The 230,686-nt window shown below is 60.4% G+C and carries 196 protein-coding genes, 3 tRNA genes and 1 pseudogene (2 of these 200 only partly in view); 121 read left to right on the plus strand and 79 right to left on the minus strand.

The window, feature by feature from the left end:
• On the plus strand, positions 1 to 200 hold the 3' end of the coding sequence (locus tag CFU_RS08305) for an NUDIX domain-containing protein (protein WP_014005592.1). 358 nt of this gene lie to the left of the window's left edge; only the last 200 of its 558 coding nucleotides appear in the window; its start codon lies beyond the left edge, outside the window; it ends in the stop codon at positions 198 to 200.
• A 133-nt stretch (positions 201 to 333) separates the two neighbouring features.
• Here the strand turns inward: CFU_RS08305 and CFU_RS08310 are convergent, their stop codons facing one another.
• Positions 334 to 2,025 carry an electron transfer flavoprotein-ubiquinone oxidoreductase gene (locus CFU_RS08310; RefSeq protein ID WP_014005593.1) on the minus strand — a complete coding sequence of 564 codons (1,692 nt, stop codon included), beginning with the start codon at positions 2,023 to 2,025 and terminating at the stop codon, positions 334 to 336.
• A 143-nt stretch (positions 2,026 to 2,168) separates the two neighbouring features.
• On the opposite strand from CFU_RS08310, the gene CFU_RS08315 reads away from it, so the two are divergent.
• On the plus strand, positions 2,169 to 2,588 hold the full coding sequence (locus CFU_RS08315) for an acyl-CoA thioesterase (RefSeq protein ID WP_014005594.1): 420 nt from the start codon (positions 2,169 to 2,171) through the stop codon (positions 2,586 to 2,588).
• Between the two features lie 4 nt (positions 2,589 to 2,592).
• Here the strand turns inward: CFU_RS08315 and CFU_RS08320 are convergent, their stop codons facing one another.
• Complete coding sequence (locus CFU_RS08320) at positions 2,593 to 3,108, minus strand: LuxR C-terminal-related transcriptional regulator (RefSeq protein WP_050808731.1); 516 nt, start codon at positions 3,106 to 3,108, stop codon at positions 2,593 to 2,595.
• A gap of 187 nt (positions 3,109 to 3,295) precedes the next feature.
• Between CFU_RS08320 and CFU_RS08325 the strand changes: the two genes are divergently transcribed.
• Complete coding sequence (locus tag CFU_RS08325) at positions 3,296 to 3,994, plus strand: CoA transferase subunit A (RefSeq protein ID WP_014005596.1); 699 nt, start codon at positions 3,296 to 3,298, stop codon at positions 3,992 to 3,994.
• A 22-nt stretch (positions 3,995 to 4,016) separates the two neighbouring features.
• A complete protein-coding gene (locus tag CFU_RS08330; RefSeq protein ID WP_041741549.1) occupies positions 4,017 to 4,670 on the plus strand; it encodes a CoA transferase subunit B in 654 nt (217 codons plus the stop codon).
• A gap of 81 nt (positions 4,671 to 4,751) precedes the next feature.
• On the opposite strand, the gene CFU_RS08335 is transcribed toward CFU_RS08330, so the two are convergent.
• Positions 4,752 to 5,561, minus strand: coding sequence for a polysaccharide deacetylase family protein (locus CFU_RS08335; RefSeq protein WP_238531417.1), 810 nt, complete (start codon positions 5,559 to 5,561; stop codon positions 4,752 to 4,754).
• Between the two features lie 428 nt (positions 5,562 to 5,989).
• Between CFU_RS08335 and CFU_RS08340 the strand changes: the two genes are divergently transcribed.
• The 5 genes from CFU_RS08340 (at position 5,990) to CFU_RS23760 (ending at position 15,210) form a co-directional block, all read left to right on the plus strand.
• Entirely contained in the window at positions 5,990 to 6,856 is an 867-nt protein-coding gene (locus CFU_RS08340) for an alpha/beta fold hydrolase (protein ID WP_041741550.1), read from the plus strand.
• 63 nt (positions 6,857 to 6,919) lie between these two features.
• A complete protein-coding gene (locus CFU_RS08345; RefSeq protein ID WP_014005600.1) occupies positions 6,920 to 7,270 on the plus strand; it encodes a RidA family protein in 351 nt (116 codons plus the stop codon).
• A gap of 10 nt (positions 7,271 to 7,280) precedes the next feature.
• The gene (locus tag CFU_RS08350; protein ID WP_014005601.1) at positions 7,281 to 9,554 is read left to right on the plus strand and encodes a RelA/SpoT family protein; all 2,274 of its coding nucleotides are present in this window, start codon (positions 7,281 to 7,283) and stop codon (positions 9,552 to 9,554) included.
• A 92-nt stretch (positions 9,555 to 9,646) separates the two neighbouring features.
• Positions 9,647 to 9,721 (plus strand) — tRNA-Val (locus CFU_RS08355).
• A gap of 317 nt (positions 9,722 to 10,038) precedes the next feature.
• A complete protein-coding gene (locus tag CFU_RS23760; protein ID WP_148264788.1) occupies positions 10,039 to 15,210 on the plus strand; it encodes an eCIS core domain-containing protein in 5,172 nt (1,723 codons plus the stop codon).
• A 97-nt stretch (positions 15,211 to 15,307) separates the two neighbouring features.
• Here the strand turns inward: CFU_RS23760 and CFU_RS08365 are convergent, their stop codons facing one another.
• The 5 genes from CFU_RS08365 to CFU_RS08385 form a co-directional block, all read right to left on the minus strand.
• A complete protein-coding gene (locus CFU_RS08365) occupies positions 15,308 to 15,958 on the minus strand; it encodes a glycoside hydrolase family 19 protein (protein WP_041741552.1) in 651 nt (216 codons plus the stop codon).
• 67 nt (positions 15,959 to 16,025) lie between these two features.
• Complete coding sequence (locus tag CFU_RS08370) at positions 16,026 to 16,646, minus strand: DUF2589 domain-containing protein (protein ID WP_041741554.1); 621 nt, start codon at positions 16,644 to 16,646, stop codon at positions 16,026 to 16,028.
• A 297-nt stretch (positions 16,647 to 16,943) separates the two neighbouring features.
• The gene (locus CFU_RS08375) at positions 16,944 to 17,483 is read right to left on the minus strand and encodes a hypothetical protein (protein WP_014005605.1); all 540 of its coding nucleotides are present in this window, start codon (positions 17,481 to 17,483) and stop codon (positions 16,944 to 16,946) included.
• A 2-nt stretch (positions 17,484 to 17,485) separates the two neighbouring features.
• Entirely contained in the window at positions 17,486 to 17,746 is a 261-nt protein-coding gene (locus CFU_RS08380; RefSeq protein WP_041741555.1) for a hypothetical protein, read from the minus strand.
• A gap of 25 nt (positions 17,747 to 17,771) precedes the next feature.
• Positions 17,772 to 18,293, minus strand: coding sequence for a DUF2589 domain-containing protein (locus CFU_RS08385; RefSeq protein WP_014005607.1), 522 nt, complete (start codon positions 18,291 to 18,293; stop codon positions 17,772 to 17,774).
• Between the two features lie 276 nt (positions 18,294 to 18,569).
• Between CFU_RS08385 and CFU_RS08390 the strand changes: the two genes are divergently transcribed.
• The 5 genes from CFU_RS08390 (at position 18,570) to CFU_RS08410 (ending at position 23,844) form a co-directional block, all read left to right on the plus strand.
• Positions 18,570 to 19,430: a hypothetical protein gene (locus CFU_RS08390; protein ID WP_014005608.1), complete on the plus strand. Its 861-nt coding sequence runs from the start codon at positions 18,570 to 18,572 to the stop codon at positions 19,428 to 19,430.
• An 84-nt stretch (positions 19,431 to 19,514) separates the two neighbouring features.
• Entirely contained in the window at positions 19,515 to 20,756 is a 1,242-nt protein-coding gene (locus CFU_RS08395; RefSeq protein ID WP_014005609.1) for a TAXI family TRAP transporter solute-binding subunit, read from the plus strand.
• A gap of 40 nt (positions 20,757 to 20,796) precedes the next feature.
• Positions 20,797 to 21,597: a class I SAM-dependent methyltransferase gene (locus tag CFU_RS08400; RefSeq protein WP_014005610.1), complete on the plus strand. Its 801-nt coding sequence runs from the start codon at positions 20,797 to 20,799 to the stop codon at positions 21,595 to 21,597.
• Positions 21,598 to 21,698: 101 nt separating this feature from the next.
• On the plus strand, positions 21,699 to 23,216 hold the full coding sequence (locus tag CFU_RS08405) for a transporter substrate-binding domain-containing protein (protein ID WP_190275234.1): 1,518 nt from the start codon (positions 21,699 to 21,701) through the stop codon (positions 23,214 to 23,216).
• A complete protein-coding gene (locus tag CFU_RS08410) occupies positions 23,203 to 23,844 on the plus strand; it encodes a hypothetical protein (RefSeq protein WP_081466437.1) in 642 nt (213 codons plus the stop codon). Before CFU_RS08405 ends, CFU_RS08410 begins: the two co-directional genes overlap by 14 nt.
• A gap of 75 nt (positions 23,845 to 23,919) precedes the next feature.
• On the opposite strand, the gene CFU_RS08415 is transcribed toward CFU_RS08410, so the two are convergent.
• Positions 23,920 to 24,507, minus strand: a complete 588-nt coding sequence (locus tag CFU_RS08415) for a hypothetical protein (protein WP_014005613.1) — start codon at positions 24,505 to 24,507, stop codon at positions 23,920 to 23,922.
• A gap of 444 nt (positions 24,508 to 24,951) precedes the next feature.
• Between CFU_RS08415 and CFU_RS23245 the strand changes: the two genes are divergently transcribed.
• Entirely contained in the window at positions 24,952 to 25,479 is a 528-nt protein-coding gene (locus CFU_RS23245; protein WP_050808516.1) for a winged helix-turn-helix domain-containing protein, read from the plus strand.
• Positions 25,480 to 25,506: 27 nt separating this feature from the next.
• Here the strand turns inward: CFU_RS23245 and CFU_RS08425 are convergent, their stop codons facing one another.
• On the minus strand, positions 25,507 to 26,424 hold the full coding sequence (locus CFU_RS08425; protein WP_014005615.1) for a LysR family transcriptional regulator: 918 nt from the start codon (positions 26,422 to 26,424) through the stop codon (positions 25,507 to 25,509).
• A 96-nt stretch (positions 26,425 to 26,520) separates the two neighbouring features.
• On the opposite strand from CFU_RS08425, the gene CFU_RS08430 reads away from it, so the two are divergent.
• Genes CFU_RS08430 through CFU_RS08445 form a run of 4 tightly spaced genes read left to right on the plus strand, consistent with a single transcriptional unit; the run spans position 26,521 to position 29,216 of the window.
• The gene (locus CFU_RS08430) at positions 26,521 to 27,150 is read left to right on the plus strand and encodes an HAD-IA family hydrolase (protein WP_014005616.1); all 630 of its coding nucleotides are present in this window, start codon (positions 26,521 to 26,523) and stop codon (positions 27,148 to 27,150) included.
• Between the two features lie 14 nt (positions 27,151 to 27,164).
• Positions 27,165 to 28,325: a DSD1 family PLP-dependent enzyme gene (locus CFU_RS08435; protein ID WP_014005617.1), complete on the plus strand. Its 1,161-nt coding sequence runs from the start codon at positions 27,165 to 27,167 to the stop codon at positions 28,323 to 28,325.
• 44 nt (positions 28,326 to 28,369) lie between these two features.
• Positions 28,370 to 28,753 (plus strand): RidA family protein, encoded by a 384-nt coding sequence (locus tag CFU_RS08440; protein ID WP_041741560.1) that lies wholly within the window; start codon positions 28,370 to 28,372, stop codon positions 28,751 to 28,753.
• Between the two features lie 55 nt (positions 28,754 to 28,808).
• A complete protein-coding gene (locus CFU_RS08445; protein ID WP_041741561.1) occupies positions 28,809 to 29,216 on the plus strand; it encodes an SRPBCC family protein in 408 nt (135 codons plus the stop codon).
• On the opposite strand, the gene CFU_RS08450 is transcribed toward CFU_RS08445, so the two are convergent.
• The 3 genes from CFU_RS08450 to CFU_RS08460 form a co-directional block, all read right to left on the minus strand.
• On the minus strand, positions 29,209 to 29,721 hold the full coding sequence (locus CFU_RS08450; protein ID WP_014005620.1) for a DUF1697 domain-containing protein: 513 nt from the start codon (positions 29,719 to 29,721) through the stop codon (positions 29,209 to 29,211). The genes CFU_RS08445 and CFU_RS08450 overlap by 8 nt on opposite strands.
• A 13-nt stretch (positions 29,722 to 29,734) precedes the next feature.
• Positions 29,735 to 30,340 carry a pyridoxamine 5'-phosphate oxidase family protein gene (locus CFU_RS08455; protein WP_014005621.1) on the minus strand — a complete coding sequence of 202 codons (606 nt, stop codon included), beginning with the start codon at positions 30,338 to 30,340 and terminating at the stop codon, positions 29,735 to 29,737.
• Between the two features lie 96 nt (positions 30,341 to 30,436).
• Positions 30,437 to 31,315, minus strand: coding sequence for a LysR substrate-binding domain-containing protein (locus CFU_RS08460; RefSeq protein ID WP_014005622.1), 879 nt, complete (start codon positions 31,313 to 31,315; stop codon positions 30,437 to 30,439).
• A 118-nt stretch (positions 31,316 to 31,433) separates the two neighbouring features.
• Between CFU_RS08460 and CFU_RS08465 the strand changes: the two genes are divergently transcribed.
• Positions 31,434 to 32,138, plus strand: coding sequence for an FMN-dependent NADH-azoreductase (locus tag CFU_RS08465; protein WP_041741563.1), 705 nt, complete (start codon positions 31,434 to 31,436; stop codon positions 32,136 to 32,138).
• A 110-nt stretch (positions 32,139 to 32,248) separates the two neighbouring features.
• Positions 32,249 to 33,628, plus strand: a complete 1,380-nt coding sequence (locus tag CFU_RS08470; protein WP_190275235.1) for an alpha/beta hydrolase family protein — start codon at positions 32,249 to 32,251, stop codon at positions 33,626 to 33,628.
• Positions 33,629 to 33,632: 4 nt separating this feature from the next.
• On the opposite strand, the gene CFU_RS08475 is transcribed toward CFU_RS08470, so the two are convergent.
• Positions 33,633 to 34,067: a hypothetical protein gene (locus CFU_RS08475; protein ID WP_041741564.1), complete on the minus strand. Its 435-nt coding sequence runs from the start codon at positions 34,065 to 34,067 to the stop codon at positions 33,633 to 33,635.
• Positions 34,068 to 34,230: 163 nt separating this feature from the next.
• On the opposite strand from CFU_RS08475, the gene CFU_RS08480 reads away from it, so the two are divergent.
• Positions 34,231 to 36,135 (plus strand): sigma-54-dependent Fis family transcriptional regulator, encoded by a 1,905-nt coding sequence (locus tag CFU_RS08480; RefSeq protein WP_238531419.1) that lies wholly within the window; start codon positions 34,231 to 34,233, stop codon positions 36,133 to 36,135.
• Here the strand turns inward: CFU_RS08480 and CFU_RS08485 are convergent.
• Both CFU_RS08485 and CFU_RS08490 read right to left on the minus strand, forming a co-directional pair.
• Positions 36,132 to 36,620 carry a spore coat protein U domain-containing protein gene (locus CFU_RS08485; RefSeq protein ID WP_041741566.1) on the minus strand — a complete coding sequence of 163 codons (489 nt, stop codon included), beginning with the start codon at positions 36,618 to 36,620 and terminating at the stop codon, positions 36,132 to 36,134. The two genes, CFU_RS08480 and CFU_RS08485, sit on opposite strands and share 4 nt — an antisense overlap.
• 193 nt (positions 36,621 to 36,813) lie before the next feature.
• The gene (locus tag CFU_RS08490) at positions 36,814 to 38,544 is read right to left on the minus strand and encodes a CocE/NonD family hydrolase (protein ID WP_014005628.1); all 1,731 of its coding nucleotides are present in this window, start codon (positions 38,542 to 38,544) and stop codon (positions 36,814 to 36,816) included.
• On the opposite strand from CFU_RS08490, the gene CFU_RS24395 reads away from it, so the two are divergent.
• From CFU_RS24395 to CFU_RS08500, 3 genes are all read left to right on the plus strand, one after another.
• The gene (locus CFU_RS24395) at positions 38,543 to 38,764 is read left to right on the plus strand and encodes a hypothetical protein (RefSeq protein ID WP_148264790.1); all 222 of its coding nucleotides are present in this window, start codon (positions 38,543 to 38,545) and stop codon (positions 38,762 to 38,764) included. The genes CFU_RS08490 and CFU_RS24395 overlap by 2 nt on opposite strands.
• A gap of 69 nt (positions 38,765 to 38,833) precedes the next feature.
• Positions 38,834 to 39,715 carry an alpha/beta fold hydrolase gene (locus CFU_RS08495; RefSeq protein WP_014005629.1) on the plus strand — a complete coding sequence of 294 codons (882 nt, stop codon included), beginning with the start codon at positions 38,834 to 38,836 and terminating at the stop codon, positions 39,713 to 39,715.
• A 22-nt stretch (positions 39,716 to 39,737) separates the two neighbouring features.
• Positions 39,738 to 41,141, plus strand: a complete 1,404-nt coding sequence (locus CFU_RS08500; RefSeq protein ID WP_041741567.1) for an HdeD family acid-resistance protein — start codon at positions 39,738 to 39,740, stop codon at positions 41,139 to 41,141.
• An 18-nt stretch (positions 41,142 to 41,159) separates the two neighbouring features.
• Here the strand turns inward: CFU_RS08500 and CFU_RS08505 are convergent, their stop codons facing one another.
• From CFU_RS08505 to CFU_RS08525, 5 genes are all read right to left on the minus strand, one after another.
• The gene (locus CFU_RS08505) at positions 41,160 to 41,654 is read right to left on the minus strand and encodes a DinB family protein (protein ID WP_041741569.1); all 495 of its coding nucleotides are present in this window, start codon (positions 41,652 to 41,654) and stop codon (positions 41,160 to 41,162) included.
• Positions 41,655 to 41,763: 109 nt separating this feature from the next.
• Positions 41,764 to 42,534, minus strand: a complete 771-nt coding sequence (locus CFU_RS08510; protein WP_014005632.1) for a slipin family protein — start codon at positions 42,532 to 42,534, stop codon at positions 41,764 to 41,766.
• Positions 42,535 to 42,711: 177 nt separating this feature from the next.
• A complete protein-coding gene (locus CFU_RS08515) occupies positions 42,712 to 43,341 on the minus strand; it encodes a 2OG-Fe(II) oxygenase (protein WP_085959139.1) in 630 nt (209 codons plus the stop codon).
• Positions 43,342 to 43,495: 154 nt separating this feature from the next.
• Positions 43,496 to 44,182, minus strand: a complete 687-nt coding sequence (locus tag CFU_RS08520) for a Fe2+-dependent dioxygenase (protein WP_014005634.1) — start codon at positions 44,180 to 44,182, stop codon at positions 43,496 to 43,498.
• Positions 44,183 to 44,197: 15 nt separating this feature from the next.
• Entirely contained in the window at positions 44,198 to 46,432 is a 2,235-nt protein-coding gene (locus CFU_RS08525) for a TonB-dependent receptor (RefSeq protein WP_041741570.1), read from the minus strand.
• 403 nt (positions 46,433 to 46,835) lie between these two features.
• Here CFU_RS08525 and dkgB point away from each other — a divergent pair, with 403 nt between their 5' ends.
• A complete protein-coding gene (gene dkgB, locus CFU_RS08530) occupies positions 46,836 to 47,645 on the plus strand; it encodes a 2,5-didehydrogluconate reductase DkgB (protein WP_014005636.1) in 810 nt (269 codons plus the stop codon).
• A 44-nt stretch (positions 47,646 to 47,689) separates the two neighbouring features.
• The gene (locus CFU_RS25530; RefSeq protein WP_190275275.1) at positions 47,690 to 47,941 is read left to right on the plus strand and encodes a hypothetical protein; all 252 of its coding nucleotides are present in this window, start codon (positions 47,690 to 47,692) and stop codon (positions 47,939 to 47,941) included.
• Between the two features lie 48 nt (positions 47,942 to 47,989).
• Here the strand turns inward: CFU_RS25530 and eutC are convergent, their stop codons facing one another.
• From eutC to adh, 5 genes are all read right to left on the minus strand, one after another.
• Positions 47,990 to 48,802 carry an ethanolamine ammonia-lyase subunit EutC gene (gene eutC, locus CFU_RS08540; RefSeq protein ID WP_014005638.1) on the minus strand — a complete coding sequence of 271 codons (813 nt, stop codon included), beginning with the start codon at positions 48,800 to 48,802 and terminating at the stop codon, positions 47,990 to 47,992.
• A 9-nt stretch (positions 48,803 to 48,811) separates the two neighbouring features.
• Positions 48,812 to 50,140, minus strand: coding sequence for an ethanolamine ammonia-lyase subunit EutB (locus CFU_RS08545; protein WP_238531449.1), 1,329 nt, complete (start codon positions 50,138 to 50,140; stop codon positions 48,812 to 48,814).
• Between the two features lie 111 nt (positions 50,141 to 50,251).
• On the minus strand, positions 50,252 to 51,643 hold the full coding sequence (gene eat, locus CFU_RS08550) for an ethanolamine permease (RefSeq protein ID WP_014005640.1): 1,392 nt from the start codon (positions 51,641 to 51,643) through the stop codon (positions 50,252 to 50,254).
• Positions 51,644 to 51,850: 207 nt separating this feature from the next.
• Complete coding sequence (locus CFU_RS08555; protein ID WP_041741572.1) at positions 51,851 to 52,243, minus strand: DUF779 domain-containing protein; 393 nt, start codon at positions 52,241 to 52,243, stop codon at positions 51,851 to 51,853.
• 74 nt (positions 52,244 to 52,317) lie between these two features.
• A complete protein-coding gene (gene adh / locus CFU_RS08560) occupies positions 52,318 to 53,838 on the minus strand; it encodes an aldehyde dehydrogenase (protein ID WP_014005641.1) in 1,521 nt (506 codons plus the stop codon).
• Between the two features lie 444 nt (positions 53,839 to 54,282).
• On the opposite strand from adh, the gene CFU_RS08565 reads away from it, so the two are divergent.
• Together CFU_RS08565 and CFU_RS08570 are read left to right on the plus strand one after the other, a co-directional pair.
• Positions 54,283 to 55,308 (plus strand): patatin-like phospholipase family protein, encoded by a 1,026-nt coding sequence (locus CFU_RS08565; RefSeq protein ID WP_041741573.1) that lies wholly within the window; start codon positions 54,283 to 54,285, stop codon positions 55,306 to 55,308.
• Positions 55,309 to 55,313: 5 nt separating this feature from the next.
• Entirely contained in the window at positions 55,314 to 56,192 is an 879-nt protein-coding gene (locus tag CFU_RS08570) for an alpha/beta fold hydrolase (RefSeq protein WP_014005643.1), read from the plus strand.
• Positions 56,193 to 56,351: 159 nt separating this feature from the next.
• Here the strand turns inward: CFU_RS08570 and CFU_RS08575 are convergent, their stop codons facing one another.
• The 5 genes from CFU_RS08575 to CFU_RS08595 are packed head-to-tail and all read right to left on the minus strand — an operon-like array spanning position 56,352 to position 61,232.
• Complete coding sequence (locus tag CFU_RS08575; RefSeq protein WP_014005644.1) at positions 56,352 to 56,534, minus strand: hypothetical protein; 183 nt, start codon at positions 56,532 to 56,534, stop codon at positions 56,352 to 56,354.
• 27 nt (positions 56,535 to 56,561) lie between these two features.
• Positions 56,562 to 57,008, minus strand: coding sequence for a MarR family transcriptional regulator (locus CFU_RS08580; protein WP_014005645.1), 447 nt, complete (start codon positions 57,006 to 57,008; stop codon positions 56,562 to 56,564).
• 18 nt (positions 57,009 to 57,026) lie between these two features.
• Positions 57,027 to 58,565: a DHA2 family efflux MFS transporter permease subunit gene (locus CFU_RS08585; RefSeq protein ID WP_014005646.1), complete on the minus strand. Its 1,539-nt coding sequence runs from the start codon at positions 58,563 to 58,565 to the stop codon at positions 57,027 to 57,029.
• 18 nt (positions 58,566 to 58,583) lie between these two features.
• Complete coding sequence (locus CFU_RS08590; protein ID WP_014005647.1) at positions 58,584 to 59,774, minus strand: HlyD family efflux transporter periplasmic adaptor subunit; 1,191 nt, start codon at positions 59,772 to 59,774, stop codon at positions 58,584 to 58,586.
• A gap of 24 nt (positions 59,775 to 59,798) precedes the next feature.
• Positions 59,799 to 61,232, minus strand: coding sequence for an efflux transporter outer membrane subunit (locus tag CFU_RS08595; protein ID WP_202946140.1), 1,434 nt, complete (start codon positions 61,230 to 61,232; stop codon positions 59,799 to 59,801).
• A 185-nt stretch (positions 61,233 to 61,417) separates the two neighbouring features.
• On the opposite strand from CFU_RS08595, the gene CFU_RS08600 reads away from it, so the two are divergent.
• From CFU_RS08600 to CFU_RS08635, 8 genes are all read left to right on the plus strand, one after another.
• Positions 61,418 to 62,017 (plus strand): TetR/AcrR family transcriptional regulator, encoded by a 600-nt coding sequence (locus CFU_RS08600; protein WP_014005649.1) that lies wholly within the window; start codon positions 61,418 to 61,420, stop codon positions 62,015 to 62,017.
• Positions 62,018 to 62,115: 98 nt separating this feature from the next.
• Complete coding sequence (locus tag CFU_RS08605) at positions 62,116 to 62,946, plus strand: 3',5'-nucleoside bisphosphate phosphatase (protein ID WP_014005650.1); 831 nt, start codon at positions 62,116 to 62,118, stop codon at positions 62,944 to 62,946.
• Between the two features lie 208 nt (positions 62,947 to 63,154).
• Positions 63,155 to 63,655 (plus strand): hypothetical protein, encoded by a 501-nt coding sequence (locus CFU_RS08610; protein ID WP_041743161.1) that lies wholly within the window; start codon positions 63,155 to 63,157, stop codon positions 63,653 to 63,655.
• Positions 63,656 to 63,817: 162 nt separating this feature from the next.
• Positions 63,818 to 65,020, plus strand: coding sequence for a cytochrome c oxidase subunit II (locus tag CFU_RS08615; RefSeq protein WP_041741575.1), 1,203 nt, complete (start codon positions 63,818 to 63,820; stop codon positions 65,018 to 65,020).
• Positions 65,021 to 65,032: 12 nt separating this feature from the next.
• Positions 65,033 to 66,790 (plus strand): cytochrome c oxidase subunit I, encoded by a 1,758-nt coding sequence (locus tag CFU_RS08620; RefSeq protein ID WP_014005653.1) that lies wholly within the window; start codon positions 65,033 to 65,035, stop codon positions 66,788 to 66,790.
• On the plus strand, positions 66,787 to 67,464 hold the full coding sequence (locus CFU_RS08625; RefSeq protein ID WP_014005654.1) for a bb3-type cytochrome oxidase subunit III: 678 nt from the start codon (positions 66,787 to 66,789) through the stop codon (positions 67,462 to 67,464). The genes CFU_RS08620 and CFU_RS08625 overlap by 4 nt, the downstream gene beginning before the upstream one ends.
• Before the next feature lie 9 nt (positions 67,465 to 67,473).
• Positions 67,474 to 68,187, plus strand: a complete 714-nt coding sequence (locus CFU_RS08630; protein ID WP_014005655.1) for a heme-copper oxidase subunit III family protein — start codon at positions 67,474 to 67,476, stop codon at positions 68,185 to 68,187.
• A gap of 8 nt (positions 68,188 to 68,195) precedes the next feature.
• A complete protein-coding gene (locus CFU_RS08635) occupies positions 68,196 to 68,510 on the plus strand; it encodes a cytochrome C oxidase subunit IV family protein (RefSeq protein ID WP_014005656.1) in 315 nt (104 codons plus the stop codon).
• Between the two features lie 20 nt (positions 68,511 to 68,530).
• On the opposite strand, the gene CFU_RS08640 is transcribed toward CFU_RS08635, so the two are convergent.
• Entirely contained in the window at positions 68,531 to 69,592 is a 1,062-nt protein-coding gene (locus CFU_RS08640; protein ID WP_041741576.1) for an acyltransferase family protein, read from the minus strand.
• Positions 69,593 to 69,676: 84 nt separating this feature from the next.
• Positions 69,677 to 70,816, minus strand: a complete 1,140-nt coding sequence (locus tag CFU_RS08645; RefSeq protein WP_014005658.1) for an SLC13 family permease — start codon at positions 70,814 to 70,816, stop codon at positions 69,677 to 69,679.
• Positions 70,817 to 70,997: 181 nt separating this feature from the next.
• Here CFU_RS08645 and htpX point away from each other — a divergent pair, with 181 nt between their 5' ends.
• The 8 genes from htpX to CFU_RS08685 all read left to right on the plus strand — a co-directional run bounded on the left by htpX (position 70,998) and on the right by CFU_RS08685 (position 78,311).
• The gene (gene htpX / locus CFU_RS08650) at positions 70,998 to 71,882 is read left to right on the plus strand and encodes a protease HtpX (RefSeq protein WP_014005659.1); all 885 of its coding nucleotides are present in this window, start codon (positions 70,998 to 71,000) and stop codon (positions 71,880 to 71,882) included.
• Between the two features lie 71 nt (positions 71,883 to 71,953).
• Entirely contained in the window at positions 71,954 to 72,577 is a 624-nt protein-coding gene (locus CFU_RS08655; RefSeq protein ID WP_014005660.1) for an L-threonylcarbamoyladenylate synthase, read from the plus strand.
• A gap of 132 nt (positions 72,578 to 72,709) precedes the next feature.
• On the plus strand, positions 72,710 to 73,369 hold the full coding sequence (locus CFU_RS08660) for a site-2 protease family protein (protein WP_014005661.1): 660 nt from the start codon (positions 72,710 to 72,712) through the stop codon (positions 73,367 to 73,369).
• A 34-nt stretch (positions 73,370 to 73,403) separates the two neighbouring features.
• Positions 73,404 to 74,606: a tryptophan--tRNA ligase gene (locus tag CFU_RS08665; protein WP_014005662.1), complete on the plus strand. Its 1,203-nt coding sequence runs from the start codon at positions 73,404 to 73,406 to the stop codon at positions 74,604 to 74,606.
• Between the two features lie 54 nt (positions 74,607 to 74,660).
• Complete coding sequence (locus tag CFU_RS08670) at positions 74,661 to 75,227, plus strand: class I SAM-dependent methyltransferase (RefSeq protein WP_014005663.1); 567 nt, start codon at positions 74,661 to 74,663, stop codon at positions 75,225 to 75,227.
• Between the two features lie 129 nt (positions 75,228 to 75,356).
• Positions 75,357 to 76,235 (plus strand): 4-hydroxy-tetrahydrodipicolinate synthase, encoded by an 879-nt coding sequence (gene dapA, locus CFU_RS08675; protein WP_014005664.1) that lies wholly within the window; start codon positions 75,357 to 75,359, stop codon positions 76,233 to 76,235.
• Positions 76,236 to 76,287: 52 nt separating this feature from the next.
• A complete protein-coding gene (bamC, locus tag CFU_RS08680; RefSeq protein WP_014005665.1) occupies positions 76,288 to 77,466 on the plus strand; it encodes an outer membrane protein assembly factor BamC in 1,179 nt (392 codons plus the stop codon).
• Positions 77,467 to 77,534: 68 nt separating this feature from the next.
• Positions 77,535 to 78,311, plus strand: a complete 777-nt coding sequence (locus tag CFU_RS08685; RefSeq protein WP_014005666.1) for an MBL fold metallo-hydrolase — start codon at positions 77,535 to 77,537, stop codon at positions 78,309 to 78,311.
• A gap of 89 nt (positions 78,312 to 78,400) precedes the next feature.
• Here CFU_RS08685 and CFU_RS24850 read toward each other — a convergent pair whose 3' ends face one another.
• Positions 78,401 to 78,715 (minus strand): hypothetical protein, encoded by a 315-nt coding sequence (locus tag CFU_RS24850; protein ID WP_041741578.1) that lies wholly within the window; start codon positions 78,713 to 78,715, stop codon positions 78,401 to 78,403.
• A 608-nt stretch (positions 78,716 to 79,323) separates the two neighbouring features.
• On the minus strand, positions 79,324 to 80,445 hold the full coding sequence (locus CFU_RS08695) for a cupin domain-containing protein (protein WP_050808519.1): 1,122 nt from the start codon (positions 80,443 to 80,445) through the stop codon (positions 79,324 to 79,326).
• 177 nt (positions 80,446 to 80,622) lie between these two features.
• Between CFU_RS08695 and CFU_RS08700 the strand changes: the two genes are divergently transcribed.
• Positions 80,623 to 81,165: an FKBP-type peptidyl-prolyl cis-trans isomerase gene (locus tag CFU_RS08700; RefSeq protein ID WP_041743166.1), complete on the plus strand. Its 543-nt coding sequence runs from the start codon at positions 80,623 to 80,625 to the stop codon at positions 81,163 to 81,165.
• Between the two features lie 135 nt (positions 81,166 to 81,300).
• On the opposite strand, the gene CFU_RS08705 is transcribed toward CFU_RS08700, so the two are convergent.
• The 5 genes from CFU_RS08705 to ilvD all read right to left on the minus strand — a co-directional run bounded on the left by CFU_RS08705 (position 81,301) and on the right by ilvD (position 89,445).
• Positions 81,301 to 82,266 carry a hypothetical protein gene (locus tag CFU_RS08705; protein WP_014005669.1) on the minus strand — a complete coding sequence of 322 codons (966 nt, stop codon included), beginning with the start codon at positions 82,264 to 82,266 and terminating at the stop codon, positions 81,301 to 81,303.
• Entirely contained in the window at positions 82,266 to 84,908 is a 2,643-nt protein-coding gene (gene mutS, locus CFU_RS08710; RefSeq protein ID WP_014005670.1) for a DNA mismatch repair protein MutS, read from the minus strand. Before mutS ends, CFU_RS08705 begins: the two co-directional genes overlap by 1 nt.
• A 173-nt stretch (positions 84,909 to 85,081) precedes the next feature.
• Positions 85,082 to 85,972: a cell envelope integrity protein TolA gene (locus CFU_RS23255; protein ID WP_014005671.1), complete on the minus strand. Its 891-nt coding sequence runs from the start codon at positions 85,970 to 85,972 to the stop codon at positions 85,082 to 85,084.
• Between the two features lie 104 nt (positions 85,973 to 86,076).
• A complete protein-coding gene (locus tag CFU_RS08720) occupies positions 86,077 to 87,321 on the minus strand; it encodes a TIGR03862 family flavoprotein (protein ID WP_014005672.1) in 1,245 nt (414 codons plus the stop codon).
• A gap of 249 nt (positions 87,322 to 87,570) precedes the next feature.
• The gene (ilvD, locus tag CFU_RS08725; protein WP_041743170.1) at positions 87,571 to 89,445 is read right to left on the minus strand and encodes a dihydroxy-acid dehydratase; all 1,875 of its coding nucleotides are present in this window, start codon (positions 89,443 to 89,445) and stop codon (positions 87,571 to 87,573) included.
• A 308-nt stretch (positions 89,446 to 89,753) separates the two neighbouring features.
• On the opposite strand from ilvD, the gene metC reads away from it, so the two are divergent.
• The gene (gene metC, locus CFU_RS08730) at positions 89,754 to 90,953 is read left to right on the plus strand and encodes a cystathionine beta-lyase (protein ID WP_014005674.1); all 1,200 of its coding nucleotides are present in this window, start codon (positions 89,754 to 89,756) and stop codon (positions 90,951 to 90,953) included.
• 4 nt (positions 90,954 to 90,957) lie between these two features.
• Here metC and CFU_RS08735 read toward each other — a convergent pair whose 3' ends face one another.
• Positions 90,958 to 91,425 (minus strand): Lrp/AsnC family transcriptional regulator, encoded by a 468-nt coding sequence (locus CFU_RS08735; protein ID WP_041741579.1) that lies wholly within the window; start codon positions 91,423 to 91,425, stop codon positions 90,958 to 90,960.
• A 199-nt stretch (positions 91,426 to 91,624) separates the two neighbouring features.
• Between CFU_RS08735 and CFU_RS08740 the strand changes: the two genes are divergently transcribed.
• Positions 91,625 to 93,511, plus strand: a complete 1,887-nt coding sequence (locus CFU_RS08740; RefSeq protein ID WP_050808520.1) for an autotransporter outer membrane beta-barrel domain-containing protein — start codon at positions 91,625 to 91,627, stop codon at positions 93,509 to 93,511.
• A 116-nt stretch (positions 93,512 to 93,627) separates the two neighbouring features.
• On the opposite strand, the gene CFU_RS08745 is transcribed toward CFU_RS08740, so the two are convergent.
• Together CFU_RS08745 and CFU_RS08750 are read right to left on the minus strand one after the other, a co-directional pair.
• Positions 93,628 to 94,233: a DUF2242 domain-containing protein gene (locus tag CFU_RS08745; RefSeq protein ID WP_081466439.1), complete on the minus strand. Its 606-nt coding sequence runs from the start codon at positions 94,231 to 94,233 to the stop codon at positions 93,628 to 93,630.
• A gap of 119 nt (positions 94,234 to 94,352) precedes the next feature.
• Positions 94,353 to 95,210, minus strand: coding sequence for a metal-dependent hydrolase (locus CFU_RS08750; protein WP_041743175.1), 858 nt, complete (start codon positions 95,208 to 95,210; stop codon positions 94,353 to 94,355).
• 88 nt (positions 95,211 to 95,298) lie between these two features.
• Between CFU_RS08750 and CFU_RS08755 the strand changes: the two genes are divergently transcribed.
• The 4 genes from CFU_RS08755 (at position 95,299) to selD (ending at position 98,717) form a co-directional block, all read left to right on the plus strand.
• Positions 95,299 to 95,952 (plus strand): TetR/AcrR family transcriptional regulator, encoded by a 654-nt coding sequence (locus CFU_RS08755; protein ID WP_041741580.1) that lies wholly within the window; start codon positions 95,299 to 95,301, stop codon positions 95,950 to 95,952.
• A gap of 85 nt (positions 95,953 to 96,037) precedes the next feature.
• Entirely contained in the window at positions 96,038 to 96,529 is a 492-nt protein-coding gene (locus CFU_RS08760) for a nuclear transport factor 2 family protein (RefSeq protein ID WP_190275236.1), read from the plus strand.
• Positions 96,530 to 96,544: 15 nt separating this feature from the next.
• Positions 96,545 to 97,606 (plus strand): tRNA 2-selenouridine(34) synthase MnmH, encoded by a 1,062-nt coding sequence (gene mnmH / locus CFU_RS08765; protein ID WP_014005681.1) that lies wholly within the window; start codon positions 96,545 to 96,547, stop codon positions 97,604 to 97,606.
• A gap of 58 nt (positions 97,607 to 97,664) precedes the next feature.
• A complete protein-coding gene (gene selD / locus CFU_RS08770) occupies positions 97,665 to 98,717 on the plus strand; it encodes a selenide, water dikinase SelD (RefSeq protein WP_014005682.1) in 1,053 nt (350 codons plus the stop codon).
• A gap of 3 nt (positions 98,718 to 98,720) precedes the next feature.
• Here selD and CFU_RS08775 read toward each other — a convergent pair whose 3' ends face one another.
• From CFU_RS08775 to CFU_RS08810, 9 genes are all read right to left on the minus strand, one after another.
• Positions 98,721 to 100,133: a PepSY-associated TM helix domain-containing protein gene (locus tag CFU_RS08775; protein ID WP_014005683.1), complete on the minus strand. Its 1,413-nt coding sequence runs from the start codon at positions 100,131 to 100,133 to the stop codon at positions 98,721 to 98,723.
• A gap of 30 nt (positions 100,134 to 100,163) precedes the next feature.
• Entirely contained in the window at positions 100,164 to 102,515 is a 2,352-nt protein-coding gene (locus CFU_RS08780; RefSeq protein ID WP_041741583.1) for a TonB-dependent receptor, read from the minus strand.
• Between the two features lie 100 nt (positions 102,516 to 102,615).
• Complete coding sequence (locus CFU_RS08785) at positions 102,616 to 103,011, minus strand: DUF2946 domain-containing protein (RefSeq protein ID WP_081466440.1); 396 nt, start codon at positions 103,009 to 103,011, stop codon at positions 102,616 to 102,618.
• 129 nt (positions 103,012 to 103,140) lie between these two features.
• Positions 103,141 to 104,055: a DUF6999 family protein gene (locus tag CFU_RS08790; RefSeq protein ID WP_014005685.1), complete on the minus strand. Its 915-nt coding sequence runs from the start codon at positions 104,053 to 104,055 to the stop codon at positions 103,141 to 103,143.
• A gap of 16 nt (positions 104,056 to 104,071) precedes the next feature.
• Positions 104,072 to 105,952, minus strand: coding sequence for a StlD/DarB family beta-ketosynthase (locus CFU_RS08795; protein WP_014005686.1), 1,881 nt, complete (start codon positions 105,950 to 105,952; stop codon positions 104,072 to 104,074).
• A complete protein-coding gene (locus CFU_RS08800) occupies positions 105,942 to 106,817 on the minus strand; it encodes a fatty acid desaturase (RefSeq protein WP_050808523.1) in 876 nt (291 codons plus the stop codon). The genes CFU_RS08795 and CFU_RS08800 overlap by 11 nt, the downstream gene beginning before the upstream one ends.
• Complete coding sequence (locus CFU_RS08805) at positions 106,807 to 107,586, minus strand: sterol desaturase family protein (RefSeq protein ID WP_050808524.1); 780 nt, start codon at positions 107,584 to 107,586, stop codon at positions 106,807 to 106,809. The genes CFU_RS08800 and CFU_RS08805 overlap by 11 nt, the downstream gene beginning before the upstream one ends.
• A 16-nt stretch (positions 107,587 to 107,602) precedes the next feature.
• On the minus strand, positions 107,603 to 107,968 hold the full coding sequence (locus CFU_RS24405; protein ID WP_148264792.1) for a hypothetical protein: 366 nt from the start codon (positions 107,966 to 107,968) through the stop codon (positions 107,603 to 107,605).
• Positions 107,965 to 108,294: a hypothetical protein gene (locus CFU_RS08810; RefSeq protein ID WP_041741585.1), complete on the minus strand. Its 330-nt coding sequence runs from the start codon at positions 108,292 to 108,294 to the stop codon at positions 107,965 to 107,967. Before CFU_RS08810 ends, CFU_RS24405 begins: the two co-directional genes overlap by 4 nt.
• On the opposite strand from CFU_RS08810, the gene CFU_RS08815 reads away from it, so the two are divergent.
• Positions 108,278 to 109,618 (plus strand): hypothetical protein, encoded by a 1,341-nt coding sequence (locus tag CFU_RS08815; protein WP_041741586.1) that lies wholly within the window; start codon positions 108,278 to 108,280, stop codon positions 109,616 to 109,618. The genes CFU_RS08810 and CFU_RS08815 overlap by 17 nt on opposite strands.
• A 75-nt stretch (positions 109,619 to 109,693) precedes the next feature.
• On the opposite strand, the gene CFU_RS08820 is transcribed toward CFU_RS08815, so the two are convergent.
• On the minus strand, positions 109,694 to 110,383 hold the full coding sequence (locus CFU_RS08820; protein ID WP_041741587.1) for a GntR family transcriptional regulator: 690 nt from the start codon (positions 110,381 to 110,383) through the stop codon (positions 109,694 to 109,696).
• Between the two features lie 208 nt (positions 110,384 to 110,591).
• On the opposite strand from CFU_RS08820, the gene dctP reads away from it, so the two are divergent.
• The 11 genes from dctP (at position 110,592) to CFU_RS08875 (ending at position 120,945) form a co-directional block, all read left to right on the plus strand.
• A complete protein-coding gene (gene dctP / locus CFU_RS08825; protein ID WP_041741589.1) occupies positions 110,592 to 111,605 on the plus strand; it encodes a TRAP transporter substrate-binding protein DctP in 1,014 nt (337 codons plus the stop codon).
• A complete protein-coding gene (locus tag CFU_RS08830; RefSeq protein WP_014005692.1) occupies positions 111,602 to 112,195 on the plus strand; it encodes a TRAP transporter small permease in 594 nt (197 codons plus the stop codon). Before dctP ends, CFU_RS08830 begins: the two co-directional genes overlap by 4 nt.
• Complete coding sequence (locus CFU_RS08835; protein WP_014005693.1) at positions 112,195 to 113,544, plus strand: TRAP transporter large permease; 1,350 nt, start codon at positions 112,195 to 112,197, stop codon at positions 113,542 to 113,544. The genes CFU_RS08830 and CFU_RS08835 overlap by 1 nt, the downstream gene beginning before the upstream one ends.
• Positions 113,544 to 115,205, plus strand: a complete 1,662-nt coding sequence (mdcA, locus tag CFU_RS08840; protein WP_014005694.1) for a malonate decarboxylase subunit alpha — start codon at positions 113,544 to 113,546, stop codon at positions 115,203 to 115,205. Before CFU_RS08835 ends, mdcA begins: the two co-directional genes overlap by 1 nt.
• Before the next feature lie 45 nt (positions 115,206 to 115,250).
• Entirely contained in the window at positions 115,251 to 115,565 is a 315-nt protein-coding gene (mdcC, locus tag CFU_RS08845) for a malonate decarboxylase acyl carrier protein (protein ID WP_041741590.1), read from the plus strand.
• A complete protein-coding gene (locus CFU_RS08850; protein WP_014005696.1) occupies positions 115,562 to 116,467 on the plus strand; it encodes a biotin-independent malonate decarboxylase subunit beta in 906 nt (301 codons plus the stop codon). Before mdcC ends, CFU_RS08850 begins: the two co-directional genes overlap by 4 nt.
• Before the next feature lie 8 nt (positions 116,468 to 116,475).
• Complete coding sequence (locus CFU_RS08855) at positions 116,476 to 117,186, plus strand: biotin-independent malonate decarboxylase subunit gamma (RefSeq protein WP_041741592.1); 711 nt, start codon at positions 116,476 to 116,478, stop codon at positions 117,184 to 117,186.
• On the plus strand, positions 117,170 to 117,835 hold the full coding sequence (mdcG, locus tag CFU_RS08860; RefSeq protein ID WP_014005698.1) for a malonate decarboxylase holo-[acyl-carrier-protein] synthase: 666 nt from the start codon (positions 117,170 to 117,172) through the stop codon (positions 117,833 to 117,835). The genes CFU_RS08855 and mdcG overlap by 17 nt, the downstream gene beginning before the upstream one ends.
• Positions 117,832 to 118,755, plus strand: a complete 924-nt coding sequence (gene mdcB, locus CFU_RS08865; protein WP_014005699.1) for a triphosphoribosyl-dephospho-CoA synthase MdcB — start codon at positions 117,832 to 117,834, stop codon at positions 118,753 to 118,755. Before mdcG ends, mdcB begins: the two co-directional genes overlap by 4 nt.
• A gap of 90 nt (positions 118,756 to 118,845) precedes the next feature.
• Positions 118,846 to 119,982, plus strand: a complete 1,137-nt coding sequence (locus CFU_RS08870; RefSeq protein ID WP_014005700.1) for an ABC transporter substrate-binding protein — start codon at positions 118,846 to 118,848, stop codon at positions 119,980 to 119,982.
• Between the two features lie 36 nt (positions 119,983 to 120,018).
• A complete protein-coding gene (locus CFU_RS08875) occupies positions 120,019 to 120,945 on the plus strand; it encodes an ACP S-malonyltransferase (protein WP_014005701.1) in 927 nt (308 codons plus the stop codon).
• Positions 120,946 to 121,101: 156 nt separating this feature from the next.
• On the opposite strand, the gene CFU_RS08880 is transcribed toward CFU_RS08875, so the two are convergent.
• Both CFU_RS08880 and CFU_RS08885 read right to left on the minus strand, forming a co-directional pair.
• A complete protein-coding gene (locus CFU_RS08880) occupies positions 121,102 to 129,873 on the minus strand; it encodes a GH36-type glycosyl hydrolase domain-containing protein (protein ID WP_041741594.1) in 8,772 nt (2,923 codons plus the stop codon).
• 398 nt (positions 129,874 to 130,271) lie between these two features.
• A complete protein-coding gene (locus CFU_RS08885; RefSeq protein ID WP_014005703.1) occupies positions 130,272 to 131,540 on the minus strand; it encodes an NRAMP family divalent metal transporter in 1,269 nt (422 codons plus the stop codon).
• A gap of 243 nt (positions 131,541 to 131,783) precedes the next feature.
• Between CFU_RS08885 and CFU_RS08890 the strand changes: the two genes are divergently transcribed.
• Together CFU_RS08890 and CFU_RS08895 are read left to right on the plus strand one after the other, a co-directional pair.
• Complete coding sequence (locus CFU_RS08890) at positions 131,784 to 132,320, plus strand: ferritin-like domain-containing protein (protein WP_041741596.1); 537 nt, start codon at positions 131,784 to 131,786, stop codon at positions 132,318 to 132,320.
• 73 nt (positions 132,321 to 132,393) lie between these two features.
• Positions 132,394 to 132,696, plus strand: a complete 303-nt coding sequence (locus CFU_RS08895; RefSeq protein ID WP_014005705.1) for a DUF883 family protein — start codon at positions 132,394 to 132,396, stop codon at positions 132,694 to 132,696.
• An 82-nt stretch (positions 132,697 to 132,778) separates the two neighbouring features.
• Here the strand turns inward: CFU_RS08895 and CFU_RS23765 are convergent, their stop codons facing one another.
• The gene (locus CFU_RS23765) at positions 132,779 to 132,931 is read right to left on the minus strand and encodes a DUF3309 domain-containing protein (protein WP_014005706.1); all 153 of its coding nucleotides are present in this window, start codon (positions 132,929 to 132,931) and stop codon (positions 132,779 to 132,781) included.
• Between the two features lie 324 nt (positions 132,932 to 133,255).
• Here CFU_RS23765 and CFU_RS08905 point away from each other — a divergent pair, with 324 nt between their 5' ends.
• The 4 genes from CFU_RS08905 to CFU_RS08920 all read left to right on the plus strand — a co-directional run bounded on the left by CFU_RS08905 (position 133,256) and on the right by CFU_RS08920 (position 137,628).
• Positions 133,256 to 133,501: a hypothetical protein gene (locus CFU_RS08905; RefSeq protein ID WP_014005707.1), complete on the plus strand. Its 246-nt coding sequence runs from the start codon at positions 133,256 to 133,258 to the stop codon at positions 133,499 to 133,501.
• 65 nt (positions 133,502 to 133,566) lie between these two features.
• Positions 133,567 to 134,601 carry a phosphogluconate dehydrogenase (NAD(+)-dependent, decarboxylating) gene (gene gnd, locus CFU_RS08910; protein WP_014005708.1) on the plus strand — a complete coding sequence of 345 codons (1,035 nt, stop codon included), beginning with the start codon at positions 133,567 to 133,569 and terminating at the stop codon, positions 134,599 to 134,601.
• Between the two features lie 46 nt (positions 134,602 to 134,647).
• The gene (gene pgm, locus CFU_RS08915) at positions 134,648 to 136,321 is read left to right on the plus strand and encodes a phosphoglucomutase (alpha-D-glucose-1,6-bisphosphate-dependent) (RefSeq protein ID WP_041741598.1); all 1,674 of its coding nucleotides are present in this window, start codon (positions 134,648 to 134,650) and stop codon (positions 136,319 to 136,321) included.
• Positions 136,318 to 137,628 carry a glucoamylase family protein gene (locus CFU_RS08920; RefSeq protein WP_014005710.1) on the plus strand — a complete coding sequence of 437 codons (1,311 nt, stop codon included), beginning with the start codon at positions 136,318 to 136,320 and terminating at the stop codon, positions 137,626 to 137,628. The genes pgm and CFU_RS08920 overlap by 4 nt, the downstream gene beginning before the upstream one ends.
• Here the strand turns inward: CFU_RS08920 and tkt are convergent.
• Positions 137,614 to 139,689, minus strand: a complete 2,076-nt coding sequence (tkt, locus tag CFU_RS08925; RefSeq protein ID WP_014005711.1) for a transketolase — start codon at positions 139,687 to 139,689, stop codon at positions 137,614 to 137,616. The genes CFU_RS08920 and tkt overlap by 15 nt on opposite strands.
• A gap of 538 nt (positions 139,690 to 140,227) precedes the next feature.
• On the opposite strand from tkt, the gene CFU_RS08935 reads away from it, so the two are divergent.
• From CFU_RS08935 to CFU_RS08945, 3 genes are all read left to right on the plus strand, one after another.
• Positions 140,228 to 140,410: a CsbD family protein gene (locus CFU_RS08935; RefSeq protein ID WP_014005712.1), complete on the plus strand. Its 183-nt coding sequence runs from the start codon at positions 140,228 to 140,230 to the stop codon at positions 140,408 to 140,410.
• A 174-nt stretch (positions 140,411 to 140,584) separates the two neighbouring features.
• The gene (locus tag CFU_RS08940) at positions 140,585 to 142,195 is read left to right on the plus strand and encodes a gamma-glutamyltransferase family protein (RefSeq protein ID WP_041741601.1); all 1,611 of its coding nucleotides are present in this window, start codon (positions 140,585 to 140,587) and stop codon (positions 142,193 to 142,195) included.
• Between the two features lie 46 nt (positions 142,196 to 142,241).
• On the plus strand, positions 142,242 to 143,102 hold the full coding sequence (locus CFU_RS08945) for a hypothetical protein (RefSeq protein WP_041743183.1): 861 nt from the start codon (positions 142,242 to 142,244) through the stop codon (positions 143,100 to 143,102).
• Between the two features lie 68 nt (positions 143,103 to 143,170).
• Here CFU_RS08945 and CFU_RS08950 read toward each other — a convergent pair whose 3' ends face one another.
• Complete coding sequence (locus CFU_RS08950; RefSeq protein ID WP_190275237.1) at positions 143,171 to 144,664, minus strand: chitin-binding protein; 1,494 nt, start codon at positions 144,662 to 144,664, stop codon at positions 143,171 to 143,173.
• 507 nt (positions 144,665 to 145,171) lie between these two features.
• Here CFU_RS08950 and CFU_RS08955 point away from each other — a divergent pair.
• Positions 145,172 to 146,356, plus strand: coding sequence for a PQQ-dependent sugar dehydrogenase (locus tag CFU_RS08955; RefSeq protein ID WP_238531420.1), 1,185 nt, complete (start codon positions 145,172 to 145,174; stop codon positions 146,354 to 146,356).
• Positions 146,357 to 146,590: 234 nt separating this feature from the next.
• Here the strand turns inward: CFU_RS08955 and CFU_RS08960 are convergent, their stop codons facing one another.
• A complete protein-coding gene (locus tag CFU_RS08960) occupies positions 146,591 to 146,896 on the minus strand; it encodes a hypothetical protein (RefSeq protein ID WP_014005717.1) in 306 nt (101 codons plus the stop codon).
• 325 nt (positions 146,897 to 147,221) lie between these two features.
• On the opposite strand from CFU_RS08960, the gene CFU_RS08965 reads away from it, so the two are divergent.
• From CFU_RS08965 to CFU_RS24855, 3 genes are read left to right on the plus strand one after another with little or no spacing between them, the layout of a single operon-like run.
• The gene (locus CFU_RS08965) at positions 147,222 to 149,051 is read left to right on the plus strand and encodes a ShlB/FhaC/HecB family hemolysin secretion/activation protein (RefSeq protein ID WP_014005718.1); all 1,830 of its coding nucleotides are present in this window, start codon (positions 147,222 to 147,224) and stop codon (positions 149,049 to 149,051) included.
• 38 nt (positions 149,052 to 149,089) lie between these two features.
• On the plus strand, positions 149,090 to 160,222 hold the full coding sequence (locus CFU_RS08970; protein ID WP_014005719.1) for a hemagglutinin repeat-containing protein: 11,133 nt from the start codon (positions 149,090 to 149,092) through the stop codon (positions 160,220 to 160,222).
• 3 nt (positions 160,223 to 160,225) lie between these two features.
• Positions 160,226 to 160,612 carry a hypothetical protein gene (locus tag CFU_RS24855; protein WP_167351321.1) on the plus strand — a complete coding sequence of 129 codons (387 nt, stop codon included), beginning with the start codon at positions 160,226 to 160,228 and terminating at the stop codon, positions 160,610 to 160,612.
• Positions 160,613 to 160,648: 36 nt separating this feature from the next.
• Here the strand turns inward: CFU_RS24855 and CFU_RS23770 are convergent.
• Positions 160,649 to 161,017 (minus strand): annotated as a pseudogene (locus tag CFU_RS23770) (helix-turn-helix domain-containing protein); the annotation flags it as partial.
• Positions 161,018 to 161,292: 275 nt separating this feature from the next.
• Here CFU_RS23770 and CFU_RS08975 point away from each other — a divergent pair.
• The gene (locus tag CFU_RS08975) at positions 161,293 to 161,703 is read left to right on the plus strand and encodes a hypothetical protein (RefSeq protein ID WP_050808525.1); all 411 of its coding nucleotides are present in this window, start codon (positions 161,293 to 161,295) and stop codon (positions 161,701 to 161,703) included.
• A gap of 240 nt (positions 161,704 to 161,943) precedes the next feature.
• Here CFU_RS08975 and CFU_RS08980 read toward each other — a convergent pair.
• Positions 161,944 to 162,020 (minus strand) — tRNA-Pro (locus tag CFU_RS08980).
• Positions 162,021 to 162,191: 171 nt separating this feature from the next.
• Here CFU_RS08980 and CFU_RS08985 point away from each other — a divergent pair.
• A complete protein-coding gene (locus CFU_RS08985; protein ID WP_014005722.1) occupies positions 162,192 to 163,313 on the plus strand; it encodes a M14 family metallopeptidase in 1,122 nt (373 codons plus the stop codon).
• A 76-nt stretch (positions 163,314 to 163,389) separates the two neighbouring features.
• On the opposite strand, the gene CFU_RS08990 is transcribed toward CFU_RS08985, so the two are convergent.
• Positions 163,390 to 164,262: a pirin family protein gene (locus CFU_RS08990; RefSeq protein WP_014005723.1), complete on the minus strand. Its 873-nt coding sequence runs from the start codon at positions 164,260 to 164,262 to the stop codon at positions 163,390 to 163,392.
• Between the two features lie 134 nt (positions 164,263 to 164,396).
• Here CFU_RS08990 and CFU_RS08995 point away from each other — a divergent pair, with 134 nt between their 5' ends.
• The gene (locus CFU_RS08995; protein WP_014005724.1) at positions 164,397 to 165,302 is read left to right on the plus strand and encodes a LysR family transcriptional regulator; all 906 of its coding nucleotides are present in this window, start codon (positions 164,397 to 164,399) and stop codon (positions 165,300 to 165,302) included.
• Between the two features lie 43 nt (positions 165,303 to 165,345).
• Here the strand turns inward: CFU_RS08995 and CFU_RS09000 are convergent, their stop codons facing one another.
• The 5 genes from CFU_RS09000 to CFU_RS09020 form a co-directional block, all read right to left on the minus strand.
• Positions 165,346 to 166,599, minus strand: coding sequence for a DUF2863 family protein (locus tag CFU_RS09000; protein ID WP_041741603.1), 1,254 nt, complete (start codon positions 166,597 to 166,599; stop codon positions 165,346 to 165,348).
• A 615-nt stretch (positions 166,600 to 167,214) separates the two neighbouring features.
• A complete protein-coding gene (acnA, locus tag CFU_RS09005; RefSeq protein ID WP_014005726.1) occupies positions 167,215 to 169,926 on the minus strand; it encodes an aconitate hydratase AcnA in 2,712 nt (903 codons plus the stop codon).
• 25 nt (positions 169,927 to 169,951) lie between these two features.
• Positions 169,952 to 170,437: a hypothetical protein gene (locus CFU_RS09010; protein ID WP_041743189.1), complete on the minus strand. Its 486-nt coding sequence runs from the start codon at positions 170,435 to 170,437 to the stop codon at positions 169,952 to 169,954.
• A gap of 61 nt (positions 170,438 to 170,498) precedes the next feature.
• The gene (locus tag CFU_RS09015) at positions 170,499 to 171,470 is read right to left on the minus strand and encodes an HpcH/HpaI aldolase/citrate lyase family protein (protein WP_014005728.1); all 972 of its coding nucleotides are present in this window, start codon (positions 171,468 to 171,470) and stop codon (positions 170,499 to 170,501) included.
• A 105-nt stretch (positions 171,471 to 171,575) separates the two neighbouring features.
• Complete coding sequence (locus CFU_RS09020; protein ID WP_014005729.1) at positions 171,576 to 172,565, minus strand: malate dehydrogenase; 990 nt, start codon at positions 172,563 to 172,565, stop codon at positions 171,576 to 171,578.
• A gap of 333 nt (positions 172,566 to 172,898) precedes the next feature.
• Between CFU_RS09020 and CFU_RS09025 the strand changes: the two genes are divergently transcribed.
• The 13 genes from CFU_RS09025 to CFU_RS09085 all read left to right on the plus strand — a co-directional run bounded on the left by CFU_RS09025 (position 172,899) and on the right by CFU_RS09085 (position 187,753).
• Complete coding sequence (locus CFU_RS09025) at positions 172,899 to 173,693, plus strand: GntR family transcriptional regulator (RefSeq protein ID WP_041741605.1); 795 nt, start codon at positions 172,899 to 172,901, stop codon at positions 173,691 to 173,693.
• 198 nt (positions 173,694 to 173,891) lie between these two features.
• Positions 173,892 to 174,302 carry a succinate dehydrogenase, cytochrome b556 subunit gene (gene sdhC, locus CFU_RS09030; RefSeq protein WP_014005732.1) on the plus strand — a complete coding sequence of 137 codons (411 nt, stop codon included), beginning with the start codon at positions 173,892 to 173,894 and terminating at the stop codon, positions 174,300 to 174,302.
• Positions 174,302 to 174,679, plus strand: a complete 378-nt coding sequence (gene sdhD / locus CFU_RS09035) for a succinate dehydrogenase, hydrophobic membrane anchor protein (protein WP_014005733.1) — start codon at positions 174,302 to 174,304, stop codon at positions 174,677 to 174,679. Before sdhC ends, sdhD begins: the two co-directional genes overlap by 1 nt.
• A gap of 2 nt (positions 174,680 to 174,681) precedes the next feature.
• Positions 174,682 to 176,460: a succinate dehydrogenase flavoprotein subunit gene (gene sdhA, locus CFU_RS09040; protein ID WP_041743190.1), complete on the plus strand. Its 1,779-nt coding sequence runs from the start codon at positions 174,682 to 174,684 to the stop codon at positions 176,458 to 176,460.
• A 60-nt stretch (positions 176,461 to 176,520) separates the two neighbouring features.
• Entirely contained in the window at positions 176,521 to 177,234 is a 714-nt protein-coding gene (locus CFU_RS09045; protein WP_014005735.1) for a succinate dehydrogenase iron-sulfur subunit, read from the plus strand.
• Between the two features lie 116 nt (positions 177,235 to 177,350).
• On the plus strand, positions 177,351 to 177,620 hold the full coding sequence (locus CFU_RS09050) for a succinate dehydrogenase assembly factor 2 (RefSeq protein ID WP_041741607.1): 270 nt from the start codon (positions 177,351 to 177,353) through the stop codon (positions 177,618 to 177,620).
• 106 nt (positions 177,621 to 177,726) lie between these two features.
• Complete coding sequence (gene gltA / locus CFU_RS09055; RefSeq protein ID WP_041741609.1) at positions 177,727 to 179,031, plus strand: citrate synthase; 1,305 nt, start codon at positions 177,727 to 177,729, stop codon at positions 179,029 to 179,031.
• A 323-nt stretch (positions 179,032 to 179,354) separates the two neighbouring features.
• Positions 179,355 to 182,210 carry a 2-oxoglutarate dehydrogenase E1 component gene (locus CFU_RS09060; RefSeq protein ID WP_041741610.1) on the plus strand — a complete coding sequence of 952 codons (2,856 nt, stop codon included), beginning with the start codon at positions 179,355 to 179,357 and terminating at the stop codon, positions 182,208 to 182,210.
• A 96-nt stretch (positions 182,211 to 182,306) separates the two neighbouring features.
• Positions 182,307 to 183,566 carry a 2-oxoglutarate dehydrogenase complex dihydrolipoyllysine-residue succinyltransferase gene (gene odhB, locus CFU_RS09065; RefSeq protein ID WP_014005739.1) on the plus strand — a complete coding sequence of 420 codons (1,260 nt, stop codon included), beginning with the start codon at positions 182,307 to 182,309 and terminating at the stop codon, positions 183,564 to 183,566.
• Between the two features lie 186 nt (positions 183,567 to 183,752).
• Positions 183,753 to 185,180, plus strand: coding sequence for a dihydrolipoyl dehydrogenase (gene lpdA / locus CFU_RS09070; protein WP_041743192.1), 1,428 nt, complete (start codon positions 183,753 to 183,755; stop codon positions 185,178 to 185,180).
• A gap of 13 nt (positions 185,181 to 185,193) precedes the next feature.
• A complete protein-coding gene (locus CFU_RS09075) occupies positions 185,194 to 185,622 on the plus strand; it encodes a hypothetical protein (RefSeq protein WP_014005741.1) in 429 nt (142 codons plus the stop codon).
• 150 nt (positions 185,623 to 185,772) lie between these two features.
• The gene (gene zapE / locus CFU_RS09080; protein ID WP_014005743.1) at positions 185,773 to 186,870 is read left to right on the plus strand and encodes a cell division protein ZapE; all 1,098 of its coding nucleotides are present in this window, start codon (positions 185,773 to 185,775) and stop codon (positions 186,868 to 186,870) included.
• A 67-nt stretch (positions 186,871 to 186,937) separates the two neighbouring features.
• Positions 186,938 to 187,753: a hypothetical protein gene (locus CFU_RS09085; protein WP_014005744.1), complete on the plus strand. Its 816-nt coding sequence runs from the start codon at positions 186,938 to 186,940 to the stop codon at positions 187,751 to 187,753.
• Positions 187,754 to 187,783: 30 nt separating this feature from the next.
• Here the strand turns inward: CFU_RS09085 and CFU_RS09090 are convergent, their stop codons facing one another.
• Positions 187,784 to 188,590 (minus strand): PP2C family protein-serine/threonine phosphatase, encoded by an 807-nt coding sequence (locus CFU_RS09090; RefSeq protein WP_041741613.1) that lies wholly within the window; start codon positions 188,588 to 188,590, stop codon positions 187,784 to 187,786.
• A gap of 162 nt (positions 188,591 to 188,752) precedes the next feature.
• Here CFU_RS09090 and CFU_RS09095 point away from each other — a divergent pair, with 162 nt between their 5' ends.
• The 4 genes from CFU_RS09095 to CFU_RS09110 all read left to right on the plus strand — a co-directional run bounded on the left by CFU_RS09095 (position 188,753) and on the right by CFU_RS09110 (position 194,524).
• Complete coding sequence (locus CFU_RS09095) at positions 188,753 to 188,959, plus strand: YdcH family protein (RefSeq protein WP_170850937.1); 207 nt, start codon at positions 188,753 to 188,755, stop codon at positions 188,957 to 188,959.
• A gap of 81 nt (positions 188,960 to 189,040) precedes the next feature.
• Positions 189,041 to 191,122 carry an ATP-dependent DNA helicase gene (locus CFU_RS09100; protein ID WP_014005747.1) on the plus strand — a complete coding sequence of 694 codons (2,082 nt, stop codon included), beginning with the start codon at positions 189,041 to 189,043 and terminating at the stop codon, positions 191,120 to 191,122.
• A 210-nt stretch (positions 191,123 to 191,332) separates the two neighbouring features.
• Positions 191,333 to 192,787: a Ppx/GppA phosphatase family protein gene (locus CFU_RS09105; protein WP_014005748.1), complete on the plus strand. Its 1,455-nt coding sequence runs from the start codon at positions 191,333 to 191,335 to the stop codon at positions 192,785 to 192,787.
• Between the two features lie 192 nt (positions 192,788 to 192,979).
• On the plus strand, positions 192,980 to 194,524 hold the full coding sequence (locus tag CFU_RS09110; RefSeq protein ID WP_041741615.1) for an FGGY-family carbohydrate kinase: 1,545 nt from the start codon (positions 192,980 to 192,982) through the stop codon (positions 194,522 to 194,524).
• A gap of 13 nt (positions 194,525 to 194,537) precedes the next feature.
• On the opposite strand, the gene CFU_RS09115 is transcribed toward CFU_RS09110, so the two are convergent.
• Positions 194,538 to 195,650 carry an ABC transporter substrate-binding protein gene (locus CFU_RS09115; protein ID WP_190275238.1) on the minus strand — a complete coding sequence of 371 codons (1,113 nt, stop codon included), beginning with the start codon at positions 195,648 to 195,650 and terminating at the stop codon, positions 194,538 to 194,540.
• A 161-nt stretch (positions 195,651 to 195,811) separates the two neighbouring features.
• Here CFU_RS09115 and CFU_RS09120 point away from each other — a divergent pair, with 161 nt between their 5' ends.
• From CFU_RS09120 to CFU_RS09145, 6 genes are all read left to right on the plus strand, one after another.
• Positions 195,812 to 196,285, plus strand: a complete 474-nt coding sequence (locus CFU_RS09120) for a hypothetical protein (RefSeq protein WP_014005751.1) — start codon at positions 195,812 to 195,814, stop codon at positions 196,283 to 196,285.
• A gap of 253 nt (positions 196,286 to 196,538) precedes the next feature.
• Complete coding sequence (locus CFU_RS09125; RefSeq protein ID WP_014005752.1) at positions 196,539 to 197,306, plus strand: GNAT family N-acetyltransferase; 768 nt, start codon at positions 196,539 to 196,541, stop codon at positions 197,304 to 197,306.
• On the plus strand, positions 197,303 to 198,181 hold the full coding sequence (locus CFU_RS09130) for a UDP-2,3-diacylglucosamine diphosphatase (RefSeq protein WP_014005753.1): 879 nt from the start codon (positions 197,303 to 197,305) through the stop codon (positions 198,179 to 198,181). The genes CFU_RS09125 and CFU_RS09130 overlap by 4 nt, the downstream gene beginning before the upstream one ends.
• Positions 198,163 to 199,221, plus strand: coding sequence for a glycosyltransferase family 4 protein (locus CFU_RS09135; protein ID WP_014005754.1), 1,059 nt, complete (start codon positions 198,163 to 198,165; stop codon positions 199,219 to 199,221). The genes CFU_RS09130 and CFU_RS09135 overlap by 19 nt, the downstream gene beginning before the upstream one ends.
• A gap of 229 nt (positions 199,222 to 199,450) precedes the next feature.
• Positions 199,451 to 200,521 (plus strand): flavodoxin family protein, encoded by a 1,071-nt coding sequence (locus CFU_RS09140; protein ID WP_041741616.1) that lies wholly within the window; start codon positions 199,451 to 199,453, stop codon positions 200,519 to 200,521.
• Positions 200,522 to 200,568: 47 nt separating this feature from the next.
• Entirely contained in the window at positions 200,569 to 201,321 is a 753-nt protein-coding gene (locus CFU_RS09145; protein ID WP_014005756.1) for an SDR family NAD(P)-dependent oxidoreductase, read from the plus strand.
• A 66-nt stretch (positions 201,322 to 201,387) separates the two neighbouring features.
• On the opposite strand, the gene CFU_RS09150 is transcribed toward CFU_RS09145, so the two are convergent.
• Positions 201,388 to 202,200: an outer membrane protein assembly factor BamD gene (locus CFU_RS09150; RefSeq protein ID WP_041741617.1), complete on the minus strand. Its 813-nt coding sequence runs from the start codon at positions 202,198 to 202,200 to the stop codon at positions 201,388 to 201,390.
• Positions 202,201 to 202,256: 56 nt separating this feature from the next.
• Here CFU_RS09150 and CFU_RS09155 point away from each other — a divergent pair, with 56 nt between their 5' ends.
• Complete coding sequence (locus CFU_RS09155; RefSeq protein WP_014005758.1) at positions 202,257 to 203,309, plus strand: RluA family pseudouridine synthase; 1,053 nt, start codon at positions 202,257 to 202,259, stop codon at positions 203,307 to 203,309.
• A gap of 62 nt (positions 203,310 to 203,371) precedes the next feature.
• Positions 203,372 to 204,145: a peptidoglycan editing factor PgeF gene (pgeF, locus tag CFU_RS09160; protein ID WP_014005759.1), complete on the plus strand. Its 774-nt coding sequence runs from the start codon at positions 203,372 to 203,374 to the stop codon at positions 204,143 to 204,145.
• Between the two features lie 24 nt (positions 204,146 to 204,169).
• On the opposite strand, the gene CFU_RS09165 is transcribed toward pgeF, so the two are convergent.
• Positions 204,170 to 204,430: a hypothetical protein gene (locus tag CFU_RS09165; RefSeq protein ID WP_014005760.1), complete on the minus strand. Its 261-nt coding sequence runs from the start codon at positions 204,428 to 204,430 to the stop codon at positions 204,170 to 204,172.
• 68 nt (positions 204,431 to 204,498) lie between these two features.
• Between CFU_RS09165 and phaC the strand changes: the two genes are divergently transcribed.
• The 11 genes from phaC (at position 204,499) to CFU_RS09215 (ending at position 218,929) form a co-directional block, all read left to right on the plus strand.
• Entirely contained in the window at positions 204,499 to 206,274 is a 1,776-nt protein-coding gene (gene phaC / locus CFU_RS09170; protein ID WP_014005761.1) for a class I poly(R)-hydroxyalkanoic acid synthase, read from the plus strand.
• Positions 206,275 to 206,356: 82 nt separating this feature from the next.
• Positions 206,357 to 207,097: a 3-ketoacyl-ACP reductase gene (locus CFU_RS09175; RefSeq protein WP_014005762.1), complete on the plus strand. Its 741-nt coding sequence runs from the start codon at positions 206,357 to 206,359 to the stop codon at positions 207,095 to 207,097.
• A gap of 200 nt (positions 207,098 to 207,297) precedes the next feature.
• Positions 207,298 to 207,861 (plus strand): polyhydroxyalkanoate synthesis repressor PhaR, encoded by a 564-nt coding sequence (phaR, locus tag CFU_RS09180; protein WP_014005763.1) that lies wholly within the window; start codon positions 207,298 to 207,300, stop codon positions 207,859 to 207,861.
• A 100-nt stretch (positions 207,862 to 207,961) separates the two neighbouring features.
• A complete protein-coding gene (gene rimO / locus CFU_RS09185) occupies positions 207,962 to 209,344 on the plus strand; it encodes a 30S ribosomal protein S12 methylthiotransferase RimO (RefSeq protein ID WP_014005764.1) in 1,383 nt (460 codons plus the stop codon).
• Positions 209,341 to 209,787, plus strand: a complete 447-nt coding sequence (locus CFU_RS09190; RefSeq protein ID WP_041741619.1) for a hypothetical protein — start codon at positions 209,341 to 209,343, stop codon at positions 209,785 to 209,787. The genes rimO and CFU_RS09190 overlap by 4 nt, the downstream gene beginning before the upstream one ends.
• Positions 209,788 to 209,813: 26 nt before the next feature.
• Positions 209,814 to 210,977 carry a cystathionine beta-lyase gene (locus CFU_RS09195; RefSeq protein WP_014005766.1) on the plus strand — a complete coding sequence of 388 codons (1,164 nt, stop codon included), beginning with the start codon at positions 209,814 to 209,816 and terminating at the stop codon, positions 210,975 to 210,977.
• A gap of 717 nt (positions 210,978 to 211,694) precedes the next feature.
• Entirely contained in the window at positions 211,695 to 211,856 is a 162-nt protein-coding gene (locus CFU_RS24860; RefSeq protein WP_190275239.1) for a hypothetical protein, read from the plus strand.
• A gap of 91 nt (positions 211,857 to 211,947) precedes the next feature.
• On the plus strand, positions 211,948 to 214,428 hold the full coding sequence (locus CFU_RS09200; RefSeq protein WP_041741623.1) for a hypothetical protein: 2,481 nt from the start codon (positions 211,948 to 211,950) through the stop codon (positions 214,426 to 214,428).
• Positions 214,415 to 217,003, plus strand: a complete 2,589-nt coding sequence (locus tag CFU_RS09205) for an ATP-binding cassette domain-containing protein (protein ID WP_014005769.1) — start codon at positions 214,415 to 214,417, stop codon at positions 217,001 to 217,003. Before CFU_RS09200 ends, CFU_RS09205 begins: the two co-directional genes overlap by 14 nt.
• On the plus strand, positions 217,000 to 218,256 hold the full coding sequence (locus CFU_RS09210) for an arginase family protein (protein ID WP_202946141.1): 1,257 nt from the start codon (positions 217,000 to 217,002) through the stop codon (positions 218,254 to 218,256). The genes CFU_RS09205 and CFU_RS09210 overlap by 4 nt, the downstream gene beginning before the upstream one ends.
• 10 nt (positions 218,257 to 218,266) lie before the next feature.
• Complete coding sequence (locus tag CFU_RS09215; RefSeq protein ID WP_041741624.1) at positions 218,267 to 218,929, plus strand: 2OG-Fe(II) oxygenase; 663 nt, start codon at positions 218,267 to 218,269, stop codon at positions 218,927 to 218,929.
• Positions 218,930 to 219,126: 197 nt separating this feature from the next.
• On the opposite strand, the gene CFU_RS09220 is transcribed toward CFU_RS09215, so the two are convergent.
• From CFU_RS09220 to mfd, 5 genes are all read right to left on the minus strand, one after another.
• Positions 219,127 to 219,909, minus strand: coding sequence for a class I SAM-dependent methyltransferase (locus CFU_RS09220; RefSeq protein ID WP_041741625.1), 783 nt, complete (start codon positions 219,907 to 219,909; stop codon positions 219,127 to 219,129).
• Between the two features lie 139 nt (positions 219,910 to 220,048).
• On the minus strand, positions 220,049 to 220,585 hold the full coding sequence (locus CFU_RS09225; protein WP_014005773.1) for a GNAT family N-acetyltransferase: 537 nt from the start codon (positions 220,583 to 220,585) through the stop codon (positions 220,049 to 220,051).
• Positions 220,586 to 220,690: 105 nt separating this feature from the next.
• Positions 220,691 to 221,053, minus strand: coding sequence for a DUF4870 family protein (locus tag CFU_RS09230; RefSeq protein WP_014005774.1), 363 nt, complete (start codon positions 221,051 to 221,053; stop codon positions 220,691 to 220,693).
• 56 nt (positions 221,054 to 221,109) lie between these two features.
• Positions 221,110 to 221,958: a phosphoserine phosphatase SerB gene (serB, locus tag CFU_RS09235; protein ID WP_014005775.1), complete on the minus strand. Its 849-nt coding sequence runs from the start codon at positions 221,956 to 221,958 to the stop codon at positions 221,110 to 221,112.
• Between the two features lie 37 nt (positions 221,959 to 221,995).
• Positions 221,996 to 225,436: a transcription-repair coupling factor gene (gene mfd / locus CFU_RS09240; protein ID WP_014005776.1), complete on the minus strand. Its 3,441-nt coding sequence runs from the start codon at positions 225,434 to 225,436 to the stop codon at positions 221,996 to 221,998.
• A gap of 144 nt (positions 225,437 to 225,580) precedes the next feature.
• On the opposite strand from mfd, the gene ispD reads away from it, so the two are divergent.
• On the plus strand, positions 225,581 to 226,285 hold the full coding sequence (gene ispD, locus CFU_RS09245) for a 2-C-methyl-D-erythritol 4-phosphate cytidylyltransferase (RefSeq protein WP_050808527.1): 705 nt from the start codon (positions 225,581 to 225,583) through the stop codon (positions 226,283 to 226,285).
• Between the two features lie 28 nt (positions 226,286 to 226,313).
• The gene (gene ispF / locus CFU_RS09250; RefSeq protein WP_014005778.1) at positions 226,314 to 226,799 is read left to right on the plus strand and encodes a 2-C-methyl-D-erythritol 2,4-cyclodiphosphate synthase; all 486 of its coding nucleotides are present in this window, start codon (positions 226,314 to 226,316) and stop codon (positions 226,797 to 226,799) included.
• Between the two features lie 102 nt (positions 226,800 to 226,901).
• On the opposite strand, the gene CFU_RS09255 is transcribed toward ispF, so the two are convergent.
• Both CFU_RS09255 and ompR read right to left on the minus strand, forming a co-directional pair.
• The gene (locus CFU_RS09255) at positions 226,902 to 228,239 is read right to left on the minus strand and encodes a sensor histidine kinase (RefSeq protein ID WP_041743198.1); all 1,338 of its coding nucleotides are present in this window, start codon (positions 228,237 to 228,239) and stop codon (positions 226,902 to 226,904) included.
• A gap of 43 nt (positions 228,240 to 228,282) precedes the next feature.
• Positions 228,283 to 229,038: a two-component system response regulator OmpR gene (gene ompR, locus CFU_RS09260; RefSeq protein WP_014005780.1), complete on the minus strand. Its 756-nt coding sequence runs from the start codon at positions 229,036 to 229,038 to the stop codon at positions 228,283 to 228,285.
• Between the two features lie 170 nt (positions 229,039 to 229,208).
• Between ompR and CFU_RS09265 the strand changes: the two genes are divergently transcribed.
• The gene (locus CFU_RS09265) at positions 229,209 to 229,499 is read left to right on the plus strand and encodes a hypothetical protein (RefSeq protein ID WP_014005781.1); all 291 of its coding nucleotides are present in this window, start codon (positions 229,209 to 229,211) and stop codon (positions 229,497 to 229,499) included.
• Positions 229,500 to 229,694: 195 nt separating this feature from the next.
• Here the strand turns inward: CFU_RS09265 and CFU_RS09270 are convergent.
• Positions 229,695 to 229,771: transfer RNA gene (locus CFU_RS09270), tRNA-Arg, on the minus strand.
• Between the two features lie 291 nt (positions 229,772 to 230,062).
• Between CFU_RS09270 and CFU_RS09275 the strand changes: the two genes are divergently transcribed.
• Positions 230,063 to 230,605 carry an iron transporter gene (locus CFU_RS09275; RefSeq protein WP_014005782.1) on the plus strand — a complete coding sequence of 181 codons (543 nt, stop codon included), beginning with the start codon at positions 230,063 to 230,065 and terminating at the stop codon, positions 230,603 to 230,605.
• Between the two features lie 47 nt (positions 230,606 to 230,652).
• Positions 230,653 to 230,686, plus strand: partial view of a cupredoxin domain-containing protein gene (locus tag CFU_RS09280; RefSeq protein ID WP_041743201.1) — the start only. Its footprint extends 302 nt past the window's final position; 34 of the gene's 336 nt are visible here — the first part of the coding sequence; the start codon lies at positions 230,653 to 230,655; its stop codon lies beyond the right edge, outside the window.

Raw genomic sequence — 230,686 nt, forward strand, 5'->3', positions numbered from 1 at the left:
AGCACCTGGAGCTGTACCTGGCGCGCGGCCTGGTCGGTGGCGAGCGCAAGCTGGACGATGGCGAATTCCTGGATGTCTTCAAGGCGCCGCTGGCGGACATGCTGAGCTGGGTGAGGGAAGGAAAGGTGACCGACGTCAAAACCGTGATCGGCACCTTCTGGCTTGAAAAAATTGTCGCCGGCGATTGGAAACTGCCGTAGGGTGGGCACATCATGCCCACGCGTGAATTAACGCTACGCACATGCCTATTTCTTCTGTGCCGCGCGGATCTGTACTCCGGTTATTGCGGTCACGCGTGGGCACAAAGGCGTGCCCACCCTACGCCTCGTCGGATTACATATTCGGATAGTTCGGCCCGCCGCCGCCTTCCGGCGTCACCCACACGATATTCTGCGTCGGATCCTTGATGTCGCAGGTTTTGCAATGCACGCAGTTTTGCGCATTGATCTGCAGCCGCTCGGTATTGTCTTCATTGGTCACGAATTCATACACGCCGGCAGGGCAGTAGCGCGCTTCCGGCCCGGCATAGTCGCGCAGGTTGACGTTGACCGGCACGTTCGGGTCTTTCAGCGTCAGGTGGATAGGCTGGTCTTCGGCATGGTTGGTGTTGGAGATGAACACCGACGACAGGCGGTCGAAGGTCAGCTTGCCGTCCGGCTTCGGATACTTGATCGGCGCGTAATTGGCGGCCGGCTTCAGGCATTCGTGGTCGGCATGGGTGTGGCGCAGGGTCCATGGCGCCTTGCCGCCGAACACCACCTGGTCGATGCCGACCATCAACGTGCCGAGATACAGGCCCTTGCTCATCCACGGCTTGAAGTTGCGTGCCTTGTGCAGTTCCTGGTGCAGCCAGGACTGTTCAAATGCCTCGCTATAAGCCGTCAGCTCGTCGAACTGACGGTTGTTGCCCAGCGCTTCGAACGCGGCGTTGGCGGCCAGCATGCCGGTCTTGATGGCGGCGTGGCTGCCCTTGATGCGGCTGGCGTTGAGGAAGCCGGCATCGCAGCCGATCAGGGCGCCGCCAGGGAAGGTCAGCTTGGGCAGCGATTGCAGGCCGCCGGCGGTAATCGCGCGGGCGCCGTAGGAAATGCGCTTGCCGCCCTGGAAAAACTTGCTGATTTCCGGGTGCGTCTTGTAGCGCTGGAATTCTTCGTAAGGCGACAGGTAGGGGTTTTCGTAAGCCAGGCCGACCACGTAGCCGACCGCGACCTGATTGTTTTCCAGGTGGTACAGGAAAGAACCGCCGTAGGTCTGGGTATCCAGCGGCCAGCCCGCGGTATGCACGACCAGGCCCGGCTGGTGCAGCTTGGGATCGATTTCCCATAGTTCCTTGATGCCGATTGCATAGGTCTGTGGATCCTTGCCCTTGTTCAGGTCGAACTTCGCCATCAGCTGCTTGCCCAGGTGGCCGCGCGCGCCTTCGGCAAACAAGGTGTACTTGGCGTGCAGTTCCATGCCCAGCTGGAAGGCGTCGGTAGGCTGGCCATGGCGGTCGACGCCCATGTTGCCGGTGGCGACGCCCTTGACCGAGCCATCCTCGTTGTATAGCACTTCGGCCGCCGGGAAGCCCGGGAAAATCTCCACGCCCAGGATTTCCGCCTGCTGCCCCAGCCAGCGCACCACGTTGGCCAGCGAGATGACGTAATTGCCATGGTTCTGGAAACAGGCCGGCAGCATCCAGTTCGGCGTCTTGTAGGCTTTTTTCTCGGTCAGGAACAGGAAGCGGTCTTCGCTGACTTCGGTGGTCAGCGGCGCGCCCAGCTGTTTCCAGTCTGGCAGCAGTTCGGTCAGCGCCTGCGGGTCCATCACCGCGCCGGACAGGATATGGGCGCCGATTTCGCTGCCTTTTTCCAGCACGCAGACCGATACCTCGCGGCCTGTTTCTGCTGCCTGCTGTTTCAGCCGGATCGCCGCCGCCAGGCCGGCCGGGCCGCCGCCGACCACCACCACGTCGTATTCCATGGCTTCGCGCGGACCGTATTGTTCCAGGAGGTTCTGCTGGTTCTGCCCTTGGGTTGGAGTCATTGTCTCTTTACCTATAATTAATTTTTCGAACGGATGTGCTAATTGTCCGGGATTTTGCGGCAGAATGCTAGGTTTCAACGGCGGGTTAGTGCTGTTCCTCGCTTGCAGGACGCCAATTTACCGTATTCAGGAAAGTTAGTGCAATGGAAAACAGAAAACACATTCATACCACACGCATCGCCATGCGCTGGGGCGATATGGATGCGCTGGGCCACGTCAACAACACTGTGTATTTCCGCTACATGGAGCAGGCGCGCATAGAATGGCTGCTGCAGATCGGCAGCGACTTCGATTCGCGCCACGGGCCGGTGCTGGTCAACGCCCAATGCAGTTTCCTGCGGCAGTTGAAATATCCCTGCGAAGTCGAAGTCAAATCCTATATCGGCGCCGTCGGCCGCTCCAGTTTCGAGGCGAGCTACGAAATCCGCCGCGCCGACCTGCCGGAAGTGGTGTTTGCCGAAGGCACGGCGAAGATCGTCTGGGTCGATTTCGACCTGGAAAAATCGATACCTCTACCTGAAGACCTACGCCAGTTGCTGACCAACCCGGCGCCGGTGGCTTAGCCCACTAAGCGCCTTCGCTCTGGGCAATGCCCAGCAGGCGGTGCACCAGTTCGCTGGAGGTCGAGGCGGTGAATTTTTTCATCAGGTTGGCGCGGTGCATCTCCACCGTGCGCGGGCTCAGGCCGATCTGCTTGCCGATCAGCTTGCTGGTCTTGCCTTCCACCAGCAATGCCGCGATTTCTCGTTCGCGCGGCGACAGCGTGGATGAAGCGCGGCGCTTTTCACTCAAATCTTCAAAGGTCCAGATGCCTGCGGCATGGGTGTCTTCCGGCACCAGCGCGTGGCCGGTGACATGGCACCAGAACAGCTCGCCGTTGGCGCGCCGCATGATTCTTTCGTCGGAATAGATGCCCTTGGCGTTCATGATAGGAACGATGCGGGCGCCGGTGCGCTCGAACTCGTCCTGGGTCGGATACAGTACCTGGAACGACTGGCCGTTCAGTTCTCCCGGCTGGTAGGCGAACATGCGCGCCAGCGCCAGGTTGCATACCTGCATGATGCGGCGTTCGGAGACGCACATGCCGATCGGCGCATGGGCAAAAATCGTTTCGTAGTCGACGGCTAAATTAGGCAGGGGCACTTGTCGGATCAGTCTGGTGTTGGTTTCGTATTTTTACGGTATTGTTGGAAGCAGCGCTTCGTCATATGCTAACAGACTGCACGTAAAGCAATAATAGTTGGAGTTTACACAAACAGGAGGCATTGGCATGAACAAAGTTTATCCTGACGCGGCAAGCGCGTTGGCCGGCATAGTCAAAGATGGCCAGACCATCGCCGTAGGCGGCTTCGGCCTGTGCGGCATCCCTGAAGCACTGATCCTGGCGCTGCGCGATTCGGCGGTGCAGAACCTGACCGCGATTTCGAACAATGCCGGGGTCGACGGTTTCGGGCTGGGGCAATTGCTGGCGACGCGCCAGATCAAGAAAATGATCGCCTCGTATGTCGGCGAGAACAAGGAATTCGAACGGCAGTACCTGGCCGGCGAGCTGGAGCTGGAATTCACGCCGCAAGGTACGCTGGCGGAAAAGCTGCGCGCCGGCGGTTCCGGCATCCCGGCGTTTTTCACCAAGACCGGTGTCGGCACGCTGGTCGCCGAAGGCAAGGAAATCCGCGAATTCGACGGCGCCAAGTACGTGATGGAACGTTCGCTGGTAGCCGACATTTCGCTGGTCAAGGCCTACAAGGCGGACCGCAGCGGCAACCTGATATTCAACAAGACGGCCCGCAACTTCAACCCGAACGTGGCCATGGCAGGCAAGATCACCGTGGTGGAAGTCGAGCATCTGGTCGAGGTCGGCGAGCTCGATCCGGATCAGGTGCATACGCCCGGCATATTCGTCCACCGCATCGTGGTCAATGCGACGCCGGAAAAGCGGATCGAACAGCGCACCGTTCGCACGGCATAACCCACAGAATACGGAGAACAACATGGCTTGGACACGTGACGAAATGGCCGCGCGCGCGGCAAAGGAATTGCAAGACGGGTTTTATGTCAACCTCGGCATCGGCTTGCCGACCCTGGTGGCGAACCACGTACCGCAGGAAATCGAAGTCTGGCTGCAATCGGAAAACGGCTTGCTGGGCATAGGACCGTTCCCCACCGACGATGCAGTCGATCCCGACCTCATCAACGCCGGCAAGCAGACCGTGACATCGCTGCCGGGATCCTCGTATTTCAGCTCGGCGGATTCGTTCGCCATGATACGCGGCGGCAAAATCAACATCGCCATACTCGGCGCCATGCAGGTATCCCAGCACGGCGACCTGGCGAACTGGATGATCCCGGGCAAGATGGTCAAGGGCATGGGCGGCGCCATGGACCTGGTGGCCGGCGTCGGCAGGGTGGTGGTGCTGATGGAGCATGTCGCCAAGAGCAAGGATGGCTCGACTTCGCACAAGATCCTCGAGGCCTGCAACCTGCCGCTGACAGGCGTCGGCGTCGTCAACCGCATCATCACCGATCTTGGTGTGCTGGATATAACGCCGCAAGGTTTGAAAGTGGTCGAACTGGCGCCGGGCGTGAGCCAGCAGGACATCATCGAGCAGACCGGTGCGCCGTTGGACCTTAGCGCGCTGCACTGAAATTCATCTGGAAAATGGCGCCTGGCACGGATCGCGTGTCAGGCGCCGTTTTTTATTGTCGAGCGGCGTTGGTGTTTTTACCTATTCCCACAGCCAGTTCCAGAATCCGGGCAGGCGCACAGCCTGCGTGCTGTCCCGTACGCTTCTTGCCAGCGCCGCACGTTCCAGCGCAGCCTTGTCGTCGTAAAACGGCTTGACTGCAGTCGGCAGCTGGACCGCTTGCGCGCAATCCATCAGTATTTGCAGATATTCCGCCATGTGGTCGGCGGTATAGCTGTTGATGTCGTGAAAGCTCACCACCACAGGAATACTTCCATCGACCGCCGGCAACTCGCCCGCGGCAATCCGCTCGCGCACGGCGGTCAGCAGATGCAGCATGTTGGAACGTCTTCTCAGGCTGCCCTTGATGCCATATATCTTGCCGTCGTTCGCGCTCAGGTCGGTCAGCAGCATGTGCATGCCCCGCAGCTGGTAAGCGGCAAACGTACGTTTGTCGTAGTTCCAGAACGGCGGCCGCACCAGTTTCGGCGGACTTCCCTGAATCGACACAATGTCGGCAATGCCATCGTTTAGCGTTTGTTCGAATGCGTCGGGGCTGAGGAAGCGATGGTTGGCATGATGCGGCGTGGCGGTGTGAAAACCCAGCAAATGTCCTTCATCGACTTCGCGCCGCAAGATATCTCGCCCGAATTCCGTCTCGCCGGCATCGGCCGAACGGGTTTGCACAAAAAACAGGGCTTTGACGCCGGGTTGCAGCGGATTGCGCGCGAGCGTGCCCAGTATGGACAGTGTCGAATTGTCCGTCCTTGGCCTGGCCGGGCCATCGTCGAAAGTCAGCAGGAATCGGATCGGCGGCTGGGATTTCAATCGCTCGGCGGTTTGAGGCGACATGGCAACCGGTTCAATGGCGCAACCCGTGGCGCCGATCGTCATCAAAATCACGACCAGGCTGGAAATGACTTTTTTGATATGCCGTTGCGAACTGGGAATTACCTTGCGCATTGACATGAATGAAACGGGAAGCGAAGACATGCGGTGACAGACAATAGGGCAGTGATTGAGAAGGAGGTGCGGCGCAGCGCGAATGATACGCCTGCGATCTGCGCTGCCGCCCAGCTGTTACAAACAGCTACAGTTACGACCGTCGCATGGTCGGGGAGCAGGGCAAAAATCCGGATTTTACTGACCGTCTGTGAGGACCGGCGTGCAAGGGTAGCGTCATATGCGATAAGATGTTGCATATACGCAAAGCAAAACATATTGTCTGACCGCCGTTTTGCTTGCCGCCACCCATCAAGTTTTGCCGAAACGGGATTGCAATGACCATACCAACCCACAAGTCTGTCCAGTGCATTTCGCCCGCCGGCCTGCATAAAATGGCCTACCAGGAATGGGGCGATCCGCATAATCCGAACGTATTGCTGTGCCTGCACGGCGTGACCCGGGTGTCGGACGATTTCGACCAGCTGGCGCGCACCGTCTGCGATACCTACCGCGTGGTGTGCCCGGACGTGGTCGGCCGCGGCCGCTCGGACTGGCTGCGCGACCCGCAATACTACGTGCTGCCGCAATACTTGAACGATGTGGTGACCCTGCTGGCGCGGCTCAATGCCGAAACCGTCGACCTGGTCGGCACCTCGATGGGCGGCCTGATCGGCATCGGCCTTGCATCCTTGCCGGAAAACCCGATACGCAAGCTGGTCCTGAACGATATCGGCCCCAGCCTGAATGCCGAGGCGATGGGGCGCATCGGCGAGTATATCGGCGCCGACATGCGTTTCGCCACATTCGACGAAGCCGCCGCTTATGTGCGCGCCATTTCGGCATCGTTCGGCCCGCATACCGACGCCGAGTGGCACAAGCTGGCCAGCGACGTCTTGCGCCAGAACGCGGATGGCCAGTGGATCCGCCATTACGACCTGAAGCTGGCCCAGCCTTTCATCTCGACCAGCGCCGAAGTCTTCAAGCTGTCGGAACAGCTGCTGTGGAAAGCCTACCAGGCGATCACCTGTCCCACCTTGCTGGTGCGCGGCGCCGCATCCGACCTGCTGTCCGTCGAGACTGCCCGCCTGATGACGGAAAGCGGGCCAAAAGCCAAGCTGGTGGAACTGGCCGGCGTCGGCCATGCTCCAACCTTTTTGCATATCGATCAGATAAAAGTCGTCACCGACTTCTTGATCGGTTGATTTGTTATTGCTTGTTTACTGCTTATTTATTGCTTATTTATTGTTTAATCGAGGAGACGAAATATGACTATCCAGCGCCTGCACGTCGGCAAGAGACTTTCGGAAGTCGCCATCCATAACGGCACGATCTACCTGGCCGGCCAGCTGGCCGAAGACACCACCCAGAACATCGAAGGCCAGACGCGCGAATCGCTCGGCCATATCGATCGCCTGCTGGTGGAAGCCGGCAGCGACAAGCATCACATCCTGTCCTGCCAGATCTACCTGGCCGACGTCAAGGATTTCGACGGCATGAATGCGGTCTGGGACAGCTGGGTTTCCGCCAGCAATGCGCCGCCGCGGGCGACGGTGGAAGCCAAGCTGGCGCGTCCGGAAATCCTGATAGAAATTATCGTGGTCGCAGCACAAAAATAAAGATGTAAGCATGGTTTCGCTCACTGCAACACAACGCGCTACGCAAATCCAGCTGTGCACCGCCGGCTTGAGTGCCGAGGACAGCGCACGCGTGCTCGACGCCTTGGCATTCGTCGAGCCGCTGTACGCCGACAACGTCATCACCACCGGCCAGAGCACGCTCGATTTTTCGCAAGGCGTCACCAGCATCCTGGCGCTGCTCGATACCGATGTCGAAACCCGCATCGCCGGCCTGCTGTTCGAGCTGCCCCTGCTCGACGCCAGTTATGCCGACACCATCGAACAGCGCTTCGGCAAGGAGATTTCCGACCTGGTCGGCGGTATCCGCCAGCTGATGCGGCTGCACGGTTTTACCTTCGGCCTGCCGCAGGAAGTCATGCGCGGCAAGAACGCCGCCCAGCAAGCCGCCAGCCAGGTGGAAACCCTGCGCAAGATGCTGCTGGCGATGGCGACCGACATGCGGGTGGTGCTGGTGCGGCTGGCTTCGCGCGTCACCGCGCTGCGTTATTTTTCCGAGCACAAGATAGAAAACGAGCGCACCAGCCAGTACGCGCGCGAGACACTCGACCTGTATGCGCCGCTGGCCAACCGGCTCGGGATCTGGCAGCTCAAGTGGGAACTGGAAGACCTGTCGTTCCGCTTCATCGATCCGGTCACCTACAAGCGCATCGCCAAGATGCTGGAAGAGCGGCGCATCGAACGCGAAGGTTTTGTCGACGCCGCCATCACCCGCCTGCGCAGCGAGCTGGCGGCGGCCGACATCAAGGCCGAAGTCTCGGGCCGGCCGAAACACATTTACAGCATCTGGAACAAGATGCAGGGCAAGGAGCTCGACTTTTCCGAGCTGTACGACGTGCGCGCTTTCCGCGTGATCGTCGACGACGTCAAGACTTGCTACACCGTGCTCGGCATCGTCCACAACATCTGGGTGCCGATCCCGAAAGAATTCGACGATTATATTTCGCGCCCCAAGCAGAACGGTTACCAGTCCCTGCACACGGTGGTGCTGGCCGATGACGACCGGGCGCTGGAAGTGCAGATACGCACCAACGAAATGCATCATTTCGCCGAGTACGGGGTAGCGGCCCACTGGCGCTACAAGGAAGCCGGCGGCTCCAATTTCTCGGCGCAGAAATACGACGAAAAGATCGCCTGGCTACGCCAGCTGCTGGCCTGGAAAAGCGAAGTGGTGGATGCGGTGGTCGAGCATGAAGACAGCCGCCGCGAATGGCTGGAAAAGCTCAAGCAGGCCACGCTCAACGACCACATCTATGTGCTGACGCCGCAAGCGCGCGTGATCGAACTGCCGAGCGGCGCCACGCCCATCGATTTTGCCTACTACCTGCATACCGACGTCGGCCACCGCTGCCGCGGCGCGCGGGTGGACGGCAGCATGGTGCCGCTGAATACGCCGCTGAAGAACGGCCAGACGGTAGAAATCATCACCGCCAAGAACGCTCCCGGCGCCGCTGGTCCTGGCCCCTCGCGCGACTGGCTGACGCCGGGTTACGCCGCCAGCGCGCGCACCCGTTCCAAGGTGCGCGCCTGGTTCAACGCCATCGAACAGCAGGAGACCCTGGCCAGCGGCCGCAGCCTGCTCGACAAGACCTTGCAGCGTGAAGGCAAGACCGCGGTCAACCTGGAAGAATTGGCGCGCAAGCTCGAATTCGCCAAGCTGGAAGACCTGCTGCTGGCGATAGGTAAAGATGAATTCAGCTTGCGCCACGTCGAGCAAGCCTTGCACGACGACCCCGGCGCCAAATCGGCCGAGCACGGCAGCGAACTGGAAGAAGCCGCGATTACCCGCAAGAGCCGCGCCTCAAGCGTGGCGCATGGCGGCAGGTCGGGGGTGCTGGTGGTGGGCACTGACGGCCTCATGACGCAGCTGGCCAAGTGCTGCAAACCGGCGCCGCCCGATCCGGTGGTCGGCTTCATCACGCGCGGCAAGGGAGTTTCCATCCATCGCGAAAACTGCAAGAATTTCGCCGAGATGCGCATCAAGGCGCCGGAACGCGTGATCCAGACCACCTGGGGCGCGCCGGAAGCGGAAACCGTCTACCCGGTCGATATCTTCGTGCTGGCGAGCGATCGTCAGGGCTTGCTGCGGGATATCTCGGAAGTGTTCCTGCGCGAGAAAATCAACGTCATCGGCGTCAGCACCCAGAGCGCCAAGGCCCACGCGCGGATGGCGTTCACCGCGGAAATCGCCTCCACCGCCCAGCTGCAGAAGGCGCTGACCGTGATCCGCGAGGTAAAAGGCGTGCTGGAAGCCAAGCGCCAGTAAGGCCGGCGGAGCAGGGGCCGGGAAAATGTGTTGCATCGTCTCAGCGCCTGCTTTATTTACCGGAAATTCTATGTCATAATAGCGGCCTCTCCGGGAGGTTAGCTCAGGGGTAGAGCGATCGCCTCACACGCGATAGGTCACAAGTTCGAAACTTGTACTTCCCACCAGAATTCCTGTTTTAAATCAATAAGTTAAGCCAGCAATGAAAATCCCAGGGATAACCCGGGGATATTTTCATCAATCCGCGCCTCGATTCCAGTCATTTCCCGCTCGTCGTCCTCGCGGTTAATCCACTGCGCATGGTCCGGTAAAACACGTCCCGGCCGTTTTCCTGCGTCGCATATCTCGCCCCGGTACAACATGGGGAAGCCATTCATTATGGTTTATGATGATCGGCGGCTACGTAGTAAGCTTAGCCTGTCGCGTAAAAACGATCGCCGTCCTTGCCTCTCCAGTCTCCAACGATTCCAAGGGAGTGTTGCCCATGGCAGTTAAGCCCGCACTGGAACCAGCGCCAGCCCAATCCCTGGTCTCGCCGGGCCAAGACGTGGAACACGAAGCGCCGGCAAGCGGGGATATTTTTACCATGCCATTTGGCAATTACAGTTATGCGGCAAGTCCCTTGCGGCGCAGGGACGATGATGACCGTGATGGCGCGCCCCGCTACGGCCGTAATGCAGAGGCAGCATCGCAGCGGCTCCCCGCCAGCAGAGAATCCCCATCGCTCCCGCTACAACAAATAAGCAACGGCATCGTGCAGAGGGCCGAGAAGGATATCGCCGGAGCCGCGCTGCCGCAGCACCTCTCAGTTATATCCAACAATACCGGCTTACCGGACAACCTGAAGTTCGGGATCGAGGATTTATCCGGCCTTTCGCTCGATAACGTCAAAGTCCATTACAACTCGCCGCAGCCGGCCCAGCTGGATGCCCTGGCTTACACCCGGGGGACAGAGATTCATGTCGCGCCGGGTCAGGAACGGCATTTGCCGCATGAGGCCTGGCATGTAGTGCAACAGGCGCAGGGCAGGGTCGCGCCGACGACCGCGGTTCACGGGGTGGCGCTGAACGATGAGCTGGGCCTGGAGAATGAGGCAGATCGGCTAGGTGCGGCGCTTTCAACAATGCCGCTAGTTCCTGCACGCGCCGCCATGCATCCGTTCACGGCATTGAACACGATCCCGGGCAATCAGGCAGGGCCGGTGCAGAGGGTCATCAATTTCGCCGATAAAGTCGAAACGCAATATACAAAAAATACTTATCTCACAAAGTTATGGAAAGCGGCCCAGAAAACCTCCCCCAAGATATCGTTCGACCAGGTGCGCCAGGCATGGATAGAAGCGGAAGCGAGCGATGATGAGGTGGATTTGCCGGATAACATTGATTTGGCCTGGCAACGCATAGCGCCTTATGGCGCGCTGGGAACAGTGGGACTGCGCCCGACCCTGGATGACAAGGCGGAACTGGCCGCCTTGAATAAGGCCGGATCGAACATACCGATGACGGAACGGGCCGGCCTGGATATACACAGGAAGTCGGTACGAAGCAACGCCGGGGTGATTTTTCCTGCTGCGCGCGTGGAAGACGACGATGATGGGCGCAAATGGGATCCGCGCAATCCGGCTGAATTTGAAGAAAAACTGCCGACGGTCGATTACACGACTTGGGACAATTTGCTGGACAGGCAAAAACGCTTCCTGCTGGAGAACCAAAGCAACCTAAAAGTATTGAACGCCGCATTGCTGGCCGAAGTCGAATTGGGAAACAGCCAATTGCGAGCACAGGCGAAGGTGCCCCCGGCAAAAAAACAGTCAAAAACCTATAGCGACTTTATCGTCGCATTATTTAGTCATCTGGCCGTTTCTACGGCGAATCCTCAGCAGGTGGCCAAAGACGCCGGCATTGCAGACGGCGGCAAATATTTGAGCGCCGTATTTAATGTCAGGCGAGGCGACCCCGACAAAAGCATTGCCGCCTACAAAGCCACGGAAAAAACGGAAACGACCGCGGAGAAATCCGCCATAACCAAAGGGCAGCCCCCGATTGACTGGTTGAATGAAGCCGGATTGGAAGAATTGTTAAGGGAAGACGCGCCATTCTTGCGGCAAAGAGCAGCGCAAGTTGCGCATCTGAGAAAAAACCTTGATGAATTCGACATTCTCACGAAATGGGCAAGCGGTGGTTCAAATGTGCAAAGCCACAACAGCAATATGGATTCGGATGTGCTGGCGACAATAGCGACCACGGCTGACGCGAAAGGTAAACAATCGCCAATCGCAAATATCAGCCTGCTGGATTCCCTGCTGGCGAAAATCACGCCGGTCAAGGGCACTTTATATGGCGCTTATCCACGTAACGACAGTTTGCGGGTTGGCTACCTGTTCAGCCAGGGAACCCCCATGAGCGCAAGCGAAGCGGCAGGCGGAACTGTCGCTTTTTCAAAAAATACGGACGGCGCCGACCGGTATAAGATCTATGCCACTGGCCATAACGGCATTCCCATCAGCGCAGTCGTGCCAGGCGTGGGGCAAGGGCAACGGGAAATCCTGTTTAGAGCAGGAGCGACTTTCAAGGTGCTGTCGATCGAGGAAGGCGATTTTGGCGCCAATGTTACGCGCCAGGTCACCATGGTCGAACAAGGAGCAGCGATCAGCCGGCAGCAGGCGGACCGGCGCGATGACAAAGCCGTGCAAACCAGCCAGGAAGCGTTGTTGAACAGGCGCGATAAATGGATTACCAAATTTTCCGAACTGGAAGTGGATGCGGAAACACAAGCCTGGTTCATTTCAAATAATACCGGTGACAGGATAGAGGGCCAGGCAGATGCCAGCTTTGCCTTCCCATACGGCAAAAAGACTGCCCAGGCATGGCACGACGTGATCACCAACGACGATATAAACATCTGGTCGGTAGAAGGGTTCACTCAGATTGCCGCCAGGCTGTTGGGAAACAGCCCTGCGGAAATCAAGTTTATCGTGGCGGGCGAGGATCCCGGCAGCTGGGGAGAGGCGCTTGAACTGCCTGACAAAGACAAAACGGCATTGATAGAAAATGGGCTATTGGTGGATGATCTGTATTCGATCGGCGGCACTCTCTCGCGAGAGCTGTTTGCGCAAATTGCTGCGCGGGCGGGAGCGGAATTTTCGGATGCCGATAATATGTTCAAGCTACGTTTGACTGCCAAGCAAAAGCAATTGATTACAGGTCGCTGGAAGGCAATAAAGGAGAACGGATCGGAAAAAAATGGAACAGATATCTACAAAATTTCACAGGTGCCAGGTGGTAAAAAAAGTGGCAAGCTGCTAAAGGCGGATATGGAGGCCGCGGGGCAGATGAAGACGCTGCTTATGAGCCTGGCGGGGGGAACTGCGGATGGGACACAGGTGCCGTTGTCAGCCGCCGCAATCGAAAAAATCGAGAAACGCCAGAAAACCGAGATAGCCAAGACAAAAAAAAGCAAGGTCGGTTATCAAAACGAAGACAAGAGATCGGCGTTGCAAGGGATATTGGACCGAGGCGCCGAAAACATGGCGGCGATAAACGCCCCTGTCGCCAAGGAAAGCAGCAAAGAAGGAAGCAAGTTGACCGAGAGCGCCAAATTGGCCGCACGCATTCAGCAGCAATTAAGCGTTCTGCATCCTTTACATGACGGCAATGGCCGCATAAGCCGCGCTTATGCGTACCTGGTGCTGCGCAGGCAGGGTTTTGGCGATATTCCTTTGCCACTGTTTGACCAGGACCGGGATCAGTCGACCCCGGCAGATGAATGGGAAAACCAGTTTGCAGCCCAGGCAACAGGAGGCATCAAGAAAAAAGAGGGTGATTCAGGCCTGGTAGAAGAAATTCCAGCTATCGCTAGCGAAGCCGATGCCCTCAAATTCATGCAAGTTCACGCCGGCGACAAGATGAAGGGGGCAATCGAGAGCGTCAATGCTGAACAGACCAAAATCAGCCTGGGCGGAGCCATCCAGATGGAAGACATGTGGCTGGTCGACGAGATGCTGAAGTATATCGGCCAGCGTCCGGAATGGCTTTCCAAGGAACTCAGGAAAGACATGGACGATTTGCGGAGAAAACGGGACAAGGAATCAACCACGAATACGGATGTATTCAAGCAGGTACTGGCTTTAAAAAAACGGCTGGTGCTTGAAATAACGGAGAAAATGCGCACGGCGCCGGCGTCGTCAAAAGACGCAGGTGAAAAGCCGGCTACCGGGTCAGAATTGCTGACGCCGGATTCTGCTGGCAAGAAAAAAGATGATACAACCAGCAGCCAATCCCAGGGAGCAAAAGAAGGCTCCGGTTTTGTGCGAGGTTCGTTGCTGGCTAATGCGGATTTTATCGCGCGCCTGAACTTGCAGGAGCAAAGTGCGCGGGCCGCTGTAGCGCTGGGAGGGCAGGATCAATTGGCGGACGCTGTTCTGGATCACTACGATGAGCGCAATCATGGCGTGCAGGCACATCTGATCGCCTATATGGTATTGAGGAACAGGCCGCACCCTGTTTATCCCCATATCTCGCAAAGCACTGCAAATATGCTGATGGCACTGGATGAAGTTCCAGCGGAGACGGTATATGCACGCCTGAAGAACGTCATTATTCCTCGCGCCCTCATGTTTTTCACATGGGAGGAAGACGTCGAGCAGGAAGAATTGCGCTGGGTGCAGAACAGCGGTCTAGGCGCGGGAGTATTGTGGCAAGAGGAAATGAATTACAGGACAAGGCTTGCGCGCGCCTGGGTAGAGCGCAATCCGGACTACGCAGCACGCGTCGACGCAGCACAGCGGACTATCGTGACAGATGCATTAAATGCTGCAGAAAGAGCCCGGCTGCAAGGCGCGGCGATAGCGGCAATCAATCGCTCCTTTGCAGACGGTGCCCAGCTAACTGATGGCAACTGCCTGTTTGCTGCACTGGCGGCTCCGGACAATGTCAATCTGGAGAGCGCCAATGCGATTCGCGCCAATGTAGTCGCCGGTCTGCAGATGGCCGATGTGGTAAACACGCCGCTTGACGAATTGCGGCAACTGGGCGGTGCCAGCGCCGCGGCGCGGCAGGCGCGGCTGGCGTATGACGCAATGCGCGCCCAAGGTATTTCGCTGGCGCTCTATCAGCAATACATGGGTGTAAGCGGCGTATGGGGCGGCGATCCTGAAATACGCGCCTGGACGCGATTGAATGCAGGGCAAACGATATATCTGCTCGAACCAGGCAATGCCTTGTTCAGGGGGATCAGTAATGCGGCGGGCATAGGTACTCGAACTGCGGATCAGGTTCTTGCGGCTGTGAACCTGGGAACCGCCATAGCCATACGCAATACAGGAGGTCATTACATCAGGCTGCTGCCGCGACCGCAGCCGCAGCAACAGGGAGGCCAGCCAGCATTGCCAGGCGGCTCGAGCGCGGGCGACGGCAAATCTGGCCCCAAGAGGAAACGAGAAAGCTCTCCCAAATCCAAATCGACAGGATCTGTTTCCGGAAGCAGCGAGGCCGATTCCAAGAAGAGGGAGCGCCCGCCCGGAAAAAAAGCCAATGCCGGCGGTCCAGCAAAAAAAGCCAAGAAGGACATGTTTGCGTGTCAGGAAAAAGGCTGCGACAAGGCATATAGCACACAGGCAAACTTGACAAGGCACAAGCGCGCCAAGCATGTGAAATGACGATTCAAGTCGATCCGAAGGGTAATAGCTATGTACGCGGCGGCAACGTATGCTTTCGCTGCTGCCGCGTGCTGCAATACCGTTCCCTTGACCCACGTTATTTGAGCGCAAGGATCTGCATCGCCTTGTCCCAATAATCCAGCCGCGATTGCAGGCCTACATTGCCGCCGTTGACGCGCTGGCAAATCTTGACGAAATCTTCCCTGGCATTGCCGTCAGGCTTGAGGTCGGCGAGTTCGTTGAGTCCCGTCGAGGCCCAATACCAGGCGGCCGAGCGGGCAGCGCCCGCCGGTTCCTGCAGCAGTTCCGGCTGCGCCAGCAAATCCAGTTCCAAGGCCTTTCCGCAGCGCTCGTAGTTGTCGCGCCCGGTCAGCTGGATCAGGCCGCGGCCCCGATATTTCCAGCCGTCGCCGCTGGCTTCGTCGCCGTTTCCGAGCCGGTCGGCGTAAATATTGTTGGCCAGTTTTTCCGGGTTGCTGGCATATTTCAACGCGCTGCCGTCAGTCGGAAAGCGCCGCGGCCATACCTGGCGCAGCCGCGCCGCCGAATAATTGAGATTCTCCGACAGGTATTTGAACTGCGCCGATTCGTGCAGGATTTGCGCCAGGAATGCCGCCTGGCGATGCGGCGTGCCAATCGACCATTCTGTGAACGCGGCGTTGATGGGATCGAGCCAAACGGTGACCCGGGGGTTGTCAGCTGCGGTGCCGAGCAGGCTGGCGAGCTGGTTTTGGGAGATGGCAGGCATAGTGTCCTCGGAAAGAAAAACAAGTAAATCCGTGCACAGATTCACTTGTTTGATATCGCGTTGAATTTTATTGAGTGATGACTGGCTTGGTGCCGTTCGACTTCGGCTGGATCGACGATTGCAGGATATCCAGCACCCGTGCCAGGCCTTCCGGCATGCCGTTGTCTTCGGCCAGGACTTGCACATGGTATTTGGCGGAATTGTCGGAGGTACGGGTGTTTTCCTTGTGGGTCGCAACCGAACCTTCGACGTGCACCGTGGCGCTGAACATGCCCCAGCCGAATTTCATGTCGGCCGACATCTTGGCCGAGGCGTCGGTCGATTCCTTGGACGCGAAAGAAGATTTCACTTCCATGTCGAAGGTGATATCCACCTTGGTGATCGACAGCGCCGGCACCTTGACGATCGCCAGCAAAGGCACATCCAGGGAAACGCTTTCTTCAATCGTTTTGGTGGCGTCGGTCGGGTCGGCGATCGGACGGGTGAAGGCGAAGTGCGCCGTACGCGTTGCGCCTACGCCGTTCGGATCGCTTGCAGCCGGCGGCAGGAAGCCGATGTACTTGATGAAATTGGCAGTCGCATTCGCCAGCTTGATCTGGGCGTCGCAAGCGGCAGTCAACGGACTGCCGATCAGGTCGCCCATTGGCAAGCCCTTGAACTGGGAAGCCATATCGATGATTTCAGACATTGTTTTACTCCTAGAGAAATGACCCAAGCGGGTCGGGAAAAGCCATGCCGCACAAGTGCCGCATGGCGCCGAGTCGCGCATGGCGCGCTCGGTACAATCTTAGGATTGGCAAACAATGGCTTCGTGACATTTCCTGTCGCATCGCTTTTTGTCGGAGCGCGGAAAAATTGGAAAGAGAGGCAAGCCAAAAAAAACAATTCGGATATTTTTTTGCAAAAAAAATGACGGGATGACCCGTCATTCGATAACCGTTCTGCAGATGAAAAATCAAATTCAGGCAATGATCCGCAACAGGATTTACTTGGTTTTGCGGAACCAGGATTTGCGCCACGTTTCCAGCAATGAACGCCACCTGGGAGCGCCTGGCATCAGGCTGGCAAATGTGGATTGCTGCTTCTCTGTCAGCAGGAGTATCCAGTTGCGGCTGCTGCGTTTCGGCCGCGGCGACGTGCCTGGACCAAGCAGCAGGTGGGCGCCGTCTTTGGCGACGTGAATTTCAAGATGTTTCAAGACATGGGGATGGCGCATTTTCTGCCACCAGCTCGGCGCCTGGAGCATGAGCACCGTTTGCGATTCCTTGCCGAATTTCCTGGCCGTCAGGTAGCAGGGGATGCTGAAGTCAAGCTCCTGCAAGCGATACCCGTGATTCCGGTGGAATGCGCTGTAGGGAATGGCTTGCAAGCCGTATGTCGCCTGGTGCGGCAAGCGGTACGAAAATACCCCCGTTGCATCTGCGCCTTTCTGTTCGGAGATGGCGGACAGGTCGCTGTTGGCTTGTTCGTAGACACGCTGGAGTTCCTCGCAAAATCCGTCGAGCGGCACGGTGATGGCTGTCATGGCTAGTCCAGGTGCAGCGGCTTGCGCGCAAAACCAAGGTGGTACACCGCGTATTGCAGCACCACCTGGTGTTCGCCGATGTTATACAGGCCAAAGCATTTTTCCACATTGAGGATGAATCCGCGCGGTGTTCCGCTCAGGCAGCGGTTCACCAGGTCCATGGCCTCCTGGACCTCGGCCTCGGTGCGGATGTTTTGCGGGTTGTCATTGCCAACCACGATACGTTTGATAAAACGCATTTCAGTTAAACGAAAGCGATCCATACTCACGTTGCGCTCCTTTTCTTGATTAGTCCTGCACCAGTCCGGTTGGACCCTGTTCCTTCACCACGTCATTGAGCAGGCGCGCCAGCCCGTCTGTCTTTTCCGTGGCCTGCAGTTTCAGCTTGATGTGCGCGATATTCCTGTCCCTGGCGCCGTTATTGGCGCTGGCAGGGCTGACCATGAGCCCGGCTTTCCTGGTCGCCGGAGCGGCGGCGCCGGTCTGGCTCATGATCGATTCGTTGTGGCCGCTGCGTTCATGTTCCTCAAACGAACCCAGTTCCATGTCCATATCGATCTCCGCCTCGCCGATGATGAGCGAGCTGTGCGGCACCAGCGACAGCAGCGGCAAGCGGTAATGCAGCATGTCGCCCGGCTTGGCGGTGCTGTGTATGGCCGGCAGTTTGAGCTCGATGGTGGTGGGCTGCTTATCTTCGGTAAAGAAAGAGGCGATGTTCGCTACCTGCGCTTTTTCCACCATGTGTTGCGCATTCATGATGGATCCGGCGATTGCAAGCACCATATCTTCCAGGCTGGTCAAGTTGGCCATGGTTACTCCAGTTTTGTTTGAGGGATGTGAATCGGCGGCGACTCCGTTCTGCCGGGTTCAGACGCAAGCATACGAATCGGCGCGATTTCCCTCCTAACCATTTCTGACCATTTCTCCTGCCTTGCCTGACTCGCCTGCTCGCCTTACTCAAGCCGCGAGCAGATTTGGTCAGGGACGCCGCGGTTTCCTCCCTTAGCCTGTGAAGCATGACGCCGCCTCTCCTGTGTCAACCAGCGGCGTCATCGGTTTTTCCATCAACTTGAAAGGGATATCCCCATGAAACCAGCATCAGGAAATCGCACCGTCAGGGTGCTGCAGCAATGGCTGTTCGCGGTATTTCTCATGCTTGCAGGCGCATCTTCATTTGCGGCCGGAAAAACTAGCGGCCTGATCGAGCTTCCGATTGCGGCGCGTCCGGACATTCCCACTGCGATCACCTGGTCGGCGGAACTGCTCAACGCCGCCGATACCGCGCTGGCGGCGAAGAATCCGCCAGCTGCGGCCGTGCCTAACGGACTTAACTGGGTCAGGACGAATTTCTCCCGGCATCACATCATTCCACAGCAGTACTTACAGGCGCTGGTCGCCATCACCCAGGCGCCGGACAGCGACATAGCCGATGCCGATGTCGGCAAGGTCGCCTTGAGAAAGGCGCTCGGGAAAATCCGCTATCCAAGCGCTGCCCCGTTGCTGACGGGGGTGGTGTGGGCGCCGGTCAATCTGTTTGAAGGCCCGGTGGGATTCTTGCGCAGCGACGAGCCCGGCAATGATTTTGAGCTCAACAAGCCGCGCAGCTTCGATGAAAAACGCTGGGATGCATTGAGGAACGTGGTGCATGTGATGACCGTCCTCGAGTTCAGCAACGAAGGCAGCAAATTCACCGTGTCGGCGCAGACCCTGAATGCAAGGGGCGGCCTGGCCAGGTTGACGGAGGCGGTGGTGGCGCTGGCCAAATATACGGATGACAACCGGGTTGCGATCCATCGTTTTTCCAATACCGACTGGATCGACGGCCGCAGCCTGGCTGCCATCAACCTGCAGGACCTGGTGGGATATTCCAGCAGCCTGATAGTCACTGATTCGCTGGTGGCCAGCAAGAAAAATGCCTACCGCCTGAAACTCAAGGCTGACCGCTGATTTCAATAAGCCGCGGCGCACAGGAGCGTTTAGCTTTTGTGCGCCTGTCCATGTGTTGTCCGTAGTCCTGCGCGGATTCCATCTATGCAAAAAAACAAAATGCAGCTTGCGCGACTGCTGCTTTTCCTCAGCCTGGTTCTGATTGTGCTGTACGCCACATTCAAAGCCGTGCCCGCGCGCCAGATCAGGATTGCCGCCGGTCCGGAGGGCGGGAGTTTTTATGCGATAGCGCTCCAGTATAAAAAAATACTGGAGAAAAAGTACTACCAGGTTGAAATCATTCCATTTCAAAATACCGATGAAATTTCGGCCCAGGTGGCTGACGATGCGGCGCATGTTGATATCGGCTTTGTCGCAAATGACTTGCACGGGAAGAATACGGGCAGCCTGATATCGCTCGGAGAGATCCAGCTGCAGCCGATCTTCATTTTCGTGAATCGCAAGGAGGAAGCGGCAGGGCGCATTCAATCGTTCGCCGACCTGCGCGGGCTGCGCCTGGTACTTCCTCCTGAAAAGAGCGTTACCAGCCAGACCTTGCTGAGCATATTCGCTCTATACGGCATCGACCGCAACAATACGCCTCTCAGCTTTCTTTCGATCGGCAGCGGCATTCCGCAGCTGGTTCAGGAAAAATTCGACGCCGGCCTGTTCATCCTGGGAGCGGAAAGCGAGTTGATGGCGGAACTGGCGAAGAACCAGCACCTGGCGCTGGCAGAGATGAAGCAGCAGGCGGCCATCGTCAGGAGATTTCCCTTCTTGCAGGAAGTGACCCTGCCCAACGGGATCTTCGACCTGGAAGGAAAAATCCCCGCCCGCGACGTGAAGCTGCTGGCCGCAAGCATTTCAGTCATCGCCAAAAAAGACCTGCCTCCCGCCACCACCTACGCGCTGCTGGAAGCAATGTGGGAGGTGCATCGCAGCAGCAGTTACGTTAATGGCGAAAACGAATTTCCCAAATACAGCAGCACTGCGATACATACCAGCGAATTCGTCAATGAATTTTATCGCAAGGGCACGCCCTGGATTTTTTCCACCTTCCCGGTTGCGGCCGCCAGCATCCTCGACGCTTACCTGGCGCCGCTGCTGGGGATCTGGTTCTTCCTGAGCATATACAGGGTTTTCATCCAGCTTGAAAAAATCCGCAGCCTCACCCTGTCCTTTCTTGCTCACCTGCTGCTTTGCTGGCTGCGATGGGGCATCAGGAAAGGCCGGCCTTTATCTCCGCTGGCGCGGTTTCTTGTGGAGAAAGTCGAGTCCGCAATAGAGCGGGAGGAACAAGGGTTGCCGGAAGTGTTGGCCGAACTGAAACACCTCAAGCAGCTTTAGCACGCAGCGAACTTTTGCCAGCCCACACCGGAGCCCAGCCATGTCAGCGGACGATATCAGCAGAGCAATGCAAGCGACTTACGACCATTATTATCTCAGCGAAGGATATCGCCGCCGTTATCCGGAACCGAATATCGCAACCATGGCCTATCTGCTGCAGAACGGATTGGCGGACGTCAGCCAGATCCTCGACTTTGGCTGCGGAAACGGCCGCTATTCACTGGCTTTGCTGGAAAAAACCAAGGCCCACCTGACTGCCTACGATATTTCCGCCGCCTCCTTGGCGGAGTTCGAATCGCAGTTGCGCAGCACGCCTCATCGCGAGCGCGTCAGCTTTGTGCATGACAACCTGGACGGCTTGAACAGGTATGCCAGCTACGACGCGATCCTGATGCTGTTCGGCGTCTTGTCGCACGTGGTCGAGCGCGACTTGCGGCTGCAGACCCTGCATAAAATGCGCAGCCTGATCCGGCCCGACGGCAAGCTGATCTTGTCGGTGCCGTCGATTTTCCGGCGCAGGCCGTGGGAATTGCTCAAATACAGCCTGGCGCGAGCCATGGGATATGCCGCACCACCCCAGGATGAAGCGGGCAATATTCGGTTTACCAGGCGCATTGAGGGTCGCAACCTGACGTTCTTCTATCATCTCTACTCATTGCGCACCCTGCGCGAGGAATTGGCTGAAGCTGGATTCGCCATCATGGAGTGCCAGCCTGAAAGCCTGTTTCCCGAATGGCTGGTGACGCAATCGAGCCTGGTGCGCTGCATCGACCGGCGCCTGTGCTCCTGGATTCCGGCGCAGCTCGGCTATGGCATGCGGGTGCTCGCGGACCCTGTATGAGGCAAGGTAAAACAAATGTGCGCCCCTGCCTGCAAGCGGGTCGTGCCTGCCTGTTTGCATTTATCTTGGTGGCCGCCGGAGCGGCGCATGGCGAAAACCGCATGGACCAGATAGTCAAGCGTGGCGTGCTGGTGGTGGGAGTCAAGACCGACTATCCGCCTTTCGGTATGCTCTCGGCGGATGCCACGCTCCACGGCTTTGAGCACGACCTGGCGCAGGACCTGGCGCATCGCCTCGGCGTCGTCCTGCACAAGGTGGCGGTGACGGGCGCCAACCGCATGCAGGTGCTGGACGAAGGCAGGATAGACGTCATGATCGCGACCTTGGGCGACACCTACGAGCGGCGGCAAATCGCCGACCTGGTCGAACCGAACTACTATTCTTCCGGCGTGACGCTGATGACCCGGCCGGACAGCAAATTGAGCGCTTGGGCCGATTTGCGCGGCCAAAAGGTATGCGCCACCCAGGGCAGCTACTTCAACCGCGCCATGGCTACCCGCTACCTGCTGGATTTGCAGGTGTTTCCAAGCGGCCGCGACGCCAAGCTGGGAGTGCGCGACGGCCGTTGCGCCGGCTGGCTGTTCGACAACACCGCGATCGCCGGCGATTTGTTGTCGAGCGAATGGAAAGGCTACAAATCCACTTTGCCGCCGCAGCTGCTGACGCCGTGGGCTATCGCCATTGCACGTTCTGAAAAAGGCGGCGCGCTGGAAATGTTTATCGGCGATACCGTGGCGGACTGGCATCGACAGGGTGTCCTGCTCGGCCTGGAAAAAAAATGGCAAATGCCGCCTTCCGTGTTTTTGGCCGAGATGTACGCCTTGTGGAATAAAAAAGACGAGAAGGGCGCATTCATTTGCCGGCGCCTGGCGAACGGTCAATGGCCGCTGGCATGCCGCAATCCCGTTTTCATTACCTCTACTGAAACCACCGGCCTGCAGCAATGGGGATTGCGGCTCAAGGAAAAAACCGGCATCAACCTCACCTTCGTCTACGACGAGTATGAGCGCGACCAGTTTTTACGCGCTTTATGCATCACGCTCGCGCTCACGGTTTCTTGCGTATTCGGCAGCCTCGCCAGCGGCGTGGCCCTGGCGCTGGCCGTGGAACGGAAAATCCTGCTGCTCAGCCGGTTTCTCAAGGGACTGGCCTTGATCGGCAGGCTGACTCCGCCTTTGCTGCAAATTTATGTACTGGTTTTTGGCATAGGCGGTTTGCTGGCCGCCAGCTGGGGAGTGCAATTGAATTCCTTTCTGGTTGTCGTGCTGTGCCTGTGCTGGTACACCGGCTCATGCCTGCTGCATATCCTGGAAAACGCCGGCGACAAGGAACGTTTGCGCAATCCGGGATTTCGCCTGACGTTCGACACCTTGCGGCCGCTTGTGAGTCGTTGTTCGACATCGATATTGGCGTGCCTGGTGAATGTAACCAAGGCCACCATGATGGCCAGCGCCGTCGCAGTGCCTGAATTGCTGTCGGTATCGACTTCGATCATTGCCGAACATGGGGCCGTCGCTACCGTGATGAATACCCTGATGCTGCTGTTCCTGCTTTTGGTGTTCGTCGTGCTGCGTGTATTGCAATGGATGGAACAGAGGTGGTGCCGTGGAATCGATTGAAATCGGAAAAAAACTGTTTGAGTGGACTCCCTTTCTGGCAACCGGATTCCTATGGAACATCCTGATTTCCGTACTGGCATTGGCTATCGGCACGGTCGGCGGCGGGCTGCTGGTCTTGCTGCGGCTGTCCAGCCATCGGAAATGGGCTCTTGCGGGTTCGGCCCTGACTGAACTCATGCGCAATGTGCCGACGTTTGTTTTCCAGTTTTACCTGGTCTTCATGCTGCCGGAATCATTGACGTTGCCGTTTTCGAGCCTCAGCCTGCCTTTCCCGTCCTGGCTGAAAGCGGCACTGGCACTGGCGCTAGCCGTGGCGGGTTTTGTTTCAGATAACCTGTTGAGCACGATCCTGGAATGGCGGCGCGGCAGATACCAAGATGCGCTGCTGTTCATCTCGAACCTGGGCAATTTTTGCGTAATCATTGTCATGGCGTCCTCTGCGGCGTCGGTGATAGGCGTGCCTGAATTGCTCAGCCGCTGCAACACCGTAATCAACGCCACCGGCACCACGCAGATCATGCTGTGGGTTTACCTGTATGCGATGGTCTGGTTCTTTCTGTTTTCCTACCTGGTGACGGCCGGAATAAGGAGATTCAGTTCCGGCATGCAGCGGCGCATAAGAAGTTAAGCAGAATTTCCGGCAACAGGAAAAGCGGGCGCCGGATTGGAGCATCCGTTTGCCCGCCTGGTGTCGGCGGCAGGTTTAGCTGAGGGCAGGCAGATAATGCGTCAGCTTGTCATAACCGTTGTCTTTCAGGGCTTTGATGGCGTCCGCTCCCTTTTTTCCCCACGTAAAAACATCGCCGTGAAGATCGACATAGACCCAGTGCAACAGGCCGTACCGGTAATTGCTTTGATTGTCTTTTTTCCCCAAGCCGTAAATCGCGTTCTTATACGGTAACGGTTTGTCGAGATTCAAGGTGTTGCTGCTCGCCGTTGTGGCATGAAAGTCATAGTTCAGGAATCCCAGGTCTTTGCACAGCAGGCTGACCGCGGCCGCCGTCATCGCAATGCCGACCTGCGCATCCATGGCGTGGTTGCCGCGCATTTTGTCCGTGACGTCTTGCAGGCTGCGATAAGCATATACATTCCCGAAAACCTTCGAGAAATCAAGCAGCGCTGCAGACCGGTCCGCATGGTTCCGGCAAAAATTCTCGATCAGGGGAAACAAGGTGGCATAGGTGTCGGCCGCAATGACTCCTCCCTTTTTATGGTTCAGGTTGGCGGCCTGGACGGCCGCGACAAAACCGCATATTCCCCAGTTGTTCTGGTTCATGTCTTCGATTTTCATGCCGATTCCCTTTCATGTAGATGCGTCGCCATGCCGTTCATTCAGGCCGGTTGTCGCTATCGCCCGCCAGGCGGGAAGCGGCCGCGCCGGATCTTTTCGCTTTCATGCGCGGCCTGAACATCGCAAAGATCGTAAAAAGAATAGGCCCGGCATCGGCCGGGAAACTGACGGTTGCTGACATGGGCAGGCGCCGGCGATTCGCTGAACTGGCGGCTTATATGGCCGTTGATCGACCAAATGAAAAACGGGGTTTCATGGCCAGATGTCGGTGGATTTGCATCCAAGGCTGTAATTGTCTGGTTTTATGGCGCATCCGCAACCGAGTCACCTCCCGGCGCAGGGCCATGTTCCTCAGAAAACTATAGAAAATGTCATGAATTGTCATGATAACAGTATTTCCATGAGTCAACATGTGGCCATGAATCTACTTTGTTGGGGCAAAAAATGATGACGTTGCTTCTCCTGAAAGATGACACGCGAAATGAAAATGAGATCTGCGATTTTTTCAGCAGCGCTGGTTATCAGATCAATTGGAGCGAGACTTCAGCCACCTTGCTGGCAGGGCAGAGTCCGAGCGAGCAAAACAGGTCGATCACCATTTTGCAGATGGATCACACGCATCCGTTCCCGCCCGATATTGCCAACCTGACGCGCGGCATCACGCTGCCTTGGCGGCTGTCCATGCACCAGCGCACCCTGACCGCGCCGAACAATAACCAGATCAAGCTCACCAGCCTGGAGTTTACCCTGGTCAAAACCTTTGCCATGCTGGAAATCGGCGAGGTGGCGTCCAGAAGGAGGATCATCGGTGAATTCGGCGAGCATTACCTGAGTTACGACCAAAACCGGCTGGACACCATGATCATGCGCTTGCGCAAAAAAATCCGGCACGGGCTGGGAATGGCGCTGCCCTTGAATACGGTAAGGGTGCGTGGATTCAGCTTTGACGATTTGCTGATCCTCGATCATTAAACCGGGCACAGATGGGCGCCGAATCTGTCATGGCCCACCTTTGATCCGCCAGGGCGGCACCGGGCCGAACTGCCGCAGCGCATACTCGATGAATTTCTTCGCGCGCGCCGACATGCCTTTGCGCTGCGGAACCAGCGCGATGACGTCGGCCGGCGCGATATTCCACTGGGGGAGCAGCGCCACCAGCTTGCCGCGCCGGATGTTTTCGGCGACGTCCCACTCGGAACGGATCATGATGCCTTTCCCCATCAGCGCCCATTGGTGCACCACTTCGCCATCGTTGGAACTGAGGATGGGATCGACCCGCACGCTGTGGCTGAGCGTTCCTTTGCCAAACTTCCACAGGCCCACGTCTTCATCGTTTTCCTGCAATACCAGGCACTGGTGGCCGGCAAGCGATTGCGGATCGGCCGGCGACCCCATGCGCCGGATATAGGATGGGGCCGCACACAGGATTCTCGCATTGGCGCCGATCTTGTAGCGCACCAGGCTGGAGTCGGCCAGCGCGCCGATGTGGAACGTGATGTCGGCCTTGTGCGCTTCGCCGGCGCTAATGCGGTCGAGCAGTATCAGCGAAACCTTGACGCCCGGATGGTCGCTCTGGAATTGCGCCACCAGCGGCGTCAGGTAGCGGCGGCCAAAGCCGAACGGGGCGTTGATGCGCAGATGTCCCGCGACAATGCCTTGCCGTGCTTTCAGCATTTCAAAAAGAGCATCGTTGCGCTCGCAAATCGCCGCGCCTTCTTCTGCCAGCAGCTGGCCTTCGTCGGTCAGGTTCATGTTCCGCGTGGAGCGGTCGATCAGGCGCACGCCCAGCCTGGCTTCCAGCTGCTGCAGGCGCTGCGTCACGGCGGAAGCGGTCACGTTGATTTCACGCGCGGCGGCGGCGAGGCTGCCGGTTTTTACCACGATCATGAAAAAGCGAATATCGTCGACCGGGATCATTATTAAGTAAAACTTAAGTTAGCCATGTGTTTGATTTAACCACAATCTTGGCGATACCGTCGATAATTCAGCCATACCAACTGGATCGGGGCTGACATGGCGCAAAAATATCAGGCAATCTTGTTCGACCTGCTGACAGCATTGCTGGATTCCTGGACAGTCTGGAACCATACCGCCGGCTCGGAGCAGGCCGGGCGCGCCTGGCGCGCCGAATACCTGCGGCTGACCTATGGTTGCGGTGCTTATCAGCCTTATGAAGAACTGGTGGCGCAGGCGGCGCAGAACGTCGGACTGGCGCCGGAGCTGGCGCAACAGCTGGACCGCAACTGGCGCAGTCTCCAGCCGTGGCCGGAGGTAACCGCAACGCTGGCGCGTTTGCAGCAGAATCATCGGCTTGGGGTGGTGACTAACTGTTCCACCAGGCTGGGCCAGCTGGCAGCCGACAGGGTCGGTGTCCCATTCGAGGTGGTGGTGACGTCGGAGCAGGCCGGGTTTTACAAGCCTGACCCGCGGCCGTATCGGCTGGCGCTGGAGAAACTGGACTTGCCGGCGCAGCGCGTGCTGTTTGTCGCCGGGTCCGCCTACGATATGTTCGGCACCGCGCAGGTCGGCCTCGATACCTTCTGGCACAACCGCATCGGCCTGGCAGCACCTGCCGGCGCGCCGGCGCCGCTGGCGGAGTCGGCGCAGATCTCGGACCTGCTGCAGTTCGCCGAAACCAGATAAACCGAGGAAATGACATGAATGATTCCACGCTCCATCCGGCGCGCCGGCTGGCCGACCTTGAAACGCCGGCCCTGGTCCTCGACCAGGACCGCATGCAACAGAATATCGCCCGCATGCGGACCAGCCTGGCTCGTTTCAATGTGGCGTTCAGGCCGCACGTCAAGACCAGCAAGTCGATCCAGGTCGCCCGCTCGACGCTAGGGCAAGTCAGCGGACCGATCACGGTCTCGACGCTCAAGGAAGCCGAATATTTTGCAGCCAATGGCTTCACGGATATCCTGTACGCGGTCGGCATTGTTCCAGGCAAGTTCGATCACGTGATCCGGCTGCGGCGGCAGGGGGTAAGGCTGACGCTGATCCTGGACAGCCTGGAGATGGCCCAGGCCCTGTGCGACAAAGGGCGGCAGGAAAACATGTGTTTCGACGTAATGATCGAAATCGACTCCGACGGCCACCGCTCAGGCGTGGTTCCCGATTCGCCGGAGCTGCTCGAGATCGGCCGTTGCCTGGCCACCGGCGGCCAGCATCTGGCTGGCGTCATCACCCATGCCGGTAATTCCTATAATTGCCGCTCGATACCGGCCATCAGGCAGATGGCGCAGCAGGAACGCGATGCCGCGGTCGGCTGCGCAGAACGCTTGCGCGCGGCCGGCATCGTGTGCCCGGCAGTCAGCATCGGTTCGACGCCGACCGCCATGTTCGCCGACAACCTGGATGGCGTCAGCGAAGTGCGCGCCGGCGTGTTTGTGTTCGGCGACCTGGTGATGGCAGGCCTGGGTGTCTGCCGCCAGCAAGACATCGCGCTATCCGTGCTCACCACGGTGATCGGGCACCAGAAAGAAAAAGGCTGGATCATTACCGACGCCGGCTGGATGGCCATGTCGCGCGACCGCGGCACCAGCAGGCAGCCGCAGGACCAGGGTTACGGCCTGGTCTGCGATCTTGGCGGCGAGCTGTTGCCGGATCTGCTGATGGTCGACGCCAACCAGGAACACGGCGTGATCGCGCACCGCTCCGGCGACCCTGCACAAACACCGGACCTGCCTATCGGCGCCATGCTGCGCATCCTGCCGAACCACGCTTGCGCCACCGGCGCCCAGCATGCCCGCTACCATGTGGTTAACCGGGAGTCTTCGGATATCCTGGAGGTCTGGGAGCGCTTCCGCGGCTGGTAGGACAGGCCCCGGCCCATCATTCATCCTTGTCACGCAAAGAGACCATGAAAATCATACATACCCCAGCCGTGCCGGCGCCGCGCGGCCACTATTCGCAAGCGGTGGAACAGAACGGTTTTGTCTTTTTGTCGGGCATGCTGCCGGCATCCGATACGATCGACCCGGCCACGCACGATTTCCGGCAGCAGTGCGAAGCAGTTTTCCATCAGTGCCAGCAAGTCTTGCAAGCCGCGGGCTGCGGTTTTGGCGATGTAGTGCAGGCCACGGCATACCTGGTCGGAGTGGAAAACTGGAGTTTGTTCAATGAGATCTACGCCAGCTACCTGGGTCCGCACAAGCCGGCGCGCGCCGTGGTGCCGGTGCCGGCCTTGCATCACGGTTATGCGGTAGAGCTGCAGCTGATTGCTTGCGTTCCCGGTGGGGTGTAGTCGTGCTAAATTAGCGTTTCGCAATCCGCGCCTCCTTAGACAGCAAGGAAAAATCATGTGGACTCATGAAGAGAGCATAGAAACAAGCGCTGCGCCGGCGCGGATCTGGCAGCTGTTTGCCGACGTGCAGGGCTGGAAAAAATGGAACAAGGGAATTGACAATATCCAGATCCACGGTCCATTTTCGGATGGCACCACATTCACGATGCAACCGCCCGGCGAGGATGTATTTACCACTACCCTGATCGACGTCAGGGAGAACCAAGGTTTTACCGATGAAACGATCATCGACGGCACCCGGGTACTGGTGCACCATAAGATCGTGCCGCTGGCCTCGGGCGGCAGCAAGATCATCTACAGCACGGAAATCACCGGGCCGGCTGCGGCGGATTTCGGGCCGATGGTGACCGCGGATTTTCCGGACGTGCTAAGCGCGCTGAAAAATATCGCCGAGCTCAGCTGACAGCCAAGGCGAGCAGCTTGGTGACCGTGTTGATGTTGCGCACGGTGGCGATGCCGGTCGACGGCGGCAGTTTCAGCTTCGATTTGCCCATGCCTTCGGGATAGTGGATATAGATTTCTTTCTTCCCCGGCCGGACCTCTTCGGCGCCAGGGATACGCAGCAGCTCAAGCCAGTCCTTGGGCAGGCTGCCGTTGCAAAAAACCACCGCGACTTTCGACGGCTCCGCATCCGGGAAGGGGTTGGCTTTCAATATGGCGCCCAGCTCTGCCGCGGTGCGCAGCAAGACATCGACTGGTTTGCCCATTTTTTTAGCGAGCGCCTGCGCCAGTTCCTGGCCGACGGCGTCTTTGCCCAGCGCGCTGTCGAAGATCACGTTGCCGCTCTGGATATAGGTGCGGACCTGGCCGAAGCCCAGCCCGCTGCACAGCGCGGCCAGTTCTTTCATCGGCAAGAGGCCGGTGCCGCCGACGTTCACTGCGCGCAGCAGCGCGACATACACCGTCATGGCCGTCCTCCTTTCAGTAGAGGGTGGCCTTGACCCGCGCCGGCAGTTCGCGGTCGTAGGCCTCGGCGTCGAAACTGCTGCTGCCCAGGCGCTTCAGCATGGCGCCTGGGCTGGGAAAGCTGCTCCGTTCGATCTGCCCGGCAGGATCCCAGAGTTTTGAGCGCACCAGCGCTTTTGAACAATGGAAGTAGGTCGCCTCCACCTTGACGATGATGACGGTGCGCGGCAACTTGCCATCCACCGCAAATTGCTCGAGCAGGGCCGGCTCCGCGGAAATCTCGGCGCGGCCGTTGACGCGCAGGGTTTCGCCGATGCCGGGTACGATGAAAAGCAGGGCGATGCGCGGGTCCGCGATGAGGTTGCGCAGGGTATCGATACGGTTGTTGCCGGGGCGGTCGGGTACGGCCAGCGTACGTTCATCGAGGATCTTGACGAAACCCGGGGCATCTCCCTTGGGCGAGCAGTCCATGCCCCCCGGGCCGTGGGAAGCGAACACTACAAATGGCGAGGTTTTGACAAAGGCCTGGTAATCCTCGTTCAGGTAATCGATTTCCTTCCACAGCGAACGCTCGTGCGGCTTGCCGTAGATTTCCTCCAGCTGCTCGATGGTGGTAAGCATGTCTTTCCCCGGACATTGGTTTGTCCGGGGATTTTACCGGGAAACCGACGCCTTTGCCGTTTTCCAAGACCAGAACAGTAGGTTTTAAGCGTTAGCTTACGCGCTGATCCAGGCACGGACGTCGTGCACGTCGGCGCGCCTGGCTTCCGGATACACCAGATAGAAGGCGTAGTTGCTGAGCACCGGACCGAAAGGCTGCTCCAGCACGCCGCTTTTTAATTCGGGCTCGATCAGGGCAGTGCTGAGCAGAGCAACGCCTTGTCCGGCGATCGCCGCCGAGATGGCGTGGCTTTCGTCCGAAAATACGATGCCGCCGCGGCTGTCCAGGCCGCTGAACCTGGCGCGCTGGGCCCAGGCGCGCCAGGTCGAGGCCTTGCGCAGCGTGCTCTGCCATTCGCAATGGATCAGGGTGTGCTTGAGCAGGTCCCTCGGTTTCTTCACTTTGAGCAAAGGGCTGCTTACCGGCGCAATGCGGTCGTCGAACAGTTTTTCCGCCACCAGTCCCGGCCACAATCCGAGTCCGTAGCGAATCGCGATATCCGCGGTATGGCCGTCCAGCGGCGCGATTTCCACCGAAGTATGGATGCGCAGGTCCTGCTTCGGATAAGCGCTCCGGAAAGCGCCCAGCCGCGGCAGCAGCCAGCGTGCGGCAAACGCCGGCGTGGTGGAAATGGTGAGCATGCGCGCTGCGTCGCGCACTTGGATACGGTTGATGGCAGCCGCAAACAAATCGAAGCCTTCGCGCAGCGCCACATACAACTCGGAGCCGGCCGCCGTCAGGCGCAATTGCCTGGGCAGGCGCTGGAATACGGCCACCCCGAGGCTTTCTTCGAGCCGCCTGATCTGGTGGCTCACCGCAGTCGGCGTCACTGAGAGTTCCACCGCGGCGGACTTGATGCTCAGGTGCCGCGCCGCAGCCTCGAATGCTTTCAGGGCGGCGAGCGGCGGCAGGCGGCGCGTGATCTGGTTATCCATATGGATGAGTTTTATTTTCCATAATCAAGAAAAACTTGTCGTTTGTCGAGGAATTGCAGGGAGATTACAGTTTATCCGGAAACTGATGCATGAATCTAATTCACAAAGGATAACTGAAATGACTACCTTGCTACACCTCGACGCCAGCGCACGCAGCGGACATTCCGACCGCCAGCCGCATGGTTCCCATACCCGCAGGCTGACGCACTGCTTCGTCCAGCAGTGGCTGCAGCAGCGGCCGGGCGACCGGGTCAGCGTGCGCGACGTCGGCCTCCATCCGCCGTCGCCGGTGAGCGGCGAATGGATACACGCCGCGTTTACCGCGCCGGCCTCGCGCGCAGACTGGATGCACCAGGCGCTGGCGGAAAGCGATACGCTGGTCGATGAAATCCTGGCGGCCGATATCCTGGTGCTGGGCGTGCCCATGTATAACTTCAACGTGCCGGCGCAATTCAAGTCCTGGATCGACAATATCGTCAGGGTGGGCCGCACCTTCGGGTTTGACCGGCAGCGCCAGGGAGAGCCTTACTGGCCCATGCTGCAGGACGCCGGCAAGCGCGCGGTGGTGCTGTCGTCGAGAGGCGATCACGGCTACGGCGCAGGGCAGCGGATCGCCGCCATGAACCATGTCGAGCCCAGCATCCGCAGCGCCCTGTCTTACATCGGCATAAATGAGGTGCACAGCATCGCGGTCGAATACGATGAGTTCGGCGATGAGCGGCTGGCGGCGTCAATCGTAGCGGCGGAGGCCGAGATCGCCAGCCTGGTCAGGCGGATGAGCAAGGAGCTCGGCCAGATTCCAGCTTGCCGGCGAGCCGCCTGAATTGCACCGCTTCAATTGAGTTATTGCGGCGGAAACAATTGCTGCATAATAATTGTATGTCTCAAGTTCGATACCTCAGGATCCATACCTTGTTCCAGCAAAGGAAATTCATGCAATTGACGACAGCGCGGATGAGCGCCGCCATCCTGTATTCCACCATCCTGCTTTCGCCGCTGGCGACAACCGCCTTGGCCCAGGGGGCGCAAGCAGCGACTGCAGCCCCGGCCTGCCTCACCGGCGCCTACCGGTCGCCTGCCGGCGAAATCGTTACATTGACGCAGCGTCCGGGATTTCCGGCCACCCTGCTTGCCAGTAACCTGGACGGCCGCACCGGGATATTCGAAGCCGGCGCCGAAAACACCATGAACGCGGCAGCCGATGCCGACGGCCGGCCCAGGCTGGCGGGCCGCTTGCGTTATGCCGGATGCCAGGATCAGCCGCTGGTTTTCCAGTTCGACGGCGGCCCGGAGCAGCAGTGGTCGCGCCTGCCGTTGCGCATCACCCGGACGCAATTCATGTCCGGTCCGCTCAAGCTGAATGGCGAGTTGATCGAGCCGGCAGCGCCTGCCGGCAAGCCGCCGCTGTTTGTTCAGGTGCACGGCTCGGAATCGACCGCGGCGGTGGATGCCAGCAATCGCGCTTTCCTGATGGCGAGCCAGGGCGTCGCTGCGTTCGTGTTCGACAAGCGCGGCACCGGGCTGTCGGAGGGCGTGTATACCCAGGATTTCACCAAGCTTGCGGACGATGTCGCCGCGGCGGTGGTTGAAGCGCGCAGGCTCAGCGCCGGGCGTGCCGGCCGCGTCGGCGTGGCCGGATTCAGCCAGGGCGGCTGGGTGGCGCCGCTTGCCGCGACCAAGGCGCCGGTCGACTTCGTGGTGGTGGGTTACGGCGTAATTGGCACGCCGATAGAACAGGACCAGTGGCAGGTCGACTATCAGCTGCGCAACCTTGGTTACGGCGAAGACGTGATCGGCAAAGCGCGCTCGCTGACAGCGCTGGCCGGCACGGTAGCGGCGTCGAATTTCTACGCCGGTTTGCCGCAGCTGCAGAAAGCCAAAGGCAGATACGCCGGCGAGCCATGGCTGGACAAGGTTGACGGCCAGTACACGGGCGAGTTGCTGCGCGGCGAGGTGGAGCGGGCGCGCAGCGAAAGTCCTGGCGTGATCTGGCATTACGATTCGGAGGCGGTCTTGCGGCGTCTTGCGATTCCACAATTATGGGTGTTTGCGCAAGACGACTCGGTCGCGCCGAGTGCGCCGTCGATTGCGCGCCTGGACCGTTTCAGGGGCAATGACAAAACCATCGACATCGCTGTCTTTCCCGGCTCCGACCACGGCATCCGCACTTTTTCGGTGAAGCCTGACGGCAGCCGTAAATATGCGGGTTATGCAGCGGGATACACCAGCCTGCTGGCCGACTGGATGAAGGGGCAGCCGCTGGCGCCGGACGCCCAGGACAAGATGCTGGGGCCGACGCGGGGGTTGCGCTAGGGTTTCAGCCCTTGAACTTGTTCTTCAGGGCGTCCAGTTTTGAGCTTGAGGCTATTTGCCCGTGGGCTTCGTCGGCCTCTGTGTCCTGCTCGTCGGCAAATTCGTCGGCCAGGTTCTTCCAGCCCTTGCTGGCCGCGAAGTCGTTGAATTCTTCCGGCGCTTCCAGCACGATCAGTTTGTCATCTTGCAAACCAAGGTCGCCGTGGCCGAAATCCGGGCCGACATAACCGGCCCGGCGCAGCTGGGCCAAGACCTGGGCGATCAGCACCTTGTCTTCATACAAACGCTCCTTGCCGATCGCCGCGGCGAAATCGACATAGACGTCGATGATGCCGTAGCCTTCGTCGAAGATGCGGATTGCTTTTATGTTATGGCCACGGCCGGCAGCGTCGGTGACGCTGAATGGCCCGCTGAGTTGGATATCGGTTTCGCTGTTCATTCGCGCAGGATACACCAAATGCCGCTGAACCTAATACCCGGGCTGTCGTCAGAACAGTTACATCGGGCGTGATTCACCGGTAGACTGAGGGGAAATGAATTCGTTGAGAGGCGCACCAGCGCCCGCAAAGAGAGGTTCGCAGAACCTGCCCGAAGGAGACAAAATGCGTGATATCTCATACAACAGGTCGGCGCAGCATTTTTCCTGCGATCCCGCGGTGATTGAAAAATCGCACCAGAGATCGAGCGCCTACGGCCTGGACCAGCACGACAAGCCGGACATCATGCCGCTGGACCGCAGCTCCCTGTCGCTGTTGCTGGAACAGAACCGGGTCCTGCATGCGCATGCCTTGCCGGTCATGGAAACCCTGTACGAGCAGATCGTCAACACCCACAACATGGTGATCCTGACCGACGCCCACGGCGTGATCGTACATGCGCTGGGCGACGACGATTTCCTGGTCAAGGCCAACCGCGTGGCCTTGAACCCGGGCGTGACCTGGTCCGAGCAAAGCAAGGGCACCAACGCCATCGGCACCGCCATCGCGGAAGGCGTGCCGACCACGGTGCATGCCGACGCCCACTATCTTTCGGCAAATCATTTCCTGACCTGCTCGGCGGCGCCGATTTTCGACTACCAGGGCAATATCCTCGGCGTGCTGGATGTCAGCGGCGATCGCGGCAGCTACCACAAGCACACCATGGCGCTGGTGCGCATGTCGGCGCAGATGATTGAAAACCAGTTGTTTACCGCAGCGTTCGAGAACGCCGTCACCCTGCATTTCCATAGCCGGCCCGAATTCATCGGCACGCTGGTGGAAGGCATCGCCTGCTTCACGCCCGGCGGCCGGTTCCTGTCGGCCAACCGCAGCGCCATGTTCCAGCTGGGGCTGTCGCAGGCGGCCTTGCAATCGCATACTTTCAGCTCGCTGTTCGGCTTGCCGCTGTCGACCCTGTTCGACCATTATCGGACGGCCGCACCGGGCCTGCTCAATCTGTGCCTGCACAGCGGCGTCAAAGTCTATGCCCGCGCTGAACTGCGGCTGTCGAACAGTGTGTTCCAGCACTACAGCGAACTGCCTTCCTTGCCTGCGGCGGCGGTGCCGAAGGTGGCGCCGCGCCGGCTGTCGAGCCTGCGTTACCTGAACACCGGCGATCCGCACATGGCGACCCTGATCGGCAAGCTCGACAAAGTGATAGGGCGCGACATTCCTATCCTGATCACCGGCGAAACCGGCACCGGCAAGGAATTGCTGGCGCAGGCGATTCATAACGATTCGCCGCGCAAGAACAATGCTTTTGTCGCCGTCAACTGCGCCTCGATTCCGGAAACGCTGATCGAATCTGAACTGTTCGGTTACGAAGAGGGGGCGTTTACCGGCGCCCGCAAAAAAGGCGGCCAGGGCAAGCTGCTGCAAGCCAACGGCGGCACGCTGTTCCTGGACGAAATCGGCGACATGCCGCTCAGCCTGCAGGCACGCTTGCTGCGGGTCCTGCAGGAAAGGGTGGTGACGCCGCTGGGCAGCACCAAGGCGATTCCGGTCAACCTGGCCGTGATTTGCGCCACCAACCGCAACCTGCGCGAACTGATTGCGGCCAACCTGTTTCGGGAAGATCTTTATTACCGTCTGAACGGCCTGGTGGTCAAGCTGCCGGCTTTGCGCGAGCGCAGCGATCTCGATGTGATCGTCGACAGGTTGCTGGCGGAAGCCGGCAACGAAGGACGCTGCTGCAGCGTCGCGCCCGACATCATGGAATTGTTCCGACGGCACAGCTGGCCGGGGAATTTCCGTCAGCTGAGCAACCTGTTGCGGACCGCAGTGGTCATGGCCGGAGAGGACGGGCTGATCAGGCTGGAGCACCTGCCCGACGATTTCCTGGAAGATGTGCAGGCCGAGCCGCCGCTTGCGGTCGCCGCGGTTTCAACCGACGGCGCCGGCAGCCTGGAAGGCCTGGCGCAGGCCGCGGTCAGGAGCGCCTATGAGGCCTGCGGCGGCAACGTGTCCGCAACCGCCAAGGCATTGGGGGTTTCGCGCAATACCGTGTACCGCAAGCTCAACCTGCGTTAAAACGTGACGGTGGCGACCACGGTGTCGGTATATGTCGTGGCGATGCCGGTCTGTCCCGATGGCACGCGGGCGTAAATCGTCACTGGCGTTGCTGTTCCTGTGGCGTTGACCGTGGCCGGCGCGGTGGCGACGGTGTTGCCCCAGGTCGTGGTGCGGCCGGAATCCGAGAACAGCGAATAACTAAGATAGGTCGGGGTGCCGCCGCCGCTGGATACGCGCCGCAGCGGCACCGAATCGGTGGAGCCGGTATTGGCGTTGGCGCCTTGTCCCAGCGTGATGACCGGCGCAGCGCCGGGGGTGCAGGTAGTGGTGACGCTGGCGGTCACGTCCTGGTTGGCGGAGGCATTGGTTACGATCGGATCGTAGGTGGTGGTGAAGCCGATGGTGGCAATGCTGCAGTTGTTGGCGATGGTGACGGTGTTGGTCATGGTCGCCGTGGCTGTCGCTGCAAAAGCGCCGGCGGCGCTGCATGCTGATACGACCATTAAGATAAAACCTTGAGTAGACTTTTTCATGACGAATCTCCCGATTGCCACTACCTGTTTGTCCGGTCCGGACCACACTTGATCCAGGTCTTGCTATACGCATCTATATCATATAAATTTCCTTATGGAAATATTTATTTGTAGGCTTGCCGACAACTTGCACGGCAAAACCATGCAAGTTGTCATAGATGTATTACAAGGTTGGCAAGACCAAGGTCGATTGCTGGCCCGGACTGAATTCAAAGCGCACGCCAAACCGTTCGCCCAGGTTCACCGGCGAGGCATACAGGCTGTCGGCAGTATCCAGCACCACGCCGATGTGATGGCCGGCCGGCACGTCATAGGCGGTAGCCGAGAATTCGATCGGGAAATCGACGGTCTGTCCTGGCGTCGCCCAGTGCAGGGTGGTTGCGCCATGGGTGATCAGGACGCCGGTGCCGATTGCATCCACGTCATACAGATAAGCCACTACCTGGGCCCGCGCCTGCGAAGGCGTGGCGCGCAAATTCAGTTTCGGAATGCCGCGGATTTTCTGGGTAGCGCTGAGCGCCGGCGCTTCGTAGCGGACGCCGGCGGCGAGGCTGACCGTCAGCAGCGAATTGACCACCGGCAGGTTGATGGTTTCGCCCAAGGTCGAGAGGATAGGAATCAGGCCGCTGCTGGCGGTGGTGTCGAACAGGTTCTGGATCAGGTCGGAGTCGGTGGTCTTGTTCGGCGCGCTGGAGATCAGGCCTTTGTCGCCCTTGCCGCAGAAACAGCTGAGGTCGAAGCGGATTGCGCCGCGCGGCGCCAGGTAATAGGTCTTGTTGGTGAGCTCAGGCGCCGGCCAGGTAGTAAACGTTTCGCGGCGGTCGCTGAACTTGATCTGCATGGAAACCTTGGGTTCGGTGTCGACGCCGTTTTGCTCGCCCTTCAGCCAGCGGTTGAACCAGCGGTGGGCCTGGTCGTAAGGATAGTTGGGCGCGCCCAGCAAGGCGCCGGTCAATTCCGCGGAAGCATGGATGCCGGCGTTGAGCAGGATTTTTTTAGGTCCGGTCAGCGCCGCGAACATCGCCAGCGAAGAATTCGGCGTGAACATGTCGTCCTGGAAGTTCTTGCTGATGAATACAGGCGCGTTGCGCTTGTTGATGGCGGCTACATAGGTGGACGGCGAACGCGGCTTGGCCCAGGCAGTGATTTCGGCGATCCTGGCGGCGCTGGTGTTGGGATCGAGCAGGGCCAGTATGTTCTGGTCCNCCTCAGGCGCAGGGCGGCCGGTGACGCTGCCGGCCAGTCCGAGCACGGTGGCCCAGGTCTGGTTGGGCGAGCCGGATGTGTACAGCTGGTCCGCCAGCGTGGCCCAGCCGGACAGGGCGACCGCGGTCTTGAAGCGCGGGTCTTGCCCGAGCGCGATCAGCGACAGGCCGGCGCCGTAGGAAATGCCGCTGGCGGCGACGTTGTTGATGTCGATAGGCGCATTGGCTTGCAGCCAGTCGAGCACCGACGAGACATCGCGCGCATCTTCCGGCGCGGCGACGTCTACCTGGCCTTCGGACAGATAGAAACCGCGCGCGGTGTAGCTGACCACGACATAACCGTCTTGCGCCAGCTTCTGCTGCTGGCCGATATATTCGACGCGGCCCGGCGCCGCCCAACTGGCGATCATGACGATGGCGGGGAATTTCTGGTCGCTGCTGCTGCGTTTCGGCAGGAACAGGTTGGCCGCCAGTTTGGTGCCGTCGAAACTGGTGATGGTCATGGCGGGGATCCAGCAGGTGCCGTCTACGGGGGAGACGATTCCTGGCGATTGCATCGGGCTGGCGTAGCTGGCTGCTTCGGCCGGGCTGGCGTTGCGGCACAGTTCGGCGTTGGCGCCGGCGGACGCCAGGCTCAAGCCTAACGCCAGGGCGATGCCGGGCAGGGTAAATGAAGACGAGATGCGCATGCGACGTTCTCCTGTATTTATGATTGATTATTCAGTGTTCAATGTTGCCGGGGGATTCAAAACTGCGTGCTGCGGGAAAGCGGATGTGGTGAGCGATCGTTATCAGGCAGGCCATCTGCATGCGGCGTTTGCGGCAAATGGAAGTGCTTTGAAATTAAGTGAACGATCGTTCTTTTTTCATCTTTTTATTAACCCACGCATCGCGTTGCAGCATCAATAAAAAGATTAGAAGATAGCGACTAATGATCAATGTGCACTGTCGCTGGTCAAACCGAATCGGAGGGCGAGGATGTTAAACCGGATCGATGCAGGCGTTCTTAATGTTACCTACGCGGAGAGCGGCGATGCCGATGGCCGCGCGGTCGTGCTGCTGCACGGCTTCCCCTACGACATCCGCGCATACGACGACGTGAGTGGATTGCTGGCGGCGGCCGGTTGCCGCGTCATCACGCCGTATCTGCGCGGTTACGGTCCGACCCGTTTCCTGTCGGCTGATACGCCGCGCTCTGGCCAGCAAGCGGCGCTGGCGCATGACCTGTTGGCCCTGATGGATGCGCTGGCGATTCCCGACGCAGTGCTGGCCGGCTACGACTGGGGCGGCCGCGCCGCCTGCATCGTCGCCGCGCTATGGCCGCAGCGCGTGCGCGGCCTGGTGTCCGGCGGCGGCTACAATGTCCAGGATATTGCGGCATCGGTAAAACCGCAGGCGCCGGAAAACGAATGGCGCTACTGGTACCAGTATTATTTCCACGGCGAACGCGGCCGGGCCGGGCTGGCGCAGGACCGCTATGCCTTTTGCCAGCTGCTGTGGCGCCTGTGGTCGCCCAACTGGCGGTTCGATGAAGAGACTTACCGGCGCAGCGCCGCCGCCTTCGATAACCCGGATTTTGTCGAGGTCGTGATCCATTCCTATCGCCATCGGTTTGGACTGGCGCCAGGCGATCCCGCGTATGAACATACGGAATCGCTGCTGGCCGCGCAGCCGCCGATCAGCGTGCCGGCCGTGGTGCTGGATGGCGCTGGCGATGGCGTCAGCCTGAGCGGCGATTCGGCAGGACATGAGCGGTTTTTCAGCGGACCGTACCAGCGCCGGGTGGTGCCGGTTGCGGGACACAACTTGCCGCAGGAAGCCGCGCAGGATTTCGCCGGTGCTATATTGGCGCTGCTCTGATCATTTTTTGAAAGGCTGTCTCATGTTGCGTCTGGTGCTGCTGCTGTTGGGTGTCGACTACTTGCGCGATCGCTGGCGCGGATTGCGGATCATCGGCTGGATCTGGGCTGTCGCAGGCGTAGTGATATTTGTCGACGCCCTGGACAATGCGCTGTATTTCCCGATCAGTTTTTTCGCCTACTTCCTGCTTGCCGAAGGCATCGCCACACTGGCGGTGGCATGGACTGGGGTTGCCGGGCAACGCATCCTGCGCCACATCAAAGGCGTGGCGTTCATCATTGCCGCGCTGCTTATCCTGGCTGGCCACCACCACGGCAATTTCATCTTGTCGATGATTTTCGGCACGCTGTTCCTGGCCGACGGATTGCTGCAATCGATCTCGGCAACCGTGGTGCGTTATCCGCGCTGGCGGCTGGCGCTCGCCGGCGGCGTCGTCGAGTGCGCCATCGCGATTTTTTTCTACCAGCCGTATCCGACCCACTACGTCGGCACCGTGCCTTATTGCATCGGGCTGGGCCTGGCGTTCGGCGGCTGGCAGATGCTGCTGCTGGCGTACCGTGTGCGGCGCCTGTCGGCCAAGGCAACGGTCGAGTCCTTGCTGCAGAGGGCAGAGGCCAGCTCGGCCCAGCAATATGCTGGAGCGGCGGCCAAGAATACTTTGCGGGAATGGGATGGCCCGCCGGCTGCGGACGAAAAGGCCCTGACCGTCCATGTCTGGACACCGGTCGGTTCCTCGCGGACGCCGGCGCAGCGGCTGCCGATCATTGATCGTTATATTGCCGCGGTTGACTCCGATGGCGTGATTTCCACCGGTCACGCGGCGCTTGAGACGCCTGAAGGGGTTTATATCAGCCTCTATCCGGGAGTTGAAATCGACCGCTCGCCGGATCAATTCGGGCGCCTGCTGCGGGCTACGCCGGACAACGATGTGGCAGGCGTGTTCCAGCCCGACTATCCAACCGAATCGCGCGCCTGGTGCGAATCGACCGTCAAGGTCAGGATCAGGAACTACAGCGCCGAACGGTTAAGTGCTTTTTGGGAAAACTACCGGCAGGACAATACCTACAACCTGACTTACCGCAACTGCTCGAGCTCGGTCGCGCGTGCGCTGGAAGCTGCGCTTGAGGGAGCGGCCGGCAGGATCCGCGGCCGCAGCTGGAGCGCGTTTGTGCGGCTGCTGCTGACGCCGGAACTGTGGGTGGCGGCGCAAATCCGCAAGCGCGCAAAAACCATGGCATGGACGCCGGGGCTGGCCCTGGATTACGCGCGCGCCATGAGCATGCTGGCGGACCCGAGGCCGTTCGGCTGGCTGAAGATGGCGCGCTTGGCGCTGCGCACCATGTCGCGTTCGCGCCGCGCCTGGCGCCAGGAGCATGCAATGGCCAGGCAGCCGATGGCGGACAGCGAAGAAAAAATCACCTCCTGAAATCCGCTTTGAAACCATTTATGCCCGGCTCGCCTCTATCTTGCCTAACAGCCATTGCAAGCCAGCCAGGTGCTGCTGGTCGTGGCTGCACAGATAATGCACCAGGCTGCGCAGGGTCAGCGCACCATAACCCTCGAATTCGGCGCTGCGCTTGAACTGTTCCGGAGACAGGCTGGCAAGCAGCGCCACGGTCTGGGTGCGTGCGCCACGGAAGCTGGCGAAAACTTCGGTCGCGTCCGCCGCGCCATAAGCACGCTCGCGGGCAAGCACGTCGCTGTCGATGGAAGCCAGCAGCGGCCTGGTTTCGTCGAGGGTGCGGCGGAAGCGCAGATGGTAGCCGTCGATCTCGATGTCGCGCACATGGCAGATCTGCTCGATGGCGGTGAATGGTTCGCTGGGCACGCCATCCCAGGACGCGGGCGTCCAATGGCGGAATTCGGCGGGAATGGCGGCGTAGTGCGCTTCCAGCTGCAGCGGGAAAGCGGCGAGGGTGTCGATGGTGATGGAATGCATGGCTGGCGCGCCTGGAGGCATGGATTTACGGACAGGCAATTATATGGCAACGCCAGAAACGCGTTGCGGCGTCGCTGTTTTTCCTTGCCATTGCGCGGCGCATGCTTGGCTACGGCGCTTTTTTCCTGTCGCCCAAAAACGATGACAGCAAGTCCATCGGCAGTGGGAATACCACCGTGGTGTTCTTGTCGGCGCCGATCACCGTCAGCGTTTCCAGGTAGCGCAGCAGGATTGCCTGCGGCTCTTGCGCCAGCACGTGGGCGGCCTGGTAGAGTTTTTCCGAGGCCTGCAGCTCGCCCTCGGCATGGATCACCTTGGCGCGCCGTTCGCGTTCCGCCTCGGCCTGGCGGGCGATGGCACGGATCATCGATTCGGTCAGGTCGACCTGCTTGATTTCGACGTTGGACACCTTGATGCCCCAGGAATCGGTCTGCGCATCGAGCGCCTGCTGGATCGCGAGGTTCAGTTTTTCACGCTCGGCCAGCATGTCGTCCAGCTGGTGCTTGCCCAGCACCGAACGCAGCATGGTTTGCGACAGCTGGCTGGTGGCGTTGAAAAAATTGGCGACTTCGACGATGGCTTTTTTTGGATCGACCACGCGGAAGTACACCACGGCGTTGACCCGCACCGAGACGTTGTCGCGCGAGATGACATCTTGCGTCGGCACCTCCAGCACGACGGTGCGCAGGTCGACCCTGACCAGCTGCTGGATCGCCGGCACCAGCAGCACCAGCCCCGGCCCCCTGACGCCGGAAAACCGTCCGAGGGTGAACACTACGCAGCGCTCATACTCCCGAAAAATGTAAATTGCCGCGTTGAGCAGGATGAGCAGGACGAAGATGATTGCTATCAGTCCGAACCAGGCGAAATTCCAGGGCATTTTGTGCCTCCTTCCTTGTCGAGGATGGCCTGGGTCCGCTGTCCGGCAACCGGACCGGCAGCAACGACCCAGGCTATAGAAACAGTATAGGTCACAGCGCGCTACTTAACATCTCCGCGTCCCTGAACTACGGCGCCGGCCATTAAACGAGGTTTCTCAATTCACAACAAGCCTGCTTCAGGTCGGACGTCGTCTGAACCAGCCGGCGAGAGACAGCCGGTCGCGCGTCGCCGGCAAGACTTCGTGCACCATGTCCGCCGACAGGAACAGCACCAGGCGGCTGCCCACGGGCGCAATGTCCTCGGTGGATTTTCCCAGCGGATGCAGGCGCAGGGCGCCGCCTTGTTCCGGCAGCCAGTCCTGGTTGAGGTAAATGACCACCGATACAGTACGGCAGTCGTCGTCGCGGAAACGGTCGAGATGGGCCTGGTAGCCGGCGCCCGGCGCGTAAAATGCGAAGTGGCTTTCGTATTCGTCCAGCCCGAGGTAGAGCTCGCGGTTCAGCGCCACGCGCAAGCTCTCCATGATCTGCAGGTAGCGGTCGCACGCCAGCGATTGTCCGGCCTGCAGCCAAAGGATGCGGTCGCCGCGGATGTCCGCGCGCAGCACCTGCGCCGCACCTTTACCTACGCCGGCCGGATTCAGTGCACCGCTGGTCGCCAGTGCACGGCATTCCGCGGCTAGTTCTTGCGTCAGTTCAAGGGATAAAAAAATGTTGTGCTGCGACCAGCCGTGTTCGGCCAGGCCGTCGGCCATGTGCGGCGGCAATGCCGCGCGGAAGTGCTCGGGGAAAGCAGGGGGCTGCATCGCTACCACTCTTTGCTGGAACGTGCTTTAACTGCAGATCGTCAATATTCCAGGAGCGCTGTTTTAACGATGCCGCCAAACGAAGCCGCGCAAGCGGATTGTGGGGCTAACCGGTCCATCATAACACCGCGGAGGTCGCTGTGGAGGCCGGTCCTCAGGTCTCGCTCCATTGCCGCATCAGGTTGTGATAGCAGCCGATCAGGGTGCGGCGCGCCTGTTCGTCGGCATTGGTCTGGTTCAGTTTCTGGATGGCGTTGTCCATGTCGAACAGCATGCTGCGGCGGGCATCGTCGCGCACCAGGCTTTGCACCCAGAAGAAGCAGGCGCTGCGCATGCCGCGTGTGATCGGCGTGACCTGGTGCAGGCTGGTGGCCGGATAAATCACCATGTCGCCGGCGGCCAGTTTGACCGAGTGCATGCCGTAGCTGTCTTCGATCTGCAGCTCGCCGCCGTCATACGATGCAGGATCCGACAAAAACAGCGTGGCCGAGATGTCGGTGCGCAGCTTGCGGCCGTCATGCGGATGGATGCGCACGCTGCCGTCGACGTGGGCGCCGAAAGCCATGCCTTCGCCGTAGCGGTTGAACATCGGCGGGTAGACGGTATTCGGCAGCGCCGCGCTGATAAAGCGCGGATGGCGCTCCAACGCCTGCAGGATGATCTGCTGGCATTGCTGCGCCACTTCCGAACGTTCATCGATCTGCTGGTTGAACTTGACTGCCGCGCCCTGGTAGCCGGCCGTGACGCGGCCATCGACCCAGGCCGCTCCGGCCTGGTCCAGCAACTGGCGCACGGCGTCCAGCTGCCGGGCGTCGAGCACTTCGGGAATGGCAATCAACATGGGCTCTTCCGTTTTTTACATGCGATAGTTGAGCGACAGCATTGCGGTGCGGCCGCTGCCTGGCACCGAACGTCCGCCGTCGGACTGGATCAGCGCATCGTAATACATCTTGTTGGCCAGGTTGAACAGATTCAGGCGGATATCGTATTTCGGTTGCGTATACGCCACCGTTGCATCCCAGCGCGTATAGCCGCCGGCCTGCACGGTGTTGGTGGGATTGGCGTAGCGTTCCGACATGTAAGTGGCGCCGCCGCCGATTTCCCAGTGCGGCGCGACCTTGTAGGTGGACCAGCTGGTCAGCGTATTCTTCGGCGTGTTGACCGGGATCTTGCCCAGCGTGCCGTCGAGGGCGGAAGACTGGATTACCTTGGCGTCCAGGTAGGTATAACCGAGTGCGACCTGCCAGTCCTTGGTGATATGGCCGACGGCGCCGGCGCGCGCGCCGTTGACCCTGACTGTGCCGTCCAGCACATAGACGCCGGTGCTGACCTGGCTGCGTGCATTTTCCTTCTTGATCTGGAAAATGGCGGCGTTGAGCGACAGCTTGTCGTTGAGCAGGTCCCACTTGCCGCCCAGTTCGTAGGAGCGATTCTTTTCAGGATCGAGGTTTTGCTGGCCGGTGGTGCCGGTCAGCTGTTCCAGCGACGGATTGAAGGAAGTGCCGTAGGACAGGTAGTACGACTGCTCCGCGCTTGGCTGCCAGATGCTGCCCAGGCGCACGCTGGTGAAATTGATGGTCTGCTGGGCTGAAGGCAGGGTAGTGTTCTTGGCAGCAGGAGGGGCATTGGTCGTGTTCAGCGAGTTGGTGATGCTGGCGATGTATCTGTCGAAGCGCAGGCCGCCGACCAGCTTGAATTGGTCGCTGAGCGTCATGGTGTCGTTGAGATAGGCGGCGATGGTGTTGGCTGAGCCGCCGGCGCGGTTGCCAGCCTGGCTGGCGACGCTGCTGCCGGCCGCGCTGTAGCCTGGATTGACCAGCGGCACGCAGTCGTTATAACCGGCGACCGTCGAGGTCGGATTCAAGGCTTTGCCGTTGCAGCTGCCGTTGCGGTAGTGGCCCTGGTTATCGTAGCCGTCATGGCCGAGCTCGAAGCCGGCCAGCAATTCATGCTTGATGCTTCCGGTGCTGAGTTTGGCCGACAGTTCGGTCTGGTTGAAAATCGAATAGTCGCGGATGTCGCGGTCATGGCTCTGGCCGCGGACGTACAGGCTGCTTAGTGGCAGCCCGCTGACTGCCGATGGCGTCAGCGGCGTAAAGCCGGCGGCGGAAACCGTGCCGATGGTGTTAGGCGCGGTTTCGACCGCGCTGGTGCGCACGTAATTGAATTGCGTCTGGTTGCGCAGCACGACGTCAGGCGTGATCTTGTGGCGCACGGTAGCATTCAGCGCTGCTACATCTTGGTCGGTATGGTCGCTGTTGAGGCCGTAGGCGGTATCGCGGCCGACCGGCGCCGGATGGCCGTTGAGCGGCGGCAGGCCGTAGTCGGGCATGTCATGGTTGTGCTGGATCAGAGCCGACAAGGTGATTTCGGTCGGGGTGCCGATGCCGAATACGTAGGAACCGGCCAGGCCGAAATCCTGCACGTCGGTCTGGTCGCGCGTAGTGGCCTTGCCGCTTTGCGCCATGGCCGACAGGCGCAATGCCGAGGTATCCGACAACGGACGGTTGTAGTCTGCCGTGGTGCGCACCAGGCCGTTGGTGGTGGCCGATGCCGAGACTTCGGTCGCGGCATGCAGGTTGGCTTTCTTGGTCACCTGGTTGATCACGCCGCCGGTGGAGCCGCGCCCGAACAGCATCGACGACGGTCCCATCAGCACTTCGACTTCATCGATGGCGAAAGTGTCGCGGTAGTACTGGCCGCGGTCGCGGAAGCCGTCCAGGTAGATGTCGGTGCGCGCCGAAAAGCCATTCAGATTGATGTTGTTGCCGATCTGGCCGCCTTCGGCGCCGCCCAGGGTGATGCCGGCCACATTGCGCAGGGCATCGGCGAGCGAGTTCGCCCCTTGCGACTGCATCAGCGCCTTGTTCACCACAACCACCGATTGCGGCACGTCATGCAGGTCGGCCGGCAACTTGGTGAGGGAAGTGGCATTGGCGTTGAAATCGCCGCGGCTGCCTTCCACCACGACTTCCTGCAGCACGGCAGGGCTGGCATCTGTTTTGGGGCTAGGGGTTTGCTGAGCGTGCGAGGACAGGGGAGCGGCGAACACTGCGACCAGCGCAGCGGCAATCGGGTTGAGGCGGTTCATTGTTTTAGTTATCAAAGGTTTAGCTTCAGGAGGCTGAAGCAGAAATTTTGGCTGGCTAATACGGTTATCCCCGTTTCACTGGCTGGCAGGCGCTGCTAATGAGAATGATTCTGTAATCGATTCTTATTTAATGTTATTTCGCGAGGCAATTATAAATGAATACCAACGTAAATTAATAGCCGGGAATTGTAAAAAGCGCCTGATTGCCACCGTTTCCAGCCTTTTTGATTGTTCTTTCAAGAGGTACATCAAGATGGTAATTGTTGATGTCAAATCAAATATCATTTGAGCATATATGTATTTTTCGCAACAAAGAATGAGCGCACAGTATGTCTTTCGTTAATCGGCGCAGCGGCAGGCCGCAATATGAACTGACCCCTGTCATCTCTTTCAAAGGAATCCCATGACTACCAGCATCCCTAACATCGGCCTCGGCACCTTCCGTCTGCAAGGCCAGGTCGTGATCGATTCGGTCCGCACCGGCATCGAAGTCGGTTACCGCCATATCGATACCGCGCAGATCTACGGCAACGAAGCCGAAGTCGGCCAGGCGATCGCCGACAGCGGCATCGCCCGCGACCAACTGTTCGTCACCACCAAGATCTGGATCGACAACCTGGCGCCCGGCAAGCTGATTCCGAGCCTGAAGGAAAGCCTGCGCAAGCTGCGCCTGGAACAGCTGGACCTGACCCTGATCCACTGGCCATCGCCCAAGGATGAGATCCCGGTGGCGGACTATATGGCGGCCCTGGCCGAAGCCAAGGCGGCAGGCCTGACCAGGCTGACCGGCGTCTCCAATTTCACCAATGCGCAGCTGGCCCAAGCCATCGCAGCCGTCGGCGCCGCCGAGATCGCGACCCAGCAGGTCGAGATCCATCCGTTCCTGCAGAACCGCAAGGTGGTGGAGTTTGCCCGCAGCCAGGGCATCCATGTCACCGCTTACATGCCGCTGGCCTACGGCAAGGTCATGCTAGAGCCGGTGATTGTTCGCATCGCTGAGCGCCATCGGGTCAATCCGGCGCAGATAGCCTTGGCCTGGGCGCTGCAGCAAGGCTTTGCCGTGATTCCGTCTTCCACCAAACGCGCCAACCTGGAAAACAACCTGAAGCTGCAAGGCATCGTGCTGACGGCGGAAGACATGGCGCAGATCGCCACCCTGGAGCGCAACGAACGTCTGGCCAATCCGGAAGGCTTGGCTCCGGCCTGGGATTAAGTCATGTCATCCGCACTTTCCGCATTGGGCGCAATGGTTTGGTTGTGGAACTGGCGGCGACGCTACAGGCAGGCGTGAGCCACGTCGGCCTGCACTTCTGGAAAAAACGGCGGCCGCTGGTGGAGACGATGGCGGAAATCGCTGAATTTGTGTTACCCGAATTTCATCTGGCCGGTAAAGTAGGATTCGGCACCGCGCCCTTGGGCAACATGTTCCGCGACATCCCGGAGCAGGAAGCGCCGGATACAGTAGAGGCAGCGCGGCAGAACGGCATCCGCTATTTCTGGAACAACTGATGCGCCGCTGCCGAAGGCCTGATCTGCCGCAGACGGAGTTGCCAGGCCCTAGCGCTCTTCCAGCAGGAAATTTCGCTCGGGCTGTTGCAGTTCGCCGTGTTCGCTTGCGGTTTCGTCTTTCAGCTGCACGCCGGACAATTGCCGCTGGCGCGCCTGCGTCAGCAGGTAGTGCAGCTTGTAAGCTGCTTCCGCATACGACAAGCCGGCCGGCCTGACGTTGGAGATGCAGTTGCGGCTTTCATCGGTCAGGCCGACGCGCGGCGCCCAGGTCAGGTACAAGCCCATGCTGTCCGGCGAACTCAGGCCGGGGCGTTCGCCGATCAGCACCACCACGGCCTTGGCGCCCAGCAGCTCGCCGACTTCATCGCCGATGGCGACTCGTCCCTGGCGCACGATGGCCAGCGGCGCCAGCGTCCAGTTTTCCGGCGCCAGCCTTTGCTTGAGGGCGTCCAGGAAAGGCAGGGCGTTCTGTTCAATGGCGAGCGCAGACAAGCCGTCAGCGATAACGATAGCCAGGTCGTAACGGCGCGAGGCGCTGCGCGGCTGCTCTGTCAGCGCACTGCGCGAGACGGTATCGAGGCGGCGTCCGAGGTCGGGGCGCTGCAGATAGATATCGCGGGTTTCCGCCGCGCTGGACAGGGTGATGCAGATATCGCCGTTATTGTTCAACGCCTGCCTCAATGCTTGCGTGTCGAGCGCCAGATGCACTGCATCCCGCGCTCTCGCATGGGCCAGCTGGAACTCCAGCTGCGCCGAGGTAGGCAGGCTGACGCCGCTGCGCCCGAGGGCGATGCGGGCGGCGGTGAACTGGCGCAGCGCCTGCCAGGGATTGTCGACTACGGTGGGGTTCGAATCGCTCATGGTTAAACCTCAGGAAAGGCGCAGCAGCGCCTGCTGGAATGCCGGCGGCAGCTGGTCGCCCAGCTTGACGTAGCTGTCTTCGGTAAAGATTTTCATGGCCTTCAGCCATGCCTCGAATTCCGGCGCCGGTTTCAGGCCCAGCACACGCCGCGCGTAGAGCGCGTCATGGAAAGAGGTGGTCTGGTAGTTGAGCATGATGTCGTCCGATCCCGGGATGCCCATGACAAAGGTGCAGCCGGCGGCGCCGAGCAGGGTCAGCAGAATGTCCATGTCGTTCTGGTCGGCTTCGGCGTGGTTGGTGTAGCAGACATCGCAGCCCATGGGCAGGCCGAGCAGCTTGGCGCAGAAATGGTCTTCCAGGCCGGCGCGGATGATCTGCTTGCCGTCGTACAGGTATTCGGGGCCGATGAAGCCGACCACGGAATTGACCAGCAGCGGCTTGAACTTGCGCGCCACGGCATAGGCGCGTGCTTCGCAGGTCTGCTGGTCGACGCCGTGATGGGCATTGGCCGACAGTGCGCTGCCTTGGCCGGTTTCGAAATACATGACGTTGTTGCCGACGGTGCCGCGCTGCAGCGACAGCGCCGCATCGTGCGCTTCGGCCAGCAGCTTGAGGCTGATGCCGAAACTCTGGTTGGCGGCTTCGGTGCCGGCAATCGACTGGAACACCAGGTCCACCGGCGCGCCGCGGTTGATCGCTTGTATGGTGTTGGTGACGTGGGTCAGCACGCAGGATTGGGTAGGAATCTGGTAGCGGTCGATGATGTCGTTAAGCATGCTGACGATCTTGATCACCTGCGGCACATTGTCGGTGGCAGGATTGATGCCGATGACCGCATCGCCGCTGCCGTACAGCAGGCCGTCGAGGATGCTGGCGGCGATGCCGGTGGCGTCGTCGGTCGGGTGGTTCGGCTGCAGGCGCGTCGACAGGCTGTGTGGCAGGCCGATGGTGTTGCGGAAGCGCGTCACCACCCGGCATTTTTTTCCGACCAGGATCAGGTCCTGGATACGCATGATCTTGGATACCGCGGCCGCCATCTCGGGGGTAATGCCGGCGGCGACCTCCGCCAGTACGGTTTCGTCAACCTGGTCGCTCAGCAGCCAGTTGCGGAAATCGCCCACCGTCAAATGCCTGATGGCGGCAAAAGCGCCGGCGTCGTGGTCGTCGACGATCAGGCGACTGATTTCATCCTGTTCGTAGGGCACCAGCAGGTCGTCCAGGAAGGTAGCCAGCGGCAGCTCAGACAACCGCATCTGGGCCGCCACCCTTTCTTCCGCGCTGCCGGCGGCCAGCCCTGCCAGGTAGTCGCCGGAACGCGGCGGGGTAGCCTTGGCCATCAAGTCTTTCAGGTCGCGGAACAGATAGGTTTTGGTCCCGACGATATGGCTGAATCGATGCGTTCTGTTATTCACTGACAGCGTCCTCCAGGCAGATGGCCAACGTGCTTCCTACGCAACATCATAGGCGCTTTGCTCGGTGCCGCGGCTGTTTTTCGTCATCAGGAATACTGCGTAGCCGCAAGCCAGGAAGGCGGCGAAGATACCGAAGATCAGCGCATTGTAATAAATCATGGTGGCCATGCAGACGCAGGCGCCGACCAGTGCAAACGCCGGAAACCATGGATAGAAGGGGGCGCGGAACGGCCGCTCCATGGCGGGCGCGCTGCGGCGCAGGCGGAACAGGCTCAGCATGCTGATGATGTACATGGTGATGGCGCCGAACACCGACATGGTGACGATGTTGGCGGTCAGGGTCTGGCCGCCGAGCGTGATCAGCTGGTCGCTATAGATGGCGGCGATGCCGATCACGCCGCCGGCCAGGATCGCCCGGTGCGGGGTCTTGAAGCGCGGATGGATCTTGGCGAAATAGCCAGGCAGGTAGCCGTCGCGCGCCAGCGCAAATATTTGCCGCGAATAACCGAGGATGATGCCGTGGAACGATGCGATCAGGCCGAACAAGCCAAGCCAGACCAGCATGTGCAGCCAGCTGCTGTGTTCGCCGACGATCAGTTTCATCGCCTGCGGCAGCGGATCGTTGATGTTGGCCAGCTTGGTCCAGTCGCCGGCGCCGCCGGCAAACACCATCACGCCGATGGCCAGCAGCACCAGGGTGATGATGCCGGTGATGTAGGCGATCGGGATCGAGCGTTTCGGATCCTTGGCTTCTTCGGCGGCCATCGCCACGCCTTCGATCGCCAGGAAGAACCAGATGGCGAACGGGATGGCGGCAAACATGCCGGGGATGGAAGCGAGGCTGAAACTGTCCTGGCCGGACCAGCCGCCCTTGGTGAAATGCGCCATCGAAAATCCGGGCGAAACCACGCCCATGAACACCAGCAGTTCGAAGATCGCCAGCAAGGTCACGCACAGTTCAAACATGGCGGCGATCTGCACGCCGACGATATTGAGCGCCATGAACACCACGTAGGCGCCGACCGCCGCGGTCTTCGGATCGAGCGAAGGAAACTGGACGTTGAGATAGGCGCCGATCGCCAGCGCAATCGCCGGCGGCGCAAACACGAACTCGATCAGGGTGGCGGCGCCGGCAAAATAGCCGCCCAGCGGCCCGAAGGCTTTTTTGCTGTAGGCGAACGGGCCGCCGGCATGCGGGATGGAGGTGGTCAGTTCGGTGAAGCTGAAGATGAATGCGGTGTACATGGCGGCAATGAACAGCGCCGTCACGGTAAAGCCGAGTGTGCCGGCCGAAGCCCAGCCGTAGCTCCAGCCGAAATATTCACCGGAAATCACCAGGCCGACGGCGATCCCCCACAGCTGTATCGTGCCCAGGGTCTGTTTCAAGGCGGGGGCTGCGCTAGCGCCTGAGCCGGTTTTTGCATTCATGAGGCTTCTCCACGGGATAGGTGCACGAAAATCGAAAGAAAATGTTCCGGGTCACACACTACTGCGCCTGCGCTGCGCCACTTTGGACAGCTGACAGGCGAAAGCGGTGCATCTCTGTTGTCGGCACGGCAAGCTGCGATTGCGGCCTAGTCTTGCAGGCACGCAAGAGCAGAACAAAAGCAAAATGCGTGCCTTTGTGGTGCACAATTATTCTTGTTTTCCCAGCAATAGCGGGGCCACGGCCAGCAGCGCATATTCGTCATCGCTGAACAGGCGCGAACGGCTCAGGAAGCGCCGCCCGCTGCCGTTGTCGACAGAAAACATGCCGCCGTTGCCTGGCACCACGTCGATGATCAGCTGGGTGTGTTTCCAGTATTCGAACTGGTCGGCGCCGATATAAAACGGCGCGCCGTCCAGGTCGCCCAGATAGACATCGGCATCGCCGACCTGGAAATCGCCGATGGCGTAGCACATGGGCGAACTGCCGTCGCAGCAGCCGCCGGATTGAAAGAACATGAGCGGGCCATGTTTTTGCCGGAGCTGCTGCAGGAATTCGAGTGCGGCGCGGGTGACGCTGACGCGGGCGGGGATGGCGGGCATGGTGGGGGCGTTGGCAGAGGTGTATCGGATTGCGGCATCCTGCCCCGATGCAGACGGGACAGGATCCCGCATGCTTAGAAAAAGCCCAGTGCGTTCGGGCTGTAGCTGACTAGCAGGTTCTTGGTTTGCTGGTAATGATCCAGCATCATCTTGTGGTTTTCGCGGCCTATGCCGGACTGCTTGTAGCCGCCGAATGCGGCATGGGCCGGATACAGGTGGTAGCAATTGGTCCATACCCGGCCGGCCTGGATTCCGCGTCCCATGCGGAAGGCGCGCGAACCGTCGCGGGTCCACAAGCCTGCGCCGAGGCCGTACAAGGTGTCGTTGGCCAGCGCCAGCGCTTCTTCTTCATCCTTGAAGGTGGTGACGGACAGCACCGGGCCGAAGATTTCTTCCTGGAAGATGCGCATCTTGTTGTTGCCTTCGAAGACTGTCGGTTCGACGTAGTAGCCGGCATCGAAATCGCCGCCCAGCTGCTTGCGCACGCCGCCGGTGAGCAGCTTGGCGCCTTCCTGCTTGCCGATGTCGATGTAGGACAGGATTTTTTCCAGTTGCTCCTGCGAAGCCTGGGCGCCGATCATGGTGGCGCTGTCGAGCGGATTGCCTTGCTTGATGGCCTTGACCCGTTTCAGCGCACGCTCCATGAAACGGTCGTAGATCGATTCCTGGATCAGCGCGCGCGACGGGCAGGTGCAGACTTCACCCTGATTCAAGGCGAACATGGCGAAACCTTCCAGGCACTTGTCGAAAAACGCGTCGTCCTGGTCCATCACGTCGGCGAAGAATACATTCGGCGATTTGCCGCCCAGCTCCAGCGTCACCGGGATGATGTTTTGCGAAGCATACTGCATGATCAGGCGGCCGGTGGTGGTTTCGCCGGTGAAGGCGATCTTGGCGATGCGCTTGCTGGAGGCCAGCGGCTTGCCGGCTTCCAGGCCGAAGCCGTTGACAATGTTGAGCACGCCGGGCGGCAGCAGGTCTTGCACCAGCTCGATCCAGACCATGATCGAGGCCGGCGTCTGCTCGGCCGGCTTCAGCACCACACAATTGCCGGCGGCCAGCGCCGGCGCCAGTTTCCAGACCGCCATCAGGATCGGGAAATTCCATGGGATGATCTGGCCCACCACACCCAGCGGCTCGTGGAAGTGATAGGCATAGGTCTGGTCGTCGATGGTGGCGACCGAACCTTCCTGAGCCCGGATGCAGGCGGCGAAATAACGGAAATGGTCGATCGCCAGCGGGATGTCGGCGGCCGTGGTTTCGCGTATCGGCTTGCCGTTGTCTATGGTTTCGGCAATCGCCAGCAATTCCAGGTTGGCTTCCATGCGGTCGGCGATCTTGTTCAGGATGTTGGCGCGTTCCGCCGGCGAGGTCTTGCCCCAGGCGGCTTTGGCGGCGTGCGCCGCGTCCAGCGCCAGTTCGATGTCCTCGGCGCCGGAACGGGCGATTTCACAGAAAGTCTTGCCGATGACCGGGCTGACGTTTTCGAAATATTCGCCCTTGACCGGCGCCACGAACTTGCCGCCGATGAAATTGTCGTAACGTTGCTTGAATGGATTGCGGGTGGCTAGCTTGCTGATGTCTGCGAGATTCATGTCGTCCTCTGGCTTGGAATGAGTAAGTGGGGGTTCAGCGCTACAAACTGCATCCGTTATTGCGCAACGAATGTGCCAGTGCCGCGCCAGCACTGCGCCAGTACCATAGGAATTGCCAGGAGCCAGGCCTGGAGCGGCTTGTGAAGGATAGGGCGGCTGCCGATAGCGGTTTGGCCGGCAGTCTGGTATTTTAAAAACACGCAACAACTGTTCCGTTTCTGAACAATGGCTGAACAGAGTTGCTGCAAAACGTGCCATTGCAGTTCCCGCCAACGTCCGTCCCGGAAAAAAATGCGCTAGGCACAGTTGGCCAAAGATTGGTAAATTAGCAGCACAGGAGATATGGTCAGGCCCTGCCGCAGACTTAAACATAGGCGGAAATGCATAGCGTCAAACCTGCAGGCGAGGGCCTATTTCAACCGACAGCAATCTCAGGGATATTTCATGCAAAACAAGATAATGACTTTGGCTCTGCAGGGCGGCGGTTCTCATGGGGCGTTCACCTGGGGCGCCCTGGATCGGCTGCTGGAAGATCCCCGGATCGAGATCGAAGGTATCAGCGGCGCCAGCGCCGGCGCCATGAACGCGGTGGCGATGAGCTACGGCCTGGCGATCGGCGGCCGCGACGGCGCGCGCCAGGCGCTGGCCGATTTCTGGGATAGCGTCAGCACCCGCGATCTCTACAGTTTCATGCGGCCGGATGCGTTGAGCGAAGCCGGCATCGCGTCGCAGGCGACTTCCTCGGCGCTGCTCAAGCACATGTTTTCCGTGACCAGGATGTTTTCGCCGTACCAGCTCAATCCGTTTGACCTCAATCCCTTGCGCGACATCCTCGGCAAACAGATCGACTTCGAACGTTTGCGGGCAGAAGGCAAGGTCAAGCTGTTCATCGCCGCCACCCAGGTCAGCACCGGCCGCCTGCGCATCTTCCGCAATGACGATTTGACGCAGGACGCCTTGCTGGCGTCGGCCTGCCTGCCGTCGATGCACCACGCGGTGGAGATTGACGGCGAGGCCTATTGGGACGGCGGGCTGACCGCCAATCCGCCGATTTTCCCGCTGCTGCACCTGTGCAACTCGCCCGATGTGCTGGCGGTGCTGCTGCACCCGTTCCGCCGGCCGCTGACGCCTACCGGCACCGACGAGATCGGCCAGCGCCTGAGCGAGATCAGTTTCAGCTCGACCTTCTTTACCGAGCTGGGCGGGCTGGCGCTGGCCAAGCGCGAAACCGAAGCCGATCCCAAGGCGCGCGGCAAAATGCACGACCGGCTCAAGGAACTGCGCATCCATGTGATCGATTCGGATGCCTTGATGAGTCAGCTGAGCTCGGCCAGCAAACTGAACACCAAAGCCTCTTTCATCCATGCCTTGCGCGACGCCGGCAGGGCGCGCGCGGAACTCTGGCTGACCGAGAAATTTTCCGGCGCCGATCTGCAATCGAATTTCGACCTCGACCAATTCCTGGCCTGATACCCATGAAACTATCCCGTTCAGAATTCCTTTCCTTGCGCGGCTTGCGCTATCACGTACGCCATTGGGGCCTCGCCGGCGCCCCGAAAATCTTCATGATGCACGGCTGGATGGACGTATCGGCCTCGTTCCAGTTCGTGGTCGATTGCCTGCAGCGCGACTGGCATGTGATCGCGCCGGACTGGCGCGGCTTCGGCCTGACCGAAGGGCCGCCGGTGGAGAGCTACTGGTTTCCCGATTACCTGGCCGACCTCGACGCCATCTTGCAGCATTATTCCGCCGACGCGCCGGTCAACCTGCTCGGCCACAGCATGGGCGGTTATGCCGTGGGCCTATACGCCGGCACGCGGCCGCGGCGGATCAAGGCGCTGATCAACCTGGAAGGTTTCGGCGGCGAGCACCTGTCGGCCGAATTGGCGCCGGCGCGTTACGCCAAATGGCTGGACCAGCTGATTGAAGCGGCTGCCTTGCTGAGTTATCCGGACCTGGCGGCGGTGGCGGCGCGCCTGCAGAAAACCAATCCGCGCCTGAGCGACCAGCGGGCGGCGTTCCTGGCCCAGCACTGGTCGCGCCAGAACGACCTGGGACGCTGGGAAATCCTGGCCGATCCTGCGCACAAGATCATCAATCCGGTGCTGCCGAGGGTGGAGGAAATGCTGGCCTGCTGGCGCGCCACCACGGCGCCGGTGTTATGCGTCGAGGCGGAATTTACCAATATGTGGCAGTGGATGGGCGGCCAGGATGTCATGCGCAGCGAGATCGACAGCCGCATCGCCGTGCTGCCGCACGCCAGGACCGCGGTTATCGCCAATGCCGGGCACATGCTGCACCACGACCAGCCGCAGGCGCTGGCGGCATTGATTGAACAGTTCCTGCTCTCGTAGGGTGGGCACGCTTTTGTGCCCACGCGGGAACTCACACCACGTACATGCCATTCCGACGCCACGCAGGCATATACTCCGGCTATCGCGGTCACGCGTGGGCACAAAAGCGTGCCCACCCTACCGGGCTGACTGCCGCTGTCGTTCGCGCAGTTCCTCGATTCAGCAGTGGCTTTCCTCGAAGGCATTGATCAGCCTGATCATGTCTTCCATCCTGCTCTGTTCCTGGGTCGTGGTGCGGCGGTTCCACAGGATATCGAACTCGACTACGGTCAAGTGGTATTGGATCTCGCTCAGTTCGTCTATCTCGCCGATAATGCCGGCATTCATTTCTTGCTCAAACATGTGTACCTCCTGACATGCAGATCAATGTCAAATTTTCGACAACAGCTTATGCAGCAATTCTTTCAGCTTGCTGGTTTCGTCCTGGCTGAAATCCGCCAGGAGCTGGTCCAGCACATGGGTGATGCATTCGATCAGTTTCGGGTAGATCGACCAGCCGGCCGCGGTCAGTTCGAGCGTGATTGCGCGGCTGTTCCGCGGCGAACGCAGCCGCGTCACCAGGCCTTTCCTTTCCAGCCGCCTGACCATGCGCGTCATCGCGCCGGGATCGTAAGCCACCAATTTGCACAGCGCCGCGATCGACTCTGTGCGCGAATTGGCCAGGTTGACGATGATCACGTACTGCGCCGCCGTAATGTCCAGCACCTGCAATTCCCGGTTCAGCGCGTCCAGGATCGCGCCGTGCGCGTGTTCCATCAAGGCATCCAGGCCGGCGGCGGATTGCCGCTGTTGCCGGAGATGGGTTAGGGTAGCCATGGCAGCTTGATGGTTTCGTCAGTGCGCCGCCGAGGTGTCGGCAATGCGTTTGGGCTTCGGCGCGAACCATACCGCAGTCGCCGCCAGCAGGAATGACAGCGCCGCCATCATGAAAATATGGTTGGTCGACAGCATGATGCTTTGCGACTGCACGGTTTGCTCGATGCTGAGCCGCGCCTGTTCCGCGCTCAGGCCGGACTGCACCAGGGTATTGCTGGCGTTGCCGGCCTGGTCGACCAGGCCCGACAGTTCGGCGTGATAATAGATCGCCTTGTTTTCCCAGCTGGTGTTGACCAGCGAAGTGGCGATGGCGCCCGACATGGTGCGGCAGAAACTCATCAGGCCGGCAGCGGAGGCGGTCTCGGAGAAATTGACGCTGCTCAGCGCCAGTCCGGTCAGCGGCACGAAGAACAGCGGCATGCCTATGCCTTGCAGCAGCAGCGGCCAGCCGATCTGGAAGGTGGTCATGTCGGTGCTGTTGAAGCTGCGCAGCAAGGTCACCGAACCGAGCCACAGCACGCCCAGGCACACCAGCTTGCGCGGATCGACTTTGGTCGACAGCTTGGCGACGAAGGGCGCGGTCATGACCGCCAGGATGCCGCTCAAGGCGGTGGTCTGGCCGGAGTGGGTAGCGGTGTAGCCCATGTAGCCTTGCAGCCACAGCGGCGTCAGCACGGTGGCGCCGAAGAAGGCGCCGAACGCCAGGCAGATGGTGATCACGCTGGCCGAATAGCCGCGGTGCCGGAACACCCGCAGGTCGACCACCGGATTGCGCTCGGTCAGTTCCCAGATCAGGAAGGCGATGAAGCCGATGGTGGCTACCAGCGCCAGGGCCATGATTTCAGGCGAGGCGAACCAGTCTTTTTCCTTGCCCTGGTCCAGCATCAGCTGCAGGGCCGCGACCCAGACGATCATCAGCCCCATGCCGACTTTGTCGATGGGCACTTTCACCAGCGACGATTCGTAGCGCTTGAACATTTTCCAGCCAAGGTAACCGCAGATCAGCGCCACCGGCACGTTGATGTAGAAAATGTAGGGCCAGCTGTACTGGTCGCACAAGACGCCGCCCAGTATCGGCCCGGCAATCGGCGCAATCAGGGTGGTCATGGCCCACAGTCCGACCGCGGTCGGCGCTTTCTCCTTGGGGAAAACCCGCAGCAGCAAGGTCTGCGAGAGCGGGATCAGCGGGCCGCCGGCCAGTCCCTGGAAGATGCGGAAGGCGATCAGCAGGCCGAGCGAATTGGCCAGCCCGCACAGCGCCGAGAACACGCCGAACATGACCATCGACGTGATGAACACGCGCACCGCGCCGAAGCGGTTGGCGAGCCAGCCGGTCAGCGGCACGGTGATCGCTTCCGCCACCGCGTACGAAGTGATGACGTAGGTGCCCTGGCTGGAGGAGGCGCCGAGCGCGCCGGAGATGGTCGATACCGAGACGTTGGCGATGGTGGTGTCGAGCACCGCGATGAAGTTGGCGGCGGCCAGCAGCAGGCCGGCGCCGATCAGCTGCGCCCCGGCCAGGGGCTTGATCGGCAGCTCTGAAGAAATGGATGGCATGGTCTGCTTTCCTGTTGCCTACATGCGCGCAGCCGGGGCGCTCTTGTCGCCGCGCGTATCGATAGCGACTTCCATCGACAGGCCGACGCTCAAGGGTTTGGCGATCAATTCCTTGCGGTCGATCGAAATCCGTACCGGCAGCCGCTGCACCACCTTGATCCAGTTGCCGGTGGCGTTTTGCGCCGGAATCATGGCGAACGCCGAACCGGTGCCGCCCGACAGGCCGACCACGGTGCCGTGGTATTCGACCGAACCGCCGTAGATGTCGGCGCTCATGGTGACCGGTTGCCCCAGTTGCACCTGGGTCAGCTGTCCTTCCTTGAAATTGGCGTCGACGTGCATCGATTGGGTCGGCACCACGGTCATCAGGGCGGTGCCGGCCTGCACCCGCTGGCCGACCTGGACCTGGCGCCGCGCCACCACGCCGTCGACCGGGGCGCGCAAGACGGTGCGTTCCAGGTCCAGCTTGGCCTGGTCGCGCTTGGCGCGGGCCAGTTCAACTTCGGGATTGGTGGCGACGGTGGTGTTGGCGGTCAGCACCGTGCTGGCTTGCTGGGCGCCGATGGCGGCGCTGCGGTTGCTCTTGGCTTGTATGGCGCCGGCTTCGGCGACTTTCATGCTGGCTTGCGCGGTCAGCAGCGCGCTGCGGGCATTGGTCAGTTCTTCACCGGAGACCGAGCCGGACTTGGCCAGCGCTTCGCGCCGGCGCAAATCGAGTTCGGCGCGCTGCAAGTCCGCTTGCGCCGACAGCACCTGTGCCGCGGCGCGGCTCTGTTCGGCATCGCGCGCCAGGACCTGGGCCGCCAGCCCGGCGTCGTTGGCGAAATAGGCCTGCACACGGCGCTGTGAGCGATCGAGGTCGGCTTCCGCCTGCAGCAGCGCCAGCTTGGCGTCGCTATTGTCGATCACGACCAGCACCTCGCCTTGCTTCACATATTGGGTATCGACCACCTTGACATCGGCGACGATGCCGTTGATGGCCGGCGTGATCTGGGAAATTTCAGCCGCGGTATAGGCATTGTCGGTGCTGATGTAGCGCGAGCCGATGAAATGCCAGTAAGTGGCGTAGGAAAGGCCGCCGAGCAGGACGACGCCGCCCAGGATGGCGAACAGTTTCTTGCGTTTTTTTGTAGTGGCCGCCTGTTCTGCCTTGAGCGTGGCTTCGGTGGATGCGAGTTCTTGGACTGCCTGGGAATCGGAATGTGACATGTTGTTCTTACCTATTGAGTTTGATCAGATTGCAGCCTGGCGATAACCGCCGCCCAGCGCCCGCACCAGCTGTACGTCCAGCGCGAACATGCGCGAGCGCAGCGTCGACAGGTCGCGCTGGTTGGTGAGCAGGGTGTCTTGCGCGTTGAGCACGTCGAGGTAGGTCGCCAGTCCGCCTGCATAGCGGTTCTGGGCGATCTGGGCGGCTGCCGCGGCGGCGTCGACCGCTTCCTGCACCTTGCCCAGGCGTCCAGACAAGGCTTTTTCGCTGACGGCGGCATCGGCGACATCCTGCAATGCCTGCGTCACGGCGTTGTCGTAGTTGGCCACCGCTTCGTCATAGCTGGCGCTGGCCTGGCGATACTGGCCGCGCAGGCGGCCGCCCTCGAAGATCGGCAGCGAGATGGCGGGGCCGATGCTGCCGATGTCGGAGCCGGCCTTGGTCAGCATGCCCAGTCCCAGCGACTGGAAGCCAAGGTAAGCGGTCAGGTTCACGTTCGGATAGAACTGCGCCTTGGCGACCTTGATCTGCTTGGCGGCGGCTTCGGCGCGCAGGCGCGCGGCCACCACGTCCGGCCGCCGGCCGAGCAGGTTCACGGGCAGCTGCGACGGCAAGGCAAACGGCTTGGACAGGTCGAGCACCGGCCGTTGCAACGACAAGCCGCGGTCCGGTCCGGCGCCGAGCAGGGCGGCCAGCTTGTTGCGTTGCAGGGCTATCGATTCGTCCAGGCTCAGCAGGTCGGCTTCGGCGCTGGCTTTGCGCGCCACTACCTGCTTGACGCTGCCGAGCGTCTCCAGGCCGTTGAGGCGGCGCTGTTCAAACAGGTCGAGCGTCTGTATCCGCACCTGCAGCGCTTCTTGCGCCGTGTCGTGCTGGCTCAGCAGGCGTTCGAATTCGGCATAGGCGGCGGCGATCGAGGTCGCCAGCGCGATGCGGGCCTGGGCGGCGTCGGCCCTGGCGGCTTCCAGATCGGACGTGGCGGCGGCCAAGGCGGCGCGGTTCTTGCCCCAGAAATCGATTTCATAACTGAGGTTGAGCGTGGCCTTGCCCTCGACGTTGTAGTTTGGCGGCACGAACTCTGGCGGCACGCCGTTGTTGTAGCTTTGCTTCATGTAGTCAGCCGAGGCATTGGCGCTGACTTGCGGCAGCAGGGCAGCGCCTTGCTGCTGGGCCACGCCTTGCGCTTTCAGCAGGCGCGCCTGGGCTGCCGCCAGCGACGGTGCGCCCTTCAAGCCTTCGGCGATCAGCCTGTCGAGTTGCGGATCGCGGTAAATCGTCCACCAGTTATCGTCCGGCCAACTGACGGCATTGCCGGCCAGCTGGCCGGCTTGGTAACTGCTGATGTCCTTGGGTACGGCGCGCGGGCCGATTTCGGAAAACGGGGCGCAGCCGCTGATGCTTAGCGCCAGCACGCACAGGCTAAGGGCGGCGTAGGGTGGAAAACAAGGGCGTGGCATAGGAAATATCCTGTTGTAAATCGACATGGCCAAAATTCATAACTGAACTGTACGGTATAGTATAGTATTGACTTTTCAGCGTCGTCAAGTAAAACTGTTGGCCTTGACGGGGCAGGTTTTTTTTACAACAAAGGCGCGGCAAGCTACTGCCAGCGCCGCAGGCAGGCAAGGACAAGGAACAATCAATGCGCAAGAAAAGCGAAGAACGACGACAGGCGATCCTGGACGTCGCGGCGCAGATGTTCAATGAATCGGGATTCGAAGGGACTTCGATGTCGGACATATCGGCGCGCCTGGGCGGATCGAAGGCGACGCTGTACAACTATTTTTCGTCGAAAGAGGAAATTTTCGTCGAAGTCCTGCTGCGGCAGGCTGGCGCGCAGTTCGACCTGACCTTCGCCAGCCTGGTCGAATCCGACGATCTGCGCGCCGTCCTGCAGCGTTTCGGCGCGATGTACCTGCAGGCGAAACTGCAGCCCGAGATCATCGCTGCGCGCCGTCTCATCCTTTATCATGCCGAGCGGTCCCAGCTTGGCCAGGTCATGTACGAGCGCGGACCGAAAAAGGGCACGACCAGGATGGCCGAATTCTTCGCCAGCGCAATGGCGCGCAAACAGATCCGCGAAGCCGATGCCTGGCTCGCCGCCTTGCAGTTCCACGGTTTGATGGAGGCGGAGTGGATCGAAGTCAGGATGCTGGGGGTGGTCACGGCGGTGACAGCGGCCAAGGTGCGCGATTCGGTGGAGCGCGCCGTCGATGCCTTCATGCGGATCTATGCCATTTGAGAGTATTCCAGCGGCAGGGAAATGTGCGCTCGCAGCATAGGGCCGCCAAGGAGCGTACAATCGAGGCATGACAGCTGCTTTCCCTGTGTGGACCACCGATGTTGAACGTTGATCTCCATTGCCATTCCAATGTTTCCGACGGCACCTTGACGCCGGCGGCGGTGGCCGCGCGCGCCAAGGCCAATGGCGTCGATATCTGGGCCCTGACCGATCACGACGAAATAGGCGGCATCGCCGCAGCGCGAGCCGCGGCGGCTGAGCTCGGCCTGCCGTATGTGGCCGGAGTCGAGATCTCGATCACCTGGGCCGCGCAGACCATCCATATCGTCGGTTTGCAAATCGATGAAACCAATGCTGAGCTGGTGCAGGGATTGGCTGCCACGCGCGGCGGCCGCGAACGGCGTGCGCATGAAATGGCGGAGCAATTGGCGGCGGTGGGAATTCCCGGCGCCTTCGAAGGCGCCTTGAAACATGTCGGCAATCCGGACCTGATATCGCGCACCCATTTTGCCCGCTACCTGGTGGAGATCGGCCGCTGCGCCGACACCAGCGAAGTGTTCCGCAATTTCCTGACCGAAGGCAATCCCGGTTATGTCCCGCATCGCTGGGCCTCGCTGGAACAATCGGTGCGCTGGATACGCGGCGCCGGCGGGGTGGCGGTGGTGGCGCACCCGGGCCGCTACAAACTGAGCGACCTGGCCTTCGACGCTTTTTTCAACGAATTCAAACAGCTCGGCGGCAGCGCGATCGAAGTCGTCACCGGCAGCCATACGCCGGACCAGTACGGCTATTACGCCAAGGTCGCCGCCGACTACGGTTTCCTTGCTTCGCGCGGTTCCGATTTCCACAGCCCGAGCGAATCGCGGGTTGATCTCGGCACCTTGCCGCCGCTGCCCGCCAGCCTGACGCCGGTGTGGCACAACTGGTGATTTCCGCGGCATCGCCGGCGCAATAATTTCCTCCGCCAGACCCCGAAACAGCCAGCTATGCTGCTGCGTCGCAGCATGGTTACTGCCTTTGCATGTCGGTGATTCTGTACTACTCTGAATTTGAGCCTGATGCAGAATTTGTGCACGGGGTCTTGTCATATCTGCAGTAATGATGTGGCAGTTGCTTATCGCTTTTGAGGAGGTCGTCATGGAACTTCACATGCATTCGCATCACCTGGAGCACCGCTTGCCAGACTGGCCGGCGGCAGCCGTCTCCGGTTTTGCCGCCGGTGCGGTCGTGATGGTGCTGGAACTGCTCTGGTCAACCCTGTTCATGGATACCAGCCCCTGGATCACCTCACGCATGGTGGCCGCCATCGTCCTCGGACCGGACACGATGCAAGCCAGCACGTTCAGCGTCGGCGTGGTCGCCGTTGCGCTTGCCACCCACTATGTGCTGGGCATCGTGCTCGGCCTGATCCTTGCTGTCATCATTGCGCCTTTCCACTTTGACTCCAGCGTCGGCATGATACTGCTGACCGGCGCTGTGTTCGGCCTCGCCGTCTACCTGTTCAATTTTTACGGCATGGCGCGCTTCTTCTCGTGGTTCAACGACATGCGCGGCTGGTCGACCTTGGCTGCCCACCTGATCTTCGGCATGTCGGCAGCGATCATTTACTGGAAGCTGGAACGGCCGATAGGGCAATAACCGCCATCACGTGCTCCCGGCCAAGGGGGTGTCGGCGGACCAGGACAGCGATTCTGATCCGTCCCGGATGGGTTTCGCTGCGCTGACGTCTGTAGCGATCAAGGGTAGTCTTCATTGCGTCTCAATCACTGCTGCGAGTGCTTCGCAGTAGAGAGGATAGCTATGGCCATGGCTGTTGCGCTCGTGTTGATGGTTGCCGCCTCGCTGCTGTTTCATTTTCTCAGCCCTTGGTGGGCCACGCCGCTGGCGTCGAACTGGCGTCAGATGGACGATACCCTGACCATCACGCTGGTCATCACCGCCATCTTCTTTGTTGTCATCAACCTGTTCATCGTCTACACCTTGCTGCGTTTTCGCCATCGCGAAGGGTGGCGCGCGGCCTACCAGCCCGACAACAAGAAACTCGAACGCTGGCTGATCGTCGCCACCAGCATCGCCATCATGGGCCTGCTGGCGCCTGGCCTGTTTGTCTACGCGGCTTACGTAACGGTGCCGGCGAACGCGCTGGATGTGGAAGTGGTCGGCCAGCAGTGGCAGTGGAAATTCCGCTATCCCGGACCCGGCGGCAAGCTGGGACGATCCAGCATCGACCTGGTCAGCGCCGCCAATCCGTTCGGGCTGGATCCGCGCGATCCGGCCGGCCAGGACAATATCCTGGTCAACAATAACGAACTCCACCTGCAGATCAACCAGCCGGTCAGGATGCTGCTGCGTTCGCAGGATGTGCTGCACGATTTTTACGCGCCGCCTTTCCGCGCCCGCATGAACATGGTGCCGGGCATGGTGACCTCGTTCTGGTTCACGCCGAACAAGCTCGGCCGTTATGAAGTCTTGTGCGCGCAGCTGTGCGGCGTCGGCCATTCGGGCATGCGCGGTTATGTCGTAGTGGAGGACGCCGCCAGTTTCCAGAAATGGCTGAAGGCGCAGCCGACGTTTGCCCAGACCATGGCGCCGCCGGCTCCAGCCCCGGCGCCGCAGGTCGGCGCAGCGACTGGCGGCGCTGCAGCAGCCGTGACCGGCGATGCCCTGGTAGCGCAAGGCAAGGCGCTGGCTGAATCCAAGGCTTGCGTGGCTTGCCACACGGTGGACGGCAGTCCGCGCGTCGGTCCGACCTGGAAGGGCTTGTTCGGCAAAACCGAAACCATGGAAAACGGCTCCACCGCAAAAGTGGACGAAACTTACCTGAAGGATTTCATCCGCAATCCGCAAGCGCGGGTGGTCAAGGGCTTTGCGCCGATGATGCCGAAGATCGACATGAGCGATGCCGAGCTGGAGGCGCTGGTGGCTTACATCAAATCCTATGGCGCTACGGCGCCAAGCCAGCAGGCGCAGCAATCTGCACCTTCCCGCGCACCATCCCGATAACCAAGGAACGCCATGGCCCACACCGACGACAGCGCGCACCACGACCACGGACCGCAAGGCTTCTTCCGCAAATACGTCTGGAGCCAGGACCACAAGGTGATTGCGATCCAGTACGCCAGCGTCGCCATCCTGGCCGGACTGGTGGGGGTCGGGCTGTCGAACCTGATGCGCCTGCAGCTGGGTTTCCCCGGCAAGTTTGCCTTCATCGATGCGCCGCATTACTACCAGTTCATGACCATGCACGGCATGATCATGGTGATCTACCTGCTCACGGCGCTGTTCCTCGGCGGTTTCGGCAATTACCTGATCCCGCTGATGGTGGGTGCGCGCGACATGGTGTTCCCTTACCTGAACATGCTCAGCTTCTGGGTCTACCTGCTCTCGGTGATCGTGCTGATGGCGAGCTTTTTCGTGCCGGGCGGACCGACCGGCGCCGGCTGGACCTTGTACCCGCCGCAGGCGATCTTGCCGGGCACGCCGGGTTACGAGTGGGGCATCATCCTGATGCTGGTGTCGCTGCTGATCTTCATCGTCGCCGCCACCATGGGCGGCCTGAACTACGTGACCACCGTATTGCAGGCGCGTACCCGCGGCATGACGCTGCTGCGCATGCCGCTGACGGTGTGGGGGATTTTTGTTGCGACCATTTTGGCGCTGCTGGCTTTCCCGGCGCTGTTCGTGAGCGGCATCATGATGCTGCTGGACCGTACGCTGGGCACCAGTTTCTTCATGCCGGCGCTGGTGTCGATGGGGCAGGTCAGCGGCTACAAAGGCGGCAGCCCCTTGCTGTTCCAACACCTGTTCTGGTTTTTCGGCCATCCCGAGGTGTATATCGTAGCCTTGCCGGCGTTCGGCATCGTCTCGGACCTGATCAGCGTGCACGCGCGCAAAAGCATCTTCGGCTACCGCACCATGGTGTGGGCGATCCTGGCGATCGGCGTGCTGAGCGTGGTGGTGTGGGCGCACCACATGTTCGTCAGCGGCATGAATCCGTATTTCGGTTTCTTTTTCGCCACCACCACCCTGATCATTGCGGTGCCTACCGCCATCAAGGTCTACAACTGGGTGCTGACCTTGTGGAATGGCGATATCCACCTGTCGGTGCCGATGCTGTTCGCGCTGGCGTTCATCAGCACTTTCCTGATCGGCGGCCTGACCGGGCTGTTCCTCGGCAACGTCAGCGTCGACATTCCTTTATCCAACACGTATTTCGTGGTGGCGCATTTCCATATGGTGATGGGGGTGTCGCCCTTGCTGGTGGTGTTTGGCGGCATCTACCACTGGTACCCGAAGGTGAGCGGCCGCATGCTGCACGAAGGGATGGGGAAATTCCATTTCTGGATCACTTTTCTCGGCACTTATGCGATCTTTTTTCCCATGCATTACCTCGGCATCCTCGGCATGCCGCGCCGCTACTACGCCTTCGATGGCTATAAATTCATCCCCGATTCGGCGCATGCGCTGAATGCCTTTATCAGCGTGGTGGCGCTGATCGTGGCGACGGCGCAACTGGTTTTCATCTTCAACCTGATCTGGAGCATATTCCGCGGCAAACCGGCGCCGGCCAATCCGTGGCGCGCCGCATCGCTGGAATGGCAGACGCCGGACACGCCGCCCACCCATGGCAACTGGGGCGAACAGCTGCCGGTGGTGTACCGAGGCGCCTATACCTATAGCGTGCCGGGCGCCAAGGAAGATTTCATTGCGCAAAACGTGCCGCCGGTGGCTGGCGACGCCGAGTCGCTGGCGCTCAAGGAGACATACGCATGAGGACGCTTGATGCATCGATCCACTCCAGCCCGGCCGCCATCCTGAAACCGCCGGCCGGCGGTTATGTGCGCTATGGCTACGGCGTCGAAGGCATGCCGCCTGACCTGCGCGACGCGGCCGTCAGCGTTGCTTTATGGGTATTCATCGGCGTCGCCACCTCGCTGTTCCTGCTTTTCCTGGCCGCCTACGGCATGCGGATGGATGCCGGCGACTGGTCGCCGCTGGCGATGCCATGGCAGCTATGGCTGAGCAGTTCGCTGCTGGTGCTTGCCAGCGTGCTGCTGCAGCTGGCGGCGACAGCGGCCGCCACGCTGCATCTGCAGCGAGCCCGTTCGCTGCTGGTCGCTGCCGGTGTTTGCGGTTTCGCTTTCCTGGGTGCGCAACTGTGGGGATGGCAAGCATTGCTGGCCATCCATGTCACCGCCAGCGGCAATCCGGCCGGCAGTTTCTTTTATCTGCTGACAGCCATGCATGGTCTGCACGTAGCGGGCGGGCTGGCCGGCTGGGGTGTCGTCGCATATGGCGCCTGGCGGCAGGATGCCAGCCGCCTGACCTGGCGCATCCGTTTGTGCGCGCGTTACTGGCATTTCTTGCTGGCGCTGTGGGCGCTGCTGTTTGCCGCACTCGGCTGGCTGACGCCGGAACTGGTGCGCATGGTTTGCGGTACGCGCTAAGGAGGGCATATGAACACGATGAACACGAGCGCTGCAGCATCTCCTGCAACCGCACCGGCCACCGGACGCTGGCGGCAGCTGGTGGCGGACTGGTCGTCGGACCAGCAGGCGTTCCAGGTATCGTGGGGCAAGGCCATGATGTGGATTTTCCTGCTGTCCGACACCTTCATCTTCAGCTGTTTCCTGACCGGCTACATGACGGTGCGCATGGCCACCACCGTTCCGTGGCCGAATCCGAGCCTCGTGTTCGGCCTCAAGGTAGGCGGTGTCGAAGTACCCTTGCTGCTGATCGCGATCATGACTTTTGTCCTGATCAGCAGCAGCGGCACCATGGCGATGGCGGTCAATTTCGCCTACCGCCGCGAACGCGTGCGCGCCGCCATCCTGATGTTTGTCACGGCAGGCTTTGGCGTGTGCTTCGTCAGCATGCAGGTGTTCGAATGGAGCAAGCTGATTTTGCAGGAAGGCGTGCGGCCATGGGGCAATCCGATGGGGGCGGCGCAATTCGGTTCGACTTTTTTCATGATCACCGGTTTCCACGGCTTGCACGTTACCGCCGGCGTGATCTACCTGATTACGGTGGCGGTGCGCTTGCTGCGCGGCAGTTATGACGCAGTTGGCAAGACCGGCGGGAATTACCAGATCGTCGAAATCGCCGGGCTGTACTGGCACTTCGTCGACCTGGTCTGGGTTTTCATTTTTGCCTTGTTCTATCTCTGGTAGGTGCGCTCATGACTTCCGCCACAGGACAACAACATCCGATCAGCCTGTACCTGAAAATATGGGGCCTGCTGTTCGTGCTCAGCACGCTTTCCTATCTGGTCGACTATTTCAATTTCCACAGCTACCTGCGCTGGACCCTGATCCTGGTCCTGATGCTGATGAAGGCGGGCCTGATCGTCGCCTTCTTCATGCACATGGCCTGGGAACGGCTGGCGCTGGTGTTCGCCATCCTGATCCCGCCGCTGTGCCTGCTGGTGCTGGTGGGCCTGATGGCGACCGAAGCCGACTACACTTTCCTGACCCGGCTTTCGTTCTTTCGCTGAAGTTTGAATTGCAGCTTGAGTTACAGCTTGATATACAAGCGCTGCCGGTCCATCACATACACGATCAGCCACCAGACGGCGACAAAGGCCACGGCGAACGCCAGCGACGCAATATAAGGACCGGCCAGCGGCGTGATCCAGCCGGCGAACAAGCGTCGGTACAGGGTTTCCTGGCCCAGGCCGGGCAACACGATCTGCATCAGTTCCGAACCCGCATACGCCGCCACGGCATTGAGACCGAAGCGCCGTCCCAGCGCCGGCCAGTTGCGCTGATCCACCAGCCAGTGGAACAGCAGCAGCGCCAACGTGGCCCAGCCTGCGCACCACAGCACAAACGATGAAGTCCACAGATTCTTGTTGAGGGGCAGCGCCAGCGACCATAGCGTCCCCAGAACCAGCGCCGCGACGGCGGCAAACAGCAGCGGCTTCAAACGGTTCTCGCGCAGCCAGCGGCCGGCGCACAGGCCGAGCAAACTGGTCGCCAGCGACGGCAAGGTGCCGAGCAAGCCTTCCGGATCATGGCCGCGGCCGCTGACGGCGTCGATCTGGTAAACGAAATGGCCGAACAGGGCGCTGTCGCTGCGGCTGGCCAGGTTGAGCCACGGCTCCAGCGAGCCGCCCAGTGTGAGCAGGCCCCAGTAGCCGAGCAGGATTGCGACGATCAGCCCCCATTGCGTGCGTGGCCTGGTGTAGATCGAACACAGGGCGGTAGCGGCAAAGCACAGGCCTATGCGCTGCAGCACACCCGGCAGGCGCAGGTGGACGCCGGGCATGATGAACCAGGCCAGCAGATTGATCAGCAAGCCCAGCGCCACGATGCGCAGCGCCCGGATAAGGGCGGCGCGCGCCAGCGTCGATGGATTGGCGCCTTGCGCCAGCCGCGGTTCGATGCCCAGCGCGGTCGAGACGCCGACCACGAACAGGAAAAACGGAAACACCAGGTCGGTCGGCGTGCAGCCGTGCCAGGCCGAATGCTCCAGCGGTGCGTAGACATGGCTCCAGTCGCCGGGATCGTTAACCAGCAGCATGGCGGCCACAGTGCAGCCGCGCAGCGCATCAACCGACGCCAGGCGGCGCGTCATGGAGCGGCAAACCGTTGTGATGCGCAGTGCATGGTGTCCCCTGATTTTTTTGTCCGCCAAAGATAACAGAATTTAAGTCGACAACTAAGCCAGCAGCAGCCAGGCAATCAAGGCCGATATCCCAAGGAAGGGGAAGGAGTACAGGTGGAAGCGTAGCCAGAGATGGCGCTCCGGCGCCATGCGCAGCGCGATGATGTTGGCCAGCGAACCGATCGCCAGGCCGAAGCCGCCGGCGTTGACGCCGTATGCAATCACCTTGTAGGCCTCGGAATAATTGACCAGCAGGATGGTCGCCGGAACATTGCTGATGATCTGGGAGCCGAGCAGGGCGGTCATGAACAATTCAAGTTGGGAAAAATGCGGAATCGCCGCTACCCAGTCCTGGATGACATGCAGCTGCGTCAGCAGGCGGATGTCGATGAACATCAGGATGAAGACCAGGATCAGGCTCCAGTCGACCTTGGCGATGATCTCCCGGCAAAACAGCAGCGCCGCAGCTGCCACGCCAAGCAGGCCCCAGCCTGGATGGCCCAGTTCTACCGAAGCCACGAACGCCAGGTAGAGCAGCCCGCAGGTCCGCAACAGCCCGGCCCGGTAGGAAGCCGGATTGTCTTCCAGTTCGGCGTGTATGGTTTGTCTGGGGAAGCAGAACCAGGTCGCCAGCAGTAATAGTAAAAAAATCGCTAGCGCCAGCGGCGCCATCTGCCAGGTGAAGCTGGCGAAGGACAGGTGCGAGCGCTGCCAGAGCAGGATGTTTTGCGGGTTGCCGATCGGCGTCAGCATGGAGCCGGCGTTCACCGCCAGCGCTTCGAAGATCACCAGGCGGCCGATCGGCAAGCCGCTGATGCCGCCCAGGCCGACCGTCAGCGGCACCATGATGAACAGCGCGATGTCGTTGGTCAGCACGGTGGACAGCAAGGCCGACGCCGACACCAGGAAGATGGCCAGCAGGCGTTCCTGCTGCAGCCGGTTGATGATGGTGCGTCCCAGGTGTTCCAGGTAGCCGCTGACTTCGATGCCCTTGGTCAGCAGCAGCATGCCGGCCAGCGTGGCGATGGTGTTCCAGTCGACCCAGTTGCGGTATTCCGCCAGCGGCTGCGGCGAGGCAATCGAGAGGATTATCGCGATGACCAGCAGCAGATGCATCAGCCGGTCGCGCAGGAATGGCTGGCAGATTTGCTGGATGAAAGATGGTGCCGTGGCTGACTCAGTGGTTGCATGCATGGATGTTTGTGGAGATATGGCGCAGATAGCTTGTTTTTGTTGTGAAAAAATTATGCAAATGTGATGTTTTACGAGGCGGACTGTCTGGCATAATTGCTTAACAGCCAGAACCTGCGCCCTTGAAATTTGCGGCGGCGACCTTATTTTAAATGCACTTCCTTCCCATTCCGGAGTTTTCTACATGAAACGTATTTTCCTGTTCCTTGCTACCAATATCGCGGTGATGGTTGTGATGAGCATCGTGCTGTCGCTGCTGGGCGTGGACCGTTTCCTCACGCGCAGCGGCTTGAACCTGCCGATGCTGATGGTGTTTTCGCTGGTGGTCGGTTTCACCGGCTCGATTTTCTCGCTGCTGATCAGCAAGCAGATGGCGAAATGGTCGACCGGCGCCCGCATCATCACCACGCCTTCCAATTCGACCGAGCTGTGGCTGGTGGATACGGTGACCAAACTGGCGCAGCGCGCCGGCATCGGCATGCCTGAGGTGGCAGTGTATCAGGGCGATCCGAATGCGTTTGCCACCGGCGCGTTCAAGAACTCGGCGCTGGTCGCGGTGTCCACCGGCCTGCTGGAAAGCATGACCAAGGAAGAAGTGGAAGCGGTGCTGGGCCACGAGATCGCCCACATCGCCAACGGCGACATGGTGACCATGACCCTGATCCAGGGCGTGGTGAATACTTTTGTGGTGTTCCTGTCGCGCGTCATCGGTTATGCTGTCGATCGCGCTTTGTCGCGCGGCAATAACGACGGTCCCGGCATCGGCTATATGGCCACCGTGCTGGTGTCGCAGATCGTGCTGGGCATAGGCGCATCGCTGATCGTCGCCTGGTTCTCGCGCCACCGCGAATTCCGCGCCGACGCCGGCTCCGCCAAACTGTTGGGCAGCGCCTTGCCGATGCAGAGGGCGCTGGCAAGGCTGGGCGGAGTCGAACCGGCGACATTGCCGGAATCGATGGCGGCGCTGGGCATCAACGACAAGCCGGGTTTCATGGCGCTGTTTTCCAGCCATCCGCCGATAGAACAACGTATAGCTGCATTGCGCGATCCGCAGGCAACAGCCTTGTAATTTTAATTTGCATGCAAGGCGGCGCCAGTCTTCGGGCTGGCGCCGTTTTTCATTTTTCAGAAGATTGAGCCATGAGCCAGTTTTTCCAGATCCATCCGGATAATCCGCAGCTGCGCCTGATCAAGCAGGCGGTGCAGATCATCCAGTCCGGCGGCATTGTCGCCTTGCCGACCGACTGCTGTTATGCGCTGGTCTGCCAGCTCGACAACAAGGATGCGGTAGAGCGCGTACGGCGTATCCGCGGCGTCGACGACAAGCATCATCTGACGATGCTGTGCCGCGACCTGAGCGAGATTTCACTGTACGCCAAGGTCGACAATCGCCAGTTCCGCCTGCTGAAAAGTGCAACACCGGGCGCTTACACCTTCATCCTGGAAGCGACCAAGGAAGTGCCGCGCCGCCTGAGCCATCCGGCGCGCAAGACCATCGGCCTGCGCGTGCCGCAGCACAGTATCGTCAACGCCGTGCTGGAAGAGCTGGGGCAGCCGCTGATCGGCACCACCTTGATCCTGCCGGGCGAGGAGCAGGCCCTGACCGATCCGGACGAAGTGCGCAGCCAGCTGGAAAAGCAGATCGAACTGGTGATCGACGGCGGCGCCTGCAGCCTGGAGCCGACCACGGTGATCGACCTCACCAGCGATGAGCCGGAGCTGATTCGCCAGGGGCGCGGCGACGCCGGCCTGTTTGGCTTGTGAGCCTGTGAGGCGATACACCGGCGCTTTGCCGTGCTTGTCTTTTTGTAATTTTCTGCCTGCGATACAGTCCGATACAGTTCTTTTGCCAGATGCTGCCTCGGGCTTTAACGCCCCTCTGATAGAATCCCGCCCATGAATGATCTTATCCAAACCGTCGCCGTCTATGCCTTGCCCGTGCTGTTCGCCATTACGCTGCACGAAGCCGCACATGCCTACGCCGCCAAGTATTTCGGCGATTCGACCGCCGCCATGCTAGGCCGCATGAGCCTCAACCCGATCAAGCACATCGATCCTTTCGGTACTATCCTGATTCCGATACTGCTGTATTTTTCCACCGGCGGCGCCTTCCTGTTCGGCTACGCCAAGCCGGTGCCGATCAATTTCGGCCAGTTGCGCAAGCCCAAGCGCGACATGGCCTGGGTGGCGCTGGCGGGGCCGGCGGCGAATTTCGTGATGGCGCTGATCTGGCTGCTGGTGCTGATCGCCCTGGCGGCGTTCCAGGTGCAGGAAGATTTCTTCGCCTTGATGGCGCGCGCGGGCATCCTGACCAACCTGGTGATGTTCGCCTTCAACTTGTTTCCGATCCCGCCGCTGGATGGCGGCCGCATCTTGACCAGTTTGCTGCCCAACAAATACGCTTATAAATTTGCCCAGATCGAGCCTTACGGTTTTTTCATCGTGATGGGCCTGGTGCTGCTGAAAGTATTATATTTCTGGATGACGCCGGTCATGGCGATTGCCCGTACTGTCCTGCAATGGATAGTGTCGCCGCTGTTATTCTTGTTAAACTGAATTGTCCCCCCTTTTCTGACCGCTCATACTGACTATGTATCCTGACCGTGTTGTTTCCGGCATGCGCCCCACCGGCGCCTTGCACCTTGGCCACTACCACGGCGCCCTGAAAAATTGGGTAAGGCTGCAATCCGAATTGCCTTGCCTGTTTTTTGTCGCCGACTGGCATGCGCTGACCACGCACTACGACGATCCCAGCCTGATCGAAACCAGTACCTGGGACATGCTGATCGACTGGCTGGCGGCTGGGGTCGATCCCTCGCAGGCGACCCTGTTCATCCAGTCCAAGGTGCCGGAGCATGCCGAACTGCACCTGCTGTTGTCGATGGCGACGCCGCTCGGCTGGCTTGAGCGGGTGCCGACCTACAAGGACCAGCAGGAAAAGCTGGCCGACCGCGACCTGGCGACCTACGGTTTCCTCGGTTACCCGCTGCTGCAGGCCGCCGACGTCCTGATCTACCGCGCCAGCCAGGTGCCGGTGGGCGACGACCAGGTGCCGCATATCGAAATGATGCGCGAAATCGCGCGCCGTTTTAACCACCTGTACGGCAAGGAAAAGGGTTTTGAAGAAAAGGCGCAGGAAGCCGTCAAGAAGCTCGGCAGCAAACGCGCCAAGCTCTATAACGAACTGCGCACCGAATTCCAGCAGCAGGGCAGCGAAGATGCGCTGGGGCAGGCCAAGGCCATGCTGGACGACGCCCAGAACCTGTCGATGATCGACCGCGAGCGCCTGTTCGGTTTCCTGGAAGGCAGCCGCAAGCTGATCCTGTCGGAGCCGCAGGCGTTGCTGACCGAAGCCTCGCGTTTGCCGGGGCTGGACGGGCAGAAGATGTCCAAGAGTTATGGCAATGCCATCGCCCTGCGCGAGGACAAGGATGTGCTCAGCAAGAAGGTGCGCACCATGCCGACCGATCCGGCGCGGGTGCGCCGCACCGATCCCGGCGATCCGGACAAATGCCCGGTGTGGCAGTTCCATGTGGTGTACTCCGACGATGCCACCCGGCAGTGGGTCAGCAAAGGCTGCCGCAGCGCAGGCATTGGCTGCCTCGAATGCAAGCAGCCGGTGATCGACGCCATCGTCAAGGAACAGGAACCCATGCACGAGCGCGCCCAGCAATACCTGGACGATCCGTCGCTGGTGCGGGCGATTGTGGCGGATGGCTGCGATCATGCGCGCAAGCTGGCGCAGGATACGATGCGCGACGTGCGCGAAGCGATGGGGCTGAGCTACAGTTGAGCGGCCTTCAAATCGGATCAATTCAATCGATAAATTGACAAGAAACGGGCTAGCGTGTCGATAAATCCGGTTTCTCCGTGGATCAGCCGCTTTGGCGGCCTGATACCGGCCGGCCTTGTGCTGGACCTGGCGTGCGGCAACGGCCGCCATGCCGCATGGCTGGCGCAGCGCGGGCTGGAGGTGCTGGCGGTCGACCGCAATCCCGAGCTGCTGGCGGAGATAGGGGCGCCCGGTGTGGCCACGCAGCAGGTCGACCTCGAAAACGGTCCCCCGGAGCCGCTCTCGGCCTTGTTCCAGCCGCAGCGCTTCAGCGCCGTGGTGGCGACCAACTACCTGCACCGGCCCCTGTTTCCCCTGATATTGTCGAGCATGGCGCCGCAGGGCATCCTGCTATATGAAACGTTTGCTGCCGGCAATGAACAATTTGGCAAGCCTTCCAGTCCCGATTTCCTGCTGCAGCCCGGCGAATTGCTGGCCTTGCTGGCGGCCGACCGCGCCGGCAACTGGCATGTGCTGGCTTTCGAGGACGGTTTCGTGGAACAGCCGAAACCGGCCATGGTGCAGCGCATCTGCGCCGTCAAGCAAGCCGGCGGCCTGGCGACAACCCTGCGGATCGGATGAGGAGTCCGGCGCAGCCTACGGGTGGGTTACTATTCGGCAACTGTATTTGTAACCTGTTTTACAAGCGGAAATACCCACAGCCACTATGATCCGCTACAATCAGTCTTTTATTTTTTCGCATTCACGATCATGATCAAGGGCAGCATTGTTGCAATCGTTACTCCCATGCATACCGACGGCAGCCTCGACTTGCCAGGTTTGCGCAAGCTGATCGACTGGCATATCGCGGAAGGGACCGACGCCATCGTTATCGTCGGCACTTCCGGCGAATCGCCGACAGTCACGGTGGAAGAGCACTGTGCCCTGATCAAGCTGGCGGTCGACCATGCCGCCAAACGGATTCCCATCATCGCCGGCAGCGGCGGCAACTCCACCGCGGAAGCGATCCAGCTGACCCGTTTCGCCAAGGAAGCCGGCGCCGACGCTTCGCTGCAGGTGGTGCCTTACTACAACCGGCCGACGCAAGAAGGCATGTACCAGCATTTCAAGAAGATCGCCGAATCGGTCGACTTGCCTATCATCCTGTACAACGTGCCGGGCCGCACCGTGGCCGACATGAGCAACGAGACCATCCTGCGCCTGGCGCAGGTGCCGGGAATCATCGGCGTCAAGGACGCGACCGGCAATATCGGCCGCGGTTCCGACCTGATCCGCCTGGCGCCGCCTGAATTCGCCGTGTATTCCGGCGACGATGCGACCGCCATGGCGCTGATGTTCTGCGGCGGCAAGGGCAATATTTCGGTGACCGCCAACGTCGCTCCGCGCGACATGCACCTGCTGTGCGTTGCTGCAATGAACGGCAATGTCGCCGAAGCTGTCAAACTGAACAACAAACTTTTGCCGCTGCATAATAAATTATTTGTTGAGCCGAATCCTTTGCCTGTGAAATGGGCTCTCACAGAGATGGGCATGATGTCCGACGGAATCCGTCTGCCATTGGTGCCGCTGGCCGCCGAGTACCATGCAACGGTACGGGCGGCGCTGCGTGAATCGGGTGTATTACAATAAACTGCGCTGACAGGCGTTTCCATTTCTCTCGTTTTTTTGATCCTGTATCCACATGACTATTCGCAAGAACATTTCATCGACTCAAATCAGTCTCACACAACGTGGCGTTGTCATCGCTTTGGCGCTCGCCGGTCTGGCAGGATGTTCGTCGATCGGGTCGGTGCTTGAGCCGGATCGCATCGATTACAAAAGCGCAGGCAAGGTGACGGCGCCGAAACTGGATATCCCGCCTGACCTGACCCAGCTGCAGCGCGAGAATCGTTATGCGATTCCTGAATCGAACGCAGGCACCGCCACCGCTTCCGGCTACAACCTGGAGCAGGGCGTGACGCGCCCGGCCGAAGCTGCCGCTGCCGTGGCACCGAACGCCGCGCCGGACATGCATATCGAGCGCGACGGTTCGCAGCGCTGGCTGGTAGTCAAAGCCACTCCTGACAGCCTGTGGCCTAAGGTCAAGGATTTCTGGCAAGACTCGGGTTTCCTGATCAATGTCGAAAATCCGGAAACCGGCGTGATGGAAACCGACTGGGCGGAAAACCGCGCCAAGATCCCGCAGGATTTCGTGCGCAATACGCTGGGTAAAGTATTCGACTCCCTGTATTCGACCGGCGAACGCGACAAGTTCCGCACCCGCCTGGAGCGCGGACCTAACGGCACCACCGAAATCTACATCAGCCACCGCGGCGCGGAAGAAGTGCTGTCCGGCGCACAGAAGGAATCGAGCATCTGGACTGCACGCGCTCCGGATCCGCAGCTGGAAGCAGAATTCCTGTCGCGCCTGATGGGCCGCCTCGGCAACGACGAAGTGAAAGCCAAGGCCGCGGTTGCCAATGCGCCGTCGCTGCAAGCGCGCTCCAAGCTGGTCAAGAACGCTGCCGGCGATTACGTGCAGGTCGATGAAGGTTTCGACCGCGCATGGCGCCGTGTCGGCCTGGCGCTGGACCGCGTCGGCTTCACCGTGGAAGACCGCGACCGTACGCAAGGCCTGTACTTCGTGCGCTACGTCGACCAGGACGCCGACGCCAAGGACAAGAAATCGGACAAGGGTTTCTTCGCCAGGATGTTCAGCAGCTCGGATAGCGACAAGGCGAAGAATGCAGCCAGCTATCGCATTCTGGTCAAAGGCTCCGACACCGGCAGCCAGGTCGCAGTGCTGAACAAAGAAGGCAAGCCTGAACTGTCGAAAACTTCCGACAAGATCCTGGCCCTCTTGAACGAACAGCTGAAGTAAGCTGAAGTTCAGCTGTTAAGCAGTCGTAAAAAAGCAATGCGGCCGTCTTCCTGTCACCAGAGCTACCCTTGAAATTCGCAAGTCTGGGTAGCGGCAGCGAAGGCAACGCATTGCTGATTTCAGCAACGTCAGGCAGCACCGCCACCAACGTGATGCTTGACTGCGGCTTCGGCATCCGGGAAACCGAACGCCGGCTGGCCCGCCTGGGCCTGGATGGCGCCGCGCTCTCCGCAATCATCGTCACCCACGAACACCAGGACCATATCGGCGGCGTTTTCAAATTCGCCCGCCGCCATCGCTTGCCTGTGTGGCTCACCTACGGTACTTACCAAGCCTTGCGCCAGGACAGCGCGGCCGATGTCGCGGTCAGTTTTTGCCGCGACGGCGATGCCTTTGCCATCGGCGATCTGCAATTGATTCCCTACACGGTCCCGCATGATGCGCGCGAGCCGGTGCAGTACGTCGCCACCGACGGCGATCGCCGGCTAGGCGTGCTGACCGATGCCGGCAAGCTGACCGAGCACCTGGTGCAAGCCCTGGGCGGCAGCGATGCGCTGGTGCTGGAATGCAATCACGATCGCCAGATGCTGAAGGATTCGGCGTATCCGCCGTCGCTCAAGCGCCGCATAGGCGGCGAATACGGCCATCTGTCGAACGAGGCTGCGCGCGAAATCCTGGCGGCGCTGGATCAGTCGCGTTTGCGCATGGTGGTTGGCGCGCACCTGAGCGCCCGCAACAACCTGCCCGAGCTGGCGTATGCGGCGCTGTGCGGCGCCCGCTGCAGCGAATCGGTGGAGGTGACGATAGCGTGCCAGGAAGAAGGCTTTGGCTGGGTGGAGATGTAATGCCGGAAGGAGCGCGGGAGATATTTACCCGATGTGACGGGCAAGAAAAAAGCCGACCCAGGGGTCGGCTTTTTTTAAGCAACCAATGATTACTTGGAGGCAGCAGGTGCGGCAGCAGCTTTAGCAGCGTCAGCAGCAGCGTCAACAGCTGTGTGAGCAGCATCAGCAGCAGCGGAACCAGCGGCAGCAGCAGCGGAACCAGCAGCAGTTGCAGCGTCAGCAGCAGCCGAACCAGCGGCAGTTGCAGCAGCAGCAGCGTCGGATGCAGCGGATGCAGCAGCGTCAGCAGCAGGAGCAGCAACGGATGCTGCAGGAGCAGCGTCAGCAGCAGGAGCTTCGTCTTTTTTGCCGCAAGCAGCCAGAGTCAGAGCCAACAGGGATGCGATCAACAGTGTTTTTTTCATGAATGTTCCTTCAGTAGTAATCAAAAATTTTGCGATGAATAATTACCGGTAATTATCGCTCTACAGGATGTTTTCGCAGTGCTTTGCCGGGACTGCGCATCGCGATGCAACAAAAACTTTCCAGCTCAGAATTATAGCTGGAATTTGTTAAATATGACATTAACGGTTTGCTATTTGGTAAGAATTTGTATCAATGCAACAGCGCTTCCGCATGTCCGGGTAAACGCTGCTGTCTTGGCGGTGACAGGCGGCAGCTAGACATGCCCGGTTTGTCGTTGCACGCGCATTTGCCGTCGTTGCGCGACTAGTCGCGGCAAATGCACATGAATATCCACTTTCGGTGAGTTATTTGTTAAATAATGTGAATTACAAATAATATTTATACAAACCGGATTAAATATTAACTTCGCTATTTGTTTTATTATTAATGGCATTAAAACAAAGTTATATTTATTCTATATCGGAGTTTTAACTCTGCAGGGCCAGCCATGCCCACGCGTGACCATAATAACTGGGGTACGTGTCAGCGCGGCACCGGAATCGCATGGACACGGTATGAGTTCACGCGTGGGCAAAAGAGCCTGCCCACCCTACGCGCATTCCCGCACTCAGCCGAGCGTAATCCAGCCGTCTTCGTACCAGGTGTAGAGCGCTTCCAGCACATCGGTGGAAACCTTGGCGGCGGCTTCGCTGTCGAGCCGGCGCTGGTCCGCCAGCAATGTCAATGAGGCCTTGTCGGCGCGGCCGGCAGCGAACGATTCGCCGTTGATGAAGACATGCTTGCCGCGATACAGCATCTGGGTCTTGCGCGACAGCGCTACGCCGCGCTTGTTCAATGCAACCGTAAAACGCGCCAGGGTCAGCGGCCGCGGCGGCGATTCGAAAAACACGCTGGCCTTGGGTTCGGACAGATACTCGCCGACGAAAATCGCGATATCGTCTTCCGTGAAGCGCACCTTGTTGAGTTCGTCGGAGATTTGCGCCAGCATGCCAGCGTCGATTTCAGCCGGATGCTTGCTGGCTTGCAGGTCCGGGTCGGCGTAACGCCCCGGCAGGTCGATCGAATCGGCCATGAACTGCAGGAAGGCTTCGCCCAGTTCCTGGAACGGCGGCGCGCGGAAGCCGATCGAATACGTCATGCATTCGCCGATCGCGGTGCCGTCGTGGGCGTATTGCGGCGGCAGGTAGAGCATGTCGCCCGGCTCCAGGATGAATTCCTGCTCCGGTTTGAAGTTCTTGAGTATCTTCAGCGCGCTGCCTTCGACCAGGGTCAGGTCCTGGGTAGCGCCGATTTTCCAGCGCCGCTGGCCGTGGGCCTGCAACAAAAACACATCGTAGGAGTCAAAGTGCGGACCGACGCCGCCGTTGTCGGTGGCGTAGCTGATCATCAGATCGTCCAGCCGGGCATCGGGGATGAAGCGGAACTGGCGCAGCAGGGCGTCGGCGCCGTCGTCGTGCAGGTTGACGCCTTGCACCAGCAGGGTCCAGTCTTTCTGCGCCGTGCTCGGCAGTTCCGAGGCTGGGCCGTTGCTGACTTGCCATTGCTGTTTGAAATGGGTCACCAGGCGCGATTCGACGTCGTCGCGCCGGGCCAGCTCAAACAAGGCGTCGGGCGACAGCAGGGGAATGAAGCCGGGCAGGGCCTGGCGGATCAGCAGGGGTTTTTTGTGCCAGTAATCGCGTAAGAATTGCGCGGGCGACAGGCCGCCCAGTAATGTGGAATTTTTCATGCCGCCATTATATCGGGTTGCATGCCGTAAAATTGAGAGCTGCAATCTGGATTCGGCACGCATTCAAGGCGGCGCAAGCGGTCTGGATGGGCTTAGTGCGTAATTTTTTGCTATCTCGGCAAGACGGGGCCGTTCCGGCGGGTATAATCCGAACGCATGTTAATGAAAGGAATGATCATGAAGATTGCCAAAAATACGGTAGTGACTGTACGCTACAAATTGTCAGATGCCCAAGGCAATCTGATCGAAGAAAGCAGCGAACCGATGGTGTATTTGCACGGCGGTTACGAAAACACGCTGCCGAAAATCGAAGAAGCACTGGATGGCAAGGAAGTCGGCTATCAGACCGAACTGCAGGTTGAGCCGGACGACGCGTTCGGCGAATACGATTCGAACCTGGTCAAGATAGAGCCGCGCAACCGCCTGCCGACGCCGCTGGAAGTCGGCATGCAGTTCGAGGGCACGCCGGACAACGAGGATGAAGAAGAACAGGCATTGATTTTCACGGTGACCGATATCGCCGATGACAAGGTTGTGCTGGACGGTAATCATCCGCTGGCCGGGATTGCCCTGCGTTTCGACCTGAGCGTGACGGAAGTCCGCGCCGCCTCGGAAGAAGAAGTCGCCCATCAGCACGTGCATGGCGCCCATGGCCACGACCATGACGATCATGACGACGATGGCGCTGACGATCATTTCCGCAGCCATCCTATCCACTAAGCGCGTAGGGTGGGCACGCCTTTGTGCCCACGCGTGAACTCACCCCACCTACATGCCTGTTTCGGCGCTGCTTGAGTCCGCTCTCCGGCTATCACGGTCACGCGTGGGCACGATGTGCCCACCCTACGGGTGCGGCTAGCGGCGCGACAGCGTGGGCTGATCGGCAGGTTTTCCGAGTTCGAACAGTTTCGCGCTGGCCGGGTCCACTGTGACTTTCAGCCAGCCGGCGGGGACTTCCAGGTCGCCCAGGTTGCGCTGCCAGATGATATTCGCAGGATTGGTGGAGGCGGTCCCGTGCGGTCCATGGATCACCAGCACCTTGCCCTCGAAATGCGCGGCGTGTGAATTGATGCGCTGGCGGATTTCGGTAAAGCCATCGCGCTTGACGTTGAAGTCGAACACGCGATGGCGCTGGGTGGCCAGCGGATCGCCGTCGCAAAACAGAACCACCGCATCCGATTTCTTTTGCGACGCATTCAGGAACACGCGTTGCAGCCATTCGCGGTTGGCGATCTGCCGGTCTTCGAATTCGCTGTTGCGGCCGCCTTCCGCCAGGTAGTGGTTATTGGCGGCGGGCAGGTTGATGGTGGCGAACACCACGTTGCCGATCTCCCAGCGCGCATTCTCCACATAACTGCGGAATTTTGGCGAGGTCGATTGCCGGATCAGCGGGATCTTGCTGTCGCCAAAAGAAAATTCATCGGAAAAGAACAGCTCGCGGATCCGGCTCAGGCGTTCTATCGCGGCGGAGCGGTCGGCCGTAGTCCTGCAGGTTACCCAGTCGCTGGCCGACAGGGAAACGATCAGGCCGTTTTTTGCGCTGCTCAGCAAGGCCTTGCGCTGGCCGTACAACTTGTCGGTGCACGGCTCGCTGCTGGCCTTGATGCCGTTCGCCACCACAAACGCCAGGTTGTCGGCGTCGGTTTCGCTGATGGCGCCGCGCAGCGCGGTTTCATCGGCGTTGCTGCGAAATACATGGGCGATCACGCCGAAACTGAAGCCGGAGGTTTCCGCCAGCACCGTGCCGCAATTTGCCGCCAACGCCAGCAGCAGCGCTAGCTGGACCGGCAGTGTGCGGCGCTGGCGGGCGAAGGCGCTCATCAGTTTTTCTGCCCGCTGCTGAGATGCTTCAGCCGATATAGCTGTTCCAGCGCTTCGCGCGGGGTCAGGGTGTCGGGATCGATGCTGTCCAGGGCGATCAGCAATTCGCTGTCCACGGCCTCGCTGCCGCCGGTTTCATCGGCGTCCATGCTGGCGGCCTGCGCAAACAGGTCGAATTGCGGCGTCGGCTGCACCGATTGCGACTCCAGCAAGGCCAGGTGCTTGCGGGCGGCGCGGATCACCGGCGCCGGCACGCCGGCCAGCTGCGCCACCTGCAGGCCATAGCTCTGGGACGCAGGCCCGGCCTGCACGGCATGCAGGAAGACGATGCTGTCCTTGTGCTCGACCGCCGACAAATGCACGTTGGCGGCCGACGGATGCAGGTCCGGCAGCTGGGTCAGTTCGAAATAGTGGGTGGCGAACAAGGTGAAGCTGCGGGTGGCGTCGATCAGGTGGCGCGCGATCGCCCACGCCAGCGCCAGGCCGTCGAAGGTCGAGGTGCCGCGGCCCACTTCATCCATCAGCACCAGCGAGTTTTCGCTGGCGCCGTTGAGGATGGCGGCCGATTCGGTCATTTCGACCATGAAGGTGGAGCGGCCGCCGGCCAGGTCGTCGGCGGCGCCGATACGGGTGAAGATGCGGTCGATCGGACCCAGCACGGCGCTGTCGGCGGGCACGTAGCTGCCGACGTAAGCCAGCAGGGTGATCAGCGCTACCTGGCGCATGAAGGTCGATTTACCGCCCATGTTGGGGCCGGTGATCAGCAGCAGCTTGCGTTCGGGCGACAGCTGGCAGTCGTTGGCGATGAAGCGTTCAATCTGTTTTTCCACTACCGGATGGCGCCCTTGCACGATCTGGATCGCCGGTTCGTTCACCAGCCGCGGCACGCACCAGTCGTGGCGCGCAGCGTGGTCGGCCAGCGCCACCAGAGTGTCGAGCTGGGCCAGCGCGTGGGCGATGTTTTGCAAGGTGCCGATATGCGGCGCCAGGTCTTGCAATATCTGGTCGTACAGCGCTTTCTCGCGGATCAGCGCGCGTTCCTGCGCCGACAGGGCCTTGTCTTCAAACGCTTTCAGTTCCGGCGTGATGTAGCGCTCGGCATTTTTCAGGGTCTGGCGCCGGCGGTAATCGTCCGGCACCTTGGTGGTCTGGCCGTGCGTGACTTCGATGTAGAAGCCGTGCACCTTGTTGTATTCGACGCGCAGGTTGGCGATGCCGGTGCGCGCCCGTTCACGCGTTTCCAGGTCGACCAGGAACTGGCCGGCGTTTTCCGACAGTCCACGCAGTTCATCCAGTTCGGCGTCGAAGCCGGGGGCGATGACGCCGCCGTCGCGCACCATGGTCGACGGTTCGGCCGCGATTGAGGTCTGCAACAGCTGCAGGCAGTCGACCGGGGTTTCCAGCGCGCTTTGCAGTTCCTGCAGCAGCGGCGCTTGATTTTCACTGCCGCACATGGCGATGTCGGCGCGCAGGGAGTCCAGCTGTAGCAGGCCGTCGCGCAAGCCGGCCAGGTCGCGCGGCCGCGCCGACAGCAGGGCGATGCGGGCGGTGATCCGTTCGATGTCCGGTACAGCACTGAGCGTACTGGAAATGGCGCTGCCGGCATCGGCGGCAATCAGGGCGCCGATCGCCGCGTGGCGGCCGCGGGCTACCGCCTGGTCGCGCTTGGCGTGGTGCAGCCAGTGGCGCAGCAGGCGCGATCCCATCGCGGTGCGGCAGTGATCCAGCAGCGAAAACAGGGTAGGGGCGCCGGACGAGGCGTCCTGGCCACGTATGGTTTCGGTCAGTTCCAGGTTGCGCCGGGTGGCGGCGTCGAGGCCGATGAATTCGTTTTCGGTTTCCACCGTGAGCGTGCGCACATGCTGCAAACCCTTGCCCTGGGTCGATTGCGCGTAACGCAGCAAGGCGCCGGCGGCGCCGATGGCGGCGCTCAAGCCCTCGGCGCCAAAGCCGCCCAGGCTGCTGACGGCGAGCTGGTCGAGCAGCGCTTTCTGGCCGTTGGCGATATCGAAGTGCCATTCCGGCACAGTAGTGGCCTTGTCGACCACGGCGCTGCTCCACATGGTTTCCACCATGTCGGCGGCCAGGATCTCGGCCGGGGCGATGCGTTCCAGCTCCTGCTTCAGCAGGGTATCCAGCGTCGCCGCTTCGCAGGCGAATTCCATCATCTTCAAGGCGCCGCTAGCCATCGACAGCCAGGCCAGGCCGACCTTGACCGCCTTGCGCTGCTGGGTCACGTACAGCGCCAGCAAGGGCTGGTCCGATTTTTCCGGCAGCAGGTTGGAGTCGGTCAGTGTGCCGGGCGTGATCACGCGCAGCACTTTGCGGTCGACCGGCCCCTTGCTGGTGGCCGGATCGCCGATCTGTTCGCACAGCGCCACCGATTCGCCCAGCTTGATCAGCTTGGCCAGGTACTGGTCGGCGGAATGGAAGGGCACGCCGCACATCTTGATCGGCGCGTTGTTGTAGGTGCCACGTGCGGTCAGCGTGATACCCAGCAGGCGCGCCGCTTTTTCCGCATCGTTGAAAAACAGTTCGTAAAAATCCCCCATCCGGTAAAACACGAGCGTGTCTGGATAGTCGGCCTTGATGCCGAGGTATTGCTGCATGCCGGGTGAAACTTTTTGTGCCGCTGCCGTCATCGGGCGGCCCGTTGCTGGAAATTTGATTGCATTAAATGGGTTCTTTCTCAGGCGCTGAACCGCGCCTGATCGCTAATATTCGGGAATAGGCGATATTGTAAGCCGAACAAGGCTCAGCCGCCATTTCTTTGCGGTTCGGGATGCCTGTTGCACAAGCATTGGCGCGCCTGCTTTTATCGCGGCGGAGCGCTGTCCTGGAAAAACATTTCGCGCATCAGGAACTGCTGCAGTTCGGCCGTATCCTTCAACCTGGCGCTGAGCGTGATGACGCGGCCCAGCCGCTGCGAGCGCCATGGGATGTCGGTGCTGGTCTTCTTGCGGATCATCTCTATCATCTTGTTGACGATCGCCATCTCGATGCTTTCTTCGCTGCCGCGCTCAACCGGGATATTCTGCTGCGCGCTGCGGCTGGCGTTGGCGTTCCAGCCGCGGAAAATCAGGCTGGCGCGGAACGGGGTTTTATCGCGCACTTCGAAGATGCCGCCGGACTTGTCCTTGTCCATGCCCATCCAGCCGCGCTGCGCCTGGATGTTGGCGCGCGCGATGTCGTTCGGCGACTGCGGCGCTTCTTCCGCGGTCTCGCCGGCTTCGGTGCGTTCCTGGGCCTGGGCTGCTTCACGCCGCTGGCGCGCGGCCTGGATGTGCGAAGAAAAATCCTCTTCTACCGATTGCTGGTACTTGGGCGCATCGGGCGGCGGCGGTATGGTCGGCTCGGGCGCGGTGGCGACCACCGGTTTGCGAACCTGATCCTGTTTCGACTCGGTCTTGCGTGGTTTTGGTGCGGATTTCGGCTTGGCGGGAGGCGCCTGCCGTTTCGGCGGCGGTACGCTGCTGGGCGCCGTCGCGGCGCTGATGAGCAGCAATCCCATGTTGCCGGGCGAGGGCGAGGCCAGCGGCATCTCGACCGCCAGCTTGGTCAGTAAAAACCAGATGCCGATAATGTGGACCAGGACCGAAACCAGTACGCCGATGATCTTCGAAATGCGCCATTGACCGGCCTGCTGCTGGTCTGTCTGCGACGTTTCGCCCGGAGTTTCGCCTGGATTAACACTCCCTTCCTTCATCGGTTCAACCCTGTATCATCAACGTGATGGCAAGTTCGACAGCGTTGACGGCGGCCCCGCGGGAAACCGTGCCGTCCGCTGCTCTGGCGCCAAAGGTCGTCATGTTACCGTAACCAGCTTAAAACGCCATTGCCGGCGGCGCGTCCGGAGGCCAGGCAGACGCTGAGCAAGTAGCCGCCGGTGGGCGCTTCCCAGTCCAGCATTTCGCCGGCGCAGAATACGCCTGGCAAGGCCTTGAGCATGAGCCCCTGGTCCATGCCTTCAAACCTTACGCCGCCGGCGCTGCTGATGGCTTCGTCGATGGGGCGGGCGGCCAGCAGGGTCAGCGGCAGCGCCTTGATGGCTTGCGCGAGCAGCAGCGGCTGGCCAAAATCGGCGGCCGGCACCAGTTCCCGCAGTAGGCTGGTCTTGACCCCTTTTAGGCCCAGGCGGCTTTGCAGGTGGCTGGACCAGGAGCGCGCGCCGCGCGGCCGCGCCACTTCGTCCGTCACGCGTTGCAAGGACCAGTCGGGCAACAGGTCGAGATGTATCAGGGCGCTGCCGCTGGCGGCGATGCGGTCGCGCAGGCCCGCCGACAATGCATAGATCAGGCTGCCTTCGACGCCATCGGCGGTAATCACGAATTCGCCTTGCTTGCGCAGCGCCGGCCGGTCGTTCTCGCTGATGGCGATGGCGACCGATTTCAGATGATGGCCGGCAAAGTGTTCGCGGAAATAGTCGCTCCAGGCCGCCTCGAAACCGCAGTTCGCAGGCAGCAGCGGCGCCACGGGCACCTCGCGCCGGGCCAGCAGCGGCACCCATTTTGCATCGGAACCCAGGCGCGCCCAGCTGCCGCCGCCCAAGGCCAGCACGACCGAATCGGCATCCACTGCGAGCTCTCCTTGCGGTGTTTCGAAGGATAGCGCGCCGGCCTCGTTCCAGCCCAGCCAGCGATGGCGCATGTGGAAGCCGACGCCGGCCTGCCGCAGGCGATGCAGCCAGGCGCGCAGCAAAGGCGCGGCTTTCATGTCGGTCGGGAACACGCGGCCGGAGGAACCGATGAAGGTGTCTATGCCGAGCGCGTGCACCCATGCGCGCAAGGCGTCCGGATTGAACTGGTCCAGCAGCGGCACGATTTGCGGGCGGCGCGCACCGTAGCGCGACAGGAAATCGTCGTAGGCCTCGGAATGGGTCAGGTTCATGCCGCCTTTGCCGGCCAGCAGGAATTTGCGGCCTACCGAGGGCATGGCGTCGTACACATGGACTTGCATTCCGCCAGCCGCCAGCACCTCGGCCGCCATCAGGCCGGCCGGGCCGCCGCCGATAACGGCGACTGTTTTTTGCAATCCGGAATTATTCAACGAAGTCATCAGTCGGGGAAAGCCAATCCTGCAGTGTGATTCAAGGGAGTTTTAATAAGAAGAGTTGCAGGAACTGCCATAAAAATCTGCCAGAGGAAGCGGTCTGCAACTTTACCATATTGCAGCAATCAACACGGCCGGCAAGCAGCCGCTAAAGCCCATTGGTGACATGGAAACAAAAGAGGCTGGTTTGCACCAGCCTCTTTTACAGAGAGTTACATTTTTCCTGGCAAATAAACGCTAGGACACAATAGCCAACTAACGCTTCAGTTGGCTAATATCGCGCACCGCGCCGCGGTCGGCCGAAGTCGCCATGGCGGCATAGGCTAACAGCGCCTGCGACACATAACGCTGGCGATTGACCGGTTTCCAGGCATCCTTGCCCTTGGCTTCCATTGCAGCACGGCGTTGCGCCAGCTCGCTGTCGCTGATTTTCAGGTGCATGCGGCGTTCCGGGATATCGATTTCGATGATGTCGCCTTCTTCCACCAGGCCGATGGCGCCGCCTTCGGCCGCTTCCGGCGAGGCATGGCCGATCACCAGGCCGGACGAGCCGCCGGAGAAGCGGCCGTCGGTGAACAGCGCGCAGGATTTGCCCAGGCCCTTGGATTTGATATACGAGGTCGGATACAGCATTTCCTGCATCCCCGGACCGCCTTTCGGTCCTTCGTAGCGGATGATGACGACGTCGCCGGCATGCACCGTGTCGCCCAGGATTGCTTCCACTGCGTCGTCCTGGCTCTCGAAGACGCGGGCGCGGCCGCTGAACTTGAGGATGCTTTCATCGACGCCGGCGGTTTTGACGATGCAGCCGTTTTCCGCCAGGTTGCCGTACAAGACCGCCAGGCCGCCGTCTTGCGAATAAGCGTGCGCCTTGTTGCGGATGCAGCCGTTGTCGCGGTCGGTGTCGAGGCTGGTGAAACGCTTTTCCTGGGAGAACGCAACCTGGGTCGGCACGCCGCCAGGCGCTGCGCTGAACATCTTATGAACGGCCGGATCCTGGGTTTGCGTGATGTCGTTATTGGCGATGGAATCCGCCAGCGTCTTGGCGTGTATCGTCGGCCGGCTAGTGTCCAGCAAGCCGGCGCGCGCCAGTTCACCGAGGATGCTGACGATGCCGCCGGCGCGGTGCACGTCTTCGATATGGTATTTGTCGGTCATCGGCGCCACCTTGCACAGGCAAGGCACATGGCGCGAGATGCGGTCGATGTCGGCCATCTTGAAGTCGACTTCGGCTTCCTGCGCCGCCGCCAGCAGATGCAGCACGGTGTTGGTCGAACCGCCCATGGCGACGTCCAGCGTCATGGCGTTTTCAAACGAGGCCTTGGTGGCGATGCTGCGCGGCAGGACCGAATAATCGTCCTGCTCGTAATGGCGCTTGGCCAGTTCCACTATCAGGCGCCCGGCGCGCAGGAACAGTTCCTTGCGGTCGGCGTGGGTGGCGAGGATGGTGCCGTTGCCGGGCAGCGCCAGGCCGAGCGCTTCGGTCAGGCAGTTCATCGAGTTGGCGGTGAACATGCCGGAACAGGAGCCGCAGGTAGGGCAGGCCGAGCGTTCGATTTCGGCGATGTCGGCATCGCTGACGCTGGCGTCGCCCGCCTTGATCATGGCGTCCACCAGGTCGATCTTGAAAATCTTCTGGTCGATCACGGCCACGCCGGGCAGTTTTTCAACCACCTTGCCGGCTTCCATCGGGCCGCCGGAAACGAACACCACCGGGATATTGAGGCGCATGGCGGCCATCAGCATGCCGGGCGTGATCTTGTCGCAGTTGGAGATGCACACCATGGCGTCGGCGCAGTGGGCGTTGACCATGTATTCCACCGAATCGGCGATCAGTTCGCGCGACGGCAGCGAGTACAGCATGCCGCCATGGCCCATGGCGATGCCATCGTCGACCGCGATGGTGTTGAATTCCTTGGCGACGCCGCCGGCCGCTTCGATTTCGCGCGCCACCATCTGGCCCAGGTCCTTGAGGTGGACGTGGCCCGGCACGAACTGGGTAAACGAGTTGACCACGGCAATGATCGGCTTGTCGAAATCGCCGTCTTTCATGCCTGTGGCGCGCCACAGGGCGCGGGCGCCGGCCATGTTGCGGCCGTGGGTGGTGGTGCGGGAACGGTATTGCGGCATGATCTGCATCTCCAGAATGAATGGCTTAAGGCTGACGCTAGAGTGCCTTGCCCATAAGGCCATGTCAAATATATGATTTGTAGGCTATTAATATCGATTGCATATATATTGGATTTGGCATGTTTGCCGATGTCGGGCTGCGAGATTTCTTTCTATTTTGTATTTAAATACTTAAAAATATATAATTATTAGAAAAATATTCTAATAAATTCAGATTTAAGGATCTTTGTTGCAATAATTTTCCATGCGGACAATCCTACAATGGCAGCAGGTAATCTCGCCGTACAGTCCAGCATGGAGCGCTTCTTATGACTTCCGATCATTCCTCAGGTTCGCCGACAACTCATGTCGACACGCAACTGGTGCATTGCGGCCGCGAACCGGCGCGTTTTGCCGGCATGGTGAATACCCCGGTGTTCCGCGGTTCGACCATCATCGCCAACAACCTGGAAGACTGGGAAGCCGCGCGCCAGATCGACAATCCGATGTCCAACTACGGCCGCTTCGGCACGCCCACCACCCGTTCCTTCGAACAGGCGATCGTGACGCTGGAAGGCGGCCACAACTGCCTGGTGTTCCCGTCCGGCCTGTCGGCCTGCACCCACAGCATCATGGCGTTCGTCAAAAGCGGCGACCACGTCCTGATTACCGACAGCGTATATGGCCCGACCCGCACCTTTGCCGACCGCGTCTTGCGCCGCATGGGCGTGGAGGTGGAGTATTTCGATCCGCTGATCGGCGGCGAAATCCGTACCTTGCTGCGGCCGAACACCAGCGTGGTGTTTGTCGAGTCGCCCGGATCGTGGACTTTTGAAGTGCAGGACATTCCTGCCATCGCCGAAGAGGCGCACAAGGTCGGCGCCTACGTGCTGCTCGACAATACCTGGGCTACGCCGCTGTTTTTCAAACCGTTCGAACATGGCGTCGATGTCTCTATTCACGCCGCCACCAAATACATCGTCGGCCACTCCGACGCCTTGCTGGGCGTCGCCAGCGCCAACGAGCGGGCCTGGTGCATCCTCAAGCACGGCGCCCACGATTTTGGCCAGACCGCGGGTCCGGACGATATCTACCTGGCTTTGCGCGGCATGCGCAGCATGGCGGTGCGCTTGCGCCAGCATTCGGAGAGCGGCATCCAGTTGGCCGAATACCTGCAGACCCAGCCGCTGGTGGAGCGGGTATTGCATCCGGCCCTGCCGTCCGATCCCGGCTACAAGCTGTGGCAGCGCGATTTCCTCGGCGCCAGCGGGCTGTTCACGATCGCCTTGAAAGAAGTCGGCCGTCCGGCGCTGTCGAAATTCTTCGACGGCCTGCAACTGTTCGGCATCGGCTTGTCGTGGGGCGGTTTTGAAAGCCTGGCTTTACCGCTGGACAAGCCGCCGACGCGAGTGGCTTCGGCCACGACCTACCCGAACCCGCTGGTGCGGATCCACGTCGGCCTGGAGAATATCGATGACCTGATCGCCGACATGGGCCTGGCGTTCAAGCGTATGGAGCAGGCGCTGTAAAGAGTCAGTCCAGTCCGGCATAGTCAAGTGGCAGCGCGGTGGTGTGCTTGATCTGTTCCATGGCGAAGCTGGCGTTGACGTCGAACAGGGCGTTCGACTGCGTCAGCTTCTGGTACACCGCGTCGTAGGCGGCGATATTCGGCACCACCACCCGCAGCAGGTAATCGATGTTGCCGCTCATGCGGTAAAACTCGACCACTTCCGGAATCAGTTTGACGGTGTTGCTGAATTGCGCATACCAGTTGGCGTTGTGCTGGTTGGTCTTGATCGACACGAATACCGTCACGCCGACATTGAGCTTGTTGGCGTCCAGCAGCGCCACCCGGCGCAGCACCACGCCATCCTCTTCCAGCTTCTGTATGCGGCGCCAGCACGGCGTCGACGACAGGTTGACCTTCTCGGCGATCTCCGCCACCGGCGTGCTGGCGTCTTCCTGCAGGATGGCCAGAATCTGTTTATCTATTTTATCCATGGTCGGCTTGATTCGAGATGAGTGTCGGCAGAGGCAGTTTAGCGCCACTTGCGCGAACGCAGCGGATTTCGAGTGTTTTGCCTATGTCCTCGATTGACTTTGCCGCCCGGGAGGCAGATATTAACGGCGCAACATCTATAAATACAAGAGGGAGACACAATTGCGCATATCTTTACCAAAACCATTCCGCCTGCGCCCCATGGCCCGTGCACTGACCGCCCGTACTGCTGCCGTATTGGGCGCGGGGCTCGTCATCTGCGCGCCGGCCGGCGCCGCGAATTTTTCGCAGATGGTGTTTTTCGGCGACTCGCTGACCGACAGCGGATATTTCACCGGCGTCGGCAAGCAGCCGTCGTTTACGACCAACCCCGACCCGGTCTGGGCGCAGATCCTGGCGCATAAATACGGCACTACCGCCAATCCGGCAGCGGTGCTGACGCCGAGCGGCGCGCAGGCGGCCGGCGGCACCGACTACGCCGTCGGCGGCGCCCGCGTGACCAGCCAGAACGGCTGGCCCGACGCCGCCACGGCGCCTTTGGTGCCGACCGTCGCCAGCCAGGTCCAGGCTTACCTGGCCGCCAATCCGCGGCTCGACAGCAAAGGCCTGTACGCGGTCTGGGCCGGCGCCAACGACATATTCGGCTACACCCAGACCAATATCGCCGGCCTGCTCAATCCGGCGACGCAGACTGCCACCGCGGTGCAGACGATCCAGCAAGTCGCCGGCGAAGCCACCAATGTAGTCAGCCTGGTCAGGCAATTGCAGCAAGCTGGCGCCGGCACCGTGATCGTCATCAATCTGCCCGACGTCGGCCGCACTCCGCAAGGTTCGTCGATCCCGGCGCTGGCCACCTTGTGGACAGCGGCGTCGACCAGCTTCAACGACAGCCTGAACAGCGGCTTGAGCGGCCTGGGCGGCAATATCGTCGCGCTCAACGCCTTCGGCCTGCTGCGTGAAGCGATCGCCAATCCCGGCTTGTACGGCTTCACCAACGTCACTTCACAGGCGTGCACCACCAGCTCTTCGTCGACTTGCACCACCTCAACCCTGGTGGCGCCGAACGCCGACCAGACTTACCTGTTCGCCGACGGCGTCCATCCGACCGGCGCCGGCCATGCCATTCTGGCGCAGTATGTCGAATCGGTATTGCAGGCTCCGGGCCAGATCGGCATGCTGGCGGAAGCGCCGCTGGCCGGCGCCCAGACTTTCACCCGGGTGATCGACGACCGCCTGCGCCTGACGCCGCGCGCAGGGCAGGTGGAAGCCTATGCCGCCTATGACAATACCCACCAGAGCCTGGACCACAACGGCAACAATCCTGGCCTGGACGGTTCGTCCAACAGCCTGTCGGTTGGCGTCGACTATGCGGTCAACCAGAACGTTACGGTCGGCGGCGCTTTCGGTTTCGCCCATAACAAGGCGAATTTCGGCAACGACACCGGCGGCTTCAAGCTGGACCAGGCCATGTTGTCGGCCTACACCCAGTACCGCGACGGCGCCTGGGCGCTCAACGCGCTGGGCATGGTCGGTTCGCTGCAGTACAAGGACGTGACCCGCAACATCGCTTTGGGTGCGGCTACCCGCCGCGAGAGCGGCAGCAGCGACGGCCACCAGTTCCTGCTGCGCATCGGCGGCCAGTACGACTTTAACCTTGGCGGGCTGGTTCTGAGTCCGGTCGGCACCCTGACCTGGCAACAGGTCAATGTCGACGGCTACACCGAAAACGGCAATGACAGCACGGCCATGAACTTCCAGTCGCAGCGGCGCAATTCGCTGGTGTCCAGCCTGGGCGCGCAAGTCAGCAGCAAGCTGACGCTGGGCCAGTATGCGCTGCAGCCGTTCGCCAAGCTGGCATGGGAAAAAGAGTTTGAAGACAGCGAACGCGACGTGCGCGCCAATGTGGTCGGCATGGCCGGCAGTTTCGGTTTGCCGGCGTACCAGGGGCCTTCCAACAGCGCCCGGCTGGATCTCGGCGCCAGCATTGCGCTGGCGGCGGACTTCAGCGCTTACGCCAGCTACAGCGGCCAGTTCGCCGGCGGCAACAAGACCAACTCTTTCCAGGTCGGCTTGAAGAAAGCGTTTTAAGCGCGTAGGGTGGGCACGCTTTTGTGCCCACGCGTGACCTCAAATTCAGCGGCGGCATTTATAGATAACGCGTGGGCACAAAAGCGTGCCCACCCTACGGCTTGTTTGCGCGGGATTTATTCCGGGGCCTTGGGCGCCGGCTTGACCGGCAGCGCAGGCTTGTCGTCGAAATCCTGCACCGGCAAACCGGTATCGAGGCCGAGGTAATGTTCGATCAGGCCGAAAAAACGGTCGTAGAACTGGCCGGCCGGAATCGTCTCGCTGGCGACCTTTACCAGCGAATCGGAAGTGCTACCGATCGGCATCGACACCGAACCCAGCACGCTCAAGCCGACGCTGGCCGAGTTGTTGGTTTTCTTGAGGGCGTAACGGTCCTGGGTGGCGCTGACAAACAGCGTGCTGCTTTTGCCTTGCTTGTCGTTGGCGGCGCACACCACATGGAATTCGATCTCGACGTGGACATCGCTTTCCGGCTGGAAGTGCTTGTGGCCGTCGACCAGGTCATCCTTGGCCTGCTTGATGATGTAACCCTGGCTCAGCAAAGTGCGGCGCGCCGCTTCGCAGGTGTCGGCGCTGGACTTGGCGAAGTCATGGGAAAACGTGCTGGTTTCGCTGAATTCCTCGCCCTGGTAAACCTTGGGCTTTGCGGTCGAGCAGGCGGCGAGGGCGCCGCCCAGCAAGACCAGCAGCGAAACACGTGAAAAACTGTACATCCTGGACATGAACGAAAACTCCTTGAATCGGCTAAACAATAGCGAATAGCGGCGATGGCATTTTAGACCATCGCGCGCAATATTCAGCCGATTCGACAGAAGTTCGGGCGTTTCGTTGCAATCCTGGCTTAAGCCGCCTTGGGACCGCGCACCACCGTGTACTGCTCGGAATTGCCGGAAAGCCATTGTTCCGCCAGCTTGCGGTTGTCATGCTGCCATGGGTGGAAATCGCGGCGCAGGTAGGCGAGCAAGGGGGCGGTGCTGAGCCAGATCAAGCCGTAGCGGCCAAAGAAGAAGCGGGCGGCGTCGAGCCAGGTGCCGGGTTTGAACAGCACACGGTCGTGCCAGAGATTGTTGATGGTCTGCCCGGTCGCCATCAGGGTGAAGTGCAGCATGGCAAAAGCGTAGCCGCGCACACGCGCCCGGTAGTCGCCTCCGAGTGTGTGGAACAGGTCGAAAGCGACCGCCTTGTGCTCGGTTTCTTCCGCCGCGTGCCAGCGCCACAGGGTCTGCAAGGCCGGTTCGGCCCCTGCCAGTACGGGCGGGTGGCGCAGCGTCAGGTCGGCCATCACTGCGGTGTAGTGCTCCAGGGCGGCGGTAATCGCCAGCCTGCGCATGGCGGGAACCTTATGTTGACGCCCCAGTGCGATCAGGTCGCCGGCCCAGTGCTGCCAATGGTTGTGCAATCCCTGTTTTTCCAGTTCGGCGTTGTACAGGCCGTGCACACGGCGGTGGGTCGCTTCCTGTCCGACAAAATCCTGGATCGTGGCGCGCAGGGAAGCGTTTTCCGGAGAATCCGGCAACGATTGCGCGGCCTCGCGTACGGAGTCGATGAATTCCTGTTCGCCGACGGGAAAGCTCATGGACAAGGCGTTGAAGTATTGGGTACGGAACGGTTTGCCTGCCAGCCAGTGACGCGGGAAACCTTGCGACAGATCGACCAGCAGTCTTCTTACCATCAATGGAGTGGAGGTATTCACGGGCATGCCTTTGTGGATTTGCGACATAACCACTATACTGAGCTTTATTCAGTTTTTAAACTCGCAACTTGCTCAGTTTTTGACGGATATAGCCATGGCCAAGCGCACTCCCGGTTCTTCCTCTGAAATAATGCGAAAATTGCCCACCCAGGAGCGGGCGCAGCGCACCATCGAGACCATTTTTGAAACCACTGCTCAGATTCTGGAAAGCGAAGGTCCGGCCGGGCTGACCACCAATAAAGTGGCGGAAAAGGCCGGTTTCTCGATCGGCACCCTGTACCAGTACTTCCCCAGCAAGGAAGCGATACTGACCGCCTTGATCGCGCGCGAGCGGCGGCGCGTGATGGATGAGCTGGATGCATTGATGGAAAGCGCCGAAAACCAGGTCGGCCAGCTCGAGCCGAAGAGTTTCCTGCGCCAGTTCATCCGCATCAATATCGAAGGCCTGGGCAGCGGCCGCAGCGCCAAGCGGGCAATGGTCCGCTTCGCCTGGCAGCACGATCATCACGAAGACATTACCCAGGCCTTGCGCGAGACGGCGGAACGGATCGCCATCAGCATGCAAAGGATCCACCACCCCAAGCTGCGGCCGCCGACGCCGGCCATGATGTTCGTGGTGACGCGCGCCGTGATCGGCGCCATCCGCAGCGCATCGCTGGAAAAATCGCCGCTGCTGGGCAGCATCGAATTTGAAGACGAGCTGGTGCGGCTGGCCTGGGGCATGCTGTCTGAGCAGGACGATGCCTGATTGATGCGGCTGCGCTCAAGGACAGTGGCAATGCTTATAATGGGCGATTCGGTTAACCATGCAGCAACTCAGCGAGATGTCGATTATGCGTAACCTCATTTGCAACCTGCCGCGCCCGGGCAAGGTGCTGCTGGCGATCCTGGCGGCAGCAACGCTGACGGCGTCCGCCCAGTCCGCGCCGCCAGTTGCGGCCCAGGCGAGCGCTGCCAGACTGACGCCGCTGGAAGTGGTGCAGGCTTACGTCGCCGCTGCCAACCGCAACGACCTCGATGCCTTCATCGCGCTCTACGCGCCGGACATCGCCAAATACAAATTTCCCGCGACCCTTGCCTCGCAGGGGCGGGAACACATGCGTGAAGTGTATGCCCGTTCTTTCGCGCAAAAACGCGGCCTCCATGTTGAAGTGGTGAGCATGGTTGCGCTGGGCGACAAGGTGGTTTCGCGCGATCATGTCACCGGCCTGCCAGACGGCAAGAGCGCAGACGAGCTGACCGTCTACCAGGTCGAGAACGGCCTCATCACGAACATCGTCTATCTCGGCCAGGAAGAGCATGCTGCTCCGCCAGCCAAAAACTGATCCAGAAAAACGCGAATGAAATACCCGGCATTGCTGTCCTTTCAAGAAGTCCTTCCCCGGCTCAAGCAGTTCGACGCTGTCATCGACGCCCGCAGCCCGTCGGAATTTGCCGAAGACCATATTCCCGGCGCTATCAATTGTCCGGTGCTGGACGATGCGCAAAGAGCGCAGGTCGGCACCATGTACAAGCAGGTCAATACTTTCGAGGCAAAAAAGCTGGGCGCGGTGCTGGTCGCCCGTAATATCGCCTGCCATATCGAAACCCTGTTCCTGGACAAGCCGCGCGAATGGATGCCCTTGGTTTACTGTTGGCGCGGCGGCAACCGCAGCGGCGCCATGGCGCACATCATGGCAAAAATCGGCTGGCCGGTGGCGCAGCTGGACGGCGGCTACCAGTCGTATCGCAGGCATGTCAACGCCAGCCTGGCCGAGCTGCCGCTGCGCTTCGGCTTCAAGGTGATTTGCGGCCCTACCGGCAGCGGCAAGAGCCGCCTGCTGCAAGTGCTGGCGCAGCAGGGCGCGCAAGTGCTGGACCTGGAACAGATGGCGGCGCACCGCGGTTCGGTGCTGGGCAACCTGCCGAGCGAACTGCAGCCCTCGCAAAAAACTTTCGAGAGCCGGTTGTGGGACACGCTGCAGGGTTTCGATCCGCGCTATCCAGTGTTCGTCGAATCCGAGAGCAAGAAAGTCGGCAACCTGCGGGTGCCGGAGGTGCTGATGGAATCCATGCGCAACTCGCCGTGTTATGCGGTGGCGCTGTCGCGTCCGGACCGGGTGCGGCTGCTGCTGGAAGACTATGTGCATTTCATCGCCGATCCCGCCTTGCTGAATACCCAGCTGGCTTGCCTGGCCTACGTCCATGGCCGCGACAAGGTCGCTTTCTGGCAGCAGCTGAGTTTGTCGGGACGGATCGAGGAACTGGTCGATGAGCTGTTGCTGAAACACTATGACCCGGCTTATGCGCAGTCGATCAAGAGGAATTTCGATCAGTTTTCCGAGGCGCAGGTCATCGATCTGCCGGATATTTCGGACGCCGCCTTTGCCCGCGTGGCGCAACAGCTGCATCAAGAGAAATAAGCGCCGATGGCGCGTATACTTCATTCTTACCTTTGTTTGACCTCACCTCAGGACGCGTATGCCCGATCTCGCTGAATCCACTATCCGACTGACTTCGTTTTCGCACGGCGGCGGCTGCGGCTGCAAGATCGCGCCGGGCGTGCTGGCGGAAATCCTCAAGGGCTCGCACGGATTCCCGGTGCCGAAAGAATTGATGGTAGGGATTGAAACCGCCGACGACGCCGCCGTCTACAAACTCAACGACGAACAGGCGCTGATCGCGACCACCGATTTTTTCATGCCCATCGTCGACGACCCTTACGACTTCGGCCGCATCGCCGCCACCAACGCCATCTCGGACGTGTACGCCATGGGCGGCACGCCGATCATGGCGCTGGCCCTGGTCGGCATGCCTATCGACAAGCTGCCGCTGGAAGTCATCGCCAGCATCCTGAAAGGCGGCGAGTCGATCTGCGCCGAAGCCGGCATCCCGATCGCCGGCGGCCATACCATCGATTCGGTCGAGCCGATCTACGGCCTGGTGGTGCTGGGCCTGGTCCATCCATCCAAGGTCAAGCGCAACGCCGGCGCCAGAGCGGGCGACAAGCTCATCCTGGGCAAGCCGGTCGGTGTCGGCATTTTGTCCGCCGCCTTGAAAAAGGGCGCGCTGGACGCTGCCGGTTATGCCGCGCTGATCAGCAACACGACCAAGCTGAACAAGCCGGGCCGCCTGCTGTCGGAACTGGCCGGGGTTAACGCCTTGACCGACGTCACCGGTTTCGGCTTGCTGGGGCATATGCTGGAACTGGCGCGCGGCGCCAAGCTGTCGGCGCGGCTCGAGATGGGAGCTATCCCCTTGCTGCCGCAAGTGCAGCAATTGGCCGAACAGGGATATATCACCGGCGCTTCAGGGCGCAACTGGAACGGCTACGCCAAGGATGTGACCTTGGCCGACAGCATCACGCCGGTGCAGCGCAGCCTGTTGACCGACCCGCAAACCTCGGGCGGCTTGCTGGTTTCCTGCGATCCTGCCGCGGCGGAACAGGTGCTGGAACTGTTCCGCCGCGAAGGGTTTGCCGATGCTGCCGTCATCGGCGAAATGACAGCCGGCAGCGGCGTGCAAGTCGTGTAATCGCTAAGCGCGTTTCTTGAAAAACAGAGTGTCGCCAAGCCAGACGGCAATCATCGTCGCTCCCATCAACGGGAAGATGATGCCGAGCAGCGCCATATAGCCTTTCCAGCGCGCGATCGACGGCGGCGGCTGCAGCACGCGTTTTGGCGCGCCGATCGAATGTTGTGGACGGCGCTTCCACCACATGATGAATCCGGTGGCGGCCATGCCCAGCAGCGTCAATGAAATGGCGGCGCAGATCAGCTGGTTGGCGAGGCCGAAATACTCTCCCATATGCAAGGCAACGCCGAGCGAAACCAGCTTGGAGACCGGGTTGTACTCGGAAAAACGCATGTCCTTCATGATCTTGCCGCTGTACTGGTCGATGTGCAGCGTGCGCTGCTGGTCCAGGTCGGAACGGACGAATTCCCCCGCGCCGGGCGCATACGAAGCGGTGAATACATCGGAGCTCTTGCCGGGCAGGACCAGCTGGTAGGTTTGCATGCCGTTACGTGCGGCGATCGCTACCACCTGGTCGATGGCCAGGCGCTGTTGCGGCAAGTCGTGTGACATCGGCACCATGGTGGCGCCGACTGCCCACGGGACGTTGGCCAATGGCAGGTCCTGCATTTTCATGCCAGGCATGCCTGCCATCGCAGCGTGCGCGTCTGCATCATGGACATGGGTTTCCTTCGCTGCCGCTTTTGGCGGCGCGGCCCAGGTAACCACCGCCTGGAAGTTCTTGCCCCAGAAACTGGACCACGGCAAGCCGCTCATGATGAAGAACACCGCGCCTATCGAGACCCAGATGCCGACCACCAGGTGCAGCTCGCGCCAGACCGCCCGGCCGCGCAGGCTGAGGCGCGGCAGCAAGGTGCCCCATACCGAAAACTGCTTGCGCGGCCACCACAGGGCGATGCCGGTGCCGACCATGACCAGGGTCCAGCAGGCCGCCAGTTCCATCAGCCAGCCGCCCCATTTTCCGAGCAGCAGGTCGCGGTGGATTTGCCGCACCTGTTTCATCAGCCGGTGTTCGACGCTCAGCGTGCCCAGCACCTGGCCCGTGTAGGGATTGAGGTAGACGCTGGTGCTGTCGCCGGAAGCCAGGCGGAATACCGCTTCGGTGCTGCGCTGCGGGTCCTGGCTGACGGCTATCGAGCTTGGCTTGGCATCCGGCGGCAGCGCGCCGGCGGCGATGCCGAGCAGCTTGTCGTAACCCAGCCGGGCCTGGCTGCTGGCGGATACGGACAGCTTGTCGTTGTACAGAGCGCTTTCTATCTGCGGCTTGAAGACATAGATGGTGCCGGTGATCGCTAGCACGATCAGGAACGGCATCACGAACAGGCCGGCATAAAAATGCCAGCGCCACAGGATGCGGTAATTGCGCGACGAAACTGAGCTTGTCTCATCAGGCGCGTTTTGCTGAATTGTCTGCATGATTGTTCCTTGCTAAAATTTTTGCAGCGGTCACAAACTGACTTTGGCTTCCAGGTAGAAGGTCCGGCCTGGATAGGGGTAGTAGACGTAGTAGCGCTTGTCGGTCAGGTTGTCGATGCCGATTCCCAGTTCCGTGTTCCTGGTCGGCTTGAAGGTCAGCTTGGTGTCGAACACCAGGAAAGAGCTGGTGCCGCCGAAGGTGTCGGGATTGGTGTCGGTATTGGTCAGCGTGTTGTACTGCCGCCCCGAATAACGCCCGGCCAGCATTACGGTGGCCTGGTCGTTGACGTGATAGCTGCCGACCAGGTTGCTGCGCCACTGGGGGATGCGATAGAAGTTCTTGCCGACGGTCGCCGGGTTCTTGCTGTTTTCCAGGATGATCGACCTGGTGTAGCCGACGCTGGCGCTCAGGTCCAGTCCGCGCAGGAACACATCTTCGCCGGAATAGCTGAGCTCGATCCCGCGCGAACGCACCCGGTCGATGTTCTGGATGCTGGTGATGTTGGGGAACACCGTGGTGTTGGTCTGGCTGAACAAGGTGTTCTTCACATCGTCTTCAAACAGCGACATGCGCAGCATGCCGTTGAATTGCGACCATTCGGCGCTGAGTTCTTTCGCCAGGTCGTTTTCCGGTTTCAGGTTGGGATCGTTGTTGACCAGCGTCGAGCCGGTCAGGCTGCCCTGGAACAGTTCGCTGACGGTCGGGAAACGATAGGCGCGGCCGGTGGAAAAGCGCAATGTCAGGTCGGAAGTCGCCTGGTAGGACAGCGCCGCCTTCGGTGACCAATAGGACAGGCTTCGATTGTCGTAACGCTGGGCGGCGGCGCTGGTGGCGCGGGCGCCGTCGTAGGCGCGCCAGTCTTCGTAACGCAGGCCATAGGTCAGTTTCCACAACTGGCTCAATTGCCAGGCGTCCTGCGCAAACAGGGCCTGGGTTTCGGTCTTGCCGGCGAAAGCGTTGTTGAAACTGCCGCCATCGTTGCTGCGCCAGTTGCCCAGGTTGTAGGTGGTGTTTTCCAGGAAATAATTATCGTAGTGATAGCCCAGGGTCGGCCAATGGCTGCCGGCGGCGAGGGTTGCCGGTTTGTAGTCGGCTGCCAGATCCAGGGTTTTCCAGCCGGAGCCGTTGCCGTAGGTGGCGACACCGCTCAGGTTGCTGGCCAGCCCGCTGCTGGCGGAACGGGAGATGCTTTTCGATACGTCGAAATAGGATGCGATCGCCGAGTAGTTCCAGCCGCTGGCATGGCGGGTTTTCAGCGTCAGGCCGTACAGCTGGTTCTCGCTTTCGCTGGCCGCCGGTGCAAAGAACGAGACCGGCAGGTTGTACTGGTAGCCGCCGATATTGACCAGGCCCGAATACACCGGATTGCCGTTGGCGTCGCGCAGGAAGGTCTGGGTGCTGTTGCTCACCTGCTGGCGCCAGTAGCCGAAGGTAAAGCCGGCTTGCAAGGTCGGCGTGATGTCGTAGGCGGCCTTGAACTTGAACTGGTCCTGCACCGCGCGCTCGGCGCCTTCGGCATTGACGCCGAAGATGGTGGCGGGGGCGCCGTTCGGATCGGTATATTGATAGGCGCCGGTCACCGGGATCGCGGCAGCGGTCGCCGCTTGCCTGGAGCGCGGCTGGCTGGCGTACACAAACGGCTGGCCGGCGTTGCTGAGATGGTCGATGCCGAGCAGGAAGGACAGGTCGCCGACCTTGTTGCCGATCGCCGCCGTGCTCTTGTTGCCGTCGAAATGGCCGTCGACGCCGAACAGGCTGAACTGCTGGCTGAATACCTGGGCCTTGAACATCGCTTCCAGCCTGGTCGGCATCTTGGTGGTGATCGCGACTGTCGCTCCCATCGAATTGCCGGGGTAGAGGGCGGAGAAGGGGCCGTAGACCACATCCACTTGCGCGATGTCTTCCGGGAAAACCATGGACCAGCGCGGCGGGAAGCTGTGGGTATTGCCGAGGAAATTGCTGAGCAGCAGGCCGTCGGCGTACACCAGGCCGCGCGCGGTCTGCGAAGTGCCGTTGCCGCGCACCGATATGGTGGCGTTTTCATCGCCGATGAAACGCTTGCGGATCGCCATGTTAGGCATGTACTTCAAGGCGTCTTCGGTATTGATGACGTTGAGGTTTTCCAGTTGCGCGGCGGTGATCCGTTCGCTGCTGGCGGGCAGGTTGGGATCGAGCACGCGCTTTTCCCGGGTTCCCGTGACAAACACCTCGGGCACTGCATGGATATCTTCATCCGTCGCCCATGCGCTTTGCGAGAGCATGGGTAGGGCCAGCATGACGGCCAAGGACGAGGTCTGGCGTAAAAAAGACGGCAACTGATGCGGCAACGACAGATAGCGGCGCGATGAAACATTCTTAGTTTGCGCGAGCAAATCAAGCATAAAAAATTTCCCCTGGACAGACGATAATCGTCCCCGGATGGCAAGTGCGACCGGGGATAAGCGGCGCGTGAAGTCAGCCTTCAAGCGCCGGCAATGACAATCAGGAGAGAGCCGAGGGTGGATCTAGCGGATGAGTCTGCCCGCGGAACGGGCGTGGCGGGATGTAGTCGTAAAGCAGCGGGACGGCGTGGGCGACGCTGGCCGCGACGTTGGACAGCAGCCCGAAAGCAGCTGTCGGCGGCGGACTGTTGGCCAGCAAAGTACAGTAGCCACAAGCATTCCAGTGATCGGCGTGCGGCGCCGAAGATTTGCCGCTGTCGCCCGGATCTGCACTGACCAGTCCGGCCGCGGTGCAGATCTCGCCGTGTATTTCTCCGTATCGCTGTATCGCCCCCGCCGCCTTGAGCGACTGCGAAACCGTCGGCATGAGGATGCCCAGCCAGATGGCGAACAGGCAAGCCCAGACCACAAGTTTTTGACGGCGGATACGTAACATGGATGACTTACGGAGATGTAAGCATTGCGAAGACAGGATGAAACGCGCCAATTATATATGACGATGAGTGCCGTACAAAACCGTTATGCCAGATGATGTGTTTGTATTAACGACTGGCGCTGCCCGGTTTCAGGCGGGCTGCGCCGCCGGCTGATCGGCCTGCACCGCGCTGGCCGCCGCCTGCTGCGCCTGCTTCATTTCGCTCAGCAGGCAATGCAGCATCTCGCTCGACAGACCGTGCAACACCAGGCGATAGCCGGCGCCCAGGGTCGACATCGGCACCAGCGGATGCTTGTTGTTCAGCAGCAGCAAATGCTGCGGCGTGTTGAGTATGGTGGCCGCATACACCCCCATGGTTTCATCCAGCTGCAGCGAGTTGGCGGCGCGCCAGAAATCGTTATCGGTCAGGAACAGCTGGTAGACCGGGGTGAAAATCTCGATGGCGGTCTGCAGGTCGATGAAATTGAGCGCGCGCTGCGGCATGGCGTCCAGCGCCAGCGGCGGCTCGCTGATCATGCTGAAGTCGACATCCTGCACCGCTGCCAGGGTTTTGCCTTCGGCGCGCAGCTGCTGGTTGAGCCGGATCACGAAATTGAACAGGTTCAGGTCATGCTTGAGGAACAGTTCGTCCCCCAGGTCGTCTATCGTCAGCGGCTTGAGCGGAGACAGGGCGACGCTGACCGGCGCGTTGCGCTCGATGAATTCGATGATCTGGGCGCCAAGGTGGAAGTGGCGCAGGATCAGCCAGTTGGCCTCGGGCGAGACGAATCCCTTCAAGCCCCATACCAGCAGGCGGTGCAGCGTTTTCGAGGCGGACCAGCGCTTCGGCAGGATCGTCTTCAGGATCTGGATAAGGATGATCATCAGCCGCGCCAGCGGCCGCACGAACGGCAGCAGGTACTGGCGCGAGGGCGACGCCAGGTCGTGCAGCCAGGCGCTCTTGACCGGATCCGGCAGCGGCGTGCTGCCGTCCAGGTAGAGCGCCAGCCAGGGATTGGGGTCGCGCGGATCGTGTGCGCGTTGCAGGAAATCGTCGCTTTGCATGGTGTTGGCCCGGTGATTAATCTTGTATGTGTTCCAGCTGCATCAGGTACAGCTGGGCGGTGCGCTTGGCCGTGGCGTAGATGGCCTCGGCCGCCTTGGGATCCAGCGCCAGCGTGATTTCTATCGCGGCCAGCCAGCGCGCCAGGTGATGTTCGTCGTTGGCGCCATGGTATTCCAGGAAACGGAAGGCCTGCGGCGGCAACGCGACCTGCTGGCGCAGCAGCGGCAGCAGCGCCGGCACGATGCGTTGCCCGGTGCCTTCGATGATATAGATCGCGCCCAGCAGCCCGACCGGATTGGGGCTGGACGCCAGGGCGTGCAGGTAACTGTTGAGCGCCTCGCCGCCCGGATTGCGCTTGAGCGCAGCGAGCGGCAGTTCGCCGCCGGCGGCCTGGTAATCCTGATACAGGATCATGAAATCGTTCTGCTCTTCGCCGGCATGGGTGGTGATCAGCTGGCCGAGCGCGGCAAATTTGCCGTTGAGCGAGGCGACCGCTTCACGCATCCACAAACTGCCTTCCTTCACCTGCGGCACCCATTGCGCGGTCCAGTTGCGGTAGGCGGCGACGTCGAAACGGCCGCTGACCAGGCGATGGATCACCGGGGTGCGCCAGGCTTGCGAACGGTAGTCTTGCCACAGGCTGGCCAGGCGAGTCAGCAGCGGCTGCAGCGGCAGCGGCGCATCTTCAGGCTGGTGCGGCGCCGCTATCGCCGGCGTCGATGCAGCGGTGGCGCTGCTGGTTGTTGCCGCTGGCTGGTTGGATTCAGGCGCGTTCGCATCCTCTACCTCAAACAGCATGTAGGCGGCAGTGATGCGGCCCGATTCCGGAATGAAGCAGAAAATCTTTTCGCCGGCGCGCAGCGTTTTTTTCTGCAGGAACTCGGCCAGCATGATGAAAATCGATGCGGCGCCGGTATTGCCGCGGCTAGCCAGGTTGCTGTACCAGCGCTCGGCCGGGATCGTCAATCCCGCTTTGGCCAGCAGCTCTTCAACCACCGGCATGAATTTGGCGGAAGAGTAGTGGCACAGGAAATGGTCGACCTCTTCGGACTTGATCCATCCGGCTTCCACCAGCTTGACATATTCATGGATGCAGACGTCGAACAGGTGCGGCAGCAGGCGGATGTCCTGGCGCAGCGACAGCGCGCCGGCCGCCTCGGCTTCGCTCGAGGAGGCAAAGTCCAGGAACGATTTGCTGCGGTCTTCCGTCAGGCCGAGCTGCATGCAGACCGGGTAGTCGCCGGAAAAGCTTTTCTGGTGCACCCATTTGAGCTTGATGCGCAGGCCGTTGCGCGGCTGCGGCTGGCGGCTGAACAGCATTGCGCCGGCGCCGTCGGACAGCATCCAGCGCAAGAAATGGGCGTCGAAATCGCTTTGGTAGCCGCGCGGCGCAAAGCGGCTGCGCTTGAACATGCGCGACGGCATTTCGGCGGCGACGGCCAGCGCCTGGCGGTGAGTGCCAAGTTCTATCGCCTGTGCGGCAAACTCTATCGCGCTGACGCCGGCCGCGCACACACCCTGGCTGGACAGGGTCTGCATGGGCGGCGCGCCCAGTTCGCCCTGGATCATGTTGGCAAAACCGGGCATCAGGGCGTCGCCGCCGGAAGAGCCGACGCTCAGCAAGGAAATCTGCTCGAGCGTGGTCTCGGTCTGCCGCAGGCAGTCGCGGATGGCGCTGGCCGCCAGCTGGGCGTGGTTTTGCACGGTATTGCCTTCGGCATCGATGGCATAGTGCCGTGTCTGTATACCGTTCTCCGCCAGGATGCGTTGCTTGATGCGGCTCGAGATCCGGTTGATGGGAGCGATGTAATGATCCATCTCGTCGTTGCCGACAGGCTCCCCGGGCAGGTGCAATCCTGCGGCGGCGAGATACACGCGATTGAACTCAGTTGGCATTCTTTTTCCCTGGCGACATAAGGCTGCGGCTGGAGCGGCGCGGCCACAGCAGACTCAAAATGAAAGTACGAAACATGTAAGGCAGCAGCGGCCCCGGATTCAGTTGCGGATGCAGCAGGTGGCGATAACGCTGGTGCAGGCCGGGCAATTGCGTCCAGTGCGCGCGCGGATGATGGTGGTGCGCCGTATGAAAGCCGATATTGAACAACAGCTGATTGACCAGGCCTTCGAAATTGCGGGCGAAATCGACCGGCGAGCCGCCGTCTGCATGGGCATGCTGCAGGTAATTGGTGGCCAGCAGCCAGTGCAAGCCGTGCAGCTGCGGCAGCAGCACCAGCAGCAGGAATTTATGCCAGTCGAGCCAGCCCAGCAGCATCCAGAGCAGGCCTACTGCGAGGTATTGGCGCAGGAAATAATTCAATACGCCGGCATGGCGCCGCTGCATGCGGATCAGCCAGCGCCATATCAAGGGGTACAGGACAACCGTCGCTTGCAACGGGTGCAGCAGGTAACCGAGCAGATGGTTGGTGTCGCCGCCGAAACGATAGGTGCGCGCCACGTCCAGCGGACCGTGGCGGTAGCGGTGATGGTTGCCGTTGTGGGCCGGATAGAATACGAAAGCAGGGTGGCCCTGCAACAGCGTGAGCCAGAAATCGGTGAGGCGATTGAGCCACCGCTTGTTCCACATGCGCAAATGGGCGTGGTTGTGATGGATGACTCCTGTGCCCAAGGTCAGGAATAGCAGCACGCCGTACAGCAGCCCATTCAGCAGCGACAGGTAAGGGTGACGCCACAGGTAGGCGACCAGCAGCGGCAAGGCAAGGATATAGGCCAGGCTTTGCCAGTCGCGCCGGTTACGCAGCATTCTGCTTCTCGTCCGCTTTTGCGCCGCGGGCAATCCTGGCTTCGGCGGCGTCGGGCGCCAGTTCGGTGGCGAACAGCCGATCCATGAACGGGAACATGAAGCCGTAGTTGCCGCGGTAGCAGGCGTGGTGCAGATGGTGGCGACGCGCGCCGTTGAGCCACCAGCGGTCGCGGTCGGCGTCGGGCAGGTAATCGTAGTTGGAGTGCCCGATATTGTTGAATACGATGCTGAAGACTGGCACGAAGGCCAGCGAATAGATGCTGAAATCGTGCAGCAGCATGGGCAGCAGAAGTACATTGCCCAGCATCATGGCTTCCAGCGGCGTGAAGCTGTAGCAGGTCCAGGGCGTGGTGACGACAGAGCGGTGGTGCGGCAAGTGGAAGCGCTTCAGCCAGGAGACATGCAGCAACCTGTGGCTGAGGTAAAAATGCACTTCATTCCATACCACCATGAACAGGATTTCTAATGCAATCTGCCAGCCGGATGCCTGTTCGGCCAGTTTCGCCCAGCCGAGCTGCAGCAAGCCCCAGGGGAACACCATGCCGGTGCCGAACAAAAAGATGGTGACGGCGGATTCGCCCAGTTCGCGCCGCAGCTGCTGCGGCGCCAGCGGCCGCGGATCAAGCACGCGGCCATAACCGAAGGCGGGCAGGATGCGGCGGCTGAGCAGCCAGTTGAGGCCGCCGAAGACAAAATACAGGCAGGCGAAAAATGCTATGCCAACGCCCATGATGGTGTACCACTGGCAAGTCAGGATGAAATCGCGCATGAGATTGGGGCTGGCTTTAGGAGCCGGTTCTTTTAATGATTGTCGCGAACGTATGTTGTCTCGACGCAACCCTGAATTTCGCGATGATAGCATGTTGCCAACGGCGCGCAGAGGGTGCGGGAACAATAAATATCACTGCAGCGCCGCCGCCAATTGACTGGCCGCCGAACAGAGGTGACCGCAGGGAGATGATGCCAGGCTGACCAAGAATGTCACCTGCCTGACCGGGTTGGTCAGCATCGCAACGTGCGTCATGCGCAAAATATCTTTCCAGTCCGTCCGGCAACCATTGTGCGCGCGCGTAACGCACTGTTTCCCTGTTTTGCCGTGACGTGGTGGCACGATGTTTGCGATACATCGGCAAATCCGTGGGCAGGCTCATTCCGAAGCCTGCAGTACGGCGTGGACAACGGTCCGTGCATCTACTGCAAAGATTAAAACAATGCCCTCAAAAACGCTTTCTCCGGCGTCGTCCCGCCGGATTCGTCCGCTCGCGCTGCCCTTGCTGCTTTCCTTGCCTCTGCTGCTTGCCGCCTGCGGCGGCGGTGGCGGCTCATCCGATTCATCTGCCAGTCCGAGCGCCCCTTCGACTGCCGCGCCGGCCACGCCTCCTGGCGCACCGGCGACCACGCCGCCCGTCAGCACAACACCGGCAACACCGCCAGCTTCGGTGCCGGTCGCGGATTTTAGTGTGACAACGAAAGTCATCGCTACCGGCGCAACGGGCAAGGTCTTCGGTCTCAAGGCCAATTTTTTCAATGACGGCCTGGTCCCGGCAAGCCCGATGTCCAACTACGGCTTTCCCAACCCGGTTATTCCGGTGGTCAATGCAGATGGCAGCCTGGATGTGGCCTGGCTCGATTACACTGGCGCGACCCAGTCGGGGGTGTCCGGTCTGGCCGCGCCTGGCACGATCAGCATCACCCATGTCAATCCTGACCTGAGCGCCGGCGCCACAACGGCGACCAGCCTGCGCTCATACAAGCTGCTAGGCTTCACCAAGGATGCCAGCGGCGCCTTCTATGTAGCCTATAACGTCGACCATCCGTACCGGAATGCGGTCGCGGGCGACGTCAACAACGTCAATGGCAACGAACTGCATATCGCCAAGGCGTCCAGCGCCAGTTTTGCAGCGAAGGCCTGGGATACCCTGGTGTTCGGCAACCAGGACAACAGCAAGGACAAGAGCAAGGGCAATCCTGGCACGGCAGGCGGCGGTGTCTTGAGTTATGACGCAGTGAACCAGAAGCTGGTGCTGTATGTGGCGCACCAGATGGCCTGGGGCGATAACGGCACGCGCCACCAGGCCGGCTATTTCCGCTACTTCGATGGCGTTACCGGAAACGTCGTGACGCCTGCCGGCAATGCGATGAACATGGGATCGGCCTGGTTCTATTCGCACAATTTCAACCAGCGCCTGCTGATCGACAACGGCATCGCCTACACGCTGGCGCATGGCGACGCCTACCCGCGTCAGCTGGGGTTTTCGGCGCGCACGCTGGCCGGCTATCTTGGCAAAGACAGCACCGTTTTCGATAAGCCTTACCAGGCCATCGACGGCGCCGAGGGCGACAACACCACCAACGCCGAGACCGGCCAGTTCATCAAGCTGGGCAGCGGCGATTTTGCGATGGTCCATGCGACATCGCAAGGCCGTGCGGCGCGCGACGTGCGGATCAGCCTGGTCAGCGGCGCCGACGGCAGCGTGCGTTCCAGCGCCTGGCTGACCAGCAATGCCGCCAACACGCAAGCCATCATGCCTAAGCTGGAAGCGTACGGCAGCGGCTTTGTGGTGTCCTACGGCCTGTGGAATTCAAGCAGTCGCACCAACCGCGCGATCGAGTGGCATTTCATGCAGCTGGACGCCAGCCTGAATCCGCTGCAGCTCTCGAATCCTGTGCCCGGCATCGAATTCGTCGCCGATCTGCCGCTGCTGCGTTTCACTGGCGGCCCTAACGCCGGCCGCGTGGGCTGGGTTTCCGGCAACGACCAGGGGACCTTGAGCGTGAACCTGGTTCCGGCTGCACGCTAAGCAGAAAGCACGGGCAGGGTAGAGCAAGCCGCGCTGTCTGAACCGCTGCGGCCACGCCGTCGGCAGGCGCAGCGCTTAATTGTAGATGTGCTGCGGCTCCGGCATGGCAGTCAGCTGCTGCAATGAAGCAATCAGGTCGACAAAACGCTGCCCCTGCACCGTGACGTGCTGGCGCAGCAGGTCGGCCGCTAGTTCGCTGTCGCCGGCGATGATGGCTTGCACCACGCCGTCGTGCTCCTGGTACGACACTTTCAGGCGGTCGCGCACCCTCAGCTGCAGCCGCCGGTAAGGCCGCAGCCGGCGCTGCAGCGACTGCGCCTGGGCCGCCAGGAAGGCGTTATGGCTGCCTTCGTAGATGGCGCCATGGAACGCTTCGTTCATGTAGAAATAGGTATCGGGATCCTGCGCATCGCGCGCTTCCATGCATGCCTGGTGGGCCGCCAGCAGGCTGGCATGTTCCTCGCCGGACATCCGGCGCGCCGCTAGCCGGCCGCACATGGCTTCCAGTTCCGCCATCACCTCAAACATTTCCACCAGCTGGCGCGGGCCGATTTCGGCAACCACGGTGCCGCGCCGAGGCCGCGTCACCACGATACCCATCGAAGCCAGCTGGATCAATGCCTCCCGCACGGGCGTGCGGGAAACCCCGAACTTGATGGCCAGGTCGGTTTCATCAAGATGCTGGCCTGGACGAAACTCACCAACCGCGATCATCTCTTCGATGGTTTCGCGCAGCGATTCCGAGCGATTTTTTGTCGTGAGCATAATTTGGCCGCTTTTGGGATTATTTCTGGGATTATATGTATTCGAGATTTGATTGTAAGGCGTATTTATTCGTTGACATAAAAATGTTTTATGGAATATCGTGTATACAAGGAAATGAAAAAAGAATACATAGCATCTATCTTCAGCAATAACCGCATGAAAATTAGCTAAAACTGTATCGATAGTTTTTCCAACACAGGGAGGAGATATGTCTTTAATCAGCAGGAGGATGGTGCTGGGCGCACTCGCGAGCACACCGTTCTGGTCTATGTCGTCAGTGTGGGCGCAATCGGGCGCCTTGAAAATTTCCCACCAGTTCCCCGGCGGCACCATCAGCGAAGGCGACTTCCGCGACCGGCTGACCCGCATGTTCGCCGCTGAAGTCGGCAAGCGCAGCGGGCTTAAATTTGAAATCTATCCCGGTTCTTCGCTGATGAAGACCAATTCCCAGTTCTCTGCATTGCGTAAAGGCGCCCTGGATTTTTCCCTGGTGCCGCTCAATTACGCCGGCGGCGAAGTGCCGGAAGTGAACATCGGCCTGATGCCTGGCCTGGTGACTTCATATGAGCAGGGCGCAGCCTGGAAGAATTCGGAAGTCGGCAAGGAATTGTCGCGCATCCTGCTGGAAAAGGGCGTGATCATCGTCAGCTGGATCTGGCAGGCAGGCGGCGTGGCTTCGCGCGGCAAGCCGATCATCGATCCGTCCGACGCCAAGGGCCTGAAGGTGCGCGGCGGTTCGCGCGAGATGGACCTGATCCTGAAAGAAGCCGGCGCCGCCGTGGTGACCCTGCCTTCCAACGAAATCTATGCGGCGATGCAGACCGGCGCGATGGATGCCGCCATGACGTCGTCGACCTCGCTGATTTCCTTCCGCCTGGAAGAAGTCTCCAAGAGCCTGACCAGCGGCCGCGACAAGGCCTACTGGTACATGCTGGAGCCGCTGATGATTTCGAAGGCGACCTTCGATCGCCTGACCAAAGAGCAGCAGGTGGCGGTGATGGCGGTCGGCGCCGAGATGGAGCAGTTCGCCACCAACGCCGCCCGGCTGGACGATTCCGGCGTCGCCGCGGTGTACCAGAAGGCGGGCGCCAAGGTGGTCGACCTGAACGCCGCGACTGTCAAGAAGTGGCAGGACATCGCGCGCAACACGGCCTGGAAGGACTACGCTGCCAGGAACGACAACTGCGCCAAACTGCTGAAACTGGCTGAGAAACTGCTATGAGCCACGGCTTCGACCCGAAGCCGAACGCCGGACCCGCCTTGCCTGCCATGCCGGACAATCCGGTAGTGGCAGTCCTGGCCGGGATCCTCGAACGCTTCCATAAACTCGCCCTGTATCTTTCCATGACGGCGCTGATGCTGACCTCGCTGATCATGACGTACTCGGTGGTGGCGCGCTATTTCTTCCATGTTCCAACCGACTGGCAGGACGACGCCACGGTGTTCATGCTGGTCGGCGTGATCTTCCTTTGCGCCGGCTACGCCCAGTCGTTGCGCGGCCATATCGGCATCGAAGCCCTGTCTTCGGTGCTGCCGGCCGGCGTGAACGCGGTGCGGCTGCTGCTGGTCGACCTGGTGTCTTTCCTGTTTTGCGGATTCTTTTCCTGGAAATCGTGGACCCTGTTCCATGAAGCCTGGTCGGAAGGCCAGACCACCTCATCCACGTTTGCGCCGCCGCTGTGGATTCCCTATTCGCTGATGGCGCTGGGCATGACCGTACTCACCTTGCAGCTGCTGGCGCAAGTGCTGGCGCGCCTGACCGACCGCAATGAACCTCGCAGCAAACCTGTCAACACTGTCCCGGGAGAGTAATGAGTCCGCTTGCCTTAGGTGCCTTGTATGGCATCGTCACGATCATCGTGATGTGTTCCGGCATGCCGATAGCGTTTGCGCTCGGCGTGGTCGCAACCAGTTTCATGTACTTCTTCATGCCGGCCTCATCGCTGGATACGATCACGCAAAACGTCTACGAGGAAATCGCCTCGGTGACCCTGCTGTCGATTCCCCTGTTCATCCTGAAAGGCGCGGCCATCGGCAGGTCGCCGGCCGGGCGCGATCTGTATTCGGCGATCCATGCCTGGCTGAGCAAGGTGCCGGGCGGGCTGGGCATCGCCAACGTGTTCGCCTGCGCCCTGTTTGCGGCGATGGCCGGTTCTTCGCCTGCCACCTGTTCGGCGATCGGTTCCGCCGGCATTCCGGAAATGCGGCGGCGCGGTTATTCACCCGGATTCGCGGCAGGCATCATTGCTGCCGGCGGCACGCTGGGCATCTTGCTGCCGCCTTCGATCACCATGATCCTGTATGCGGTGGCGTCGGAACAATCGCTGGGCCGGCTGTTCCTGGCCGGCGTCGGCCCGGGGGTGCTGCTGGTGATCCTGTTCGCCGGTTATGCCGTGTACCGGGCCCGCAAGGAATACCGCCTGGCGCATGAAATTTACAGCCAGGGCGGGATCAAGTCGGCCTACCTGGATGACGAGCATTTCACCTTTGCGCAAAAGGTCGAGATGCTGCCGCGCGTGCTGCCGTTCTTGATCTTACTGATCGGCGTCATGATTGCCTTATACGGCGGCTTCGCCACGCCGTCCGAAACCGCCGGCCTGGGCGCCTTGCTGGCGATCGTGCTGATCGCGGTGGTGTACCGCATGTGGCGGCCGCGCGACCTGATGCCGTTCCTGAATTCGACCATCAAGGAATCCTGCATGCTGCTGCTGATCATCGGCATGTCCTTGCTGTATTCCTATGTCATGAGCTACCTGCACATCAGCCAGTCGGCGGCGCAATGGGTAGTCGCCTTGCACCTGTCGAAATGGCTGCTGCTGGCAGTGATCCTGCTGATGGTGATCGTGCTCGGTTTTTTCCTGCCGCCGGTATCCATCATCCTGATGACCGCGCCCATCATCTTGCCGCCGCTGCGCGAAGCAGGGTTCGACCTGATCTGGTTCGGCGTGGTGATGACGGTGGTGATGGAAATGGGGCTGATCCATCCGCCGGTCGGCCTGAACCTGTTTGTCATCAAGAACATCGCGCCCGACATCCCCTTGTCGGACGTGATCAAGGGCACGCTGCCGTTCCTGCTGCTGATGTTCCTGGCGATCATCCTGCTTTGCCTGTTTCCGGGCATCGTCACGGGTTTGCCTGATCTGCTGATGGGGGCCAGATAATGGAAAACCGGCGCTGGGACTTGCGGAACGTCAATCGCGAACAGCGCCTGCAGCGCGCCGCCAGTCTCCTTGGCGGCGCCTGCAAAGGCAAGCTGGTGGAAACGGAGCGGATTGCCGATCTGCTCTACAGCGTGCTGGAATCCGGCGATCGCGTTTGCCTGGAAGGAAACAACCAGAAGCAGGCCGATTTCCTGGCCAAGGCGCTGGCCAGGCTCGATCCGGCGCGCATCAGCGGCTTGCACATGCTGCTGTCGGTGCTGGCCTTGCCCGAGCACCTGGACGTATTTGAAAACGGCGTCGCCGAGCGCCTCGATTTTTCCTTTTCCGGGCCGCAGTCGGTGCGCCTGGCGCGGCTGGTGGCGGCCGGCAAGCTGAATATCGGCGCCATCCATACTTACCTGGAATTGTTCGGCCGCTACTTTGTCGACCTCACGCCGCGGGTGGCGCTGGTGGCGGCGCAGGCGGCGGACCGCCAGGGCAACCTGTACACCGGACCGAATACCGAGGACACGCCGGCGATTGTCGAGGCTACCGCCTTCAGCGGCGGCATCGTGATCGCCCAGGTCAACGAGATAGTCGATGTGCTGCCGCGCGTGGATATTCCCGCCGACTGGGTCAGTTTTGTGGTGCAGGCGCCGACGCCGCACTATATCGAACCGCTGTTTACCCGCGACCCGGCGCAGATTTCCGAGATCCAGGTATTGATGGCGATGATGGCGATCAAGGGCATCTATGCCGAATACGAGGTGCAGCGCCTGAACCACGGCATCGGTTTCGACACCGCCGCGATCGAACTGATCCTGCCGACCTATGCCGCATCGCTGGGCCTGAAAGGCAAGATCTGCCAGCACTGGGCGCTCAATCCGCATCCGGCGCTGATCCCGGCGATCGAGGCCGGTTTTGTCGAATCGATCCATTCCTTCGGTTCCGAACTCGGCATGGAAGATTACATACGGGCCCGCTCGGACGTGTTTTTTGTCGGCGGCGACGGCTCCATGCGCAGCAACCGCGCCTTCAGCCAGGTAGCCGGCCACTATGCCTGCGACATGTTCATCGGTTCTACCTTGCAGATTGATTTGCAGGGCAATTCATCCACCGCAACTACCGGCCGCATCGCCGGTTTCGGCGGCGCCCCCAACATGGGCGCCGATGCGCGCGGCCGGCGCCATGCCAGCCCGGCCTGGCTGAAAGCCGGACGCCAGGCGCGCGACGGCAAGAACCTGATCCCGCGCGGACAAAAGCTGGTGGTGCAGATCGTCGAAACCTTCCGCGAGCACATGCAGCCGGCTTTCGTCGAACGGCTGGACGCCTGGGAACTGGCAGAACAAGCCGACATGGCGATTCCGCCGGTGATGATCTATGGCGAGGATGTCAGCCACATCCTGACCGAAGAAGGGCTGGCCAACCTGCTGCTGTGCCGCACCGACGAGGAACGCGAACAGGCGGTGCGCGGCGTCGCCGGTTACACCCCGATCGGACTGGGGCGCGACAAGCGCATGGTGGAAAACCTGCGCGACCGCGGCATCATCCAGCGGCCGGAGGATCTCGGCATCGACCAACGGCTGGCCACGCGCGACCTGCTGGCGGCGAAAAGCATGAAAGACCTGGTGCGTGCTTCGGGCGGTTTGTACGATCCGCCGAAACGCTTCAGAAACTGGTAGCAGCAATAAGTAGCCAGAAACAATCAGAAGTGCAAGGAGCTGTTGATGGAAACCTTGAATTTTCGTTTTGAACATGGCCGGCGCCTTTTGCCGCCGCAGGCGCAGCTGTCCGGCGTGGTCAGTTCGGGCAACCTGGAAGTGCTGGTCGAAGCGGCGGCGCTGAACGGCGCCTGCGCGATTGAAATCAAGACCGCGGCGCGCGGCTTCGGCGCCATCTGGGAAGCGGTGCTGGGCGATTTCCAGCAGCGCTGGCAGCTGGCCGACGCCCGTATCGCCATCAACGACATGGGCGCCACGCCGGCGGTAGTCAGCCTGCGCCTGGACCAGGCGCTGCAAGCCATGACCGGGAGCGCGCCATGAACAGCTACCTGGAAGCGAATGCTCGTGAACGCCTGGCTGCGGTGCTCGACGCCGGCAGTTTTTACGAATTCCTGCCGCCTGCGCTGAAAATCGTCAGCCCGCACCTGGCGCAGCTGGATGCGCCGGTATCGTTCGACGACGGCGTGGCGATCGGCCAGGGACGGCTGTTCGGCGAATCTATATATGTGGCGGCGCAAGAGGGCGGTTTCATGGGTGGTGCGGTGGGCGAGGTGCATGGCGCCAAGCTCACCGGCTTGCTGCTGCGGGCAGTGCGCGAACGGCCGTTTGCCGTGGTGCTGCTGCTGGAAAGCGGCGGCGTGCGCCTGCATGAAGCCAACGCCGGCCTGATCGCGGTGTCGGAAGTGATGCGCGCCTTGCTTGAAGTGCGCGCCGCCGGCATTCCTGTAATCGTGCTGATCGGCGGTTCCAACGGCTGTTTCGGCGGCATGGGCATCGTCGCCCGTTGCGCCAATGCGATCGTGATGTCTGAAGAAGGCCGGCTGGCGATGTCGGGACCGGAAGTGATTGAAACCGCCAACGGCGTCGAAGAATTCGATTCGCGCGACCGGGCGCTGGTATGGCGCACCACCGGCGGCAAGCACCGCTACCTGCTGGGCGATTGCCAGATGCTGGTGGCCGACGACGGCGCCGCGTTCCGCCAGGCCGCCTTCGACCTGGCGCAGCAATGCCATGCCAACGCCGGTGGCATCGGCTTGACGCTGGCGGCGCTGGAAGCGGAGCAGCAGTTGCTGCAGGATCGCATCGACAGTTTTGGCCAGACGGCCGATCCGCTCGATATCTGGACCCGGCTCGGCGTGGCCGACGCCGCCCGGCTGCCGATGCTGGAAGCCGAGGCTTTTGTCGACGCCACCGCCACACTACGGCTGGGAGGATTAGGGTGAATACAAACATGGGCTGGAAAATCCTGGCGGCGACCTTGTTCCCGGATGGCCATACGGTAGTCGAACAAGATGATTTCCTGACCGGCACGGCGCAGGTGGGCGGCGACACGGTAACCGTGATCGGCACTACCGGCCATGCGGCGATCGGGGTCGAAATCGCCCTGCTGCAGGCGCAGGCGATCCTGGCCACGGTGCGTGATCATCCGCAGCGTTCCATCGTGATCCTGATCGATACCCAGGGCCAGCGCCTGCGCCATCGCGATGAAATGCTGGGCATCAACAGCTACATGGCGCAGCTGGCGAAGTGCATCGACCTGGCGCGGCGCCGGCAGCACAAGATAATCGGCCTGGTGTACGACCAGGCCTTGTCCGGCGGCTTCATCACCAGCGGCCTCATGGCCGACGGCTGCTACGCCTTGCCGGAAGCAACCATCCGTGTCATGGGGCTGGCGGCGATGGCGCGCATCACCAAGGTGCCGGAAGCCAGGCTGACCGAGCTGGCCAAGAGCAACCCGGTATTCGCGCCCGGCGCGGTCAATTACCTGCAGATGGGCGGCGTCGAAGCTATCTGGCATGCCGACCTGGCGCAGCAGCTGGTGCAGGCTCTGGATCAAGCCAACCCGCACGACCTGCGCAGCGCCGCCGGCCTGCAGCGCGGCGGCCGCAGCCAGGCCTGGACCGTAACCCAGGCTGTGATCGATCATGCCAGCCCGCCATAGCCTGGTCTGGCTGAGCGCCGACGGCTGGCAACGCGCAGCGCAGACGGCGGCGGCAGGCAACCGGGCTGCACTGGAGCGCTGGCAGTCGCACGACTGGCCGGCGGTCTTGCGCCGGCGCGAGCCAGATACCCCGGAAGAACAGCTGTGCCTGGGCTTGGCGCTGCCGCCAGACGCCAATGGCGACAAGGCCAGGATCCCGTTCCAGGCGCAGTTCGGCGATGTCCGGCGGATTACCGATCCGCTGGCATTGCGGGCGGCATTGCCGCACGCGCCGCCGGCCTGGAGCCGGGCATTGAATGCGTTTGCCGGCGACTGCCTGCACAGCGGCATAGCGATGCGCATATACGGCTCCTGGGCCTGGCAGGTCCTGACGCAGCAGAGTTACCTGACCCGGACTTCGGATATCGACCTGCTGTTTACGCCAGGCAGCACTGAAGAATTCAGGCGCGGCATCGCTTTGCTGGCGCAGCATGCGGCGCGGCTGCCGCTGGACGGCGAGGTGGTGTTTGCGGACGGCCAGGCAGTAGCCTGGAAAGAATGCTGGCAGGCGCTGCAGGGCGACGGCGGCCAGCAAGTGCTGGTCAAGGCGCGCAGCACGGTCCGGCTGGTGCCCATGGCGGCGCTGGTGTCGACGCTGGAAAGCGCATGATGCTGGGGAACCGCTCCGCGGCGATCCAGCTGCCGGCATCGCCCCAGCTGCGCCGCCAGAGCATTGTGCCGCAGCTGAGTGCACGCCAGCAACGGGCGTTTTGCCTGGCGGCAGGGCGGCTGGCTTTGCGCAGCTTGTACCGCGAATTGCAGCTTTATCCCAAACCGGGCCTGGTGTCGCTGCTGGACAGCGGCAGCCACGACGACATGGACGCGAGCACTTTCATGCGCAGCCTGTTTGCGCTGCGCCACTATTTCATACGGATCACGCAAGCCGGTATGGCCGGCAAGGAATTCGCCGTGCTGAAGCAGTTGGGCATGGACGCCGAGCAAGCCATGCTGCGCGCCACCGGCGGCGTCAATACCCATCGCGGCGCGATTTTTTGCCTTGGCCTGCTGTGCGCGGCGGCCGGTTATTGCCATGGCCGCCGCATGCCGCTGTCGGCGGCGACGATACGCGCCACGCTGCTGATACAGTGGGGCGACGCCCTGAGCCGGCACATGCACGACCGGGCCGGCGTCTCGCATGGCCGGCAGGTGGCGCAAAAATACGCGGTAAGCGGCGCCAGCGAAGAGGCTGCGCTAGGCTTCCCGTCGTTGTTCGAGAGCGCCTTGCCGCGGTTCCTGCAGACCCTGGGCGCCGCGCGCGGCTACGACGCCGCTGCCGTCGATACCTTGTTCACCCTGATGGCGACCATCAGCGACACCAATCTCTACCACCGAGGCGGGCCGGCCGGGGCCGCCAAGGTCAAAACCAGCGCCCGCCAGTTCCTGGATGCGGGCGGTTGCGCAACAGACGGCTGGCGCGAACGCGCAATTAGTTGCCATAAGGTATTTATTCGGGATAAGCTGTCGCCCGGTGGCGCCGCCGATTTATTGGCCGCGACCTATTTCCTGCATGGACTTAGCTATTTGCGGTGATCGAGAGGTTGCCGATCGGCCCTGCTGCTATTGCCCTTGTATACGCATCGTATAGACATCGATTAATCCACAATCATTTCTGGAGTACAAATGAAGAAGTTGTCTTTGGCCGTCAGCATCGGCCTGTTTGGCTTGTTTGGAGTTGGTAGCGCTAACGCAGAGCCAGGCATCACCTCGAACACCATCGTCATCGGCCAGTCGGCCGGTTTTACCGGGACTGCCGCCGAGGAAGTCAAACAGGCGACCGCGGGCGCGCAGCTGTATTTCGACATCGTCAACAAGCAAGGCGGGGTGTTCGGCCGCAAGATCGTGCTGGAATCGCTGGATGACGGCTTCGAACCCAAGCGCACCGTCGAAAATACGCGCAAGCTGCTCAATGAAAAGAATGCGTTCGCGCTGTTCCTGTATCGCGGCACGCCGACCACCGAGTCGATCCTGAGCGCCATCAATGACGCCAAGGTACCCCTGATCGCTCCGGTCAGCGGCGCCACTTCCTTGCATGAACCTATGCAGCGCTACCTGTTCAATGTACGCTCCAAGTATCGCGATGAAGTCGGCACCGCGATCGAGCAGTTGTCGGGCATGGGCCTGCAGCGGTATGCGGTGCTGGTGTCCAACGATTCGTTCGGCAATGATGCGCTGGAAGGCTTGAAGCAGGCCATCAAGAAGTACAAGCTGCCGGAACCGGTGATCGCCAATTACGAGCGCAATACGGTCGCGGTGGAAGGCGCCGTGAAAAAGATTTTCGACGCCAAGCCGCAAGCCGTGCTGCTGATCTGCACCGCCAAGCCATGCGCCGCTTTCATCAAGGAATATCGCCTGGCGGGCGGCCAGCAGCAATTGATCGCGCTGTCGAATGTCAGTTCGCAAGTGTTCCTGCAAAGCTTGGGCAAGGATGCGCGCGGCCTCGGCATGACCCAGGTGTTTCCGAATCCGAGAAGTTCCAGCACGCAGATTTCCAAGGAATTCGCGACCGCGCTCAAGAACCGCAGTGAATTGTCCGATTCCTACCCGACGCTGGAAGGCTTCATTTCCGCCAAGGTGCTGGTGGAAGGCTTGCGCCGCGCCGGCAACAAGCCGACCCGCGAAAGCCTGGTGAGCAGCCTGGAAAGCATGGGCGGCTACGATGTGGGCGGGATGGCGTTGAAATACGGTCCGGGCAGCCGCGACGGCCTCAACTTCATTGAATTGACGGTGATCGGCAAGGATGGTTACGTACTGCGTTAAGAAACTCCGGCAAATCGGGCCGGGTCAGGGCCAGGCATGAACCTGCGCCTGGCGATCCTGTGCCCGGGCCAGGGCGGGCAGCATGCCGGCATGTTCGACTTGCCGCGCACCGATCCGGGCACGGCAGGGCTGCTGCAGCAATGGCTGTCCGCTGCTGTGCCGGGACAGCCGCTGGAGCAGGTCCTGGCTGATGAAGAATTGTTATTTTCAAACCGGCTGGCGCAGCCGCTGATCGTGGCGGCGAGCGCCGCTGCCTGGTCGGCATTGCAACCCTTGCTGCCGGTTCCGGCGCTGGTGGCCGGATACAGCATAGGCGAGCTCACGGCCTACCATGTCGCCGGCGCCCTTTCGGCGCCGCAGGCGATCCGGCTGGCGACGTCGCGCGCGGCGCTGATGGACGCCTGCCTGCAGGCCGCCGCGCCGCAGCTCTTGTGCGCGGTGAGCGGCATTGCCGTCAGCACCCTGAGCATCTTGCTGGAATCCGAACATTTATATCTTGCGATAGAAACCGGCGCCGACAGCTGCATCGTCGGCGGCCTTGCCCATGACATGCAGCGGGCGACAGGAGCAATCGAAAGCCTGGGCGGCAAGCTCCGCCTGCTGCCGGTGACGGTGGCTTCCCACACGCCATTGATGGACGGCGCCGTGCAGCCGTTTGCGCAGCAGCTGCAGCAGCAGTTTTCCGTGGACCCGCCGATGCCGGTGCTGTCGGGGTTAAGTGGGCAAGCGTTGACCAGAAAAGAACAGGCAGTCAGCGTACTGTCCCGACAGCTGGCGCACACCATACGCTGGAGCGACTGCATGGACGCCTGCGCCGAACAGGGCGTCACGGCGGCGCTGGAGCTGGGGCCGGGGGCCGCATTGTCGCGTATGCTGCAGGAGCGGCATCCGCAAATTGCCTGCCGCTCGGTAAGCGAGTTTCGTTCGCTGCGCGGTATTGCCAGTTGGTTGCAGCGCTTGTGATCCTGGCTGCGCTCAGAATTTGTCCGCATCCGGCATCCGCCGCAGGACGAGAGCAGCCATGATGCAGGGCGCCTGGCGCGAAAGCCGCTGTTGTCCAAGCCGGGCCGGACCGAACGGTGTGGCGGCGAGCATTGATGAACCGCTTGTTCGCTTGCATCAAGCCTGGGGCATTGCGGTTGCGCCGGGCCGCGAGCGCAGCAGGATATCTACCGCATGTTCGCGCTTGTCGTCCAATAGATTGACCGCGCCATCTTCCTGCGCCACGCCGTCGACTTTGAAATGAGCGACCGCATCCTCGGCGGCGCTTTGCGTCACGACAATCCTGTACGTGGTCTCGCGGTAGCGATAATCCATGCGACAGGTATCCCAGTCGTGCGGCAGGCATGGCGCGACATGCAGCTTGTCGCCCTCCAGCCTTAAACCAAGCAGCGATTCTACAATCAAGCGATACATCCAGCCGGCCGACCCGGTGTACCAGGTCCAGCCGCCACGGCCGATGTGCGGCGCTCCGGCGTAGACGTCGGCGGCGACGACATAAGGCTCGACCTTGTAGGTGGCGATTTTCTCGGCAGTCTTGCCATGGTTGAGCGGATTGATCAGGCGCATCAGTTCCCAGGCGCGTTGCTGGTCGCCCAGCTTGGCGAACGCCATCACGGTCCAGATGGCGGCATGCGTATACTGGCCGCCATTCTCGCGCACGCCGGGAACGTAACCGCGGATATAACCGGGGTCCTGGTCGGATTTGTCGAACGGCGGGTCGAGCAGCTGGATGATGCCGTCTTTACGCCGCACCAGACGCTGGTCGACGGCCTGCATCGCGCTCTGGACCCGTTGCGGGTCGCCGGCGCCGGACAGCACCGCCCAGCTTTGCGAAATCGAATCGATCTGGCATTCGACATTCTGGGCGGAGCCAAGCGGGGTGCCGTCGTCGAAATAGGCGCGGCGGTACCAGCCGCCGTCCCAGCCGTTCTTGGCGATGTTTTTCCGCAGCTGGCCGGCTTCGGCCTGGCAGCGGTCGGCGAACGCCTGGTCTTGCTGGCCGAGCGCGATTTTGGCGAAGCTGGTCAGCACGTCGTACAGGAAAAAGCTGAGCCAGACGCTTTCACCTTTGCCTTTGTCGCCGACCTTGTCCATGCCGTCGTTCCAGTCGCACGACCCCATCAGCGACAAGCCGTGCACGCCGAATTTCAAGCCTCTCTCGATGGCGCGCACGCAATGCTGGTACAAGGTTGCGGCCTGGCTCGAATGACCCGGCAAGTCGTAGTAGGAATCTTCATCCGGATTGACTGCGCGGCCTTCCAGGAAGTGCGCGCTTTCCTCCAGCACGGCATGGTCGCCGGTGCTGCTGACATAGCGGTGGACCGCCAGCGGCAGCCACAGGTAGTCGTCGGAGCAATGCGTGCGTACGCCGCGGTCGGTGGGCGGATGCCACCAGTGCTGGACGTCGCCTTCGACGAACTGGTGGGCGGCGCACAGCAGCAGGTGCGCGCGCAGCATTTGCGGCTGGCAATGCACCAGCGCCATGGCGTCCTGCAGCTGGTCGCGGAAACCGAAAGCGCCGCCGGACTGGTAATAACCGCTGCGCGCCCACATGCGGCAGGCGATGACCTGGTACATCAGCCAGCCGTTGGCCAGCAGGTTCAGTTCACGGTCCGGCGTGTCGACCTGGACTGTGCCCAGCGTGCGTTCCCAGAATGCGTGCACGGCTTGCAGCGCTTCATGTGCCGCCGTGGCGCCGCGATAGCGCTGCACCAGGCCGCTGGCATTGGTCTGACGGGTATCGGCCATGCCGAGGATGAAGACGATTTCACGCTGCTGGCCCTGGTTCAGTTCGAACTGCACCTGGATCGCGGCGCAAGGATCGAAGCCGGCGCCGACCTTGCCGGACAGGCGCAGCCGTTCCATCGCCGCGGGTTTTTGCAGGGAACCGTTGCGGCCGATGAATTCATTGCGGTCGCCGCTGACGCTGCGGTTGCTGGCGTCGACATCGAAGAACGCGGTGCGGTCGGTGAACTCGGTATTGTAGGGATTGCGTGCAAACACGGCGCCGGTGGCCGGGTCGGTTTCGGTGACGATGTGCATGGCCGACTTGGGACGCAGGTCGCCCAGCACCCATTCGACATAGCCGGTGGCCGACAGTTTGCGCGTGGCGTCGGATTCGTTGCGTACCCGCAGCACCGAATACTTGACCGAGGCATCGGCCGCGACATACACGGTCAGCTCGGAAACAATGCCATCCTCGATATGTTCGAACACGCTGTAGCCGAAGCCGTGCCGCGTCACATAATCGCCTTTACCGCGCCTTGGCAGCGGCGTGGGAGACCAGTAATGTCCGCTTTCTTCGTCGCGCAAGTAGAACGCTTCGCCGCCGCCGTCGCTGACCGGATCGTTGGCCCACGGCGTGAGCCGGAATTCGTGGGCGTTTTCACCCCAGCTGTAGGCTTGCCCGCTTTCCGAGATCACGCTGCCGAACTGCGGATTGGCGATGATGTTGACCCAGGGCGCCGGCGTCAGCCGGGCGGCGGAGGTGGTGATGACGTATTCTCGTCCGTCGGCCGTGAAACCGCCGAGGCCGTTCGCCAGGTCCAGTTCGCGCGGTGGTAGCTGGATTTGCAGCCGGATTTCCTGGGCCGCCGCGGGCAGCGTCTGCCGCAATGCAGGTATCAGGCGCGGCAGGCGGATTTCCATCAGGTCGCGGCGGTTGATCTGTTCGGCCAGCGTGCCGCGGCTGTCGCTCAGGATGACCCGCGCCACCGACTGGAACAGGACCCGGTCTTCATCCGAGATCTGGTCCACCAGCCGCACGAAAATGCCGCCCGGACGGTCGATTTCATGGGCGCCGGTGACCGATGAAATCAGCCCCATGATCTGCTCTTGCAGCAACTGCCGGTAACCGGCATGGTCTTCGTTCCAGATCACCAGGTCGACCGCCAGCCCTTTCGAACGCCAATAGGCATGGGCTTGCACCAGCTGCCGCACCAGTTCGATGTTTTCCTGGCTCTTGAGGCGCACCAGCACGATCGGCAGGTCGCCGGAAATGGCGTAGCCCCACAGGCCGGACTGTCCGCGATGGTTGCGGATCAGGACGCTGGCGTCGGCGCGCAGCAGCGGATTGACATAGATCACCGAATTCGCCAGGCGGCTGTAAAGCTGGGCGTCGGCTTCGCTGGCGTTGAGCTGGCGCAGCACCACCTGGCTATGCGGCCAGGATAGTTCGACCACCCGGTCCGCCAGGTGGCGATCCTGGTACTTCTCGATCAGGCCGAGGCAGATGTCGCGCGAATCGCCGATGCCGGTCACCATGTCGATGGTGGCTGTCTGTTCCGCTTCCAGCGTGATCTGGTAACGGATGGCGACGATAGGGTCGAGCACCGGGCCGGCGTTGCTTGCCAGCGGTCCTTGCCGGCGCATCGCTTGCGGCGCGGTCACGGTATTGCCGCGGCCGATGAACTGCATGCGGTCGGTTTCATACGACACCGCATCGATGTCGGCGCCGTGCAGCGCCATCAGATGGAACATCCATGGCATTTTTTCATTCATCGAACGCGGCCGGCGCGTGCACAGGATGGCGCGCTGGGCCGCCACGATTTCGGTTTGCACGAACAGGTTGCTGAACGCCGGATGGGTGGCGTCGGCGGCGGCCGGGGCCAGCACGACTTCGGCGTAGCTGGTGATATCTATCGTGCGCCGCGAGCGCGAGCGATTAACGATGCGGGTGCGGCGCAGTTCGATGTCGTCTTCCTGCGACACCACGATTTCGGTATGCAGGTCGAAGCTGTTGTCGCGCCGGCGGAATTCGGCGCGGCCTTCGGAGAAGATCACTTCGTAGCTGTCCGGCTGCGCCAGCGTCGGCTGGAAGGCGGTCGACCAGAAATGGCCGGGTTCGCCGCCGTTCAGTTCGCGCACGTAACAGAATGTGCCCCAGTTATCGCGCGTGCTGTCTTCCTGCCAGCGGGTGACGGCGAGATCGTTCCAGCGGCTGCGGCTGCCGCCGGCGCTGGTGATCATCACGTGATAGCGGCCGTTCGACAGCAGTTGCACTTCCGGGGTGCGCGGATCGGGGCGTTGCAATACCCGCATCTGCAAGCCCTGGTCGGCTACGGCGGTGCGGATATCGGCCAGTTCCGTGGTGTTGGAATAAGTGGCGCTGGCTTTCGGCACGCGTTCGTGCAGCAGCGACATGGTGGCCTGGAACAAAGGATCCGATTCGAAGCGCTTTTGCATGGGGCGGTCCAGCAGCAGGTAGGCCAGCGACAGGAAGCCCATGCCCTGGTGATGCGCCATGAAAGAACGGATGACGACGCTGCTTTGTCCGCGCGGCAGGCGCGACGGCGTGTAATCGATGGCTTCGAAGAAGCCGTATTCGCCCTCGAAACCTTCGGCCGACAGCTGCTGCAGGTTGCGGCAAGCTTCTTCCGGCGCCACCATCAGCGCCATCATCGATGCATAGGGGGCAATCACCAGGTCGTCGCCGAGCCCGCGCTTGAAGCCGAGGCCAGGTACGCCGAATGCACGGTACTGATAGTTGAGGCTGGCGTCGAAGGTATGGTAGCCCGATTCCGAAATGCCCCAGGGCACGCCGCGCTGCATGCCGTATTCGATTTGCCGCTTTACCGCCGATGCGTAAGTCTGGCCGAGCAGGGTGTTTTCAAAGTTCGGCATGACCAGCAAAGGCATCAGGTATTCGAACATCGATCCGCTCCACGACAGCAAGATCGGATCGCCGCCGGCGATGGTGAGCTGGCGTCCGAGCGCGAACCAGCTTTCCTGCGGCACTTGCCCCTGGGCGATGGCGACGAAGGTGGCGAGCCTGGCTTCGGACGCCAACAGGTCGTAGAAACTGACGTCGCGCCGGCGTTCGCTGACGTTATAGCCGATGGCCAGCAGATGGGTGGCGGGATCGTACAGGAAGCCGTATTCCATGCGGGCGAACTCGCCGGCCTGGGTCACCAGCTGCTCGATCAGCAGCATGCGTTCGGCGGCGTGGCGGCTGCCTTCGGCCACCAGCTGGCGGAGGGCAGCCAGGGTTTCGCTGTTGGGCGCATCGCCGGCGCCGGCCAAACCTGGTTCCAGCAGCGGCGCCAGGTCGGCATGGGTCTTGGCCAGCTGGCGCAGGGTCGGGATCTGGTCGAGTTGGGGAAATTTTGTGATCCATTCCGCCGGTGCCAGCGCGGATATCCAGGGCGCCAGGATATCCAGCTCGTTCAGGGCTTCGCGGCACTGGCTGGCCAGCGCGCGCGCCCAGACATTGAGCTGGGTGTCGGGCACGGTGTCGAGGCCGGCGACAAAACCGGCGGCGCAATGGCTGAGGCCTTGCAGACAATCGTGCGCCACGGTCAAGGTAGCCGGCGCACAATCGCAGGCGTCCTGCAGGTCTTTTTCGAACTGGACCAGTTTCGCCAGCGGCCCGCCGCCGGCGGTGTCGCGCAGGATTTCATAGGTGTCGCGGATGCCGGAAAATACCCGCGCCTCGAATATTGGCGTATCGAGCAGCTCGCTCAAGCCCGGCCGCAGGGTCAGCAGGTGGCCGGCAAGGTTGCCGCTGTCGACGGTCGAGACGTAGATCGGATGCAGCGGCTTCAGGTATTGGGTGTCGTACCAGTTGTAGAAGTGGCCCTGGTAGCGTTCCAGCGAGGCCAGCGTCTGGAAAGTGTTCTGGGTGCGCTCCAGCAGCTGGCCGGACGGGATGTAGCCGAAGTCGCAGGCGCTCAGGTTGGCCAGCAGCGACAGGCCGATGTTGGTGGGCGAAGTGCGGCGCGCCACCACGGCGACCGGGTGCTCTTGCACATTGTCGAGCGGCAGCCAGTTGTCTTCGGGGCCGACATAGGTTTCGAAAAACAGCCACATCTTGCGCGACAGCGATTTCAGGAACTGGGTCTGCTCGTGCGACAGCTGCGCTGCGCGGCGTGCAATCGGCTGGCTGATCCAGTAGGCGATGAACGGCGACAGCCACCACAGCAGCAGGATGGGCGCGGCCGCCTGCAGGGCCGGTGGATTGCTGATCACCAGCCAGGCAGCGGTGGCCAGCGCCAGCGCCGGCGCGATCCACATCGAGCGGTAGTAGGACAGCAAGCTGTTGCTGGCTTGGCGGCCGGCCTCGCTGGACGGCTGCCATTCCAGCAGCTTGCGGTGCGAAACCAGGATCCGCCATTGGGTGCGGACGATGGCGTCGAGGTTGAGCGCGGCTTCGTAAGGCAGGAAAATCAGGGTCAGCGCGGCGTGGGCGAAATGCTGCAGGGTCGCGTGCAGCGAAGCCGAAAGATGCTGCCGCAGCAGTACGTCGTCCGGCTTGCGCAGCAGGCTCAGGATGCTGGCGCAGAGCGAGGGAATCAGCAAGATGCCGAGCGCTGCGGCGGTCCAGAACCAGGCCGAAGGCAGGCCGATCCAGCCGCTCAGCAGCAACGCCGTCAGCGCAAAAGGGAAGACGCTGCGGCGCAGGTTGTCGAACAGTTTCCAGCGCGACAAAGGGGACAGCGGATTGCGATGATGGCCGATCTTGCCGCTGGCGGCATCGCGTGCGCCCGGCACCCGCGGCAGTAGCCAGGAAGCGATCTGCCAGTCGCCGCGTATCCAGCGGTGGCGGCGGCTGACGTCAGCGCTGTAGCGCGACGGATACTGCTCGTACAGCTGGACGTCGCTGAGCAGGCCGGCGCGCGCATAACAGCCTTCCAGCAAGTCATGGCTGAGCACGCGGTTTTCCGGCATGCGATCTTTCAAGGTTTGTTCGAAGGCGTCGACATCGTAGATGCCTTTGCCGACGAAAGAACCTTCGCCGAAGATGTCCTGGTAGACGTCGGACACGGTGCGGGTGTAAGGGTCGATGCCGGTTTCGCCGCCGCACAGCAGTTCATAGTAGGAAGCGCCGGCGCTGGGCAGGCTGACTGCTACGCGCGGCTGCAGGATGCCGTAGCCTTCCACCACGCGCTGGCGGCTGGCGTCGTACCGTGCGCGGTTCAGCGGATGCGCCATGGTGGCCACGAACTGGCGGGCAGCATCGCGCGGCAGCTCGGTGTCGGTGTCGAGCGTAATCACGTACCTGACATTGCCGAGGTCTTCGATATCGCCGACGATCAGCGAAAAGGTGTCGGCCGCGCCGTCGCGCAGGAGGGCGTTGAGGTCAGCCAGCTTGCCGCGCTTGCGTTCGTAGCCCATCCAGGTTTTTTCCAGCGGGTTCCAGCGGCGCGGACGGTGCAGCAGCAGGAAATTGTCGCCATGGTCCTGGCGGTATTTCCCGTTCAGCTCCTCGATATTGTGTTCGATATGCTGCAGCAAGAGAGCGTCTTCCGGCAGCATTTCCGCCTCGGCGTCGGCGAAGTCGGTCAGCAGGCAAAAGCGCAGGTTGACGTCGCGGTTGGCGAGAAAGCGCACCTCGAGGGCTTCCGTCAGGCTGTCGATGTTCTGCTTGCTCGACAATATCGTAGGCACCGCCACCAGGGTGCGCGATGCGGCCGGGACGCCGTCCGAAAAATCCATGCGCGGCAGCGGGTGCGGTATGGCGACCAGGGTAATTAGCCAGTTGACCATGGCGTGCGCCAGCTGGCTGCTGGCAACCAGGGCCAGCGCCGCAACCACGGCCAGCAGCCAGTGGCTGGCGCCGTCGGCATGAGCTTTGAAGGCAATGCCGGCGGTGGCGGCGAGGGTGATCAGCACAATGCTGCCGAGGTAGCAGCTCAAGGGCGCAGCCTTGCCCACGCGCCGCAACGCCTCCAGCGGCGACAGCTTGAACCCCACGGCCTGCTCCAGCTGCGGCAGTCCCTGGCCTATCAGGTAATAGCCGACATGCGCGCGGCGCTGGTCGCTGCTGTCTTGCGCGGCATGGGCGGCATGGGCGGCATGGGCGGCGGCGAGCCGGACCGCGTACCCGGCGATTTCAAATTCCGACAAGCTGCTGTGGCGGGCGATTCTCTCGATCACATGCCGGTAGTGGTCGCGGGTAGAAAAATCCATGCGGGCATAGACGTCGACCGGGTCCTTGCGCAAGGTATGGTCGACCACGCTCATGGTTTCGACAAATTCGCGCCAGTCCATGGCGCTCAGGAAGCGCAGGCTGCCGATGCTGTTGCTGATCGATACCTGGTCGGCGGCTTGCTGCTGCGTTTCAAGCTGGACCAGCTGTTCGATGGTCTGGCCGGATTCGGCCAGCCGCTGCGACAGCCAGGTCATGGGCAGCGTCAGCGCCGGGCTTTGCCCTTGCAGGCGGCGCACCAGTTCGGCCACGAACGAACTGTCCATGGGCGGATCGGAACGCGCCATGTCGGCTACCAGCAGGATCAGGTTGCCGGGATCGTTTTCGGCGCTTTCCACCATGGCGTCGGCCCAGGAATCGGCGAGGTTGCGGTTGAAACTGGTGAGCGCCAGGCGGGCGGCGACGCGCCGCAGGTTTTCGATCAGCGCCAGGCGCAGCATGATGGGAATCGCCCACAATTCGCCCAGTTTCAGGGGCGTGACCTGCTGGTAGGCGGCCACAAAGCGGCTCAGGCTTTCCGGATCGACGCGGCCGTCGCCGTGGGAAATGGTTTCCAGCGCAATGTCATAGACCCGCGGCCGGCCGGCCGAGCTGCCGCGCAGCAGGCGCGGCAATTCCCTGCTGTAGTTCTTCGGCAGGTGCCGCTTGGCGGTGCGGATCTGTTCTTCGATCAGGTAAAAATTGTCGAGCAGCCATTCCGCCGCCGGCGTCACCTGGCGGCTGGCCCGGATCGCTTCGGTCAGCAGGCTGCAGGCGTCGATGATGACTTTTTCATTGTCGGCCAGGCGCGACAGCAGCTGGTCGCGTCCGCGTTCGCTGCTGAGCTTGTGGGCGTTGGCCAGTACCCGGCCGTGCTGTTCCATCTGCAGGGCGCTGAACAGCTCCGCGCGCAACGGCAATTCATCATTCGCCGGATCATTGCTCAGGCTGCCAGGCAGCAGGGCATTTTTGATGTCGAGCATATTGTCGCGAAATGCCCGGCGTAATGATTCGCGCAGTGGTTCGTTATTTGATTTCAATTCCGACGTTTCTATTTATGCAATGAACCTGGAGAGAACCGGATCGCATGGCGTGCAAGAGTCAGAGATCTGATTCTGGCCCGGCCGGACCTCCTTGCTGGGAGAAGAGGCAGGGGACGGTAGAAATTGAGACCGCAGGAGTATGGACTGATGCGCCGCGGACTGATTTCCTGCGGACCCCCTGCGTATTACAGCTTAACAGTTTCCCGGGATATTTTTTAATGTCAACCTGCTACTGATCCGGCCGCTGCAGCTAAGGTCGCAGCGGCCGGATCAGGCTACGTCAACAGGCGGAAAAATTCAGTGCGCTGCCGCACATAGTGAAAATCCGAGAGGCTGGTTTATTTCCCCAGGGTCCAGAACATCGTCAATACGGCCAGCGTCATGGCGCCGGTGCAGACCCAGCCCAATATCTTCAGCCTGGCGTCAATCACGAACTGTCCCATGATCTTGGGATGGGCCGCCATCAGCATCATGACCACCATGATGGGCACCGAAATGACGCCGTTGATTACCGCGCTCCAGTACAGGGCCTTGATCGGATCGATGGGAGTGAAGCAGAGCACCACGCCGGCGGCGGTCGAGACGGCGATGATGCCGTAGAATTTTTTGGCCGCTGCGGGTTTTAGCTCCAGGCTGTTTTTCCAGTGGAATGCGCCTGCCATGGCATAGGCGGCGGAGCCGGCCAGCACCGGGACCGCCAGCAGGCCGGTGCCGATGATGCCGGCGCTGAACAGCCAGAACGCGAACTCGCCCGCGATCGGCCGCAGCGCCGAGGCTGCTTGCGCTGAACTCTGGATATTCGTGACGCCGTGCAGGCCGAGGGTGACCGCCGTGGTCAGCATGATGAAATAGGCGACCAGATTGGAAAATCCCATGCCGATGATAGTGTCGATCTTGATCCGGCGGAAATTGGCGCTGGCCTGGTTGGGAGCATCCCGCAACGGTTTGGCGCCGGACCTGGACTGTTGCTCCTCCACTTCCTGCGAGGCTTGCCAGAAAAACAGATAGGGACTGATGGTGGTGCCGAATACCGCGACCACCGTAGTGATGTATGCCGGTTTCCAGGACAGCTGCGGCCAGACGGTTTTTGCGAAGACTTCGGTCCAGGGCGTATGCACGACGAACGCGGTGCCGACATAGGCCAGCAAGGCCAGCGTCAGCCATTTTAATATGCGAACGTAACGGTCGTAGGGAATGAAAATCTGCAGCAGCAGCGACAGCAGGCCGAAGCCCAGCGCATATAAATGGGCGGGGCCGCCTGCCAGCAGCTTCAAGGCTTCGCCCATGGCGGCGACATCCGCCGCGATATTGATGGTGTTGGCAAGCAGCAGCAGGCCGACGATGGCGTACAGCAGCCATGGCGGGTAATGGCGGCGGATATTGGTCGCCAAGCCATGGCCGCTGACGCGGCCGATCTTGGCGCTGACGACCTGGATCCCGACCATCAGCGGATAGGTCAGGAACAGCGTCCATAGCAGATTGAAGCCGAATTGCGCACCGGCCTGCGAATAGGTCGCGATACCGCTGGGATCGTCATCCGCGGCGCCGGTAATCAGCCCTGGTCCCAGCTTTTGCAGCCAGCTTTTTTTAGCATCGGGATGCGTCATTGCGCATTATCTCCATCACTGTGTCAGAAAAGAAGTTTCTATCCGCCCTTATGCTGTCGCAGCCTATTACATAACGCCGATTGGGTCTGTGTGCTAGCCAACAAAGCCGGAACGGGTATTGGCGGATTGGCAAAATCCTGCGCAGCTAAAGCACGCGTTATGTGTGTCAGCGCACCGATTTTTAGCAGGCGACGCCATACAGTGAACATTCCTTCCCATCCCTCACTGTTATGGAGAGCAACCATGTCAGAAACGAAAAAACCCATTTCCGCGGCAATCGACACCGCGGCCATCCGGGCCGCCGCCAAGAACATGGATGACGGCGCGGTGACGGCAGGCTACCGCGGTGACCGCGAGCAGGTGGTCGCCATGCTTAACGATGCGCTGGCGACCGAACTGGTCTGTGTGCTGCGCTATAAACGGCACTACTACACCGCGGCCGGTTTGCAAAACGGATCGATCAAGGATGAATTCCTGGAACACGCAATGGAAGAGCAGGCCCATGCCGACCAGATCGCGGAGCGCATCGTGCAGCTCAATGGCAAGCCGGACTTCAATCCGGATACGCTGGTGCAGCGCAGCCATGCGGAATACGATGGTGCGGACGACATCAAGGCCATGATCAAGGCTAACCTGATCGCCGAACGGGTGGCGATCGAAGCCTACCGCCAGATGATAGAAAGGATCGGCGACAGCGATCCGACCACACGCCTGCTGCTGGTCGGCATCATGGCCAAGGAAGAAGAGCACGCTGACGACATGCGCGATCTGCTGGCTTGAGCGCATACAGTCGCGCCGACCGGGCGATTGCGTATCGATGCCATTTTATTAATATTACTTCGAGGAGATTATCTTGCTGGAATCAAATCTGAAAGCCGTCAACGATGACGTGAAAAAACTGATCAAGGATGCGCAATCCTTGTTTTTAGCCGCGGCCGACCTGACCGGGGAAAAGGCTGAGGAAATGCGCGACCGCGGCATGCGCTTGCTCGACAAGGCAGTGGCTACCGCCCAGGAAGCGCAGGCCAGCGTCCGCGTCGCCGGCCAGGAAATGACGGACTCTGCCGAAAGTTACGTGAAAGAGAATCCGTGGCGGGCATTAGCGACGGCCGCCGGCGTGGGATTTGTGGCCGCCTTGGTCCTGACCAAGAGATAACTCTCAGCACTGCGCGCATGGCTGGAAAAATAGAAAGGCGTGGCGCATATCGCGCCACGCCTTTCTATTGCGGCGGCAATTTTCAAATTCGCCCGGTGAGCAGCAGGACAATCAGGATGACGACGATCAGGCCGGTGACGCCGCTGGGGCCGTAACCCCAGTTGCGGCTGTGCGGCCAGCTCGGCAAAGCGCCGATGACGATGAGGATCAGGATGACGAGTAAGATGGTGCTCATGCTTGGCTCCTAAAGAAGTTGGCAGGCTGGTTGGCAAGCAAGAGCGCAGGGCTTGCAACAGGACCCCCGATGCTGGAATTATTTCCCGCCGGGAGTGGAACCAAGATAATCGGGAAAGATCACAAGGTCTGTGCGCTGGCGTACAAAAACCGGTCGCTGGCCCTACCTGCCGCCCAGCTCTGCTGTCGAGGTTGACAGTGGCGGCTCTGGCCAAAATATGGTCTGATCGGAAGCGCCGCGCTTGTTGCGCCAATACTGTGCCAAAATACAAAATCCAGCAAATGCCGGTTTGGCCGCTTATTTATATACCGTCCGGAGACCGCAATGCGTACCGAAACAATTGGTGAATATGAAATCGAATATTCCGGAATCCAGCTCCCCGATAGCGAAGACTGGGCCGCCAACCTGGCGATCTACGGCCCTTCCAGCAATCCCATGCATAGAAACGATATTTTTCCGTCGCAGCGGGTAGTGGTCGACGCCGTCTTCCATACCGAGCAGGAGGCCGAAGCAGAGGCGCGCGCATTCGCCATTTCAATGATAGAAAAAGGCAGGAAAAAAGACGCCTGAAGGTAGACCGGAAATTCGCAGGCTCACGATTCTGCAGCACAGATTATTCAGCAAGGAGAAACACGATGCAGTTAGGGATGATTGGACTGGGGCGCATGGGCGCCAACATGGTAAGGCGCCTGACCAAGGGCGACCATCAATGCGTAGTGTATGACCTCCATCCGCAAGCGGTGCAGGCGCTGTTGCATCCCGGCGCTACCGGCGCCTCTTCGCTGCAAGACCTGGTCAGCAAGCTGAGCAAGCCGCGCGTGCTGTGGCTGATGCTGCCGGCCGCGGTGGTCGACGAAAACCTGGCCTTGCTGACGCCGCTGCTGGAAGCCGGCGACATCGTGATCGACGGCGGCAATTCTTATTACCATGACGATATCCGGCGCGGCGCCGAACTCAAGGCGCGCGGCATCCATTACGTCGATGTCGGCACCAGCGGCGGCGTGGCCGGCTACGACCGCGGCTACTGCCTGATGATAGGCGGCGACAAGGAAGCGGTGCAACACCTGGCGCCGATCTTCGCCACGCTGGCGCCCGGCGCCGGCGCCGCCAGCCCGACGCCCGGCCGCCAACCATCCGATAGCAGCGCCGAGCAGGGCTACCTGCACTGCGGTCCGCAAGGCGCCGGACATTTTGTCAAGATGGTCCACAACGGCATCGAGTACGGCATCATGGGCGCCTACGCCGAGGGCTTGAACATCCTGCGCAACGCCAATGTCGGCAAGCGCAGCCACGAAGCGGATGCGGAAACCACGCCGCTGCGCAATCCCGAACACTACCAGTACGAGCTCGACCTGCCCGAGATCACCGAACTGTGGCGGCGCGGCAGCGTGATCGGCTCATGGCTGCTGGATCTCACTGCCGGCGCGCTGCTGCAAGACCCCAAGCTGGATCACTACGCCGGTCGCGTCTCGGATTCCGGCGAAGGACGCTGGACCATTAACGCCGCCATCGATGAAGCAGTGCCCGTGCCGATCTTGAGCGCCGCGCTTTTCACGCGTTTCAGTTCACGCGGCGAAGGCGATTTTGCCGACAAGGTGTTGTCGGCGATGCGGCAAGGATTCGGCGGCCATGTGGAAAAACCTGCTCAGCAGAAAAAGCTGGAGGATTGATGGCGGCAATGCACAAAATTACTTACCATTGCCCAGGAAAAGCAACATGAAAATAAGTCCCCTGGCCGGCAAACCGGCCCCATTGTCGTTGTTGGTGGATGTGCCGAAACTGGTCACCGCCTACTACACCAACATTCCCGACCCCGGTGTTCCGGAACAGCGCGTAGCGTTCGGCACTTCGGGGCATCGCGGATCGGCTTTCGACAACAGCTTCAACGAAGCCCATGTGCTGGCCATCACCCAGGCCATTTGCGCCTATCGCAGCAAGCAGGGCATCACCGGCCCGCTGTTCCTCGGCATCGATACCCATGCCTTGTCGGTTCCGGCCGGCGCCAGCGCGCTCGAGGTGCTGGCCGCCAACGGCGTTGAAGTGATGCTGGCGGAGAACGACGAATACACGCCGACGCCGGCGGTGTCGCACGCCATCCTGCGTTACAACAAGGGCCGCAGCAGCGGCTTTGCCGATGGCATCGTGGTCACGCCTTCGCACAATCCGCCGCAGGACGGCGGCTTCAAGTACAACCCGCCCAACGGCGGCGCGGCCGATACCGACGTCACCGGCTGGATCGAGGCGGCCGCCAATGAATTGCTGCAAGGCGGCAACGGCGGCATCAAAAGAATGCCGGTGGCAAAGGCGCTGCAGCTGCCAACCACCCATCGCTACGACTATCTGAACACCTACGTCAACGAACTCGACCAGGTGATCGACATGGAAGCGATCCGCAGCGCCGGCATCCATCTCGGCGTCGATCCGCTGGGCGGCGCCGGAGTGCATTACTGGCAACGGATAGGCGAGCGCTACAAGCTGAACCTGAGCGTGGTCAGCGACGAAGTCGATCCGACCTTCCGTTTCATGACCGTGGACTGGGACGGCCGCATCCGCATGGATCCGTCGTCGTCTTATGCGATGCAGCGGCTGCTGGGAATGAAGGATCGTTACGACATCGCCTGCGCTTGCGATACCGACCATGACCGCCACGGCATCGTCACCAAGAGCGCCGGCCTGCTGCCGGCCAACCACTATCTCGCCGTTGCGATCGACTATCTGTTCCAGCATCGTCCGCTCTGGTCGAAGGCGCCGCGGGTAGGCAAGACCATCGTCAGCAGCCAGCTCATAGACCGGGTTAGCGCCAGGCTCGGCCGCGAGCTGTATGAAGTGCCGGCCGGCTTCAAATGGTTCGCCGCCGGCCTGAATGACGGCTCGCTCGGTTTTGGCGGCGAAGAGAGCGCCGGCGCCACTTTCCTGCGGCTGGACGGCTCGGCCTGGACCACCGACAAGGATGGACTGGCGCCAGCCTTGCTGGCGGCGGAAATCACCGCGCGCAGCGGCAGGGATCCGGGCGAAGTCTATCGCAAGCTGGCCTCCGAACTGGGCGATCCGGTCAGCACCAGGGTCGAAGCCAAGGCTACGCCGGCGCAGAAGAAGATGTTGTCGGCACTGTCGCCGCAGCAGGTGCAATGCGCAGAACTGGCCGGCGAGAAAATCCAGCACATCCTCAGCAAGGCGCCGGGCAACCAGGCTGCGATAGGTGGATTGAAGGTGGTCACCGAAGGCGGCTGGTTCGCGGCGCGGCCGTCGGGCACGGAAGATATCTACAAGATCTACGCCGAGAGTTTCCACGGCGAAGAACACTTGCAGCGCATCGTGCAGGAGGCGCAGGCGATCGTCGATGCAACCCTGGCAGGCAATCCGCAAGCGTTGCCGGCAACCGGCACATGAAGCGGAAAGCGCTGACAACGGCAGCCGAACTGGACATGCTGCAGCGCGAATCCTTCAGTTATTTCATGCACGAAACCAACCTGGAAAACGGGTTGGTGGTCGACAAGACCGCGACCGACTGGCCCGCCAGCATTGCCGCTGTCGGGCTGGCGCTGGCGGCTTATCCGGTGGCGGTCGAGCGCGGTTTCATCGGCCGGGCGGCGGCGCGCAAGCGGGTGCTGCTGACCTTGCGCTTCTTCTGGAGCAGTCCGCAGGGGCCGGAACCGGATGCGACCGGCTACAAAGGTTTTTTTTATCACTTCCTGCATATGCAAACAGGCCGCCGCGCCTGGCAATGCGAACTGTCTACGATCGACACCACTTTTTTCCTGGCCGGGGCCCTGGCTGCCGGCTGCTATTTTGACGACCCCGCCAACGCCGAGGAAAGCGAGATCCGGCGCCTGGCCGACGCCTTGTATCTGCGCGTCGACTGGCAGTGGGCGCAAGACGGCGGCGGTGCGGTATCGATGGGATGGAAGCCGGAATCCGGCTTCTTGCCGAATCGCTGGGACGGCTACGACGAAGCGCTGCTGCTTTATATCCTCGGGCTGGGTTCGCCGTCGCATCCGCTGCCGGCCGACAGTTATTGCGACTGGGCCTTCGCCTATCAGTGGCAGCAAAGCTATGGCATAGATTATTTCTACGCCGGCTCCTTGTTCACGCATCAGCTGTCGCACATTTGGGTGGATTTCCGCGGCATCCAGGACGGCGCCATGCGCACCAAAGGCATCGATTATTTCGAGAACAGCCGCCGCGCCACCCTGGTGCAGCAGCAATATGCGATAGCCAATCCGGGCGGCTTTTCCGGTTACGGTGAATATTGCTGGGGCATCACCGCCAGCGACGGCCCCGGGCCTTCGGTGCTGGAGATCAAGGGCGTCAAGCGCGAGTTCTACGACTATGTGGCGCGCGGCGTGCCGCATGGCCCGGACGACGGCACGATAGCACCGTGGGTGGTGGTGGCCTCGCTGCCGTTTGCACCCGAAATCGTGCTGCCGACCATCGATTATTTTGTGCACCAGGTCGGCCTGAAAACCGGCAATCCCTATGGTTTCAAGGCCACCTTCAACCCCAGCTATCCGTGTAACAGCGCGAACCCCTACGGCTGGATCTCGCCCTGGCATTTCGGCATCGACCAGGGGCCGATCATCTTGATGATAGAAAACTACCGCAGCGAAATGCTGTGGAGCTTGATGCGCAATTGCCCTTATATCGCGAACGGATTGCGGCGCGCCGGATTCAGCGGCGGCTGGCTAGGTGCGCAATAGGGCCAATGCCCGCTGACAGACGTTGGCGACGGTAAAACCGTATTCGTGCATCACCAGTTCACCCGATGCCGAGGCGCCGAAACGATCCACGGCCAGCACGTCGCCATGGGCGCCGACATAACGATGCCAGCCTTGCGCCACGCCGGCTTCCACCGCCAGCCTGGCGCCGATGGCGGGCGGCAGCACCGTGTCGCGGTAAGCCTGGGGCTGCTGCTCGAACAGTTCCCAGCTCGGCATCGAAACAATCCGCGCCTGGATGTCCTGTTCCGCCAGATGCTGGCCGGCGGCCACGATCAGCGCCACTTCCGAGCCGCTGGCGATCAGGATCAGGTCCGGTTTGCCGTTGGCGGCGTCAGCCAGGATGTAAGCGCCGCGCTGCAATTCTTCTGCTGCGGCAAAGCGTGTGCGGTCCAGGGTGGGAACGTTTTGCCGCGTCAGCACCAGCGCCACCGGCCGTTCAAACGATTGCACCGCCGCCCGCCAAGCCGCCGCCGTTTCGTTGGCGTCGGCGGGGCGCAGCACGATCAGGTTGGGCAGCGCGCGCAGACTGGCCAGCTGCTCCACCGGCTGGTGCGTGCCGCCGTCTTCGCCGAGGGCGATGCTGTCATGGGTAAACACGTACACCACCTGCAAGCCCATCAGGGCGGCAAGGCGGATAGAGGGCCGCATGTAGTCGGAAAACACCAGGAAGGTGGCGCCGAACGGCAAGGCGCCGCCGTGCGCCGCCATGCCGTTGATGATCGCGCCCATCGCATGTTCACGCACGCCGAAGTGCAGGTTGCGGCCGCTGTAACTCCAGCCGCCGCCATCGGAACCCTGGCGGTCGCCGGCAATGATGCCGCCCGGCTCGAAATCTCCGAAACCCTTCAAGGCGCTGTAAGTCGACGGGTCAAGGTCTGCCGAGCCGCCGATCAGCGCCGGCAGATGTGCGGCGATGGCATTCATGACCTTGCCTGACGCCACCCGTGTCGCCATGCCCTTGGCGTCCGCCGGGAACTGCGGGATGTCGGCGTCCCAGCCTGGCGGCAGGCCTGCCTTGCCGCCTTCCATGAGCTGCTGCAGTTCCAGCGCGAGCTGCGGAAACTGCTGCTGGTAGGTGGAAAATTTCTCCTGCCAGGCCGCTTCGGCTTTTTGCCCCAGTTGGCCGCCTTCAAGAAAATGCGCGGCGGCCGCTTCGGGAATATAGAAAGAGGGCTGCTCCGGCCAGCCCAGCTTCTGCTTGGTCAGGCGCAGTTCTTCTACGCCGAGCGGCGAGCCGTGGGCTTCGAAACTGTCTTGCTTGTTGGGCGAACCGAAACCCAGGTGAGTGCGCACCAGGATCAGCGAGGGCCTGCCGGTTTCGCCGCGGGCCGCATCCAGCGCCCGCGCTATCGCCGCCACGTTGTTGCCGTCTTCTACCGTTTGCGTGTGCCAGCCGTAGGCGTCGAAGCGCTGCGCGCGGTCTTCGCTGAAGCTGATGTCTGTGCCGGCGGAAAGCGTCACCCGGTTGTCGTCGTACAGGTAAATCAGTTTGCCCAGCTGCAGGTGGCCGGCCAGCGATGCGGCTTCCGAGGCGATGCCTTCCATCAGGTCGCCGTCGCTCACTATGCCGTAGGTGAAATGATTGACGATGTCGAGGTCGCCGCGGTTGTAGCGCGCAGCCAGGCTGGCTTCCGCCATCGCCATGCCGACGCCGTTGGCAAACCCCTGGCCCAGCGGCCCGGTGGTGACTTCGACGCCAGGCGTCAGGCCGCGTTCCGGATGGCCAGGCGTATGGCTGCCCCATTGGCGGAACTGCTTGATCTGCTCCAGCGGCAGGTCGTAGCCGCTGAGATGCAGCAGGCTGTACAGCAAGGCCGAACCGTGGCCTGCCGACAGGACGAAACGGTCGCGGTCGAACCAGTGCGGATCGGCGGGGTGGTGCTTGAGGAACTGTGTCCACAACACATAGGCCATCGGCGCCGCGCCCAGCGGCAATCCAGGATGGCCGCTGTTGGCTTGCTGTACGGCGTCGACCGACAGGAAGCGCAGGGTATTGATGCACAAATCGTCGAGGGCGGAAGCGGGAAGCGTTGAGCTCATTCGGCAACTCCTTGAATTCAGTGGGGATGATGCAATGCAGGGGGAGAGCGCTCAAACAAAGGTAACACTCTTTGCGGCGTTCTTCGCCGGTTTAATGTAACTGCTGGCAGCGGAAAAAGCGGGCAGGGAAGTCTGGACCACTGTAGCCCTGCGCCAGGCGTTTATCTGTGCGCTGACTAACATAGAAAATCCATGTTTGCGGCGACTCTCGGTCCGGACCGCCGGCGCCGGCTCTTCCTTGTGTCCTACGCTGATATCGGTAATCCGCTGATAGCGAGCCGAGCGGCCCCTGATTAAGATTCTGCCATGGCAACGGATATCGGGTTGCCCCAGATAATTCATAAGGAGAGCTGTCATGGGTAAATATTTATTGGCCTGGCTTCTTGGCGTGCCGGCAGTGGTGTTGGTGGTGATCTATCTGCTTGTGCATTGATCCGGGCTCGGCAACAGCTTTTTCATTTTTTCGTGCTGCCGTGGATTCTCTAGCGGGAAAACGCGGCAGGTCTAGCAGGTTTCTCAACCAAATGGAGAATTAAACATGAACAAGGACCAGGTCAAAGGCGCCAGCAAGGATATTGCCGGGAAAATCCAGGAAGGAGCAGGCAAACTGGCGGGCAATAAAGAACAGCAAGCTAAGGGCCTGCAAAAGCAGGTCGAAGGGAAAATCGAGAAATCGCTGGGCGACGCCAAGGAAGTCGCCAAGGATATTGCTCGTAAGTAGCCGCTGCCAAACCTGCACCCGCCAGCCGGCGGGAGCAGGTTCGCCAGACATTGCAACAAGCCGCTCGCCGCGGCTTTTTTATTGCCGGTTGCCTGGAACCGGCAGGCCGTTTATTCTTGGGATATGCTTGCAGCGGGCGCCATTGACCTGCCGTCATTATCGATAAGAGAGCGTATGTTCACCTTCGATCCCAATCATTATCCTTATGCTTCCCGCCGCAGCGCGGTCTACGCCAGGCGCGGCATGGTCGCCACTTCGCAGCCGCTGGCAGCCCAAGCCGGGCTGGCGGTGCTGCAGGCCGGCGGCAACGCCATCGACGCCGCAATCGCCACCGCCGCCGCGCTGACCGTGGTCGAGCCGACCGCCAACGGCATAGGCGGCGACGCCTTTGCGCTGATCTGGCACAAGGACGAGTTGCACGGTTTGAACGCCAGCGGCGCCGCGCCGCAGGCGATCACGATCGACAAGCTGCACGCCGCCGGCCACAGCACCATGCCCAAATACGGCGGCCTGCCGGTCACCGTGCCCGGCGCGCCGGGAGCATGGGCCAGCATGGCAGAGCGCTTCGGCAAGCTGCCGCTGCAGCGTTCCATGGCCGGCGCCATCGCGCTGGCGCAAGAGGGTTACCCGGTATCGCCAATGGTGGCGTTTGCCTGGCAACAGGCCTACAAACTATTTCGGGATGAGCTGAAGGGCAGCCATTTCCAATCCTGGTTCGACACCTTCAGCGTCGACGGCCGGACGCCGCGCGCAGGTGAAATCTGGCGCGCGCCAGGCCATGCCGATACGCTGGGCGCGATCGCCGCCGACAACGGCGCCAGTTTCTATCGCGGCGCCCTGGCGGAAAAGACCGCCGCTTGTGTGCAAGCCGCCGGCGGCTATCTGGACAGCGCTGACCTGGCGGCGTATCAGCCGCAGTGGGTGGCGCCGATCAGCAGCAATTACCGCGGCTACCAGGTATGGGAAATCCCGCCTAACGGCCATGGCCTGGTGGCCTTGCTGGCCCTGAACATCCTGAAAGGCTTCGACTTTGCCGAACGCGATACCTTGCTGACCTATCACCGCCAGATCGAAGCCATCAAGCTGGCTTATGCCGACGGCCTGGCCCACATCGCCGACAACGGCCACATGCGGGTCGCGGTGGAAGATTTGCTGTCGGAGGCTTATGCCGATGAACGGCGCAAGCTGATCGGCCCGCGTGCGGTGTTGCCGCTGCCTGGCCAGCCGGCGCGCGGCGGCACCGTTTACCTGAGCACCGCCGACGATGAAGGCAATATGGTGTCCTTCATCCAGAGCAACTACATGGGTTTCGGCTCCGGGCTGGTGGTGCCGGGAACCGGCATCGCCTTGCATAACCGCGGCAACAATTTCACGCTCGAGCCGGCACATCCGAATTGCCTGGCGCCCGGCAAGCGGCCTTACCACACCATCATTCCCGGGTTCCTGAGCAAGGACGGCAAGGCGGTCGGCCCGTTCGGCGTGATGGGGGCGTTCATGCAGCCGCAGGGACATGTGCAGATGGTCATGAATACGGTGGACTTCGCGCTCAATCCGCAATCCTCGCTCGATGCTCCGCGCTGGGAATGGGAAAGCGGCAATAACGTCAGCATCGAACATACCAACGCCGAGCACCTGTTCCGCGGCTTGCGCGGGCTGGGGCACGAAGCTTCGTGGTCGGCCAGCCAGCTCGGCTTCGGCCGCGGCCAGATCATCTGGCGCGACCGCCACGGCGTGCTGTGCGGCGGCACCGAGCCGCGCACCGATGGTTGCGTGGCGGCCTGGTAAACAGCAGCGAAAATCATTAAAGAGTGAATCGACAAGGAAAATGAAGATGTCTGAACCGGTTGACCTCAAGAATATTTTCCCGGTAATCATGACGCCTAGCCATGACGGGAAATATTTCCAGAACTACGTGATGTCCTTATTGAATTTTACTATTCACGCCGAACGTGCCGGCATGCCCATGCAGGTAGTCATGCACCAAGGGGAAAGCCTGGTGACGCGTGCGCGCAACAATTGCGTCGCCGATTTTCTCGCGTCCCCGCAATGGACCCATCTATTCTGGATCGACGCCGACATCGGATTTTCCGCTGAAGCCGCATTCCGCTTGCTGCGTTCCGGCTACGATATCGCCGCCGGCGTATATCCGCTCAAGCGTGAAAACTGGCCACAGCAGGGCCTGCCGGCAGGCACTACCCAGCTGCAGTTCGAGGCGGGATACACACGGTATACAGTGAACGCAAAAGCTGCCGGCGACAGCAACCGGATCAACCTGGAAGTACAGGCCGACGGCTTCATGCGCATGGAAGAAGCACCGACCGGGTTCATGGTGATCAAGCGCAGTGTGTTCGAGCGGCTGATCGCCAGTTATCCCGAGCTGAACTACGTACCCGACTCCGCCGGGATTGCCGACCAGGGGCTGCACTACCGTTTCTTTGATGTCATGGTCGATCCGGTCACCCGCCGCTACCTGTCGGAAGACTATGGTTTTTGCCGGTTATGGTCCGGACTGGGCGAGTCGATTTACATCGATGCCAACTCAAACCTGAGCCACCAGGGCTCCAAGCTATACAAGGGAGACTTTGCGAATTCCTTGCTCACGTCCTTGCCGCATGCGGTCGGCGGCCCGGCCGGCATGCAGATGCAGCTGACCGGCGGCGAGTACTTGCAGCCGAATCCGCCGCCGCTCTGAGTTGTTCCTCGCTTGCAGGGGCAGACGGGCTGGCGCTTGCCGGCCCGTCTCTCAGGGGCGCCCCAGGATTACAGCTGGACGCTGGTGGTGGCGTTGAACTTGGTGTTCAGGCTGGTCTCCAGGTTGCCGATCGCCTTTTCCAGGACGCTGAAGATCTGCGCACGGTTGGCGGCATTGCTCAAGTCCAGGGTGGCGCCGGCGGCGACCTCGGCCGTGGCCAGTGCGCTGTTGAACGCAGCCTGCGCCTGCGCCGCCGAAATATAGGCCGATTGCCCCGAGCCGTTCACATACGCCAGAGTCTGGAAGACGTTGGAGAACACGGTTTCCAGCGCCGCGACACCGAAGGCGACATGGTTGGCGGGCGTCACGAAAGTGGTGGCGCTGGTGGTCGGGATCGGGTTGTCATATAGCTGGTCGAGGTAGTAGCGCACCTGATACGGATACTGCTTGTAGGTGTCAGTCGCACCCCATACCGAACTGTAGGCATTGACGCTGGTTACGGTCGACGCGGTAGCGGTTGCCGCCAGCTTGCTGTAGCTGCTCATCAGGGTGCCGTAGAAACCCTGGTTGTAGGCAACGTTCAGCAGCACATCCAGGAAGTTGTTCGGCAGCTTGGTGAACTTGACCAGCGCATTGTCGTAATCCGGCTGCCACGGCGTGGTCCAGCCGCCCATACCCTTGCCGGTGACGATCAGGGCGACAAAGTCGTTGTAGTGGAAGTAGGCGGTCAGCATCGGCCCGTAATACTTGTTGTTGAACGACGGCGGCGTCGGCTTGCTGTACTGCTGGGCCGCGTTGGCCATGGTGTAGCCGATGTTTTTCTGGATGGCGACGTAGTTGATCAGCGAATGGCCGGCCGGCGCATAGGAGCCCGACACCATGTCGGCCGCGTAATTGTTGATCTGGTACGGACCGCCCTGGCCGGTGGCCATCACCGCCTGCTGGTCGGGCGACGGGTCGATCAGGTTGCCGCTGCTGACGTACAAGCCGGTGGCGATGTTCTCCTGCAGCAGCTGGCCCAGGATCGAACCGTACAGGTAGTCTTTCTGGAACTGCATGCCGGGATAGTATTGCTGCAGCAGGTGCCCATACATGACGCCGGCGACGATGTTCGACATGATCAGGTCGTTGTAGTTGCCGCCGTCCAGCAGCAGCTGGTCCTGCGCCGAGCCTGCGCCCAGCAGCAGGTGGAAATTGATGGTTCCGGTGGTGGCGCCCGGAGGCGGCGTGACAGGCGGCGGAGTAACCGGCGGTGCGGCGTCGCCGCAGGCGCCGGCCGACGTCCACGGTTTGCCGCTGCCGATGGGGCCGCTTTCGGTTGACGGGTTATTCCCTTGGGTCCACCAGTTGGCGGTGTAGTTGACGTTGCTGTAGCTGGCGCTGTTGCCGCCGGTGTAGATGGCGCTGGCAACCCAGGCGGCGGCGCAAGCCGGGGCGCTGGCCTTGGCCGAAACCTGCTGCAGGCTTGCGCTCGAAACGCCGGACGAACCGCCGTCGCTGCAGGCCGCCAGCATGGCGCCGGCCAGGCCCAGCAGCAGGGTATTGGATACGATTGTTCTCATGTCTCTCTCCTCGATCAATTGATGATGTAAGAGGAGCGAGCCGCCACCAGCTTGCGCACACTCCCAAAGCTGGGACTGAGGATGCTGCCGTGAAAAATGAGCGTCAAGTGGTTTAAAAAATCTGCCAGCGCCACCATACCACTTCAGAATCTGTGCGGCGCCAGCCTGAAAATCGCATCGGCTTTGAAGCGCCGGCGATTTGTCTTCACAGTCATTTGTTTCCTTGTGGAAATAAAATGCAAAACAGATTAATATCGATAAAAAGAGAACGTCCGCGGCTCATCCGGAATCATGGCGGGGCACGCGGAGGCCATACCACTTTTTCCGATTACCTCATGTGGTCTTAGCCGGAACGATGATCTTTCAGCATGGCCTTGCGGCAGGCAGGTAAACCAATAATGGGCGCAGGAATATGGCAGTATCTTTGATATGTATCCGTAACCTGACCAATTATTGAAAGCCACATTTATGCGACCAGCGTCTTTTCTGCGCAAAGCGTTTTGCACGATGTTCCTGCTCGTATGCGGGACTGCTTCCGCGCAAAGCACTTATCTCACCTCCGGCACATGCGATGGCTTGCCGCGGCTCGATCTCAAGGTCGCCAAGGGCATGTGCATGGGGCTGGTTGCCGAACACCTCGGTTTTGTGCGCGGCGTGGCCGCCATCGGCCAGGATATCTATGTGCTCGACATGGGCGGCTGGGCCAGCAACCGCGGCAGCCTGCTGCGCCTGAACCTGAAGCAGGGCGGCAAGCCGGAAGTATTGCTGAGCAAGCTCAACATGCCCAACGCGATTATCGCGACGCCGGACAAGCGGCTGCTGGTCAGCATGCAGGGCCGTATCGTGCACATCGATCCCGCCGCCAAGGATATCGCTGCCAGCATGCGGGACGTCGTGACCAACCTGCCAGGCACCGGTCGCCATCCGCTGGCAGCGATGGTGCTGGGCGCCGACAGTTCGCTGTACATCAATGTCGGCTCAGCCACCGACAATTGCGAGATCAAGCCGGACCAGCCCGGCAAGGCGGTTTTTCCTTGCCCAGAGATTGGCGAGACGCCGCCGCGCGCCAGCGTATTGCACGCCAAACTGCCGGCGAACGGCGCGGCGCTCGATGCGCGCACTATACCGGTCCATGCGCGCGGCCTGCGCAACAGCATGGCGCTCGCACTTAGCCCGAACGGCACGCTGATCGCCGCCACCAACTCGCGCGACAACATCACCGTCGCCGATGCCAAGCTGTCTGATGCGGAACTGCCGCACGACACCCTGAGCTGGCTGGTTGCCGGCGCCGATTACGGCTGGCCCTATTGTTTCGACAAACTCAGGACCAGCCCTGAATATCCAGGATTCGACTGCAGTAAAAAGACCGCTCCGGGCCGCCTGCTGCCGCCGCATGCGGCGCCGCTCGGCATGCTGATCTACAGCGGCAAGACCATGCCGGCATTGGCCGGACGCCTGGTCATCGGCTATCACGGCTATCGCGCCGCCGGCCATAGGCTGGTCAGCCTGGCTTTGGATGCGAATTATCAGCCGGTGGGGGAACCAAAGGACCTGGTGTCGGGCTGGAATTTCCTGGCCGGCAAACATCCGATGGGCGCGCCTGTGGGATTGGCGACGCTGGATGACGGCAGTGTGGTGATTACCGAAGACAGGAACGGCGCGTTGGTGCGCCTGGCGCCAGATACACGCTAGTCCGCGCTGAAGGCGGCGTGTTTGTTGATTCGGTTAAAGCGCTGGGATTACCGATATGTGAGGAGATTCTAGCCATCCCATGCTATCTGCATGGTGACAAAGCTATTAGTGAATCTACTCACATATCGATATGGCCACATGTGAATCTGGGAGAGAGTCTAGCGGAGGAATATGACAGGCGTTTGACATTGGGAGCCTGTTTCCCGAAAAGACGGGGCGCAAAGCCCCGTCGCTTTAGCCGTTTCCAGCGCGGATTTCTTCAATAAAAGCTTCGCCGTTGCGTAGCGCAGCGGGTGTCGTATGCACCGAATAGTGGCCAAGGACCAGGTCGTGCCGATGCGGCGCCGCCGAACCGAGAACGAATTCGGTATCGGTGATCGCCTCGAATTCCACCGCTTCGTTCGACGCTTCGAAAGCCGCGAAATCCCCATGCCGCAACTCGTCCGGAACCGACACGGCGCCCGATGCAATGGCAGCCCACAGCACAGTGTGGCCCATCGGCGGCTGGTAGCGCCAGCGCTCGCCGGCTTTCAGCCGCACCGCCAGATAATTGATAGGCGGAGTGCCGTGGAGCCGCTTGGAGCTAGGGCACGGGGGTATGTGGGGCTCATCACCAAGGCGCGGGCCGGGTTTGATGAAAAACTCGCAATGGCGATTGGCTCATTCGAAGAAACATGAGTCCGCAAGCGGAGAAAAATTGTAGTGATCCTAGGGAAAATATATCCATGTGGAAATGTTTCGATGCTATTCAGCAACAGTTTGTCAATGATTGAAAATTCTGCATCTTTTTGAAAAATTTCTTTAGGAAAACACAACACTGTTTTGTAAAATCGTGCCTCAGGGAAAATAAAAAGAAGGCAACAAAATGGGGAAGTACACCTTATCCAACCAAGGTGGTGGAAAAGTATCGGCGTTAGCAAGGGGAACAGGAGTAAGTCTGGTACTGGCGACCGCTATGCACGGCAGCTTGGCTCAGACAATCCAGCCGCCCGACTTGGAAGAACTGCGCCGCCGTGACCCAAGTGTGCAGACACCGTCGAGCGAAGAACAACGGCGACGCAGTCAGGGCGAGTTGCAGGAACGCCAACGGCTGTTGCAAGCGCCTAACGTCAGCCTGGAAGACAAGGCCGCCGCGGAAGCGCTCGAGGGTTTGAGCCTGCCCAGCGAAACTCCTTGCTTCGCAATCCACCAGTTTGTCCTCGAAGTCCCGCCCCAGTTGTCGGCTGCCAGCCGCGCTGCCGGCGCGAGCGACTTGCCGTTCGATCATTTCCGCTTTGCCCAGGACTACTTACGAAAATACGATGGGGCCTGCGTTGGCAAAAGCGGCCTGAACCTGATCGTCAAGCGCCTGACCAGCCAGATTCTGGCGCGCGGCTACAGCACCACGCGCATCGGCATTCCCGGACAAGACATCGCGGGAGGTGTCTTGAAGCTGGTGCTGGTTCCTGGCGTGATCCGCACTATTCGTCTTTCCGACCCGAACCTCTACGGCACCTGGCGCAGCGCATTCCCAACCGGCCCCGGCGAGCTGCTCAACCTGCGCGATCTGGAGCAGGGACTGGAGCAGATGAAGCGCATTCCCAGCCAGGATGTCGACATGCAGATCGTTCCCGGTGAAATACCGGGCGAGAGTGATGTGGTGATTGAGGTGAAGCGCAGCAAGCCGTGGAAATTTACCGGGACCCTTGACGACAGTGGTGCAAAAGGCACAGGGAAATTGCAGGCGGGATTGAATTTCGCTTTGGATAACCCTCTGGGTTTGAACGACATGTTCAACATTGGTCTCAGTACCGACGCTGATCGCAAAGCTGGCCAGCGCGGCACCAGTGGAAACAATGTGTATTACGCCGTCCCTGCCGGTTACTGGAATTTTGCGGTTTCGGGCAGCACCTATGATTATCATCAAGAGGTCGCGGGAGCCAATCAGACCTTCGTTTCCAGCGGCAAGTCACGCAATCTGGAACTGAAGGTTACTCAGCTGTTCCAGCGGGACCAGGCGCAAAAGAACAGCTGGCAATTCAGGGTAGGCAAGCGCTGGAACCACGCCTACGTCGAGGATACAGAAATCGCGGTACAAGAACGCAATACCACGTTTGCCGAGCTGGCCTGGGTGCACACGCACTACATTGGCAGCGCTCAACTCGATTTCACGTTTGCCAATAAATGGGGCGTCAATTGGTTCAACGGGCAGACCTATGCCAAGAATCTGCTGGGGCAGGAAGACTCGAGCACCAACAATCTGCATTACACCTTGCAGACCGTGGATGCCACCCTGAGCCTGCCATTCCATATCGCCAGCCAACCGTTGACCTATATCGGCACGTTCCGTGGACAGGCAACCCGTTCGCCGCTGTATCTGGCGGACCAGCTCAGCTTTGGCAACCGCTACACCGTGCGTGGCTTCGATGGCGAACTGACCCTGGCAGGCGAGCGCGGTTTTTATGTGCGCAATGAGCTGAACCTGCCGATCGCCAGCAGCGGCCAGTCGGCTTATCTCGGCCTGGACTATGGGCAGGTGTACGGCCCCAGCGTAGCAAACCTCCTCGGCAACAAACTCGCCGGCGCTACCGTTGGTTTGCGCGGCGGTTTGTTCGGCTTGTCTTACGACCTGTTTTCCAGCTGGGCATTGGTCAAGCCGCAGGGTTTCAATACCGCGACGCCGGCAGTGGGTTTCAGTCTCTCGTATCAATATTAATCGCCATATAAAAACTATTTCCCGGAATTGGAAGAACGATGAACTCGCAAGCCTACCGCGTCATTTTTAGCAAACAACGTCATGCCTTGGTGGTGGTGGCTGAGAACGTTTCCAACCAAACAAAGGGGAGTGGCAGCCAGTCTGGCGGCATAGCAAGCTGGCCGTTGATGCGCCTGGTGCATTTAGCTGTTGCCGTTGCTGCCCTGTTTGGCGGCGTCACGGCGGTGAATGCGCAGATCGTCGCCGATCCGAATGCCGGCGGCCATCGTCCTGCTGTCGGGACCACGGCGAACGGTTTGCCGCTGGTGAATATCGTGGCGCCAAATTCTTCGGGCCTGAGCCACAATCAGTACAACCAGTTTTCGGTCGGCAGCCAAGGCGCGATACTCAATAACTCGCCGACGATCAGTCAAACGCAGCAGGCAGGATACGTTCAGGGCAATCCCAACCTGACCAATGGCAGCGCCAGAATCATCCTCAACGAAGTGACAGGCACGAGCCGTTCCCAGCTTAACGGTTATATCGAAGTGGCTGGACAGCGTGCACAAGTCATCGTTGCCAATCCGAACGGGATCTCCGTGGCAGGGGGCGGCTTCATCAACACCTCGCGCGGCGTCCTTACGACCGGTACGCCGGTGCTGGGAAGCGACGGCAGCCTGAGTGGATTTCGCGTCACCGGCGGCGATATCCAGATCGGCAGCAGCGGACTCAGTGCCTCCAATACCGACCAGCTTGACCTGATTTCGAGAAGTGTTTCCGTGAACGGCCAGTTATGGGCCAATCAGCTGAACGTCGTCACCGGAACCAACCAGGTCAACTACAGCGATTTGGGCGTACAGATCATCGCGGGCGACAACAACAAGCCGACGGTCAGCATCGATATTGCCCAGCTGGGCGGCATGTATGCCAACAAGATTCGCCTGATCGGCACCGAAGCGGGTGTCGGCGTGGCCAGTCTAGGCAATGTGGCCGCGCAAGCCGGCGATGTGAATATCGACAGCCAAGGCAAAATCACCCTGAATGGCAAAACGAATGCCACTGGCGGTGTGACGATACACAGCGCGGACAGCGTGATCAATACCGGCACGGTGTATGGCCAGCAGGCGGTACAGCTTTCCGCCAACGGACAAATTGCCAATAGCGGTACCGTTGCCGCACAAGGCGACCTGACGCTATTCTCGGGCAGCATCAATTCGACGGGCGTGCTGGGCGCGGGGGTCGATGCGAACGGCAACGCCTCGCAGGCTGGCAGCCTGAACCTGATCGCTGCTGGCGGCATCAGCGCAACCGGCCAGAACCTGGCTGGAGCAAATGTCGCAATGAATGGCGCGAGCCTGAACCTGGCGCATTCGCAAACCAGCGCCGCCGGCAATGTCGCCTTGACTGCGCGCGGCGGCGATATTGATCACACCGGCGGTAACTTGCAGGCTGCAGGCGCTGCGTTAAATGCCACAGGTGCGGTGAGCAATGATCAAGGCCAAATCAATGTGTCGCAGTTGACCAGCAATTCGGCGGGGCTGTCGAACGTCGGCGGGAACATCACGCAATCCGGAGCCGGAAATACGGACATCACGACCACAGGCGCGCTCAACAACAGCACCGGCATCATCACCACCAACGGCCAGAACCTGGCAATCCGATCTGCCAGCCTTAACAATAACGGTGGTCAAATCAATCATGCCGGGGCGGGCGCGGCAACGATACAGAGCGGAGCAACGACGAACGCACAAGGCGTCATTGGAAGCAACGGGCAATTAATCCTGACGGCCGGCAGCCTGAATAATCAAGCGGGTCGCCTTGGCTCGGCGGGTACGGCCAACGTCCATGTGACGGGCGATATTGGCAACGCACAGGGAACGATGCAATCCGGCGGGGCATTGACGGTTGCAGGAAACAATATCGACAATACGACAGGCACTATCTCGTCCTTGAATGCCGATGGCTTGGTGCTCACGGCCAGCGGCCAGCTCACGAATGCTGCCAACGGCGTCGTTGGCGGCAATGGCGATCTGAATCTGTCCGCAGGTTCCGTGTTCAACGGCGGCAAGATCACGGCCAGCAATAACTTGACGAGCGTGGTTGCCGGCGGCGTTGACAATAGCAACGGTCTCCTGGCGGCCGGCAAGAACCTGACTGCCAGCGCTGCGGCCATCAAGAATGCAAATGGCACTATCGACGCTTCCAATGTAACGTTGGCGGTGCCGCAGCTGGACAACAGCAACGGAAAAATCTCAAGCAATCAGTTAACCATCCGTAGCGCCAACCTGACCAACCAGCACGGTCAAATCAGCCAGTTCGGCAGCGACCTTACGACCATTGCTGTCGCCGGAGCGCTGGATAACAGCAATGGCGGTCTGTTGCAAATCAACGGCAGCGATCTGAATATTTCAACACAGTCGTTGGTCAATGACAGCGGTACGATCGCACATGCCGGCAGTGGGACATTCGCTATCAGCGATGCAGGGGGACTGTCCAACAAAAACGGCAATATCGCCACCAACGGCCAGCTGAACCTGGCTGCCGGCAGCCTGAATAATCAGGCAGGTCATATCACTTCGACCGGGCAAGCCAATATCCGCCTGACCGGCGATATTGGCAACGCACAAGGAACTATCCAGTCGGGGAAAGCATTGACCGTTGCCGGGAATAATGTCGACAATGCGGCGGGAACCGTGACTTCGCTGAGTGCCGATGGCCTCACGCTGACCGCAAGCGGACAACTGACGAATGCGGCCAGCGGCATCATCGGCGGCAATGGGGACTTGAACCTCTCGGCAGGTTCGGTCGTTAACGGTGGCAAGATAACCGCCAGCAATAATTTGATCAGCGCAGTTGCCAGCAGCTTCGATAACAGCAACGGCCTTCTGGCCGCCGGCAAGAATTTAACTGCCAGCGCCATCTCCACCAAAAACGCAAACGGTACTATCGACGCTGCCAACGTTGCTTTGACCATTCCACAACTGGACAACAGCAGCGGCAAGATCACCGGTGACCAGTTAGCGATCCACAGCACCAATCTGATCAATCAGCACGGTCAAATCAGTCAGTTCGGCAACAGTGCCACAAACATTGCTGTCGCTGGCGCGCTGGACAATAGCAGCGGCGGTCTGCTGCAAACCAATGGCAGCGACCTGAACATTACGTCACAAGCGCTTGTAAACGACGGCGGCACAATTGCGCATTCCGGCGTTGGAGCACTGACCATCAATAACATAGGCGCGGTTTCCAACAAAAACGGCAACATCGGGACAAATGGTCAACTGAGTCTGACCGCCAACAGTTTGAATAACCAGGCTGGCAGCATCACTGCAAAAGGGCTGGAAAACATACGCGTCGCCGGCGACATTGCCAACGCGCTGGGAACAATACAGGCGGGCGGCGCATTAGCTGCCGCAGGAGCCAATGTCGATAATACGGCGGGAAATATCACGTCCCTGAACGCCGACGGCTTAACGCTCACGGCCAGTGGCCAGCTCACCAATGCCAACGCCGGTACGATTGCCGGTAATGGCGATCTGGCGTTGACCGCCGCGAGTGCAGTTAATGGCGGCAAGATCACCGGCAAACGCAATGTCACGGCCACGGTGGCCAATAGTTTCGACAACAGCAACGGGAAACTGGCCGCCGGCATTGCTGTGACGGTCAGCGCAGCTTCCTTTAAAAATGCTAATGGTGTTGTGGATGCCGCGGCGGTCGCACTGACTGTACCGCAACTGGACAACAGCAGCGGCAAGATCACAGCCGATCAGATCAGCATCGTCAGCGCCAATCTTGCCAATCAACACGGTCAGATCATTCAGTACGGTACTGCCGCCACGACCATTGCGGTCGGCGGAACCCTGGATAATAGCAACGGCGGCCTGTTGCAGACCAATAGCGCTGATTTGTCGTTGACGCCGCTAGCCCTGAACAATACTGGCGGCACAATTGCGCTGTCCGGCAGCGGCGCCCTGACGATCAGCGTGGCTAACGGCGCAGGCAGTTTGTCGAATGCAGGCGGCAGCATCGGCGGCAACGGACAGACGACGGTATCGGCTGCAAGCATCGCCAATCAGGGCGGTTCCGTATTTGCGCAAAACCAGCTGAATGTGACGGCGTCACAGGGCGGTGTCGATAACAGCGCTGGCGGCTATATCGGTGGCAGCAGCCTGAATCTGAATGCCGCACACGGCCAGATCAACAACTCCTCGGGCAAGATCGAGGGAACCCAGCAGGCTGTCACGCTCAATGCGCAAAGCTTGAATAACGCCGGCGGCACAGTGCAGAGCATCGGCGCCGCGCCGCTGAACATCACCACTGCCCAAGCGATCAGTAATACGGTGGCCAATAGCGTCGGCGGTTTCATCGGCGGCAGCGGTACTGTCAACCTCAATGCGGGATCGTTCGACAATAGCGGCGGTACTGTCTACGGTAAAAACAATCTGGTCCTGCAATCGAACGGCGCGCTGACAAATAATTATGGTGTGATCCAGGGCGCGGCCAGTGTCACTGCAAGCGCTGCCGGTGCACTGAACAACGCGAATGGTCGCATCGAGGCGAATGGCAGCTCGGCGACATTCACGGTTTCCGGTAGTGGCATTGACAATACGTCAGGACGCATCGCCAATACCGGGAACGGCCTGAGCCAGATCAACGGCGGCAGCCAGGTGGTCAATCGGCAGGGCACAATCGGTGGCAATGGCGAACTCGATATCAATGCAGGCAATCTCGACAACAGTCAGCAAGGGCAGGTGATTGCCGGAGGCAACCTGGTGCTCAATACCGGCGGTACGGTCAACAACAATGCCGGCAATCTGTACGCCGGGCAAAACGTGCAACTGAATCAAGGCGGCGCGGTGCTGACGAATGTCGGCGGCAGGATCGGCGCGGCGGGAAATACCATGTTGAATGTGGCCAGCCTCGATAATACCTTCGGCCTCGTCGGCAGCACCAGCGGTGCAGGCAGCGACATCGGCATTGCGGCCAGCAGCTTCAACAATAATTTAGGCACGGTGGCCAGCGGCCGCGACTTGTCGATCACTGCGCCGACCATCGCCAACAACGGCAAAGTAGTGGCGGGACGGGATGCCACGATCAATCTGCAGGGCGACTACGCCAATACGGCGGGCAATCTCCTGACGGCCAATCGCAACCTGACGCTGAACACTACCGGCAATCTGATCAATACCGGCACGCTGGCGGCGGTCGCCGGATTAACATTGAATGCCGCCAATGTGGATAACCAGTCTACCGGTCTCATCAATAGCAGCGCCACCACCATTCAGGCCAGCAACGCCATCACGAACACTGGCCGCATCTATGGCGACGATATAGCCCTTGGGGCGCAATCGTTGACTAATGACGTTGATGTCGGCAGCGGCCAGGCTGGAGCGATTGCTGCGCGCAATAGCATCAATATTGGCGCTGCCAACGTTGTCAATCGCGAGCATGCCATCATCCAGAGCCTGGGCGACATGACTTTTGCAAGGACGCTTGACGCCAACCATAAGGCCGTCGGCACAGCGGACAGCATCACTAACAGTTCTGCCATCATCGATGCCGGCGGCAATCTGGTGTTCCAGACCGTGCAATTGAACAATACCAATGCACACTTCGCGACCACGCAACAGGTCGATCCGACCCAGACCACGCACGTCACGCAATATGCGACATGGGTTGAGCCAACCGTTTGGTACACGCCGGATCAAGTGACATGGAGCGACAGCGGCGACGGTGGGATTGTGCTGGTGGTGCCGGGCAATAACCGTTTTGAGAAATTCTACAAACAAGACTATACCCAGACTGTCTCGAAGACCGTGGTCACCAGCAGCGATCCGGGCAAGATCAGTTCGGGCGGCGGCATGGTCTTGTCGGGCAACATCACCAACGACAAGAGCACGATCATTGCAGGCGGCACCTTGTCTGGAACGACCGGCAATATCAACAATATTGGCGCGACAGGGACAACCGATACGGTCAGCCACATGACCGCCAATGAAAATTACTACCACTACGTCGACGGCCATCCTCATCAAAACCATTACAACTACGATAATGGCGGCGCCGCCTATGATGTCGCGTTGCCTTCGACGCCGCTGGCATTGCAGGTATGGACCGTACAGCAGAACACTGCGCCGAATAGCGGCGCCAACCCGGCTCTGGGGCAAGGTGTCGGGGCTATTGCCGTGCCGACCGTTGGCGGCTTGGCCTTGGGAGCCAATCAGGGCAGCCAGACCGTCACCGGTCCTGGCGGTTACGGCGTTACCGCCGCAGGCGGCACGGCTGGCAACGGCGCAGGTGCCGACGGCAATAATCAAGGTATTGCTGCGGCAGGCGGTACAGCAGGCGGCAGTGCAGGTGTCGGCGGCAGCAATCAAGGTGTTGCCGCAGCAGGCGGCACTGCCGGCGGTGGTACAAAAACCAGCGGCAACACCCAGACTGTCGGGAGCGCCCGCAATCCATTGCCTAACCTGGTACTGCCGAACAACCGCCTGTTCACGATCCAGGCCAACCCGGGCCAGCATTTCCTGGTTGCTACCGATCCCGCATTTACCAACTACGGCAATTTCCTTTCCAGCGACTACATGCTGGGCCTGCTTGGCATCAGTCCGCAGAGCACCGAAAAACGTCTGGGCGACGGTTTCTACGAGCAAAAGCTGGTCAACGATCAGGTTGCACAACTGACCGGCAAACGTTTCCTGGGCGACTATGCCAGCAACGAAGAGGAATACAAATCCTTGATGGAGGCCGGGGTCGCCACGGCCAAGCAGTTCCAGCTTACCCCTGGCATTGCCTTGACCGCGGAGCAGATGGCCTCGCTGACCTCTGATATTGTCTGGATGGTGTCACAGGACGTGACCTTGCCGGACGGCAGCCATGCCCAGGTGCTGGCGCCCGTCGTTTATCTGACACGCGCTGACGCCGGCGATATCGCACCGACCGGCGCGTTGATTTCCGGTAAAGATATTGACCTGACCATCAACGGCACGCTCAAAAATGGCGGTACGCTTCAATCGTCCAACAACATGATTGTCCAGGCCACGGATATTGCCAATACCGGTAACATCCGCAGCACCGGTGCCGATGGCGCGGTTATCCTCGTGGCGCAGAACGACATCCTGAACAATGGCGGCAGCATTTCCGGCCACCGGGTTGGCATATTGGCCGGCCGCGATGTCACGATGAGCACCGATGCCGTATCGGCGACAGGCGCACAGGGCACGAATATCGCCCTGAGCCGCGTCGCCAGCGTCAACGCTGATCAACTGTCGGTACAGGCTGGCCGCGACATCAACCTGGTCGCAGCGGCGGTCAATACTACCGGCGATGCTGCATTGTCGGCCGGACGTGATTTGAACCTGACGACGGTCAGCACGCAACGCAGTTATAACGTCACCTACAACAGCGATAACCATCTCTACGAGAACAAGACCCAGGTCAACGGCAGCGCGATCAATGCCGGCGGCAACCTGGCCTTGATCGCAGGCCAGGACTTGAATGTGGCGGCGGCTACCGTTAATGCGGGTGCGCAACTGGCGGCCGTTGCGGGGCGTGATGTCAATATCGGTACTGCGCAACAAACCAGCAGCGTGGATCAGGCGATCTACACGACGTCGCATGGCATGCTGTCGTCGTCAAGCAGCCGATCGCAGATGAATAGCGATACAACGGATGCCGTAGGCAGCAGTTTTACCGGCAAGAGTATAGCTATCCAGTCGGGCCGCGACACCAACGTACAAGGCAGTCAGGTGATTGCTAAGGATGATCTGAGCATGAATGCCGGGCGTGACCTGAATATCGTCAGCGCCCAGCAGACCAGTAAGGACAGCTTCTCCGCAGAAGAAAAGAAATCCGGTTTCTCAGGCAGTTTCCTGACCGGCGTCAGCGTCGGCAAGAATGCCCAGGATCAGCATCAGAATGGCACTAGCGTCAACCAGATCGGTAGCGATATCAGTGGTGGCAACGTATATACCAGCAGCGGACGTGACACCACGATCACTGCCAGCGCCGTGACTGCCGACAACAACATCGCTATCAATGCCGGACGTGATGTCAACGTTCTTGCTGCGGCTAATACACAAACCTCGCAGAACGATGGTCACAGTAGCGGCACCAGCATTGGTGTGATGGGCGGCGCCAATTTCCGCTTCACGAATTACAGCAACACCAGCGCGGAACAGAACGGTAGCGGCAATAGTGCTACGCAAAGCACCAGCTTGATCTCGGCCAATGGCGGTAATCTGAGCATGCAGGCCGGATTGGATAAGCAATACAAGGGTACTGGCCAGGGGAACGTGACTACCCAGGGAGCAGAATTGCTCGCCAAAAATCAAATGAGCATCGGCGGTAATGCGGTCGACCTGCAGGCGATCCAGGACAGTAGCAGCAGTCAATTCCACGCCGAGACCCACAGTGTGACCTTGGGCAGCAGTCTAACGGGCGCTATCGGCGGCGCGCTCACCAAGATCGGCGACATGGCCACCGAAAGCCAGAACACCAGCAATGACCGTCTGAAGGGGGCACTGGCTCTCAAGGCCGGTTACGACGCCTATAAGCTCGCCAGCGGCGCGTCTGCGACCGTTTCTTCCGCAGAAGCGACGGATCCCAATCCGAGTAGCAGTGGTGGTGGCATCGGTATTAGTGTGAATCTCGGCACCAGCCAAAGCAGACAGGATAGCAAGAACAACGCAACCCAGGCACGCGGCACCACTGCGCAAGCTAGTACTATCGCCATTACCAGCCGGGAAGGCGATATCAGCATGGAAGGCGCCAAACTGCAGGCGCAGGACATTAGTCTCGACGCTGCCAAAAACATCAATCTGAGCGCCGCCAAAAGCACTGCGGACCTGCAATCTTCCAACAGCGGCAGCAGCGCCGGTATTGGCGCTACGCTTGGCTCTAACGGTCAGCAGACTGGTTTGAGTTTCCAAATTGGTGCATCAGTTTCCAAGGGCCACGCCAACGGCACTGAGACCACGTACGACAACACCCAGATTAGCGCCACGAACCAGCTCAGCGTCAAGAGCGGCGGCGATCTCAACATGAAGGGTGCGCAACTGGCGGGAAACAAGGTGACAGCCGATGTAGGCGGCGATCTCAATATCTGGACCCTGCAAAACGTCAGTAACTTCGACAGCAAACAGGAAAGCGGTGGCTTCAGTCTGAGCATCTGCGTTCCTCCGATCTGCGTCGGCCAGATGGTCAACGGCAGTGTCAGCTTCGCGAAGCAAACGATTGATCACAATTATCAGAGTGCGGTTGGTCAAAGCGGCATTGCTGCCGGCAATGGTGGCTTCGATATCAGCGTCAAGGGTAATACCGACCTGAAAGGTGCTGCGATCACCAGCACGGCCACGCCTGACAAAAACAGCCTGCAAACGGCCAGCTTGACTTATAGCGATCTGACCAACACGCAACACACCAACTCGGAGAGCGTCAGCGTTAGCGTTTCAACCGGTACCGTCGCCAGCAACCTTACTGCGAATGTACTGGGCAATCTCGGCGGTAACACCGGCATGCCGAAGAGTGGCGACGAGACCAGTAGCACCAACAGTGTGATCAGTCCGGCCAAAATCACGATCACGGGCAGTGGCGACGCACAGAGCCAAGCGAATGCGACAACCTTGACCAGTCGTGATGCAGCTACGGCGAATCAATCGCTGGTAAATACGTTGACGTTGCAGCAGGCGCAGGATCTGCAGGCACAACAACAGAAGCAGCAAGAGAATCAGCGGGCCGCCAATCTCGTTGGTGCGGTGCTGACCAATGTCGTTGGTGATATTGCGCAATCCAACAATTTGGCTGAAGGTTCCCCGGAAAAAATGGCCCTGCATGGAATTGTTGGGCTGATCGAAGCGAAGATAGGTGGTACTAGTGCTGCTGGCGGTATTGCGGCCGCAATGGGCGCTGAGGCGATGGCGCCTATCCTGAGCAACTACCTGCTTAGCCAGGGATACGTGAACGATCCAAGAGACCCTGCCGGACAGAAGAATTATAACGATATGATGAATCTCGGTGCGACGCTGGTTGGCGCGGCATCGGGTGCGCTGGCTGGTGGCTCTGTTCAAAGTGCCAATGCTGGCGCAAATACCGGCTTGATGGTAGATGCAAACAACAGGCAATTGCATCCGAAGGAACAGGCACTCGGCAAGCAACTGGCTGATGCCAGCAATGGAAAATATACGCAAGAACAGATAGACAATGCATTACGCCGTGCAGGTATCACTGGCACAAGTGTCTATGCTGATAAGGCGGATATCGTACCCGATGTAAGCAAACCTGGAGCGCTGTACGACGCGCAGAATTTCCGGCCTGCGGCAGATGGATCAAAAATGTTTGTTGAAACATTGGCGCCGATCGATCCTGGCGTTATCGCGTATGTACAAGCGGCGACAGGCGGCAGCAAATCGCCGTATTATTGGAGTGACGCCGCAGTCGCTGCATCGTCGGTTACGTCGACGAGCTATCCACAGTCATTGCCTCCGGCACCAAGTGGCACTTATCGGGCGTCAGTGGTCGTGAATGGTGTGACCTATTTCCCGCTGGTGGCAAATTGCCCCGCTGCGGGTTGTATGACCGGTGACTCAATTGCCAGCGCATTGGGGGATTCTGCGACGACAGCGTACCTGAGTGCAGTTCAGAAACAAGCGGAGCGAGATCTTAATATAGGATCAGCCGTGTTAGGAGTCGCCGGATCTGCCGTTCGTGCAATGGGGACATTGGCTGAGTTGGGTCAGGCGAGTACTGCTGCAAATAGAATAGCTTCATTGTTAGAGCAGCCATTACCTCTCGGGAAGGGAACCTTAACGGGCGACCTTGCGGTGCCACCACAGAATGCTAGTTCTGATATGGTTAGGTCTTTTGCAAGACAGAATGAATCAGCCCAGACTCTTGCCAATTATGGATTGAAGGTTGAACAACTTCCTGAAACAGGTACGCCTGGGGGTAATCCGGACCTTAAAATAAACGGAAGCTTAGCGGATGTTTATGCACCGACATCAAAAAATGTCCAAACTATTGCCGATACGCTTGCCTATAAAGTGCAGCAGCAAGCACCAAATATCGTGATAAATCTCAATGATTCAATTTTGACATCGTCACAGATAATTCAACAGTTGCTGACAACCCCAGTTCCGGGGTTGAACAGTGTATATTTTATTAAAAATGGTATAACTACTTTGGTGAAATTCTAAAAAATGTCTATAGAAATAACGTTGGAAGCAGATAGCCGCCTTAATCGCGACGACATAAAGGCTATATTGAAAGCTTGCGGTGTAACAGAGGTTACAGAAAAAAGCGATAATTTTGTTGCCAATTTTCCGGAGTCAAATATGTCTGTTTTTTTTCGAGATAATTTGAAAAATACAGATGTTTTAACCGAAGGAATGGAGAATGAACCGTGGGTTATTGGGTCAAGAATGACATTTAGGTATGTCATTGCAAATTATGATAAATGTGAATCAGAGTTGCACGAGTTCGTTGAAAAATTGGCTGCATTGAAAGAGGCTTTTTTTGTAGTCGCATTTCAATATGAAGGTATACGTGCGATTCGTAATCAAGAAGGATTGAGGTTCGTTGAATAGCCTTGGGGTTAGTTGCATGTGGTTAGCGGTCATGGATGTTCCTTTGCTTGCGGAACTGACCCTATCTAACTGATCCAGTCGCCACTGCCGTGCAAAGGCAGCAACTCGGTCGTACGATCCTTCAAAACCTAGTGAACATAGATCAGCATGGATCTGTTTTAAGCTGCGTCGCTGCTTTCGAGATTTGGTCGCTTCGGTTTTAAGCCAGGATGAAAGTTTGAAGGCGTACTGATCAAGAGCACTGGGAGTGCGTCGATTTCTATAAGCCGGTTCTATGATTTCAGAGCGTAAGTAACGCCTGACGGTGTTTCTGGAGATGCCTAGGCGCCTGGCGATCTCCCTCAAGGAGACCTGGTCACGAAGGTGCCAGCGTCGAATAATGCCTAATAATGCCACGTCGATCACTCCAATCTCCTACTAACGATATTGAGTAGGATTGTGGTCTATACGTGGGTCAATTTTCGATGCAAATTATCCAGCTAAGTGGGTCAGTTTTAGATGCAAATCAACAGTTGCAAGACCTGACCCGAAGTTCAAGACCTGACCCCGAAGTTACTCAGAAGGCAGAGAATTATTCTATTGCACTGCAAAATGGTTACACTTAAATCGCAACGCGTCATTCTATGATCGTGCTGCTGCACAAAACGTGCTGAGAGATCCCAGAATGCACTAAAGGGAAAATGATGGACATATGGCAAGATTTTATTGTTCGGTTGACGAAGATTGATTTGCTTCGGTTGGCTAGAGACGAGGTAATTGAAGATTGGGGAAATAATATTCCTGTTACGCTCCTGTTCGCGAGCTTGGGAAAGAAAATTGTCGAGCACTTTGACGAATTTTCTACGGTTGAACGACTTGATATATTCAATGTGGTCGAGAATGGCATGAAGACAAGCGATGATGCTCTCAAAGCGTTTATGGCGACAGGTCTTTTGGAGGCACTTTTTTCACGGGCTTCTAGTGAAGCTTTCCTTTGGGAGAGGATTGACGAGCAGCTCGGGGAAAGATCAAGAAATTACCTGGTTGCTTGGAGGGAATCAGGAAGCTCGGGATCAAGTCTTGCAATGACACATAACGCGCTAAAAATCTAAGTTCGATTTTCTTGGAATCGAGCTTCGACAATGTGTCATTGCAAGACTTGATCCCGAAGTTCCTGACCCCGAAGTTCTCGTTGCAAGACCTGACCCCGAAGTTCTCGAAATTCCGCTTTAGCTGATGTGCCCAAAAAAATATGGATCTATCCGAGCGCGATCTTAAAGTCCTCCATGCGAAGCAAGAAGCACAAAATGAAAAAGGCCAATCAGAAGATTGGCCTAAGTCATTGATTCAATTGGTCGGGGCGAGAGGATTCGAACCTCCGACCCCATGCACCCCATGCATGTACGCTACCAGGCTGCGCTACGCCCCGACAAGCCTGATATTATATCAGGGCTAGTTGCTTTGTTATTCACCGAAAACAGAGAAATTTCATAAAATTTTCCCACCGATTGCCGGGCGGATCGCGTGGCCCCTTGCCGGCCCCAGGGTTTTTGGCAGGCGCTGCGTTCATCCGGGCGACAATCTTCACCAAAAAAATCCTATGCCGATAAAAATCAGCCAGCAGTTTGACGCCGCCGCCATTGAAGTAGTGCGCGCGGACAGTCCTCAGCAAATCGAATTGAACATCCGTAAAGATTCTCACGCGGATTTCACCCAATGGTTCTATTTCCGCATGCAGGGTGCGCGCGATGAGGATTGCACCATCCGCTTCCTGAATGCCGGCGCCACCACCTACCCGAAGGGCTGGGAGAATTACCAGGCGGTGGCCAGCTACGACCGTGAGAACTGGTTCCGCGTGCCGACCAGCTTTGACGGCCAGGTCATGACCATCAGCCATACGCCGGATTACGACAGCGTCTACTACGCCTACTTTGAACCGTACTCCTGGGAGCGCCACCTGGCGCTGCTGGGGCAGGCCGAGCAGTCGCCGCTGGCGCGTGTGCTGGATATCGGCAGCACGGTCGACGGCCGCGACATGAACGTGCTGGTGATCGGCGATCCTGACGCTGCCAAGAAGGTATGGGTCATCGCGCGCCAGCACCCGGGCGAAACCATGGCGGAATGGTTTGTCGAAGGCATGGTCGACGCTTTGCTGGACAGCGCCAATCCGCTGGCGACCAAGGTATTGCAGCACGCGGTGTTCTACATCGTGCCGAACATGAATCCGGATGGCTCGGTGCGCGGCAACCTGCGCACCAATGCCGCCGGCGCTAACCTGAACCGCGAGTGGATGACGCCGACGCTGGAGCGCAGCCCTGAAGTGTTCGCGGTCAAGAACAAGATCCACGAAACCGGCTGCGACCTGTTCCTGGACGTGCACGGCGACGAGGCGTTGCCGTATGTGTTTGTGGCGGGCTCGGAGATGCTGGAGGATTTCAGTCCGCAGCAGGGCGTCGAGCAGCAGAAATTCATCGACGATTTCCTGCGCGCCAGCCCGGATTTCCAGACTGAATACGGCTACGCCGCGAGCAAGTACAGCAGCGACGTGCTGACCCTGGCGTCCAAGTATATCGGCCACACTTTCAAGTGCGTGTCGCTGACGCTGGAGCTGCCGTTCAAGGATAACGCCATCCTGCCGGATGCGCAGGTCGGCTGGGACGGCGCACGCAGTGCGCGCCTGGGCGAGGTGGTGCTGCAGCCGATCTTGCGGGCGTTCGAATAACCCGCAGTCTCGATCTACATTGTAAAAAAGCCGGGCATGTCTGACATGCCCGGCTTTTTTCATGCTGCAACGGCGGTTATGCCGGTTCTGCGATCCGTGCAAAGCGGCCGCTGTTGAAGTCGGCGATCGCCTGCGCGATTTCTTCCTGGCTGTTCATGACGAACGGGCCATGGCCGACGATCGCTTCATCGATCGGCTCGCCGCTCAGCACCAGCACCACGGCGTCATTGTTGGCTTCGATATCGACGCTGTTGCCATCGTTATCGAGCAACACCATTTGCGCTTCACGCGCCACGGTTTCACCGTTGACCAGCACGGTTCCGCGCAGCACCACCAGCGCCGAATGCCAGCCGGTGGGCAGCGACAGCTTGGTGCTGGCGCCCTGGTTGAGGCGCATGTCCCACACGTTCATCGGCGTGAAGGTATGGGCCGGACCGGCATGGCCGTCGAACTCGCCGGCGATCACGCGCACGCTGCCGGCGCCGTCAGGCAGGGCCACGGCCAGGATGTCGCGGTCGACGATGGCTTGATAGCCAGGCGCCGTCATCTTGTCCTTGGCCGGCAGGTTCACCCACAGCTGCACCATTTCCAGCGTACCGCCGGAACGGGTGAAGGCTTCCGAGTGAAACTCCTGATGCAAGATGCCGCTGCCTGCGGTCATCCATTGCACGTCGCCGGGGCCGATCACGCCACCGTTGCCGGTCGAGTCGCGGTGCTCCACTTCGCCCTTGTAGACGATGGTGACGGTTTCGAAGCCGCGATGCGGATGCGAACCGACGCCGCGCGGGCGGGTAGTGGGGCTGAACTCAGCCGGACCGGCGTAATCGAGCAGCAGGAACGGGCTCAGTTGCTTGCCGTGGCTGGTGTACGAAAACATCGAGCGTGCAGGAAAACCGTCACCGACCCAATGTTGGCGAGGTGCGCTGTAGACGCCGAGGACTTTTTTCATGACTGACTCCTTGTATGGGTTGCATTGTTGGTACAGGTAATAGATTAATCCGAGGACAATGCGAGCGGTAGTCTGTAAAATTGGCCATCAGTGTCCTATTTGGTGAACGATGAGGTGTTTATGCAAGACTTGTCATGCAAGATTTAAACGATCTCTATTACTACGTCCAAGTGGTCGACCATGGCGGCTTTGCGCCGGCGGGACGCGCCCTGGGCATGCCGAAGTCCAAGCTGAGCCGGCGCCTGCAGCTGCTGGAGGAGCGCCTGGGCGTGCGGCTGGTCCAGCGCACCACGCGGCAGTTTTCGGTGACCGAAGTGGGGCAGTCCTATTACGAGCACTGCAAGGCGATGCTGGTCGAGGCGGACGCGGCGCAGGACGCCATCGAGCTGACCCGCGGCGAGCCGCGTGGCACCGTGCGTCTGACTTGCCCGGTGGCTTTGCTGCATGCGCATGTGGACGTGATGCTGGCCGATTTCATGGCGGCCAATCCGCGCGTGACAGTATTGCTGGAGGCGACCAACCGCCGGGTCGATGTGGTGGCGGAGGCGGTGGATATCGCGATCCGGGTGCGGCCGCCGCCGATCCCGGACAGCGACCTGGTGCTGCGCATATTGGCGGACCGCAGCCAGTGCCTGGTCGCCAGCCCGCTACTACTGAAAGGGCAGCCGTTGCCGGCGTCGCCGGCGGATCTGAGCGACTGGCCGAGCCTGGGCCTGGGCACGGCGCAGCAAAACCATGTGTGGAACCTGTTCGGGCCGGACGGCGCCAAGGCGGCGATCCATCACACGCCGCGGTTTGTCACCGGCGACATGATGGCCTTGCTGCGGGCGGCGGTGGCCGGCGTCGGCATCGTGCAGCTGCCGACCATGATGATCCGCGAGCAGGTAGCGCAGGGCACGCTGGTGCATGTCTTGAACGACTGGCGGCCACGGCATGAAATCATCCACGTGGTATTCCCATCGCGGCGCGGTTTGCTGCCTTTGGTGCGGACTTTGATCGATTACCTGGTGCAGCGTTTCCAGGCTCTGGAAGAGGACTGAGCCGGCAATCTCTGCCGGCCCGGTAGTTCCTCGTACAGCTGCTTCAGTGGAAATGCGCCGAGCCGGCAGGCGTATCGTCAGGCATTTCCGGATGCACCAGGTCGCCTTCGCGGTCCGGGTAGAGCGGGGTGCCGCAATCGTCGCAAAATTCCATGGCAAACAATTCGGCGTGGCGCTGGATGTCGTCGATGCCGCATTCGCGCAGCAGGCTCAGGATCTGTTCCAGCGGGGTTTCCGGCTCGGCCGTGGCGGCCTCGCTGTCGCCGGCGCGGCTGACGATTTCTTCGTTGGCTTCTTCGGGGCCGTACAGCGGCCATACCACGCCGTAGATCACTTCGTTGGTCTGGCCCAGCGAAAAGCCGATGCGGTATTCGTCGACGCGGCCGCTTTCCGGCTGTTCGCTGAAACGGCCGATGCTGGCGTGCAGGTCTTTCGAGGCGATGTCCAGCGTGTGCGACAGGTAGTAGCTGGCGGCGCGCAGGGAAGCAGGGCGGATCTGCAGGTCAGCCTCGCGGCAGGCAGCGAAATACGCTTCCGGCAGCAGCAGCTGGATGCCGCAACCCGGCAGCAGGCGCGTCATGTTGGGCGTGACCTGGTTGCGCCATTGCTCCAGCGCCTGTTCCTTGTCGGCGGCGATGTGGCCGGGCTGGCCATGCATCATCTGCCAGCGGAACAGCGGCATGCCGCTGGGCGCCACCAGGGCTGCCAGCAGGTAGCGGGTGTCGGCCAGGAACGGCGCGGTCTGCGGCTGGTCGGCCGGGCTGCGCACCGGCGCCGCGGTCAGCGCCGCATGCGACAGCTGCTGCAGCAGGGCGTAGGTTTCGCTGTGGCTGCGCGGCAGCTGGTCGATCGCATACAGCGACGGCACCATGGCGGTCATGACTTCCGGCGCCAGGATGTGGGCGTGCAGATGGGCGCCGAGGGTCAGCATGACGTCGCTCGGGATCGGTCCCGAGCCGATCGAAAAACGGGTCCATGCCAGCAGCGGGATGCCGACCAGCAGGCAGTCGTATTGCTGGCCCTGGTAGTCGATGGTGCTCGATTCGCTGCAGGCTTCGACTACGTCCATCAGGGCGTCGTAGGCGTCCGGCTCGACCGGGAACAGCTGCTCCAGCGCGCCGTCGATAGGCTCCTGGTGGCGCGCCTTGAAATGCTTGTTGAGCAAGGCTTCGATCTCGCGTTCCCATGCGCGCTCCTCAAGACGGCTGGAGGCTTGTATCAATGCCTGCGCCAGCTCGGCCAGGCGATGGCTGTCGGCGGATGATTTGCGGGAAGGTTTTTTTGACGGACGGCGCATAGTGGATAGAGTAAGGGCTGACAACACATAGTCAATGTCTTACTGCGCGACCGTAGCGGATGCTTGCATCCGAGGAGCGGCAACCGAGATGCTCACATTATCCTTGTGGATATGCTCCGCTGTTCTGCGCTGCCTTCTGGCCTACGACCGCTTGCTGTGAGTTTTTATGGGACTCAGAGGCAGGAAGACTGCAAGCTTCTATTGTAGTGGATTTGGGGCCTGTTATCACTTAATTTGGGAGATGCGTTCAAGCCAAAACGTGCGGTGGCAAGGCGCGTGGCGTAGCAGGGGCAGGTCGCCCCTGCAAGCCATGCAACGCGGCCAGCACACGTTTTGGCTTGAACCCTCCGGGAACGGCTGCAGGCGTCGCATGCCGTCGTTACTCCTCCTTGCCGTAGCACCGCTACGTCGCGTCGTCGCGCCTAGGCCTGCAACGCCTGCCGCGCGTTCGCACTCCCAAATTAAGTGATAACAGGCCCCAACGGTATGTGGAATAACTACCGTAGATAAGCTGGTGTCTGGCCTGGAAATGAAAAAACGCCGGGTTGGCCGGCGTTCTTGGGTAGACCCGATTGCCCGTCCACCGCCCGTAAAAGGCAGCGGACCGGGCAATTGTTATGCTGCCAGCAACTGGCGCAGCACGAACGGCAGGATGCCGCCGTGTTTGTAGTAGTCGACTTCGATCGGCGTATCGATACGCAGCAGGACCTTGACTTCCTTGGTTTCGCCGTTGGCGCGATGAATCACCAGGGTAGCGTCTTGCTGCGGCTTGATTTCGCCGTCGATGCCCTTCAGGTCGAAGGTCTCGTTGCCGGTGATGCCCAGGGTCTGGACGCTGTCGGTGCCGAGGAATTGCAGAGGCAGCACGCCCATGCCGACCAGGTTGGAGCGGTGGATACGCTCGAACGAACGCGCAAACACAGCCTTCACGCCCAGCAGCTGGGTGCCCTTGGCCGCCCAGTCGCGCGACGAACCTGTGCCGTACTCTTCACCGGCAAACACCATGGTCGGCACGCCGTCCTTGACGTATTGCATGGCGGCGTCATAGATCGAGGTTTCTTCGCCGCTCGGCTGGAACAGCGTGATGCCGCCCTCAATCCGTGAACCGTCCGGTGTCGCAGGAATCATCAGGTTCTTGATGCGGACGTTGGCGAAGGTGCCGCGCATCATGATTTCGTGGTTGCCGCGGCGCGAACCGTAGGAGTTGAAGTCAGCCTTCAGCACGCCGTTGGCGATCAGCCATTTACCTGCCGGGCTGGATTCCTTGATGGAACCGGCTGGCGAGATGTGGTCGGTGGTGATCGAATCGCCGAACACGCCCAGCGCGCGGGCGCCGGTGATGCCGGTGGCAGCTGCCTTCGGCACCATGGTGAAGTCCTGGAAGAACGGCGGTTCGGCGATGTAGGTCGATTTCGGCCAGTTGTAGACTTCGCCGCCGGCGACGCCCTTGATGGCTTCCCACAGCTTGCCCGGTGCGCCCTTGACGTCAGCGTAGTTGGCCTTGAAAGTCTTGGCATTCATCGCGAACTTCATCAGCTTGGCGACTTCCTGCGAGGTCGGCCAGATATCGCCCAGGTAGATGTCCTTGCCGCCCTTGCCCTTGCCGACCGGTTCGGTCATCAGGTCGCGCGTCATATTGCCGGCGATCGCGTAAGCGACCACCAGCGGCGGCGAGGCCAGGAAGTTGGAGCGGATGTTCGGATGGATACGTGCTTCGAAGTTGCGGTTGCCCGACAACACAGCCGACGCCACCACGTCGTTCTTGACGATGGCTTCGTTCATGGCTGGGGTCAGGTCGCCGGCGTTGCCGATGCAGGTGGTGCAGCCGTAGGCAGTGACGCCGAAGCCGAGTTTTTCCAGGTATGGCAGCAGGCCGGCCGCTTCCAGGTACTCGGTGACGACGCGCGAGCCAGGGGCCAGCGAAGTCTTGATGTGGGCAGGTACCTTGAGGCCGGCTTCAACCGCTTTCTTGGCCAGCAAACCAGCCGCCAGCATGACGCTTGGGTTGGAAGTGTTGGTGCAGGAAGTGATGGCGGCAATCAGCACATCGCCGTTTTGCAGCTTGACGCCGTCGGCGTTGGTGTAGGTCGCATCCAGGTCTTCCACTTTCTTGTTGAAGCCGTTTTCTGCGATAGGCTTGCTGAACAGTTCCGCGAAGTTGGCTTTGACGTTGCCGATTTCGATACGGTCTTGCGGACGCTTTGGACCCGCCAGCGATGGCGCAACAGTAGCCAGGTCGAGTTCGACCACGGTGGTGTAGTCGATGTCGCCGGCCTTTGGAATGCCGTACAGGTTTTGTGCCTTGAAGTAGCCGGCAAAGGCGTCGATTTCCGCCTTGCTGCGGCCGGTGCCTTCGAAGTATTCGATGGTCGCATCGTCAACCGGGAAGAAGCCCATGGTGGCGCCGTATTCAGGCGCCATGTTGGCGATGGTGGCGCGGTCGGTCAGGCTCAGCGAGGCAGTGCCCTCGCCGAAGAATTCGACAAACTTGCCGACCACTTTTGCCTTACGCAGCAGTTCGGTGATGGTCAGTACCAGGTCGGTGGCGGTGACGCCTTCGCGCAGCTGGCCGGTGAGGTTGACGCCGACCACGTCCGGTGTCAGGAAGTAGACCGGCTGGCCCAGCATGCCGGCTTCCGCCTCGATGCCGCCCACGCCCCAGCCGACTACGCCGATGCCGTTGATCATGGTGGTGTGCGAATCAGTGCCGACCAGGGTGTCCGGGTAATACACCGAATCCTTCTTGTGGACGCCGCGCGCCAGGTATTCCAGGTTGACCTGGTGGACGATGCCGAAGCCAGGAGGCACGACGCCGAACGTGTCGAATGCCTGCATGCCCCATTTCATGAACTGGTAGCGCTCGTTGTTGCGCTGGAATTCCAGTTTCATGTTGAGGTCGAGCGCCTTCTTTTCACGGAAGTGGTCGATCTGCACCGAGTGGTCGACCACCAGGTCGACCGGCACCAGCGGTTCGATGTTCTTGGCGTTCTTGCCGAGCGAGGCGGCGACGTTGCGCATCGCGGCCAGGTCGGCCAGCAGCGGCACGCCGGTAAAGTCTTGCAGCACTACGCGCGCCACCACGAACGGGATTTCGTCGGTGCGGGCCGCGGTCGCGCCCCAGCCGGCCAACTGCTTAACGTGTTCTTCGGTGACTTTCTTGCCGTCGCAGTTACGCAGTACGGATTCCAGCACGATACGGATCGACACCGGCAGGCGCGAGATGTTGACGCCAAGTTTTTTCTCCAGCGCAGGCAAGGAATAGAACTTGCCTTTCTTGGAGTCGGAAATCTTGAATTCCTTAAGTGTGTTCAACGTGTTGCGGGACATGATTTCTCCTGGGTTTTCAGTTTAATTACAAGCTATGTGCCGGATCGACAGGCGCAGCGGCCGGCAGCAGTTCTTGCTCTGCCGATTTGCATTCGTTGGCCAGCTGATGTCCTGTTTTTGAATCAAGCAAAATGCCCTTGGCCGGGATGCCGATCCAGAGCAGGCCGTATTTGCGGTTTTCAAAGCGGTTGGCGCCGGTGGTGGTCGGCACGCGCGAAAGGCGGTGCAGGGCTTTGCCCCAGCGTAGTGCAATGTGCTTGTCGTCTTCGGCATTGGTGAAAATGGTCAGGCTGTTGCCGAGCTCGCATTTGTAATCGATGGAAACCGAAGTCTTGACGTCCGGCGTGCCTTCATCCTCGCCGTCGTCGACTTCCGCCGGCGCTGCCTTTGCAGCTGGCTTCTTGGCCGATTTCTTGACGGTTTTCTTGGCGCTGGTCTGGGCTTGCACCTGCGGTGCTGCAACTGCCAGGCCGGCGCACAGCAAAACTAAAATAGACAGACTCTTTCTCATTTCCATTGCTCCATAATAAATTTCGTGTGCATCCCGCTTTTCTTGTAATTGCGGGGCGCTGTTATAACAAAGTTGCTGCGCCTTCAGGTAGTGCGACACCGTTGTTTTTTGCACGCTGCAGGACGCTCCAGTAGTAACGGTAACTGGCGCGGTCATGCAGCGTGCCCTCGTGTTGTATCGGCCCCCAGTCTGCCTGCCGGGCCGCAAGCAGGATCTGTGCCGCAGCGGCTATCTCGGACTGCGGCGGGGTGAATGCATTCAATATCGGCCTGATCTGCTGCGGATGGATGCTCCACATGCGGGTATAGCCGAATTCGCTGACTGCGCGACCGGCATCGGCAGCGACGCTGGCGCTGTCCTTGATGTCGGTGGTGACGTTATGCGACGGCACCTTGCCGTGCGCATGGCAGGCCGCGGCGATTTCCAGCTTGGCGCGGGTGACCAGTGGATGGCTGAACTGCGCCGGCGAGCGCATCGCTGCGCTGGGAATGGCGCCGTAGTGCGCCGAAACAAAATCCATGATGCCGAACGACAGCGACTGCACCTGCGGCAGGGCGGCGATGGCGAACACGTCGGCCAGCGCGCCATGGGTTTCTATCAGTACATGGACCGGCAAAGCCTGCCGTCCGGCCTGGCTGCTGTGGTGTTCTATCAGGGCGATGGCGGCGCTCACCTCGGCCAGGCTTTCGGCCTTGGGCAGCATCAGGTAAGCCAGCCGGCGCGCCGCGCCTTTGCAGATGATCTCTACGTCTTGTTCGAAAAAAGCGCTGCCGCTATCGTGCACGCGCGCCCCGATGCGCTCAAAGCGGTTGTCGGCGCCGCCGATGACGGCGGCCACCAGTTGAGCGTGTGCTGCTTCGTTGCCGGCGCTGGCGCCGTCTTCGCAGTCGAGCGTGATGTCGAATACCGGACCCAGCTCCTGCTGCAGCGCGACCGACTTACGCATGAGCTTTTCAGCGCCGGCGTAATGATCGCAGACCGGTAGCGAGACCGGCTGCTGCTTGCCTAGGAATAAGACCTGGGTAGGATGCATTGCGACTTTTTGTTGGGTGTGGCGGTAAAAAATTCTGTATTCAAGCGCTGCATGGCAATGGCTGTGTTGCCATGCAGGTGCTGCGGGTGTACGTGCCTGAGGGGATTAGCCGACCAGGTGTTTCACGCCGTCACGCTCTTCTTGCAGTTCTTTCAGCGTGATGTTGATGCGCTCTTGCGAGAAGGCGTCGATTTCCAGGCCCTGGACGATTTTGTATTCGCCGTTTTCAGTGGTGACAGGGAAACCGAACATGGTGCCTTCAGGAATGCCGTAGGAACCGTCCGACGGCACGCCCATGGTGGTCCACTTGCCGTTGGTGCCGAGCACCCAGTCACGCACGTGGTCGATGGCAGCGTTGGCGGCCGAAGCAGCCGACGACAGGCCGCGCGCTTCGATGATGGCGGCACCGCGCTTGCCGACGGTCGGCAGGAACACGTCCTTGTTCCAGACCTGGTCGTTGATCAGGTCCTTGACCGATGCGCCGTCGGCTGTCGCGTAGCGATAGTCGGCGTACATGGTTGGCGAGTGGTTGCCCCAGACGAACAGTTTTTCGATGCTGGCGACCGGCTTGCCGATCTTGGCCGCGACTTGCGACAGGGCGCGGTTGTGGTCCAGGCGCAGCATCGCGGTGAAGTTCTTGGCCGGCAGGTTAGGCGCCGATTTCATGGCGATGTAAGCATTGGTGTTGGCTGGATTGCCGACCACCAGCACCTTGACATTGCGCGAAGCGACAGCGTCCAGCGCCTTGCCTTGCACCGTGAAGATCTGGGCGTTGGCTTCCAGCAGGTCTTTGCGTTCCATGCCTGGGCCGCGCGGACGGGCGCCGACCAGCAGGGCGACGTCGACATCCTTGAATGCAGTCAGCGGATCGCTGTGGGCAGTGATGCCGGCCAGCAGCGGGAAGGCGCAATCGTCGACTTCCATGATCACACCCTTGAGCGCTTTTTGTGCTTTTTCGTCAGGGATTTCCAGCAGTTGCAAAATGACTGGTTGATCTTTGCCGAGCAGGTCGCCGTTGGCGATGCGGAACAGGAGGGAATAACCGATTTGACCAGCGGCGCCGGTAACGGCAACGCGCAGAGGGGACTTAGCCATGTTGAATCTCCAGAGAGGTGGTAGAAAAGCGATGTCTGTTGGTACGTTTGCGTAATATATCTATCGTAGCGATGCTGCGCAGCCTCTAATGATACCGGCGAAAGCCGTGTGCGTCAGTTTGTTTCGCTTTGAGCGGGAGCCGGAATTCACGGCTTGCATCTCTTGCATGAAACGCGATCTGAGCGCGGCGCCAGCCGTCAATTAGTGCTTATGCCCGCGAGTTTAGGCTTGGCAACATGGTATGTCAATCAATATCTTATGTCTTATATAAGACATATCATTGCGCATTTTTTGCTGGACGACAATGGGTGTTTTATGGTGAAATCTGAGCTTATGAGTTCCATCCCGTCCAATGTGAGCAGTGACCCCGCCGGCCAGAGCGCTGCTGTTCCTGCATCTCCCTCGGCATCGTCCCCGACCTTCAGTCCCCTCTACCAGCAAATCAAGGCGCTGATCATGCAGCGCCTGCAATCCGGCGAATGGAAGCCGGGCGAACTGATCCCTAGCGAAGTCGAGCTCGGCAACCGTTTCAAGGTCAGCCAGGGCACGGTGCGCAAGGCGATCGACGAGCTGGCCGCGGAAAACCTGCTGGTCCGGCGCCAGGGCAAGGGCACGTTTGTCGCCACCCATCACGAAGCGCGTTCGCAGTTCCGCTTCCTGCGCCTGATGCCGGACAGCGACCAGCCGCAAGTTACCGATAAAAAAGTCATCGAACTGAAGCGCCTGCGCGCGCCGGCGGAAATTGCGCGCCTGCTGGGCATGAAATCGGGCGACTCGGCGGTGTATGTCAAGCGCGTCATGGCGTTCGACGGCGTGCCGACCATACTCGAAGAGCTGTGGCTGCCGGGCGCGCTGTTCAAGGCCCTGACGCTGGAGCGCCTGGTGGAATACAAGGGGCCGATGTACGGCCTGTTTGAAACCGAATTCGGCACGCGCATGATCCGTGCCACCGAGCAGATCCGCGCCGCCAGCGCCGACGCCGATGCGGCGCAGTTGCTGGCGGTGGAAAAATCGTCGCCTTTGTTGTGCGTGGAGCGCGTCTCTTTCACCTATGGCGATAAGCCGGTAGAAGTGCGGCGCGGCTTGTATGTGACCAATCGTCATCACTACCAGAACGAGCTGAACTGAGCGAGCTGAGCTGAGTAAGAGTGACGCGCCAGCTCCCGGTCGATGCCGACGACTGGTGGCAAAATGGCAAAGCACCAGGATGGCGCCGGTGATTATTTGCAGTATTGAATAATAACTATTGGTGTGCTGCACAAAAATCGGCGAAAATTGCGGGATTGCGCTTTAGTCGCAAATTTTTAAACTGAGGAGAACCCTGTTATGTCCGAAGCCGCGAAACCCAATCGGCCACAGTTTCGTAATATAAACATTACTCAAATTGTCGGTTACCGCTTGCCGCTGGCAGGCATTATTTCGATTTTGCATCGCATTAGTGGCTTGTTGATGTTTTTGCTCTTGCCTTTTATCTTGTTCTTGCTGGATAAAAGCCTGGTATCTGAAAGTTCTTTCGAATACTTCAAAGGCTTTACGTCGAACTGGTTCGTAAAGCTTGTCATCCTGGCCCTGTCCTGGGCTTACCTGCACCACTTCTGCGCCGGCATCCGCCACCTCGTCATGGATAACCACATCGGCCTGACCAAGGATAGCGCGCGCAAATCGGCTGCCGGTGTCCTGATCGTCAGCGTGCCGCTGGCGCTGATCGTTGCATTGAAACTGTTCGGAGCATTCTGATGGCTGACAACAATATTGGCGCGAATATCGGTCCTAAGCGCCTGGTAGTAGGGGCCCATTACGGTTTGCGCGACTGGCTGGCGCAGCGCGTTACAGCAGTGGTCATGGCGGTCTACACCGTCATCCTCCTGGTTTCTTTCCTCACAGCCAGCAACTTCAGCTATGACGGCTGGGCTGGGCTGTTTTCGCATCAGTGGTTCAAGCTCGCGACATTCGTGACGCTGATGGCGCTGTTTTTCCACGCCTGGATCGGCGTGCGTGATGTCTGGATGGATTATGTCAAGCCGGTTGCCGTGCGCCTGGTCTTGCAAGTTGCCACAATCCTGTGGTTGGTCGGTTGTGCCGGATGGGCGGCGCAGATTTTGTGGAGAGTGTAATCGTGTCAGCAATCAAATCCACAATTCCTACACGCCGCTTTGATGCGGTAATCGTTGGGGCCGGTGGTTCCGGTATGCGTGCTTCGCTGCAGTTGGCGGAAGCTGGTTTGAACGTTGCAGTATTGTCGAAAGTGTTTCCTACCCGTTCGCACACCGTGGCGGCGCAGGGCGGCATCGGCGCTTCGCTGGGCAACATGTCCGAGGACAGCTGGTACTGGCACATGTTTGACACCGTCAAGGGCTCCGATTACCTGGGCGACCAGGATGCAATCGAGTTCATGTGCCGTGAAGCACCAAAGGCCGTGTATGAGCTGGAGCACTTCGGCATGCCGTTCGACCGTAACGCCGACGGCACCATTTACCAGCGTCCGTTCGGCGGCCACTCGGCCAACTTCGGCGAAAAGCCGGTAGCGCGCGCCTGCGCCGCTGCCGACCGTACCGGCCATGCGCTGCTGCATACGCTGTATCAGCGCAACGTGCGCGCCAAGACCCACTTCTTCGTCGAGTGGATGGCGATCGACCTGGTGCGCGATGCTGAAGGCGATGTCATCGGCGTCGTGGCGCTGGAAATGGAAACCGGCGAAGTCATGATCCTGGAAGCCAAGACCACGGTCATGGCAACCGGCGGTGCAGGGCGCATCTGGGCGGCTTCGACCAATGCCTTCATCAATACCGGCGACGGCATGGGCATGGCGGCGCGCGCAGGTTTGCCGCTGGAAGACATGGAATTCTGGCAGTTCCACCCGACCGGCGTGGCCGGCGCGGGCGTGCTGATCACCGAAGGCGTGCGCGGCGAGGGCGGTATCCTGATCAACGCCAACGGCGAACGTTTCATGGAACGCTATGCGCCGACCTTGAAGGATCTGGCCCCGCGCGACTTCGTATCGCGTTCGATGGACCAGGAAATCAAGGAAGGCCGCGGCTGCGGTCCGCACAAGGATCACGTGATGCTGGACCTGCGCCACATCGGCGCCGAAACCATCATGAAGCGCCTGCCTTCGATCCTGGAAATCGGCCACAAGTTCGCTAACGTTGACGCTCTGAAAGAGCCGATCCCGGTCGTGCCTACCATCCATTATCAAATGGGCGGTATTCCTACCAACGTCTATGGCCAAGTTGTGGTGCCGAAGAACGGCATCCCGAACGCAGTGGTCAACGGCTTGTACGCGATCGGCGAATGCGCCTGCGTCTCGGTGCACGGCGCCAACCGCCTCGGCACCAACTCGCTGTTGGACCTGGTGGTGTTCGGCCGTGCGGCCGGTAACCACATCGTCGACAGCAAGCTCAAGGAGCGCAGCAACAAGGCCTTGCCGGCAGATGCGGCCGACGTCGCCCTGGCGCGTCTGGCCAAGCTGGAAACCAGCACCGGTTCCGAGCGCGTGCAAGACGTGGCCGGCGATATCCGCAAGACCATGCAGCACTATTGCGGCGTGTTCCGTACCGACGAGCTGCTGCAGCAAGGCTACAAGGAAATCATGGTGCTGGACGAGCGGCGCAAGCATGTATCGTTCAAGGACAAGTCCAAGGTCTTCAACACCGCACGTGTCGAAGCGCTGGAACTGGACAACCTGATCGAAACCGCCAAGGCCACCATTACCTCGGCTGCAGCTCGTAAAGAATCGCGCGGCGCACATGCGCATCGCGATTATGAAAAGCGTGATGACGAAAACTGGATGAAGCATACCTTGTGGTACTCCGAAGGTAATCGTCTCGACTACAAGCCAGTGATCACCAAACCGCTGACAGTTGATACGTTCAAGCCAAAGCCACGCACATTCTGATTTGCCGCGGCAGGGCGGTGCTCGATAACCCTGCCGCGCAATTAATAAAAAGGTATAGCCATGTCATCACGTACTTTGAAATTCAAAATCTACCGTTACGATCCCGATAAGGACGCCAAGCCTTACATGCAGGACCTGACAGTGGAGCTGCTGCCGACCGACAAGATGCTGCTGGATGCTCTGCAGCGCATCAAGGCCGACGTCGACGATTCGCTGGCGCTGCGACGCTCCTGCCGCGAAGGCGTGTGCGGTTCCGACGCCATGAACATCAACGGCAAGAACGGCCTGGCCTGCACCACCAACCTCAACGAGCTGACCGAGCCTATCGTCCTCAAGCCGCTGCCAGGCTTGCCGGTGATCCGCGACCTGATCGTCGACATGACGCAGTTCTTCAAGCAGTACGAGTCGATCAAGCCGTTCCTGATCAACGACAACATCCCGCCGGAAAAAGAACGCCTGCAAACGCCGGAACAGCGCGAAGAGCTCGATGGCCTGTACGAGTGCATCCTGTGCGCATGCTGTTCGACTTCCTGCCCGTCGTTCTGGTGGAATCCGGACAAGTTCGTCGGCCCGGCCGGCCTGCTGCAAGCCTACCGCTTCATCGCCGACAGCCGCGACGAAGCCACCGGCGCGCGCCTGGACAACCTGGAAGATCCGTATCGCCTGTTCCGCTGCCGTTCGATCATGAACTGCGTCGACGTCTGTCCGAAGGGCCTGAACCCTAATGCAGCGATCGGCAAGATCAAAGAGCTGATGGTTCGCCGCGCGGTATAAAAGCGAGTAAGCAGGGCGGCGAGACTCCCGAGTTTCCCGCCCTGGCAGTTGCAGCAGTTTTAGAACTGTTCGTCGAAAGCGCCGAATGGCGATATCAAATAGAATAAGTGGTTTCCATGTCCATCATCCATCAAGCCGATCCTGCCAACCGAGCCCGCCTGCGCTGGCGTGCGCGCCGCGGACTGCTTGAAAACGACCTGATACTCACTCGTTTCCTGGATGCAAACGAAGCCAGCATGACGGACGACGATGTCGACGCTTTTTCGCGTTTGATGGACCTGTCCGACAATGAACTAATGGATTTGCTGCTGGTCCGTAAAGAACCGGACGGCTTGCTGGATTTGCCGCAAGTGCATGCCCTGTTAGCCAGAATACGCACTGCCTAAGACTATATCTTCGCTGGCGGCGACGGCCGCGGAAGAGGTTGGCCAGCTTGCAGGCGCGTCTTTTGTTTTTTTGATTTAGAGTCACCTTTTGATTGAGGGAAGAGCCATGACCACCGCTGATACAAAAGCCACGCTATCGTTTTCCGATGGCAGTCCATCCGTAGAATTTCCTATTTACAAGGGTACCGTCGGCCCTGAAGTCATCGATATCCGCAAGCTGTACGGCGCTACCGGCAAATTCACTTACGATCCGGGTTTCATGTCGACCGCGGCCTGCAATTCGTCGATCACCTACATCGACGGCGACAAGGGCGAACTGCTGTATCGCGGCTACCCGATCGAGCAGCTGGCAGTCAATTGCGACTTCCTGGAAACCTGCTACCTGCTGCTGAACGGCGAACTGCCTACCGCGGCCGAAAAGGAAAAATTCGACGCTACCGTGACCCAGCACACCATGGTGCACGAGCAAATGCAATTCTTCTTCCGCGGTTTCCGCCGCGACGCACATCCGATGGCCGTGCTGGTCGGCACCGTCGGCGCCTTGTCGTCGTTCTACCATGACTCGCTGGACATCACCGACCCGCGCCACCGCGAAGTATCGGCTATCCGCCTGATCGCCAAACTGCCGACCCTGGTCGCCATGGCGTACAAGTACAACGTCGGCCAGCCGTTCGTCTACCCGCGCAACGAACTGTCGTACAGCGCCAACTTCATGCACATGATGTTCTCGACGCCATGCGAAGAGTACAAGGTCAACGACGTGCTGGTGCGCGCTCTGGACCGCATCCTGACCCTGCACGCCGACCACGAGCAGAACGCGTCGACTTCGACCGTGCGCCTGGCCGGTTCCAGCGGCGCCAATCCGTTCGCCTGTATCGCCGCCGGCATCGCCTGCCTGTGGGGCCCTGCCCACGGCGGCGCCAACGAAGCAGCGCTCAACATGCTGAAGGAAATCGGCACGGTCGACAAGATCCCTGAGTTCATCGCCCAAGTGAAGGACAAGAACTCCGGCGTCAAGCTGATGGGCTTCGGTCACCGCGTCTACAAGAATTTCGACCCGCGCGCCAAGCTGATGCGTGAAACCTGCTACGAAGTGCTGAACGAACTGGGCCTGCACGACGACCCATTGTTCAAGCTGGCGATGGCGCTGGAAAAAGTCGCGCTGGAAGACGAATACTTCGTTTCCCGCAAGCTCTATCCGAACGTCGACTTCTACTCCGGCATCGTGCAGTCGGCGCTGGGCATCCCGACTTCGCTGTTCACCGGTATCTTCGCCATGGCGCGCACCGTAGGCTGGATCGCGCAATGGAATGAAATGATTTCCGATCCAGAGCAGAAAATCGGCCGTCCGCGCCAGCTGTTCGTCGGTTCCAAGACCCGCGACGTGCCGCCGATCGAAAAGCGCGGCTAAGCCGGGCATGAGCAGGTAATAGCAACACAAAAACAGCGAATCCGAGGATTCGCTGTTTGCATTTATGCAGGTTATGCTATGCTCTTGTTCTGTGCTGTGTTATGCGGCCAGAAGCAGTGAAAAACGGTAGCAAAAACATGTGGTGAACGTGTTTTGAAGGGCAGGCAGCACCCGAATTTAGAAAAAAGCAGTTGTAGCAAAGAACACATAGCAATAGAGCCCTTCCCCACAACTTGATGTGCAATCCGCTAACCGGTCAGGCCGTGTCGCGGAAGGTTATGTTAACCCGCTAATCTCGCGAAACGCGAAGAAAGGTGAGCAAGATGATGCAACAATACCGCTCTAATTCTTATCTCTTCGGAGGTAATGCACCGTACATTGAAGAGCTGTACGAGTCTTACCTCGACAATCCCGGTTCAGTTGCCGACAACTGGCGTGCTTATTTCGACGCCATGCAGCACGTACCCGCCGTCGACGGCTCCGACAAGCCTGACGTAGGCCACGCTTCCGTCATCGCCTCGTTCGCCGAGCGCGCCAAACACGGTCCTATCCGCACCATCTCCGCTTCGGCCGACGCTGAAATGGGCCGCAAACGCGTTGCCGCAACGCAATTGATTGCTGCCTACCGTTACCTCGGCTCACGCTGGGCCAACCTGGACCCGCTGCAACGCCAGGAACGCGCCGTACTGCCTGAACTGGAACCAAGTTTCTACGGTTTCACCGATGCCGACATGGACATCGTGTTCAACATCAGCAACACCTACTTCGGTACCGAAACCGCTACGCTGCGCGACCTGCTGAATTCGCTGCGCGACACGTACTGCCGTTCCATCGGCACCGAATACATGTACATCAGCGACCCGACCGAAAAGCGCTGGATGCAAGAGCGCCTGGAGTCGACCCGTTCGGCGCCGGTGTTCACCGCCGAGAAGAAAAAGCACATCCTCGACCGCCTGACCGCGGCCGAAGGCCTGGAACGCTACCTGCATACCCGTTATGTCGGCCAGAAGCGTTTCTCGCTGGAAGGCGGCGAAAGCTTCATCGTGTCGCTGGATGAAACCATCCAGCGCGCCGGCGAAAAGGGCATCCAGGAAATCGTCATCGGCATGGCCCACCGCGGCCGCCTGAACGTGCTGGTCAACACCCTGGGCAAGATGCCGCAGGAACTGTTCGCCGAATTCGAAGGCAAGCACGCCGACGACCTGCCGGCCGGCGACGTCAAGTACCACCAGGGTTTCTCGTCCGACATCACCAGCCCGGGCGGCCCGGTGCATCTGTCGCTGGCGTTCAACCCGTCGCACCTGGAAATCGTCAATCCGGTGGTCGAAGGTTCGGTCAAGGCCCGTATGGAACGCCGCGGCGACGCCGACGGTTCGCAAGTGCTGCCGATCCTGGTGCACGGCGACGCTGCATTCGCCGGCCAAGGCGTGGTGATGGAAACCCTGAACCTGGCGCAGACCCGCGGCTACGGTACAGGCGGCACGGTGCATATCGTGATCAACAACCAGATCGGCTTCACCACTTCCGATCCGCGCGATTCGCGTTCCACCCTGTACTGCTCGGACGTGGTCAAGATGATCGAAGCGCCGGTGCTGCACGTCAACGGCGACGATCCTGAAGCGGTGGTGTACGCGACCCAGATCGCGCTCGACTACCGCATCGAATTCAAGAAAGATATCGTGGTCGATATCATCTGCTTCCGCAAACTGGGCCACAACGAGCAAGACACGCCGGCGCTGACCCAGCCGCTGATGTACAAGAAGATCGGCCAGCATCCAGGCACCCGCAAGCTGTACGCGGACAAGCTGGTGGCGCAAGGCACGATCGGCACTGACGATGGCGACGCCATGGTCAAGGCCTTCCGCGATGCGATGGATGCCGGCAAGCACACCATCGATCCGGTCATCACCAACTTCAAGAGCAAATACGCAGTCGACTGGCTGCCGTTCCTGAACCGCAAGTGGACCGACGCCGCCGACACTTCGGTGCCGGTGACTGAACTGAAGCGCCTGGCCGCACGCATCACTACCGTGCCGGAAAACTTCAAGGTCCACGCGCTGGTCGAAAAGGTGCTGAACGACCGCGCCGCCATGGGCCGCGGCGAGCTCAACCTCGACTGGGGCATGGGCGAGCACCTGGCCTACGCGTCGCTGGTATCGTCGGGTTATGCGATCCGCCTGACCGGCCAGGACGCCGGCCGCGGCACTTTCGTCCATCGCCACGCGGTGCTGCATGACCAGAACCGTGAGCGTTGGGATGCCGGCAGCTATATTCCGCTGCAAAACGTCTCCGACCAGCAAGCGCCGTTCAAGGTGATCGACTCGGTCTTGTCGGAAGAAGCGGTGCTTGGTTTCGAATACGGTTATTCCACCGCAGAGCCAAACACGCTGACCATCTGGGAAGCCCAGTTCGGCGACTTCGCCAACGGCGCGCAAGTCGTGATCGACCAGTTCATCAGCTCCGGCGAAGTGAAATGGGGCCGTGCTTCCGGCCTGGTCATGATGCTGCCGCACGGTTACGAAGGCCAGGGCCCGGAACACTCGTCGGCCCGCCTGGAACGTTACCTGCAACTGTGCGCAGACAACAACATGCAAGTGGTGCAGCCGACTACCGCAGCGCAGATTTTCCATCTGCTGCGCCGCCAGATGATCCGCCTGTTCCGCAAGCCGCTGGTGATCATGACGCCGAAATCGCTGTTGCGTAACAAGGATGCCGGTTCGCCGTTGTCCGACTTCACCAAGGGCAGCTTCCAGACCGTGATCGGCGAAGTCGACGACAAGATCGATCCTAAAAAGGTCAAGCGCGTCATCGCCTGCTCCGGCAAGGTGTATTACGACCTGGTCAACGCCCGCAAGGAACGCGGCCAGACCGACGTTGCAATTATCCGCCTGGAGCAACTGTATCCATTCCCGCACAAGGCGTTTGCTGCCGAGTTGAAGCAGTTCCCTAACTTCAACGAGCTGGTATGGACCCAGGATGAGCCGCAGAACCAGGGCGCATGGCTGCAGATCCAGCACAACATTTTTGAAAACCTGGACGAAGGCCAGAAGCTTGCCTATGCAGGCCGTCCAGCCAGCGCATCGCCAGCGGTCGGTTACTACGACAAGCACTATGCGCAGCAAAAAGCGTTGCTGGATACGGCATTTTCCAAGCTCAAAGGCTTTGTTCTGACGAAATAATCGGCGTCTTATCTAATTAGTTGGGGACAGAGTAATTCGCCGCGCTACGGCGGCTCTTAAACTCTGTCCCGCAATACACATGAATCGGAGAATTAAATGGCTCTTCTAGAAGTAAAAGTTCCGCAGCTGTCGGAATCGGTTGCTGAAGCGACCCTGTTGACATGGCATAAAAAAATCGGCGATGCTGTCAAGCGCGACGAGAACCTGATCGATATCGAAACAGATAAAGTGGTGCTCGAACTGCCGGCGCCGGCGGACGGCGTGATCGTCCAGCTGATCAAGGGCGACGGCAGCACCGTGGTGGCGGATGAAATCATCGCCGTGATCGATACCGATGCGTCGGCCAAGGTCAGCCCGATGGAAGTGGCAGCCGTGCCGGTGCCGCAAAGCGGCAACGCGCCGACGCCAGTCGCCGCGCCTGAACTGCAATCGAAATCGGCCGCCGGCATCGCCATGCCTGCCGCGGCAAAACTGCTGGCGGAAAACAACCTGTCGGCGGCGCAAGTCGACGGCAGCGGCAAGGACGGCCGTGTCACCAAGGGCGACGCCCTGGGCGCCATCGCCAACAAGCCGGCCGCGCCGGCGCCGCTGGCAGCCGCTCCAGCCAAGCCGGCTCTGCAGCAAGTCGCAGCGCCGACCAAGGCCAACCTGGACGACCGTCCGGAAGAGCGCGTGCCGATGAGCCGCCTGCGCGCACGGATCGCCGAGCGCCTGGTGCAGTCGCAATCGACCAACGCCATCCTGACGACATTCAATGAAGTCAACATGCAGCCGGTGATGGACCTGCGCACCAAGTACAAGGACAAGTTCGAAAAAGAACACGGCGTCAAGCTGGGTTTCATGTCGTTCTTCGTCAAGGCTGCGGTTGCGGCGCTGAAGAAATACCCGATCGTCAATGCCTCGGTGGATGGCAACGACATCGTCTACCACGGTTATTTCGACATCGGCATCGCAGTCGGTTCACCACGCGGCCTGGTAGTGCCGGTATTGCGCGATGCCGACCAGATGTCGATCGCCGACATCGAAAAGAAAATCGGCGAATTCGGCGCCAAGGCCAAGGACGGCAAGCTGACGCTGGACGACCTGACCGGCGGTACTTTCTCGATCTCGAACGGCGGCACTTTCGGTTCCATGCTGTCGACGCCGATCATCAACCCGCCGCAGTCGGCAATCCTGGGCGTGCATGCGACCAAGGACCGCGCGGTGGTTGAAAACGGCCAGATCGTGATCCGTCCGATGAACTACCTGGCAATGTCTTATGATCACCGTATCATCGATGGTCGTGAAGCGGTGCTGGCCCTGGTAGCGATGAAAGAAGCGCTGGAAGATCCGGCCCGTCTGTTGCTGGACCTGTAAGTCTCAAACCTCGCCAGGCGAGAGCGCCCTGACTCTATTGTTTCCTAGGGAAAAATGGAGCAGGGCGCGTCGTTTAGGCGGCTAAGTAAATGATGAGCGCCTTGTGACTGTGATTACTGCGGGCCGGCTGCCCGAATTGGCGGCAGGTGGCAATGAGTTGGCAAGGCAATAATTCGAAAGATGGAAATGAGCAAACAATTTGATGTCGTCGTGATCGGTGGCGGTCCCGGCGGTTATATTGCAGCAATTCGCGCCGCGCAACTGGGTTTCAATACCGCCTGTATCGATGAATGGAAAAATGCCAAGAACGGCCCTGCGCCGGGCGGCACCTGCACCAACGTCGGCTGCATTCCATCCAAGGCATTGCTGCAATCGTCCGAACACTACGAACACGCCGGCCATGCGTTCGCCGACCACGGCATCGAAGTCAAAGGCCTGGGACTGAACCTGGGACAGATGCTGGCGCGCAAGGATAGCGTCGTCAAGCAGAACAACGAAGGCATCCTGTACCTGTTCAAGAAGAACAAGGTCACCTTTTTCCATGGCCGCGGTTCTTTCGTCAAGGGCGATGCCAGCGCTTACGAAATCAAGGTCGCCGGCGCCGCCGAAGAAACCATTACCGCCAAGCACATCATCCTGGCTACCGGCTCCAATCCGCGCGCCTTGCCAGGCACCCCGTTTGACGAAAAACTGATCCTGTCGAATACCGGCGCACTGGCAATTGACGCGGTTCCGGCTAAACTGGGTGTTATCGGCGCCGGTGTCATCGGCCTCGAAATGGGCAGCGTCTGGCGTCGCCTCGGTTCGGATGTGAGCGTTCTGGAAGCGTTGCCGACTTTCCTCGGCGCAGTGGACGAGCAGATCGCCAAGGAAGCCAGCAAGCTATTCACCAAGCAAGGCTTGAAGGTCAGCCTGGGCGTCAAGATCGGCGCCATTACGGCCGGCAAGAATGATGTCACTGTTGAATATGTCGACGCCGCCGGCGCGGCGCAAAAAGCGGTGTACGACAAGCTGATCGTGTCGATCGGCCGTATTCCCAACACCATTGGCCTGAACGCCGAAGGCGTCGGCCTGCAGCTGGACGAGCGCGGTTTCATCGCCGTCGACGGCGACTGCAAGACCAACCTGCCGAACGTCTGGGCGGTGGGCGACGTGGTGCGCGGCCCGATGCTGGCGCACAAGGCTGAGGAAGAAGGCGTGGCGGTTGCCGAACGTATTGCCGGCCAGCACGGTCACGTGAATTTCAATACAATTCCATGGGTGATCTACACTTCGCCGGAAATCGCCTGGGTCGGCAAGACGGAACAACAGCTGAAGGCAGATGGAGTAGCATACAAGGCAGGCACCTTCCCGTTCCTGGCGAACGGACGGGCGCGTGCCTTGGGTGATACCTCAGGCATGGTGAAGTTCCTGGCGGATGCCAAGACCGACGAAATCCTGGGTGTTCACATTGTTGGACCAATGGCGTCAGAACTGATTTCAGAAGCCGTGGTGGCGATGGAATTCCGTGCATCTGCGGAAGACATCGCCCGTATCTGCCACGCGCACCCGTCCTTGTCGGAAGCGACCAAGGAAGCGGCGCTGGCAGTCGACAAACGGTCCCTGAATTTCTAAGGGAGAAAAGCATATGCGCGATTCGTTATCACCGTTGATTCTGTCGTTAGGCCTTGCATTGTCCGGCTGCGCGACTACAGCGTCGGATAACGGCCGCGTGCAGATCGAGGCGACATCCGACAGCCAGCAGCTTTCCGGCGCGCGCTGCGTGGTGAAAACCGACAGCAGCCGCTGGAATGTGGTCACGCCCGGCAATGTCCTGATCGTTGAAGCCGACGGCGACCTGCATGTGGTTTGCAACAAGCCCGGCTATCGCACCTCGGAAGTGGTGTACCGCGCTCCTCCGGGGCTCAATTCTCCAAGCATCGGCATCGGCGCCACCGGCGGCAGCGGCGGCATAGGCGCGGTCGGCCTTGGATTGGGGGCGAACCTGCCGCTCAGTTTCGGCGGCAAGGAGAAAGCCTATCCTAGCCGGGTACAGGTAGAGATGGGACGGTCATAGTTGCTGGATGTACTGCCTGGTTTGATGTGGGTGAGCGAAAGCTCGCCCATTTTTATTTTCAGCGGCTTAATCAAAAAGCATGGTTGGTTTTTTGCCAAGCCGTGACGCCGGCAAGCCGGTTCTGGCTTTTCATCAAGAATTGAAAACACAATGAACGTCTCAGAGTTTTACGAACAGGCGCTGACGCAGCGGGGTTTCCAGGCGGACGATGCGCAACGGCGCGCGGTCGACCGCCTGCAGCAGGCTTACGATGAATGGGTCGAGTACAAGGCGCAGCGTTCCAATTCCTTCAAGCGCCTGATCCTGCGGCCGGATGTGCCGCGCGGCGTGTACATGTGGGGCGGGGTGGGGCGCGGCAAGTCGTTCCTGATGGACAGCTTTTATTCGGTAGTGCCGGTGGTGCGCAAGACGCGCCTGCATTTCCACGAATTCATGCGCGCGGTGCATCGCCAGCTGGACGAGCTCAAGGGCGTCGCCGATCCGCTCGATGAAGTGGCGAAGCGGGTCGCCAGGAAATACCGGCTGATCTGTTTCGACGAATTCCATGTGTCCGACATCGCCGACGCCATGATTCTCTACAACCTGCTGAAGGCCTTGTTCGACAACGGCGTATCGTTCGTGATGACCTCCAACTACGAGCCGAGCACGCTGTATCCGGACGGCTTGCACCGCGACCGCATGCTGCCCACCATCAAGCTGTTGCAAGACAATCTGGACGTGATGAACATCGACGCCGGCATCGATTACCGCAAGCGCGCCCTGGAGCAGGTCGAGAGTTATCATGCGCCGCTCAATGCCGATACCGACCGCGCCTTGCGCCGCGCCTTTGCCGGCGTTGCCGAGACTGCCGACGAAGATCCGATAGTCGACATCGAAGCGCGTAAAATAAAGGCCTTGCGCCGCGCCGGCGGGGTGATCTGGTTCGATTTCAACACCTTGTGCGGCGGTCCGCGCTCGCAAAACGACTATCTCGAAATTGCCAGCCGCTTCCATACGGTGATATTGTCCGGTATCCCGCAGATGTCGGCGGCGATGTCGTCCGAGGCGCGCCGGTTTACCTGGCTGATCGATGTGTTCTATGATCACAAGATCAAGCTGATCATGTCGGCCGCGGTGGCGCCGGACCAGTTGTACATGCAGGGCATGCTGGCCAACGAGTTCCATCGCACCGTGTCGCGTATCATGGAGATGCAGTCGCGCGAGTATATGGATAGCGAACGGCGTTCCGAGGCCGACTCTATTGTATGAGTCGGGTAACAAGTTGTGTAAGTAAGGCCGCTGTTTGAAAATAACGTATAGAAATGGATAGGTTTACGTGGAATTTGCCTCTTTGATCCTGGCCCCTTCGTCACCATCGCCAGCAGTGCAGCGGCGCCCGCTCTTGCTGGGTACGGCTGCGCTGCTGCTGGCGCTGTCCGCCGGCGCGCAAGCCGCGGACGCCGCGCTGAAGCCGGTAGACCAGCCGGCCGCCGAGCTGAGCGCGCGCTACCCGCTGGAAACCCTGACTTCGGTGGAAACCGCGAACAAGGCGCTGACCGATGTCGCCGACGCCAAGGCGGAAGTCGAAGCGCGCGACCTCGAACAGCGGCGCGCCTGCTACCAGAAATTCTTCGTCAACCATTGCCTCGACATCGCCAAGGAACAGCGGCGCCAGGCCATGAAGACCATCCGTCCGGTAGACATCGTCGCCAATGCTTTCCTGCGCAAGGACCGCGCCGACGAGCGCGACAAGGCGCTGGAAGTGCACGATGCCGCGCAGCCGGCCGAAGCGGCGCAGAAAGCCCAGGACCAGCAGGCCAAAGAGCTGAGCAACGCTGAAAAGGTCAAGCAGGGCACGGCAAAAGAGAAGGAAGTCGCCGCCAACACCCGCAAGCATATGGGCGAGGCCGACAAGCGGGTAGCCGAGCATAACGCCAAGCTGCAAAAAGCGCAGCAGGATGAGGCGGCAAAGGCGTCGGAGCGGGCAGCGAATGTCGCCGCTTTCGAGAAAAAAGCCAAGGAATCGGCTGCGCGCCAGAAGGAAGTCGCCGACAACAAGGCCGCCAAGGCCAAGGATCTGGCCGCCAAGAAGGCTGCCGCCGCGCCAGCAGCGCCAGCAACAGCGACGCCGCCGCCGGCTTCCGCGCCGTAAAGCGGTCAGCCGCGTGCGCGTAGCTTACATCTACACCGCGCGGCGCATCTTCTTGACAGTATAGTTCTGCGCTTCCTTGGGTAGCGCCACCAGTTTGACGATCGCAAAAGTGCAATTGTCGGCAGCGTGGCCTTCGGACCGCTTGCGGGTCTTGGTGATCAGCATTTCGGCGGCATCGCGCGGTTTGTTCATGGCGATGGCGGCGCCCAGCTCATCTTCCGTGAAGTAGTGCCACAACCCGTCCGAACACAGCAGGAAAGCATCGCCGGCTTTGAGCCCGGTATGGCGGCTGATGCTGACCTGGGGTGTGTCGGTGCTGGAGCCTAGCGCGTTCAGCAAGATATTGGAGAGGTTGTGCGATTTCGCCTCGCTGCGCGACAGCTTGCCTTCGCTCACCAGTTTCTCGACATAGGAATGATCGATGGTGTGCTCGGCGAAATTGGGGCCGTCGAAGCGGTACAGGCGCGAATCGCCGACATGGCCCCAGGTGGCCGTGCCGTCCGGCGATAGCACCAGGATCACCATGGTGGTGTGCGGATCCTTGTCGTTGGAAAAGCCGCTCAGCTTGATGACGGTGTGGGTCTCCAGCGCGATGTTATGCAGCATGGTCTCGACATTGTCGATCAGGGGCGAGAAACCTTCGAATATCTGCTTGGCGGTGCAGATCACCTGCTCGGCAGCCAGTGCGCCGCCGCTGCGGCCGCCCATGCCGTCGGCAAGTACTGCCATCATGTAGCCCGGTGCTTTGGGGGCGGTGAATAGTGCGGCCCGGTCCTGTTGTTCCTGGCGGTCGCCGATGTGTTGGCCGGTGCCGGCTTCGATCTTGTATTGGCTCATTCGTCTGGGTAGATTAAACTGCATCCTGTTCTAGGTAATTCTGGATCCGGCATTAAATCGCCACTCATTCACAGTAATACAGTATGAAGTTAATGGGAAATATTATACGCAGGAATGATTTTCAACGTGTTTCCGTATGTTAACATTTTCCAACGCAAGAATATGACCATGATCGATCGAGAAGAAATCCTGCGCCGCATTATAGAACTTGAAGTCGAACATCGCGACCTGGATGCCGCCATTCATACCATGACGAATCAGGTCCTGCACGAAGAATTGCAATTGCGCCGCCTGAAAAAGCGCAAATTGCAGCTGAAAGACCAGATCACGCTGTTAAGAATGCAATTAATTCCCGACATCCCTGCCTGATAGCCCACCCCAAGGCTGGTAGGATAGCTATCCAGCCTCTGCGTCAGTTTTAATCTCAGTTTCAACTTTAAGTAAGTTACCTTGACCGAAGATACATCCCCCCTTGCTGCGGAAGGCGCTGTTGCTGTTCCAGCTGCAGCCGCCGCTGTCGTCACCGCGCCCGCCGGCGCGCACGACGCCGACATCGACCGCCTGTTTGCCAGCACCGGCCCGCTGGGACAGGCGGTCGGCGGCTTTCGTCCGCGCCAGGCGCAGACCGAAATGGCGAAAGCCATCGCCGACGCCATCGCCCAGCAGCGCACCTTGATCGCCGAAGCCGGCACCGGCACCGGCAAGACTTTCGCCTATCTGGTGCCGGCCCTGCTGTGGGGCGGCAAGGTGATCGTCTCGACCGGCACCAAGAACCTGCAGGACCAGCTGTTCTTGCGCGACATCCCGACCGTGCGCAAGGCGCTCAGCGCGCCGGTCTCGGTGGCGCTGCTGAAGGGGCGCGCCAACTACGTCTGCCATTTCCACCTGGAGCGCACGCTGCAGAACGGCCGCATGACTTCGCGCGAGGATGTCGGCTATCTGCGCGAAATCTCCCGTTTCATGAAAACCACCTCGTCCGGCGACAAGGCGGAGCTGTCCAAGGTGCCGGAAACCGCGCCGATCTGGAACCTGGTGACCTCGACCCGCGATACCTGCATGGGCGCCGAGTGCCAGTACTACCAGGACTGCTTCGTGATGAAGGCGCGCAAGGAAGCGCAGCAGGCTGACGTGGTGGTGGTCAACCATCACCTGTTCTTTGCCGACGTCGCCTTGAAGGATACCGGCGTCGCCGAACTGCTGCCGTCGGCCAACACGATCATCTTCGATGAAGCGCACCAGTTGCCCGAGGTCGCCACTTTATTTTTTGGCAATACCGTTTCCACCTCGCAGATCCTGGAGCTGTGCCGCGATGTGCTGGCGGAAGGCTTGTCGCATGCACGCGACGGCGCCGACTGGGCGCAGGTAGTGCTGCCGGTGGAAAAGGCCGCGCGCGACCTGCGCCTGGCTTTCCCGCAGGACGTAGTGCGGCTGGCGGTCAACCAGATCGCGGCGTCGAGCATATTTTTCCCGGCGCTGGAAACCATGCGCGCGCAGCTGCACGGCATGATCGCGGTCCTGGAAAAGCAGGCGGAGCGGGCCGAAACCATCGAGCAGTGCCGCAGCCGCGCGGTCGAGCTGGGCTACAAGCTGGACGGCTGGAACAGCGCCCCGGCGGCAGCCGGCAAGGCGCCGAAGAAAGCCAAGGCTGGCGAAGCAGAGGACGATGAAGGCAGCGTATTGTGGGTGGAAGCTTTTTCCTCGTCCTTGCAGCTGCACCAGACGCCGCTGTCGATCGCACCGATTTTCAACAAGCAGCGTGAAGGCGTAGCGCGTTCCTGGATCTTCACCTCGGCCACGCTGGCGGTGAAGAACGACTTCCAGCACTACGCTTCGCAAATGGGCCTGTGGGACGAGCCGGCCCAGTCCTGGCCCAGCCCCTTCGACTATGGCGAGCAAGGCCTGCTGTACGTGCCGCAGAACCTGCCGCAACCGAATTCGCCGGACTATACCGACGCTGTCATCGACGCCGCGCTGCCGGTGATCGAAGCTTCGGGCGGACGCGCATTCCTGCTGTGCACGACGATCCGCGCAGTCAACCGAGTGGCCGAGCGGCTGCGCGCCGAATTCGAAGCGCGCCACTTGGATTTCCCCCTGATGGTGCAGGGCGAAGCCGGCCGCACCGAACTGCTAGACCGTTTCCGCGCCGCCGGCAACGCCGTGCTGGTCGGCAGCCAGAGCTTCTGGGAAGGCGTCGACGTGCGCGGTGAGGCTTTGTCGCTGGTGATCATCGACAAGCTGCCGTTTTCGCCGCCCGATGACCCGGTGCTGGCGGCGCGCATAGATGCACTGGAATCCAAGGGCATGAACGGTTTCATGCACCACCAGTTGCCGGCGGCTATCATCAATCTGAAGCAGGGCGCCGGCCGCCTGATCCGCGACGAAACCGACCGCGGCGTCCTGATGATCTGCGATCCGCGCCTGATTTCCAAGGGCTACGGCCGCCGCATCTGGCAGAGCCTGCCGCCGTTCAAGCGCACCCGGGAACTGAGCGCGGTGCAGGCATTCTGGAGCGGCGCGGCGGTCGACGGCTAAGCGCCTGCACCTTGTCCGCGCTTATGAGACGATGTGGTCCTCGGCGCGGCGATTTTGCTCTGGCGCGATCACTTGCGATCGGCTAAGCTGCCTCTGACTGCTTGTCATCAGCATGTAATAATCCGGCTCTATTGTCGCAATCGTCGCTGTATGTATTCTCAACCGGCCGCGCCGGTTTTTCTCGAACGCTCGTTTGGATAAAGGTAAGCAATGTTTGCAGCAGTGGATTTGGGGTCCAACAGTTTCCGTTTGCATATAGGCAAATACAATGGCGACGCGATCCGCGTCATCAAGAGTGCGCGCGACCCGATCCGACTGGCTGCCGGCCTTGATGCCAAAGGTTACCTGACCGAACAGGCGATGCAGGTCGCGCTGGATTCGCTGTCGCGCTTCCGCAGCATCCTCGCCGACTACCAGCTGGAAGCGGTGCGGGTGGTGGCTACCAATACCTTGCGCGTGGCCAAGAACGCAGCGGAATTCCTGCCTATCGCCGAACAGGTGATCGGCTATCCGATCGAAATCATTTCGGGCGAAGAAGAAGGCCGGCTGATCTACATGGGCGTCGCCAGCATGCTGCGCCTGCCGAACGAAAAGCGGCTGGTGCTGGACATAGGCGGCGGCTCCACCGAACTGATCCTGGGGCGCGGCCAGCAGATCGAACGGGTGGAATCGTTCGGCATCGGTACTGTCAACCAGAGCCTGGCGTTTTTCGCCGACGGCCAGATCACCGCGGAAGCCTACGATGCCGCGGTATTGTCCGCCCGCAGTCATTTCGAAGATGCGGCGCCGCCGTACCGGCCGCAAAACTGGAGCCATGCCTACGGTTCTTCCGGCACCATCCGCGCGATTGCCGAGACTATCGAAAAAAACGGCCTGGGCGACCATCGCCTGTCGTATACCAGCCTGGAAGCCCTGCGCACACGCTTCGTCGAGTTCGGCCACGTCAGCCGCATCGACTTGCTGGGCATGAAGCCGGAGCGCGCCGCGGTGATGGTTGGCGGCCTGGCGGTGCTGATCGGCCTGATGCAGGAACTCGGCATCGAAGTGATCCAGCCGATCGAAGCCGGCCTGCGCATGGGCGTGATGTGGGACCTGCAGCTGCGCGGCACGCGCCTGGACCGGCGCGACCAGTCGGTGCACGATTTTTCCCAGCGCTTCCACGTAGACCAGCTGCGCGCCAGCCGCGTGGCCGAAACCGCGACTTCGCTGTTCGACATGCTCAAGCCCAGCAGCGACGGCCTCAGCCAGTACCTGCACTGGAGCGCCTTGCTGCATGAAGTAGGGTTGGTGGTGTCGCAGAGCGGTTATCACAAGCATGCGGCCTACCTGATCGAGAACGCCGACCTGTCGGGCTTCACCACTCGCGAACAGCGCGCCATGAGCATGCTGATCCTCGGCCAGAAAGGCAACCTGCGCAAGATCAGCGATGCGCTGCTGGATCCGGATTTTTCCAAGGCGGTGCTGGCCCTGCGCCTGGCGGTCATGTTCCTGCACTCGCGCATCGAGATCGACCTCGACGAGCTGCGCCTGAAGATGAAGAGCAAGATCGAACTCGATATCAAGCGCGACTGGATTGAAGACCATCCCACCGCCACCTACTGGATGACCAAGGAGCAGGACTGGTGGCGCGAGATCGGCGTCGAATTCGCCATCCGCCGGACCTGAGCGGCCGGCGCCGCCCATCCTTCAATACCGAGCCGGCCTGGCGCAGGCCGGCTCTTCTCTTTTCCCCCATCCTGATCGTGAGCGGCGCTCATCCCGGCCCTTGCTGCTATCCTATTGTGATTGATCTGCCGGCACCGCTCAAGCTGTTGCGCAAGCCGGTTGCTGATAACACACCAGGAGACTGAGCCAGCCATGAAATATGTGATCGGCGTCGACATCGGCACGCAAAGCAGCAAGGCCTTGCTGGTCGACGCAAACGGACGGATTGTCGCGCAGCACAGCCGCAGCTATCAGGTTGATACGCCCAGGCCGCTATGGGCCGAGCAATGGCCGCAGGTCTGGTTCGATGCGGTACGCGCGTGTATCGGCGAATGCGTGCGGCAGGCGCAAGCCGCGCCCGGTTTCGATCCGGCACAGGTCGCCGCGATCTGTATCAGCAGCTTGTACGGCGGCTCCGGCATTCCGGTGGACGCCGAGATGCAGCCTTTGCATCCTTGCCTGATCTGGATGGACCGGCGCGCCAACGACGAGGTTGCCTGGATCAGGAAAACGCTGGATGTCGACCGTCTGCGCACGCTCACCGGCAACGGCATCGACAGCTACTACGGCTACACCAAGATGCTCTGGATCAAAAACCAGCGGCCCGAGATATGGGAGAAAACACGGTATTTCCTGCCTCCCAACAGCTACATCAATTATCTGCTGACGGGAGAACTTGCGGTTGACCACAGTTCCGCCGGCAACATCGGCGGCGTCTACGATATCGTCGGGCGCAACTGGTGCCCGGAGACCATGGCCATGCTGGGAATCCCATTGCAGATGATGCCGTCGCGCTTGCTGCAATCGAGCGATGCGGTCGGCGGTTTGCTGCCGCAGTGGGCGCAGGAATTCGGCCTGCCGGCCGGAATCCCGCTGATGGCGGGCGGCGTCGACGCGGCGGTAGCGACCCTTGCCGCCGGCGCGGTCAAGGAGGGCAACCATGTGGCCATGATAGGCACCAGCATGTGCTGGGGTTACCTCAACCAGAACACCGACGCCAGCCATGGGCTGATCAGCATGCCGCATGTCTTCAACGGCTTGCAGGACAATTATATTTTTGGCGGGGCGATTACCGCCGGGGCGTCGGTCAGCTGGTTCCGCGAGCAGTTTTGCCAGGCCGAGATCGCCGAGGCGAAACAGCAGCAGGTCGATCCGCATCACTTGCTGGAGGTGCGCGCTGCCGCCATTGCGCCGGGTTGCGACGGCGTCCTGTTCCTGCCTTACCTGATGGGCGAACGCAGCCCGGTGTGGGACGCCGGCGCCAGCGGCGCCTTTGTCGGCCTGAGCCTGTATCACAGCCGGGCGCACATGTACCGGGCGGTATTGGAAGGCGTCAGTTTTGCGCTGAAACACAATATGGATGCCGGCGCCAAAGGCGCGCTGTTTCTGGACGAACGGCTGGTGGTGGTGGGCGGCGCCAGCCATTCCGACCTCTGGATGCAGATTATCGCGGACATCACCGGCTATGCAGTTTACACCATCAAGGAAAACGTCGAAGCCGCCTTGGGCGCCGCCTTGCTGGCAGCCTATGGCGCCGGCCTGGTCAGCCGAGAGGACGTGAAGCAGGGCTGGGTGAGCCTGGAGCAGCGCGCCAGCCCCGATGCGGCGAGACACCGGATGTATGCCGCGCGCTTCGAGGTCTACCGCGAACTTTACCCGGCGCTAAAGCCGATCATGCATAAATTGCAAACGGCCTGATGGCAAGATCAGCTCAGTAGGTCAGTCCGCTGGCCTTGTTGAACAGCGCCATGTCGACATAGCTCGACAGATGGTTGCTGTCGGCGACGTCGCCCACCGTATACCCGCCGATGTCAAAACCGCCGTCGGGAATGGCGTATTCCGCCTGGCCGCTGGTGCGTTTGCCGGCCGCCAGCAGGCGCTGCCATGACTTGGCCGCGGTGAAACCTTCCAGCGTCAGCGCCGATACCGGCTCGTCGCGGTATTTCCGCATCATGTTCAAATGTTCGAGCTGTATCGAAGAGCTGCCGATGCTGGGATTCGGGACGACTTGCGAAAACACCGTCCACTCCACGGCTTTGCCGCCGGCCAGCTGGCGCAGCGTGGTCAGGTTGGTAAGGGAAGAGCCGGCGACGAAGGTTTGCGGCGCCAGTTTGCGGAATTCTTTCAGGAATACGCCGGCATTCACGGTGTCGGCAATCATGATCACGAAACCCGGCTTGGCGCTGGCCAGCTGCGCCGTTTCGCTGCGCATCTTGGCCGGGTCGCTGCCCAGGTGGACCGTGCCGCTGAGCCTGATGCCGCTTTCCTTCATCCGCTCGGCCAGGCGGCGGTAGGCGTCGGCGGTGGCGGCCGATTCCTGGTACACCACGCCGACATCCTTGATGCCCAGCTTGTCGAAATGGGAAAATATATGGCGGATTTCCTGCTGGTAGCTGGGCCGCCAGAACAGGACTTTGGCGTCTTTGCGGTAATCGGCGCCGGCCAGCGGTGCGTACAGCGTCAGGCCGCTGCGCTTGAATTCGGCCGAATCCAGCACGGCGCGGGTGACATCGTCGCCGACGCCGCCGAACAGGTAGGAAACGCGGGCCTGGGTGATCAGTTCGGCCACCGCCTTGATCGCCAGGTCGGCCTGGCCGTGGTCGTCGCGCACCAGGTACTGGACGCGTCGGCCGTTGATGCCGCCCTTGGCGTTGAGCACGTCAAAATAGGTCTTGATGCCAGCCACATAGTCGCGCCCCAGGTCGGCGTTCGGACCCGACAGATCGATGGCCTGGCCTACCACCACGGTGTCGGTCGCTGCATTTGCCAGCAGCGGCAGGCACAAGGCGATAGCAGCCAGATACTTGCACAAAAAGCGTTTCAAGTTTAAGTTCATCGGAAAGTCAAAATATGGCGTGGGAGGAGTCGCGATTCTGGTTGCAAATTGTGACGGCTTGATGAATTTGTTGTCTTTGTTGAAGCGGTCCTTGCTGATAATAGAATAATTGTATATATTATTTATACGATTTAAATATGGAGAGTTGAATGGTTACCAGTAAAATTGTGAAACCTGTTGTCAAGAAGCCGATTGCAGTGAAAAAACCCGTTGCCAAAGCCAAGCCTGCAGCGCGTCCTTCTGCCAAGCCGGTAGCAAAGCCAGCTGCCAAGCCTGCAGTAAAAACAGTCGCAAAACCTTTGCCCAAGCCGCTGCCGAAACCTTTGCCGGTCGCCAAGCCAGCGGTTCCAAAACCGGCGCCAAGCATCAAGGCGCTGCCGGATTTAAAGGGTAAGGTAAAGAAAGCCAAGCTGGTGCGCGACAGTTTCACCATGCCGGCCGATGAATACCAGGTCTTGGGCGACGTCAAGAAAACCTTCTTGAAAGCCGGCCTGGAAGTTAAAAAGAGCGAGCTGCTGCGGGTCGGTGTTGCCTTGATCCGCGAACTGGACCTGGCCAACCTGAAACTGGCCGTGGCCAGCCTGCCGCCGGTGAAAGCGGGCCGTCCGAAGAAAGAGAAATAAGACAGACAGCTTGTACTGCGCAGTGTGCTGAACAGGGCCCGGATCTGTGCGTTGGCGAAAGCCGCCGCACAGATCCGGGCCCTGTTTTTTTGTGCAGGCAGGGGCTCCGCATTATCGGAAAACCGCAGGATTCATGTTCCTGGAATTATATTTTTGACACTGTTGCTATGTCACAAAACCGAAATAAACTTGTCATTTTCTTGAAGTAATCGGTAGTTAGGCTTGTCATCGTCACAATCAGAAAGGACGATGAATGCAACTGCTAACGAATCCTGGCGAAGCAAGTACTAGTGTTTCCAAGTTGACGGTTAGTCTTGCCAGTACGCCGGAAGAGGTACGTGAAGTGCAGCGTTTGCGCTACAAGGTGTTTATCGAGACGATGGGTCTTTCCGCGCTGGCCAATGCGGACGGCCTGGACAGCGATGAATTCGATTCCTATTGCGATCACCTGATCGTCCGCGACACCAATACCTTGCGCGTGGTCGGCACTTATCGGGTCATGAGCCCGCACGCGGCAAGAAGCATGGGCCGTTATTATTCGGAACAGGAATTCGACCTCGGGCGCCTCGATAACCTGCGCAGCAGCATCGCCGAAGCAGGGCGCGCCTGCATCGATCCCGAATACCGCAGCGGCAGCGTCATCATGCTGCTGTGGGCCGGCCTGGCAGCCTTCATGCGGCGCGAACGCTGCGACTACCTGATGGGCTGCGCCAGCGTCAGCCTGGCCGATGGCGGCCATAACGCCGCGGCCTTGTACCACGGCTTGGACCAGAATAACTTTGCGCCGGCCGAATACCGCGTCACGCCGCATGTGCCGTTTCCGGTGCATGAGCGCGAAACCGGCCATGTGGCGCAGATGCCGCCGCTGCTGAAAGGCTACCTGCGCAGCGGCGCCTGGGTCTGTGGCGATCCGGCCTGGGATCCCGATTTCCACTCCGCCGATTTTTTCCTGCTGCTGCCTCTATCCAAGCTGGACCAGCGCTATGCGCGTCACTATCTTAAAGAAACGAGGACGACATGAAACCAGGCGAACAGTTTCTGGAAGCTGCGTTGTTTGGCGCCAATGCCGGTAACGGCGTCGGCGCCGGGACGAAGCGCGATCCGATCCGCTTCCGCACCATCTGGATTTCCGATGTGCACCTGGGAACCACCGGCTGCCAGGCTGCTCGCCTGCTTGAGTTCTTGCGCGCGACCGAATCGGATACCTTGTACCTGGTCGGCGACATCATCGACGGCTGGCAGCTCAAGCGCCGCTGGTACTGGGACCAGGTCCACAACAATGTAGTGCAAACGGTGCTGAAAAAGGCGCGCAAGGGAACCGAGGTGATTTTTGTGCCCGGCAACCATGACGAGGCTGTGCGCCAATTCATCGATCTGGACTTTGGCGGTATCCGGATCCGCGATGAATTGGTGCATACCACCGCGCAGGGAAAACGCATGCTGGTGCTGCACGGCGACCGTTTCGACGGCGTCATCGCCTGCGCCAAATGGCTGGCGTATGTAGGCGACAGCCTGTACACCGTGATCCTGAAATTCAACCAGTGGTTCAACGGCTGGCGCGCGCGCGCCGGCTTGCCTTACTGGTCGCTCTCGCAGTACCTGAAGCTGAAAGTGAAAAACGCCGTCAACTACATCTCTTCGTTTGAAGATGCGCTGGCGGCGGAAGCGCAGAAAAAGGGCCTGGACGGCGTCATTTGCGGCCATATCCACAAGCCGGAAATCCGCGACATCAACGGCATCAAGTATTGCAACGACGGCGACTGGGTAGAAAGCCTGTCGGCGCTGGTGGAAGAGGCCAGCGGCGAATTGCGCCTGGTGACCTGGCAGGAAATCATGCAGCAAAAGAATGCCGTGTCCGGCAAGAAGGTTGGCGAGTTATGCGCATTGCCATCGTAACTGACGCCGGGCAAACGCTGATCAACGGAGTAGTCAATACCTTGCGCGCCACCAGCGCTTGCCTGCGCCATAACGGCCACGAAGTATTGCTGCTCAGTCCCGACGATTTCCCGACTTTCGCCTGTCCCACTTATCCCGAAATCCGCCTGGCCCACAAGCCTTACGCCAGGATCGCGGCCAGCCTGAAGGCGTTTGCGCCAGACTGCATCCATATCTCGACCGAAGGTCCGATGGGCCTGGCCGCCAGGCGTTTCTGCCTGCGCCAGGGCATAGGTTTCACCAGCGCCTACCACACGCGTTTTCCGGAGTACCTGAGCGCACGTTCGATCTTGCCCAAGGCACTGACTTACCGCTGGCTACGCTGGTTCCACGGCCCCTCGAAAGCGGTGATGGTGCCGACGCCGCACGTGCTCAAGGAGCTGGAGCAGCGCGGCTTCCGCCACCTGGTGTTATGGGGCCGGGGAGTGGATACCGAGCGTTTCAAGCCGGTGGACGAGGACCATGCTTGCATCGCTCGCCCTTTGTATCTGTATGTCGGCAGGGTGGCGGTGGAAAAGAATATCGAATCCTTCCTGCAGGTCGACCTGCCGGGCAGCAAGTGGGTGATAGGCGACGGCCCGTTGCGGGAAGAGCTGCAGCAGCGTTATCCGGATGTGCAATTCCTGGGCGCCAAACCGCACCATGAGCTCACTTCCTATTACAATTGCGCCGATGTGATGGTGTTCCCCAGCCATACCGATACGTTCGGGCTGGTCATGGTCGAAGCCATGGCTTGCGGGGTGCCGGTCGCCGCTTATCCGGTCGCCGGCCCGCTCGATGTAGTGGCGCAGGGACGCTCAGGGATACTCGACGAGGACCTGTCTTCGGCCTGCCTGCGAGCCCTGGCGCTGGACCGGCGCGAGGTGCGGGCGCATGCGCTGGAATACTCCTGGGAACTGGCTACCCAGCAGTTCCAGCAGCATCTGTTCCCGATCCAGGGCGTGAAAAAACGCCCCGCGAACCTGCTGGCCGGCCGGTCGCGGCCGGCTTCGGGCCTGTAACGGGCCATGACAGGCTATCCGAATCAGAAAGAGTGTTAGTCACCGCACATACATGCCCCGGCTTCGGGAGCATGATTGTTCCAGTTCCACTCATGCTGTTTGCATGAGGACTGCCAGCCGGCAGGCGGCTCGCTGATCAGATTTGCCATGCATTTGCATGCCTCTGCTTGCGGAAGTGTCCCATCCCTTTGATCCAGTCGCCGCTCCCGCATCCATACAGGAGATCACAGTGACTGAGCCACGCAAAGGGCAAGCGCCAGCGGTATTGAAAAGAGATGAATTCCACTTCGAATTCCGACGCTCTTTTATCGACCCCACGTTTGCCGCGGTCGAAGCCGATATCGCCAGGGTGGAGCAGGTCGCCTGGGAAAACTACATCAACGGCAACAAGTCTCCCGTCACGGCAAAAGCCGGGCCGGAATTCGAGGACCCCGATTACGATCTGTCGACTGAATGGAAAGCTACCCGCGACAGCTTGCTTGCGGCGGAAACGGTCCAGAAAAATCCCGCCACCAAGTCCAGGGTCTTGCTGATCTGCGGCTCCGCCCGCAATGACGGCAGCTGTCCCGGCGAAATGTCCAAGACTTACCGCATGGTCAAGCTTGCTGCGGCAACGCTGGCGGCCAGCGATGTGGAAGTCGATTTGCTGGACCTGAGCCTGCTTACCTCAGGCTACGACCAGCACATCTATCCCTGCAAGGGCTGCGTCTCCACCGCGATGCCGTTATGCCACTGGCCGTGCAGTTGCTACCCGAACCACGGCCAGCGCCAGACCAACGACTGGATGGCGGAAATTTACGAGAAATGGGTCGCTGCGCACGCTGTCATCATCATGACGCCGGTCTACTGGTACCAGACGCCCGGAGTGTTGAAACTGATGATAGATCGGCTGGTGTGCGCCGACGGCGGCAATCCCGATCCGTCCAGCACCCATGGCAAGGATGCGGAAAAAGCCAAACAGCTGGAGTTGCAAGGATGGCCCTATCCCAAGCACCTGGCCGGCCGCGCCTACGGCCTGGTGGTGCATGGCGATGTCGCCGGCGTCGAAGGGGTGCGCAGGGGGCTGTCGGACTGGCTCGACTGGATGGGGCTGGTCGATGCCGGCGCCTTGTCGCGGCTGGACCGCTTCGTCGGTTATTACGAGTCGTATGCGGAGAGCCATCTCGCGCTGGACAAGGACCTGGCGCTGCAGCAGGAAGTGCGCAATGTCGCCAGCGCCGTGGTCAATGCCGTGGCCGAGATCCGCGCCGGGAATTTTGAGCCGCCGGATGCCGAGCTGCATCGGCCGCGGCCTAAATAGGCCGTGCGCCGAAATCCCGCCCAACCCTATCGCCAGGAGGAAAACCCATGCTTGAATTTTCAGGGAAAGTGGCCATCGTGACCGGCGCCGGTTCCGGCCTGGGCGAGGCCATCGCCACCATTCTGTACCAGGGCGGCGCCAGCGTCGTCCTCGCCGATATCGATCAGCAGCGCTGCATCGATGTAGCCGGCCGGCTGGACCCCGAAGGCGCGCATACCTTGCCGCTGCAGACCGATGTTTCCGATCATCGCGCGGTGGAAGCGATGGTGGCGGCGACCATGGCGCGCTTCGACGGCCTGCACCTGGCGGTCAACAACGCCGGCATTACCGGACCGCGCGAGACGCCCACGGCCGAATATGACATCGAGACCTGGCAACGGGTGATTGCGACCGATCTCGGCGGCGTGTTTTTTTGCATGAAATACCAGATCCCGGCGCTGCTGGCGAGCGGCGGCGGCGCCATTGTCAACATGTCGTCGGCGGCCGGGATTGTCGCGGTGGCCGGCGAGGCGCCGTATGTGGCGGCCAAACACGGCATCATCGGATTAAGCAAAAGCGTGGCGCTGGAATATGCCGGCCGCAATATCAGGGTTAACGCGGTCGGCCCTGGCTTCATCGACACGCCCGAGATCAGGAAGCTGCCGCAAGAAGAACATGATGCGCTGGCGGCGCTGCATCCGATGGGCCGCCTGGGGCAGGCCGAGGAAGTCGGGCAGCTGGTCGCTTATCTGCTGTCCGAACAGGCTTCCTTCATTACCGGCAGCTTCCATTCGATAGACGGCGGTTACACCGCGCGCTGAAAACGTTGCCGGAAAATAAAATGCCCCGTATGGAACGGGGCATTGTCAGTCAGTGCGGCTTGTCTGTTACCAGAATTTCCACCAAGGCGCTTTGACGACCTTGTTGCTGTCGGTGCCGGTGCCGCCGACATACTTGCTGTTCGGGTAGGTCTTTTTCAGCACACGCTCAGCGTCATCGCGCAATTGCGGGAGGCCCAGGGCTTCATACGACTGCACCATGATATGCAGCGCTTCTTCCACCGCAGGCGCATCGCGATATTGCTGGATGGCGCTTTGCGCACGGTCGGCTGCGGCTACATACGCGCCGCGGCGGTAGTAGTAGCTGGCGACGTGGACGTCATACTGCGCCAGCGCATTCACCAGGTATTTCATGCGCGCCAGCGAATCCGGGGCGTAGGTGCTGTCCGGGAAGCGGACTACCACTTGCTTGAAGGCGTCGAATGCATCGCGCGCCGCTTTCGGGTCGCGCTCGGTAGCGTCTTCGCTCGACAGGAAATCGAAAATGCTGATCTTGTCGTTGAAGTTGACCAGGCCGCGCAGGTAGTACATGTAGTCTACGTTAGGGTGGTTCGGATGCAGCTTGATGAAGCGGTCGATCGCCGCCAGCGCCTCGGGCTGCTCGCCTTGCCGGTAATGGGCATAAGCGATATCCATCTGCGCCTGTTGCGCGTAAGTGCCGAACGGATAACGCGATTCCAGCTTTTCAAAGTACTTAATTGCCTTATCGTAGCCGCCGCTGTTCATTTCATCCTTGGCCTCCGAGTATAATCGGGGGGCGGACCAGTTTGCGGTTTCATCGACTTTGTCTGGCAATAAGCCACACGCAGATAAGGATAGAGCGAATGCGACGGCAGCTAGTTTTAAGAGTCTTTTTTGCATAGTGGTTTGCAAGATTGCGCGTGTTCTAGTGTATTAACAACGATTGATTATAGCTGATGGGACTTCAAGTGATGTCATTTACCAAGCCAAATTTGGCTGAAAGTCTGCCTGACGCTGATTTAGAGGCCGATATCGACTACGTCGATGACGGCGTCGACGATGGCGACGCGGCTACCGCCAGCGCGCCGATAGTACTGCAATTGACTCCGGATGTCTGCGGTACGCGTCTGGATAAAGTGGTTTCGACCCTGGTGCCGCAATATTCGCGCAGCCGCATCCAGCAGTGGATAGAAGCCGGCCACGTCACCGTCGACGGCAAGCCGGGCACCACCAAAATGACCACCTACGGCGATGAAACCGTGGTGGTGCTGCCGCAGCCGGCGCCCGATGAAAAGGCGTTCACGCCGGAAGACATGGCGCTGGACGTGGTCTACGAAGATGCGGCAATCATTGTCATCAACAAGCCGGCCGGGCTGGTGGTGCATCCGGCCGCCGGCAACTGGTCGGGCACCCTGCTCAACGGCCTGCTGTTTCGCTGGCCGGCATTGGCCGGGGTGCCGCGCGCCGGCATCGTGCATCGCCTGGACAAGGATACCAGCGGCCTGATGGTGGTCGCCAAGACGCTCGAAGCGCAGACCGATCTGGTGCGCCAGCTGCAGGCCCGCACCGTCAAGCGCCAGTACCTGGCGCTGGTGTGGGGCACGCCGCAGCTGAACGGCACCGTCGACAGCCCGATGGCGCGCCATCCGCGCGACCGCATCAAGATGGCGGTATCGGAAAGCCTGATCGCCAAGCCGGCCATCACCCACTACCAGCGGCTGGCGACCGGCTTGCTGGAGCGGCGTCCGGTCAGCCTCATGAGTTGTCGCCTGGAAACTGGGCGTACCCACCAGATTCGCGTCCACATGCAGTCGCTCGGCTTTTCGCTGGTGGGCGACGCCTTGTACGGCAAGCAACATCTGATGCCGGCTTTCCCGCGCCAGGCCCTGCAGGCATCGCGCCTGGGCCTGATCCATCCGAGCAGCGGCAAGGCTTGCGAATGGTATGCGCCGCTGCCTGAGGATTTCGCCGCGCTGCTGGTGCGTGCGGGCATGAGCGTGCCGGAATAAATTGTAGACCAGGGTTATCGGCGGTTTTGTGAATTAAATGGAAAGAAGGGAAGATTCGGCGCATGCAATTGATTATTCCGGACTGGCCTGGATTGCCGCCCAATATTGGCGCTTGCGCCACCCTGCGCGGCGGCGGCGCCAGCCAGGGGCCGTATGACGACGGCAACGGCGGCGGCGGCCTGAATCTCGGCAGCCACGTCGGCGACCAGCCGGCGGCGGTCGAATCCAACCGTGCGCGGCTGGATATCCTGCTGCCGGCGTCGCCGCTGTGGCTGACGCAGGTCCATGGCCATCAGGTGGTTGACGCTGGCGCCGGAGCCAGTGCCGGCGGCGTCGAAGCGGATGCTGCCATCGCCACCCGGCCAGGCGTGGTGTGTGCGATCCAGACCGCCGATTGCCTGCCGGTCTTGTTTGCCGATGTGAACGGCGCCGTGGTCGGCGCTGCGCATGCCGGCTGGCGCGGCTTGCAGGGCGGCGTGCTGCAAAATACCGTGGCCCGCATGCGCGCTGCCGGCGCTGGGCCGATTTCAGCCTGGCTGGGGGCCGCCATCGGCCCCGAAAGATTCGAGGTTGGCGCCGACGTGCTGGCGGCATTCGCCGAGGTTGCGGAAGCCGGCCGGGAAAGGCTGGAAACCGAAGCCTGCTTTACGCCGATCGCACAGCGGTCCGGTAAATATCTGGCGGACATTTATCAACTGGCGCGGCTTGCGCTGCGCCAGGCGGATGTGCAGAATATCCATGGCGGCGGATTATGTACGGTCAGCGACAGGAATTTTTACTCCTACCGCCGCGACCATGTGACTGGTCGCATGGCTTCGCTGATCTGGCTGAAATAAGCTGGTTGAAATGGACGGGGCTGCTTATTGTTTCTTTGCTTCCGTATTTTCTTGCGGGACGGATGCAGGAACAGTCGGGGCAGCTTTTTGCTGTGCTGCCAGCCTGTCAGAATTTTCAGCACGCTGACGATTTCTCTTGCGCTTCGGCGTGCCCATCAGGTATAAAACAATTGTCAAAGGAAAAACACCGTACAGCAAAAACGTCATCACACCGGCAACTGGAGTAGCCTCTGTAATTGCCATCATGAAGACGACGTAAATCCAGGCGATGGCGACGATGTACATTTTGCTTCCTGCTTTAGAGTCAATCCGATAAAAGATACACGAAAATAAGCCAAAACAACGGTCACAGCATGAATTCGCCTAATATCACGCCTAATTTTTCCGTCTTCGATCCTGCCGCATTGTCGCAACTCTCGCAGCAGTTCAGCCAAGCATTCAATCCCCAATTCTTGCAGCAGCTCAGCCACATCGCCGACCCCGGCATGTTCCTGGGTTTCAATCCGTCGGCGCAAAACCAAAGCGGCGCGGCAGGTTTCGGCGAGCTCGGCATTTCGCTCGACCCGGCGGTGCTGGAAAAGCTGCAGGCGGAATACACGCAGCAGCTGTCTGCGCTGTGGAAGGACATGCTGGCGGCGCGCATTCCCGCCATCGCCGACCGTCGCTTCAGCGCAGCAGCCTGGCATGGCAATCCGGTGTATGCCTTCAATGCCGCGGCCTACCTGCTGAACGCCCATTTCCTGACGGCGATGGTCGAGGCGCTGGAGGCACCGCCCAAGATCAAGCGCAAGATCGGCTTCACCGTGCAGCAGATGATAGACGCCATGGCGCCGTCCAATTTCCTGGCGACCAATCCGGCGGCGCAGCAGAAAATTGTCGAAACCAATGGCGAAAGCCTGACCAAAGGCATTGCCCAGATGATCGCGGACATGCACAAGGGCCGGGTGTCGCAGACCGACGAGTCGGCGTTCGAGGTCGGCAAGGACGTGGCGACCACCGAAGGCGCCGTGGTATTCGAGAACGAGCTGTTCCAGCTGATCCAGTACACGCCGCTGACCGCCAAGGTGTACCAGCGGCCGTTGCTGATCGTGCCGCCGTGCATCAACAAGTTCTACATCCTTGACCTGCAGCCGCAGAACTCGCTGGTGCGCTACGCGGTGGAGCAGGGACATAGCGTATTCCTGGTTTCCTGGCGCAACGCCGACGAGTCGCTGGCGCAGGCCACCTGGGACCAGTACGTGGTCGACGGCGCCATCCGTGCGATCCAGGCGGTGCAAGACATATCCGGCCAGGACAAGATCAATACGCTGGGTTTCTGCGTCGGCGGCACGATCCTCTCTACCGCGCTGGCAAAGCTGGCGGCGGAAAAGAACAACCCGATCGCCAGCCTGACCCTGCTCACCGCCTTCCTCGATTTCAGCGATACCGGCATCCTCGACGTCTACATCGACGACATGCAGATCCGCATGCGGGAACAGGCCATCGGCCAGGGTGGCCTGATGCCGGGGCGTGAATTCGGCTCGGCGTTTTCCAGCTTGCGTCCCAATGACCTGCTGTGGAATTATGTCGAATCGAATTACCTCAAGGGCGAGCAGCCGACGCCTTTCGATCTGTTGTACTGGAACGCCGACAGCACCAACCTGCCGGGCCCGATGTTTTGTTATTACCTGCGCCACATGTACCTGGACAATTCGCTCAAGGATGCCAGGCTGACGGTAGGCGGACAAAAGATCGACCTCGGCAAGATCGATGCGCCGGCTTTCATCTATGCTTCGCGCGAAGACCACATCGTGCCCTGGGCTTCGGCCTATGCCTCGGTGTCCTTGCTGAATCCTAAAAAGCCGAAGCAGAACCGTTTTGTGCTGGGCGCTTCCGGCCATATCGCCGGCGTGATCAATCCGCCGGCAAAGAAGAAACGAAGTTATTGGACGAACAAGGCAGTCGCCGCCGATGCCGATACCTGGCTGGCGGCAGCGGTTGAACATCCCGGCAGCTGGTGGACCGAATGGGCGGAATTTTTATCCGAACATGCAGGAAAACAAGTGGCCGCGCCGCGCAAATTAGGAAATACTAAGTACGGCATCATCGAGCCGGCGCCGGGCCGGTATGTCAAAGTCAGGGCAGAATAAAACGCAGCGCGAAGACTGTCGGGGAAGCGGTAGCCAGTAAGCAGATGGATTTTTTGAATTGTTTTTTTGAAGGAGACAAAAGATGGCAAAGCGAATCGTTTATGTGACAGGGGGAATGGGCGGCATCGGTACCCCAATTTGTACTCGTCTTTGCACGGATGGCTACACCGTGGTTGCCGGCTGCGGGCCGAATTCCACGCGCAAGGATAAATGGCTGGCCGACATGCGCGCCAAGGGTTTCGATATCCACGCCTCGGAAGGCAATGTCTCCAACTGGGAATCGACCAAGGCGGCGTTCGAAAAGGTCAAGGCGGAAGTCGGCGAGGTCGACATCCTGATCAATAACGCGGGCATTACCCGCGACGGCCAGTTCCGCAAGATGTCCAAGGCTGACTGGGATGCTGTCATCGACACCAACCTGAATTCGCTGTTCAACGTCACCAAGCAGGTCATCGACGGCATGGCAGACCGCGGCTGGGGACGGATTGTCAATATTTCATCGGTCAACGGCCAGAAGGGGCAGTTCGGCCAGACCAACTACTCGACCGCAAAAGCCGGCATCCACGGCTTCACGATGGCGCTGGCGCAGGAAGTGGCGACCAAGGGCGTTACCGTCAATACCGTATCGCCAGGTTATGTCGGCACCGACATGGTGCGCTCGATCCGGCCGGATGTGCTGGAAAAGATCGTCGCCGGCATCCCGGTGAAACGCCTGGGCGAACCGGAAGAAATCGCTTCCATCATCTCCTGGATCGTGTCGGAAGAGGGTGGTTACGCCACCGGTTCCGACTTCTCCCTGAACGGCGGCCTGCACATGGGCTGATGCCCCTGTCGGTGTCAGCTCCCGTGTGGATTGTCTTGCAATCCACACGGTTTATTGCGTATGCTTGCTTGTATTGCAATGCAATAAAACTCCCTGCACTGTCTTGGCACGTGCATATAATAGAGATGTACTGTAGCAAATGTCGATTGCTAAAGTAACAAATATAAAATGCGTTATGGGCGCAGCAACCTGGGACTGAAATGACTACACCAAAAAAAATGTCTGAACGTTTGATCAAGAAGTATCCGAATCGTCGCCTGTACGATACACAAACCAGTTCATACATTACCCTGACCGACGTCAAGCAGCTGGTGCTGGACAACGAGGAATTCGTTGTGCTGGACGCCAAGACCGAGGATGACCTGACGCGCAGCATCCTGTTGCAGATCATCCTGGAAGAAGAGTCGAACGGCACACCCATGTTTTCCAGCGCGGCGCTGTCGCAGATCATCCGCTACTACGGCCACGCCATGCAGGGGATGATGGGTTCTTACCTGGAAAAGAACATCCAGGCTTTCATCGATATCCAGAACAAGCTCACTGAAAATTCCAAGGGTTTCTACGAAGGCAAGCCCTTCAGCCCGGAAATGTGGGCGCAGTTCATGAATGTCCAGGGGCCGATGATGCAGGGCATGATGAGCAACTACATCGAGCAAAGCAAAGGCCTGTTCATCCAGATGCAGGAACAGATGCAAAACCAGACCAAGAACATGTTCGGCACTTTCCCGTTTGCACCGCCGCCGCCCGACAAGACAAAAAAATAATCATTCGCTCACACCTCGCACGGTTTTTAGAGGCCGTGCAGGGTAACCATGGCGGTGGAAGGGGTACAATAGCGACTTTGCTTTGACCCCACCTCACGCCATGTCCAACGTCATTTCCGCAGCGCCTGCCGTACCTGTTGCCGCCCCCAAGGTCGGTTTCGTCTCCCTTGGTTGCCCCAAGGCACTAGTCGACTCCGAACAAATCCTCACCCAGTTGCGCGCGGAAGGTTATGAAACTGCCAAGTCTTATCAAGGCGCGGACCTGGTGATCGTTAACACCTGCGGTTTTATCGACGCCGCGGTGCAAGAGTCGCTGGACGCCATCGGCGAAGCCCTGAGCGAAAACGGCAAGGTCATCGTGACCGGCTGCCTGGGTGCCAAGAAAGATGCCGACGGCGACGACATCATCCAGAAGATCCACCCGAAAGTACTGGAAGTGACCGGCCCGCATGCGGTCGGCGAAGTCATGTTTGCCGTGCACAAGCATCTGCCCAAGCCGCACGCGCCGTTCTTTGACCTGCTGCCGCCGCAGGGCGTCAAGCTGACGCCCAAGCATTTCGCCTACCTGAAAATCTCGGAAGGCTGTAACCACCGTTGCAGTTTTTGCATCATCCCGTCGATGCGCGGCGACCTGGTCTCGCGCCCGATCGCCGATGTCATGCTGGAAGCGGAAAACCTGTTCAAGGCCGGCGTCAAAGAGCTGCTGGTGATTTCGCAAGACACCAGCGCCTACGGCGTCGACGTCAAGTTCCGCATGGGCTTCTGGAACGGCAAGCCGGTCAAGACCCACATGACGCAGCTGGTCACCGCGCTCGGCGAACTGGCCGCGCAATACGGCGCCTGGGTGCGCCTGCACTACGTTTATCCGTATCCGCACGTCGACCACATCATCCCGCTGATGGCCGAAGGCAAGGTGCTGCCATACCTGGACGTGCCGCTGCAGCACGCCCATCCCGATGTGCTGAAGCGCATGAAGCGCCCGGCCAGCGGCGAAAAGAATATCGAGCGGATCCAAGCCTGGCGCGCGATGTGCCCGGACCTCACTATCCGCTCCACCTTCATCGCCGGCTTCCCCGGCGAAACCGAGGCCGAATTCGAATACCTGCTGGATTTCCTGAAAGAGGCTGAAATCGACCGCCTCGGCTGTTTCGCCTATTCGCCGGTGGAAGGCGCCACCGCCAACGCCCTGGACAATCCGGTGCCGGAAGAATTGCGCGAAGAGCGCCGCGGCCGCGTGATGCAGCTGCAGGAAGAAATTTCCAAGAAACGCCTGCAAGCCAAGGTCGGCAAGACCATGCGCGTGCTGATCGATTCGGTCGACCGTAACGGCGGCGTCGGCCGTTCCAGCGCCGATGCGCCGGAAATCGACGGCGTGGTGTACGTCAAGCCGCCGTATGAACCGCACAAGAAACTGGTGGTCGGCGAATTTGTCGACGTCACCATCACCGCCTCCGACGCGCATGATCTGTGGGCTGCTGCATGATGGCAGGGAAGTTTGTGGTGATGCTGGCGTTGTCCCTGGGCCTGGCTTCAGGCATGGCGCTGGCGCAGAGCGATGTCGGCGCGCCGGCAGTTGCGGCTACGGCGGCGCCGAACCTGTTCGCCAAGCCGCTGACCTTGCGTGGCACGCTGGGCGACGCCAAGATCGAAATGCATCTGCAGCTGAAGCCGGATCCTACCGAAGGCATCCAGGGCACCTACGTGGTGGCCGGGCAGGGCGGCAAGATACTGCTGGCCGGCGAATCCGAGAATACCGATGTCATCATGGAAGAGTCAGTCAACGGCAAGGATGTCTCCGGCGAGTGGGCCGGCACCTTGGTCGGTGACACTTTCCGCGGCACCTGGTCGACCACCGACGATGCGGTCACCAAGCCGTTCGTGCTGGTAGTGCAGCAGCCGGCGCAAACAGCCCGTTCAGGTAAATAATTCTTCAAAAAATTCTTCCCAGGCATATGGCAAAAAAGAATTTTCAAACCGCGCTGATCCACAGCGCGTACCAGGCGCCAGAAGGTTTTGACGCCTTCCCGGTCGGCATCCACCACGCCTCCACGGTGCTGTTCAAGAACGTCGCCGCGATGCGGGCCCGCAACTGGCAAGAAAAGAGCGGCTATACATACGGCTTGCACGGCACCCCGACTTCCTTCACGTTGGAAGCGCGCCTGGCGGAAATCGAAGGCGGCCGGCATTGCTTGCTTGCCCCTAGCGGCCTGGCGGCGATCACCATGGTCGACCTGGCCCTGCTGAAGAGCGGCGACGATGTGCTGCTGCCGGATAATGTGTACAACCCGAACCGCGACCTCGGCAACTGGCTGGCGCGCGATTTCGGCATCAGTGCGCGCTATTACGACCCCTTGATCGGCGCCGGCATCGCCGCCCTGATCCAGCCGAATACGCGCCTGATCTGGACCGAGGCGCCGGGTTCGGTGTCGATGGAAATGCCGGATATTCCAGCCATCTGCCAGGCTGCCCACGCCAGGAACGTACTGGTGGCGATCGACAACACCTGGTCGGCCGGCCTGGCCTTGCGCGCTTTCGATCTCGGCGCCGATATTATCATGCATGCCCTCACCAAATACCAGTCAGGCGGCTCGGACGTGCTGATGGGAGCGGTGATCACGCGCGACGACGCCTTGAACCAGCGCCTCCAGACCGCCCACATGCGCCTGGGCCTGGGCGTCGGCATGGACGACGTCTACCTTGTGCTGCGCAGCCTGCCGACCATGCAGATGCGCTTCGCAGCGCATGACGCCGCGGCGCGCCAGGTTGCCGCCTGGCTCAAGCAGCGTCCCGAGATTAGCCTGGTGCTGCATCCGGCCTTCCCGGATTGTCCCGGACACGAGATCTGGCAGCGCGATTGCAACGGCGCCGCCGGCTTGTTCTCGGTGGTGTTCGACGAACGCTACAGCGAAGAGCAGACCGACCGTTTCGTCGACAGCCTGCAGCTGTTCAAGATCGGCTACAGCTGGGGCGGCGCCAACAGCCTGTGCGTACCTTACCGGATCCAGGGCATGCGCCAGAACTGGCAAGGCAAGGGCATCCTGGTGCGCTTCAATATCGGACTGGAAGATGTGCAGGATCTGATTGCGGATATCGAACAAGCCTTGGCTGTCATGTAGTACGTTATCAAGCTACGTCTTCCCCTAGTGCCCGCCGACACCGTGCTATCCACATTTACTGCGGTGTGCACTGCCAGGATATGGTGTCCCGTGAAAGCGTAGCGGATCGGTGCTGGTGCCGACGGCCAGCGCGCCGTAGCTATCGATAAATTTCCTCGGATTGATGGTTGCCATATGTAGTGTCTGGCCGAAGCGAAGCTGAGGCCGATTTTTCCTCTCTCATGCGCGACGCCGACAATCAATGCTGTGGTCACCACCTACCAAATACTGTGCACCCGCCACATTCAAACGGGCAGCTGCCGCCAAATGCACCTTGCAGCTGATCGGACTCTCATATTCTCCAAGTACCAGGCCCTAGCGCGATGCTATCCGACACCAAGATGCTGTGCTCGATATCCTTGGCGCGGAACATGGTCTTCAACATGTTTGCCTGCAGGTGATGGTCATCGGCGATGAGCGGGGCGTACAGGCGATTTTCGATCAACCGGTCCACAGGTAGTTGGGATGGCGCGCCCGGGTCAGGGGCGCCGCGCTAAAGATGATCATTGACTTGAAGGGCTGGGACGACAGCTTGCAAAATAGAAAATGGCTCCTAGGAAATTCATAACATTACTCCAATTGCTTATTGTATAACCATGTCGTTTTATTAAACTTGGGACTGAGCGGATTGACCGCTCGTTACAATCTCAACCGTTTAATTAGCATAGGAGAATTATTATGCAAGAAAATAAAACCGCTGTGGCCGACTGTAAAGCCACAGTCGACAGCGAAGCCATCGTCCAACGAGAAGCCTCGATTGAGGACTTGGGTCTGGAAGTCGTGGAAGACACGCCACAGATCGCCTTAGGTCGCCCGGTTCGTCACATCCGCGCTCAGTAAGGCTCTAAGTAGAGCAAGCAAGGGCGGGTCTCCGCCCTTTTCCATTCTCCAGCTATCGTCTCGACTAGCCATCACCTAGGAGTGCTTGGGCATGCCACAGATCCCTATTGAACGCGGATTTTTCGACCCTGATTCAATTAAGAATCTGGCCCGCTTGTATGAGCACGTTAGCGCGCACGAGCGAGCCGTGGCTGAGTACGAGTACGATCCGGTTAAATCGCCGCGGCTGATGGAACCACTGCTCCTCAAGCGCTCCTTTGAACCAAAACTGTTCGACGACCACCTGTTCCTCAAGTTGTTCGAGTGTATTTCGGCCGACGCAGAACGTGCGATCAGCGGACTGTTCCGGGTCTATATCGATGGCATGCTGAGTCCGCAATATGAGAACGAAGTGTTGTCTACGAAGCCGCTGCCAGGCGAAGGATTCGAGGCTTATGTCAGCCGAGCAACCGGTGGGCGCAAGTTCGGCATTGTAGTCAACGGGGTCGAGCAATGGTCCGACACGCTAGCACGCTTGGCGGCGCGCTTGTTTGCACCGATCGTGGAGGCCCAGGGTGCAGCACGCAGCACGATCGAGGTTACGCTGTTCATCGGCAACTACGGCTACACCCCTTTCGGCATTCATATCGACGATCCCTACACCTCGGTGGTGCATTTTCATGCTGGACCGACCACGAAGGAAATGACTCTCTTCGGCATCAAAGAATTTCATCTTCTGAATGGAGTAACTAAGAATTGCTTTCAGCCGCAGAAGTTGATTCCGCATGGTCGCACCTTCGCAATCGAGTCGGGCGACGTGTTTCTGCTGCCCCCGCACTGCTATCACATCGGCAGCACTGAAGGCTTCTCGATCGGTGTGGCATTTGCGCTGTCGAAATACTCCGGTGCGACGATGACCAAACAAATCTTGCAGCGTGCAGTCGGTGAAAAACATATGACTGGCTCGCTAGATGACGTGATCGGCCGGGCGCAGGCAGATGGTGTGTCGCTGTCCGACTGGTTGCGGCGTATGGGCAACGAATATGTTGTCCAGGCGCGCAGCAGGCGGAATTTGCGGTATTCATTTCTGTGTTCTACCGAGCCAGAGGCGACTCCGTGGCAGCTGTGGGAGCGCGATCCGGACTTTCCGTTGTCTCAGCTAGAAGAGGGTGACGACCTACTGTTGTTTGCGCGCGGTAACCGCGTGCGTCTGGCGCGCAACGAGTTAACGCTACGCTTGGTGGCGGCACTACCGTACACGGCATTCAGTATCGAGCAGCTTTACAGCGCACTGCACGGCGATGTATCGCGCGATGCACTTTCGACGTTGGTGCATCAGCTGGTTCGTGTGGGTGGCGTGCGTCGCATAACCGCAGCAGAGGAGGATTGCCAGCTGCTTCATGCGCCTCATTGTCACTCATTGGTATCGAATAGCATGGACATCGATCCATCCTGGGCGCGACGACTCGTTGTCATGTCGGAGCAATTGAGCGTGTGTGCGCATCTGCCCGGCGTGATGCCCGGATACGACCAGGTACGCGAGATCATCGCTGAGATGTTCACTCGCTTCACGCCACAAGAGCTGCCGCGCTCGCGTGCCTGGGTCGATGGCGGCCAGCTCTACACAATTACCGATGCCCTCGTCGAGTTAGCCGATAAACCCGGCCTGACGCTGGCACAGCGACTTGCCAAGGCGTGTCGGTCGCTGCACTATTGTGTGACTGTCAATGGCCTGTCAGCGTGGCACGAGCCCTTCGCGCAGCACATGCAGATACGCATGCTGGATCCGCTGTTCGCCGAATTGAACGGTGCACCAGCCTGTGGCACTGATTTCTATACGTTCATCGGCAACTATGGCTACACACCCTTTGGTGTGCACGATGACACAGATCAGTCACTGCTGTGGCATCTGGGGCCGGCATCGAAGGTGGCCTATATTTGGCCGCGTGCGCGCTACGTTGAACTGACCGGTGGTACGCTGGCGACCGTGGATTACGAGGCGCTGTTGCCTTATGCGCAACGTTACGAGTTGCGGCCCGGAGATCTGTTGTTTATCCCGATGGGTGACTTCCATGTCCTCGAAACGCGCAAGTTTTCGTGCACCATGGGGCTGACGCTGTTTCCGGAGGACGTGCGACTCGAGTGCGCCGAGGCGTTGCGCCTATTGGCGCCGGACGAGCGCGCGTTGCAGGCGATGGCACAAGCGCCGGTCACGCTCGATCAATGGGCCAGCTTGCGTCGCATGGCAGTGCAGAGCAATGGTTACATGATCACGCCGCCGCAATTGGACTCCATGTGGGGTGTCGTTCCAGACGCGGCATCACTGCGCCGCTGCACGCTGCGCATCCGGCCGTCGTGTCCATTGCGCACTGCCGAGGTCGCCGGCCGCCAGGTATTGTTTGTGCGTGGCCGCGTGATCTGGGGGCGGCCGAACGCCTTATTCGGCCATCTCTGCGAGGCGCTCGCCAGTGGCGAACAGATACCGTTTGAGGTGCTGGAACAGCAGTTGTCTGGCACGGTGCAGGCAGAGGCCGTGGTCGATCTGGTACGCAAGATTGCGACATTAGGTGGGGTGTTAATTGAGCAGCATTGATCTGCGCTTCCGCTCGGCTCTACAATCGGTGTGGCAGCGCAGCGTAGCTGGCTTTGCCGAGCTGGGTATCGCGGTGCCAAAGCCGATCGCACTCGCAGAGCGCGGCGAGAACGTTGGTCGCTATCTATGGGCTGCGATTTGCGCAGGTGCGCCTTGGAGTACTGTCGGCATGGTGATCGCTACGCTGCTGGGGACGGCCGGCAACCTCGGTCAGTCCTTCGTGCTCGGGCAGGTTGCTGAGCAGGCGCTGGGCGGACAGCGCCTGCTGGTCACTTGGCTATTGTTGGCGCTGATGACGCTGTGGCTAGCGGGGCCGTTGCTGCAAGTACTGCATAGCTTGGCGCGTCTGTATGCGAGCCAAAACCTGCGCATCGTCGTGACTGACCATCTTACCGCACGGCTGATGCACGCGCGACCGCGACAGGTGGCCGATAATGCCGTGGGCAATCTGGTCGAGCGCATCGAACTTGCGTCGACTAGCCTTCCAGGTGTGGTCTGCACGGCTGCCGACACACTGGTCAAACTCTTGTCGGTGACGGTATTGGCGAGTCTCGTGTTGGCGGGCGTGTCGCCCTCGATGGCGCTGCTGGCTGGAGCATGGATGTTGACGGCGCTGCTGCTGTCGAGCTATCTGGCTTATACCGGAATGAACATCGTCGAGAACGCAAGCGACGCGCACGCTAAGGTGATCGCAGACCTCGCCGAGATCATCACCAACGTTCCTCTGATCCGCAGTTTCACTGCGCAGGCGATGGAGCGCCGCCGTTTCGGCACAGTGCTGCGGGCTGACCTCTACGCTTGCCGTCGCGTGCGTAGCTATTGGGTCTTCGTTCTGTTGATTGAAGCCGCGTACAAGTGGCTATTTGGTTTAACCGTCGCGATCTATACAGTGCAGCAGTACGGTGCGGGCATTTTGCCCCTGCCGCAGTTGATCACGATCTGCTCGCTGATCATCGCACTGAGCTGGCATTTTGAATCTGTTGCCTTCCATTTTGTGGATCTTTTCGATGCACTGGGCGTGCTGCGGTCGGGATTGCGTGAGCTGTCTGTGATCGAAGTTGATCTTGGTCTCGATAGCCAGCCGCTGCCTAAGCCCGGTCACGTTGTGCTGGAGAACGTGACCGCGTCGTACAATCACGTCGAGATGCTGCGCGATGTGAGCCTGCGGATCGAGCCGGGTAGCAAGGTCGGTATCGTCGGGCCGTCGGGTTCTGGTAAGTCAACGCTGCTGGCGGTGTTACGTGGCGATCTGAAGCCGGATCTAGGGCGCGTCGAACTGCATGGCGCGCCACTGGCGGACTGCTCGGCCGGACAGCTGGCTCGTGCATCGAGTGAGGCGGTGCAGAACGCACTGATGTTCAATCGCAGTGTGCGCGAAAACATTGCCTACGGGGCGTCAGAGTCGGCGATGAAGACGATCGAACATGCCCTGTCGGCGGCGCAGGCGCTGCAATTAGTGCAGGGCCTCTCGAGGGGCATAGAGACCGAGGTCGGTGAGCGCGGCGCGTCGTTGTCCACCGGTGAACGGCAGCGGCTAAGCATCGCACGCGCGCTGCTCAAGCACGCGCCGCTAGTTGTATTCGATGAGGCCACCTCATCCATCGACACGATCTCCGAAACGCGTATCATCGACTACTTGGTCGACGACACACCTGGGCGCACCGTCATCGTCGTCACGCACCGTGTGGCTACGCTCGAACGCTTCGACCAGATTGTGGTGATGAACCAGGGCCGCATCGTCGACGCCGGCTCGCCGCAGGAGCTGCTTGCCCGCAATACGCTGTTCCAGCAGCTACTGCGCCACGAAGACGATAGCCGCGGCATCCGCCATCCGCACATGTCTCAGACCTCATTTCCCACCGAACCCACGCTACTGAAGGGTGCGACATACCACTGGCAAGCGCATCGCCGTTGGACTTGGGACTTCATCTCCAGCAGGGGTGGTGACCTGCTGACGCTGACCGATACACAGGGCGAGCCGGCCGGCGAAGTACGGTTGGCCGATTACATGCGGGCGATACGTTATGGTAAGAAACCTTTGGCGTCGCTTTATGCCTCCGGTTGGCGTTTCTTCGAGCAGCACCCAGACATGCTGGCTGACTTCAGTGAGCCGTCCGAAGCACAGCCCGATGTGCTGCAGCGTATTCCGCAGCGCTTGTTCAAGCCGTTGCTATGGATCTTCATCGGACCAGAAGGGTCAGGCACAAGCTTGCACTACGATGTGCTTGACACCCATGCCTGGCTGGCAGTGATTCGTGGTCGTAAGCGGATCGCATTGCATCCGCCAGCATTACTCGTTGCCGACTACAACAAGCACCGTGCCGACGCTGTTGTCGTGTTGCGCGAGCGCCGTGATCAGGGACATTGGCGTTACTTCGAGCAGGAACCGGGTGACCTGCTATTGATCCCGGCTGGCTGGTGGCACGAGGTCGTTAACGAAGGCTTGACGTTGGGCTTGACCCGTAATTTCGCGACGCCCGACATATGCAACCGCGTGGTGCAGGCCGCGCACGCGCAAGGATTGGCGTCGCTACAGCCTTGGATGGAAGAAATGCGAGAGGAGGCGCTACCGTGACGACCGACTACGCTAATCACTATCGCGTACACCCGCGGCTGCGCTGGGAGCTCGCTGGCGATGGGCGGGTCGAGATGCGTCTGCCGTTCGGCAGCAAGCGTCTACGTGCAGCTGAATCCATCGCGACACTGCTGAAACGCGCTGCAGAAGAACCGCCGAAAACTGGCGATGTGCTGGCTCAGTGCCTGGGCACCAGTGTGTTCGAGACACTGGTGAAGTACCTCTTCTTGTTGCCAGAGAGCCAAGCAGACGCGCTTGGCGGCGGATTGTGCATACCGGCTGCACGGCCCGCCGGATGCGCGTTGCCAGTGTACGATCTCGATATGCTCATCGAAGACGATCTGGTGTTGCTACACGTGCCAATCGCTACAACGGCCGAGGGAAAAGTCTCGGTGGCTAGTGGAGGCCGCTGGGTACGCACGCACTTGGCTCAGTCGATTGAGTCGCCGCTTGGGGCATCGGCTCGGCAAGGAGTATTGTTAGACCTCGATTTTGGTTGTCAACTCGATACTGCGTCAATGCGCCTGTTCGATGTGGGTGATGTGGTTCACCAGCCGCTCCAGGATCGAGCGAGCGACATCGGCGAACGCGCTGCTTATGTGTGTCGGACGATCGTCACCCGCGGAGCGCGGCCGTTGATCTTAGGTGGTGACCACGCGCTAGCCTACTACAGCGTCGGCGCGCTGGCTCAGCGCTACCCGAGGCTGGGGGTGCTGCAGATCGATGCGCACCCGGATCTATATACGGTCGGCGCAGTCTGCGATGAACGGCTCAATCACGCCAACGTGATGCATTGGGTGCGCCGCATGCCGCACGTGCTGGCGCTGTGGCAGGTAGGGGTGCGCGACTTCTTCCATCAGCCGACCGAACGAGTTGCCTGCGTGCACGATCCGAAGGTGCAAGTACTGTCAGCTTTCGAGGCCGAGACCAGCGGCTACCAGCGACTTCTCGACGGCATGGATCCGTCCTTGCCCTGGTTTGTTACGTTCGACGTCGATGCGCTCGCGCTCGCCGATTATCCGCAGACCGCTACACCTGTGCTCGGCGGGCTCAGCCTTTATCCGTTGCTAGCTTGTTTCGAGCGGCTGTTTCATGAGTTTCACATCGTCGGCATGGAGTTCGTCGAGATCGGTGATGCGCCACCAGAGGCGCATGGCACCGCGGCGATCGCGGCTCGCCTAGCCAGCCGTTACCTCTTTCACCTGCGTAAAGTCACGCCTACGCGGGATCTGCTGTATTCAACGATCGTCTAGGAACACTGTGATGCCCGATCTCTATGACCTGCTGCTGCACTTGCCAGGCGTTGTGCCAGCCGAGGAGTGTGACATCATCATACGCAGTTTCGACGAGTTGCAGCAACGGGGCGGTGCCTATCGCGAGTCGTCGATGGATGCGAGCTCTGGCCGGCGTGTCGAATCGACCTTCAACGCAGTGTCACTGCCGCCCGGTTCCATGGCGTTTGAGGCGGCGCACCGGCGCACTTGGACTGCGCTAAAGGCCTGGCTCGACTATCTCGAGGCACAAGGGCGCTACAACACCAAACTACTTCGTAGGTCGCTGCGCTATTCGCACGACTACCGCGTGCTGCGTTACGCCATGGGCGCGCAAATCCATCCACACACCGACTGGGATGAGTTCACGCTCGCTAGCTGCACGCTCGCACTGAACGACGACTACACCGGCGGTGAGTTCGGCTTCTTCAACGATGACCGGCGCATCCGCTTGAACCGGGGCGACGCACTGATCTGGCCCGCCGACTGCTTCTGGGTGCACAGAGTGACGCCAGTTAAATCAGGTATACGCTATGGCGTCAACAGCTTCATCACGTCAATGCCTGAGGTGATGAAGTCGAAGGTGGCTGACGAACTCAACGCGCGACCGAAGCAGGAATGGGACTCGGTCTATCGTCACCACTTCGTCGAATGAATTGGTGACGACGAATGTTTTTGCCAAGTACCGCCAAGTAACTGACTTATTTTCTCGCCCGAGATTCAGTGTCGCCAAGCTGAGGAATACGGTAGTTAAAATAGTTCCGTTTTCGCGGGAATAACGATGGCGCATGGACGACAGCGGAAATTCTTGTCACTAATAAAAGGTTAGTGGTGCTGGTTGGATGCATTTTCCTAGGCTCTAGAGATGCGCGGCTTTTCCAGAAGATAGTGGCCAAAGCCAAGCGTCGATCTGCCAAACGCAAGGTAGTTCTGATACCAGCGCCTGGCGCGCTCACCAAAGGCTACGGTGTCGGGGTCGTGCGGATGAGATGCCGCATATTGCATGACCGCCTGGCAGTACATGTGTTCGTACCGGTCCCATTCCTCGTCGCTGCTAGCCATCGCCAGGCGCAACTTGAAACCCTGCGCAAGTGCACGCGCAATGTTTTCGGCATGGCTGCTCAGCTCGTCTTCCGTGGCGCCGAGCGTCAGCAGATACTCATTCGACGGCGGCCGTTTCCAATAGCCTTCACCCACCAGCAGCACGCCGCCGGGTTTCAGCCATTGACGGCAGAGCGCAAGGCTGGGCTCGAATCCCCCTAGTGCATGGGTGGAGCCCACGCACAGAATCGCATCGTAGCCGCCGGCCGGCAGCGGATGTTGTTCAAGCTGGCTGGCGATCAGCGTCAGCCGGCCATCGCCCGGGTTGCTGGCATCCCAGGCGTTGGCGGCTTCAGCCAGGAAAGCCGGATTGATGTCGACGCCGACACCGCACACCGGCTGCGACGCCAGCAAATCGCGCAGCAGCCCCGCTTTGCCGCAGCCGGCATCCAATACTAAAGAACCGGCCTGCAGTTGCAGCGCGGCCAGCAGGGTGGCGGCAATGCCTGCAGAAAGCGGGCTGCAGTAATGGTGGCCGCTATGGGCGATGGTGGTGTATTTGAAGGGATTTTGCGCAGAAACAGAAGTGGCCATGGCGGCGCGTTCCTTTAAAGTGGTTGATGTTTTTTTCACTCTTAAAAGAAACGCAAGCTTTCATACCCAACCTCCAGTCTGTCATGTCCACAGTGGTTTGCGGCTTATGCCGCAGCTCATGTTATCGCTGCAGTGGGGCTCAGGTCAATTGTTGCAGCATATAGACCGCGGCATGCAGGCTGCCTACAACTTGATAGCTATCGAGATTTTCCCTGGCCGGCAAGTGCCTGACTTCGGCCGCGGCAAAGCCAAGGCTGCCCCAGAATGCCTGTGAATGCTGCACCGATACCAGGGCGCTCCAGCCAAGGTTTGCTGCACGCGCATGGCCTAGTGCAGCCGTTACCAGCAGATTCGCCGCCCGCTGGCCGCGCGCGGCAGGGGCGACCGCCAGGTCGTGCAGGTACAGACAATCCGGCGCCGAGGCCAGCTTGAAGCGGGCGCCGAGCGGGGTGATGACGTCCGTGCTGGTGGGATAGCTGAACAGATAAGCGGCGGCGTTATCCAGCCCCGGCTCCCAGATCCAACAAGTGGCCGGGGTCAGCGCCAGGCGGGCGCGGAAAACTTCTTCGGATTCCAGCATCGCCGGCGGATAGCACTCGGCCTGGATCCGCATGACGGTCGGGATATCGCTTGCCAGCATGGGCCGGACCACGGGCGCTATGAGATTGTTACGCATGGATTGAAACAGCTTGGTAGATGGATGATGCTGCCCGCTGCCCGCTGCCCGCTGCCCGCTGCCCGCTGCCCGCTGCCCGCGGCGGCGGGCAGCGTTGCGGGGAAATCAGGCAGGCATGGCCTTGTTGTCATTCAGGTCGACCAGGCCCCTGATCAGGCGGTAAGCCTTCCACAGCCAGGCCACGCCCCACACCACGAACGCCACCGGAATCCCGATCACGGTCATGCACAGGGCGACGCCGACCACCACCCACAGCAGGTACCACCAGAACGAGCGGATCTGCCAGTTATGGTGGCTATATACAAAAGAGTCCGCTGCATCCTGGCGCTTGACGTAGTTAATGATCAAGGGAATCCAGGAAAAGGCTCCGAGCGAGAACAACAGGCTGGCGGCGTGGCCCAGATAGAGCCACCAGGCAAGATTTTTCTCGGAGTGCAGCTTACTATCGAAAACCAGTTCGTTGGCCATGTTTTTCCTTCAAGGTTAGGGAATACCGTCTCCGTAGGCGCTGCTTCCGTCAGGAATTACGCCAATATAGGCAAGATGCCATCCAAACCGACAAAATTCAAGGCCACGCTGGCTTGTGCCCGTACCACCGGCTTGGCGCGGAAGGCGACCGACAGGCCAGCGATCTTCATCATGGCGAGGTCGTTGGCGCCGTCGCCCATCACAATCGCCTGGCTGGGAGCGATATTCAGCCCGGCGCAGACGCGTTCGACCGTCAGTTTTTTCTCCTCGGCATTGACGATGCCGCCCAGCACCTTGCCGGTCAGCTTGCCATCGACGATTTCCAGCACGTTGGAATGGGCGTAATCGAGTCCGAGGGCGGCTTTCATATGGTCGGTGAAGAAGGTGAAGCCGCCCGACACCAGCAAGGTCTTGAGACCGGCCGCCTTGACCGCCGTCAGCATGGTTTCCGCGCCCGGCGACAACTGCAGCCGTTCGTCCAGCACCCGCTGCAGCGCCGTCGCATCCAGGCCCTGGAGCAAGGCTACGCGCCGGGTCAGGCTTTCATTGAACTCCAGTTCGCCGCGCATCGCCGCTTCGGTAATCGCCGAGACTTGCGGCTTCAAGCCCTGCATGTCGGCGATTTCATCGATGCATTCGATCGTGATCAGGGTCGAATCCATGTCCATCGCCAGCAATTTGAAATCACCGAGTTTCAGCGCCGCCGGCAGCCAGGCGCAATCGATCCGGGCGCCGTAGCCGGCGGCGTCGATCAGCGTTTTCAGGCTTTCCGAATAGTCGACGCCGTCGCAACGCCAGGCATGGCGGCCGCCGTTGCTGATGTCGACAGCGGCGACGCCGGCCAGGTTGGCGATACGGTCAATGGCGCCGCGGTCCGCGTTCAGGCTTTGTAAAATAAGGTTCATGTGTCTATGGTTCTACAAAAATCAAATAATCGGAACGTCATCCGGCTAAGGCCTTGATGGTCGCCTTGACCTGGGTCAGGCGCGCCGCCAGGTCCGGCATGTTGACGGTGATGCGCAATTTGTCCTGGCCGTTCAGCTTGATGTGGCGGTTTTTCTGGATCAGTTCAATGATGCGCATGGCGTCGATCGGCGGATTCGGCACGAACTGCAACAGGGCGGAGTCGGTATGGGCATCGATCTTGACGATACCTATCGACTTGGCGGCGATCCGCAGCCGATGCGTTTCGATCAGGGCCTTGGCCGGGTCCGGCAGCTTGCCGAAGCGGTCGATCAATTCTTCCTGCAGGTCGTCGATCTTGTCCTGGGCGTTGCAATTGGCCAGCCGCTTGTAGATCGACAGCCGTTCGTGCACGTCGCCGCAATAGTCGTTGGGCAGCAGGGCCGGCACGTGCAGGTTGATTTCGGTGGTAGTCGACAGCGGCGCCGCCAGGTCTGGCTCCTTGCCGTTCTTCAGGGAGCGCACCGCTTCGTTGAGCATGTCGGAATACAGCTGGAAGCCGATCTCGTGCATTTCGCCCGACTGGTTATCGCCCAGCACCTCGCCAGCGCCGCGGATTTCCAGGTCGTGCATGGCCAGGTAGAAACCGCTGCCGAGTTCTTCCATCTGCTGGATCGCATCCAGCCGGCGCTGCGCCAGCTTGGTCAGGCCTTGGACGTCATGCACCAGCAGGTAAGCGTAAGCCTGGTGGTGGGAACGGCCGACGCGGCCGCGCAGCTGGTGCAATTGCGCCAGGCCGAACTTGTCGGCGCGGTGCATGATGATGGTGTTGGCGGTCGGCACGTCGATGCCGGTTTCGATAATGGTGGTGCACAGCAGGATGTTGAAGCGCTGGGCGACAAAATCGCGCATGACTTTTTCCAGGTCGCGCTCGTGCATCTGGCCGTGGGCGATGGCGATGCGCGCTTCCGGCAGCAGCGCTTCCAGCATCGCCTTGCGGTTCTGGATCGTCTCCACTTCATTATGTAGAAAGTAGACCTGGCCGCCGCGCTTCAGTTCGCGCAGGCAGGCTTCGCGGATGGTCGATTCGCCTTCGCTGCGTACAAAAGTCTTGATCGCCAGGCGTTTTTGCGGCGCAGTGGCGATGATGGAAAATTCGCGCAAGCCCTCCAGCGCCATGCCCAGGGTGCGCGGGATAGGCGTTGCCGTGAGCGTCAAGACGTCGACTTCGGCCCGTAGCGCCTTCAGCGTTTCTTTCTGGCGCACGCCAAAGCGATGCTCTTCGTCGATGATCACCAGTCCCAGGCGTGAAAACTTGATATCGTCGGACAGCAGTTTATGGGTGCCGATCACGATATCCAGCGTGCCGTCGGCCATGCCCTTGATCGCTTGCGTGACTTCCTTGCCGCTGCGGAAACGCGACAGTTCCGCGATCTTTACCGGCCAGTCGGCAAAACGGTCGGCGAAGGTTTGCGCGTGCTGTTCCGCCAGCAAGGTGGTCGGCGCCAGGATCGCGACCTGCTTGCCGCCAAGCACGGCGACAAAGGCGGCGCGCAGCGCGACCTCGGTCTTGCCGAAACCGACGTCGCCGCAGATGAGGCGGTCCATCGGCTTGCCGCTGGTCATGTCCTGGATCACGGCATTGATCGCGGCGGCCTGGTCGGCGGTTTCCTCAAAGCCGAAACTCTCGGAGAAAGCTTCGTAATCGTGTGCCGAATATTCGAAAGCGTGGCCCTGGCGCAGGGCACGCCGTGCGTACAGGTTCAACAGTTCCGCGGCGGTGTCGCGCACTTGTTGCGCAGCTTTGCGCTTGGCCTTTTCCCACTGGCCGGAACCGAGCGCGTGCAGCGGCGCATCTTCCGGCGAAGCGCCGGAGTAGCGTGAAATCACATGCAGCTGCGATACCGGTACGTAAAGCTTGGTGTCCTTGGCGTATTCCAAGTGCAGGAATTCGGTTTCGCCTTCGCCCAGGTCCATGCTGAGCAGGCCCATGTAGCGGCCGATGCCATGGTTGATATGCACCACCGGATCGCCGATCTTGAGCTCGGACAGGTCGCGCACCATGGATTCGACCTGGGTTGCGCCTTCCTGTTTTTTCTTGCCGATGCGGCGCCCGGAACCGGCGTACAGCTCGGTTTCGGTAATGAAGGCGAATTGCTGCAGCTCAAAGCCGGCATGCAAGGGCGCCACGCCCAGCATCAGTTTTTTATCCGAGGTGATGAAATCGGCGTAACCGTCGCACAGCGCCAGCGGCAGATCGTATTCGTTGAAATACTGCTGCAAGGTTTCGCGGCGGCCGTTCGATTCGGCGCAGATCAGCACGCGCCGGTCGCTTTGCAGCAGGTAGGCGCGCAGGTTGGTCAGCGGGTCGTCGATGCGGCGGTTGACGGCGATATTCGGGATCGGCGCCGACAACTCGGAGGCGGCGTCGCTGTGCTGGACCACCCAGCGGCCGAACGGTTTGGCCAGGCTGAAGAAATTCTCGCCGGTCAGGAACAGGGCTTCCGGCGCCAGCAACGGGCGCTCGCGGTCCGATTTCAGGAATCTGTAGCGTGACTGGGTGTCGCTCCAGAAGCGCTGGATGGCGCTATCGATATCGCCCACCAGGGCAAACATCGCAGTCGCCGGCAGGTACTCGAACAAGGTCGCCGTGTCTTCAAAAAATAGCGGCAGGTAATACTCGATGCCGGCCGAGGCGATGCCGTTGCCGATATCCTTGTAGATCGCCGAGCGCGACGGGTCGCCTTCGAACACTTCGCGCCAGCGGCTGCGGAAAGCCGAGCGCGCCGTTTCGTCCATCGGGAATTCGCGGCCCGGCAGCAGCCGGACTTCCTTCACCGGATACATCGAGCGCTGGGTGTCGGCGTCGAACGTGCGTATGGTTTCGATGGCGTCGCCGAACAGGTCCAGCCGGTACGGCAGCACCGAACCCATCGGGAAAATGTCGATCAGGCCGCCGCGCACTGAATACTCGCCGGGCGACATGACCTGGTTGACATGGCTGTAGCCGGCCAGCGTCAGCTGCGATTTCAGGCGCGCTTCATCCAGCGTCTCGCCTTGCTTGAAAAAGAAGGTGTAGCCGGCCAGGAAGGATGGCGGCGCCATCTTGACCAGGGCGGTGGTGGCGGGCACCAGCAGCACGTCGCATTGGCCGCTCTGCACCTCGTACAAGGTCGCCAGCCGCTCCGAGACCAGGTCCTGGTGCGGCGAGAAGGCGTCGTAGGGCAGGGTTTCCCAGTCCGGCAGCAAATGGCAGCGCAGGCCGTTGTTCTGGCCGCCGCCAGCCTGGAACCAGGGGATTTCGGTGCGCAGCCGCTGGCCGTCGGTGGCGTCGGCCACGATCACCACCAGCATCCTTTGCTGCGGCTTGAGCGCCAGCGCGGCTTGCGCCAATGCAAACGCATCGGCCGAACCATGCAGCGCCGGCAAAACAAAACGGGATGCCGGCTTGGGCAGCAATTTTTCTAGATCAAAGGACATCGGGGCCTATTTTGCAATATTACGCAAGCCTGCAAGCGCGTCAATCGGGGCCCAATCGCGGCCAAAAAAAGCCACAATACGCCTGATTTGACAGTTAAAATTCAGAGCCGCATTATAAACCACTCGATTCCATTGAGATTGTGCATGAATCCATCCCGCTATTTTGCCCTGATTCCCGCTGCCGGCGTCGGTGCCCGCATAGGGGCGGATATCCCCAAGCAATATATGCAGCTGGCCGGCGAGCCGATGCTGATGCATGTCCTGGATACCTTTGCCGAGGCCAGCGCGATCAGCCATGTGTATGTGGTGGTCAGCGCCGATGACGGTTATATCGCCGACCTGATGGCGGCCGCGCCGCACCTGCAGGGACGGGTGACGGTGCTGTTCGACGGCGGCCCCAACCGCCGGGATTCCGTGCTGAACGGCCTGCAGGCGATCCGCGAGCAGGCAGGCGATGACGACTGGGTGCTGGTGCATGACGCCGCCCGGCCAGGCCTGACATGCGCCCTGATCGAGCGCCTGATTGTCGCCCTGCGCGACGATGCGGTCGGCGGTCTGCTGGCGTTGCCGGTGGTCGATACCCTCAAGCGCAGTGACAAAAATACCCAGGATGCGCGCGTGGCGCAAACCGTGGCGCGCGCCGAGCTGTGGGCCGCGCAGACGCCGCAAATGTTCCGCTATGGCTTGCTGGTGCGCGCACTGACCCTGGCCGCAGCGGTCACCGACGAAGCCAGCGCGGTCGAGCAGCTGGGCCTGCAGCCGCGCCTGGTCGAAGGCAGCCCGCGCAATTTCAAGGTAACCTTGCCGCACGATGTGGCGTTGGCAGAGATGTTTCTAAAGGAAGAATGATGAAGTCACCGTATGTAAAGGACCCGGCATGAGCCAGCAGTTCCGCATCGGCCAGGGCTACGATTGCCACGCCTTGCAGGCTGGCCGGCCGCTGATTATCGGCGGCGTGACGATTCCGCATAAAACCGGGCTGCTAGGGCACTCGGACGCCGATGTGCTGCTGCATGCGATTATCGATGCCTTGTTTGGCGCCGCCGCCCTGGGCGACATCGGCCGCCATTTTTCGGATACGGATGCGCAGTTTGCCGGCGCCGATTCCCGCAAACTGTTGCGCGAAGCGGTAAGGCTGGTCGGCGCTGCCGGCTACACGGTCGGCAATATCGACTCGACCATCATCGCCCAGGCGCCGAAAATGGCGCCGCATATCCCGCAAATGGTGGCGCATATCGCCGCCGATTGCGGGATCGCCGTCAACCAGGTCAATGTCAAGGCCAAGACCAATGAAAAGCTGGGTTACCTGGGCCGGGAAGAAGGGATTGCAGCGGAGGCGGTAGCTCTGCTGTTTGCGCGGTAGGGTGGGCACCTGTGCCCACGCGTGACGGTAATAGCTGGAGTGCAGGTTCTCACAGGGCCGAAATAGGCGTGTGCTGCGTGGGCACAGGTGCCCACCCTACAATTACTTTAATTGCAGTTCGATCTGGGTAGCCAGGCCGCCGCCTTCGCGGTTGCTCACGCGCAACTTGCCGCCGTGCTGCTTGACGATGCGGCTGACGATCGCCAGGCCGAGGCCTGAACCGTTGGCTTGTCCGCGCGCGACGTCGAGCCGGGTGAACGGCCGCAGCAAGCGGTCGATCTCGCTGTCCGGCACGCCGGCGCCGTGGTCGGCGATGTTCAGGATCACCTTGTCCTGGCGGACCTGGCAGCTGATATCGACTTCGACGAATTCGTCGCCTTCCTTCTTGCCGTAGCGGCGCGAATTTTCTATCAGGTTGTTGAATACCCGCGTGAGTTCGGTTTCATTCCCTGACACGTGGACATTCGGCGTGATGATGGTCTGGATCCGGATGTCGTCATGGCGTGTGGCAGTCTGCACCACACTGTCGATCAGCTCGCTAAGGTTAATTCTCTCGAAGCTGCTGGTGTCCGTCGGTTTTGCGTAATGCAGGAACTGGCCGATGATGCCGTCCATCTGCGCCAGGTCGGATTGCATGCCGGTGCGGGCGTCGTCGGACAGGTTCGCCATTTCCACTTCCAGCAGCATGCGCGCCAGCGGCGTGCGCAAATCGTGGGAAATGCCGGCCAGGATGATCGCCCGGTCCGATTCGATGCGCTGCAGGTCGCTGACCATCTGGTTAAAGCTGCGGTTCGCTTCCTCGATTTCTGTCGGGCCGGTTTCAGGCAGCGGCTCCGGCTGCAAGCCCTTGGCTACCGCGCGGGTGGCGGCGGTCAGGCGCGACAGCGGCTGGTTGATCAGGGTTGAAATGAACATCGCGCCCAGCAGCGACAATACCATTGCCACGCTGCCCCACTGCAGCCATTGCACGCCGGAGCTGCGCTCGACCCGCTCGCTGTCGAGCATCAGCCAGTATTCGTCGCTATCGATCTTGAAGCTGATCCAGAAGCCGCCGATATCGTTGACCTTGGATGAAAACCTGGTCTGGTTGCCGAGCCTGGCGCGGACTTCGCGTTCCAGGTCGGGCATCAGGGCGTTGTCGGGCGGCGGTTCGATCTGGTCGGTATCTTCCAGCGGATAAATTCGGATGCCTTCATTGCTGGCCAGGTCGAACAGCAGTTCGCTGCGCAGGTCCGGCGCCGAATGGGTGAGGGCGGCGCGGGTGATGGTGACGATGGAGATGATCTGCGCGGCGACCTGCTGCGCGCGCGGACCGCGCTCGACGATCTTGAAGCTGGCGACCCAGGTCACCATGCTGACCGTGATCAGGAACGCGATCATGAAAAAGGTCCGCCACATCAGACCGCTTTTCAGCCAGGCCAGCCGGTGCGGAGTTACCATCTGGCCGGGCGCCGGCGAGGGAAGGACAATGTTGCGCAGGGCATCAGCGCGGCTGGCCTTCGGGAATGAAGACATAACCGAGCCCCCATACAGTCTGGATGTAGAGCGGGCTGGCCGGATCCGGTTCGATCAGCTTGCGCAGGCGCGAAATCTGGACGTCCAGGCTGCGGTCGAATACTTCGTATTCACGGCCGCGCGCCAGTTCCATCAGCTTCTCGCGCGACAGCGGCTGCCGTGCATGCCGTGCAAATACCTTGAGCACGGAAAATTCGCCGGTGGTGAGCGGGATCGACTCACCGTTCTTTTTCAGCGTACGGGTACCGAGGTCGAGGATGAATTCGCCGAACTCGAAAGACTGCGGCGTTTCCGACGGCGCGCCCGGCAGTTCGTCCGGGCCCTTGCGGCGCAGCACCGCGCCGATGCGCGCCACCAGCTCGCGCGGGTTGAATGGTTTGGGCAGGTAATCGTCGGCGCCCATTTCGAGCCCGACGATGCGGTCGACATCCTCGCCTTTGGCGGTCAGCATGATGATCGGCGTCTGGTCGCCGGCGCCGCGCAGGCGGCGGCAGATCGCCAGGCCGTCTTCGCCCGGCAGCATCAGGTCCAGCACCAGCAGGTCGTAGCGCTCGCGTATCCAGAGCTTGTTCATGGCCTGTGCGTTCTCCGCCGTGACTACCTGGAAGCCTTGCTCCGTCAGGTATCGTCGCAGCAGGTCACGCAAGCGGACGTCGTCGTCGACCACCAGGATTTTATGCTGGTGGGCATTGCTTGTTTGGTTTTGGGTGTTGATCGTATTCATGGTCGTATGGTAACGTCAGAGTGCGCTTCGGAAATACAGTAAAAGCCCATGGATTACAAAGTGTTACACACTTTACCAAAAACATCTTATGCTCATTTATGGGGAAGCTTACACTTAATTTGTGACGATTAAATCTTAACCGTTATCCTGAACTCACAGAAGAAGTCCATATGATGAAGATGTTTCGGAAAATCAGTGTCTGTTTATTGTTGCTGTCGGCAATGATGAGCGCCTCTGCACGTTCCGACCGTATGCCTGACGACCGTGGCGGCGACCGCCGCGCGCCGCCGCCCTCGCAGTATGAACCGCGCCGCGGCCAGGCGCCGGATGAGCAATGGCAGAACCGCGGCCGCGGCTCCGACCCTAACGAGGGACGCGGCCGGATGTCGCCGGATGAGCGGCGCGCCTTGCGTCAGCAGATCGACAGGGCCGGCCGGGATATTTATCCGCCGCGGCGCTGATAGCGACAAACAGGAAATGCCAGCTGGATGGCGCAGAGAGCCGGTGATGAAGATCGCCGGTTTTTTATTGGGCGCTGCTTTTATAAAATGGATGGCAGGGGATGGGATTGTCCGGCGCAGTTTGCTGGCAAATGAAAACCGGGGACGTAAACCAGAAAGGGGTTGCAAGATTTCTCTTGCAACCCCTCGTAATACTGGTGCGGCTGGCAGGAATCGAACCCACGACCCCTTGGTTCGTAGCCAAGTACTCTATCCAGCTGAGCTACAGCCGCGAAAAACAAAATTATATATTAGCTTTGTTAATTTTGGAAGAGGAAAATATCGTAAAACCTAATATTTCTTCTCGCTTACAGAGGTAAAACACTTTTTCTGCTTGCTCTCAACCAAGTCCGTTACTATGCCACAGGTATTGCATATTGGGAAGCTTTATTTGTGTTCTCATTATGTATTAGCTCAGGCTATTTCGATCTCCCTTATCCCGACGCCATAGGGAGCAGCGCATTTCATCGGATGATATAATCAAACAATAATCATTATCATTTATAGCTCGAAAGGTTGATTGCATGAATGTGAAATTGCTTACGGCGGCCGTGCTTGTTTCTTTTGGGGTTGCCGGCGCCGCAATGGCAGCCGAATATCCGATCGGCAAGCAGCAGATCATGAATGGCCTGGAGGTCGCTGCTGTTTATCTGCAGCCGATCAAGATGGAGCCGGAAGGCATGATGCGCAAGGCGGAGCTGTCGGACATCCACGTCGAAGCCGATATCCATGCCGTGAAAGACAATCCCAACGGTTTTGCCGAGGGCGACTGGATGCCGAACCTGGTCATCTCTTACGAATTCAGCAAAGCCGGCTCGACCCAGGTCATCAAGGGCGACATGATGCCGATGGTGGCCAGCGATGGTCCGCACTACGGCGACAATGTCAAGCTGGCGGGGCCGGGAAAATACACATTGAAGATGATCATCTCGCCGCCGTCGGCCAATGCCGGCGCGCATTTCGGCCGCCATGTCGACAAGGAAACCGGTGTCGGCGCCTGGTTCAAGCCGTTCACGGTGGTCAACGAGTTCACCTTTGCCGGGGTCGGTAAAAAAGGCGGATATTGATGCCGCAGAAATGCGCACCCATGAAATTCTCATCGCAGGCCATGTCCATGGCAGCCGGCAAAGTGCGCGGCATATTTGCTG

The organism is Collimonas fungivorans Ter331, assembly GCF_000221045.1.
Classification (GTDB): Bacteria; Pseudomonadota; Gammaproteobacteria; order Burkholderiales; family Burkholderiaceae_D; genus Collimonas; species Collimonas fungivorans_A.

Coding starts and splice junctions, on each gene's coding strand:
- mdcC (WP_041741590.1), top strand. CDS start 115,251: ATGGAAACCTTGAATTTTCGTTTTGAACATGGCCGGCGCCTTTTGCCG.
- CFU_RS08620 (WP_014005653.1), top strand. CDS start 65,033: ATGGCCCACACCGACGACAGCGCGCACCACGACCACGGACCGCAAGGC.
- dapA (WP_014005664.1), top strand. CDS start 75,357: ATGATCAAGGGCAGCATTGTTGCAATCGTTACTCCCATGCATACCGAC.
- CFU_RS08610 (WP_041743161.1), top strand. CDS start 63,155: ATGGAACTTCACATGCATTCGCATCACCTGGAGCACCGCTTGCCAGAC.
- CFU_RS08570 (WP_014005643.1), top strand. CDS start 55,314: ATGAAACTATCCCGTTCAGAATTCCTTTCCTTGCGCGGCTTGCGCTAT.
- CFU_RS09190 (WP_041741619.1), top strand. CDS start 209,341: ATGATGGCAGGGAAGTTTGTGGTGATGCTGGCGTTGTCCCTGGGCCTG.
- CFU_RS08835 (WP_014005693.1), top strand. CDS start 112,195: ATGAGTCCGCTTGCCTTAGGTGCCTTGTATGGCATCGTCACGATCATC.
- zapE (WP_014005743.1), top strand. CDS start 185,773: ATGAACGTCTCAGAGTTTTACGAACAGGCGCTGACGCAGCGGGGTTTC.
- CFU_RS09020 (WP_014005729.1), bottom strand. CDS start 172,565: ATGGCTAAGTCCCCTCTGCGCGTTGCCGTTACCGGCGCCGCTGGTCAA.
- CFU_RS08335 (WP_238531417.1), bottom strand. CDS start 5,561: ATGTCGCCTCAAACCGCCGAGCGATTGAAATCCCAGCCGCCGATCCGA.
- phaC (WP_014005761.1), top strand. CDS start 204,499: ATGAATTCGCCTAATATCACGCCTAATTTTTCCGTCTTCGATCCTGCC.
- ompR (WP_014005780.1), bottom strand. CDS start 229,038: ATGAATACGATCAACACCCAAAACCAAACAAGCAATGCCCACCAGCAT.
- CFU_RS08790 (WP_014005685.1), bottom strand. CDS start 104,055: ATGCAAAGCGACGATTTCCTGCAACGCGCACACGATCCGCGCGACCCC.
- CFU_RS08755 (WP_041741580.1), top strand. CDS start 95,299: ATGGCCAAGCGCACTCCCGGTTCTTCCTCTGAAATAATGCGAAAATTG.
- CFU_RS08635 (WP_014005656.1), top strand. CDS start 68,196: ATGACTTCCGCCACAGGACAACAACATCCGATCAGCCTGTACCTGAAA.
- CFU_RS09095 (WP_170850937.1), top strand. CDS start 188,753: ATGACCATGATCGATCGAGAAGAAATCCTGCGCCGCATTATAGAACTT.
- CFU_RS08665 (WP_014005662.1), top strand. CDS start 73,404: ATGTATCCTGACCGTGTTGTTTCCGGCATGCGCCCCACCGGCGCCTTG.
- CFU_RS08775 (WP_014005683.1), bottom strand. CDS start 100,133: ATGCAGACAATTCAGCAAAACGCGCCTGATGAGACAAGCTCAGTTTCG.
- CFU_RS08645 (WP_014005658.1), bottom strand. CDS start 70,816: ATGCATGCAACCACTGAGTCAGCCACGGCACCATCTTTCATCCAGCAA.
- CFU_RS08720 (WP_014005672.1), bottom strand. CDS start 87,321: ATGACTTCGTTGAATAATTCCGGATTGCAAAAAACAGTCGCCGTTATC.
- CFU_RS08820 (WP_041741587.1), bottom strand. CDS start 110,383: ATGCTCACGACAAAAAATCGCTCGGAATCGCTGCGCGAAACCATCGAA.
- ispF (WP_014005778.1), top strand. CDS start 226,314: ATGAGCCAGCAGTTCCGCATCGGCCAGGGCTACGATTGCCACGCCTTG.
- CFU_RS08480 (WP_238531419.1), top strand. CDS start 34,231: ATGCGTGATATCTCATACAACAGGTCGGCGCAGCATTTTTCCTGCGAT.
- CFU_RS08330 (WP_041741549.1), top strand. CDS start 4,017: ATGGCTTGGACACGTGACGAAATGGCCGCGCGCGCGGCAAAGGAATTG.
- CFU_RS08800 (WP_050808523.1), bottom strand. CDS start 106,817: ATGCTGCGTAACCGGCGCGACTGGCAAAGCCTGGCCTATATCCTTGCC.
- CFU_RS08515 (WP_085959139.1), bottom strand. CDS start 43,341: ATGCAGCCCCCTGCTTTCCCCGAGCACTTCCGCGCGGCATTGCCGCCG.
- CFU_RS08950 (WP_190275237.1), bottom strand. CDS start 144,664: ATGAGAACAATCGTATCCAATACCCTGCTGCTGGGCCTGGCCGGCGCC.
- CFU_RS09220 (WP_041741625.1), bottom strand. CDS start 219,909: ATGGCCACTTCTGTTTCTGCGCAAAATCCCTTCAAATACACCACCATC.
- mdcG (WP_014005698.1), top strand. CDS start 117,170: ATGCCAGCCCGCCATAGCCTGGTCTGGCTGAGCGCCGACGGCTGGCAA.
- mutS (WP_014005670.1), bottom strand. CDS start 84,908: ATGACGGCAGCGGCACAAAAAGTTTCACCCGGCATGCAGCAATACCTC.
- CFU_RS09045 (WP_014005735.1), top strand. CDS start 176,521: ATGTCATCACGTACTTTGAAATTCAAAATCTACCGTTACGATCCCGAT.
- CFU_RS08745 (WP_081466439.1), bottom strand. CDS start 94,233: ATGTCCAGGATGTACAGTTTTTCACGTGTTTCGCTGCTGGTCTTGCTG.
- CFU_RS08505 (WP_041741569.1), bottom strand. CDS start 41,654: ATGCATTCCATCACCATCGACACCCTCGCCGCTTTCCCGCTGCAGCTG.
- CFU_RS08985 (WP_014005722.1), top strand. CDS start 162,192: ATGCCGATAAAAATCAGCCAGCAGTTTGACGCCGCCGCCATTGAAGTA.
- CFU_RS08615 (WP_041741575.1), top strand. CDS start 63,818: ATGGCCATGGCTGTTGCGCTCGTGTTGATGGTTGCCGCCTCGCTGCTG.
- CFU_RS09275 (WP_014005782.1), top strand. CDS start 230,063: ATGAATGTGAAATTGCTTACGGCGGCCGTGCTTGTTTCTTTTGGGGTT.
- mdcB (WP_014005699.1), top strand. CDS start 117,832: ATGATGCTGGGGAACCGCTCCGCGGCGATCCAGCTGCCGGCATCGCCC.
- CFU_RS08525 (WP_041741570.1), bottom strand. CDS start 46,432: ATGAACCGCCTCAACCCGATTGCCGCTGCGCTGGTCGCAGTGTTCGCC.
- lpdA (WP_041743192.1), top strand. CDS start 183,753: ATGAGCAAACAATTTGATGTCGTCGTGATCGGTGGCGGTCCCGGCGGT.
- CFU_RS08935 (WP_014005712.1), top strand. CDS start 140,228: ATGAACAAGGACCAGGTCAAAGGCGCCAGCAAGGATATTGCCGGGAAA.
- CFU_RS08655 (WP_014005660.1), top strand. CDS start 71,954: ATGAGCCAGTTTTTCCAGATCCATCCGGATAATCCGCAGCTGCGCCTG.
- CFU_RS08555 (WP_041741572.1), bottom strand. CDS start 52,243: ATGCCCGCCATCCCCGCCCGCGTCAGCGTCACCCGCGCCGCACTCGAA.
- CFU_RS08595 (WP_202946140.1), bottom strand. CDS start 61,232: ATGCCACGCCCTTGTTTTCCACCCTACGCCGCCCTTAGCCTGTGCGTG.
- CFU_RS08590 (WP_014005647.1), bottom strand. CDS start 59,774: ATGTCACATTCCGATTCCCAGGCAGTCCAAGAACTCGCATCCACCGAA.
- pgeF (WP_014005759.1), top strand. CDS start 203,372: ATGCAATTGATTATTCCGGACTGGCCTGGATTGCCGCCCAATATTGGC.
- CFU_RS08350 (WP_014005601.1), top strand. CDS start 7,281: ATGGTTTCGCTCACTGCAACACAACGCGCTACGCAAATCCAGCTGTGC.
- CFU_RS08640 (WP_041741576.1), bottom strand. CDS start 69,592: ATGACGCGCCGCCTGGCGTCGGTTGATGCGCTGCGCGGCTGCACTGTG.
- CFU_RS08370 (WP_041741554.1), bottom strand. CDS start 16,646: ATGTCTGAAATCATCGATATGGCTTCCCAGTTCAAGGGCTTGCCAATG.
- CFU_RS08830 (WP_014005692.1), top strand. CDS start 111,602: ATGAGCCACGGCTTCGACCCGAAGCCGAACGCCGGACCCGCCTTGCCT.
- CFU_RS09135 (WP_014005754.1), top strand. CDS start 198,163: ATGCGCATTGCCATCGTAACTGACGCCGGGCAAACGCTGATCAACGGA.
- sdhD (WP_014005733.1), top strand. CDS start 174,302: ATGGCTGACAACAATATTGGCGCGAATATCGGTCCTAAGCGCCTGGTA.
- ilvD (WP_041743170.1), bottom strand. CDS start 89,445: ATGCCGCAATACCGTTCCCGCACCACCACCCACGGCCGCAACATGGCC.
- CFU_RS08875 (WP_014005701.1), top strand. CDS start 120,019: ATGAACCTGCGCCTGGCGATCCTGTGCCCGGGCCAGGGCGGGCAGCAT.
- CFU_RS23255 (WP_014005671.1), bottom strand. CDS start 85,972: ATGAAGGAAGGGAGTGTTAATCCAGGCGAAACTCCGGGCGAAACGTCG.
- CFU_RS09105 (WP_014005748.1), top strand. CDS start 191,333: ATGTTTGCAGCAGTGGATTTGGGGTCCAACAGTTTCCGTTTGCATATA.
- mdcA (WP_014005694.1), top strand. CDS start 113,544: ATGGAAAACCGGCGCTGGGACTTGCGGAACGTCAATCGCGAACAGCGC.
- CFU_RS08465 (WP_041741563.1), top strand. CDS start 31,434: ATGACTACCTTGCTACACCTCGACGCCAGCGCACGCAGCGGACATTCC.
- CFU_RS08325 (WP_014005596.1), top strand. CDS start 3,296: ATGAACAAAGTTTATCCTGACGCGGCAAGCGCGTTGGCCGGCATAGTC.
- ispD (WP_050808527.1), top strand. CDS start 225,581: ATGAATCCATCCCGCTATTTTGCCCTGATTCCCGCTGCCGGCGTCGGT.
- CFU_RS08970 (WP_014005719.1), top strand. CDS start 149,090: ATGAACTCGCAAGCCTACCGCGTCATTTTTAGCAAACAACGTCATGCC.
- CFU_RS08385 (WP_014005607.1), bottom strand. CDS start 18,293: ATGGCCAACTTGACCAGCCTGGAAGATATGGTGCTTGCAATCGCCGGA.
- CFU_RS08780 (WP_041741583.1), bottom strand. CDS start 102,515: ATGCTTGATTTGCTCGCGCAAACTAAGAATGTTTCATCGCGCCGCTAT.
- serB (WP_014005775.1), bottom strand. CDS start 221,958: ATGAACCTTATTTTACAAAGCCTGAACGCGGACCGCGGCGCCATTGAC.
- CFU_RS09075 (WP_014005741.1), top strand. CDS start 185,194: ATGCGCGATTCGTTATCACCGTTGATTCTGTCGTTAGGCCTTGCATTG.
- CFU_RS09155 (WP_014005758.1), top strand. CDS start 202,257: ATGGGACTTCAAGTGATGTCATTTACCAAGCCAAATTTGGCTGAAAGT.
- mnmH (WP_014005681.1), top strand. CDS start 96,545: ATGAAATACCCGGCATTGCTGTCCTTTCAAGAAGTCCTTCCCCGGCTC.
- CFU_RS08425 (WP_014005615.1), bottom strand. CDS start 26,424: ATGATCCCGGTCGACGATATTCGCTTTTTCATGATCGTGGTAAAAACC.
- CFU_RS08430 (WP_014005616.1), top strand. CDS start 26,521: ATGGCGCAAAAATATCAGGCAATCTTGTTCGACCTGCTGACAGCATTG.
- CFU_RS08905 (WP_014005707.1), top strand. CDS start 133,256: ATGCGTACCGAAACAATTGGTGAATATGAAATCGAATATTCCGGAATC.
- CFU_RS08340 (WP_041741550.1), top strand. CDS start 5,990: ATGACCATACCAACCCACAAGTCTGTCCAGTGCATTTCGCCCGCCGGC.
- CFU_RS08320 (WP_050808731.1), bottom strand. CDS start 3,108: ATGTGCGTCTCCGAACGCCGCATCATGCAGGTATGCAACCTGGCGCTG.
- CFU_RS09125 (WP_014005752.1), top strand. CDS start 196,539: ATGCAACTGCTAACGAATCCTGGCGAAGCAAGTACTAGTGTTTCCAAG.
- adh (WP_014005641.1), bottom strand. CDS start 53,838: ATGAATCTCGCAGACATCAGCAAGCTAGCCACCCGCAATCCATTCAAG.
- CFU_RS09265 (WP_014005781.1), top strand. CDS start 229,209: ATGATGAAGATGTTTCGGAAAATCAGTGTCTGTTTATTGTTGCTGTCG.
- CFU_RS08565 (WP_041741573.1), top strand. CDS start 54,283: ATGCAAAACAAGATAATGACTTTGGCTCTGCAGGGCGGCGGTTCTCAT.
- CFU_RS09010 (WP_041743189.1), bottom strand. CDS start 170,437: ATGAGAAAGAGTCTGTCTATTTTAGTTTTGCTGTGCGCCGGCCTGGCA.
- CFU_RS09230 (WP_014005774.1), bottom strand. CDS start 221,053: ATGGCCAACGAACTGGTTTTCGATAGTAAGCTGCACTCCGAGAAAAAT.
- CFU_RS08995 (WP_014005724.1), top strand. CDS start 164,397: ATGCAAGATTTAAACGATCTCTATTACTACGTCCAAGTGGTCGACCAT.
- CFU_RS09120 (WP_014005751.1), top strand. CDS start 195,812: ATGGTTACCAGTAAAATTGTGAAACCTGTTGTCAAGAAGCCGATTGCA.
- CFU_RS08545 (WP_238531449.1), bottom strand. CDS start 50,140: ATGGCCAAGGCTACCCCGCCGCGTTCCGGCGACTACCTGGCAGGGCTG.
- CFU_RS09130 (WP_014005753.1), top strand. CDS start 197,303: ATGAAACCAGGCGAACAGTTTCTGGAAGCTGCGTTGTTTGGCGCCAAT.
- dkgB (WP_014005636.1), top strand. CDS start 46,836: ATGACTACCAGCATCCCTAACATCGGCCTCGGCACCTTCCGTCTGCAA.
- CFU_RS08510 (WP_014005632.1), bottom strand. CDS start 42,534: ATGCCCTGGAATTTCGCCTGGTTCGGACTGATAGCAATCATCTTCGTC.
- CFU_RS09090 (WP_041741613.1), bottom strand. CDS start 188,590: ATGAGCCAATACAAGATCGAAGCCGGCACCGGCCAACACATCGGCGAC.
- gnd (WP_014005708.1), top strand. CDS start 133,567: ATGCAGTTAGGGATGATTGGACTGGGGCGCATGGGCGCCAACATGGTA.
- metC (WP_014005674.1), top strand. CDS start 89,754: ATGACTTCCGATCATTCCTCAGGTTCGCCGACAACTCATGTCGACACG.
- CFU_RS23765 (WP_014005706.1), bottom strand. CDS start 132,931: ATGAGCACCATCTTACTCGTCATCCTGATCCTCATCGTCATCGGCGCT.
- eutC (WP_014005638.1), bottom strand. CDS start 48,802: ATGAGCGATTCGAACCCCACCGTAGTCGACAATCCCTGGCAGGCGCTG.
- CFU_RS08520 (WP_014005634.1), bottom strand. CDS start 44,182: ATGTTGATTGCCATTCCCGAAGTGCTCGACGCCCGGCAGCTGGACGCC.
- CFU_RS09200 (WP_041741623.1), top strand. CDS start 211,948: ATGCCACAGATCCCTATTGAACGCGGATTTTTCGACCCTGATTCAATT.
- CFU_RS08940 (WP_041741601.1), top strand. CDS start 140,585: ATGTTCACCTTCGATCCCAATCATTATCCTTATGCTTCCCGCCGCAGC.
- CFU_RS08945 (WP_041743183.1), top strand. CDS start 142,242: ATGTCTGAACCGGTTGACCTCAAGAATATTTTCCCGGTAATCATGACG.
- eat (WP_014005640.1), bottom strand. CDS start 51,643: ATGAATGCAAAAACCGGCTCAGGCGCTAGCGCAGCCCCCGCCTTGAAA.
- CFU_RS09110 (WP_041741615.1), top strand. CDS start 192,980: ATGAAATATGTGATCGGCGTCGACATCGGCACGCAAAGCAGCAAGGCC.
- CFU_RS08735 (WP_041741579.1), bottom strand. CDS start 91,425: ATGGATAAAATAGATAAACAGATTCTGGCCATCCTGCAGGAAGACGCC.
- CFU_RS24860 (WP_190275239.1), top strand. CDS start 211,695: ATGCAAGAAAATAAAACCGCTGTGGCCGACTGTAAAGCCACAGTCGAC.
- CFU_RS09025 (WP_041741605.1), top strand. CDS start 172,899: ATGAGTTCCATCCCGTCCAATGTGAGCAGTGACCCCGCCGGCCAGAGC.
- CFU_RS08975 (WP_050808525.1), top strand. CDS start 161,293: ATGATGGACATATGGCAAGATTTTATTGTTCGGTTGACGAAGATTGAT.
- CFU_RS08880 (WP_041741594.1), bottom strand. CDS start 129,873: ATGCTCGACATCAAAAATGCCCTGCTGCCTGGCAGCCTGAGCAATGAT.
- CFU_RS08585 (WP_014005646.1), bottom strand. CDS start 58,565: ATGCCATCCATTTCTTCAGAGCTGCCGATCAAGCCCCTGGCCGGGGCG.
- CFU_RS08660 (WP_014005661.1), top strand. CDS start 72,710: ATGAATGATCTTATCCAAACCGTCGCCGTCTATGCCTTGCCCGTGCTG.
- CFU_RS09175 (WP_014005762.1), top strand. CDS start 206,357: ATGGCAAAGCGAATCGTTTATGTGACAGGGGGAATGGGCGGCATCGGT.
- CFU_RS08400 (WP_014005610.1), top strand. CDS start 20,797: ATGTCAGCGGACGATATCAGCAGAGCAATGCAAGCGACTTACGACCAT.
- CFU_RS08600 (WP_014005649.1), top strand. CDS start 61,418: ATGCGCAAGAAAAGCGAAGAACGACGACAGGCGATCCTGGACGTCGCG.
- phaR (WP_014005763.1), top strand. CDS start 207,298: ATGACTACACCAAAAAAAATGTCTGAACGTTTGATCAAGAAGTATCCG.
- CFU_RS08375 (WP_014005605.1), bottom strand. CDS start 17,483: ATGACAGCCATCACCGTGCCGCTCGACGGATTTTGCGAGGAACTCCAG.
- CFU_RS08700 (WP_041743166.1), top strand. CDS start 80,623: ATGAAGATTGCCAAAAATACGGTAGTGACTGTACGCTACAAATTGTCA.
- gltA (WP_041741609.1), top strand. CDS start 177,727: ATGACCACCGCTGATACAAAAGCCACGCTATCGTTTTCCGATGGCAGT.
- odhB (WP_014005739.1), top strand. CDS start 182,307: ATGGCTCTTCTAGAAGTAAAAGTTCCGCAGCTGTCGGAATCGGTTGCT.
- CFU_RS24850 (WP_041741578.1), bottom strand. CDS start 78,715: ATGAAAAAAACACTGTTGATCGCATCCCTGTTGGCTCTGACTCTGGCT.
- CFU_RS08955 (WP_238531420.1), top strand. CDS start 145,172: ATGTTCCTGCTCGTATGCGGGACTGCTTCCGCGCAAAGCACTTATCTC.
- pgm (WP_041741598.1), top strand. CDS start 134,648: ATGAAAATAAGTCCCCTGGCCGGCAAACCGGCCCCATTGTCGTTGTTG.
- CFU_RS08870 (WP_014005700.1), top strand. CDS start 118,846: ATGAAGAAGTTGTCTTTGGCCGTCAGCATCGGCCTGTTTGGCTTGTTT.
- CFU_RS08475 (WP_041741564.1), bottom strand. CDS start 34,067: ATGAACAGCGAAACCGATATCCAACTCAGCGGGCCATTCAGCGTCACC.
- CFU_RS08435 (WP_014005617.1), top strand. CDS start 27,165: ATGAATGATTCCACGCTCCATCCGGCGCGCCGGCTGGCCGACCTTGAA.
- rimO (WP_014005764.1), top strand. CDS start 207,962: ATGTCCAACGTCATTTCCGCAGCGCCTGCCGTACCTGTTGCCGCCCCC.
- CFU_RS08750 (WP_041743175.1), bottom strand. CDS start 95,210: ATGCCCGTGAATACCTCCACTCCATTGATGGTAAGAAGACTGCTGGTC.
- CFU_RS23760 (WP_148264788.1), top strand. CDS start 10,039: ATGGCAGTTAAGCCCGCACTGGAACCAGCGCCAGCCCAATCCCTGGTC.
- CFU_RS08920 (WP_014005710.1), top strand. CDS start 136,318: ATGAAGCGGAAAGCGCTGACAACGGCAGCCGAACTGGACATGCTGCAG.
- CFU_RS08785 (WP_081466440.1), bottom strand. CDS start 103,011: ATGTTACGTATCCGCCGTCAAAAACTTGTGGTCTGGGCTTGCCTGTTC.
- sdhC (WP_014005732.1), top strand. CDS start 173,892: ATGTCCGAAGCCGCGAAACCCAATCGGCCACAGTTTCGTAATATAAAC.
- CFU_RS08450 (WP_014005620.1), bottom strand. CDS start 29,721: ATGACGGTGTATGTCGCGCTGCTGCGCGCAGTGAACGTCGGCGGCACC.
- CFU_RS08395 (WP_014005609.1), top strand. CDS start 19,515: ATGCAAAAAAACAAAATGCAGCTTGCGCGACTGCTGCTTTTCCTCAGC.
- CFU_RS08890 (WP_041741596.1), top strand. CDS start 131,784: ATGTCAGAAACGAAAAAACCCATTTCCGCGGCAATCGACACCGCGGCC.
- CFU_RS09255 (WP_041743198.1), bottom strand. CDS start 228,239: ATGGTAACTCCGCACCGGCTGGCCTGGCTGAAAAGCGGTCTGATGTGG.
- CFU_RS09195 (WP_014005766.1), top strand. CDS start 209,814: ATGGCAAAAAAGAATTTTCAAACCGCGCTGATCCACAGCGCGTACCAG.
- CFU_RS08760 (WP_190275236.1), top strand. CDS start 96,038: ATGCGTAACCTCATTTGCAACCTGCCGCGCCCGGGCAAGGTGCTGCTG.
- CFU_RS08310 (WP_014005593.1), bottom strand. CDS start 2,025: ATGACTCCAACCCAAGGGCAGAACCAGCAGAACCTCCTGGAACAATAC.
- CFU_RS24395 (WP_148264790.1), top strand. CDS start 38,543: ATGCGACGTTCTCCTGTATTTATGATTGATTATTCAGTGTTCAATGTT.
- CFU_RS08810 (WP_041741585.1), bottom strand. CDS start 108,294: ATGACTTTCGTTGTCACACTAAAATCCGCGACCGGCACCGAAGCTGGC.
- CFU_RS08795 (WP_014005686.1), bottom strand. CDS start 105,952: ATGCCAACTGAGTTCAATCGCGTGTATCTCGCCGCCGCAGGATTGCAC.
- CFU_RS09165 (WP_014005760.1), bottom strand. CDS start 204,430: ATGTACATCGTCGCCATCGCCTGGATTTACGTCGTCTTCATGATGGCA.
- CFU_RS08315 (WP_014005594.1), top strand. CDS start 2,169: ATGGAAAACAGAAAACACATTCATACCACACGCATCGCCATGCGCTGG.
- CFU_RS08495 (WP_014005629.1), top strand. CDS start 38,834: ATGTTAAACCGGATCGATGCAGGCGTTCTTAATGTTACCTACGCGGAG.
- CFU_RS08500 (WP_041741567.1), top strand. CDS start 39,738: ATGTTGCGTCTGGTGCTGCTGCTGTTGGGTGTCGACTACTTGCGCGAT.
- CFU_RS08965 (WP_014005718.1), top strand. CDS start 147,222: ATGGGGAAGTACACCTTATCCAACCAAGGTGGTGGAAAAGTATCGGCG.
- CFU_RS09050 (WP_041741607.1), top strand. CDS start 177,351: ATGTCCATCATCCATCAAGCCGATCCTGCCAACCGAGCCCGCCTGCGC.
- selD (WP_014005682.1), top strand. CDS start 97,665: ATGCCCGATCTCGCTGAATCCACTATCCGACTGACTTCGTTTTCGCAC.
- CFU_RS08580 (WP_014005645.1), bottom strand. CDS start 57,008: ATGGCTACCCTAACCCATCTCCGGCAACAGCGGCAATCCGCCGCCGGC.
- CFU_RS08470 (WP_190275235.1), top strand. CDS start 32,249: ATGCAATTGACGACAGCGCGGATGAGCGCCGCCATCCTGTATTCCACC.
- mfd (WP_014005776.1), bottom strand. CDS start 225,436: ATGTCCTTTGATCTAGAAAAATTGCTGCCCAAGCCGGCATCCCGTTTT.
- CFU_RS09145 (WP_014005756.1), top strand. CDS start 200,569: ATGCTTGAATTTTCAGGGAAAGTGGCCATCGTGACCGGCGCCGGTTCC.
- CFU_RS09060 (WP_041741610.1), top strand. CDS start 179,355: ATGATGCAACAATACCGCTCTAATTCTTATCTCTTCGGAGGTAATGCA.
- CFU_RS08455 (WP_014005621.1), bottom strand. CDS start 30,340: ATGCTTACCACCATCGAGCAGCTGGAGGAAATCTACGGCAAGCCGCAC.
- CFU_RS08630 (WP_014005655.1), top strand. CDS start 67,474: ATGAACACGATGAACACGAGCGCTGCAGCATCTCCTGCAACCGCACCG.
- htpX (WP_014005659.1), top strand. CDS start 70,998: ATGAAACGTATTTTCCTGTTCCTTGCTACCAATATCGCGGTGATGGTT.
- CFU_RS08855 (WP_041741592.1), top strand. CDS start 116,476: ATGGGCTGGAAAATCCTGGCGGCGACCTTGTTCCCGGATGGCCATACG.
- CFU_RS08440 (WP_041741560.1), top strand. CDS start 28,370: ATGAAAATCATACATACCCCAGCCGTGCCGGCGCCGCGCGGCCACTAT.
- CFU_RS08850 (WP_014005696.1), top strand. CDS start 115,562: ATGAACAGCTACCTGGAAGCGAATGCTCGTGAACGCCTGGCTGCGGTG.
- CFU_RS24855 (WP_167351321.1), top strand. CDS start 160,226: ATGTCTATAGAAATAACGTTGGAAGCAGATAGCCGCCTTAATCGCGAC.
- CFU_RS09000 (WP_041741603.1), bottom strand. CDS start 166,599: ATGCGCCGTCCGTCAAAAAAACCTTCCCGCAAATCATCCGCCGACAGC.
- CFU_RS08695 (WP_050808519.1), bottom strand. CDS start 80,445: ATGAAAAATTCCACATTACTGGGCGGCCTGTCGCCCGCGCAATTCTTA.
- CFU_RS08885 (WP_014005703.1), bottom strand. CDS start 131,540: ATGACGCATCCCGATGCTAAAAAAAGCTGGCTGCAAAAGCTGGGACCA.
- CFU_RS24405 (WP_148264792.1), bottom strand. CDS start 107,968: ATGAGCCTGCCCACGGATTTGCCGATGTATCGCAAACATCGTGCCACC.
- acnA (WP_014005726.1), bottom strand. CDS start 169,926: ATGTCCCGCAACACGTTGAACACACTTAAGGAATTCAAGATTTCCGAC.
- CFU_RS08445 (WP_041741561.1), top strand. CDS start 28,809: ATGTGGACTCATGAAGAGAGCATAGAAACAAGCGCTGCGCCGGCGCGG.
- CFU_RS08605 (WP_014005650.1), top strand. CDS start 62,116: ATGTTGAACGTTGATCTCCATTGCCATTCCAATGTTTCCGACGGCACC.
- tkt (WP_014005711.1), bottom strand. CDS start 139,689: ATGAGCTCAACGCTTCCCGCTTCCGCCCTCGACGATTTGTGCATCAAT.
- CFU_RS09215 (WP_041741624.1), top strand. CDS start 218,267: ATGCCCGATCTCTATGACCTGCTGCTGCACTTGCCAGGCGTTGTGCCA.
- CFU_RS08380 (WP_041741555.1), bottom strand. CDS start 17,746: ATGGATCGCTTTCGTTTAACTGAAATGCGTTTTATCAAACGTATCGTG.
- CFU_RS08390 (WP_014005608.1), top strand. CDS start 18,570: ATGAAACCAGCATCAGGAAATCGCACCGTCAGGGTGCTGCAGCAATGG.
- CFU_RS08625 (WP_014005654.1), top strand. CDS start 66,787: ATGAGGACGCTTGATGCATCGATCCACTCCAGCCCGGCCGCCATCCTG.
- bamC (WP_014005665.1), top strand. CDS start 76,288: ATGACTATTCGCAAGAACATTTCATCGACTCAAATCAGTCTCACACAA.
- CFU_RS08365 (WP_041741552.1), bottom strand. CDS start 15,958: ATGCCTGCCATCTCCCAAAACCAGCTCGCCAGCCTGCTCGGCACCGCA.
- CFU_RS23245 (WP_050808516.1), top strand. CDS start 24,952: ATGATGACGTTGCTTCTCCTGAAAGATGACACGCGAAATGAAAATGAG.
- CFU_RS08415 (WP_014005613.1), bottom strand. CDS start 24,507: ATGAAAATCGAAGACATGAACCAGAACAACTGGGGAATATGCGGTTTT.
- CFU_RS08705 (WP_014005669.1), bottom strand. CDS start 82,266: ATGAGCGCCTTCGCCCGCCAGCGCCGCACACTGCCGGTCCAGCTAGCG.
- CFU_RS09015 (WP_014005728.1), bottom strand. CDS start 171,470: ATGCATCCTACCCAGGTCTTATTCCTAGGCAAGCAGCAGCCGGTCTCG.
- CFU_RS08405 (WP_190275234.1), top strand. CDS start 21,699: ATGGACCAGATAGTCAAGCGTGGCGTGCTGGTGGTGGGAGTCAAGACC.
- CFU_RS08990 (WP_014005723.1), bottom strand. CDS start 164,262: ATGAAAAAAGTCCTCGGCGTCTACAGCGCACCTCGCCAACATTGGGTC.
- CFU_RS08345 (WP_014005600.1), top strand. CDS start 6,920: ATGACTATCCAGCGCCTGCACGTCGGCAAGAGACTTTCGGAAGTCGCC.
- CFU_RS08575 (WP_014005644.1), bottom strand. CDS start 56,534: ATGTTTGAGCAAGAAATGAATGCCGGCATTATCGGCGAGATAGACGAA.
- CFU_RS09150 (WP_041741617.1), bottom strand. CDS start 202,200: ATGCAAAAAAGACTCTTAAAACTAGCTGCCGTCGCATTCGCTCTATCC.
- CFU_RS08485 (WP_041741566.1), bottom strand. CDS start 36,620: ATGGTCGTATCAGCATGCAGCGCCGCCGGCGCTTTTGCAGCGACAGCC.
- CFU_RS08740 (WP_050808520.1), top strand. CDS start 91,625: ATGGCCCGTGCACTGACCGCCCGTACTGCTGCCGTATTGGGCGCGGGG.
- dctP (WP_041741589.1), top strand. CDS start 110,592: ATGTCTTTAATCAGCAGGAGGATGGTGCTGGGCGCACTCGCGAGCACA.
- CFU_RS08805 (WP_050808524.1), bottom strand. CDS start 107,586: ATGCGCGATTTCATCCTGACTTGCCAGTGGTACACCATCATGGGCGTT.
- CFU_RS09225 (WP_014005773.1), bottom strand. CDS start 220,585: ATGCGTAACAATCTCATAGCGCCCGTGGTCCGGCCCATGCTGGCAAGC.
- CFU_RS08460 (WP_014005622.1), bottom strand. CDS start 31,315: ATGGATAACCAGATCACGCGCCGCCTGCCGCCGCTCGCCGCCCTGAAA.